This is a genomic window from Streptomyces sp. CG4 (genome assembly GCF_041080655.1).
GTDB lineage: Bacteria > Actinomycetota > Actinomycetes > Streptomycetales > Streptomycetaceae > Streptomyces.
Genome location: NZ_CP163525.1, coordinates 8,641,095 through 8,871,780, shown reverse-complemented (window position 1 = coordinate 8,871,780; position 230,686 = coordinate 8,641,095). Strand labels below are relative to the sequence as shown.

Sequence of the window (230,686 nt, the reverse complement as noted above, 5' to 3'; positions counted from 1 at the left end):
CGCACGGCGAGTTGAGCCCCGGCCTGGTCTTCGTGCGGGACAGCGGCCCGGTCGTCGTGGCCGGGTTCGGGCTGGCCGGCGCGACGCTGGTGCCGCGGCTCACGGCTCCGTCGTACGCCTCGCCGGAGCAGGCTCGCGACGAGCGCGTCGGGCCGGCCGCCGATCTGTGGGCGCTGGGTGCGCTGCTCTACACGATGGTGGAGGGCCGGCCGCCGTTCCGGGACCGCGGCCGGCCCGACGCGACCCTGAAGGCCGTGGACCGGCTGCCGCTGCGCACCCCGCTGCGCGCGGGCCCCCTCAGCCAGGCCGTACAAGGGCTGCTGCGGAAGAACTCGCGGGAGCGGCTGACCCGGCCGGTGGTCCGCGAGGCGCTGATCCGAGCCCTCGACGAGGACACCGACGCCGACCGGGAACCGGCTCCCGTGCCCCGGCTGCGCGGCGCGTACCGGGGGGTGTTCCTCGCCGGCGGGGAGCGGAGCAGACGTGTCCTGGCGGTTGGTACCGCGCTGGCCGTCGTCACGGTCGCCGCCGCCGTCCTGGCCGCGACGCACCAACTGCCGGGCACCGGCACCGCGCAGGCACCGGACCACGCCACCGCCTCGGCCCCGCCCGCCGGCCGGCGCGGCGGCGGCACCGCGACACCGTCCGCGAGCCCCACTCGCACCCCCACCCCCACCCCCACTGCGTCGACCCCGGCCGCCCTGCCGGCCGGCTACCACCGCTACACCGCCCCGGAGGGCTTCTCCGTCGCCCTTCCGGCCGGCTGGAAGCGGCTGACCACCACCCGCGTCACCGACGCCTACCGCATCACCTTCGGCCAGGGCGGCGACTGCCCCACCCTCGCCGTCACGCACAGCGAGCACGTGGGCCCGGACCCGGTGGCCGTCTGGCGGAACGACGTCGAACCGCAGCTGGCGCGGCTCCCCGGCTATCAGCGCGTCGGCGCCGTCCGCGCCACCACGTACCAGGGCCACAAGGCCGCCGACCTGGAGTGGCTGGCGGGGACCGGGGACGCGCGCGTGCACACCTTCGGGCGTGGCTTCCTGCTGGGCGGCGGCGACGCCTTCTCCCTGCGCTACACCACCCCGGCCGCGGACTGGGACGACGCCGCGAACCGGCTGGCGCTGAAGACGTTCCTGCTGACGTTCCGGCCGCCAGGGGACTGACCGGGACCCATATAGGCTTGCGCTTGCCTGTCTGCGCCCGCCTCCGGGTGCGGTTCCCCGAGCACCCTGTGCACATCTGAACATCCTTGCAGGAGAGTCATCCGTGACCCTGGTCATCGACCCGTCCGAGACGTCCGCCCCGGCCGCACAGCCGCTGTCCGACCTGGTGGCGCGCGACGCCCGGGAGTTCGGCGTCTACGCGCGCACCGGCGGCTGGGCCTTCGCGCTGATGGTGGCCCGCAGCGTGCGGCCCGGCGGGCAGGCCGCCGGTGAGACGCCGAAGGTGTCCGCGAAGGAGTTCGCCCAGCTGGCCGACTGCTCGCCGGAGCGGGTCATGCGCTACTACAAGGCCTGGGACCGGGCCGCCGACGACGGGCTCGTGCCGCACTTCGAGGCCCTGCAGCCGGGCCAGGAGGTCGACCTGCCGGACGCGGACGTGTGGCTGAGCTACTACGTCTCCCGCACCAGCGCGACCTCCGAGCGCGGCACCGCCATCGCCGAGGCCGCCGAGGCCGAGGGCATCCGCCCCACCAAGGCGCTGGAGGTCGCCGAGAACCCGACCGCGCTGCGCGCCGCGATCCTCGCCGACCCCTCCACCGCCCGTGCCGCCCGCTCCGCCCTGCTGGACCGGGTGCGGGAGGACCCCGAGCTGCAGGCCGAGCTGGCGCGTGACGTCGTACGGACCGACGACCTGAAGAAGGCCGTCGCGACCGAGAGCCGGGCCGCCGACCGGATCGGCTACGTCCGTCAGATCGCCGAGTCCGGCCAGATCAGGACGCCGGCCGGGCAGACCGTCGAGGCTCCTGCCGAGCTGCGCGAGGAGGCCGAGCGCCATCTGTCGCTGATCGACGAGCTGGAGGAGAGCGAGGACACCGGCGAGTGGGCCACCGAGGCCTACGACACCATGAAGTCGCTCGTCGCCGAGGCGGTCGAGGCCGACCCCGAACTGCGGGTCCAGGAGCGGCGGACGAAGTTCTACAGCAGCCTGCAGAAGGCGACCAAGGCGTTCGAGGAGCTCACCTTCGACGACGCCCAGGACTTCTACGAGGACGACATGGTCCAGCGCCTCGAGGACCTCCAGCAGGCCATCGGCAGCTGCCTGGCCGCGCTGCGCGGGGCCGGGCGGAATCCGTCGCAGGAGTGAGCGTTCCCGGCGGCACGGGTACAAAAGGAACGTGAGCCGATCGTCGCCGGAGGCCCTCGCGTGAACTCGTCCGTGCACACGACCCTGGTGGTGCAGCTGCGCGCGGAGGGCACCGGCCGGTGTGCCGTGTTCGCCCATCTCCGGTACGACGCCGCCGACCCGTTCGCCGTCACCGCCGTCTTCGGCCACGACGGGCGGGTGCTGGCCTGCTGGCGGCTGGACCGCGAGATGCTCTCCGACGGTCTTCTCCGGCCGGTCGGCGCCGGGGACGTACGGCTGCGGCCGGCCGCGACCGGTGCGTGGCACGAGCTGCGCATGGAGTTCCTCGGAGACGTCCGGCCCGACGGCGGCAGGCATCACGCGGTGGTGTTCGCCTGGGCGCCCATGGTCGCCGCGTTCCTGCGGGAGACCCACCGGGTCGTCCCGCCGGGACGGGAACGCGTCTCCGTCGACGAGCTGGTGGCCGAGATCCTCGCCGCGGGCTGAGCGGCAGTACCGCCCTGCGCCGACCGTCGTCCCCGTGCCTACCAGCGCTGCTCGACCTGGCTCTTGATCCGCCGTTCGTACAGCTCGCGGATCGCGGTGGACGTCTCCTCGGGCAGCGACGGCAGCTTGGCGGCGGCCGCGTTCGCGCGGGCCTGCTCCGGGGTGCGGGCGCCGGGAATCACCGTGGTCACGCCGTCCTGCTCGACGATCCAGCGCAGCGCCAGCTGGGCCGGGGTGTACCCCTCGGGGGCGAGCGCGGCGAACTCGGCGGCGGCCTCGACACCGGTCGCGTAGTCCACGCCGGAGAAGGTCTCGCCCTGGTCGAAGGCCTCGCCGTGCCGGTTGAAGGTGCGGTGGTCGTTGGCGGCGAACACCGTGTCCTTGGTGTACTTGCCGGACAGCAGGCCGGAGGCGAGCGGCACGCGCGCGATGATGCCGACTCCGGCGTCGCGGGCGGCGGGCAGCACCTCGTCCAGCGGCTTCATACGGAACGGGTTGAGGATGATCTGCACGCTCGCCACGTTCGGCCGGGCGATGGCGGTCAGCGCCTCGGCGCAGGTCTCCACGCTGACGCCATAGGCCGCGATCCGCTCCTCCTCGACCAGTGTGTCCAGGGCGTCGAACACCGCGTCGGAGGAGTAGACGGGCGTGGGCGGGCAGTGCAGCTGGACCAGGTCGATACGGTCGACGCCGAGGTTGCGGCGCGAACGGTCGTTCCAGGCACGGAAGTTGTCGAGGACGTAGTTCTCGGGGAGCTGGTCGACCCGGCGGCCCATCTTGGTCGCCACCAGCACATGCAGATCGGGCCGGCCACGCAGGAACGAGGCGATGGTCTCCTCGCTGCGTCCGTCGCCGTACACGTCGGCCGTGTCGAAGAAGGTGACCCCCGCCTCGGCCGCCGCCTCCAGGACGGCCAGGGCCTCCTTGTCGTCCACGTCGCCCCAGTCGGCACCCAGCTGCCACGTGCCGAGACCGACCGTCGATGCCCACTGACCCGACCTGCGGAATGCGCGTTCGTCCATGGCGCCAGTCTGTCACCCGGCACGCGTACTTTCGGACCGGACCGCTCAGCACAACCAGGCGATCGCTCCCTCGATGGTCAACTCTCCTTAGCTGGGGGACGGTTCGGTCCATCCCGACGGCGCCCACAGCCGAACTGCCGGGCCTCCCGGCGCAGGTGACGCTCTACCGCCCGGCGTACCGCAACGGCGCCGACGACACCACAGCCGACGGACTGTGGGCCTGTGCGCCGACCGGACCGGGCCGGACCAGGTGCTCGCCGTGGTCGACAGTGCCTGGCGGAGCGGCAGGCAAGGCAGGTCCGGGCACGAGACCGCTCGCACGGCTGGTCACTGACGATCGCCGAGGGAACGCGGGCCGACACCGGCGTCCTGCTGGTGGACACGGCCGCACATCTGACCGGGCCGGCCCTGGAGCCGGACTCGCCAGTCCGCGCCGGGCGATCCGGCCCTGGGCAGCGCGCCGACGATCGACACGCACGGCACCGCCGTACCGGCCGACGGCGGAGTGTTGCTGCGCGGGCCGGAGCGGTTCCCTGGGCCCGCACCGCGTCTTCGGCGACGCCTTCCTGGACCGGTTCCTGCGCTGCCGGGGGCGCGAGCCGGACCGGCGGGCGCCTCAGCCTTCGGGTGTCAACTGGGCCTGTACGAGCGGTCCGTAGCGGTCGGCGATGGTGTCGATGTCGCTCTCGCGCAGGCGCGCCCCGCGGGCGATTCCGTACATCACGCCGAGACCGACGAGCGCGGCCACGGCGAGTTCGGCGCGCAGGTCCGCGTCGGGGCCGGTGAGCCGGGCGGCGAGGCGGTCGGTCACCTGGGTACGGAAGTTGGCGCGCAGGATGTCGCCGTGGTCGCCGTGCAGCGGGGCGAAGGCGATGCGCAGCAGCGGGTCGGCGCCGCGCTCGCGCTGGCCGGCCACGACGTGCCGTGCCATGTGTCGGCCGAGGTCGGCGAGCGGCGCGTCCAGCAGGGCCTCCGCGCCGGTGTCGAAGGACATCACGCGGGCGAACAGGGTGTCCTTGTTGCCGAAGTACTTCACGATCAACGGCGGACTGACACCGGCCCGTTCGGCGACCGCCTTGAGCGTGATGTCGGCGTGCGCATGCCGGGCCAGCAGGTGGCGGGCGGCCTTGAGGATGGCGGCCTTCGTCGCCTCTGCATCACGGCGTGCCGGGGCGGTGGGGCGCGGGGCGGCGGAGCCCAGGACGACGGAGCCCTGGGCGACGGGGCCTGGACCGGCGGAGCCCGGGGCGGTGGAGCCCGGGGCGGCAGAACCCGGAGCGGTGGACCCCGGAGCAGCAGAACCCGAAGCGGTGGAGTCCGGCGCGGCAGAACCCGAAGCCGCAGAGCCGGGAGCGATGGAACCCGGGGCGGTGGAGCGTGGAGCAGCAGAACCCGAAGCCGCAGGGCCGGAAGCGGTGGAGCCCGGGCCGGTGGAGCAGAGGGCGGTAGAGCCCGGAGCGGTGGAGCCCGAAGCGGCAGAACCCGAGGCGACAGGATCGGAGGTGCTGGGCTCAGGAGTGCTGGGCTCGGGCTGGGTGCGCATGGTGCTCACGTTCCTTCCATCGCCTCGTCGCGGGTGTCCTCGGTGGCGTCCGCGGCGCGGCGGATGCCGGCCGCGGGGCCGTCGCCCGGGATGGTCAGGGCGGCCGCGCAAGCCGCGAGGGCGACGGCGCCCGCCATCGCGAAGGCGAGCTGATAGCCGTGCAGGGTGGGGATCGGGGCGCCGCCGACCGGGCCGCTGTGGTGCACGAGGACCGCGGCGACGGCGGCGCTGGAGGTGGCCTGACCGATGGTGCGCATCAGCACATTGACGCCGTTCGCGGAGGCGGTCTGCGCGGCCGGGACGGCCCGCAGGATGAGGGTCGGCAGCGCCGAGTAGGCGAGCGTGGTACCGGTCGCCACGACCGTGGCGCCCAGGATGATCATCCACAGGTCGCGGCTGTCGGCGATGCGGACCGCGTAGCCGCAGGCGATGACGGCGGCGCCCAGCGCGAGCGTGATCCGCGGGCCGCGCGCGGCCGAGATGCGGGCCGACAGCGGCGAGAGCAGCAGCATGGTGACACCGCCGGGCAGCAGACACAGACCGGTGGCGACGATGGACAGGTCGAGGCCGTACCCGGTGGCCCGTGGCGCCTGCACCAGCTGGGCGGTGACCAGCGAGTTGGCGTAGAAGGCGAACCCGGCCAGCAGGGCGGCCACATGCGACAGGCCCACCCGCGGCCGGGAGACCAACCGCAGGTCAACGAGCGGGCGTTCGGCGCGCAGTTGCTGCCACCACCACAGGGCGAGGACGACGGCGGCCGCCAGGAACAGCCCGAGGACCCGTGCGCTCCCCCAGCCCCAGGTGCCGCCCTGCGACACCCCCAGCAGCAGGCAGACCAGTCCGGTGCCGAGCCCCAGCGCGCCGAGCACGTCGAAGCGGCCGGGCTCGCGCATGGGCGACTCCTTGACGGCCCACCAGGTCGCCGCGACGCCCGCCGCGCCCAGGGCGCCGGTCAGCCAGAACATGGTGTGCCAGTCGGCGTACTGCACGACCAGCGCGGCGAGCGGCAGCCCGAGGGCCGCGCCGATGCCGACGGTGGAACTCATCAGCGCCACCGCCGACCCGCGCCGCTCCGGCGGGAGTTCGTCGCGCAGAACACTGATCGACAGCGGTACGACGGAGGCGGCGGCGCCCTGCAGCGCGCGGGCGGCGATGAACACGCCGATGTCCGAGGTCAGGGCGCACAGCACCGAGCCGATGGTCATCAGCGCGAGCGCGCAGGTGAGCACCCGGCGCTTGCCGTACATGTCGCCGGCCCGGCCGAGCACCGGAGTGAGGACGGCGCCGGAGAGCAAGGTGGCGGTGACCGTCCAGGAGACGGTCGCGGCGGACGCGCCGGTGAGCCGGGGCAGGTCCGGCAGCAGGGGGATGACGACGGTCTGCATGACCGCCATGAGGATGCCGCCGGACGCCAGCACCGGGACGGTGAGCCGGTCCCGCGGCCGGGACGACGCGCGGGCCGGTGACCGGGGTATCGGGGCGGGCCGGTCCATCGGCACTCCTGCGGGCAGGGCAGCACGGCTGCGCGGTGAATGACAATTCACCCTGGCTGGTGAATCGTCATTCACCAACGCTTTTCGGGCCGGCATGGAGCCGTCAGCCGAGGTTCTTCTCCAGGGCGGCCAGATAGTTGTGCATGAAGTGGTCGCGGATGCCGTCCGAGGCGGGCGCGAAGACGTCGGCGGTCAGCCCCTTGGCCCGGTCCGCGAGAGCCGAGAACATGGGCATGCTCTCGTGCAGCTTGCCCTCGGAGTCGAAGTAGCGCAGCGCCCGGACATGGGTGAAGACGGGCTCGGGCGGCAGCTGGGGAACGATGTCGTTGTTGTTGACGAAGCGGTACGTGCAGCCGCCGAGCCCCTTGTGGAACGCGTCGGCGAGCAGCCGGTCGCAGGTGCGCGGCTGACCGTAGGTGTACACGCCGTCCGCGGCCAGGTGCGGGGCCTCCAGATACATCCGGGCGCCGGCGAGCATCGCGAGGGCGCCGCCCAGGCTGTGCCCGGTGAAGTACACGCTCTGGCCGTCGGTGCGTAGTTCCGCGATGGCGTCGGCGACCTCCGGGTACACCGAGCGCAGGGCCTCGGCGAAGCCGTAGTGGACGTATCCGTTGCCGCCGGGGCCGGGGCTGGGCGGAGTCGTGGTGTCGGAGAGCCAGTCCTTGATCTGAGTGGGTTCGGTGCCGCGGAACGCGGTGACGATCATCCGGTCACCGGCCATGGTGTACGCCTGGGTGTCCTGCAGCGGGAACGGCGGGGTGAACCGGGTCTCGTGGTGCCGCACCCGGCCGAAGCCCCATTGCGCGGCCTGGTCCTCGATGACGGCGCGGTCCTTGTAGGCGAGATCGGCCGCGCGGGCCAGCCAGTAGGCGCGTTGGGGGCTGTAGCCGGACGAGGTCTGGTCGAACGAGTCGGGCACGGTCATGGACGGGACTCCTCGGGTGTGCGTGGGGGAGGTGAGGATCACCCAGTGCGGTCGGTCGGCTCCGCAGGGTAGCAGCGGCCGGACCTCCCGATCGCGTCAGTTTGGCGTGGTGAGCCGGGCCACTCGGACGGACGGCGCACGAGAAGGACCGCCGGAATCGGGGCCGGCGCGGCAAGGAATTCCCCGTTCCGGGGCGAATCACCCCTCAGCCACAGCAAGATCATCTTGGTTCAAAACTGTACGACATGTAGCCAATTGTCCGGATCACAGCCAACCGGTTCCGGGCGATTTCTTCCCATCCCTCAGCCCCCGATAGGCATGCGTCGTCACCACCCGAACGCCCTCCAGGAGGACCCGTATGCCCGACATCACCCGGCGCCGCGCGCTCGCCGCGACGGCCGCCCTCGCCGCGACGGCCACCGTCGCCACCCTCACAGCGCCGGCGGCGCGGCCGCCGGCCACGACCACCCCATGCCGATGCCGGGACACCCCGAGACCTTCGACGAGGTCTACAAGGGCCGCCGGATACAGGGCCGCCCGATGAGCGGCGGCGGCCACCACCACGAACACGGCGGCGGATTCGAGGTGTTGATCGACGGCGTGCAACTGCATGTGATGCGCAACGCCGACGGCAGCTGGATCAGCATCGTCAGCCACTACGCCCCGGTGACCACCCCGCGCGCCGCCGCCCGTGCCGCCGTGGACGAGCTGCAGGGCGCCGCGCTGCTGCCCTTCCCCGCCAACTGACCGCCCCCGCAAGGACTTTCGGAGCATCCCGCACCATGACCGTACGCAAGAACCAGGCCACGCTGACCGCCGACGAGAAGAAGCGATTCGTCGATGCCGTCCTCGAACTCAAGCGCAGCGGACGCTACGACGAGTTCGTCAGCACGCACAACGAGTTCATCATGTCGGACACCGACACCGGCGAGCGGACCGGCCACCGCTCCCCGTCCTTCCTGCCCTGGCACCGCAGATTCCTGCTCGACTTCGAGCAGGCGCTGCAAGCGGTGGACTCCTCGGTCGCGCTGCCGTACTGGGACTGGAGCACCGACCGCACGCTGCGGGCCGGGCTGTGGGCGCCGGACTTCCTCGGCGGCACCGGGCGCAGCACGGACGGCCGGGTGATGGACGGCCCGTTCGCCGCCGCGGCGGGCAACTGGCCGATCAGCATACGGGTCGACGGCCGTACCTTCCTGCGCCGCTCGCTCGGCACGGCCGTGCGCGCGCTGCCGACACCGGCGGAGGTGGAGTCGGTGCTGTCGATACCGACGTACGACATGGCGCCGTACAACAGCGCCTCGGACGGCTTCCGCAACAACCTGGAGGGCTGGCGCGGGGTCAATCTGCACAACCGGGTCCACGTCTGGGTCGGCGGCCACATGGCGACCGGGGCTTCCCCCAACGACCCGGTGTTCTGGCTGCACCACGCCTACGTCGACAAGCTGTGGGCCGCGTGGCAGCAGCGGCATCCGGACGCGGCGTATGTGCCCGCGGGCGGCACGCCGGACGTCGTCGACCTGAACGAGACGATGAAGCCGTGGAACGACGTGCGCCCGGCGGATCTGCTGGACCACACGAAGTTCTACACGTTCGACAGCTGAGGACGTCCGGCGGCGGCTGAAGCCGGCCGGACCCGGCTGATCAGGCCTCGGCGGTGCGGCACTCCGGGTGGCCCCAGCCCTGCGCGTTCTTGGCGATGGACTCGCCGGCCGCGTAGGAGCGACCGCACAGGCAGCGGCCGGGGAACTTCGCCTTGATGGTGCGGGAGGACGTACGGGAGGTCGCTCCACCGCCGGTACGGCGCGGCGCGTTCTTGCGCGGGGCCGCCGCCTTCGGGGTGTCGGGCGACGGCGGCGGTTCGGCGGAGCCGAGCGCGCTGCCGGCCGGCTCCTGGACGGAGGCGGCCTGGCTGGCGGCACGGTCGGCGAAGTCGTTCAGCGGATCGCCGTCGACCTGGTGCGCCGGGACGTAGCGGAACTCCACCGACCGGCCGTCGAGCAGCTCGTCGATGCGCACGACCAGGTCCTGGTTGGCGACCGGTTTGCCGGCGGAGGTCTTCCAGCCGTTGCGCTTCCAGCCGGGCAGCCAGGTGGTGACGGCCTTCATCGCGTACTGGGAGTCCATGCGGATCTCCAGCGGCACGTCCGGCTCGACGGCCGTGAGCAGCCGCTCCAGGGCCGTGAGTTCGGCGACGTTGTTGGTGGCCCGGCCGAGCGGGCCCGCCTCCCAGCGGGCGGCGGTCCGCTCGTCGTCGGAGACCACCCACGCCCATCCCGCCGGTCCCGGGTTTCCCTTCGAAGCCCCGTCGCACGCGGCCACCACACGTTCACGCATGGGCACGATCATCCCACGCCCGGGCCGGACCCCGTCACGGGCGGGTCAGACGTCCTTGGTCTTCGGCATCTCGCCTTCCGTGGTGGTGATGTCGATCACCGAGAAATTCGCGCCCTGCGGGTCGCTCAGCGCCGCGAACCGGCCGAAGGGGCTGCTCATCGGCCCGAAGCGGAGGACACCGCCGAGCTTGGTGGCGCGCGCCACGGCCTCGTCGCAGTCGTCGACGGTGAAGTAGACATTGATGTACGACGGCACCTCGGGCGGGAAGTCGTCGGTCATCCGCATCCGGCCGAGGACGGTGTTCTCGCCGATGTCGAACATCCGGAAGTCGACGGCCTGGTCCTCGATCTGCTTCATCCGGTACGGGAAGACGGCGGAGAGGAAGGTGTCGGCCTTCTCGGGCTCCCGGGTGAAGACCTCCGCCCAGCAGTAGGCACCCGGGGTCGCGACCGCCTCGAAGCCCTCATGAGTGCCGGCCTGCCAGACGCCGAAGACGGCTCCGCTGGGCTCCCGGGCCAGGCACATCGTGCCGAAGTCGCCGACCTGCATCGGCTCCATCAGCACCTCGCCGCCGTTCTCCCTGATTTTGCGCGCGGTGGCGGCGGCGTCCGGCGAGGCGAAGTACAGGCACCACTGCGACGGCCCCTCCTGGCCGGGCATGGGCGGGACGACGGCGGCGACCGCCTTGCCGTCCGCATAGGCCTGCGTGTAGTTGCCGTACTCCGACGACGACTCGCCGAAGGTCCAGCCGAGGACATCGCTGTAGAAGCGCTTGGCTCCCTCGACGTCGCTGAACATCGCATCGGCCCAACAGGGCGTTCCCTCGGGTTGTACGGCCATGCTCGCGGCCCTCCTGGTGTATGTCCCGTACGGATGATCCACGCCTCGGGCGCTACGTCCCGAAACTCACGCTAGCCATCCCCCCGGCGCCCCGCGCGCCGAACACCCACCCCGGGCCCGAGCCGACGCCGGACCACCCGATCCGCCGGGAACGCGCATCGGCGGCGTCGCGGCGGAGCGGCAGACACGGCCGGCCGCGTACCGGGCGGCGCGACCGTGGCGGGCCACACCGGCGTGAGCGGGGGCGCACCACACCGGCGTGAGCGAAGGCGTGGTGCACCGGCGCGCGGGCACGCCGTTCGGCGGGCGCGCCCATATTGGCAGGTTTACGCACCTGAGTGGCGGGTTCCGCCCCCTTCGCGCTGTATCGGGCACCTCACGAGGACTGTTTGGCTTGGCCCGGGTGCAGGACCACCACGGTCACCACCCATCGATCCCGGCCACCCCTGTACACAAGCAGCTCCGCTGGAGGGAATGTGACCACACCGGACAGCGCCACCGGTTCCGCCGTCGACGAACCCGCCCCCGAACCCGCGGCCGACGGGCAGCTCACCAGCCTCAGCACCCGGGCGGCACGCCAGCTCGCCACGACCACCAAGTCCGAACCGCAGATGCAGGCCATCACCTCACGATGGCTGCTGAAGACCCTGCCGTGGGTGGACGTCAAGGGCGGCGCCTACCGGGTCAACCGCCGCCTCCAGCTGCGCACGGGGCGCGGCCGGGTGCACTTCGAGCAGAACGGCGCCGACGACATCCGGGTCATTCCCGAGACGCTGACCGAGCTGCCGATCCTGCGCGGCTACCCGGACATCGAGGTGCTGCGGGAGGTCGCCGGCCGTTTCCAGCCCCGCGAGGTGCGCGCCGGGCAGGTGCTGTTCGAGGCCGGCCAGCCCGTGACCGAGGCGTATCTGGTCGTGCACGGCCGGTTCACCCGGTACACCTCCGGCAAGTACGGCGATGAGGAGATCACCGGGGTCGTCACCGACGGTGACCAGATGGGCGACGAGGCGGTCGGACAGTCCGACCCGCTGTGGCTGGCCTCGGTGCGGGCCGAGACCGCGGGTGTGGTGCTCGCGCTGCCCTGGACCGTCGTGCAGGAGTTCACCGAGCGGGTGCCGTCCCTCGCGGCGCATCTCCAGGCGTATGTCGATCGCCAGAACAAGCCCATGAACCGCAAGGGCGAGGCCGAGGTGCCGGTGCAGGCCGGCCATGTCGGCGAGCCCACACTGCCCGGCGGCTTCGTGGACTACGAACTCGCCCCGCGCGAATACGAGTTGTCCCTCACCCAGGCCGTGCTGCGGGTGCACACCCGGGTCGCCGACCTCTACAACCATCCGATGGACCAGACCCAGCAGCAGCTCCGGCTCACGGTCGAGGAGATCCGCGAGCGCCAGGAGTGGGAGCTGGTCAACAACCGGGAGTTCGGGCTTTTGCACAACGTCGACTACGGCCAGCGGATCAGCACCTTCACCGGCCCGCCGACCCCGGACGACATGGACGAACTGCTCTCCATGCGGCGCAAGACGAAGGTTTTCCTCGCCCATCCCAAGGCGATCGCGGCGTTCTTCCGACAATGCAACCGGCGTGGCCTGGTTCCCGGGACCGTGAGCGTGGACGGCCACGAGGTACCGGCGTGGCGCGGTGTGCCGATCTTCCCCTGTGGCAAGATCCCGATCAGCGACGACCACACCAGCAGCATCATCGCCCTGCGCACCGGCGAGGCCGACCAGGGGGTCATCGGCCTCTATCAGACCGGCATCCCGGAAGAGCATCAACCAGGCCTGAACGTCCGGTTCATGGGCATCGACTCTGCCGCGATCGTCAACTACCTAGTGACCGCGTACTACTCGCTGGCCATCCTCGTGCCCGACGCGGCCGGGATTCTGGAGAACGTCCAGATCGGCCGGCTCTCCGAATGACCGCCTGGAGCGCCCCATGACCACAACAGCGACCGCCTACCAGCTACCCGGCCCGCCCAGCCTCGCCCAGAGCCTGCGGGCTCGGCGCACCGGAGCGATCCCGGGACTGCTGTACCGGCCGGCGGTGCCCGCCGACCCGGACAAGGCGGCCGAGGTCGACCGCCGCCTGGAGAGCTGGGCCCGGGACCTGGACCTGTTCCCCGCGTCCTGGACGGGGGACTTCTCCGGCTTCCAGTTCGGCCGGGCCGTCGTACTGCAGCATCCGGGCGCGCTGGACCTGGACCGCCTGACGGCCGCCGGCAAGTTCCTGCTCGCCGAGAACATCGTCGACTCCTGCTACTGCGAGGAGGACGAGGGCCGGGGCGGATCGCGGCGTGGTCTGGGCGGCCCGCTCATCATCGCCCAGTCGGCGCTCGACCCCTACCACGGCGTCCCGGAGGTGGAGGCCGAGTGGCGCGAGGGCATCCAGGCCGACGGCCCACTGCGCTCGTACCACTTCGCCCTCGAGGACTACGCGACCTTCGCCTCGCCCAGCCAGACCAGCCGCTTCGTGTACGACATCGCCCGGCTGCACCTGGGCTATCTGGGCGAGGCCGCCTGGATGGAGACGAAGTACATGCCGCGGGTCTGGGAGTACCTGGTGATGCGGCAGTTCAACAACTTCCGCCCCTGTCTGACGCTCGTCGACTCCGTGGACGGCTACGAACTGCCCGAGCAGGTCTACGCCCGCCCCGAGATCCAGCGGATCACCGCCCTCGCCAGCAACGCCACCACGCTCGTCAACGACCTGTACTCCTTCACCAAGGAGCTGGCCAGCGACCCCACCCACCTCAACCTGCCCCAGGTCATCGCCGCCAACGAACGGATCGGTCTGAAGGCCGCGTACCTGAAGGCCGTCGAGATCCACAACCGGATCATGGAGGCCTTCGAGGAGGAGGCGGCCGCGCTGTCGGCCAGCTCGCCCCTGGTGGAGCGCTACGCCCAGGGCCTGGCCTCCTGGGTGTCCGGCAACCACGAGTGGCACGCCACCAACACCCACCGCTACCACCTGCCCGACTACTGGTAAGAACCGCGTCATTTCGAACCACCGTCACATGCGCCACGAGGAGCCACCGTTGACCACTGCCCCTGTCGCCCGGACCACTCCCGTTCCCGTCCCGGCCCAGTCCACCTACCAGACCCGGGTCGCCGACTACTGGAACGCCGAGGAGAACCCGGTCAACCTCGAACTCGGCAGGATCGACGACCTGTACCACCACCACTACGGCATCGGAGCGGCCGACCGGTCGGTCCTCGACGAATCCGATCCGGCCCTGCGCCGGGAGCGCATCACCACCGAGCTGCACCGCCTGGAGCACGCCCAGGCCGAGTTGCTCGCCTCGCACCTCGGCCCGCTCTCCCCCGCCGACCGCGTCTTCGACGCCGGCTGCGGGCGCGGCGGCGGCAGTGTCGTGGCGCATCTGCGCTACGGCTGCCATGCCGACGGCGTCACCATCTCGGCGAAGCAGGCCGACTTCGCCAACGAACAGGCCCGCGACCGCGGTATCCACGACAAGGTGCGCTACCACCACCGCAACATGCTCGACACCGGCTTCGAGACCGGTGCGTACGCGGCGTCCTGGAACAACGAGTCCACCATGTACGTCGAGCTGGACCTGCTGTTCGCCGAGCACGCCCGGCTGCTGCGCCGCGGCGGACGCTATGTGGTGATCACCGGCTGCTACAACGACACCTACGGACAGGCCTCGCGCGAGGTGTCGCTGATCAACGCCCACTACATCTGCGACATCCACCCACGCTCGGAGTACTTCAAGGCGATGGCCCGCAACCGTCTGGTGCCGGTCCACGTGGAGGATCTCACCGAGGCCACGATCCCCTACTGGGAGCTGCGCAAGCAGGCCGGCCATCTGGTCACGGGCATCGAGAACACGTTCCTCGACGCCTACCGCAACGGCAGTTTCCAGTACCTGCTGATCGCTGCCGACCGGGTCTGAGCCCGCGGGAAATCCCGTCGACAGCGAGGGCGTCGAGGCGCTGGGATGGGCCGCGATGAGTACTCATGACGACCCGAGGCCGCAGAAGATGCACGCGGACGAGGTCGACCTCGACGCCCCGCTGGTCCAGCGTCTGATCGCCCGCCGGTTCCCGCGCTGGGCCGCCCTGCCCGTACGACGGCTCGCGTCCTCCGGGACCGAGAACGCCATGTTCCGGCTGGGCACCGACCTGCTGGTACGGCTGCCCCGGCGGCCCGGCGCCGTACCGGACCTGCGGCACGAGCAGCGCTGGCTGCCCCGGCTCGGGCCGCTGCTGCCGGTGGCCGTGCCCGATCCGGTGGGCCTCGGCGAGCCGGACCAGGGCTTTCCCTGGCCCTGGTCCGTCTACCGCTGGCTGGCGGGGCGCAATCCGACGGCGGGCGCCGTGCCGGATCCGGAGCGGCTGGCAGAGGACCTCGCGGCGTTCGTGCGCGCGCTGCGCCGGATCACCCCGCGGGACGCGCCGCCCGGCTACCGGGGCGGTCCGCTGCGGGACCGGGACGAGGCCACCCGCGCGGCCGTCGCCGAGCTGGGCGGACGGGTCGACGGCGGCGCGGTCACGGCCCTGTGGGAGCGGTCTCTGAGCGCTCCGGAGCACACCGGGCCACCGGTGTGGGCCCACGGGGACCTCTCCCCCGGGAACGTGCTGGTCGACGAAGGACGGCTGAGCGCGGTCATCGACTTCGGCTGCGCCGGAGCCGGCGATCCGGCCGTGGACCTGATCGTGGCCTGGAACCTGCTGCCCTCGTCCGTACGGGACGGCTTCCGCGAGGCCGTCGGCGCGGACGACGCGGAGTGGGCGCGAGGGCGGGGCTGGGCGCTGTCGATCTCGCTGATCCAGCTGCCGTACTACTGGGACACCAACCCGGCCCTGGCCGAGAACTCCCGGCATGTGATCACCGAGATTCTCGCCGAGGCCGGGTGAGGGACCTCGCTGGTGTGGGGGCGCGGGCCGAAGGGCCGCTACTCCCCCGCTACTCCCCCTCGTACGCGGCGTCCAGTGCGGCCACGTCCAGCTTCCCCATGCCCATCATGGCTTTGAAGGCGCGAGCCTTCTTCTCCTGGTCGGGGGCGTGGACCATCTCGGGCAGCCGGTCGTAGACGACCTGCCAGGAGAGGCCGAACCGGTCCTTGAGCCAGCCGCAGGGGCCGCCCTCGCCGCCGTTCTCGGTGAGCTTGGTCCAGTAGTAGTCGATCTCCGCCTGGTCGGCGCAGAGGATCTGGAAGGAGACGGCCTCGTTGAACTTGAACTGGGGGCCGCCGTTGAGCGCGAGGAACTTGTGGCCGTTGGCCGTGAACTCGACGGTCAGCACGGAGCCGGTCTCACCGGGCCCGGCGTCGGTGTAGTGGCTGACCCGGCCGATGCTGGAGTTCTTGAAGACCGAGACGTAGAACGCGGCGGCCTCCTCGGCCTGGCCGTCGAACCACAGACATGTGAGGAATCCGTCGGTGGTCATGAGTACCTCCTGGGTGGGGAACGCGGTCGTGAGTGTGGACCGGTCCTCACCGCGAAACTCATCGGCCGGGCCGCCGGTTAATCCCGACGGGTGAGCGGCGAACCCGCCTAGCATCCCGATCATGACCTCCACACCTGCCGACACACCTGCCGACACACCTGCCGAACGCATCGAGCCCTTCCGGCTGTCCGTCCCGCAGCGCGACCTCGACGACCTGTACGACCGTCTCGACCGCACCCGCTGGCCGGCCGAACTGCCCGGAGCCGGCTGGGAGTACGGCGTCCCGGCCGGGTATCTGCGGGAGCTGGTCCGGTACTGGCGGCACACGTACGACTGGCGTGCCGCCGAGGCCGAGCTGAACCGGTGGCCGCAGTTCACCACCATGATCGACGGCGCCCGTATCCACTTCGCCCATATCCGCTCGCCCGAGCCGGACGCCACGCCGCTGGTGATCACCCATGGCTGGCCGGGCTCGATCGTGGAGTTCCTGGACCTGGTCGGCCCGCTCACCGACCCGGTGGCGCACGGCGGCGACGCGGCGGACGCCTTCCATGTCGTGCTGCCGAGCATCCCCGGCTTCGGGCTGTCCGGGCCCACTACGGAGCGGGGCTGGGAGGCGCGCAGGGTGGCCGACGCCTGGGTGGAGCTGATGCGGCGGCTCGGCTACGAGCGGTTCGGGTTGCAGGGCGGCGACTGGGGCGCGGCGATCTCACGCGAGCTGGGCCGCGCGCATCCGGAGCGGGTGATCGGGGTCCACCTCAATCTGCTGCCGGGCGCGCAGGCGCTGACCGAGCCGACCGGGGAGGAACTGGCCGCGCTCGGCCCCGAGGAGCGGGAGCGGACACTGCGGTCCTGGCGCCGGTGGGACGAGTGGTTCCGCGAGGGCGCCGGGTACGCCGCCCTGCAGTCCACCCGTCCGCACACCCTCGGCTACGCCCTGACGGACTCGCCCGTCGGTCAACTCGCCTGGATCGTCGAGAAGTTCCGGGAGTGGACGGACTGCGCGGAGCTGCCGGAGGAGGCGGTGGACCGGGACCGGCTGCTCACCGACGTGATGCTGTTCTGGCTCACCGGAACGGCCGGTTCGTCCGCCCGCATCTACTACGAGCGGGCGCACGCCACCGGCGACCGGACCGCCCGGCCGGCCGAGCCGTCGAGCGCGCCGACCGCACTGGCCGTGTTCCCGGCCGATCCCCAGATCCCGCTGCGGCACAAGGCGGAGCGCACCGAGAACCTCGTGCGCTGGACGGAGTTCGACCGGGGCGGGCACTTCGCGGCCATGGAGGAGCCGGACCTGCTGATCGGCGACGTCCGGGCGTTCTTCCGGCAGCTCCGGGAGAGGTGACCCGGCCGCGGGGGTGCGCCGGCAGCTGCTCCGCTGCGCCATGGCCGGCCGAGGCGCCGGTACGGCTCAGGCGGCCAGGCAGAGCCCGTCGTAGGAGCGGTGCGGCAAGGTGGCAGGGCGGCGGTACGGGGCGGTGGCCGGCCGACGCTGTGCGGCCGTACGCCGGGTCAGCTCGCCGTGGGTCAGGGAGAGCAGGTCGCCAAGGCCCAGGCCGAGCGCGTGCGCCGCGGCGGCGAGCACCTCCGAGGAGGCCTCCTTGCGGCCGCGCTCGACCTCGGACAGGTAGGGCAGCGAGATCCCGGCCGTGTCGGCCACGTCCTTGAGGGTGCGGTCCTGCGCCCGCCGCTCGCGGCGCAGCACCTCACCGACCAGATCGCGCCACAGCGGCTCCTTGCTCCCCGTGGGCTCGGAGGAGCTCTCCGCGGGCTCGGACGCGGGCCGCGCCGGACGGACGGGCGCGGGTCGCAGGGGGATCACTCGGGCTTCGTCACTCGCTCGCTCGTTCACCCACGTCAGCCTAGGAGCCGCGGGGCGTGGATCAAGGGCCCCGCATTGCGCCCTGAGGGAAACGCATGGAACGCCGGGTTCCGGGTACCCGGGGCACACGTCGGGGAATACACCGCGCCCGCCGGGGCAGCCGCAGCACCGTGACTTTCGTGGGAGAGGCAATGACAACCGCCGGGATCCGGTCCGAAGCAGAGGTCACCGAGATCACGGACCCGGCGTCCGTCGCACCACGTGACGCACGGGAGCTGTCCCGTCACTTCTTCCGCCGGCTGACGGAGCTGGAGGAGGGCACGCACGCCCACCAGTACGCGCGCAACACCCTCATCGAGATGAACATGTCACTGGTGCGGTACGCGGCCGGACGGTTCCGGGGCCGCGGCGACGACATGGAGGACGTCGTCCAGACCGGCATGATCGGCCTGATCAAGGCCATCGACCGGTTCGAGCTGGCCCGCGAGGTGGAGTTCACCACCTTTGCGCTGCCCTACATCATCGGCGAGATCAAACGGTTCTTCCGGGACACCACCTGGGCGGTGCACGTGCCGCGCCGGCTCCAGGAGCTGCGGGTGGAGCTGGCCAAGGCGCGCGAGGAGCTGGCCGGCCGGCTGGACCGGGACCCGACGGTGGCCGAGCTGGCGACGCTGATGAACATCTCCGTGGACGAGGTGGTCGAGGCCCAGCTCGCCGCCAACGGGTACCACTCCGCCTCCCTGGACGCCGCGCTGTCCGGCGACGGGCCGGAGGACGGCGAGGCGGTGCTCGCGGACTTCATCGGCGTGGAGGAGGACGGGCTGCGGCTCGTCGAGGACGTCCACGCGCTCGCCCCGCTGATGGCGGAACTGAGCGAGCGGGACCGGCGGATCATCCATCTGCGGTTCGTCGAGGAGGCCACCCAGGCGGAGATCGGGGAACGGCTCGGCTGCTCCCAGATGCATGTGTCCCGGCTGATCAAGCGGATCATCACCCGGCTGCGCCGGGGGATGCTCGGCGAACTCGGCTGCCGCTGACCCGCACGGGTGCCGCGGCCGGCCCTCACGGAGTCAGTGGCCCTCACGGAGTCAGTGCGAAGCGGGCGCGCACCCGCTTGCCGACGGGCACGCGCTCCACGGTGACCTCCGAGGCCAGGGCGTAGACGATCTCCAGCCCGTGCCGTCCGACGCGTTCGGGGTCCCTGGGGTAGGGGCGGGGCAGGGCGGAGTCGCTGTCGTAGACGCACACCGTGACCGCGCTGTCGGTGCCTTCGAGCTCCAGGATGTACGGGCCGTTGCTGTGCCGCTCGGCGTTGGTGACGAGTTCGCTCACCACCAGGAGCAGCTCGCCGTCGGCCCGGCGGTCGGCGGTGGCGCACCACTCGGTGCGCAGCTGCTCCAGGAACCGGGACGCGAAGGCGCGCGCCTCGGCGATGCTTCCGGGTTCGCCGGTGAAGTGGGCCGCGCGTCGCAGCGGTTCCACGGGAACGTCGAAACCAGTCGGTATCACTGCTCCGCCCAGGTGCTTGATCATGCTGTCTCTCTCGAAAGACCGTCCGGCCGGTCGTCTGTTGCACCTGTCCTCGTACCCCGAGCCGGGCAAGGCAGTCCCCCGGGGCGTTCGCCGAGCGCTCACAGTGGCGATGGTCACGCTGCCCGAAGCCACGCCCCTCACCCCGAGGGCGACACCTGCGGCTCCTGCTGGGTGGGCGCGACCGACGACTCGCCGGGCGTCCCGGGGGGCACCGGCCCGGGGACGGACTGCTCCGAGGAGGGCGGCGCGGAGGAGGCGGGCTGCTGCTGCGACGACTGCTGGGGGGAGGTCTCGGTCGACGTCTCGCTCGACGGTGGGCCTGCGGACGGTGACGCCGGCCCGGCGGAAGAGGTCTCGGTCGACGCCGACGCCGACTGCGACTCCGGCGGCGTGGCCTGCGGCGACGTCGATTCCGTCGACGTCGACTCCGACGGTGAGGACGACGGCTTCGACTCCGAAGGCGACGGCGACGAAGGCGAGGACGACGGGGACGACGGGGACGAACTCGACGACGGGGACGAGGAAGGCGAGGCGGACGACGCGGAGGAACTCGGCGAGGACGAGGACGAAGGGGAAGGCGAAGACGACGTCGACGGGCTCGGCGTGCCCGACGTGGAGCGGCAGGGCGACGGCGTGGCGCCCGCACCCGGGGGCGGGCACGGCGGCGGGTTCCACGGGTGCGGGAACTCGGGAGGCCTGGCGTGCTGGTCGTGCCGGCCGTCGTAGTCCCCGCGGTGGCGGTGGATCCAGTCGTCGTGGTGGGCGTCGTAGAGCACGAAGACGTTGATGATCGTCGGCGCGGGGGTCACCACGACCACGTTCGCGGGCCGGTACGCCGGCCAGCGCGGGCCCACCAGCTTCGGCGCGGCCTGCTGGGCGACCGCCCCGGTCAGCGGGTTGCCGCAGGCGCAGCGCACGCGGGGTACGCCGTGGCTGTCGACCAGCACGGCGGTGCCCGCCTGGAGCACCGACTGGTAGGCGGTGGCGGCGCCGGCCCGGTAGCCGTGGTTGGTGACGCGGGTGTCGACGCGCAGCTGGACCGGGGTCAGCGAGCGCAGATAGGCGGGTACGCCGGAGGGCTGGACGCCGACCACGGAGGCGAATGCCTTCTCCTTGCCCGAGTCGCTCTGGAGGAACCTGACCTGCTTCTCCACGTCACAGGCGGGAGTGCTCTGGGTGCCGCCGTACAGGCCTGGTGCCCCGCCTTCCACGCCCTGCACCGCGTTGGCCGCGCCGGTGGCCGCGGCGGAGGCGGAGGGCGGGGGCGGGGTGGAACTCTGCTGGGCGGTCGACTCCGTGAACGGGTCCTGGCCGCTGCTGCTCGCGGACTGCAGGAAGACCTCGCCGCCCTTGGCGGATCCGCCGCCACTCGGACGGGTGAAGACCACCGCGAGGACCACGGCGGCGACGACGGCGGCGGAGAGGGCCGCCACGCGAGGAACGGACTTCCACCACGGCCCGTGCGGCCCCTTGGCCCCGGCGCCACCACCCGGCGGTTGGCCCGGCGGTGGTCCGGAGGGAGGACGCGAGGAGCCCGACAGCGGGCCGGAGGGCGGCCCGGTCGGGCGGCCGGAAGACGGAGGTTCGGCGCTCACGAGCACTTCTTCCCGTCGCGATCACCGCGATGTGCGGCGCGATGTGCGGCTTTTCTCAGTCAAGTCCCGTTTAGTGCGTTTGGCTGCACATTGATCCCATTGTGTGTCCGAGTCCGGTGCGGCTCGCAAGCCGACGCGGACGGCCCACCCGGCGGGCGGGCTGCCGGGCCGCTGCTTAGCGTGTCAACCGTGAGCGTTCCCACCGTCTCCGCGCGGCCCGCCGCCCGCCACGGCTGGGCTCAGGCCGTGGCCGCCGTGCTGACCGGGCTGGCCGTCATGGTGCTGGTGGCGGCGCTAGGGCTGTGGGCGGCCGGAGCGGCAGAGCTGCCGGACGGCGCGTTCCCGAGGGTGGTGGCCGCGGCCTTGGTCACGGCGGTCGGCGGCAGCGTGGAGCTGTCCGGCAACGCGGGTGCGCTGGCGCAGACACACGCCGGGCTCACCGTGATCCCGCTGTCGGTGACCCTCGCCGGTGCCCTGGTGATCGCCGTGGGCTTTCTGCGCCCGCTGCGGCACCGGGCGGTCGCCTCGGCCGGGGAGCTGGCCGGCTGGGCCGCCCGGATCGCGCTGCTGTGGCTGCTCGCGCTGATCGGCCTGGCCCTCGCCGCCCGGCAGACCTTCGCCGTGGACGTGGGCAGCGGCACCCTCAGCGATCTGACCGGGCTGTTCGACGCGACGCCGAAGGTCGGGTTCACCACGGAACTGCCGCTGACGGTGCTGTTCGGACTGCTGTGGCTGGCCGGAGTGCTGCTCCTGGCACTGCTGGTCGCGCGCGGGGCGCCGCTGCCGGGGCGGTTGCTGCGGTTCCAGGAGTCGGTGCGTCCGGCGGCCCGCGCGATGGTGGAGCTGCTGCTCGCGTACGTCGTGGTCGGCCTGATCACCGCGCTGCTCACGGCCGCCACGCGCGGGCACGTCGCCGCCACGTTCGCGCTGATCCTGCTCGGCCTGCCCAACCTGATGTGGCTGGCCCTCACCCTCGGCCTGGGGGCGACCTGGAACGGCCGGGTGTCCGGCCCGTTCGGGCTGCCAATGCCGCACATCATGGACGAGATCCTGCGCACCCCGAACGTCTCCGCCCTGAATCTGCGCTCACTGACGGACTACGACGGCCGGATGTGGTGGCTGCTGATCATGGCCGCGCTGCTGCTGCTCGCCGTCGCCTTCCGGATGGCGGTCCGCTCCCCGGCCCGGATCCAGCTGTGGCAGCACGCCGCGCATCTGGCCGTCGCGCTGGCACTGACCATGCTGATGATCTGTCTGACCGGCCGGGTCTCGGCGCACTACGGGCTCTCCCTGTTCGGCATCGGCGACCTGGGCGGCGGGCTGTCCGGGGAACTCTTCCTCGAACCCCGGCTGTGGCAGACCGTGGGCCTGGGCGCGCTGTGGGGACTGGTCGCCGGCTTCCTGGGCGGTCTGCTGGCCCGACCGGTGCAACGACGCGGCGAGGTGAGCGGGGCGGGGAACGCGAGCGGGCCTTAGGAGGTGAGCCGGCCTCAGGGCGGGAACACCGGGTCGGCCCAGTGCGGGGGGCTCGGGGCCTCGGGCGCCGGGTGGTCCGTCTCCGTGTCGGCCTCCGCCGTCGGGCGCACCTCGGCGGGGCGGGCGGCGGGTGCCATGGCGGTGCGCAGGGCATCGACGTAGGCGAGGCAGGTGGCGTGGCGGGCGTCCGGGGCCTTGGCGAGGGCCTTGGCGAAGACCGGGTCGACGGACGGGGGAAGCTCGGCGCGGGCCTCGCTCGGCGGGGGCGGGTCGTCGTACTGGTGGGCCCAGAGCAGGGCCATGTCGTCCTCGCGCTGGAACGGGGGACGGCCGGCGAGGCACTCGTAGACGACGCAGGCCAGGCCGTAGACGTCACAGCGGCCGTCGACCGGGCGGCCGGAGATCTGCTCGGGGGCCACGTAGTCGAGGGTGCCGACGAACTGCCCGACGCTGGTGAAGCCGGTCAGGGACAGCGACTTCTTGGTGAGCCCGAAATCGGTGAGGTACACGTGCTCGGGGTGGTCGCTGTCGATGCCCTCGGCGATCAGGATGTTGCCGGGCTTGACGTCCCGGTGGACCAGGCCGTGCTCGTGGGCGGCGTCGAGGGCGGAGGCCACCTGTGCGGCGATCCTGACGGCGTGCGGCAATGGCAGCGGTCCGCGCTGGTCGAGGAGGCGGCGCAGGTCGCTGCCGGGGACGTAGCGCATCGCGATGTAGAGCACGCCGTCGGTCTCACCGGCCTCGAAGACCGGCACGATGTGCGGGTGGTCGATCGCGGCGGCCACCTGGGACTCGTGGGTGAAGCGTTTGCGGAAGGTGTCGTTGCGGGCGAGTTCGGGGGCGAGCAGCTTGAGGGCGACCGTGCGGTCCAGGCGCAGATCGCGGGCGCGGAAGACGACGGCCATGCCGCCGCGCCCGATCTCGCTCTCCACCAGGTAACTCGCGACCTGCCGGCCGATGAGTTCCGAGGGCCGGCCGGAGAACAGGCTGGTCTGCCGCGCCATCAGCGCTCACCTTCGGGTGCGACCAGCCGGGTCGGGGCGTGCCCGGAGTCCTCCTCGCCGGTGACCGCGCGGTCGGTGGCGCAGGTGGTCAGCCGCCGTCCGTCGCCGTAGACCCAGCGGCCCTCCTCGGGGTCGTACAGCCACATCGACTCCCCGTCGACGACGACCCCGAGCCGGAGGCCGCGGGTACGGTCCGCGAAGTCCTCGCCGTCCAGGGTGCCGGCCGCCAGTTCCTCCACCGCGGACCGGTAGTCGGTCAGGGCTTGCGCGGCCCGGGTCAGCAGGGGCAGCGGGTCAGCGGTACCGCCGGTGCCCTCGGTGGCGGGCGGGTCCTCCGGTACGGCGATCAGCCGACGGCCGTCGACCCAGGCGCCCCAGCCGTTGGAGCAGCGGATGTACGCCCAGTCGCCGCGCCGCTCCACCAGCTCGACCGGCAGCAGCGGGTCGAGGGGCACGGTGGGCCGGGCCGGGTCGGGGGCCGCCCAGGCGGGCATACCGCGCCGCGGCACGACGTGCGTGGGCTGGAATCCGGGGCTGGGCGCTTTGCTCATCGAGGCGCCTGCTTCCAGGTGGGGGCCACCGTCCGCTTCCGCGTCGGGGCCGTCGAGTGCTGTTGCGCGGGCGCCAACGGGTGCCTCCCCATGGACACCGACGCACGATTCCCCATGAACGCCGTCACACGCTGCCGCGTGGACGCCAACGGGGGGTTCGACGTGGACGCCGTCGGGTGCCTTGGCTCGGGGGCCATCGGGTGCTTTGGCGTGGGAGCCATCGTGCCTGCCTACTTCCGCATCACGGCGGGCTCGTGGCGGCGCAGCAGCCGGGCGACCGCGAGCCCGTAGAGGACGGACAGCACCACCAGCATGCCCAGGTCGAGCAGCCAGACGCCCGCCGAGTGCCGGTAGAGCGGATCGGCGGTCAACTCGCCGGGCACGATCCGGGACAGCCCGACCGTGCCGGCCATGGCACCGAGCGCCCAGCGGGAGGGGACGAGCCAGGACAGCTGCTCAAGACCCGGCACGCCGTTGAGCTTGAGGAGTGCTCCGCAGAACACGACCTGGACGATGGCCAGCAGCACCAGCAGCGGCATCGTCACCTCCTCCTTGCGCACCAGCGCGGAGACCAGCAGGCCGAGCATCATCGCGGTGAACGCCAGCAGGGCGACGGCGAGAGTGATCTCGGCGAGCGGCGGCAGCAGGACACCGCCGCCGGGGGCGTTGAGATCGACCCCGGCCAGGGCGACCAGGGTGAGGACGACGGCCTGGACGACGCTGATCGTGCCGAGCACCACGATCTTGGACATCAGATAGGCCGACCGGGGCAGGCCGACGGCGCGTTCGCGCCGGTAGACGACACGTTCCTTGACGAGTTCGCGCACCGCGTTGGCGGCGCCCGTCAGCACGGCGCCGACGCACAGGATGAGCAGCGCGTTCATCGCGGTGTCCCGGGTGAGCCGGCTGCCCGCCAGGGCGCGGGCCATGGCGCCCATGACGAACGGCAGGGCGATCATGACGAGCAGGAAGGTGCGGTCGGCGGCGAGGACGGCCGTGTAGCGGCGGACCAGAGTGCCGAGCTGGGCAGCCCAGCGGCGCGGGCGGGGCGGCGGGGCCGGGGACACAGGGGCCGGCCCCGGGTGGTGCGGCTGGGTGCTGGCCTCGGTGATGTAGTGCCGGTGGAAGGGCGACTCGCGGTACTCCCGGGCCCAGTCGCGGTCCGGGTCGCGTTCGAAGGCCTCGAAGGCCTCCGGCCACTGCTCGAAGCCGAAGAAGGCGAGGGCGTCGCCGGGCGGCCCGTAGTAGGCGACCGTGCCGCCGGGGGCCAGTACGAGGAGGCGGTCGCAGACGCTCAGGCTGAGCACGCTGTGCGTGACGACGACGACCGTGTGACCGTCGTCGGCGAGGCCGCGCAGCATGTTCATGACCGAGCGGTCCATGCCTGGGTCGAGGCCCGAGGTCGGCTCGTCCAGGAACAGCAGCGAGGGTCTGGTGAGCAGTTCCAGGGCCACGCTGACCCGCTTGCGCTGCCCGCCGGAGAGGCTGTGTACGGGCTGGTCGGCGCGCTGTGCGAGGCCGAGTTCCCGGATGACCTCGTCCACCCGGGCGCGCCGCTCGGCCCCGGCGGTGTCCTCGGGGAAGCGCAGTTCGGCGGCGTAGGACAGGGCGGCGCGCACGGTGAGCTGGGGGTGCAGGATGTCGTCCTGCGGGACCAGGCCGATGCGCTGGCGCAGCTCGGCGTAGTCGCGGTAGAGGTCGCGGCCGTCGTACAGGACGGTGCCGCGGTCGGCGGGGCGCTGCCCGGTCAGGGCGTTCAGCAGCGTGGACTTGCCGGCGCCGCTCGGTCCGACCACCGCGAGCAGGCACTTCTCGCCCACCGGGAAGGACACGTGGTCGAGGAGGATCGTGTCGCCGCGGTCGACGGTGACGGTGAGGTCCTGCACGTCGAGGGAGACCTCGCCGGTGTCGACGTACTCCTGGAGTTCGTCGCCGACCAGGCAGAACGCCGAGTGGCCGACGCCCACGATGTCGCCGGGGCCCACGGGTGCGCGGGTGACGGGCCGGCCGTTGAGGTAGGTGCCGTTGTGGCTGCCGAGGTCGATGATCTCGTACGTGCCGTCGGGGTGGGCGCGCAGTTCGGCGTGGCGGCGGGAGACGATCAGGTCGTCCACCACGAGGTCGTTCTCGGGCGCTCGGCCGATGCGGACCGTGCGCGGGGGCAGCGGGCGGACGTTGGCGGGCCGGCGGAAGGTCCCGGTCAACAGGGGCAGCGAGACCGCGGAGGGGCGGTCGGGGGCGGGCGGCGGAGCGCCGGCGAGGACGGCGCGGGGGCCGTCGGCGGGGTTGCCGAAGCGGATCACGCTGCCGGGGCTCACACCCCACCGGTCGATCCTGTGGCCGTCGGCGTAGGTGCCGTTGGTGCTGTGCTGGTCCGTCAGGATCCAGTGATCGTGGTCGCAGCGCAGCACGGCGTGGTGCCACGAGACCCGGGCATCGTCGAGGACGATGTCGCTCAACGGGTCGCGTCCGACGTGGTAGTCCCGGCCCGGGCTCATCACCGTGGAGCCCATGTCTGTCTCCAGGACGAGTTCGGGCGCCGTCGGGGCGACCGGCCGCTCCGCCATGGTCAGAATTGTACCGATTCGCTCACATGTGCGCCCGATGCCGAGGGAGCACCGCTCCGGTCGACACGTGTCAGGCGACGGGCACGACGAGCGCCGGCAGGGTCCGCTGCATGCGCAGCGCGTCGACGGACTCGGCGAGCAGTTCGTACTCGGTGGTGTCGTCGCTGGCGGCGATCCGCACCAGCCGCCCGCCCGACAGCTCGTCGGCCACCTGCTCCTGCCGGACGTCGTCGGCGCACCAGGCACGCAGCAGGGCGGGCACGTCCGCCACCGTGTCCGCGACCGGCACGAGCGCGCCCGCCGGAAAGGCGGGGCCCTCGGGGCTCGGATCGAGGCGCTCGGCGATCCAGGAGGCCCGGTCCCGCAGCCACCACAGGGCCAGGGCCAGCGTCGGCGCGCGATAGGTGCCGAGCGGTACCCCGATGCGCCGGCCGTCGCACATGCCGTACGCCGTGACATGGCACAGGAATTCGTCGTGCACGCCTCACTCCCCCGTCGCCTCTTCAGGTGTGCCGGCCTGGGCCGTGCGGCTCCTGTGCGGTGAAGTGCCCCTGGCGTTCGAGTATCGCCACTACCGAAACACTGTCACCATGCCTTTCCGGCCAGTCTGCTGGCATATTCCCCGTCCGTTCTGGCCGGAATGCACCGGCGTGTGCGGGGCCTTCCGCATGACCAGGCAGGTGGTCGGCCCACCCGTCGGCCCTCCGGCATGGCGGTCACTCCAGACCCGCGAAGCCCCGGAACCGGGTCCGACCAGCAGGTACGGCCTCGAAGGAGGCTGATCCACCAGGGAGGCGAGCCGGCCCGCGGCTCACGGCCTGAGACGGGAGGTTTCCTCGTCCCCCGCCTCGCTCACACTGGTGGCATGCAACTGCGCATCGAAGGCCACACCCTGCCTGGCCGCCGCTGCGGGCCCGGGCCCGGCTTCCACGGAGTCAGCGGTATCGAGGTCGCCGTCCAGCGCAAGGACCGGCCCACCGAGCTGCTCGACCCACAGCCCGGCGACGCCCCGACCGTCACATGGACGCTCCCCTGCACGTTCACCGCGGACGGCGAGCTGCGCGGCCCCTATGTGCAGAACCGGCTCGGCGGACGCTTCGTCTACCTCTCCTGGCTCGGCAGGCAGCCGCAGGAGGAGGCCTCCCGGATGTTCCGGCGCGCCAAGCTGATGCTCGCCCACGTTCCGCCGGAGGTGCTCACCGAGGCACGGGAGCGCGGTGCGCTGGAGGGCCGGCTCGCCCTCACCGACGCCAAGGGGCATGCGCTGTGCGGGCGGGTGGTGCCCCCGGCGATCGTGTGGAGCGCGGGCGAGCCGTCGGACCCGTGAGCCACCGGGTGCGTGCCGGTCCCGGCGCCGGCACCCGCCCGTCCGATCCTGGCACCAGGACCCGCCCGTACGATCCCGATCCCGATCCCGATTCCGGCACCCGCCCGTCCGGTCGCCTCGCGGCCAGGGCCCCGTTGCCGGGCTACGGCCTGACGATCGCGTCGATCCGGGCCAGTTCCCCGGCGTCGAAGTCCAGGTTGCGGATCGTGCCGACGCTGTCCTCTAGCTGCTGCGGGCTGCTCGCGCCGACCAGTGCGGAGGTGACCCGGCCGCCGCGCAGCACCCAGGCCAGGGCCAGCTGGGCCAGGGTCTGGCCGCGGGACTTGGCGATGTCGTCGAGCGAGCGCAGCCGCGCGACCAGGTCCTCGGTGACGGCGTCCGAGTTGAGGAAGGGGCTGTCGCTCGCGGCCCGGGAGTCCTCGGGGATGCCGTCGAGGTAGCGGCCGGTGAGCAGGCCCTGCTCCAGCGGGGAGTAGACGATGGAGCCGACCTGGAGTGCGTCCAGGGCGTCGAGCAGGCCCTCGTCCTCGGGGCGCCGGTCGAGCATCGAGTAGCGCGGCTGGTGGATGAGGAGCGGCGTGCCGAGGTCGGCGAGGATGCGCGCGGCCTCCCGGGTCTGCTCCGCCGAGTAGTTGGAGACGCCGACGTAGAGCGCCTTGCCCTGCTGCACCGCGGAGTGCAGGGCGCCCATCGTCTCCTCCAGCGGAGTCTCCGGGTCGGGGCGGTGCGAGTAGAAGATGTCGACATAGTCCAGGCCCATGCGGGCGAGGCTCTGGTCGAGGGAGGACAACAGGTACTTGCGCGAGCCCCATTCGCCGTACGGGCCGGGCCACATGAGATAGCCGGCCTTGGTCGAGATGATCAGCTCGTCGCGGTACGGCGTGAAGTCGGCCTTCAGGGCTTCGCCGAGCGCGGACTCGGCGGCGCCGGGCGGCGGGCCGTAGTTGTTGGCGAGGTCGAAGTGGGTGACGCCCAGGTCGAAGGCGCGGCGCAGGATGGCCCGCTGGGTCTCGGCGGGCCGGTCCGGGCCGAAGTTGTGCCACAGGCCGAGGGACAGCGCGGGGAGCTTCAGTCCGCTGCGTCCGGTGCGCCGGTAGGGCATCTCGGCGTAGCGGTCGGGGTGTGCGGTGTACAACGCGACTCCAGAGGGGTGGGCACATGGTCTGGCCTGAGGCTCCCGGGAGCCGTGGACTCCTGGTCACCGCCTCCACTCTTCCCCGCCCGCCCGGCAGCGGTCCAACAGGAGAATCCGATGGAATTCAGCGACTAGGCTGCTCAATCATGGAACTGCGCCATCTCCAGCACTTCGTCGCCGTCGCCGAGGACCAGCATTTCACCCGGGCCGCCGAACGCCTGATGGTGTCGCAGTCGGGTCTGTCGGCGTCCATCAGGGCGCTGGAGCGGGAGCTGCGGGCACCGCTGTTCGTGCGCACCACCCGCCGGGTGACGCTCACCGAGGCCGGGCGGGCGCTGCTGGTGGAGGCCGAGCGGATCCTGGCGCAGGTGCGCTCGGCGCACGAGGCGGTGGCGGCGGTGCAGGGCGTGCTGCGCGGCACGCTGGCGCTGGGCACGGAGCAGTGCATCGCCGGTGTGCATGTGGCGCGGACGCTGGCCGCGTTCCGGGGCCGGCACCCGGACGTGGAGATCCGGCTGCGGCAGGCCGGTTCGGGCGCGCTGGCCGAGGAGGTCGGGGCCGGGCGGCTCGACCTCGCCTTCGCCTACCGCACCCAGGCGGACACCGACCAGCTGCGTTCGGTGTCGCTGACCAGCGAGCCGATGACCGTGCTGTGCCACCCCGGGCACCGGCTGGCCACGGCCGGCGCGGTGCTGACCCCGCAGGACCTGGCCGGTGAGGTCTTCGTGGACTTCCATCCGGACTGGGGCCCGCGCCGCACCACCGACACCGCGTTCGCCGCGGCCGGTGTCCGGCGCACGGTAGCCCTGGAGGTCAACGACGTGCACAGCCTGCTGGACCTGGTGGACGAGAACCTGGGGATCGCGGTCGTACCCCGGCACTTCCGGCACAAGCGGCCCTCGCTCACGGCGCTGCCGCTCAAGGGCACGGGCGAGGCGGAGTACGAGACCGTGGCCCTGCTGCCGCCGGACCGTGCTACCAGTCCCGCCGCCCGGGCACTGGTCGTACTCCTGGAGACGGGCGGCGGGGCAGGGGACCTGGCACCACCCCAGGACGGGCCCCAGGCCTGCTGATTCCGGCCGTCCGCCGCCGCAGACTCAAGACCGTCAGCAAGGGCGACGACGGCCAGGAGGACACCATGGCGGAACACACGCGGCGAACCGTGCCGCGCGGGACGGCCGGACTCGCGGCGGCGGGCACACTCACCGGCCTGGGCACCGGCACGCTCCGCAGGTAAGTTGACGAAGCGTCACTATCCTTTTCTGGAAGGGGCGTTCGCGCCGCCCGTCACCGAGGACCTCACGGCGCTCGACCCGCCGGTGACCGGCCGCATCCCGCACGAGCCTGACGGCCGCCCATCTGACGCCGGACGGCGGCCGAGGACGACGCATACGCGCTCGCATACGTCCACAACACGGACGGGGGCGCGGCGGGAGCTGGATTCCGGACGCGTGAGCGCCCGCTGTTTGGGATCGTGGACTCCATGCATGCAAAGGACATCCTCATCGACGGCTACGGCCGCATCCAGGAAGAAGTCCATGCCGCCCTCGACGGCCTCGGACCGGAGGAGCTGAACCACCGTCCCGCGCCCGCGGCCAACTCCATCGCCTGGCTGGTCTGGCATCTGACCCGGGTGCAGGACGACCACATCGCCGACGCCTTCGGCCTCGACCAGGTGTGGCTGAGCCAGGGCTGGGAGAAGCGGTTCGGCCTCGATCTGCCGGCCCGTGACCACGGCTACGGGCACACCCCCGCGAAGGTCGCCAAGGTCACGGTCGATTCCGCCGACCTGCTGACCGGCTACTACGACGCCGTCCACGAGCAGACCCTCGGCGCGCTGGGCTCGCTGGCCGCCAAGGATCTGGAGCGGATCGTGGACGAGCGCTGGGATCCCCCGGTCACGCTGGGGGTGCGCCTGGTGAGCGTCCTGTCCGACGACCTGCAGCACATCGGACAGGCCGCCTACCTCAGGGGGCTGCTTCAGAGCGCGGCCGCGTAACCCGGCAGGACGACGTCCTCGATGAGGGCCTTGCGCTCGTCGAACGGGATGAACGCGCTCTTGAGGGCGTTCACCGTGACCGTGCGCAGGTCCTCGACCGTCCAGCCGGCCTCCTCGACCAGCAGGGACATCTCGCGGGTCATCGTCGTGCCCGACACCAGACGGTTGTCGGTGTTGAGGGTGACCCGGAAGCCCAGGTCCTTCAGGGCCGTGATCGGGTGCTCGGCGATCGAGGTGGCGCAGCCGGTCTGCAGGTTGGAGGTGGGGCACATCTCCAGCGCGATCCGGCGGTCACGCACCCAGGAGGCGAGCCGGCCGAGCTTGCCGGCCGCGAGGTCGGGGATGTCCTCGGTCAGACGGACACCGTGGCCGATGCGCTGGGCGCCGCACACCTGCAGGGCCTGGTGGATGCTGGGCAGGCCGTGCGCCTCACCGGCGTGGATGGTGAAGGGCACGCTCTCGCGGCGCAGGTGCTCGAAGGCGGCCAGGTGGTCGGCGGGCGGGAAGCCGTCCTCGGCGCCCGCGATGTCGAAGCCGACGACACCGGCGTCCCGGTAGGCCACGGCCAGGTCGGCGGCCTCGCGGACCCGGTCGAACATCCGCATCCCGCACAGCAGGGTGCCCACCCGGACGGGGGTGCCGGCGGCGGCCGCCTTCGCCATACCGGCGGCCAGCCCCTCCTGGACGGTCTCCACGACCTCGCGGAGCGACAGCCCGCCGTTCGTGTTCAGCTCGGGGGCATAGCGCACCTCGGCGTAGACGACGCCGTCGGCGGCGAGGTCCAGCACATACTCCTCGGCGGTGCGCAGCAGACCCGCACGGGTCTGCATGACGGCGAGGGTGTGCTCGAAGGTGGCTATGTAGCGCACCAGGTCACCGGAGTTGGCGGCCTCGAAGTACCAGGCGGCCAGCTCGTCGGGGTCGGTGGTGGGCAGGGTGTGGCCGATCTCCGCGGCGAGTTCGACGACGGTGGCGGGGCGCAGGCCGCCGTCGAGGTGGTCGTGCAGGACGGCCTTGGGCAGGCGGCGGATCACTTCGGCGTCTACGCGCGTAGCAGTCATGGCGGGTCTTTCCTTGAGCAGGCGGTTCAAAGCGGTGGGAGGAGGTGTGACGGAACGGCGGGAGGAGCGTGCGGCGGAACGAGGCTCAGTCGGCGTCGGCGGGCTGGAGCAGGTCCCAGCAGTTGCCGTACAGGTCCTGGAAGACGGCGACCGTGCCGTACGGCTCGCGCCGCGGCTCCTCCAGGAAGGTCACGCCGGCCGCGGCCATCCGGGCGTGGTCGCGGGCGAAGTCGTCGGTGTGCAGGAAGAACCCGACGCGGCCGCCGGTCTGGTCGCCGACACGGGACCGCTGGGCCTCGTCCTTGGCGCGGGCGAGCAGCAGCCCGGTGCCGGCCGCGTGTGCGTTCCGGCCCTGCGGGCCCGGTTCCACGACGACCCAGCGAGAGCCGTCGGGGCGCGGGGCGTCCTCGGCCAGCCGGAAGCCGAGGGCCTCGGTGTAGAAGCGGATCGCCTCGTCGTAGTCGTCGACGACGAGGGTGACCAGGGCGACGCGTCGCATGGGACCTTCCGGTGATCGGACCTTCCGGCGGGGGTGGTTAGCGGGTGAGGTTATACGTAAAACCTCGTAGGCGCCAGTCCGTGCTCTACGCGCGTTGCCGTGGGCCGTTCCGAGGGCCTGGCCGTACGGCACGGAGGTATCTTCCGGGCGGGTCCCGTCAGGGCCGCTCGTCGCCCTGCGCGATCTCCACCCGATGGTGGAAGTCGGCCAGGCCGGCGGCCGAGGCCACACAGGAGACGGCGGTGCAGGCGAGGAGCAGGCCGGCGATCGAACGGCCGGCCCGGGGCGCGTAGGGCGCGGCCAGCAGCGCCTGGACGCGGTGCGGGACGGGGCCCGTGGTCGCGGCGGGCGCGAAGTCGGGGCGCTCGGAGCGTACGGCCTGTCCGGCGAGGGCGGCGCGGGCGATGGCCCGGGCGATGAGCCGCCGGTCGCCGACCCGGGCGGCGGCGGCCTCGTCGGCGGCGCGTTCCGCGGCGAGCCGGATGGTCTCGCGGACCGGGCGCAGCGCCGGATGGCAGTGCGCGGCCAGCTCGGCGGCGGCGAGGAAGTAGTGGTGGCCGCCGTCGTTGTGCGCCCGCTCGTGCGCGAACAGCGCCTCTCGCTCGGGGCCGTCCAGGCTGCGCAGCATCGCTGTCGTGACGACGATGCGGTGCGGGCGGCCGGGCAGCGCGTAGGCGTCCGGGCGGGGCGAGTCCACCACGCACAGGTCGCCGGCCGCCGGTCCGTGCCCGGCCTGGGTGCGGGCCGCGCGGAAGGCGCGGGTCTGGTGGAGCACCGAGCGGACGAGCGTCCAGCCGCAGACGGCGAGGGCGCCGACGGAGGTCGCGGCGGCGGGCAGGATGACGAGGTCCGAAGCGGTGCGCAGCGGATGGATCAGGTCGCCGACCGCGGCGAAGAGCGGGATCTTGAGCAGCCCGATGATGACGAAGGAGCCGAGCGCGGCCAGCGAGCAGCCGGCGAGGACGACCGCGCAGCCGGTGACGGCCCACAGCGCGACGACCGGGGCCAGCCGGTCCAGGGCCCGGCGGGCCAGGGCCGGCAGGGCGAGCGGCAGCAGCAGGGGCAGCAGAAGCAGTGCGGTCATCGTTCGTCGGATTCGAGCAGGTCGCGCAGGATGCGTTCGTCGCCGGGGCTGAGCTGGGCGACGAAGCGGGCGAGGACGGTCTCACGGTCGCTGTCACGGGCCAGTTCGCTGTGCATCCGGTGGGCGGTGAGGCCGTGGGCGTCCTGGACGTCCTGGACCGGGAGGTAGGCGTAGCCGCGGCCCTGACGGTGCCGCTCGACGACCCCCTTGTCGTGGAGGCGGGTGAGGATCGTGGTCACCGTCGTACGGGCCAGTTCGCTGCCGAGGCTGCGCTGGACCTGGCCGGGGGTCTGGGGTGCGGCGGCGGCCCAGAGCGTGGCCATGACACTAGCTTCGAGTTCACCGGCCGGCCGGCGCTCGTCCTTGGCCTCGGTCATGGAACGTTCCTCACCCCGTCTTCGTCTGCGGCCCGGGCGACCGTCTACACGATGGTAGTCAATCGGACCTTCGTACGGCTGTGCGCCGGCACACCATTTGCGCCGGCACACCATTATGGGAGGGCCGCCCGTCCGGGGGACGGGGCCCCGGCCGTCTCAGCTCGCGGGGGCGTGCAGGGTGTCCAGCCGGGCCAGTTCGTCCGCGGTGAGCCGCAGGGCGCCCGCGGCGACGTTCTCCGCGAGGTGGTCCGGGTTGCCGGTGCCGGGGATGGCGAGGACGTGCGGGCCCTGGTGCAGGGTCCAGGCGATCCGGAGCTGCGCGGGGCTCGCGCCGTGGGCGCGGGCGATGTCGCGCACGGTGTCGTCGTGCGTGTCGGCCGCGGCCCGGGGTCCGGCCGAACCGGCAACGGCGTAGAACGGCACGAAGGCGATGCCGTGTGCGCCGCACAGGCGCCGCACCTCGTCGCCGACGGCGTCGGGGCGGTCCAGGGCGTATCGGTTCTGTACAGACACCACCGGGGCGATTTCGAGCGCCTCGGCGAGGTGGCGGGGTTCGACGTCGGAGATGGCCAGGTGCCGGATCAGTCCGGCCTCGCGCAGTGCGGCGAGCGCGCCGAAGTGCTCGGCTATGGAGTCCTGGCGCATCCGGCGCAGGTAGACGACGTCGAGGTGGTCGCGGCCGAGTTGGCGCAGGTTCTCCTCGACGTGGCCGCGCAGCTGGTCGGGCCGGGCCGCGGTGCCCCACTCTCCGTGGTAGTCGCGGAACGGGCCCACCTTGGCGGCGATGACCAGGTCGTCGGGGTACGGGGCGAGGGCGGTGTTGATCAGTTCGTTGGCGGAGCGGGTGGCGGAGAAGTAGAAGGCGGCGGTGTCGATGTGGTTCACGCCGAGCTCCACGGCCCGGCGCAGCACGGCCAGGGAACGTGCCCGGTCGCTGGGCGTACCGAGGTGGAAGGCGGCGCTGCCCGTCAGCCGCATGGCTCCGAAGCCGATGCGGTGGACGGGCAGGTCGCCGAGTTTCCAGCTGCCGGAGGCGTCCGCGGTGATCGTTTCAGCGGTCATCCGGCGGAGTCTCGCACATCTGGCGCGCCGCGCAAGGGAATTCAGTTCAAGGGCTTCTCCAGCACCGCCTTGCGGTGGCTGAACGTCTCGATGGAGTAGCGGCCGTGGTAGCTGCCCATGCCGCTCTCCCCCACGCCGCCGAACGGCAGGTCGGAGACGGTGAGATGGGCGAGGGGCAGGCCGTAGCCGAGGCCGCCGGACGAGGTCTCGGCGGCGATGCGCGCACGGGTCGCCGCGGACTCGGTGAAGACGTACAGCGCGAGCGGCTTGTCGCGGTCGTTGATGAAGCCGATCGCCTCGTCCAGGCCGGCCACGGTGACGATGGGCAGGATGGGGCCGAAGATCTCCTCCCGCATCACGGGCGACTTCGGGTCGACGTCCGCGAGGACGGTCGGCGCGATGTACTTGGCCGTACGGTCGCTCTCGCCGCCCACCGCCACCCGGCCCGAGTCGAGCAGGGCGGAGAGCCGGTCGAAGTGCCGCTCGTTGACGATCCGGCCGTACTCCGGCGACTCGGCCGGGTCGGTGCCGAACAGCGCCTGGACCGCGCGGACCAGCGCGGACTCCAGGGCGGCGGCGGTCTCCGGGTCGGTCAGGACGTAGTCGGGGGCGACACAGGTCTGGCCGGCGTTGAGGAACTTGCCACGGGCGAGCCGGTCCGCGACCACGTCCAGGTCGGCGCCCTGGTCCACGAACACCGGGGACTTTCCGCCCAGTTCGAGGGTGACCGGGGTCAGGTGCTCGGCGGCGGCGCGCATCACGATCCGGCCGACGGTGCCGTTGCCGGTGTAGAAGATGTGGTCGAAGCGCTCGGCCAGCAGGGCCGTGGTCTCCGGGATGCCGCCCTCGACCACGGCGACCGCGTCGGTGTCCAGGTAGGCCGGGATCAGCTCGGCGAGGGCGGCCGAGGTGGCCGGGGCCAGCTCGCTCGGCTTGGCGACGACCGCGTTGCCGGAGGCCAGGGCACCGGCCAGCGGGGCGAGCAGCAGCTGTGCCGGGTAGTTCCAGGGGGCGATGACGAGGACGACGCCGAGGGGGTCGTACTGCGTCCAGGCCGTGGCGTCGGCGCCGAGGTGGGCGGGGACCGGCGCGGGCTCCGGGCGCAGCCACTCCTGGAGGTGGTCGAGGGTGTGGTCGATCTCGCGGACCGTGAAGTCGATCTCGGTGCGGTAGGCCTCGGTGCTGCTCTTGCCGAGGTCGGCGTGGAGGGCGGCGGCGAGGTCGGCGCCGCGCTCGGTGAGCATCGCGCGCAGCCGGCGCAGCTGGCCGGTGCGCCACTCGACAGGCTTGGTGCGGCCGGTGGCGAAGGTGGCGCGCAGCCGGGCCACGATGTCGGCGGGCTGCTCTATGGCGGGATGGTTCACGGATGCCTCGCTGGTGGTGCCCGGGCTGGTGCGGCCCGAGCCTAGGTCTCGGTAGGTGTACTCGCCAACCTTTCAGGTCCTCAAGTTCATTCCGCGAGTGCATGGTGACGCGGGTCACGTGGCAGTGGGGCTGTCCCGACGGAGGTCACGTGGCTGTGGCAGCGCCATCGACACCGGTCGGCCGCTCGTCGGGACGGGCTCGCTGCGGATCTGCCGGCGCCTGGGGTCACGCTCGACGCGGATCGGCCGACCGTGGGGACGCGCTTGACGCGGATCGGCCAGCCGTGCGGGCGCGCTCGACGCGGGTCAGCCGAACGTGAAAGCACGCTCGACGCAGGTCACGCAGCTGCGGCAACGCCAATCAACGCCGGTCAGCCGACCATCGGGACACACTCGACACGAATCCGGCCGGCCAAGCGGGCGCGCTCGACGCGGGTCGACCAGCCTTGGGGGCGCGCTCGACGCGGGTCACGTCGTGGCCGGCGGGTCGGTCTCCCGTCGGCGGCGCTCCAGGTGGGCGCGCTCGGCCTCGCTGGTGGTCAGGGCCGCGGCACGGGTGTACTCCGTGGCCGCCTCGATGGGGCGGTTCAGGCGGCGGAGCAGGTCGGCGCGGACGGCGTGGAGCACGTGGTAGCGGTCGAGGTCCAGGGTGTCGATCAGGTCGAGGGCCCTGGCCGGCCCCTCGGTCTCGGCGACGGCGACCGCGCGGTTCAGGGCGACGACCGGGGACGGTGCCACCGCCATGAGCTGGTCGTACAGGCGCAGGATCTGCCGCCAGTCGGTGGCGGCGGCGGTGGGCGCGTCGCTGTGCACGGCGTTGATGGCGGCCTGGATCTGGTACGGCCCGGGGCGGCCGCGGCGCAGACAGCGCCGGACCAGGTCCTGGCCCTCGGTGATGAGCGCCGCGTCCCAGCGGGAGCGGTCCTGCTCGGGCAGGGGTACGAGGGCGCCGTCCGCGTCCCGCCGGGCGGCCCGCCGTGACTCGGTCAGCAGCATCAGCGCGAGCAGCCCGGTGACCTCGGGTTCGTCCGGCATCAGCGCGGCGAGCAGCCGGCCGAGACGGAGCGCCTCCGCGCACAGGGCGGGGTCGCCGGTGTAGCCCTCGTTGAAGATCAGGTAGACGACGGCCAGGACGCCGCCGAGCCGCTCGGGCAGGTCGGCGTCACGGGGCACCCGGTACGGGATGCGCGCATCGCGGATCTTGGCCTTGGCCCGCACCAGACGTTGGGCGAGGGTGGGCTCGGGGACGAGGAACGCGCGGGCGATCTGGGCCGTGTTCAGGCCGCCGAGCAGGCGCAGGGTGAGGGCGACCCGGGCCTGCGGGGCGAGCGCGGGGTGGCAGCAGGTGAAGATCAGGCGGAGCCGTTCGTCGCGCACGGGGCTCTCCTCGGCCGGTGCGTCGGGCGCATGCAGGTCAGGTGTGTGCAGGTGGGGTGTGTACAGCCGGGCGGCCTCGGCGTGCCGGGCGTCCCGGGAGGACTCGCGGCGCAGCCGGTCGATGGCGCGGTTGCGGGCGGTGGTGATGATCCAGCCGGCCGGGCTCGGTGGCACACCGGTCTCCGGCCAGGTGCGGACGGCGGTGGTGAAGGCGTCCTGCACCGCTTCCTCGGCGAGGTCGATGTCGCCGAGGAAGCGGACGAGGACGGAGACCGCGCGCCCGTACTCGGCACGGAAGACGGTCTCGATGCCCGCGGTGTCGTTCATCGATGCTCGTCCATCAATGCTCGTCGACGAACGGGCGTACCTCGATGGGCAGCGTGGTCGCCAGGGCTGCCTTGCGGCCCCACTCCAGCGCCTCGTCCAGGTCGGCGGCCCGGATCAGGCAGAGTCCGCCCAGGTACTCCTTGCCCTCGGCGTAGGGGCCGTCGGTGATGAGTACGTCGCCGTCCTGGGGGCGGAGCATCGTGGCGGTCTCCGGGCCGTGCAGACCGCCGGCGAACACCCAGGCTCCGGCGGCGCGCAGCTCGTCGTTGAAGGCCTTGACATCGCGCATGATCGCGGCGAGCGCGTCGGGCGCGGGCGGGGTGCCGCCGGCCGGCTGGACCACGCTGAGCAGGTAGTGCTTCATGATGTCCTCCTTGGTGACTTCAGGGTCTTACGGCTTCGCGTCACCTCCTACACGAACGGCCGGCCCCCGGATCGACAGGGCGCCGGGCGGAATCTTCGAAAGAATCTTCCGCATGACAGCCTCCACCGCACACCCGCTCCTCGACCGCGCCCACCGGCTCGCCACGGACCTGCTGATTCCCGAGGCCGAGCGGGTCGACCGGGAGGGCGTGCCCGTGAGCCACATCGCGGCGGTGAAGGCGTCGGGGCTGCTCGGGGCGGGCGCTCCGGTCGCGTACGGCGGCTCGGGGGCGCCGCCGTACGTGGTCCGCGAGATCGCGGAGATCCTGTCCGGGGCGTGCTGTGCGACGTGGTTCGTGCAGACCCAGCACCACACGCCGGTGCAGACCTTGGTGCAGAGCGAACTCCCGGTCCGGGAGCGGCTGTTGGGCCCGCTGGCGCGGGGTGAGCTGCTGTCCGGGGTGGCGTACGCGCATCTGCGGTCGTATCCGCGTCGCGTCCCGGTCCGCGTGCGCCGGGAGGGCGGCGGCTGGCGGTTCGACGGGACCGTGCCCTGGTACACCGGATGGGGCCTGAACGACGTGCTGCTGCTCGCCGGGGCGACCGACGCGGGCGAGGTGCTGTTCGCGTTCGCCGAGGCGCGGGAGCAGCCGGGGCTGCGCGCTTCGCAGCCGATGCGCCTCGCGGCGCTCACCGCCGCGCGCACGGTGTCGCTGGAGTTGGCCGGGCTGTGGGTGCCCGAGGAGGCGGTGGCCCTGCGGACGCCGTACGAGCGCTGGGCGCCCGGTGACCGGGCCAGGACCCTGAACGCCGGTCCGGCGGTCTTCGGTGTCGCGGCGGCCGCCCTGTCCCTGCTGGACGCGGAGACGGCCGCCCCGTTCACGGCCCGGCTCGCCGACGTCCGGCGCCGCGCCTACGCCCTGGCCGATCATCCGGCACCGCTGGAGCGGGTCGCGGAGCGGCTGGCGGTGCGCGCGGAGGCGTACGAGGTGCTGCGTACGGCGACCACGGCGGCGGTGGTGTCCGGGGGCGGCCGCTCGATGGCCCTGACCAGCCGCGCCCAGCGGTTCGCGCGGGAGGCCCTGTTCCTGCTGGTGCAGGGGCAGACGGCGGAGACCCGGGCGGCGCAGCTGCGGGCGCTGGGAGGTGCTTGAGCCGATGCCCCGGCCGTCGCCGTGAGCACCGGTGCGGGCGTTCGAAGGCGCCCGCACCAGGCTTCTGCCGTCACCGCCGGCGCAGTACTCCCTGCGCGAGCGCATGGGTGGCGACCGTGGCCGCCGCGGCGAAGGCGAGGCCCTGGGCCACCTCCCGCGGCCGGGTGGGGCGCAGCACGCCGGACCGGCGCAGCCGGCCGCGGGCCCACACGGTGAAGGGCAGGACGAGCACGGGCGTGGTCGCGGAGCCCGGGGTGTAGCCGCGCAGGGCGGCCGCCTGGGCCAGATGGACCAGGCCGTGCAGGCCGAACGCGTTGAGCGCGGTCTGGTAGACGGCGGACCGGCCCCCGGTGCGCTGCCCGTCGGCGCACGCGGCGGCCAGCACCACCGCCATCGCGGCGACCGCGGTGGTGAACTCCCGCGCGTCCACGGACTCCAGCCGCCGCCACACCGTCTCCGGCACCCGCGGGAACCGCTTGCGCAGCTCCGGCACCTCAGTGCGCACCCAGCGCGACACCATGACCACTTCCTCGGTGTCGTGCAGAGCCCACGCGGCCAGCAGACCCCAGGTGACGGCCGCACCGGCGGCGTTCGGTTCTCGTGTCATGAACCAGCAGTCTGCCAGGGCGAGTTGGTCAGCTCGTGAACGGCACCTGGGCCGAGGGAGCGGCCGTCCTGCCGTCCGGACGCGTCCACAGTCCCTGTGCGGCGAGCCGGGGCAGCACGCCCTCGCCGAACCAGTACGCCTCTTCCAGGTGCGGGTAGCCGGAGAGGACGAACTCGTCGATGCCCAGGGCGTGGTACTCCTTGATCCGCTCGGCGACCTCGTCGTGGCTGCCGACCAGGGCGGTGCCGGCGCCGCCGCGCACCAGGCCGATGCCGGCCCAGAGGTTGGGGTGGATCTCCAGGCTCTCCCGGCTGCCGCCGTGCAGGGCGAGCATGCGCCGCTGGCCCTCGGACTCGCTGCGGGTGAGGCCCGCCTGGACGGCCCGTACGGTCTCCGGGTCGAAGCCGTCGAGCAGCCGGTCCGCCTCGGCCCAGGCCTGTGCGGAGGTGTCGCGGGTGATGACGTGCAGCCGGATGCCGAAGCGGAGGCTGCGCCCGTGCCCGGCGGCCAGCTCGCGGATCCAGGCGATCTTCGCGGCGACCTGGGCAGGCGGCTCGCCCCAGGTCAGGTACACGTCCGCGTACCGGGCCGCGACGTCGCCGGCGGCGGGCGAGGAGCCGCCGAAGTACACCTCGGGCACGGGGTCGGGCACCCGGCTGAGCCTGGCCTCCTCGACCTGCAGATGCTCGCCGTGCAGATCGACGCTCTTGCCGTCCCACAAGTCCCGCACGATGTGCAGGAATTCGCCGGTACGACGGTACCGGGCGTCCTTGTCGAGGAAGTCGCCGTAGGCCCGCTGCTCGTGGCTCTCGCCGCCGGTGACCACGTTGAGGAGCAGCCGTCCGCCGGTCTGCCGCTGGAAGGTGGACGCCATCTGCGCTGCGAGGGTCGGCGAGACGGAGCCGGGCCGGAAGGCGACGAGGAACTTCAGCCGCTCGGAGTTCTGGCTGACCATGGCGGTGGTCAGCCACGCGTCCTCGCACCAGGCACCGGTCGGGGTCAGCGCACCCAGGAAGCCGAGGTCCTCGGCGGCCCGGGCGATCTGGCTCAGGTAGGCGACCGTCGGGGGCCGGTCCTGACCGGAGGCGGTGGCCGGGGTGCCGTGGCCGCCACCGACGACATGGCGGCTGTCGCCGTTGGTGGGCAGGAACCAGTGGAAGGTGAGGGACACGGGGGTCTCCGTTCTCGGGTGTCCGTGGAAGCGGGCGGTGGTCCGTCGGAGCGGACCGCGTCGGGGCGGCCGGGCGCCGGTCAGCCGTACCGGCCGAGGTGCTGCACCTTCCAGCGGGCCGGTCGTGCCATCCGAAGGGTGCGGCGCGAAGCGTCTCGTCGAGGGGTGGTGGTCGGGTGCGGGCGTCGCGCCAAGGGCGGTGCGGATGCGGGGAGTCGAGGGCCGAGCGGGTGCCGGCCATCTCGGACAGAGCGCTCACCATGTGCACCGCGGCCTCGGCGGCCCTGACGTGGCGGGTGCGGACGGGCTCCGCCTCCTCGGCGAGCGCGCCCCCGGCAGGTCGTCGCCCCAGAAGGCCGTTGCGGATGTCCCGCACGTGCTTGGCGCCGGCCGCGGACTGCGCGTGGCCGAACCGGCGGCCCGCCGGCAGCGCGCCGCAGAAGAACTTACGCTGTTCCTCGGTGTCGTCGGCGATGACACGTGCGGTCATGGCGGTCAGCTCGCCTCCGCCAGTGCGGGGGTGCGGGCCAGGGCGGCGGAGAACTGGTCCAGCACCTGCCCGAGCGCCTCCGCCGTGGCCGGGGCGAGAGTCAGCGAGCCGTCCTCGCGTACGGTGATGTCCTTGTCGAGGGTGAACCACCCCTGAACCACATGGGCGGCGCCCATGGAGTGCAGCACCGGGCGCAGCGCGTAGTCGATGGCGAGGACGTGCGCGGTGGAGCCGCCGGTGGCGAGCGGCAGCACGGTCTTGCCGGTGAGCGCGTACTGCGGAAGCAGGTCCAGGAGCGCCTTGAGGACACCGGAGTACGACGCCTTGTAGATGGGTGTGCCGATCAGGACTCCGTCGGCACGGGCGAACAGCCCGGCGGCCCGGGCGATCGCCGGGTGCCGGAAGTCCGCGCCGAACAGGGCCTCGGCCGGGACGGTGCGGACGTCGAGGGGGATCACCTCATGACCCTGGGCGATCAGTCGCTGGTCCAGGTGGCGCAGCAGCCGACCGGTGCGCGAGGTCGCGGAGGGGCTGCCGGAGACCGACAGGACGGTGGCCATGGGTGCCTCGTTTTCTGGGGTGCGCCAAGTACCCGTACGGGGACGGTCGCCCGGTGGGGGAAGGCGGTCAGGAGTACCAAGTGGGAACCCGGCAGGCGCATTTCACGGGCGTTGCGGGCATGCGGAACTCCTGGTGCGGAATTGCTCGGTCACGCCTCCGGACACGCCGAATTCCACGCACCGGGCGCGCGGAAAAGCGTGGGGAAATTCGGGGGGGTGCCGGAGCGGAGCGGAGAGCGGCGGATCGGAGGCCGAGTCGGACGATCAGGCCGCGGCGCGACAGCAGGCGCTGGAGACGCGCGCGAGGTCGACGTGGCGTCGCCGCGTGAGGTCCAGTCGCATCGTCATGCCGTCGATCGTGGCAGCCGCCGGTGAGAGCCGTCAAGGAAAACCCGACCGGTCTCGTATCCCGGACCATTGAATTTCACGAAGGCGTTGACAGGGAAACCCTTGAACCGGGTTCTCCTGACCGCGCATTCTGCGGCGGTGCGGACCGAACAGCTGGAATACACAGCGGCGGTGACCCGGCCGGGCTCACTGCGCCGGGCGGCCGACGAACTGCGCCTGTCACAGCCCGCGTTGAGCGAGACCGCGCCCGGACAGGCCGCTCGCCTCGCTGCCGGTGATCGGTGTCGAGGACCTGATGGTCGCCGAGGGGCTCCGGGCCACGGTGCTGCCGGACTTCAGCGTCGCCGGGGACCCACTGGAGCGGTCCGGCCTGATCACCCACCGCCCGTCGGCCGCCGACACGACCGGGGTGCTGCTGATGCTCCAGCGCCGGCGCGCGGTGTCCGTACCCCAGGCGGCCCGGGACCTGCACGCGGCCTTCGTGGACCGGGCCCGAGAGCTACACATAAAGAAGAAATAAGCGCAAACTGGTAGCAAGGAGTGTCTCAAGTACCGCACCAGACATGGTCTGGCCTGCGAAGTCAAAGGAGACGAGTCATGTCAGACGTCTCGCACAGGGGTGATATATCGACCCACCCCGATGTCTCCGAAATGCGGGAACGCTACGCCCGCATGCTCGGCGGTCGTGATGTGGCGCTCGTGGACGGGCCGGTCTTCCTGCTCGGGCTCTACTGCGCGGCATCCCCGTGGATAGTGCACTACACGACCAGCCAGCCCTCCCTCATGGCCCACAACCTGATCATGGGGATAGCGATCGGCCTGCTGGCACTGGGATTCACCCGGGCCCCCGAGCGGATGTACGGGCTCAGCTGGGCCATGTGCGCGATGGGCGTCTGGCTGATCATCGCTCCGTGGGTCGTGGGCAGCGCCCCCGACCGGGGCGTGATCATCAACAACATCGTCATCGGCGCGCTGGCGTTCGTGCTCGGACTGGTCTGTGCCGGCACGGCGGCGCGGAGCAACTCCAAGCCGTGACCGGAGGCGCGCGGAGAGGAAGCACAGCGGGAAACGGAGAACGGGGGCGACGAACGGGGAATGCATGAGGCCGGTCCACCCGGGGGACCGGCCTCCCTCTCGTCCGCTCAGTCGCCCGGCACCAGCCACGGGTCCTGCGGCAGGGGCCGGCCGGTCTCCAGCAGCGACTTGAGGTTGGACAGCACGGCCGGCCAGCCCCCCGCCGCGTCCGAGCGCTCACCCTCGTCGTTGAGGTCCTCATGAACGACAGTGAGCCGGACGATGTCCTCGTACGGCCGGATCGCGAAGGTGACCCGGGAATGCCGGTCCTCCCGGTCCTCGTCGCCGGGCGCGGCCCAGGTGGTGACCAGCCGGGTCGGCGGCTCACTCTCCGCCACCCTGCCGACCACGTCGGCGATGCCGGAGCCGTCGGTGCGCACATGCGCCCAGCGGGATCCGGGCCGCCAGTCGGATTCGTTGCGATGGCCCCAGTAGGCGGCCGTGAGATCGGCGTCGGTGAGCGCCCCCCAGACCCTCTCGGGTGCGCTCGCGACGTAGGTGACGTACACGAAGCGGGGTTTGTCGGTCATGGCATCCTCGGTTCGTCGCTCCAGGGCGCCGAGCGCGCTCAGGCTCGGGCGCTCGAACTTGTCGATTCAACCGCTCCTGGATCTTATGGCGGAAATACCAGGCCAGAAAGCCGATCTTCCTGCGGATTCAATGATTGAGCCGTGGATTATGTCCCGTTTCGAGGAGAACGCTACAAACATCTGTTACACGACGTATGGATGGTCTTGATGGACGGTTCGTAGCGTCGAAGGCACACCGACGAACGAAACCGATCGAAGGACAGTTCACCGATGCGTGCTCTTCGCACCCTGCGCACCACCCTCGTCGCCACCGGCGCCACCGCCGTTCTGGCCGCCTCGGCCGGCGGCGCGTTCGCGGCCACCGCCCCCGAGGCGGCGCCCGCCGCCCACGCCCCGGCCCACTGCAAGGACAAGCGCGTCCTCGTCAAGACGGTGCGACTCGCGGACAAGGTCTCCGTCGCCAAGGTCTACAAGACCGGCAAGCACCGCTTCGAGGCGGAGATCTGGGCGAAGGGCAAGAAGTACGGGACCCTCGACACCCAGGGCAAGGGCAAGCACGCACACGGCCGGCACAACGGACTGCATGTCACGCTGCACCCGGACGGCACGGTGACGTCCTGGGTCGAGCGGGCCAAGCCGAAGCCCAAGCCGCAGCCCGTCGCCCAGCGCATCCTCGTCTCCGTAGCGACGCTGGCCGACGACGTCTCGACCGGCAAGGTCTACAAGATCGGCGCCAACCACTACGAGGCCGACATCTACGCCCACGGCATCAAGCTCGACACCCTCGTCGCCAAGGGCCGCGCCGCCTACGGCGAGAACAACGGCCTGCACGTGGCCCTCAAGCCGGACGGCCGGCTGACCTCCTGGGTCGACGACGCGCCGCGGCCCGAGCCGAAGAAGGACACCTCCGACGCCAAGCCGACCCCGCTGCCGCAGCCGGACAACGGCAACGACTCGACCGAGAAGAACGACCAGGCCGGCACGTCGGCACCCGTGATCCCGGCCACGCCGGACGCCCAGGTCACGACGGAGGCAGCGCAGGCGCAGTAACCCGGCTCCGTTCAGCCGGTCACGGCGAACGAGATCCACACGTCCGGGGGCACCTCCGGCCGGTCCGGTACCGGCCGGAGCTCGCGCGTCCAGGCGTCCCCCGCGAGGTCCCGCGCGACGGACGGCCAGAACCGCACGGCGGCCGGGTTGTCGTGCTGGAACGCGATCTCCCAGGCCCCGGGATGCCGGCGCAGCACGTCCCGCACGGCTCGCGTCCCGATCCCGCGCCGCCGGGCACCGCGCACCACGAAGAAGCTGTTCAGCACCCGCACCGGCCGGTCGAGCGCGCGCACGAACGCGAAGCCGACGGGGCGCCCGTCGCACTGGAAGAGGTACGGAGCCCAGTCCCGCCGGGTGAAGGCGCACTCGACGCGTTCGTTGCGGAAGGCGCCGTCCGGGCCGGGCAGGGCGCCGCGGAACTCGGACAGGTCGTGGTGGAACATCAGCCACAGCCGTTCGACGGTGGGCCGGTCCTCGGGGGTCGCGGGGCGGACGGTCAGGTCCGCCGAGTGAGTTTCGGTCATAAAGCACAGCCTCCCCGGCAGACGGTGTGTCCGGTCCGGGGAGGCTCGCTGAAATCTGCCGTAACTCTAGCTCATCTCAAGGACTTTGTACTCCTCCGTGATCTCTTTCGGGCCGAACGGCCAGACCTTCTCCAGCCGTGCCCACACGACGAAGGCGACACAGCCGAGGGCCAGCCAGGCCAGGGACCACTCGATGGGGTGGCGGCCCGGGGAGTTCTTGTCGGCGTAGCCGTAGATCACGCACCAGCCGGCGAACGCGAGGATGCTCGGCAGCGGATGGAGCCACATCCGGTACGGACGGCGCAGCTCCGGCTGCCGTCTGCGCAACACGGTCAACGCGATGATCTGGGCGAGCGCCTGGACGATCACCATGACCGTGGTGAGCAACTGGATCAGCGTCGCAAGGTCGGTGTGACGGCCGATCAGGAAGCCGATCGCGGTGATCACGCCCATGGTGGCCAGGCCCAGCGTCGGGAAGCGGTGCCGGGGGTGCAGCTTCTCGTACGGCCGGAAGAAGACACGGTCGCGGGCGGCGTCGTAGGGCACCCGCGAGCCGCCCAGCAGCCCGGTGAACACCGAGGCGAACGCGGTGACGAGGATGAGTACGGTCACCACGTCGGCGGCGCCCTTGCCCCAGGTCTTCTCCAGCACCGCCGAGGCGACCGAGGTGGCGGCGATGTCGTGCGGGTCGGTCATCCGCTGCCAGTCGACGACGCCCAGGGTGCCGATCTGCAGCAGCAGATAGATCGCCATGATGCCGAGGATGGAGAAGAGGATCGAGCGCGGCAGCGTACGGCCCGGGTCCTTGATCTCGGCGCCCATGTAGGCGGTGGTGTTGTAGCCGAGGTAGTCGTAGATGCCGATGGTCAGGCCCCCGGCGAAGCCGAGCCAGAAGTGGTCGCTCGTCAGGTCGAACGCGCCCGCCGGGTAGGTGAAGGCCAGGTGCGGGCTGAAGTCGCCGGCCGCGGCGACGATCACCAGGAGCACCGAGGCGATCATCACGACCCACATCACGGCGGTGATCCGCGCGATGTGCTCGATGCCGCGCCAGAGCAGGAGTACGACCAGGGCGATGACGCCGAGGCCGATGAGGTCACCGGCGGTCTGGCCGAGATCCGGGGCCAGATAGCCCAGGTACTGAACGAATCCGACCACACCGGTCGACATGATCAGCGGGATGAAGAGCATCGCCGTCCACACGAACAGGAACGGCATCAGCCGGCCCGTGCGGTACTGGAAGGCCTGGCGCAGATAGACGTAACTGCCGCCGGAGCCGGGCATCGAGGCGCCCAGCTCGGCCCAGACCAGTCCGTCGCACAGCGCGAGGACGGCGCCCGCGACGAAGCCGATGACCGCCTGCGGGCCGCCGAACGCTGCGACCATCAGCGGGATCGTGACGAACGGGCCGATGCCGCACATCTGGCTCATGTTGATGGCCGTGGCCTGGAGCAGGCCGACACGGCGGACGAAACCACCCGTGGGCGGGGGGCTACCGGACATGGGGACTCCTGACGCGACGGGCACGCGGGCCGCGTGTCTGCGGGTGCGACACGCCCGGGCCGGGCTGGTGGCCGATAAAGTTAAGGAGCCTTACTAGCGGCGTCAAGTATCCGTGGGGAATGCGTGAGAATGGTGCGATGGCCGCCAGCGATGTCGTAGAGCAGCGGGAACAGCCCTGGAGCCGCCGGCGGCTGCGCAGCACCAACGAGCGGCTGCTGCTGGACCGGCTGCGCACCCTCGGCGCCGCCTCGCGCGCCCAACTGGCCCGGGAGACCGGCCTGTCGAAGCCGACGGTCTCCAGCGCGCTGGCCTCCCTGGAGACGGCCGGCCTGGTGCACGAGGTCGGCACCCACGCCCCGGAGCGCGGGCGCACCGCCGTGCTGTACGCCCCCGACCCGGCCGCCGGGTACGCGCTCGGCGTGGACATCGGCCGGGGCTGGCTCCGGGTGGCGGTGGTCGACCTGGACGGCACGGTCGTCGCGCGGGCCGACGTACGCAACCGCGCCCGCGCCTCCGCCGCGCTCGCCGACCTGGTCGTGGGCACCGCCCGCCAGGTGATCGCCAACTCGGACGTGGACCCGGCGGAGGTGGTGCACGGGGTGGTCGGCACGCCCGGGGTGTACGACGCCGAGCAGCGGCGGGTGCGGTACGCGATGCACCTGCCGGGCTGGGGGCGCGCGGGGCTCGTCGACCGGATGCGCGAGGAGCTGGGCGTGCCGCTGGAGGTGCACAACGACGCCAATCTCGCCGCGCTCGGCGAGTACACCTACGGCGTGGGCGCGGGCAGCCGGCTGTTCGCGTACATCCTGATCGGCACCGGGCTCGGCATGGGCGTGGTCAGCGACGGCCGGCTGTTCACGGGGGCGCACGGGCTGGCCGGCGAGATCGGTTTCCTGCCCTGGCCGGGCCGGCAGAAGCCGGAGCGGCTGGAGGACGCGGTGTCCGGTGTGGCCGTGGTGGAGGCCGCCCGGGAGTTCGGGATGAGCGGGCAGCTCACGGCGAAGGCGGTCTTCGACGCGGCCCGGCAGGGAAATCCGGCCGCCCTGCGGGCGGTGGAGCTGGAGGGCGAGCGGATCGCGCACACCGTGGCGGCAGCGGCCGCCGTGCTCGACCCGGACCTGGTGGTGCTCGGCGGCGGCCTCGGCCACAGCGTCGACCTGCTGCTGCGTCCGGTCCAGGAGCAGGTGCGCGCACTCACGCCGCTGCGCCCCCGGATCGCGCCGAGCCGGCTCGGCGAGGACGCGGTCCTGCTCGGCGCGGTGGCCACGGCCCTGGACACGGCCCGGGACCTGGTGTTCGAGCGCCGGGCGGCCGGAGCCTGACGATCCAAGGGCCGTGCCGCCCACGGTCATTGACACGACCCGTACGGCGCCCTAGCGTGAACCATGTTAGTAAAGTTTCCTAACTTTACAAGGTCGGAGCTCCGTCATGCCCCCTCGCCCCGCCCTCGGACGCCGGTTCGCCGTCACCGCGCTGGTCATCGGTCTGCTCGCCGCCCTGACCAACGGCGCCTGGGCCGGATCCCGGCAGGCGAGACCGCCGCACGGCCCGGCCCCGGTCACCCGGGTCCCGTCCGCCGCCGGCACCGCCACCCCGCTCACCGGTTACGCCATCCAGTCCTCGGCGAAGGTGAGCGACTCCGCCGCCTCGGTCTCCTCCCCCGGCTATCCGGCGCAGGGCTGGTATCCGGCCGCTCCCCGCTCCACCGTCCTCGCCGCGCTGCTCGCCGACGGCGTCTACGCCGACCCGTTCTTCTCGACCAACCAGCAGAAGATCCCGAAGGCCGACTTCGAGGTCCCCTGGTGGTACCGCTCCGACTTCACCGTCCAGGACACCACGCGGCGCACCTTCCTCGACTTCGGCGGGGTGATCTCGGCGGCCGACGTCTATGTGAACGGCCACCAGGTGGCGGCGGCGAAGGATGTCACGGGCGCCTACACCCACCACGAGCTGGACGTCACCTCGCTGGTCACGACCGGCACCAACACGGTCGCCTTCCGGATCCAGCCCGACGACCCGGCCAAGGACCTCACCATGGGCTGGATCGACTGGCTCCAGCCGCCGCCCGACCGGAACATGGGCATCGTCCGGGACGTCCTGGTGCGCAGGGGCGGCCCGGTGGCACTGCGCGACACGCACGTGCTCACCAAGCTGGCCGTGCCGTCGCTCGCCTCCGCCGACCTGACGGTGAAGACCGAGGCCCGCAACGACACCGCCGCACCGGTCACGGCCGAGATCACCGGCACCCTCGGCGCGACGCGCTTCACCCGGCAAGTCCCGCTGGCCGCCCACGAGACGAAGACCGTCACCTTCTCCCCCGCCGACACCCCCGGACTGCGCCTGACCGCACCGAAGGTGTGGTGGCCGGCCGGGATGGGCGGACAGCCGCTGTACGACCTCGGCCTCACCGCGTCCGTCGCCGGTACGCCATCCGACACCGCGCACGACAGCTTCGGCATCCGCGACGTCCAGGCGCCGCTGAACGCGGACGGCGCACGCCAGTACCGGATCAACGGCCGCAAGCTGCTGATCAAGGGCGGCGGCTGGTCGCCGGACGAGTTCCTGCGCTGGGACGGCCGTTATGCCGAGGACCGGCTGAAGTACGCCGTCGATCTGGGCCTGAACACCATCCGGCTGGAAGGGCATCTGGAGCCGGACGAGTTCTTCGGCCTGGCCGACCGCTACGGCATCCTCACGTTGCCGGGCTGGGAGTGCTGCGACAAGTGGGAGGGCAACGTCAACGGATCCGACGAGCCCGGGGACCCGTGGACCGACGCCGACTATCCGGTGGCCAAGGCGTCGATGGCCGCCGAGGCCGCCCGGCTGCGCGACCACCCGAGCGTGATCTCCTTCCTGATCGGCAGCGACTTCGCACCCGACGCGAAGACCGAGAAGACCTATCTGGACGCCCTGAAGGCCGCCGACTGGCCCGTCCCGGTGGTCTCCGCCGCCTCCGCCAAGTCCTCACCCCGGCTCGGCAGTTCGGGCATGAAGATGACCGGGCCGTACGACTGGGTGCCGCCCGGCTACTGGTACGCCAGACGCGAGGGCGGGGCCACCGGCTTCAACTCCGAGACCAGCGCGGGCCCGAGCATCCCCACCCTCGACACCCTGCGCCGCATGCTGACCCCGGCCGAACTGGACACCCTCTGGAAGGACCCCGCGGCCAAGCAGTACCACCGCTCGCCTTCCCCGGTCTTCGGCACGCTCAAGATCTACGACGCCGCCCTCACCGGCCGCTACGGCGCCCCCGCCAGCCTCGCCGACTATGTGCGCAAGGCCCAGCTGGCCCAGTACGAGAATGTGCGCGCCCAGTTCGAGGCGTACGAGCGCAATGCCACGGACGCGTCGAAGCCCTCGACCGGTGTGATCCACTGGATGCTCAACAGCGGCTGGACGTCCCTGCACTGGCAGCTGACGGACCGCTATCTCGACCAGGGCGGCGCCTACTTCGGCGCGAAGAAGGCGAACGAGCCGCTGCACATCCAGTACGGATACGACGACCGCTCGGTCGCCGTCGTGAACAACCGGCACGAGACCGCGACCGGACTGACCGCGCGGGCCACCCTGTTCAACCCCGACGGCACACAGAAGTACGACAGGACCGTCACCGACCTCACGGTGAGCGGCGACGGGGCGCACGGAACCGCCCTCACCCTGCCGTCCTCGGTGCGCGGACTGTCGTCGGCGTATCTGCTCCGCCTGGTCCTGACGGACGCGGCCGGCACGGAGGTGAGCCGGAACGTGTACTGGCTCTCCACCCGGCCCGACACCCTCGACTGGTCGGGCACCACCTGGTACTACACGCCGACGACGAGCTACGCCGATCTCCAGGGGCTGTCCTCGATGGCGCAGGTGCCGGTGTCGGCGACGGCGGCCACGCGGTCCTCGGACGGCACGTCGACCACGACGGTCACCCTGCGCACCACCGGGAGCGGGAAGACCCCGGCGCTGCTGACGGACGTCCACCTCGTGGACGCGCGGGGAAAGCCGGTGCTGCCGGTGCGCTGGTCGGACAACGAGGTGAGCCTGTGGCCGGGCGAGTCGGTGACGCTGACCGCCACCTGCCGGACGGCCGATCTGCGGGGTTCGGCGCCGGGTGTGCGGGTCTCCGGGTGGAACACCCCGGAGCGTACGGTGCCGGCGTCCTGACACGGGCGGGGGCGGGGCCGGCGACCCGCCCCCGCCCCCGCCCCTTCGGCTCAGGCGACGTTGAGCGCGGTGTCGTCCACGACGAACGACGTCTGGTACTTGGAGCCCTCGGTGCCGGTGAACTTCAGCGTGACGGTCTGCCCGGCGTAGGCGCTGAGGTCGAAGCTGCGCTGGGTGTAGCCGGAGGCCGCGTTGAGGTTCGAGTACGTGGCCAGGGTGCCCAGGACCGTGCCGGAGCTGCCCAGGACCTGGACCTTGAGGGTGTCGTAGGCGGTGCTGGTGGTGGTCTCGGCCGTGTCGATGTGCAGGGAGAAGTTCAGCGTGGCCTTGCAGCCGGACGGGACGGTCACCGACTGGGACAGGGTGTCGGTGGTGGCGGTGCCGTTGCCGTCGAGCCAGGCGTAGTACGAGCCCGAACGGGGCGACTCACCACTGGAGTTGGTGATGACGCCGCTGGTGGCGCTCCAGACGCTGTTGCCGGACTCGAAGCCGTTGTTGCCGAGGAGCTGGGCCGCGGTGCAGGTGCCGGTGCCGCCGCCTCCCCCGCCGCCGCTGCTGGTGCCCGCTCCGGCCAGCCAGGCGGTGGCGTTGAGGGCGAGGGCGGCGTTGGTGGCGCCGGAGTCGTTCCAGCCGTCGTACAGGGTGTTGCCGGACTGGCCGGTGCCGTCGTCGATCGGGGAGCTGTCGCCCCAGTAGGCGATCCGGCCGCTGCCGTAGGTGCTGGTGAGGAAGAAGGCGCCGGTGTTGCCGGAGTAACCGCTGCGGTAGAGCAGGCCCTTGACGGAGGAGTTGTCGGAGGGCTTGAGGGTGGCGGTGGTGCCGTTGGCGATGAGGCTCTTGGTGACGGTGCCGAAGGAGCCGTGCAGGACCGGGTCGGTGCTGTCGTTGATCGCCGCGGGGTAGCCGGAGCTGATGTTCAGCGAGTCGATCGAGAAGCCGAACGGGTCGCTGGAGTCGACGCTGTTGTTGGTCATCAGATCGTTGAGGATCTGGACCGAGTCGTAGCCGTCGTTGTTGCGGTCCGAGCCGGTGTGGTCGGAGATCATGAACAGACCGCCGCCGTTCTTCACGAAGTTCATGATCGCCGTCTTTTCGGCGCTCGTGAACAGCGTGTTCGGCTCCGGCAGGACCAGTGTGTCGAAGTTCGACAGGTCCAGCGAGGAAGAGCCGCCGTAGCTGAGGCTGGAGCCGGACGGCAGCGTCTTCAGGCTGTAGCCGCCGGTCTTCTGCAGCGCCACGCCCCAGGAGGACAGGGCGCCGGTCCAGTCGGTCTCGGCGGACGGGGAGGCGTTCTGGCCGAGCGGGTCGGGCTGGCTGGTGGAGATGATCCAGTCGGCGTTTCCGGCGGTCTCGGCATGGGCGTTGTCGAACAGGACGCGGTGCGTGGTCGCCGCGTGCGCGGCGGTGCCGCTGCCGACCTGGACGGCGGCTCCGGCGAGGAGCAGCCCGAATCCGGCCAGGGCGGTGCTGAGTCTGCGGCGGGATCCCCTGGATCCAAGCATCCGACGAACCTCCATGAGGGGTGGGGAGAGGCGGTGCGGGCGCCAAGTCTGCGCGCGTAGAGCCGGGTTGAGAGTTCTACACGCGTCACTTTGTTGAAAGGTACATGGCATGAAGGCCCGGTGAACAGAAAGTCCCGGCAATAACGGGGACGGACCGCCCCGTCATCCCCGTACGGCAGCGCACCTCGGCAGCGCTGATGCGCGGTCAACTCCCATACAGATAGGGGGTCGTGGTGCTCAGCGCGTGGAAGCCGAGGCGCTGCAGGATGGGGCGGCTCATCGGTGAGGCGTCGACCTGGACATAGCGGTAGCCGTGGGCGGCGGCGACGCGGGCGCGATGGGCGACCAGGGCGCGGTAGATGCCCCGGCCCCGCCAGCCCTCGACGGTGCCGCCGCCCCACAGCCCGGCGAACGCGGTGCCGGGCACAAGCTCCATCCGGGCGGCGCTGACGGGTTCGTCCCCGGCGAGCGCGACCACGGCGACGACCGTGTCGGGGCCGGCGGCCAGCCGGGCGAGCAGCCGGTGCCGCAACCGGGTGCCGTCGGTGCCGAAGGCCTTCTCGTGCACCGCCACGACGAGGTCGACGCCGGCCGGGTCGGTGGCCTTGACGACGCGGATGCCCGCGGGCGGTTCGGCATCCAGGGCGAGCCGGTCGGTCTCGGCGACGAGCAGCGTCTCCTCGGGCTCGGCCCGGAAACCGGCCGCGGTGAGCCGGGCACCGAGATCCGCCGGCTGGTCGTGACCGTAGGCCTTCCACTCGAAGGCGCGGCCGAGGCCGGTGAAGCGGGCGATCTGGTCGTGGATCGCCCGGTCCGCGCTCGCCGGGTCCAGATCGGACCAGAGCACGCCGTTCCAGCCCTGCGCGTCCGCGATCTGCCGCACCACCGCGCCGGCCCGTTCGATCCGGGCGCCGGGGCCGTCGGGAGTCGCGTTCTCGCGCATGTCACGGTCGTAGAGGGCGAGCACCGCCATGTGATCCATGAGCCCAGCCCAACAGGAGCGTTCCGGTCCGGGCAACCGGATTACCGCGTATGAGGACGCACGACGGCCAGATAGGCGCTGAGCCGGTCGCGGTTGCGGGCCAGGCAGTCGATGCGGGACTGGATGCGCTCGATGTGCCCCCGGAGCAGGGCGGCGGTCTCGGGGCTGACGCACTCGGCGGGCGGGTGGAGTTCGCCGGGACCGGAGAGGTAGGGCAGGATCGCGCGGATCATCTCGGTGGTCAGGCCCGAATCCAGCAGGCCGCGGATCTGCTGGACGTCGGCGACCGTGGACTCGGGGTAGCTGCGGTAGCCGTTGCCGGTGCGCTCGGGGTGGAGGAGGTCCTGCTCCTCGTAGTAGCGCAGCAGGCGGGCGGGCACACCCGTGCGGCGCGACAGCTCACCGATCCGCATGCCCGCCTCCCGCCCACGCGCTTGACCCTCACACTGATATCAGACTCCGACCATGGTCGCATGACCGTGTCCTCCACGTCTTCCCAGGTCAAGGGTGGTCCGCTGCCGTGGTCGGGGCTGCTGGCCCTGTCCTGCGCCGCGTTCACCGCCGTCATGACGGAACTCCTGCCGGCCGGACTGCTGCCCGCGATGGCGCCCCCGCTCGGGGTCGCCGAGTCCCGGATCGGCTTCCTGGTCACCGCCTACGCGGCGGCCTCCTTCCTGGCCGCGGTCCCCGTCACCGCGGCCCTGCGCGGGCTGCCGCGGCGCCCGGTGCTGTGCGGCGCCCTGCTCGGCTTCGCGGTCAGCGACGCACTGGTCGCGCTGTCCTCCTCGTACCCGCTCACCTTCGCGGCCCGGCTGCTGGCCGGTGCGACGGGCGGCACCCTGTGGGCGATGCTGGCCGGCTACGCGGCCCGGCTGGCGCCGGCCGAACGGCGTGGGCGAGCCATCGCGATCGTGCTCGCCGGGATCACGCTGGCCCTGTCGCTCGGGGTGCCCGCCGGTACCGCGCTGGCCGGTGCGGTGGGCTGGCGGGCCGCCTTCGCGACACTGGTCGCGCTCGCGGTGCTGCTCGTGGTCTGGATTCGGCTGCGCGTGCCCGGCTTCCCCGGCGAACCCGCGCACGCGCGCATGCCTCTCACCCGGGTCGCGCTCCGCCCCGGCATCCGCCCGGTGCTGTCGGTGACCCTGTTCCTGCTGCTCGGGCACCAGGTGATGTACACGTACGTCGCCCCGTTCGACGCGCATGCCGGGTACGGCCGTACGGGCCTGCTGCTCGCGGTGTTCGGGACGGCCACGGTGGCCGGGATCTGGGTCACCGGGGTGCTGATCGACCGGCAGCTGCGCGGCACGCTGCTGGCGGCGCTCGCGCTGTTCGCGGGGGTGCTGCTCGCCCTCGGCCTGGGTGCGCGGGCGCACGCGCTTCTGCTCGGCGCCGTGGCCCTGTGGGGCGTGGCCTTCGGCGGGGCGCCGACACTGATCCAGACCGCGCTGGTCGACGCCTCGGGACCGGCCGAGGCCGACGTGGCGACCGCGCTGCAGACGACGGTGTACAACGCGGGCATCGCCGCGGGCTCACTCACCGGCGGTGTGGCACTCGACGCGATGGGCGCCGGGGCCCTGCCCTGGACCGCCCTGCCACCGGCCCTGCTGGCGCTGGCGACGGTCACGGCGAGCCGCCGGCACGCCTTCCCGCCGCTGCGGCACACCGTTGCCCCAGAGGCAGAGGTGCCGACCGAGTCGGGCCCGATGGCCGGGGCGTGCACCGCCGGAGGTCATGCCGTGCGGCGGTCGGCGGGCGATGGGCAAGGACTGTGAACCGCGGCAAAGGACGGTGAACTGCGGCATCCGCGCCGCTGTGTGGCGCCGGCCGGGGAGGCGCTGGACGCCGGTGACGAGCGCTTCGGGCCGGTGCTCGTGGCGGCGGACGGCACCGTGCTCGCCGAGGACCGCAACCGGGTGACCGGCGGGGACGCCACCCGGCCTCCCGAGTTCGAGCCGGCCCGCTGGTCGGCCGGGCACTGACGCCCGAGGAGCGGGCCGCCCAACCGACGCGGTGGCCGGCCGAGTCGGGAGCACGCGAGGTGCCGGTGCGGCCGCTGCCCGTCCACGAGGTCGCGCCCGGCGTGGCCGTGGAGGGGCCGGTGCCCGAGCTGGTGGACCGGGTGCGGGCGCTGCACCGTCCCCGCTTCCGGTCGTAACTCCCTCGTCCCTCAGCCGAGTTCGAGGGTGGTGACGCCGAACACCCGGTGCTGCGCATGCTCGCGCACCGGCCCGGTGTACATGCGGGCGGTCTCGAACGAGGCCTGGAATCCGGCTTCTTCGGCGAGGGCGACACCGGTCGCGTTGGGCTCGGGCACGTCGATGGCCACGTCGCCTCCGGCGGCCTCGGCCGTGAGCGCGGCGAACAGGGCGCGGGCGTCGTCGGCGGTGTCCGCGAACAGGGGGCCGATGCGCAAGGAGTCGCGGCCGGGGCGGAGCACGCCGTAGCCGGTGAGACGGGTGCCGTCGTGGCGGACGAAGGCCCGGTGGCCGGGGCCGCCGAGCCACTCGGCGAGGAAGCGCGGACGGTCGGCCGGGTAGCAGGCGCTGTCGTAGGCGGTGATCGCGGCGAGGTCGGCGGGACCGGCCGGCCGCACGCCGGCGGGCACCTCGCTCTGCGGGGCGGTGCCGGTGAACCGGATGGTGCGGTAGGCGAGTTCGAACCCGGACTGGCGGTAGTTGTCCTGCTGGGCGACGACGCCGTCCAGGCCGACGGTGCGGTCGCCGGCGTGCGCGAGGGCGGTCTTCCAGGTGGTGAGGCCGTGGCCGTGGCCGCGCAGGTCGGGGCGGACGAGATAGCAGCCCAGGAAGGCGTAGTCCGAGCCGTAGTTCACCACGGAGATCGCCGACACGGGTTCCCCGTCGACGCGGCCGAGGAAGAACCCGTCGGGATCCTGTGCGAAGAACGCGGGCCCGTCGGCCAGTCCGGGATTCCAGCCCTCCGCCGCCGCCCATCCGGCGATCACCGGCCAGTCGGCGAGGGTGGCCTGGGTGACGACGAGGTCGTGGGGGGCCGCAGGGGTCATCGATACGCTCCATTTCCGTCGGGACCGGACTGCCGTTCCGTATCCTTCCGGATCAACGCGGGCCGCGCCACGGGGAGATCAGCCGCCCTGCACCGCGCTTCCCGGCCGTCCAGGGTGCGCAGCAGCGGACGCAGCGTCACGAGGACGAACACCCCGAAGACGCTGATGGGCAGCAGCCCGACCGGGCGCAGCAGGGCCACCGGATCCTGTGTCACCCAGGGCCAGTTGACGTACCAGTTGGCGAGGACGTCCAGCGTCATCACGACTCCGGCCGACCGGATGCCCACGGGCCGCATCCGCGCCGCGAGGACCGCGACCAGCGGGTCGAGGACGACCAGGGCGACGAAGAACACCTGCAACGGGACCGGAGCGAAGGCGGCGTAGGCGTGGAGCCCGCCCCGCGCCAGGTCGAGGCCATGGGCGCAGGTCCCTTCCAGGAATCCGCCGACGTACACCACGAGAGTCCGGCGCGCCCAGACCGGCAGTGCCCGCCATCGCCCACGTATGCCGTCCGTCACCGGGCCAACCTACTGCATCCGTTACGACCCGCCCGGCGGCGGCCTCGCGGACGCCGCCTCGACGCACGCGAAACGGACCCCACCGGGCCGGCGTCCGGTGGGGCCTTGGGGGTGGTGCGTCAGCTGGTGCGGCCGGGACGGAAGCGGCGGTAGAGGGCCGTGCCCGTGAGGAGCAGCGCGGCGCTGCCGGCGACGGCGGGGAAGGTGGTGTCCGTACCGGTGTGGGCCAGCGCGTACGCCGTCGGCTGCGGGGCCCGGCGCGGGCCGGGGTGGTGCTTCGTGGGGGCCTTCGGGGCCGGGTGGTGCGGGTGGTGGGGGGTGCGGGGCTGTCCGCCGGAGCCGTTGACCGAGCGGTTGCCGGTGGCGGGGTTGCCCACGCCGATCACGTTGACGCTGTTGCCGCTGACGTTCAGCGGCAGGTCGACGGGGAGCTGGATGCCGTTGCCGGCGAGCACGCCGGGCGAGCCCTTCGCTCCGCCGTGCGCGGACGCCCCGCCGGATGCCGACGCGCGGTCCTTTGCGGTGCCGTCGTCACGGTTCGCGCACGCGTTGCCGGCGGCCGGGTTGAGCAGCCCCACAGCGCTCACCGTGTTGCCGCACACGTTCACCGGCACATGCACCGGGAGCTGGATACTGTTGCCGGCGATCAGCCCCGGCGAGCCGGCCGCGGAGCCGTCGGCAGCCGCGCCGTCGGCCGCGAAGGCGGCGGACACCGGCAGCGCCACGGCCAGTGCCCCGGAGGCTGCGGCGACGGCGATCACGCCGTTACGGGTAGCCCGTCTCATAGGTTCCCTGCCTTCCAGACATCGTCACGGGCACGCGCCCGCACCCCGTAAAACGCCGACGAACCATCGGAGTTATGGCTAATCGGTCTTTCACCCCGTCGAGCGACACTGTTATCGAACTGCATGTAAAGCCGCTGAATGATCTCTTAACGGTGGGAGAGCGGGCGAAGGGTACGGCACCGGGTGCCGTCACGCTCGCCCGGAGGCGGCCCGTCCGAGCCCCGCTTATGATGATCCGAAGGGCGCCGTCCCCGGTCCGCGACAGGCGTCCCGGGAGGCGAACGATGCTGGCCAAGCTGTCCACACGGCCCGCCGTGCGGCGCTCCGCGGGTACCGGAGCCCTCACCCTGGCGCTGCTCGGAGCCGGGCTGCCCGCGGCCGCGGCCGACCGGCCACAGCCCGACCTGACCCGCTTCTACCGGCAGAAGGTGACGTGGACGGCCTGCACGGGCACGGACATGCCGAAGGACCTCCAGTGCGGCAAGGTCACCGTCCCGCTCGACTACGCCCGGCCCCGCGCCGGCACCCTCGATGTGGCGCTGGCCCGCTATCGGGCGACCGGGAAGAAGCAGGGCTCGGTGCTTTTGAACTTCGGCGGGCCCGGCGGTGCGGGCATCCCTGAACTGGCCGCCGACGGCAGGCAGTTCATGGATCTGACGAACGGCTACGACGTGGTCACCTTCGACCCGCGCGGCGTCGGCCGCTCCTCCCCCGTCAGCTGTGGCGAGGGCAGCGACGAGGCCGCGCAGGCGACGGACGACGACGCGGGCCTCACCCATCCCCAGGCGCTGCTCACGCAGTTGCGCAAGGCCGCCGACGAGTGCACCCGGCACTCCGGCCCCGTACTGCCGCACATAGGAACCGTGAACGCCTCCCGCGACCTGGACGTCATCCGTCAGGCCCTCGGCGACAAGAAGCTCAACTACCTCGGTTTCTCCTACGGCACCCGGCTCGGCGCGGTGTACGCGGCGCAGTTCCCGCACAAGGTCGGCCGGTTCGCCCTGGACGGCGTGGACACCCTGACCGAGCCGCTGTCCGAGCAGGGGGTGGTCGGCGCCGAGGGACAGCAGACCGCGCTGGACGATTTCCTGGACTGGTGTGCGACGGACGTCGCCTGTCCGTTCGGCCAGGACCGGCGGGCCGCCGGGGACCAGGTCGTGCGGCTGGTGCACTCGCTCGACGAGAATCCGGTCCCGAACGACTTCGGCGGCTCGTTCTCCGGACAGGACCTGGTGGGCGCCATCGGGCAGGCCCTTTACAGCAAGCGGCAGTGGCCCTCCCTGGAGCGCGCCCTGACCTCGCTGGTCCAGGACGGCGACACACGGGGCGTGCTGAACTTCGCCACCGGGGGTGCCGCCCCGTCCGGCGGGACGCGGAGCGGGAACGGCGGCCTGGTCGATCCGCAGGACGTCCCGACGGACAACCTGCCGGCCGCGCTGATGGCGATCAACTGCGCCGACGACCCGGACCGGCCCGACGCGGCACAGATCACCAAGGACCTGAAGAACCTGCTGGCCACGTACGAGCAGGCCTCGCCGGTCTTCGGCCGCTACCGGCTGACCCAGCTGCTCATGTGCTACGGCCGCGCCAAGGGCACCGACTTCATCCGCGACCGGGTCAAGGACGTCCACTCGGCGAAGATGCTGCTCGTGGGCACTCGGGGCGACCCGGCGACGCCGTACGAATGGACCACGGAGACGGCCGCACGGCTCGGCTCCTCGGCCGTCGTGCTGGACAACAGGGGCGACGGCCACACCGGATACACCTCCTCCAAGTGCGTGCACCAGAAGGCCGACGACTTCCTGCTCTACGGCTCCCTGCCGCCGAGCGGCAGCTCCTGCCCGGCGGACAAAACCGATTCGAGTGATACGACGCACACCACCAACTGATGACGGTGAGCGCGCAACCGGGTGTCAGGCCCGCATCCGGCACAACCTCCCGCCGTGCCCGGACGCCTCACCGGTCGGGCGCGCTTCGGCCGCCGCATCCCGATCCCGTACGTGCCCGTGACAGGGGGAGACCACCATGCGCGTCCGCGCAGCCGTCGCCCTACCCGCCGCCTCGGCCGCCGCGGTGGTCCTGCTGCTGGCCGCGCCGCAGAGCCAGGCCGCCACGGGCCACGACCAGCCCGTCCGCTGTGCCGAGCGGGCCCTGACGGTCCGGGCGAAGGCCGCGGCCGGTGATTCGGCCGTGGTCCGTGTGAGCGTCACCAACCGCGGCTCCCGCACGTGCCTCGTCGACCGGGTGCCCGTCGTGACCTTCGGGAACCTGGACGGCGCCGCGCTGCCGACGCCGGCGGGCAGCACCGGCGACTACCGGCTCGCGCCGGGCCGGACCGCCTACGCCGACGTCAGGACCATCGGCGACCCGGCGGACCCCGAGGCCCGCCGGGTGCACACCGTGACCGTGGCCGCCTCGGCCGCGCACCGGGGCCGCTCCTTCACCACCGAGCGGCTCGGCACCGGGAAGCGGGTCCTGGTGTGGGAGCCGGTGACGACGTGGTGGCAGCCCACCGCGGCGGCCGCGGACCGGGCCATCGGCCTCAGCTGAGGTTCACCTCGGGCGAGTAGGCGTCGATCCACTGCGCGAGGTCCAGGGTGCGCTCCAGCCCGCGCCGGCCGGCCTGGCTGCTGATCGGCGCCTCGCTTTCGGCGGCCGTGCGCAGCCGGTCGCGGTCGACGAGGTCGAAGACCCGGTGAGAGGGCCGCGCGAGCAGGTCCTTGACCTGTTCCTGGAGGGCTCGGGCGTACAGCGGGTCCTGGGTGGACGGGTACGGGCTCTTGACCCGGTCGTACACCGAGCGCGGCAGGACGTCGGCGGCCGCCTCCCGCAGCAGGCTCTTCTCCCGGCCGTCGAAGGACTTCAGGGCCCACGGGGCGTTGTAGACGTACTCGACGAGCCGGTGGTCGCAGAACGGCACCCGGACCTCCAGGCCGACGGCCATGCTCATCCGGTCCTTGCGGTCGAGCAGGATGCGGACGAACCGGGTCAGGTGCAGATGGCTGATCTGCCGCATCCGGTACTCGAAGTCGCTCTCGCCGTCGAGCCGGTCGACGCCGGCGACCGCGGTGCGATAGCCGTCGGCGATGTAGCCCTCCAGGTCCAGGGACTTGGTGACGTCGGAGCGCAGCACGCGGGAGTCGTCACCGAAGTCGCGGCCGAAGCGGACCAGCCACGGGAAGGTGTCGGCGCGCCGCGCCTCCTCGTCGAAGAACTGCAGATAGCCGCCGAAGACCTCGTCGGCGGACTCGCCGGACAGGGCCACCGTGGACTTCTCCCGGATGGCGCGGAAGAGCAGCAGCAGTGAGGCGTCCATGTCGCCGAAGCCCGCCGGCAGGTCGCGGGCGCGGATCACCCGCTCGCGCACGGCGGGGTCCGCGAGTGACTGCGGGTCCAGCACGATGTCCTGGTGCTCGGTGTCGGCGAGCTTGGCCACGTCGTGCACGAAGGGCGTGTCGGGGGTGCCGCGCAGTTCGTCGGCTATGAAGTTCTCGGTCTGGCCCACGAAGTCGACGGCGAAGCTGCGCACCCGCTCGCCCTGTGCGGCGAGTTGCCGGGCGGCGATCGCGGTCATCGCCGAGGAGTCGAGGCCGCCCGAGAGCAGGGTGCAGCGCGGCACGTCGGCGACCAGCTGACGGCGCACGATGTCGTCGAGCAGTGAGCGCACGGTGGTGATGGTGGTGTCGCGGTCGTCGGTGTGCGCACGGGTCTGAAGGCGCCAGTAGACGCGCGTCGACAGGCCCGAGCGGTCGACGGTGACGACCGTGCCGGGTTCGACCTCGCGCATGCCGTCCCAGATCCCGTGTCCGGGCGTCTTGATCATGACGAGCAGTTCCCTCAGCCCGTCCAGCGTCACCCGGCGGCGGGCCAGCGGGTTGGCGAGGATCGCCTTGGGCTCGGAGCCGAACAGGACGCCGTCGGCGGTGGGGTAGAAGTAGAACGGCTTGATGCCCATGCGGTCGCGGATCATGACGAGCTTGTCGCTCCGGCCGTCCCACACGGCGAAGGCGTACATCCCGTTGAGTCGTTCGGCGACCGCGTCCCCCCATTCGAGATAGCCGTGCAGGACGACCTCGGTGTCGGAGTCGGTGGTGAACCGGTGGCCGCGGCCTTCCAGTTCGCGGCGCAGTTCGGTGAAGTTGTACGCCTCCCCGGAGTACACCATCGCCACGGTTCCCTCGGCGGTCTCGAAGGACATCGGCTGACGGCCGCCCGGGAGGTCGATGATCGCGAGCCGGCGGTGGCCCAGGGCGGCCGGGCCCTGTACCCAGGTGCCGCGGTCGTCCGGGCCGCGGCAGGCCATCGTCTCGGTCATCGCATGCAATGTGGTGGCCTCGGTGGTCAGGTCACGGTCGAAGGAGATCCATCCAGTGATCCCGCACATGCGTTGCCTCCTGCTTCCGGCTTGCGGCCGGATTCGGCGCTCACCTGGGCTTTCCCGGGTGAGCCACGGACCGGCCAGCTAACCAGTTGTAAGTAGCATCTATATGACCAGCCTCCGTCGGTTGCCCGAGGCAGTCAACTTGGCCGTAACACGGACCACCCCTCCACCCTGATGGTTTCGGCCGTGTTTTGCTTGCGCGAAATCCCGTGCGGCCCACGCCACCGGGCCCGTGCCGTCACGAACCGGCCAGAGGCAAAAACTTCACCAAGCGCCGCATGGTTCAGCCCGATTCGCCCACAAACCGGGCCAACGCCGCCGTCAGCTCGGCCGGCTTCTCCAGCGGCAGCTCATGGCCCGCGTCGAGGATGCGGACGACCGCGTCCGGATAGGCCTTGGCCATCCGGAGCATCTGCCGCACCGGCAGCTGGACGTCGTGGTAGCCGTGCACCATCAGGGTGGGCGTGCGAATCTCGCCGGCCCGATCGAGGACGTCGAAGGCCCGCATCGCGCCGTACAGCGTCATCACGACCTCGCGCGGGGTCGCGGCGGAGGCGCGGATGTGCGCGCGGATCTCCTCGCGCGGATGACCGGGCGCGAAGGCGCGCTGGATGTTGGCGGCCACGAACAGCCGGTACGGCACCAGGGTGGAAGCAGCCATGAGCAGGCCCCGGCCACGGCTGTACGTCATCCGCGCGATGGAGCCCACCAGCGCCATCCGCTCCACCCGCTCGGGCTGGGTCAGCGCGATGGTCTGCGCGATCATCCCGCCCATCGAGTGGCCGACCAGCACGCACCGTTCGACCTCCAGATGGTCCAGGAGGGCCAGGACGTCCCGCGCCAGCTCCGCGATGGTGCGCACCCCCGCCCCGGTGCTCTCGCCGTGCCCGCGCAGGTCCAGCCGGATCACCCGGCGTCTCGCGCGAAAGTGCGCGATCTGGTGGTCCCAGCGGTGCCGGTCCGCGGTCCAGCCATGGACGAAGACCAGGGGCACCTCCGGCGCGTCGCGGGGGCCCTCGTCGTCGTACGTCAGGGCCGCTCCGTCGACTTCGAGCTGCGGCATGGGGCCTCCTGGGGGTGCGCTGCGGTCCGGTTACTGACGGGTACGGTAACCGGCCGCACGGCACCGCGTCACCGGCTCCGACCGGGGAATTCACGCGGCGGCCGGGGTCCGGGACACCCCGCATGCCGTACGCGTGAATCCGCCCTATCGTGCTGTCATGGAGCACGCACTGAGTCCCGCGACCCTGGCCGAACTGCGGCGCCCGCGGCCCTACCCGGCGGTGTCCGTGCTGACCCCGACGCACCGCCGCGAACCGGAGAACGGTCAGGACCCCGTCCGGCTGCGCAATGTCGTCACCGAGGCGCGCAAACGCCTGGAGGCCGACCCCGCCGTCACCCGTGAACGGCGCGCCGAGATCGAGAAACAGCTGGACCGCGCGCTGGCGGAAGTGGATCTGGCGCACGCCGAGGACGGCCTGGTGATCTTCGCCGCCCCCGGTGAGCACCAGGTCTGGTCGCTGGCCCGCACCGTCCCCGAGCGGGTGGTCTTCTCCGACACCTTCCTCACCCGCAACCTGGTCTCCGCACAGGCCGCCGAACGGCCCTTCTGGGTGCTGTCGGTCTCCGCCGACCGCGCCACCCTGTGGAGCGGTGGCCCCGACCGGGTCGTCGAGGAGCGCTTCGGCGGCTTCCCGCTGGTCCGCAGCCAGGAGAACTTCGACGCCGAGCGGCAGATGCAGATCGGCGACCAGCCGAGCACCTACAGCGACGAGGCCACACGCCGGTTCCTGCGCGAGGCGGACACCGCGCTGGAGGCGGTCCTGCGCGAGCAGCCCCGCCCGCTCTACGTCACCGGCGACCAGGCCGCGCTGTCCCTGCTGGACGAGGCCGGCAGTATCGCCAGGTCCGCCGTCCACGTCCCGCACGGGGGCCTGGCGCACGCCGACCCCAACGCCGTGTGGCAGGCCCTGCGACCGGTCCTCGATGACGAGGCCCGCAAGGACACCACCTCCGTCATCGACGAACTGACCTCGGCACGCGGACACAAGGCGTTCGCGGCCGGGGTGGACGAGCTGTGGCAGAACGCCCGGGAGGGCCGGGTCCGGCTGCTCGCCGTCGAGGAGAACTACCGCACGACCGTCCGCGACGACGGCGCCCACCTGGTGCCGGCCGAACCCGGCGACCTGGACGCCCGCGACGACATCGTGGACGAGATCGTCGAGCAGTGCCTGGAGACCGGCGCCGATGTCCGCTTCGTGCCCGACGGCACGCTGGGCGACGCGAACGGGATCGCGGGAGTCCTGCGGTACTGAGTCGGTACTGAGGCGCCCTCGGCTGCGATCCCCCGGTACTCGCCCGGACCCCTCCGGCACTCCCCCGGCGGCGCTCCCTGCGCGGCGTACGCTACGGCGTGATCGTCGGCGTAAGGGAGCGCGCGCACATGGGTGACCTGCTGGGAGTGGCGGTACTGGGTGCCGGACACATGGGCGCCGACCACATACGACGTCTCGACCAAGTGGTCAGCGGAGCACAGGTCATGGCGGTGGCCGACCCCGATGTCGAGCGGGCGAAGGATGCCGTGGCCGGCATCGATTCAGTGACCGTGCACCAGGACCCGGTGGCCGCGCTGGACGCGCCCGGGGTCGCGGCCGTGCTGATCGCCTCCCCCGGCCCGGCCCATGAGGAGGCCCTGCTCGCCGCCTTCGCCCGCGGACTGCCGGTGCTGTGCGAGAAGCCCATGGTGCCGGACTCCACCGGTGCGCTGCGGATCGTGGAGGCCGAGGCACGGCTGGGCCGCCGGCTGGCCCAGATCGGCTTCATGCGCCGCTACGACAGCGAGTACCGCCGGCTCAAGGCACTGCTGGACGGCGGCAGCCTCGGCCGGCCCCTGATGCTGCACTGCACCCACCGCAACGTCTCCTCGCCGGAGCACTTCACCAGCGCCATGCTCATCAACAGCTCGGTCTCGCACGAGATCGACGCGGCCCGCTGGCTGCTCGGGCAGGAGCTGACGGCGGTGACCGTGCTGCGTCCCACGCCGTCCGCGGGCGCCCCCGAGGGCCTGCTCGATCCGCAGTTCGTGCTGTTCGAGACCGCGGCGGGCGCACTCGTCGACGTCGAGGTGTTCGTGAACTGCGGCTTCGGCTACCAGGTGCGCTGCGAGGCCGTGTGCGAGCGGGGCAGCGCCCGGATCGGCGCCGAGCACACCATGGTGGTCACCACGGCGGGCGACGCCCGCGAGGAGGTGGCACAGGACTACCTCGTCCGCTTCGCCGGCGCCTACGACCGCGAGGTCCAGGCCTGGGTCGACGCCACCCGGCGGGGCCGGGTCACCGGCCCGAGCGTGTGGGACGGGTACGCGGCGTCCGTCGTCGCCGAGGCGGGGGTCCGGGCGCTGGAGACCGGCGGCCGGGTGACCGTCGAGCTCGCCCCGCGCCCGGACCTGTACGACCCCTGCGCCGGGGTCAGCCGCTGACGCTCGCGGCGCCCGTCTCCAGGTGCCCGGTGAACCGGCGCGACCAGGTCGCGTCGGAGTCGACGGTCACCGTGAAGTCGTACCAGCCGTTCTGGTACGCGACGGCGTTGAAGAAGTCCTCCGTCGAGCCGCCCGCGGCGACGGTGTAGGTCCAGGGACCGTCACCGCGGTAGTGGTGGGAGGTGATGGTGAACTTCACCGACGACGAACCGGAGTTGGCCATCTTGAAGTAGATCGCGAGCTTGCCGGTGCCCGGCTCGACCGCGTAACGGGTGCTCACCTCCACCGACCTGCCCGCCCTGGTCGCGTCGCCCTGGAAGCGGCGCAGGAAGCGGTTGGGGCCGACCATGGTCACGTCGTACTTGCCGCCGCCGAAGCCCGTGCCGATGTTGAAGTAGTCGGAGGCGGTGCCGCCCGCGTCGACCGTGTACTGGAACGGCGTGGTGTCGCGGTAGGCGTTGGGGTGGATGGAGAAGTGGGCCGCCCGGGACGCCTGCGCGCCCTGGTTGGTCATGGTGAACCAGGCGAGGGTCTTGCCCGCCGCGTCGAACTCCAGGTGGTCCAGGTATCCGTTCGGCTGGTAGGGCAGCGCGCGGGCCGGGCGGGTGCCGGGCTCCTGGGCGGGCAGGGCGTTGTCCGTCGGCACCGGGTTGGGCAGCGGGCCGCAGGTGTCGATGCCGATGACGCTGGTCGCGGGCAGGGAGACCGGGCCGTAGACCGGGTTCGCAAAGTCGAAGACGCCGGTCAGGTCGCCGCTCACCTTGCGCCGCCAGTCGCTGATGTTGGCGCACTGGACGGGCTTGCCGAGGGCCGAGGTCCAGGTCTCCAGGAAACGCAGCACCGAGGTGTGCTCGAAGACCTCCGAGGAGACCCAGCCGCCGCGCGTCCAGGGCGAGATGACGAGCATCGGGACCCGGAAGCCGAAGCCGTACGGCACCCCGTTCAGGAACTCCCCGGCCGTTCCGGCGGGCGGCGACGGCGGGGGCACGTGGTCGAAGTAGCCGTCGTTCTCGTCGTAGTTGAGGAACAGGACGGTCGAGTCGAAGACGTCCTGGTCGGCGGCGAGGGCCTGGTAGACGAGGTTGACGAAGTGGGCGCCGTCGCCGGGCGGGGCGTAGGGGTGCTCGGAGAAGGCCTGGTTGGGGACGACCCAGGAGACCTGTGGGAGGGTGCCCGCGAGCACGTCGGCCTTGATGGCGGCGGCGATGTCGTCGGGGGTGGAGCCGGTCACCTTGGGCACCGAGGACATGCCGCGGTCGTACAGCGGGTCGCCCGCCTTGGCGTTGGCGAAGTTCTTGAAGTAGGCGCAGCCGTTGTCACCGTAGTTGTCGGCCGCGTTCTGGTAGACCTTCCAGCTCACCCCGGCGGCCTGCAGCGCCTCGGCGTAGGTCTGCCAGGTCAGGCCGGACTCGTCGCCGCCGTCGTAGCTGGAGGAGTCGACCTTGCCGCTCCACAGGTAGGTGCGGTTGGGGCCGGTCGCGCTGAGCGTGGAGCAGAAGTAGGCGTCGCAGATGGTGTAGTTGTCGGCGAGCGCGTAGTGGAAGGGGATGTCGGAGCGGTCCAGGTAACCGAGCGAGCGGACGTTGCCGACGCCCGCGACCCAGTTGTCCATCCGGCCCTTGTTCCACGCGGAGTGCTGCGAGGACCACGAGTGGGGCAGGTCGCCGTTGCACTGGGCGAGGGTCTCGCCGTCCTTGCCGCCCGCGTCCGGGGTCGCGCTGAGCTTCCACGGGTACTGACGGCCCAGCCCGTTGGGCTGGTTGAAGACCGGGTTGCCGCCGCTCAGCGTGATGCCGCTGCGGTCGTCGAAACCGCGCACGCCCTTCAGCCGGCCGAAGTAGTGGTCGAAGCTGCGGTTCTCCTGCATGAGGATCACCACGTGCTGTACGTCCTTGATCGTGCCGGTCGCCGTCGTCGCCGCCGCGGCCGCGGCCGTGGTGCGTGTGCCGGCGCCCAGCGCCACACCCGCCGCCACGGATGCGCCGAGTCCCACGAAGCCTCTTCGGCTGATCGGTGTCATTGGCCCCGTCCTCGTCACCGGAGTGCCCTTGCGGCACACCGCGCGCCAGGGTGCACGGGGTGATGGTCGGGGTCCATACCGATGCGGTGAGGCGGAGGTGAACAGAAGTCAAAGTCGGCCGGGGGCTCTTCACACCCCGCCGAACAGGGCGCTCAAGCCGCGCTCCACCACCCCCGACAGATCCTCCTGTCCGACGGGCACCGCCGCGTAGGTGCGCAGCAGGAAGCGGCGCAGCGCGGACGCGGGGAACTGGAGCAGGGCCAGGCCGTGCGGCGAGTGGAACTCCAGCACCGTCCGCGTACGCCCGTACGGCCAGATCTGCACGTCCCCGTGGCCGGCCGGGGCCCGCAGCCCCTGGTCCAGCAGGGAGCGCGCGAAGACCCAGCTGACCTCCTCGCCCTCCAGAGCGGCCTCGGCGGGAAAATCCACGAAGACGGCCAGGGGGTCGTCCGTGGAGTACCGCAGCGTGGCCGACACGGGGATCTCCTCGTCGTCGGCGGTGATCAGCCGGGCCTGGGCGGACTCTTCGACAGTGATGGCATCCATGTCTTTATGGACTCCGCGAAGGCACTTCACATGCCACCAAATCCGGTCAGAGTTCGGCGGGTACAAGACGGGAAGGACGCAGGGGAACAGAGGAGCGACGAACACACGACTGAGCGCCGGGCGCCCGCGCCCCGCTTGCAGCAACTCCCTTAGGATCTCTACGACTTGGCTCGTGATGCGCGTACGTCATTCGTGTGCCGGGATCGCTCCGGGGAGACTCTGGCATATGCCGGAAGCACCACCGTATCGTGTGTTGCCAAATCCCTTACGGGGCGTCGCGGGCTGTGCCACAGTCGTAACGGTCCCCGTCCCCCTTGGCCGTATCGTCCCCATCGGAGTGCGTCATGCCGTCTCCAGTCTCCGCGGACCGCTCAGCCGCCCAGCCACCCGGACACGGCTCGGTCGAGGCGTTGATCACGCAGACGCGGCGACTCAAGGGTGACGTGGACGCCGTACGGCGGGACACCCCGAGCGACGGCGCGGACCCGGAGGAACGCTGGCAGCGCGCCCTGTACGACCTCGCGCTGCACCAACTCGACGACCTGGACGCCCACTTGGCCCAGCTCCGGGACGGCCCGCACACCGAGTCGGCCGCTCCGGCGGAACCCGCCGGGTCGCTCGTCGTCCGGCCCGTGCCGACCGCCGCCCCGAGCGGCTCGCTGCTCAGCCGGGTCGGCAGCGCGGAGTGGGACCTGCTGACGGACGCGGCGACCTGGTCCGGCGAGCTGTACCAGATCCTCGGCCTCGCCCCGGACGCCCCCGCCCTCACCCTGGACGAACTGCCCTCCCTGGTCCTGGAAGAGGACCGGCCGAAACTGACCGCGATGGTGACGGACTGCCTGGTCGACGGCAAACCCATCGACGGCGAGTTCCGTGTCGTCCGGCCCGACGGCCTCGTCCGGGCTGTGCACATGATGGGCGAACCCGTGCTCGGCGCCGACGGCGGCACCGCCTCGATGTGGGCCGTGCTGCGAGACGTCAGCGAACTGCGGCGCAGCCAACGGACGGTGCGCGAGACCCGTGACTCGCTGCAGCGCCGGCGCCGGCAGGAGCAGACCGAGCACCGGATCGCGGTCGAGCTGCAGGAAGCCGTGCTACCGCCATGGCGCGGCTCCCTGCGGCTCCCGCACCAGGGCCCGCGCACCCTCGACCTCGCCGCCCACCGCCTCCCCGCGGCCACGCCCACGCTGATCGGCGGCGACTGGTACGACGCGCTGGAACTGTCCGACGGCGAGACCCTGCTCAGCGTCGGTGATCTCACCGGGCACGGGGTGTCCGTCGCCTCCGGCATGGCGATGCTGCTCGGTGCCGTACGCGGCATGGCGCTGGCCGGCACCCGGCCCGGTGAACTGCTCGGCATGGTCAACCAGTTACTGGACGCCACCGTGCAGCCCGCCCTCGGCAGCGCCGTCTGCTGCCGCTACCGGCCCGAGTCGCACACACTCGTCTGGGCGCAGGCAGGACACCCCGCCCCGCTGCTGTACCGCGACGGGACGGGGCGCCTGCTCGACGCACCCGACGGTGTCCTGCTCGGCGCCACCTCGGGCGCCGTCTACGGGCAGGCCGTCGAGGCACTGCGGCCGGGCGACCTCCTGCTGCTGCACACGGACGGGCTGGTGCCGGGGCACGGCCCGGCCGCGGCCGCGGAGCGCCTGCTCGGCCTCGCCCCGCGGTTCGGCGCGGCGCGCACCGCGCAGGACTGCGTACGGACGCTGGTCGAGGAGTTCGGCGGAGCCGGACGCGAGGACGACGCGTGTGTGCTCGTCGCCAAGGTCACCGCGTGAGCCGGACCATGGGTTGTCGAGGGATCATGAGTTGTTAAGGCTAGAGCTCTTGCCGGAGTGAGCCGGCGCACGGGCCTGATGCCTGTGCGCTCACGCCTGTGCGCTGCGCGTGCCCTTGGCCCTCGGCTTGGGCAGGGCGAGCCGGATCTCCTCCCGCAGTTGGTGGATCTTCGGATAGCCGGCGTACTCCGCGGTCAGCCGGTACATCTGGCGCAGCCGGTCCCAGGTGCGACGGGAGGAGTTCGAGCCCATCGACATCAGGGCCAGCCGTGCGTAGCGGTCGGCCTGTTCGGGGTCGTCGGCCAGGAAGCAGGCCGACGCCATGGACAGATGGTCGAAGATCTTCGACCGCTCCCGCCCGTCGACGCGCAGCGCGAGTGCCTTCTCCGCGTAGTACTGGGCTTGCGCGGCCTCGCTCGGGTCGAACTCGGCCAGCGTGCGGTAGGCGAGGGCCTGCATGCCGTACAGGTCCTCGTCCTTGAAGGTCTGCATCCAGTCCAGTGGTTCGGCCTGGCCCCGCTGGGCGACGAACATGTCCTCCGCCTGCCCGAGGGTGCGGCGCATGGCCTGCCCCTTGCCCATCGACGCCTGTGCCCAGGCCTCGATGGTGTGGAACATCGCCTTGGTGCGCGGCTGCAGACCGTCACCGGCGCCGGACTGGGCGAGCTTCATCAGGTCCAGTGCGTCGTCGGGCCGGCCGAGGTGCACCATCTGCCGGGCCGCCCGGGACAGCGCCTCACCGGCGCGCGGCCGGTCCCCGCCCTCACGGGCGGCATGGGCGGCGATGACGAAGTACTTCTGCGCCGTGGGCTCCAGGCCGACGTCGTGCGACATCCAGCCGGCGAGGACGGCGAGGTTGGCGGCGACGCCCCACAGGCGGCGCTGGAGATGGGGTGGATGGTGGTAGGCGAGCATGCCGCCCACCTCGTTGAGCTGGCCCACGACCGCCTTGCGCTGAAGCCCGCCGCCACGGGCCGCGTCCCAGGCACGGAACACCTCGACCGAGCGTTCCAGTTCCTCGATCTCCTGCGACCCGATGGGGGCGGCCTCATAGCGGTCGAACCCGGCGGGGTCGGCGTGCAGGGGGTCGTCGAGGACGGGGGCGTCGGCCTTCAGGGCCGGGTCGGTGTGCAACCAGTCGTACATGGCGCTGCTGAGTGCGGATCCCGCGGCGAGCGCGGCACCCGCGCCCACCAAGCCGCGTCGGTTGAGCATGAGGTCCATTCCCGTGAATTCGGTGAGGACCGCGGCGGTACGTTCGGGCGCCCACGGCACGCCGTCGGGATGTTCCTCGATCCCGTCGCCCTGCCGTCTTCCCGCACGCCCGTGCCGCACCAGACCGAGGTCCTCGATGGTCACGACACGGCCGAGACGCTCGGTGAACAGGGCCGCCAGCACCCGCGGCACCGGATCGCGCGGGATCTCTCCCATGTCGATCCACCGCCGCACCCGGGAGGTGTCGGTCGACAACTGGGGGTGGCCCATGGCCGCCGCCTGCTTGTTGACCAGCCTCGCGAGTTCACCCTTGGACCAGCCGGCCAGGCCGAACAGGTCCGCCAGGCGGGTGTTGGGTTGTCCGCTCACGTCAAGCCCCCAGGTTCTCGGCTGAGTTGACAGTAGCCCGGCAGAAGTTGCCGGGCGACTATTCGCCAGGGTTCGCCAGGGTCCGCCAGATGGTGTGCCACGGGGCATCGGGTGTCGAGTAGGAACGCGCCACCCCGACCCGGTCGCCGACTCAGTACGACAGGTGCATTCCCCAGGGTGCACCCCGGCGGCCGGGCCGGGCAGGCGCGCGCTCGCAGTGCATGCGAACGGAGTACGGGCTCCCCCGAGCGCCGGCCTCGCGCATATGCACCGGGCACGGAACCACAGGCAGGCACCGCAGGCACACGAAGGGATCTGTATCTCCCATGTACGCAGCATCGTCCTCCGTGTCCGCCCCGCCCCGGCCGCTGCGTCCCCGCCCCACGGGCGGCGGGCCGTACCTCGACCCGGTGGCGCGTCCGGGCGGACCCGTACCGGTCGCGGGCCGGCCCCGGCGGGTCCCGGGGCAGCCCGGTACCCAACCGCTCAGCGGGAGACTCGACTTGTCCGGTCCCCAGGGCGCGCAGCTGCGCACCGCGATCGCCTCGGTGCACCGGATCTGTCCGGAGTTCTCTCCGGTGCAGGTGCTGCGGCGCAGCGGACGGTCCGTCCTTCTGGTCGGGACGACAGGGCGGAGCACGGCCGTCGCCAAGTGTCTGCTGGACCACTCACCTGCCTGGGCCGAGCGGAGCCGGCACGAAATAGCCGCATACCGCTCGTTCGTCCGGCACCGGCCCCCGGTCCGCGTGCCCCGGCTGATCGCGGCGGACCCGGACAACTGCACCCTGGTGATCGAGCGGGCGCCGGGCCGCGTGGCGGCGCTGCAGCGGCATCCGGCGGAGGCGCCGCCGCGCGCGGACATCCGGGCAGCGCTGGGCGCGCTGTGCCGGCTGAACTCCTGGCGGCCCCCGGCGGGCACCTTCGACATGCCCCTGGACTACGGCGCCCGGATCTCCCGGTACCACGAGCTGGGCCTGCTCACCGACCGGGACCTCGGCGACCTGCAGAAACTGCTGCACGGCATCGCCCACGAGGTCGGCCGGCACGGCATGCTCCAGTTCAACCACGGCGACGCCCTGCTGTCGAACATCCTGCTGTCACCGGCCGGTCCAGTGCTGGTGGACTGGGAGCACGCGGGCTGGTATCTGCCGGGGTACGACCTGGCGACACTGTGGCTGGTCCTCGGGGACGCGCCGGTGGCCCGGCGGCAGATCAGCCAGATCGCCCAGTCGGCGGGCCCGGCCTCCCGGGACGCCTTCCTGGTCAACCTGATGCTGCTGCTGACCCGGGAGATCCGCAGGTACGAGACGGCCGTGCAGCGTTCGATGCACGACGCGGCTCCGGCGGCACCGGGCCTGGCCCACCCGGGTGCCGCGCCGTCCGGCGAGGAACAGCGGCTGCTGCTCAGGCGGCTGCACGACGACTGCCAGATGGCCCGCAAGGCCGTCCGAGCGGCGGTCGGCACTCGCTGACGGGGACGAAGGTCCGCGGTGCGCCAGAGCGGCGGCGCACCGCGGACCTTCGCACATCCGGGCGCCGTTCGCACGTCAGAGCCCGAAGGACGCACTGGTGTACGCCAGTGACGCCCCGCAGGCCCGGACGCCCCCGTCGCGAAACTCGCCGAACCCCTGCGTGACATGGGAAATCGCCGTCCTGAAGGCATCATTGACGGATCGTCGGCCAGCCGGTACCACTGACCCAGCTCGGCGCCGCACGCCCCGCCACGCCCGCCCGTCACAGGAGGCCGCTTTGCGAGGTCACGCCACGCACTCCCCGTCCATCCCCGGCCACAGACAACTGCGGCGGGTCGCCGTCCCGTTGGCTTCCGCGGCCCTGCTGCTGCCGCTGCTCGGCGCGGCTCCCGCCTCCGGCTCTCCGGGCCCCTCCGCGGACCGGCTGCAGCGGGCGTTCGCCTCCGCCGCGGCCGAGTACCACGTGCCGCAGAGCGTTCTGCTGGCCGTCTCGTATCTCCAGTCCCGCTGGGACTGGCACGCGGGCGCACCGAGCGTGAGCGGCGGCTACGGCCCGATGCATCTCACGGACGCCCGGACCGCGATCGCCGCCGCGGAGCAGCTCACCGGGGGCGCGGAAGACGCCCGCGGTGACGGCTCCCGCACCGCCCTGCACCCGGACGCCAAGGTGCCGACCGAGTCCGCGCTGCCCGCCCGGTTGAAGACGCTGGCGAAGGCCGCGCAGCTGAGCGGTCTGCCGGCCGCGGAGCTGCGCACCGACCCGGCGGCGAACGTGGCCGGCGGCGCCGCCCTGCTCGCCGCCGCGCAGAAGGAGCTGGGCGAGCCGCTGAGCGCCGACCCGGCCGACTGGTACGCGGCGGTGGCCCGCTTCTCCGGCGCCGACGACACCGCGACCGCAGCGGCGTACGCCAACGACGTGTACGACGTCCTGCGCACGGGTGAGGAGCGCACCACGGACGACGGCCAGCAGGTCGCGCTCGCGGCCCTGCCACGGCTGAACCCCGTCATCGCCCAGCTGAGGCGGGCGGGCCTGCGCACCCTGCCGACGGACGGGGTCGAGTGCCCCGGCTCGGTGTCGTGCGAGGCGGTGTGGGCGCCGTACGCCCAGTTCGGGACCGACGGCTACGGCAACCACGACCTCGGCGACCGCCCGGTGTCGCAGCCCATCAAGTACATCGTCATCCATGACACGGAGGGCACCTGGGACGGGGTGCTGAACCTGATCCAGGACCCGACCTATGTGTCGTGGAACTACACCGTGCGCTCCACGGACGGTCTGATCGCCCAGCACGTCAAGGCGAAGGACGTGGCCTGGCACGCGGGCAACTGGGACATCAACGCGCGGTCCATCGGCATCGAGCACGAAGGCTTCCTCGCCAACCCGGACGCCTGGTACACGGAGGCGATGTACCGGTCCTCGGCCCGGCTGGTGAAGTACCTGAGCCGGAAGTACGACATCCCGCTCGACCGGCAGCACATCCTCGGCCACGAGAACGTGCCCGGTCCGACCACGTCCACGATCCCCGGCATGCACACGGACCCGGGCCCGTACTGGGACTGGCGGCACTACTTCCAGCTGCTGGGCCACCCGTTCAGGCGCACCGCCGGCAAGCGGTCCGGGCTGGTGACGATCCTGCCCGACTACGCCACGAACCAACCGGCGTACACGGGCTGCGCCACCAAGGGCGAGCCGTGCCCGGCGCACGGCTCCGGCGAGGTGCGGCTCTACTCGGACCACGACGTGAACGCGCCGCTGATCAAGGACATCGGCATGAACGCGGACCCGACCATCGATGTGAACGACCTGTCCTCCCGGGTCTCCACCGGTCAGCAGTACGCGGTCGCGGACCGCTGGGGCGACTGGACCGCGATCTGGTACCTGGGCCAGAAGGCCTGGTTCCAGAATCCGCGCACGGCACCGACGGCGGTGCCCGCCAAGGGGCTCGTTCTCACGCCGAAGGAGGGCCTCGCGAGCATCCCGGTGTACGGCAGGGCCTATCCGGAGAAGGAGGCCTATCCGGCAGGCGTCCCCGCGCAGTCGGTCGTGCCGCTGCCGTACACGGTCCCGGCCGGACAGGAGTACGTGGTCGGTGACGAGGTGCCGGGCGAGTACGACTACTCGGTCACCTTCACCACCGACTCGCACCGGGTCGTGGTGGGCAAGGACCTGTACTACGAGATCCAGTACGGCCACCGGGTCGGCTTCGTCCGCGCCGCGGACGTGACCCTCGAACGCGCGGGCCACTAGGGCCTGTCCGGCGGATCAGGTCGCAGGAAATCGACAGCGCCTTATGAGCTCAGGTGAGCGGGGGCTGGTGCGTCCAGCTGCAAGGCGGAGGAGGGCGGCGACGCGATGGGGGTCCCCCCGCGCGAGCGAAGCCGAGCGTGGGGGAGTCGGCAACCGACGACAACGCCGCTGGGGGTGCCCCCACGCCCTTAAGGCAGTGGGGGAGGGCGTGCCAGCCCTCGCGTCTGCGACAGGATCCGCCGGACAGGCCCTAGCCGCGCGGGTGGTCTCAGCCCTGCTGGAAAAGCTCCGCCGGGAGCGGCTTCAGCAGGGCGTACAGGTCGTCGGTGATGGGGCGGTCCCAGGCGGCGATGGTGACGAGGACGCCGTCGCTGCGGTCGAACTGGACGCAGGAGATCCGGGACTCGGACAGCTTGAGCCGCCGCACGATGAGCAGGTTGTCGCCCTGGAGGACCGGCGTGTCCTCGACGCCGACGACGGTGACCTCCTCGTCGTTCTCCAGCGCCAGCAGCAGCTGACCCACCTCGAAGGGGATCTCGCCCTCGGCGACCTCGCGGGCCGGTGAGCCCTCCGGCAGATTGCCGATGATCATGGCGGGGCCGCGGCCGCCGAAGAGGTCGTAGCGCAGGAAGACACCCTGGCAGGTGCCGTCGGGGGCGGGCAGCAGGCCCGCGCCGAGGTTGCCCGGCCAGTCGCCCGGGTCCATGGCCAGCACGTCGAAGTCGGGTCCGGCGGGGGTGGCGCTGCGGCGGCGGAGGAACGACATGCGGCCATGGTACGTGCCTGCGCTGCCGTGGGTGGCGTGTGGGCTCCCGGGCGATCCGCTGGGCAGGGCCTAGTCCAGCGGGCAGCTGGTGAGCAGGGTGGCCGGGGTGGCGGCGGCCGGGCGCGGGACGGTGTGGTCGGCGGGCGGGAGGCCGGTGCCGGCGATCCAGCGTTCGAGCGCCTCGAAGGCCGAGCGATGACAGGGCACCATCGGACGCAGCCGGTCGGGGAAGGCGTCCACCAGGGAGTCGGTGTGCGTGCCGCCCTGAATGCGGTAGTAGCGGAGCAGGGCGCCGCGCCCGGCCGCATGCACCATGCGTGCGTAGACGTCGGAGTCCTCGCTGATCGGGAGCAGTACGTCGAGGGTGCCCTGGAGGGTGATCAGCGGTTTGCCGATGCGTCCGGTGAGGGCGATCCGGTCGACCGCGCGGTGGACGGCGGCGGGGCGGGCCGCGTAGTCGTAGTCGGCGTCGCAGGCGGGTGTGCCGGGGCGGCAGAACGGGGTGCCGGCCTCGGTGGCACCGTCGTAGCCAGGGTCGAGTTCCTCGCGGTAGATGCGCTGGGTGAGGTCCCAGTAGACCTGGTAGTGGTACGGCCACAGGAACTCCGAGCCGGCCGGGAAGCCGGCCCGGTGCAGGGCGGCCCGGGCTTCGGCGGCCGCGGTGCCGCCGCCTGCGTACGTGGGGTAGTCGCGCAGCGCGGCCGGCAGGAAGGTGAGCGGGTTGGGGCCGGCGGTGCGCCAGAGGGTGCCTTCCCAGTCGACTCCGCCGTCGTACAGCTCGGGGTGGTGCTCCAGTTGCCAGCGGACGAGGTAGCCGCCGTTGGACAGGCCGGTGGCGATGGTGCGGGCCGGGGGCCGGTGGTAGCGCTGGGCGACCACGGTGCGGGCCGCGCGGGTGAGCTGGGTGAGGCGGTCGTTCCATTCCGCGATGGCGTCGCCGGGCCGGAGGCCGTCGCGGTAGAAGGCGGTGCCGGTGTTGCCCTTGTCGGTGGCGGCGTAGGCGTAGCCGCGGGCGAGCACCCAGTCGGCGATGGCCCGGTCGTTCGCGTACTGCTCCCGGTTGCCGGGCGTGCCGGCGACGACCAGGCCGCCGTTCCGGTGGTCGGGCAGCCGGATGACGAACTGGGCGTCGTGGTGCCGGCCGTGCTCGGTGTTGGTGGTGGAGGTGTCCGGGAAGTAGCCGTCGATCTGGATGCCGGGGACACCGCTGGGGGTGGGCAGGTCCTTGGGGGTGAGACCGGCGTAGTCGGCCGGGTCGGTGTGGCCGGAGGCCACGGTGCCGGCGGTGGTGAGCTCGTCCAGGCAGTCGGCCTGTTGCCGTGCGGCGCCTGGCACCCGCAGGTGGGTGCGGCCGGCGCAGTGGCCGTCCGGTGTGCCGCTGGTGGCTGCGGTGGCCGGGTTGGTCAGGAGCAGACAGGCCGCGGTGAGCGACAGAGCGTGGAGCGTGGCTCGGCGTGGGCGGCGTCCAGGTGGTGTGGTGGGCATCGGGGTTCCTCCGGCGGTGGGTGGACGCGCTGGAGGCTAGGGGCGATATGGGTGTCCGGGACATGTGTGGGGCCGCCAGGACGGCGGCCCCCGCAACGGTGCCGGACACCACCATGTCCGGCGTGGCTGACCCTCTGTCAGGGGCAGCCGTTGTCGGCAATGGTGTAGTAGCCCGTGGGTGACTCCTTCAAGGTGTGGGTGACGAAGGTGTTGTACAGGCCCATGTTCTGCTGGGACCCCTTGGCGTAGGTGGAGCCACCGCTGGTGGTGGCCCGTCCGGCTTGCACCTGGGCGTAGTTGCTCGCCGTCCAGCAGGCGGCGCCGCCGCCACCGCCTCCGCCGCCCGGATCGGAGGTGTCCAGGCCGAAGAACCGGGCGATCCAGTAGCTGGAGCAGATCGAGCCCGGGAAGTAGGGGGCGCCGGTGCTGCCGCACTGCTGGGTGCCGGTGCCCGGGTCCACCGGGGTGCCGTGGCCGATGCCGGGAACCCGGTCGACCTCGACGGCTACCGTGCCGTCGGCGGCCAGGTACTGGTCCTGCCGGGTGGCGTCGGGGCCGATGGTCGTGGTGCGGGTCGGGTTCTGGGTGAGGCCGTGCAGGGCCGTCCACTGGTCGCGCAGCTCCGTGGCGTTGCGCGGGACGACGGTGGTGTCCTGGTCGCCGTACCAGACGGCCGTGCGCGGCCACGGCCCGGTGTACGACGGATCGGCGTCGCGTACGCGCTGTGCCCACTCGGCGGGGCTCAGCTCCACGCCGGGGTTCATGCACACGTAGGGGCTGTTGTCCTTGGTGCAGTCGTAGGGCAGGCCCGCGACGATGGCGCCGGCGGAGAAGACGTCGGGGTAGGTGGCGAGCATGACGGCGGTCATGGCGCCGCCCGCGGACAGACCGGTGACGTAGATCCGCTGGGGATCGGCGCCGTAGGCGGTCACGGCCTGGCCGGCCATCTGCCGGATGGAGAGCACCTCGCCCTGGCCGCGCCGATTGTCCGTGGTCTGGAACCAGTTGAAGCACTGGCTCGGGTTGTTGGCGGTGGAGGTCTGCGCGAACACCAGCAGAAAGCCGTCCCGGTCGGCGAGTTGGGGCAGGCCGGAGTTGTCGGCATAGACCTGCGCGCTCTGGGTGCAGCCGTGCAGGGCGACCACGACCGGCGGGTGTGCGGGCAGCGACGCGGGCCGGTACACATACATGGTGAGGGCGCCCGGGTTGGATCCGAAGCCGCTGACCTCGGTGAGCGCCACGGAGGCTCGGGCCGCGGGCAGGGGGCCGGCGAGCGCGGTGCCCAGGACTACGGCGACGACGGCGAGGAGGCGGGGCAGGAAGCGCGGCAACGAGCGCGCACGGGGCGGCGCTCCGGGCGCCTTTCGGAACATGGGCAGGGGCATGAGCGGCTCCTTCCGAGGACACACGGCCCGGCCGCTCGTGCGCGGGTCGGCGCCTGGAGCGCCGGGCGTGGCGGAACCGTATGGACGCGTGTGGCCCGGCACCATGGCGCGGGACACCACCGCCGGGTCCGTGCCGGTCGCCACCGGACGCATTGCGGGGCGCCACAGGGTCTGCTACGTCGGCATGGCCGTGCCCCCTGGCCGCCTCACTCCTCGGACGGTCCCGGCGGCACCACGGCGATCGGGCAGGCCGCGTGCAGCAGCACGGCCTGCGTGACCGAGCCCATCATGCGGGCGGGTGCGAGCAGGCGTCGCCGGTGCCGGCCGACCACGACCAGCTCGGCATCCTTGGAGGCGGCCACGAGCAGGCCGGCCGCGTCGCCGGGCAGCGCCTCGGCGTCCGCGCGGACCTCGGGGTGCCGCTTGCGGTGCGGGGCGAGGAAGCCCTCGGCGAGGGCGCGGGTCTCGCCCGCGACGGCGTCCTGGTCGACCTGGGGCGGCAGGATCTGGCCCGGCACGGACCATGTCTGCACCGGCCACGGGTAGGCGGCGATCACCTGGACCCGGGCCTCGCGCAGGGCGGCCTCGGCGAAGGCGAGGGCGAGGGCGGCGTCGTCGGGGCTGTCGACGTGCAGGCCCACGACCACCCGGGGCCCGGGCTCGGCCGGCCCGTCCCCGTGAACCTGCCGGCCCGGCCGGGGTACGACGACCACCGGGCACTCGGCGTCCCGGGCGGCGGCGAGGCCGTTGGAGCCGAGCAGCAGGCTGGCGAAGCCGCCGCGGCCACGGGAGCCGAGGACCAACAGCCCGGCGTCCGTGCCGAGTTCCGGCAGGACGGCGCCCGGGACGCCCTCCAGGGCGACGTACTCCACGGCGGGCTCCGGCCCGCGGTCCGCGAACCGGGCCTGTACGTCGTCCAGCACCGGATCGCCCTCCGCCTGCGGCGGCCCGGCGACCAGCACATCGGCCTGGCCCCAGGCGGCGTACTGCCGTACGTGCACCACCCGCAGCGGTGTGGCGCGGCGGCGGGCGGCGTCGAAGGCCCACTCCAGTGCGCGCAGGCTGTCGTCCGAACCGTCGACCGCGGCGATGACGGGTGCAGTGCTCATCGTTCCTCACCTTTCGGAACCCGACCTTCCCCTTGCTGGGGCCAGCCTGACGCAGGCTGCGGTCCCAGCGGGTTGCTGCTGGTCGCGTGTCCGGAAATCGGCGCGGAACACCCCCGGTTCGGCTGCCGGTGGCCGCGTGGCGCCGGGCGCTCCCGTGCGGTTCAGGTGAGGTCGAACTCCCCTTCCCGGGCTCCGGAGACGAACGCGCCCCATTCCGCCGGCGTGAAGATCAGGGATGGGCTCTCCGGACGGCCGCTGTTGCGCATCGCGATGAAGCCCTCGACAAAGGCGATCTGGACATCGCCCAGACCTCGGCTGCTGGACTGCCACTCGGCCTTGCTGAGGTCCAGCTCCGGCTTGTCCCAGCCCATGAGCGACTGCTCCTGGATCGTGCTCTCGGCCACGTCCGTGCTCCTCCCGGTTCGTCGTCCGCGGGCCAGCCTAGCGACCGCTCACGATGCCCAACAGGCCACGTGGGAAGGACTTTAGGACTCCGGGGGCTGTGCTCCCACGAGCCACATGGAGAAGAACTGGGAGCCGCCGCCGTAGGCGTGTCCGAGCACCTTGCGGGCGCCGTCCACCTGGTGTTCTCCGGCCTGGCCGCGCACCTGGAGGGCGGCCTCGGCGAAGCGGATCATGCCGGAGGCGCCGATGGGATTGGCGGACAGGACACCGCCCGACATGTTGACGGGCAGGTCCCCGTCGAGTTCGGTGACTCCGGACTCGGTGAGCTTCCAGCCCTCGCCCTCCGCGGCGAAGCCCAGGTTCTCCAGCCACATGGGCTCGTACCACGAGAACGGTACGTACATCTCGACGGCGTCGATGTCCCGGCGCGGGTCGGCAATGCCGGCCTGCCGGTAGACGTCGGCGGCGCAGTCCTTGCCGGCCTGCGGGGAGACGAAGTCCTTGCCGGCGAACAGGGTCGGTTCGCTGCGCATGGCGCCGCCGAGCAGCCAGGCGGGCGGGCGGGGCGCGCGGGCCGCTCCGGCGCGGTCGGTGAGGACCATGGCACAGGCGCCGTCGGAGGACGGGCAGGTCTCGGAGTAGCGGATGGGGTCCCACAACATGGGCGAGGCCTGGACCTTCTCCAGGGTGATGTCGTGCTCGTGGAGATGGGCGCAGGGGTTCTTCAGGGCGTTGCGCCGGTCCTTGTAGGCGACGAGGGAGCCGATGGTGTCCGGGGCGCCGCTGCGCCGCATGTAGGCGCGCACATGGGGGGCGAAGAAGCCGCCGGCGCCGGCGAGCAGGGGCTGCTGGAAGGGGATCGGCAGGGACAGGCCCCACATGGCGTTCGACTCGGACTGCTTCTCGAAGGCGAGAGTGAGGACCGTGCCGTGGACGCGGGCGGCGACCAGGTTCGCGGCGACCAGCGCGGTGGACCCGCCGACCGAGCCGGCGGTGTGCACCCGCAGCATGGGCTTGCCCACGGCGCCGAGCGCGTCGGCGAGGTACAGCTCGGGCATCATGACGCCCTCGAAGAAGTCGGGCGCCTTGCCGATGACGACGGCGTCGATGTCGGACCAGGCCAACTCGGCGTCGACGAGGGCGCGTTGGGCGGCTTCTCGGACGAGTCCGGCGATCGAGACGTCCCGGCGGGCGGCCACGTGCTTGGTCTGGCCGACCCCTACGACGGCCACGGGCTCCTTGCTCATCGTGGATCCCCTTCGAGTACGGCGACCAGGTTCTGCTGCAGGCAGGGGCCGGAGGTGGCGTGGGCGAGGGCGCGGCCGGAGTCGCCGCGGTGGATGCGGGCGGCGGCCTCGCCGATGCGGACGAGGCCTGCGGCCATGACGGGGTTGGCGGCCAGCGCTCCGCCGGAGGGATTCACGCGTACGTCGTCGCCGAGGCGGAGGGCCCTGCGCAGGATCACCTCCTGCGCGGTGAACGGCGCGTGCAACTCGGCCATGTCGACGGGCCGTTCGAAGGCACCCGCCTTCTGGGCCGCCAGCCGGGTGGACGGCGAGTCGGCGAGGTCGCGGACACCGAGGGCGTGAGCCTCGATGCGGTGGTCGATGCCGCGGATCCAGGCGGGCCGCTCGCACAGTTCCCGGGCCCGCTCCCCCGCCGCGAGGATCACGGCGGCGGCGCCGTCGCCGACCGGCGGGCAGTCGCCGGTGCGCAGCGGCCGTACGACGTAGTCGCCGTGCGGCAGTCGGCCCTTGAGCTGGGCGTGCGGGTTGGCGGTGGCGTCGGCGCGGTTGCGGGCGCCGACGGCCGCCAGCGCCGGCTCGTCGGTGTGGCCGGCATCTATGAGGGCCTGCGCCTGGAGGGCGGCCAGCGCTATGGAGTCGGGCCACAGGGGAGCCACGTAGTACGGGTCGAGCTGCCGGGTCAGCACGTCCCGCACCGAGCCGGGCGAGCTCTTGCCGTAGGAGTACACGAGCGCGGTGTCGGCGTCTCCGGTGAGCAGCTTCGTCCAGGCCTCGTACAGCGCCCAGGCGCCGTCCATCTCGACGTGCGACTCGGAGATCGGCGGCCAGGCGCCGACGCCGTCGAGGGCGAGGGTGAAGGAGAAGGCGCGGCCGGCGAGGTAGTCGCTGGAGCCGGAGCAGGTGAAGCCGATGTCGGCGGCCCTGAGGCCGGTCTGTGCCAGCACCTCGTGCAGCACCGGCATGAGCATCTCGACCTCGGAGGACTCCTCGGTGGAGCGCCGGTGGTCGGTCTGGGCGAAGGCGATGACCGCGATCTCCCGGGCTGCGGGGGCTCCTTCGCTGGTCACAGCAGCTCCTTGTACGTCTCGTAGTCCGCGTCGGGCTCGCCGGTGGGCCGGTAGTGGTCGGGGTAGCGGGCGCCCTCGGTCCACACGGGCTCCACGCGCAGGCCCATGCGGACCTGGTCGTAGGGGATGCCGCCGATCCGGGCGTGCAGGGCGAGGTCGGCGCCGTCGAGGGCGATGTGCGCGTAGACGTAGGGCACCTCGATGTCCAGGTTCCTCGCCTTGATGTTGACGATGCAGAAGGTGGTCACTGTGCCCCGAGGACCCACTTCGACCTGTTCCGCTGTGGCCACGCCACATGTGGGGCACGCACCCCTGGGCGGGACGTACACCTTGCGGCAGGAGGGGCAGCGTTCGCCGACGGTCCGCTGTGCGGAGAGGGCCTGGATGTAGGCGGTCTGGGCGCGGCCGGGTGAGTAGGTGTAGTCGAGGCGGGCCGGGGCGACGATCCCGGTGAGCGGGTCCTCGAACTCGCCCGGGTGGCCGCCCGGTTGTCCGGGCTCTCCGTCGTACGGTTCGAAGCAGGCGATGTCGGTGATGGCGCCGGTGCGCTCCTCGGCCCAGCGGATGCGCACCCGCATGCCGGTGCGGACGGCGTCGGGGCCGGGGGCGTCGAGTGCGTGCAGGAGGGCCGTGTCGGCGCCGTCGAACCGGACCAGGACCCAGGCGAAGGGGGTGCCGAGGGGCTGGCCGCGGCGCGGCTCGTGGTTCCACGCCCAGGTGGTGACCGTGCCCGTGGGCGCGACTTCCACCAGGTCGCGGATCTCCTCGGCGGTGACGGGGTCGTACTCGACGGGCGGGACGAGGGTGCGCCCGTCACCGGTCTTCACACCGAGCACGACGCGTTCGCGCAGTCCGGTGAGGAAGGCGCTCTGGACGGGACCGAGGGAGCGGGTGAAGGGGAACTCGACGACGAGGGGGGCCTGGAGGACTTCGGGCATCTGGCGGACTCCTTCAGCGGGTCAGGCGCGTTTGTAGACAGGGGGCCGCTTCTCCGCGAAGGCGCGGGCGCCTTCCTTGGCGTCGGCGGTGTCGAAGACCGGCCAGCCGCGCGCGAGTTCGGCCGCGAGGCCGTCGGTCTCGGTCATCTCGGCGGTCTCGTACACCGACGCCTTGACGGCTTCGACGGCGAGCGGGCCGCAGGCGTTGATCTGCTCGGCGATCCGCAGGGCCTTGTCGAGCGCGGTGCCGTCGGGCACGACATGGCCGATCAGGCCGATGTCCGCCGCCTCCCGGGCACTGTACGGCCGTCCGGTGAGCAGCATCTCCAGGGCGTGGGTGCGCGGGATCTGGCGTTGCAGCCGCACGGTGGAGCCGCCGATCGGGAACAGGCCGCGCCTGACCTCGAACAGCCCGAAGGTCGCGGACTCGCCCGCGACCCGGATGTCGGCGCCCTGGAGGATCTCGGTGCCGCCCGCGACGCAGTACCCCTCGACGGCGGCGATGACCGGTTTGCGGGGGCGATGGTGGCGCAGCATCGCCTTCCAGTGCAGGTCGGGGTCGGCCTTGAGCCGGTCGCGGTAGTGCTCGCCCTGCATACCGTTCCCGGCCAGCGCCTTCAGATCCATGCCGGCGCAGAAGGAGCCGCCGGCTCCGGTGAGCACGATCGAGCGGATCTCGTCGTCCTCGTCGGCCTCGCACCAGCCGTCGTAGAGGCCGACGAGCATCGGCAGCGAGAGCGCGTTCCTGGCGTCGGGCCTGTTGAGCGTGAGCACGAGTGTGGCGCCCTCGCGCCGCACGGTGAGGTGTTCCGTCCCGCCCATGGGCTTGTCTCCCCTCGGTGAGAACGAGAACAGGTTGCAGTAGGCGAGGAGGCACTTCAAGGGTTTTCTGACAGACAGTCAGATTTATTGACGCGAGGCCTTCACAGTTGCGGCGCCGTTTGCTCTGATGACCGGCGAAGCGATGGTTCTCGCCTTTCTTCGTCGGGGCTGCCGGGGTCAGGAGGAGCGGTGGAGTACAACCTTGCCGACCTGTTCGAGTCGGTCGTCGACGTGGTCCCGGACCGCGAGGCGCTCGTGTACGTCGACCATCCCGGCACCGGCACGGAGCGCCGGCTGACGTACGCGGAGCTCGACGCGGCCGCCAACCGCATCGCCCACCACCTCCTCGACGGCGGGATACGGCCCGGGGAGCACCTGGGTCTCCATCTCTACAACGGTGTCGAGTACCTGCAGACCGTGCTGGCCTGCCTGAAAGCGCGGATCGTTCCGGTCAACGTCAACTACCGCTATGTCGAAGAGGAGCTGGTGTACCTCTACCGGGACGCCGACCTGGTCGCGCTCGTCTTCGACGCCGAGTTCGCGGACCGGGTGGCGGGCGCGCTGCCGCGGGCGCCGAAGCTGCGGCATCTGCTGCGGGTGGGCCCGGAGGCGGCCGCGGTGCCCGGGGCGGCGGCGTTCGCCGACGCGGAGGCCGCCGGTTCGCCCGGGCGGGACTTCCCGGCTCGCTCGGGGGACGACCAGTTCATCATCTACACCGGCGGCACAACCGGAATGCCCAAGGGTGTGATGTGGCGTCAGGAGGACCTGTTCTTCGCGGGACTGGGTGGTGGAGCCCCCACCGGCGAGCCGGTGAAGACGCCGGAGGAACTGGCCGAGCGGGTCGCCGCCGGCGGCTTCGGCATCACCTTCTTCCCCACTCCCCCGCTGATGCACGGCACCTCGACGCTGACCGCCTTCATCGGCTTCAACTTCGGCCAACGCGTCGTCCTGCACCGCAAGTTCGTGCCGGAGGAAGTGCTGCGTACCGTCGAGAAGGAGAAGGTCACCAGCATGTCGCTGGTCGGCGACGCCATGCTGCGGCCGCTGATCGACGCGCTGAGCGGGCCGCTCAAGGGCACGGACTGCTCGGCTCTGTTCAGCGTGTCCTCATCGGGCGCGATCATGTCGGAGACGGTGCGCCGGCAGTTCCGTGAGCTGGTCCCGAACGCCATGCTGCTCAACAACTTCGGCTCCTCCGAGTCCGGCTTCAACGGTACGGCGACGGAGGACGCGGGCCCCGAGCGCGGTTTCCGCCTCCGGGTCAACTCCCGTACCCGCGTGGTGGATCCGGCGACCCACGAACCGGTCGCCGCGGGCGAGGTCGGCCGGGTCGCCCAGTGCGGCCATGTACCGCTCGGCTACTACAACGACCCGCGGAAAACCGCAGAGACGTTCTTCGAGAAGGACGGACAGCGCTGGGTCCTGCTCGGCGACATGGCGAGGGTCGACGAGGACGGCGTGGTCACCGTGCTCGGCCGGGGCTCGCAGTGCATCAACACCGGCGGCGAGAAGGTCTACCCGGAAGAGGTCGAGCAGGCGCTCAAGGCGCATCCGGACGTGTACGACGCGCTGGTCGCCGGGGTGCCGGACGCAACGTGGGGCAGCCATGTGGCGGCCGTGGTGCAGCTGCGCGAGGGCGCCACGCACCCCTCCCTGGCCGACATCCAGGGCCACTGCCGTACCCGGTTGGCGGGTTACAAGATCCCGCGCCAGCTGGTGATCACGAACGCCATCCAGCGGTCGCCGAGCGGCAAGGCCGACTACCGGTGGGCACGGGAGGTGGCGGTCGCCGCCGACCAGCGATAGCGCCCCGGGGTGTCCCGCTGCCCCCACCGCCCCGCCGGACTACTCTGTGCGCACGATCGATGCCGTCCGACCACGCTCGGTGACCGTCGATCGGTCGAGTGATGCCGGTCCCGGCCTCCCGTACCGGCACCGGCCACGCACGGAAGGATCTCCGGGTGCCCCACCACACGCCAGACCGCCTGCCGGAGAGCGCGGACGAGACGCATACCGGGGCAGGGGGAGCCGAGGGGGCCGCGATCCGGGAGGCGGAGGCCGCGGGAGCCGCCCGCGCCGGCCGGCGTGTGCGTATCGCGCGGGGCGTGGCCGTGGGGCTGAGCGTTCTCGCTGCCGGGCTTCTTCTGATCGCGCTGTTGATGCCGGATGAACCCGATCGGCTCAGGCCGGCCGCGTTTGTGCGGTTGCCGGGCGAGGGGGTCCTGTTCGCCGCCGTGCTGCTCGTGCTGCCGTCCCGGGCGCGGCGGGCCGGGGCGGTGGCCGGCGGTGTGCTGATCGGGCTGGTCGCCCTGCTCAAGTGCCTGGACATCGGGTTCTACTCGGTGCTGTACCGCCCCTTCGACCTGGTGCTGGACTGGGGTCTGCTCAGCAACGCGGCGGACTATGTCCGGGACACCTCCGGCCGCTCCGGCGAGCTGGCCGCGCTCGCCGGCGCGCTGCTCCTCGCGGTCGCCGTCCTCGTCCTGACCACGGGCGCGACGGTCCGGCTGACCTCCCTGATGGCCCGTCACCGCACCCGGGCCGTCCGCGTCGTCCTGGTGCTGACCACCGCCTGGGTCACCTGCGTCGTGCTCGGCCTGCACATCGGCGGAGCGCCGGTCGCCTCGACGCTCGACGCGGGCCTCCTCGGCGACCGGGCCAAGCAGGTCCGCGTCTCCCTCGCCGACGCCCGTCTCTTCCGTCGCGAGGCCGCCGTCGACGCGTTCGCCCGCACCCCGCCGGACCAGCTGCTGACCGGCCTGCGCGGCAAGGACGTGCTGTTCACGTTCGTCGAGAGCTACGGCCGTTCGGCGATCGAGGACCCGGCGATGGGCCCGCCGATCGGCACGGTCCTCAAGCAGAGCACCGCGACGCTCGCGGCCGCCGGATTCCGGGCCCGCAGCGGCTGGCTGCGCTCGCCGGTGACCGGTGGCGGCAGCTGGCTGGCCCACTCGACGTTCCTGTCCGGCCTGTGGATCAGCAACCAGCAGCGGTTCCGCAGCCTCACCTCCAGCGACCGGACGACCCTCACCGGCTCGTTCCGCAGGGCCGGCGCCTGGCGTACGGTCGGGGTCGTGCCCGGGGTGCTGGTGGCCTGGCCGGAGGGGCGGTTCTTCGGCTTGGACCATGTCTACGACGGCCACCATTTGGACTACCACGGCCCGGACTTCGGCTGGTCGCAGGTGCCGGACCAGTATGCCCTGGAGACGTTCCAGCGACGGGAGTTCGGCAAGCGGGGCCGGGGTCCGCTGATGGCGGAGATCATCCTCACCTCCAGCCACTATCCGTGGGCGCCCGTGCCCCGGATGGTCGACTGGGAGACGCTGGGCGACGGCTCGGTCTTCCAGCAGATCAGACGGGGCGGCAAGACCGAGAAGGAGGTCTGGGCCAACCTCGAGAGCGTGCGCACGGAGTACCGCGCCTCCGTCGAGTACTCCCTGAACAGCCTCGCCGGGTTCCTGCGGCGGTACGGCAACCAGAACACCGTCCTGGTCTTCCTGGGCGACCACCAGCCCGTACCGACCGTCACCGCGAACAGCCCCCGCAAGGACGTGCCGGTCACCCTCGTCGCCCACGACCCCAAGGTGCTGGACCGGATCTCCGGCTGGGGCTGGACGGAGGGCCTGAGGCCCGCCGCCAACGCTCCCGTCTGGGGGATGGACGACTTCCGCGACCGGTTCCTGAAGGCGTTCGGGCCACAGGGACGCTGAGCCACAGGGACGCTGAGTCCGGTAGCCCCGTCGCACGGCGGCGCAACGGCTTGTCACCGCCCGAAGCGGGAGCGCCGCGCAGGGCGACGGCCGGTGCAGAAATTCCGCGCAGCCCTCTTGCCCGAAGCCACAGGGCCTGAATTACTGACCCCGAACGACTCGACCGAATGATCGGTCGTCCGGAATGTGAGGACGGCGAGGGAGACGAACGCGATGGCGGATGCGACGGACCTGCTCGACGCGGGCGAGCGGCTCGGGCCCGAGGAGCTGCGGGAACTTCAGCTGGAGCGGCTGCGCACCTCGCTCCGGCACGCCTATGACCACGTGCCGTTCTACCGCGCGTCCTTCGACAAGGCAGGTGTCCGCCCCGAGGACTGCCGCTCCCTCGCCGATCTGACGCGTTTCCCCTTCACGACCAAGGCCGACCTCCGGGAGAACTACCCGTACGGCATGTTCGCCGTGCCGCGCGAGCAAATCCGCCGGCTGCACGCCTCCAGCGGCACCACCGGACGCCCCACGGTGGTCGGCTATACGGACAACGACCTTTCCATGTGGGCCGACATGGTGGCGCGGTCGATCCGGGCGGCCGGCGGGCGGCCCGGTGACATCGTGCATGTGGCCTACGGCTATGGGCTGTTCACCGGTGGGCTGGGCGCCCACTATGGTGCCGAGCGCCTGGGCTGTACGGTCGTCCCGGCCTCCGGCGGTATGACGGCCCGGCAGGTGCAGCTGATCCAGGATCTTCAGCCTGCCGTCATCATGGTGACCCCGTCCTACATGCTCACGCTGCTGGACGAGTTCGAGCGGCAGGGCGTGGACCCGCGCGGCACCTCGTTGCGTGTGGGCGTCTTCGGGGCCGAGCCCTGGACCGAGCAGATGCGGCGCGAGATCGAGGAGCGGTTCGCGATCGACGCCGTCGACATCTACGGGCTGAGCGAGGTGATCGGCCCGGGTGTGGCTCAGGAGTGCGTGGAGACCAAGGACGGGCTGACGATCTGGGAGGACCACTTCTATCCGGAGGTGGTTGATCCGATCACGGGTGAGGTGCTGCCGGAGGGCGAGCCGGGCGAGCTGGTGTTCACCTCGCTGACCAAGGAGGCCATGCCGATCATCCGGTACCGCACCCGGGATCTGACCCGGCTGCTGCCCGGTACGGCGCGGGTGTTCCGGCGGATGGAGAAGGTCACCGGGCGCAGTGACGACATGGTGATCCTGCGCGGGGTCAATCTGTTCCCGACCCAGATCGAGGAGATCGTGCTCCGCACGCCCGGCGTGGCGCCGCACTTCCAGCTCCGGCTGACCCGGGAGGGCCGGCTGGACCGGCTGACCGTCCGGGCCGAAGCCCGTCCGGACGCGGGCCCGGAGGCTCGGGAGGCGGCGGCCCGGTCCATCGTCGCGGCCGTGAAGGACGGCATCGGGGTGTCCGTGGACGTGGAGATCGTGGAGCCGGAGTCGCTGGAGCGTTCGGTCGGCAAGATCCGCCGGATCGTGGACCTGCGCCAGCCGGACGCGGGATAGGACCCCCGGGCCCGCGCCCTCGCGCGCGAGCACCTGCAGGGCCACCTCCAAACCCCGTACAACATCGCCAAGTTCCGTCGGCTCGGCCACACCGACGACGATCTCTCCGGCGGCAGCGACCGCTTCGTGGGCACCGGGCGAATCGGCGCCGCCGCAGTGGCGGTTGCTCGCCAAGGCGCTGCTGGAGTCGAGGACCCGCTGGAGGCCTCGGCTAACCGCTGAAGCGGTCGCGCAGTTCGCGCTTGAGGATCTTTCCGCTGGCGTTGCGCGGCAACTCGGTTACGAACAGCACCTGCTTGGGCGCCTTGAAGGGCGCGAGCTTCTCCTTCACGTGGGCGATGAGCTGATTCTCCGTCACTTCGCCGCGCGGGACGACGACCGCGGTGACCGCCTCGATCCACCGCTCGTCGGGCAGGCCGATCACGGCCGCCTCGGCCACGGAGTCGTGGGCGTACAGCGCGTCCTCGACCTGGCGTGAAGCCACCAGGACGCCACCGGAGTTGATGACGTCCTTCACCCGGTCCACGATGGTGAAGTAGCCCTCGGCGTCGCGCACCGCGAGGTCGCCGGAGTGGAACCAGCCGTCCCGGAAGGCCTCGGCGGTCTCCTCGGGCTTGTCCCAGTAGCCCTCGCACAACTGCGGTGAGCGGTAGACGATCTCACCGGGGGTGCCGTCGGGCACGTCGTCGCCCTTGTCGTCCACGACCCGGGCGTCCACGAACAGCACGGTCCGGCCGCAGGAGTCCAGCCGGCCCTCGTGTTCGTCGGGTCCGAGCACCGTGGCGAGCGGGCCGATCTCGCTCTGCCCGAAGCAGTTGTAGAAGGCGAGCCGCGGCAGGCGTGCGCGCAGCCGTTCCAGGACCGGGACGGGCATGACCGACGCACCGTAGTAGGCCTTGCGCAGGCCGTCGAGGTCACGGGTGGCGAAGTCGGGCCGGCCCGCCAGGCCGATCCACACCGTGGGCGGCGCGAACAGACTGTCCACGCGGCCCGCCTCGACGAGGTCGAACAGCCGGTCCCCGTCGGGCGCGTCCAGGATGATGCTGGTCGCGCCGACGGCGAGGTACGGCAGCAGGAACACATGCATCTGGGCCGAGTGGTACAGCGGCAGCGCATGTGCCGGCCGGTCGCCGGCGCTCAGATCGAGGGCCGTGATGGCGCTCAGATACTCGTGCACGAGGGCCCGGTGGGTCATCATCGCGCCCTTGGGCAGGGCGGTCGTACCGGAGGTGTACAGCAGCTGCACCAGGTCGTCGGTGCGGGGTTCGGGCCCGTCGTACGGCGGGGCGTCCGCCAGCCGGGCGAGGAGGGAGCCCTCGGCGTCCCGCAGCGGCAACGTCCGTACGCCGTCCGGGAGTCGGACGGCGAGGGCCGGGTCGGCGAGGACGAGGCTGCTGCCGGACTGGCCCACCAGATACGCCAGGTCGTCCCCGGTCAGGCTCTGGTTGACCGGTACATGGACCAGGCCCGCCCGGGCGCAGGCGAGGAAGGCGATGAGGTAGGCGTCGGAGTTGTGGCCGTAGGCGCCGACCCGGTCGCCGGGGGCGAGGCCCTGGGCGAGCAGTACCGAGGCCGCGCGGGAGACGGCGTCGTCGAGTTCCTCGTACGTCCAGCGGCGCGCGCCGTACTCCACCGCGAGGCGGGCCGGAGTGCGCCGGGCGCTGCGCCGCAGCACCCCGTCGACCGTGCTGCCGTGTCCCTGCGTCATGGCTCATGATCCTCGGCCCGGCCCGGAGGCAGGTCAAGCACCCGGGAGGTGCCTACCCAAACCCGGAAGAACATCCGACCCTCGCCCACATTTTCGATGCATACAGCATCAACGGTCGCTCGCCGAAGGCAACTTTTGCTTCTGCGTGCTTCTGTGCGCCCCTTTGGAGAAAGGTTTCCGGAAAGCATGCAGCATTGAACCTGGGCAGGAAATGTTGCGGGCGCCAAGCCCTGGCAGTTCGCAGTCCGTAGCAGTTCGCACTTTTCCCGAGTCACGTTGGGCAGGAGGTATCCATGAGCCGTGCTGTGCCTGAACAGAAACGAACGTGGACGACAGGTACTGCTCCCGGCATATTCCCACTCCTCGGCCACGGTATCGCCTTCTACCGTCGGCCGCTGGCGTTTCTGAATTCTTTGCCCGCGCACGGGGATCTGGTCGAAATACGGTTGGGCCCCCAGCGCGCCTGGATGGTGTGCCACCCGGAGCTGACCCACGAGGTCCTCATGGATCCGCACACCTTCGACAAGGGGGGCCCGCTGTACGACCGGCTCGGGAAGCTGATGGGGGACGGTCTCGTCACCTGCCGCCAGCCGGCGCACCGGGACAAGCGCAGGCTGCTGCAGCCCGGCTTCCGTCCCTCGCACGTCGCCGCGTACACGGACCTCGTCACCGAAGAGGCCGAGTCGGTGTGCGACACATGGCCGGCGGGTCGGGTGGTTCCCGTCACCGAGGCGATGATGACCCTCACGGCCCGCGTGATCAGCCGTGTGCTCCTCTCCGACGCGCTGGACGACGCGGCGACGGCCGAGGTGCGGGACTGTCTCACCGACGTCGTCCGTGGCCTCTTCGTCCGCACGGTCGTACCGATCGACGCCCTGTTCCGCCTCCCCACACCCGCCAACCGCCGCTACCGGCGCGCGCTCTCCCGGCTGCACGCCATCATCGACACGGCGATCGCGGAGCGCCGCCGGGGCGCCGAGCGCGACGACATTCTGGGAACGCTGCTGGCGGCCACGCGCGGCGACGGCAAAGCGGCGGCGATCTCCGACCAGGACGTCCACGACCACCTGATCACGCTGCTGCTCACCGGCGTCGAGGCCCCGGCCCTGTGCCTGGCCGACGCCTTCAGCCTGCTCGCCCGCCATCCGGAGGCGGAGCGCCGCCTGCATGCCGAGCTGGACGCCGTCCTTCCCGGAGGCCGCCGGCCCGGCCCGGACGATCTGCCGCATCTGGTCCAGACCCGGTGCGTCGTCTCCGAGACGCTGCGCCACTCGTCGCCCGGCTGGCTCTTCACCCGCGTCACCACCAGGGAGACGGAACTCGCCGGATGCCGGCTGCCCGCGGGAGCCACCGTTCTGTACAGCCCCTACCTGCTGCACCACGATCCCTCGTCGTTCCCCGACCCCGAGCGTTTCGACCCCGATCGCTGGCTGCCGGGACAGCTCACCGCCGCACAGCGCCGCGCGATGATCCCGTTCTCCGCGGGCAACCGCAAATGTCTCGGTGACGAGTTCGCCATGGTGGAGGCCACCCTGGCACTCGCGACGCTTGCCGGGCGCCGGCGGCTGCGGCATGTGCCCGGGTACGTGGCACAGAAACCGCGTCCCGCGATCACACTGGGCCCACGCTCCCTGGTGATGGCCTGCGAAGCCCGGTCGCACGGGCCGTCGGACGCACCGCCTCCCACCCCCTCGCCCGCGCCCCGAGCGGTGGCTGCCCCCAGCGCATCGGATTCCCGAACGGCAGGTGACCACGTTGTCGACGACGCATGAGGAAATCACCGTCCGCCTACCGGAGGAGTTGCCGGTCGCCAATCTCAGGGACCTGATCGACACCCACCTCCACATGCCATTCCCTTTTCTGCGCAACCCCCTTGAATCCCGTGCCGCGGCCGGAGTCGACGCATGGCTGAGCGTGTGGGGGCTGACCCACGAACCAGGTGTGGCGGCGATGATCGCCCGTACGCGCCCCGCCGAGCTCGCTTCCTACAACAGCCCCACCATGGACTCCGGACTCCTCCAGATCGTGGCCAATCAGATCGCCTATCAGTTCGTCTTCGACGACCGTGCGGAGGTCGTCGGCCGGCGCTCACCGGGCAGGCTGCTGCCCATGCTGTGCGAAAGCATCGCGATTCTGCGGGACGGCCGGCCGCCGAGCACTCCCCTCGGCGCGGCTCTGGCCGACCTCCACCGGCAGGTCCAGGAACGGTGCACCCCCGCCCAGGCCGCGCGGTGGGCCTGGAAGAGCAGTGAATACGTGCACGGCCTGATGTACGAAGCGGTGGCCCAGGCCCACCCCTTCCTCCTGCGTACCCGGGACTGCACCTCGATACGGTCGCTGACCGCGGGCGTCGAGCCGTTCCATCCCTTGTGCGAGGCCGCGCAGCCCCATGAACTGTCCCCCGCCGAACTCCACCATCCCGTCGTACGGCGACTGGGCCGGCTGTCGGCCGACGCGGCGGTGTGGATACCCGACCTGTTCTCCGTGGTGAAAGAGCAGCGTGCGGGCGAAATGATCAACCTGGCCCTGGCGTACCAACGCGAGCACCGGTGCTCGGTGCAGGCCGCCGTCCTTCTGGCCATCGAGGAGATCAATGGGACGATCGAGGAGTTCCAGAGGCTCTACGCGGAGATCGAACCGGAATTGAGCCCCGCGGGTGTCGGCTACGTGGAGGGCATGATCGGCTGGATTCGCGGGTGCTACTACTGGTCCCGCACCGTGCCGCGCTACGCGGATGTGACGTCGGTGCCCGCCGTGCCGTAATCACGCCTGTCGTGCTGCGGTGACAGCGTCACCGGAAGATGCCAACTCGAATCCCTTACCCAGCGAGTGGGCATTATCCCCCGCGCAGCCAATCATTCATCCTATGGTGCACAATCCGGCCGGCCCCACCTCCATGAGGCGTACCCTCGGCTCTCCCTGGCCGAACGACAGAAGGCGGTACGGCACATGGCGACGGAGCCGCGGCAACCGATCACCGAGCAACGAACGTTGATCGAGCGCCAGCGGGAACTTCAGGCCCTCGACGCCGCGTTCCGGGAGCTGCGGAGTGCCACGGACGGTGTGCCGCGGGCGCGGCGCAGGGGGCTGGTCGCCTTCACCGGGCCGGCCGGACTGGGCAAGACGGCACTTGTCACGGAAGCCCGTGCCCGGGCCGCGGCCCGCGGGTTCACGGTGCTGTCGGGCAGGGGCGGGGAGACCGAGCAGGGGTCGGCGTTCCGTGTGGTGCGCCAGTTGGTGCAGCCCTCGCTGGCCGCCATGGACGGGGCGGAGCTCCGCTCCTTCCTGGGAAGTTGGTACAACATCGTCGCCGCCGTGCTCGGCCTCGAAGCGCGCGGCCCCTCCCCCGCACCGGATCCGACCGGGGTCCGCGAAGGTCTCGACTGGGTCATGACGCGCCTCACGGTGAAGAAGGCGCCTGTCGTCCTGCTCCTGGACGACCTGCACTGGGCGGATGCCGAGTCCCTGAGCTGGCTCGCCTCCTTCGCACCACGAGTCGAGAACCTTCCGCTGCTGATCGTGGTCGCCTACCGGCCCGACGAGTTGCCGCCGGAGGCGGGCGAACTCCGCGCGTGGGTCGGAGACCAGGGGGACCGCCCCCGTGACCTGGCGCTGCTCACCGCCGACGGCGTGGCGCGGATCGTCAGGAACGAAATCGGCGAGAACGCCGAGGATCAGTTCTGCAAGGAATGCTGGTCGGCGACCGGAGGCAGCCCGTTCGAGACGGTGGAACTCGCGATCGGGCTCGGCGAGCGGAAACTCACCGGCACCGGGGACGACCTGCCCGCGATGCGTGAGCTCGCCGCGGCGATCAAGGGCCCGGGGCTGATCGAGCGTCTGCAACGGCTCGACACGGCGACCGTCCGTTTCGCGCAGACCGCCGCCGTGCTGGGTTCGCCGTTCTCGCCCCAGCTCGCGGCGAGCATCGCGGTGCTCGGCGACGAGGCCGTCACCGAGGCGATCCAGGCCTTGCGTACGGCCCGGATCCTTGCCGACGGCCACGGCCCCGGAGGGGAGCTGGAATTCCTTCACCCGCTGATCGCCACGACGATCTACCGGTCCATCCGCACGGGCTTCCGGGTCGGTCTGCACAACACCGCGGCTCAGACCGTGCTGGCCGCGGGATACGGCCCCACCGCCGCGGCCCGGCATCTGCTGGAGGTCCCGTGCGAGGGCAGTCCCGAGACGGTCGCGTGTCTGCGCGAGGCCGCGCGCGAGTACCTCCGCGCCGGGGCGACCGAGGCCGCCCGACGGCTGCTGACCCGCGCGTTGCAAGAGCCGCCCCTGCCCGAGGACCGTGCCGCGCTCCTGCACGAACTCGCGTGCGCCACGTTCCTGATCGAGCCCCCGGCCACGGTGCGGTATCTCCGCCAGGCGCTGGCGGAGCCCGACGTCGACCCGGATCTGCGTGCCTCCATCGTCTTTCGGCTCACGCAGGCTCTGGCGCACACCGATCAGCTGGCCGAGGCCGTGGCGGTGGCCGCCGAGGAGGCGCGCGCGGCCGTGAATCCGCGCGTCAAACTGCGCTTGCAGGCCGATCAGTTCGTCTGGAGCATGGTCCGCACCGACGACCCCGACTCACCCGCCCGCTCCCGGACACTGGCCCGTCTCGCCGAGAAGTTGCCCGGCCGCGGTCTGGAGGAGCGCTACATCCTGGGACTGCGGGCCTGGGACGCCGTCAAGCGCGGCGAACCGCGGCAGACCGCCCTCACGTATGCCGGGAAGGCCCTGCGCGGCGGCATGAGCTGGACGGACGAGAACCACGGATTCGAGGTGCCCGTCTCGGTCGCCCTGGTGTTCATGTACGGCGACCAGCCGCGACGGGCCGAGGAGTTGTTCCACAAGGGAATCGCGGAGTGCGCGGCCAAGGGCTGGCGCGGCTCGCACCTGGCACTCGGCCAGGCCCTCGCCGGCTACATCGGCTACCACCGGGGCTGCCTGGCCGAGGCCGAGGATCTCGTACGGGACGGTCTGCGCATCGCCAACACGGTGGCAGGGGCCGTGCCCGCCCAGTGGTTCGCCGTCGGCATCCTGATCCAGACCCTGCTGGCCCGTGGACGCATCACCGAGGCACGGGCACTCGCCGACGAACACCACTTCGGCGAGACGCCTCCGAACGCCGTCATCTATCCCGACCCCCGCACCGTGTACGCGGAACTGCTCCTGGCAGAGGGACGGCACGCCGAGGCGGCGAAGCTGTCGTCCGCGGTCGGGGACTGGCTGGACCAACGGGCCTGGCGGAACCCGGCCTGGTGCCCGTGGCAGCTCCGGCTCGCGTCCGCGCTGGTCCCCACCGCCCCGGACGAAGCGGTCGCCCACGCCCGGGAGGCCGTGCGGCGTGCCCGGGACTTCGGTGCCGCCTCCATCATCGGCCAGGCCCTGCACACCCTCGCCGAGGTGACCGGCGGACAAGCGGCACTCGACCTGTACGCGCAGGCCGTCGACCAACTGGAGCAGTCGCCCGCCGCCTACGAACTCGCCCGCGCCCAGATCGGCCACGGCGCCGCACTGTCCCGCAACGGGCGGCTGCAGGAGGCGGCCGATCGCCTCTACCAAGGTCTGGAAGGCGCGGTGCACTGCGGCGCCGAGGCACTCGCCGTCCGCGCCAGGGAAGAGCTCTCCGCGGCCGGACTGCGCCCCCTGCCGCTGCGCTACGTGCAGGCCGACACCCTGACCGGGCAGGAACGCCGTACCGCCGAACTGACCGCCCGGGGACACCCGGTGGCGGTCATCGCGAAGGAACTGCGCCTCACCGAGCAAGGCGTGCGGCAGTTGCTGTCCAGCGTCTATCGCAAGATCGGCACGGACGCCGCCGGCCTCCCCGGATTCCTGGAGAGCTGTCCTCGCCATCGCCCTTGAAGCCCTCGGGCCCGGGCCCGGGCCCGGCCGCGCTCACACCGCCCGCGTACGCCCTTCCCAGTACGGATCCCGCAACCGCCGCTTGTACAGCTTGCCGTTGGGGTCGCGGGGCATCTCGGCGATGAAGTCGACGCTCCTGGGCCGCTTGTAGCCGGCGAGTCGGCCCGCGCAGTGGTCGAGCAGGGCGGCGGCGAGGGCCGGGCCGGGGTCGTGGCCGGGTGCCGGTTCGACCACGGCCTTGACCTCCTCGCCCCAGTCGTCGTGCGGGATGCCGAAGGCGGCCGCGTCGGCGACGGCCGGGTGCGAGAGCAGTACGGACTCGATCTCGGCCGGGTAGATGTTGACCCCGCCGGAGATGATCATGTCGATCTTGCGGTCGCGGAGGAAGAGATAGCCGTCCTCGTCGAGGTGGCCGAGGTCGCCGACGGTGAAGAAGTCGCCGATGCGGTTCTTGCGGGTCTTGGCCTCGTCCTTGTGGTACGAGAAGCCTCCGGTGCTCATCTTCATGTAGACGGTGCCGAGTTCGCCGGGCGGGAGCCGGTTGCCGTCGTCGCCGAAGACCGCGAGTTCGCTGATGGGCCAGGCCTTGCCGACGGTGCCGGGCTTCTTCAGCCAGTCCTCGGCGGTGGCGAAGGCGCCGCCGCCCTCGCTGGCCGCGTAGTACTCCTCCACACAGTGCCCCCACCAGTCGATCATGGCGCGCTTGACGTGATCGGGGCAGGGGGCGGCGCCGTGGATGGCGTGCCGCATCGACGAGACGTCGTAGCGAGCCTTGACCGCGTCCGGGAGGGCCAGCAGACGGTGGAACTGGGTCGGGACCATATGGGTGTGGGTGCACCGGTGGGTGTCGATGCGGCGGAGCATCTCCTCGGGGGTCCACTTGTCCATCAACACCAGCCGGTGGCCGATGTGCAGGGACGCGCCCGCGAACTGCAGGACGGCCGTGTGGTAGAGCGGCGAGCAGACCAGGTGGACGTTGTCGTCGAACGGCTTGATGCCGAAGATCCCGAGGAAGCCGCCCAGGTAGGCCTCCTCGGGCGCCCTGCCGGGCAGCGGGCGGCGGATGCCGCGCGGGCGTCCCGTCGTACCGGAGGTGTAGTTCATGACCCAGCCGAGTTCGCGGCCGGTGGGCGCCGACTCCGGTTGTCCGCCCAGGAGTTCGGCGTACGGGCGGAAGCCGGCGACCGCGCCGACCGCGTACCGGTGGGTGGCTGGCAGGCCCGCCTCGTCGGCGGCAGCGCGGGCGGCGTCGGTGAACCGCTCGTGGGCGATGAGCACCTTGGCACCGGAGTCGGCGACGATCCAGGCGATCTCGGGTCCGACGAGGTGGTGGTTGACCGGGACCAGATAGAGGCCGGCCTGGGTGGCGGCCAGATAGGCGGTGACGAACTCGACGCCGTTCGGCAGGACGACGGCGAAGGCGTCGCCGCGCTGCAGGCCGGCCGCGCGCAGCCCGTGGACGAGCCGGTTGGCGGCGCCGTGCAGTCGTCCGGCGGTCCACTCCTCTCCGTCGGGGGCGACGAGGACCGTGCGGTCGGGGTGCTGGGCGGCCTGGGCCCAGAAACCGGCGGGGGGCGTGCTCACTGCTGCGCTCACGACTGGCCGCTCCTTCCGGCGATGCGGTTGATGCGGTCCACGGCTCCTTCGAAGCCGCGGGTGAGGTCGTCGAAGACGGCCTGGACGCTGCGTTCGCTGTTCATCCGGCCGACGATCTGGCCGACGGGGGTGCCGAGCAGGGGTTCGACCTCGTACTTCTGGATCCGGGAGACCGCCTCGGCCACGAGCAGGCCCTGCAGCGGCATGGGCAGGGTGCCGGGTCCGGCCGGGTCGTCCCAGGCGTCGGTCCACTCGGTACGGAGCTGGCGTGCGGGTTTGCCGGTGAGGGCGCGGGAGCGGACGGTGTCGCCGGAACCGGCGGCGAGCAGCTTGCGGGTCAGGGCGGGCGCGTGCAGATCGGCCTCTGTGGTGGTCAGCCATAGAGAGCCCAGCCATACACCTTGCGCGCCGAGTGTGAGGGCGGCCGCCACCTGCCGGCCGCTGCCGATCCCTCCGGCCGCCAGCACGGGCAGGGGGTCGACGGCCTCCACGACCTCGGGGGTGAGCACCATCGTGGCGATCTCGCCGGTGTGGCCGCCGGCCTCGTAGCCCTGGGCGACCACGATGTCGATCCCCGCCTCCTGGTGTTTGCGAGCATGCCGGGCGCTGCCGGCGAGGGCGGCCACCAGTACACCCCGGTCGTGTGCGCGGGCGACGACGTCGGCGGGCGGGGAGCCGAGGGCGTTGGCGAGGAGTTTGATCGGATGGTCGAAGGCGACGTCGAGCTGGGTGCGGGCGACCTGCTCCATCCACCCGGTGATGCGCCACCCGGACGCCTCGCCCTCGGCCAGCTCCGGCACCCCGTGCCGGGCGAGGGTGTCCCGCACGAACTGCCGGTGCCCTTCCGGGATCATCGCCTCCACGTCGGCCTCGGTGACACCTTCCACCTTCTTCGCGGGCATCACCACGTCCAGCCCGTAGGGCCGGTCGCCGACGTGGGCCTCGATCCAGTCGAGGTCGCGTTTGAGGTCGTCGGGGGCGGTGTAGCGGACCGCGCCGAGCACTCCGAAGCCGCCGGCCCGGCTGATGGCCGCGGCGACGGCGGGGAACGGCGTGAAGCCGAAGACGGCGTGCTCGACTCCCAGTGTCCTGCTCAGCTCCGTCTGCATGGGCGCAGGATGCCGCAGCCGACGTGCCGACGGAAGAGCTTTCTGACGTCCCGTCAGATTCTTTGCCGGCAACGGTGTTACGCGCCGGTCTCCAGCACCGCCATCGCCGCGTTGTGCCCCGGCACCCCGCTCACCCCTCCCCCACGCACCGCGCCCGCTCCGCACAGCAGGACGTTCGGGTGCCGGGTCTCCACGCCCCAACGGCCCGTGTCCTCCTGCGCGTACGGCCAGGACAGGGCACGGTGGAAGATGTTGCCGCCGGGCAGCCGCAGGTCCCGTTCCAGGTCGAGCGGGGTCTTCGCCTCGATGCAGGGGCGGCCGTCGGCGTCGGTGGCCAGGCAGTCGGCAAGGGGTTCGGCGAGGTGGGTGTCGAGCTGGGCGAGGGTGGACGCCAGCAGCTCCTCGCGTACGGCGTCGTTGTCCCGGTCGAAGAGCCGGGCCGGGGTGTGCAGGCCGAACAGGGTGAGCGTCTGGTAGCCGCGCGCGGCGAGTTCGGGGCCGAGGATGGTGGGGTCGGTCAGGGAGTGACAGTAGATCTCCGAGGGCGGGACGGCGGGGAGTTCACCGGCGGCGGCCTGGGCGTGGGCGGTGGCGAGCTGTCGGTAGCCCTCGGCGATGTGGAAGGTGCCGGCGAAGGCCTCGCGCGGGTCGACGTCCGGGTCGCGCAGCTCGGGCAGCCGGGTGAGCAGCATGTTGACCTTGAGCTGGGCGCCCTCGGCGGGCTCGGGCGACGGGTCTCCCGTCAGGACGGCCAGCTCCTGCGGGGAGGCGTTGACCAGGACGTGCCGGGCGGCGGCGACACCCTCGCCGTCGGCCGTGCGATAGGTGACCTCGGCGGTGTGTCCGTCGGTGGCGATCCGGACCGCCTCGTGTCCGGTCGCGACGACCGCGCCCGCCGAGCGGGCCGCGTCGGCCAGCGCGTCGGTGAGGGCGCCCATGCCGCCGACGGGCACGTCCCAGGCGCCGGTGCCCCCGCCGATGACGTGATAGAGGAAGCAGCGGTTCTGGACGAGCGTGGGGTCGTGGGCGTCGGCGAAGGTGCCGATGACGGCGTCGGTGAGGACCACGCCCCGGACCAGGTCGTCGGCGAAGTTCTCCTCCACGGCGACGCCGATCGGCTCCTCGAACAGGGCCCGCCAGGCGGTCTCGTCGTCGATGCGCCGGCGCAGTTCGTCGCGGGTGGGCAGGGGCTCGGTGAGGGTCGGGAAGACCCGCTGGGCGACGCCCGCGGTCATGCCGTAGAAGCGCTGCCAGGCTTCGTATGCGCCCTCGCCGCCGGTCAGTCGGGCGAAGGCCTCCCGGGTGCGCTGCTCGCCACCGCCGACGAGGAGTCCGGTGGGCCGGCCGTCCCGCTCCGCCGGGGTGTACGACGAGATGGTGCGGGCGCGGACCCGGAAGTCCAGGCCGAGATCGCGCACGATCTTCTGCGGCAGCAGGCTGACCAGGTAGGAGTAGCGCGACAGCCGGGCGTCGACGCCGGCGAACGGGCGGGTGGAGACGGCGGCGCCACCGGTGTGGTCCAGCCGTTCCAGCACCAGGACCGAGCGGCCCGCGCGGGCCAGGTAGGCGGCGGCGACCAGGCCGTTGTGTCCGCCGCCGACGATGACGGCGTCGTAGCTGCGGGGGTGCGCGTTGGCAGGCATGGTTCTTCGTAACACGTGATGATCCACGGCGGCCAGAGGCGGGCCCCGACGGTGGTCACGCGCCGCCGCCCCTGCTTGGGTCGTTCGCCGCCACTGCGTCCACGGTCGGGCACCGCCACTGAAACGCGGTCAGGCCCCGCCCCGTGTGACCGTGACCCGACGCCGCCGGGCGCGAACGTGGTCAGGCGGCGCCGACTGCGACCCTGATCAGACCCCACCCGCCGCGAACGTGACCACGCGCCACCGACCACGACCCTGATCAGACCCCTGATCAGACCCCACCGGCCGCGAACGTGGTCACGCGCCGCCGGACGCCGGGCGTCGGCGGACCACCGCGAGCCTGCGGTACAGCTCGCCGGCCTCGGCGCCCCGGCCGAGCCGCTCCAGGCAGTGCGCCTCGTCGCTGCGGCCGGCAAGGGTGTCGGGGTGGTCCGGGCCGAGGATCTGCTCGCGGGTGGCGGTGATCCGCCGGTACTCGGTGAGAGCCTCCGCCCAGCGGCCCAGCCAGCCCAGCGCGACCGCGACCTCACGGCGACTGACGAGCGTGTCGGGGTGGGCCGGCCCCAGGGTCTGCTCGCGAAGGAGACAGACGTCCCGTGCCTCGGCCAGGGCGTCCGCCCAGCGGCCCAGCCGGCCGAGGTTGACCCCGAGGCCGTGCCGGGCCCGGAGCGTGTCGGGATGGGTCGGCCCCTGTACCCGGGTGCGGTCCACGATCAGCTCCCGGTACAGGCGCAGGGCGTCCGCGCTGCGGCCGAGGCGGCCGAGGCTGAGGGCGGTCTCGTAACGGGCGGCGAGGGTGTCGGTGTGGTCGGCGCCGAGCACGCGCGCCCGAGCCCCGGCGACCTCGTGATAGATGCGCAGCGCCTCCTCCCAGCGGCCCGACTGGCCCTCGGCATAGGCGACTTCGCAGCGCGAGACCAAGGTGTCGGGGTGGTCCGGGCCGAGCACCCGGGCCCGGGCGGCGGCCACCTCCAGAGCCGTACGGCAGGCGTCCTCCAGGCGGCCGAGCCGGCCGAGGGTACAGGCGAGGTTGTGCCGGCAGCGCAGGGTGTCGGGGTGGTCGGGTCCCATGGCGCGCACCCGGGCGGCCAGCACCTCCGCGTACACCTGGTGGGCCTCGAAGTGCCGGCTCAGCCGGCCGAGCGCATAGGCCGTCTCCTGGCGGGCGGCGAGGGTGGCGGGGTGGTCGGCGCCGAGCACACGCGCTCTGGCCTCGGCGAGGTCCGTGTAGGCGGCCAGCGCCTCGGCGGCGCGGCCGGCGCGGACGAGGGCGAAGGCGGTCTCGTAGCGACTGGCCAGGGTCTCGGGGTGGTCGGGGCCGAGCAGCGCGGCCCGCTCGGCGGCCACGGCTCGGTGTGTCTCGCCCGCCTCGGCCCACCGGCCGAGCCCGGCCAGCCGGACGCCTTGCCGGTGCCGTGCGGCAAGGGCGGCAAGGGCGGCCAGGCGCTCGGCGGGCAGGGCCGTGCGCTTTGCGGGTGGTGCGGTGCGCTCCGCAGGTGGTGCAGGGTGCTCAGCGGGACGTGGCGGTTCGGGATGTCGGTCGTCCACCGGTCCGTTCTGGCCGGCCGCCGTGCGGTGGAAGCCGCCCATCGGATACGGCTCCGCGCCGCTTCGGGGCGCCACGGCCCACCGGCCCGACAGCGCCGTCCCCGCGTCCGGGGGCAGCGCGCACAGTCCGGCGCCGAGCGCCTTGTGGCCGGTGGTCATGCCCCGGGTCCAGGACGGCAGGCGGATTGCGCCTTTCGCGTCCGGAAGCTGAACGGCTGTGGTAGGGGCCGCTATTGTGTGCGCTCCCCGGATCCGGTGGACCAACTCCCCCGCATCACACGGCCGTTCCTCGGGCCGTTTGGCCAGCAGGCCGAGGATGATCTCCTCCAGGTGGACGGGCAGTTCCGGGCGTCGTTCGCGTGGGGGCCGGGGTGGGGTGTCGCGGTGGCCGAGGAGGATCGCCCAGGCGTCCTCCAGGTCGAACGGCGGTGCGCCGGTGGCGATTTCGTACAGGACGCAGCCCAGCGAGTACAGATCGCTGCGCTGGTCGACCTCGCCGCCGCCGATCTGTTCCGGGGACATGTAGTGCGGGGTGCCGAGGGCCACGCCGGTGCCGGTCAGCCGGGCGGTGAAGCCGATGTCGTGGCCGAGGCGAGCTATGCCGAAGTCGCAGATCTTCACGGTGCCGTCGGTCAGCCGCACGATGTTGGCCGGCTTCAAGTCGCGGTGGACGACGCCCTGTTGGTGGGTGTAGGCGAGGGCGGCGGCGACCTGGGCGGCGATGTCCTGCACATCGGCCACGGGCAGCGGGTGCCCCTTGTTGTCCTCCAGCAGCCGGCTCAGATCGCGGCCCTCCAGCAGCTCCATCACCAGGTACAGGACCTCGTCGGACTCGCCGAAGTCGTGCACGACGGTCACGCCGCGGTGCGAGAGGGCGGCCGCCACCCGAGCCTCACGGCGGAACCGCTCCCGCAGGACGCGCGTGACGGACGGATCGCGGTACGGGCCGAGCGGCTTGAGGCACTTCACCGCGACCTGCCGGCCCAGGGACTCGTCCCGGGCCCGCCAGACCTCGCCCATCCCGCCCCGCCCGAGCAGGTCGAGCAGCCGGTACCGGCCCTGAATCAGTCTGTTCTCCCCCATAGCGATCCGCCGCCCCCGTCGCCGTCCGCCCCGCCGCAGGGAGGCCGCCGCGGGCCCCCCGGCCGCACCGCGCCCCACCCCTGCTCGTCCAGTATGGCGGCCTATCGTCCGACTTTGTACGGTGCCGGACGCGCCGCCGGACCGAGCCTCGCCATGGCCCGCAGGATGTGTTTGGGCGGCAGCTGCCAGCGCACACGTGCGGGAACGCAGCGCAGGAGGGCACCCATGGCCCGCAGCCGGCGGGTGACGACAGCGGGTGCGGGGGCCGGTCTGCCGTACAGCTCATGGGCGTACGGAGGCAGAGCGGCGTACGCCAACTGCGCCACACGCCGCCACAGCACCTCGCGCGCCGGTATGAGGAGCAGATGCGTCGGCGGGCGGAGCAGAAAGTCGTCCACCACGCGGGCCTCGGGTCCCGCGGTCAGCGCCGGCCGCACTTTCTCGAAGTACGCGGCGAGTTCGGCCCGGCTCCCCGGTACGGCCTCCGGGTCGAGACCCACCAGGCGTGCGCTGACCCGGTGTTCGGCGATGTACCGGTCGGCCTGGGCGTCGGTGAGCGGGAAGCCGGAGCGGCGCAACACGTGCAGATAGGAGTCGATCTCCGCGCAGTGCACCCACAGCAGCAGCCCGGGTTCACCGACGCCATACCGCTCGCCGGTGTCCGGGTCGGTCGCCGTCAACATGCTGTGGATCTTCCGTACGCGGGCGCCGGCGCGCTCGGCGGCCTCGGTGGTGCCGTACGTCGTCGTACCGACGAAGTCGGCCGTCCGCATGAGCCGGCCCCAGGCGTCGCGCCTGAAGTCGGAGTTCTGCAGCACGCCGCGGACCGCGCGCGGGTGCAGGGCCTGGAGGTACAGCGCGCGGACGCCGGCGACCCACATCATCGGGTCACCGTGCATCTGCCAGGTCACGGAATGCGGCGTGAACAGCCCGGGGTCGCCCATGCCCGCAGTGTGACCCGGATTGCCGGTTGAAACCAGGCGATGCTCTCTGCCCGCATCGGTGCCAACCGGGTTCAGCGACTGGTGGTCCAGTATCAGGCGATGGTGGCACTTGATACAGCGCAGGTGCCGGCACCGTACGGGGACGTCCCGCCTGTACAGGACCGAAGCACGCCCGCGTCTGCGGTTAGGGTGAGAGGCGTGGAGCTTCTGCACCTGCGTTATTTCGTCGCCGTCGCCCAAGAGCTGAACTTCTCGACCGCTGCCCGCAAACTGCGCATGGCGGCGTCCCCGCTGAGTCGGCGGATCAAGGATCTGGAGAACGAGGTCGGGCACCGGCTGTTCGACCGGGACACCCATCATGTGACGCTCACCGAGGCCGGCAGCACCCTGCTGCCGATCGCGCGTGGTGTCCTGGAGCAGGTCGACTCGATCCGGTGGCGGCTGGACGAGACGACGCGGCCGCGGCGGACCACGCTGTTGCTGGGCATTCCCAGCGGTATCCATCCGGACCTGCGGGAGCGGATGGACGATCTCGCCGAGCGGGTCCGCGACCGGTTCGAGATCAAGCGCTGGCCGGGCGGCACCGAGCGGCTGGTCGACGCCGTGTGCGACGGCAGACTGGCGCTGACCCTGGCCCGGCTCCCGGCCGGCGGCGATCCGGCCCTGGAGCAGTTGCCGGTGATGTCGGAGCGGCTCGGCGCGGTCGTGCCCAGGGACCGGTTCTCGGGGCGGGAGTCGGTCGCCCTGACGGAACTGTCCGGACTCGCCTACGCGGGCTCCCCCTCGGCGGCGACGACCGCGTATTTCCGCGGCCTCGACCAGCAGCTGTCTGAGCTCGGCATCAGGAAGCGGGTCGAAACCGGCAGCGCGTCTTTCGACGGAATTTCCGAAATCGTGTCCAGTGGGCTGGCATTCTCCGTTTCCATGCTGGACCCGCGAAGCCCCATGCAGAATTACCGCCTGGACAACGTGATGGTCCTCCCTTTCTCGGATTTCCATCCCCGGCTGGAAACCGGACTGCTCTGGCGTAAGGATCGAGCGCGCGACGGTGACCTGGGGGAAGTCGTCGCCGCCGCTCGCGAGATATTCTCCGAACCACTCCGGGATTAGCCATAAAAGGGCACCGGTAAAGCGGTATGACCACTGCGGTCATACCGCTTTTCTTTATTCGGTCATTCCGTTTTCCATCCCTCCTTGCTAACTTCGTTTCCAGATACACACATGAGGTGAAGCGAGACGTGGAAGGAAAAGTGATGACGGAAATCACCGACACCGTGGCCGGCCCGCTGGACGGCGTGCGCGTGATCGACCTCTCGACCGTGGTGATGGGCCCCTACGCCGCGCAGATCCTCGGCGACCTGGGCGCCGACGTGATCAAGATCGAGTCGCCCGCGGACACCGTCCGCGTGGGCCACTACCGCACGACACCGGGCATGACCCCGCTGAACCTCAACGTCAACCGCAACAAGCGCAGTGTGTCCCTCAACCTCAAGGACGCCACCGAGCGCGAGCAGGCGCTGCGGCTGATCGACACCGCGGACGTGCTGATCACCAACATGCGGCCCGGCGCGCTGCACCGCCTGGGCCTGTCCTACGACGACATCGGCGCCCGCAACCCCGGGCTGGTCTACGCGCACGCCCAGGGATTCCGCGGCGACTCGGACCGGGCCGGCAACGCCGCGTACGACGAGACCGTGCAGGCCGCGTCCGGACTGGTCGACATCGCCGACCGCGCGCTCGGCGAGCCCGTCTACCTGCCGACCATCATCGCCGACAAGGTCTCCTCCCTGAGCATCGCCTACAGCGTGCTGGCCGCCCTGCTGCACCGGAACCGGACCGGCCGGGGCCAGCTCGTCGAGATCCCGATGGCCGACACCCTGATCGCGTTCAACCTGGTCGAGCACCTGGCGGGACACACCCACGTGCCCGAGACCGGCCCGACCGGCTTCCCGCTGTCGATGCTCAAGGGGCACCGGGCGGTGCGCACCAAGGACGGCCTGGCCTGCGTCATCCCGTACAACCCGCAGAACTACCGGGACTTCGTCACCGCCGCCGGACGCCCCGACCTGGCCGAGGACCCGCGCATCAACGGCGACGCCATCGACAGCGCCGACCACGAGGACCTGGCCGCGCTGATCGAGCTGTGCGCCCCGGCGCTGACCACCGCCGAGTGGGCGCAGGTGTGCGCGAAGCACAGCATCCCGATGGCTCCGGTGCTGGAACTGGACCGCGCCCACGAGGACCCCTACGTCCAGGGCGGCCATCTGCTCGACACCGTCGAGCACCCCACCGAGGGCACGATCCGCACCATCGGCATCCCGCTGCGCTTCTCCGCCACCCCCGGCTCGATCCGCCGTCTGGCACCGGTCGCGGGCCAGGACACCGAGGAAGTCCTCGCCGAACTGGACGCCACCCGCTGAGCGGCGCCACACGCACCACACGCCCCAGGGGAACGCCCGTGCGCTCCCCGACGGGCCGTCACAGGAGAACAACCATGAGCATCCCCGAAACACCTGAAACACAAGAAACGCCCGAAGCACCCGAAGCACCCGTCGTCCGCACCGAACGGATCGGCTCCACCCTGCTGATCACCCTCGACCGGCCCGACGCCCGCAACGCCGTGAACGCCGCGGTCGCCGCCGGCCTGAGCGGCGCGCTGGACGAACTGGCGGCCGACCCCGGGCTACGCGCCGGCGTCCTGACCGGCGCGGGCGGGACGTTCAGCGCCGGCATGGATCTCAAGGCGGCGCTGCGCGGCGAGTCGCCCGAGGTCGCCGGCCGCGGGTTCGGCGGCCTGACCGAGGCCGAACCGGCCAAGCCCCTGATCGCCGCCGTGGAGGGCTGGGCCATGGGCGGGGGCTTCGAACTGGCCCTGGCCTGCGACCTGATCGTCGCGGCCGAGGACGCCCGGTTCGGCCTGCCCGAGGTCAGGCGCGGCCTGATCGCCGCGGGCGGCGGTGTGATCCGGCTGCCCAAGCGCATCCCGCACCACCTGGCCATGGAACTGCTGCTGACCGGCGAGCCCGTCGACGGCCGCCGCGCCGGTGCACTGGGCCTGGCCAACCGGGTCACCGCCGCCGGCCGGGCCGTCGCCGAGGCGCTCCGGCTGGCCGAACGGCTCGCGGAGAACGCCCCGCTCGCGCTGGCGGCCGTCAAGCGCGTCGTCCGCGCCGCCGACGGTGTGCCCGACGCCGACGCCTTCGCCTTCCAGCGGGGACAGATGGAGACCCTGATGGCCTCCTCGGACGTGCGCGAGGGCATGACCGCCTTCGCCGAGCGCCGCCCCGCGCGGTGGACGGGGCGGTGAGGCGCCATGCGCACCGAGGACGTACGACAGCGCCTCACCACCCCGCTCACGAGTCCGGCGTTCGCGCCCATGGTCCCGCGGTTCACCGACCGCGAGTACCTCAACGTCGTGTACCGCACCGACCCCGACGCGCTGCGGGCCGTCGTCCCCGAACCGCTGCGGATCGCCGAGCCGCTGGTCCGGTTCGAGGTGATGAGGATGGGCGACGTCAGCGGATACGGCCCCTACACGGAGGCCGGCCAGGCGATACCCGTCAGCTTCGAGGGCGAGGACGGCGAGTACCTGCACGCGATGTACCTCGACAACTTCCCGGCGACCGCCTCCGGTCGTGAGGTCGCCGCCTACCCGAAGGTGATCGGCTCCCCGGCGCTCCACGTCGACTCCGGCACGCTCGTCGGCACCCTCGACCACGGCACGCTGCGGGTCGCCACCGCGACCATGGGCTACAAGCACCACGAGCTGGACCTGCGGGAGGCCGAGGCGCAGATCACCGTGCCGACCTTCATGCTCAAGATCGTCCCCGGCTACGACGGCTCACCGCGCGTGCAGGAACTCGTCCGCACCCGCATCACCGACCTCACCGTCAAGGAGGCCTGGACGGGCCCCGCCCGGCTCCAGCTGTTCCAGCACGCGCTCGCCCCGCTGGCCGATCTGCCGGTGCTGGAGGTCGTCTCCGCCAGCCACATCCTCACCGACCTGACGCTGTCCGCCGTCGAGCCGGTTCACGACTACCTGAAGGGAGCCGCGTCATGACCCGCACCTTCCGTACGGCCGCGGTGATCGGCGCCGGGACCATCGGACTGTCCTGGACGGCGCTGTTCGCCGCGCACGGCCTGACCGTCCGGGTGAGCGACCCACGGCCCGACCTCGCCGAGGCCGTGCACGAGGCCCTGGCCCAGTACGCCCCGCACCTGGCCGCCCGCGGCCTGGACGTGACCGGCCTCGCCGACCGGGTGCACCTCGCCGCCGACGTCTCCGACGCCGTCCGGGACGCGGACGTCGTCCAGGAGAACGGCCCCGAACGGCTCGCGTTCAAGCAGGATCTGTTCGCCGCTCTGGCCCGGGAAGCGCCCGGCCACGCGCTGCTGCTCAGCTCCTCGTCGGCGATCCCGTCGACCGCGTTCACCCGGGAACTGCCGGACGCCGACGCCGCCCGCGTCCTGATCGGCCATCCCTTCAACCCGCCGCACCTGGTCCCTCTGGTCGAGGTCGTGCCCGGTGAGCGCACCGGCGAGGACGTCGTACGGGACGCGGTGGACTTCTACGCCTCGGTGGGCCGCACCCCGGTCGTCGAGCGCAAGGAGATCCCGGGCTTCGTCGGGAACCGGCTGCAGAACGCGCTCAGCCGCGAGGCGGTGTACCTGGTCGAGCAGGGCGTGGTGACGCCCGAGGAACTCGACAAGGTCATGACCAACTCGCTGGGACTGCGCTGGGCGACGGTCGGGCCGTTCCTCGGCTCGCATCTGGGCGGCGGACCCGGCGGCTACCGGCACCTGGTCGAGCACATAGGTGCCTCGATGCGACACGTGTGGGACGACCTCGGCCGCCCCGCGCAGGGCGACGACGAACGGCGACAGCTCGTCGAAGCCGTGGAGAAGGCGTACGGCTCCGTCCCGTACGCGGAACTCGCCGAGACGCGCGACCGCAGGCAACTGGCGGTCCTGGCCGCGCTGGAGGGCACCACCACCCGGACGACCGCCCCCGAGGAGGAGAACTGAGATGACCACCGCACAGCCCACGGCCGTCGGACCGCCGGCCGACGAATTGACCGCCGACTTCTACCACTTCGAGTCGCTGCTGCCGGACGACGAGCGCAAGATCCTCCTCAAGGCCCGCGCCCTCATGCGTGACCAGGTCAAGCGGCTGGTGAACGACAACTGGGCCAAGGGCGAGTTCCCGAAGGAGCTGATCGGCCTGTTCCGCGAGAGCGGCCTCGCCGGGCTGCCGTACGAGGGCTACGGCGAGCACCGCCCCGCCGTCAGCAACCTCCTGAGCGGCATGCTGGCCATGGAGATGACCCGCACCGACGCATCGGTGGCCACCTTCTTCGGCGTCCACAACGGCCTCGCGATGTACTCCATCCACTCCGGCGGGAACCAGGAGCAGCGCGACCGCTGGCTGCCGGAGATGGCCGCGATGGAGAAGATCGGCGCGTTCGCCATGACCGAGCCCCTCGGCGGCTCCGACGTCGCGGGCGGTATGCGCACCACCGCCCGGCGCGAAGGCGACACCTGGGTCCTGAACGGCGCCAAGAAGTGGATCGGCAACGCGACCTTCGCCGACTACGTCGTGGTCTGGGCACGGGACGTCGACGACAACCACGTCAAGGGATTCGTCGTCGAGAAGGGCACGCCCGGCTTCAGCCCGGTGAAGATCGAGAACAAGCTCGCCTTCCGGATCGTGGAGAACGCGGAGATCACCCTGTCCGATGTCCGGGTCCCGGAGGCCCACCGGCTCCAGCGGATCAACTCCTTCCGCGACGTCGCCGAGATCCTGCGCGCCACCCGCGGCGGGGTGGCGTGGCAGGCGCTGGGCGTCATGGCCGGCGCCTACGAACTGGCCCTCGACTACGCCCGGCAGCGCAGGCAGTTCGGCCGTCCGATCGGCGGCTTCCAGCTCGTGCAGGACCTGCTGGTCAAGAGCCTCGGCAACATCACGGCCTCGTGGGGCATGCTGGTCCAGCTCGCCCGGCTGCAGGATGCCGGCATCTTCCGCGACGAACACTCCTCCCTGGCCAAGGCGTTCGTCACCTCGCGGATGCGGGAGGTCGTGGCCTGGAGCCGGGAGATCTTCGGCGGCAACGGGATCCTCCTGGACCACGACATCGCCCGGTTCTTCGCCGACGCCGAGGCGATCTACTCCTTCGAGGGCACCCGCGAGATGAACACCCTCATCGTCGGCAAGTCGATCACGGGCCAGAGCGCCTTCGTGTGACTTCGTCGAGGCTCCGCGTCAGGCGGGGGCGAGGACGCAGAACTCGTGGCCCTCCGGGTCGGCCAGGCACGTCCACGGGACGTCGCCCTGGCCGAGGTCGAGGTCGGTGGCGCCGAGGGTCCGCAGCCGGGCCACCTCCGCCGCTTTGTCGTCGCCGGGGTACGGCAGCAGGTCGAGATGGACGCGGTCGGGCACGGTCTTCACGTCGGGTGTGCGGAGGAACTCGAGATACGGGCCGACGCCGTTGGCGGAGCGGAACACCGCATGGTCGTCGGTCACCCCGTGCAGGGTCCAGTCCAGCGCCTCGCCCCAGAACCGGGCCATGGCCCGCGGATCCGCGCAGTCGACCACCACAGCCGCGATCGGCCCGGTGTCCCGGTAGACGTCCCGAGGCTCCAGCACGCAGAGCTCGTTGCCCTCGGGGTCGGCGAGGACCGTCCACGGCACGTCGCCCTGGCCCACATGGACGGGCGTCGCACCGAGAGCCGTCAGGCGCGCGACCAACTCCGCCTGATGGGCTGTCGACGTGGTGGCGAGATCGAGGTGCACACGGTTCTTCGTCGTCGTCCTGGGTTCCGGGACGGGAACGACGTCGATGCCGACGGCGACCGGGTGCGGCCAGACGAGGCCGCCGGCGGGTCCGACGTAGGTGGTCACGCCGGGGCTGTAAGCCTGCCAGTCGAGCACCTCCGCCCAGAACCGGCCGACCGCCGGGGGATCAAGAGCCTTGATGTTCACCATCACAGGTCGCAGTGCCATGCCGGCGATCCTATGCACCCGCTCCGCGACGGCATCCGCACCGTCGCCGAACAGAGATCGACTCGCTGATCAGCCGCCGTACTCAACTCGCCGACTGAAGTGCCGAGTCACTGAGTCACTGAGTCACAGCAGGTGTGACCGAGCTCGCTAGTTGGCACCAGGCCACGTTCACGACCTGCACTGATGCCAAGCGGCTTCAGCGGCCGGAGCGGCAGAATCAGCGAAATGGTTGGCACTTTGGTACAGCGCAGGTCATGAGGCGCGTGTCGCCACAGCGGGGCCGGAGATCTTCGGCGGCGACAGCCTTGATATGAACGCGGCAGCCACATCGCCGTGTTCCTGCGAGGCGAGAAGCTGCTCTGGACGGCAAGCCGTACCGCTCGCGCCAGTATGCGTCTGTCAGTCCATGACGGCGGGAACAACACCTCCCGCTTCCGCTTGAGCCACCCCCCGAGCTCCCGCGAGACGGCTGGGGACAGCCACCCATTGGCAGTCGCGTCATCGATGCCCGGCCTGAAGCGGTACGCCTCTTGGATCGCCCCTACGAATTCAGCCGCGGTCGCTTGGACGACACGGTCCCGGAGGAAGGTCCCGTTCAGGTCTGCCTTCTCCCTCAGCGTAGCCGCGTACATCCTCTCCTCCGCCGTCACCCCTGCGGCACTTCGCGGCACCTTCAACGTTCGCCGGCCCTCCTGCCGCTCTAGGGGTTCCCGCTGGCACTCCCCTCGCCGTTGGAGGTGTCCCGCTGCTCCCTCTCCTCCGAAGCGGAAACATCCTGAGGCTCGGTCAGCAACTCCAGAAGGGCGGCGTCCGCCTTCTGCCGCTCTGGGCACCGGGTGGGTGATCACGTAGCCGCGCTCGGCCTGCGCCAGCAAGACGCTGACCTGCGAGTCTCCAGGCGGCTCACCAACGCTTCCCGCTGCTCCAGGGCCTACCGTCAGGGCGACGGAGCCGGCTTCCTGCGCTGAGCAAGTCGACGCCGCGCCACCCAGAGGCAGCTCAAGATCAGCATCGCTGCTCCTGCGGCAGGCCACACTACGCAACCGCCGTTGCGGTGCGTCTTGAGACCTGCAGCCAACAGCATTCCGCGGACCGCCGGACCCATCAGGTCATGGAGGAGGTCCATTCGGCTTGCGACCTTCGAAAGGTTGACCACGGATTGAATGATCGTGGCAGGTGAACGTGCCTGCCGCGAAGGGCTGGTTGGCTTCTTCAGCGCTCTCGGGAGGTCTGCGGGGCTTCTATCGCCCAGCACTGAAGTCCTCACGGATGAAGGGATGTCCCTCCAACTCCCTGGTGTGCACCCAGCGGTTGCGGTACCACTCGGCGCGCCCGCCGCGCAGCCGGATGCCATGCAGCATGCCCGGGCCGGTGAACCAGTGACCGGAGACCTCGCCGGGCAGCGGGTTGGGGCCGTTGCGCAGGTAGCGGCCGTCGAGCTCGGGCGGCAGCGAACCCCGCACGGTGAGACCGGCCGCCTCGCGCTCCTCCGGGACCGGTGCGAAGCGGCCCCGGAGGTGGCGAGGAAGGGGCATCCCCTCGGTCATGCCCGCGTTCCGGGCGACGCGGGCATGACCAGCGCGGCGACCTCGGCGGGCTTGGACACGTACACGGCGTGGCTCGCGCTCGTCTCGTTCACCGTGCCCCGGCCCGGTCGGCCATGGCGCGCTGGGCCGGCGGCGGGATCATGTGGTCGTCGGTGGCGACCAGGTAGAAGCTCGGCTTGGCACGCCAGGCCGGACGGGTGACGGTCCCGCCCAACGCGTCCGCGCTCCATGGCACTTGGGAGTCGGCCAGGAACCGCGCCTCGTCGGCGGGCAGGTCGGCGGCGAAGGACGCGGCGAACTTCTCCCGGTCCAGGAAGAGGAAGCCGTCACGGGGCGGCAGGATCGGCGGAACGGGCGCGCCGGGCGGCGGGCCGGCGATCAGGGTGTTGACGGATTCGTCCTTGCCGAGCGCGAACCCCGCGATATACACGAGCGCGCTCACCCTCTCGTGTTTGCCCGCCTCGGAGATCACCGCGCCGGCGTAGGAGTGCCCGACCAGCACGGTCGGGCCGTCCTGCGCGTCGAGGATCAGCTTGGTGGCGGCGACTTCGAATCCCGACATGTGACGCCCGTCACACATAGTCGCCTGGGTTCTTACCGCTGTGAAGACGCGATGGCCGGCGCCCCACGGGTGCGGGACGCCGGCCATCGGCGGGGTTCAGTGGGCGGCGGCCGTGTGCAGGGCCTTCGCGTACAGGGTCTTCCAGAGCCTGCCGGCGCCCGGCATCACGAAGAAGACGAGGAGCGCGATGGAGGCCAGGGTGAAGGGGAATGGGCGTACCCACTGGTTCCAGTTCGCGAAACGGTCGGAGATGGTCAGGGAGTACAGCCGGTCCGAGGAGTAGATGGTGACCAGCAAGGTGAGGAACTCGGCCCAGTGAGGCATGGTCGGCGTGCGGAAGATGTGCTTCATGACGGTCTCCTCTCTCAGCCGAAGTGGCGGATGCGGGCTGCGGTCGCGGGCGCGTAGGGAAGCCAGTTGCTGGTCGTTCCAGTGGTGACGAATTCGGCGACGGCGGTTGCGAATTCGAGGCTCAGGGTGCGCTCGGCGTCACCGGCGCCGGCGAGGACGGGGCTGCCGGGGTAGGCGTCGAAGGTGTTGAAGAGGAAGGGCAGTTCGGCGCAGTGGGTGGCGCCCAGGGCGTACGGGTCCTCGGCGGGGGCGTGGTCGAACTGGTAGACGTAGGTGGTGTTGCCGCCGGCCGCGTGATGGTTGGCGATCTCCAGCGAGCCGTCGCGGAAGAGGCCGTCGGTCTGCACCGAGGTGAAGATCTGCGCCGGTGTCGCCTGCGGGAGGCGTGCGGCGTGCTGCTGGTAGACGTCCAGGGCGGCCTGTCGGCCGACCTGGGCGGTGAGGACGTCCAGGGCGGTGTCGGTGGTGAGGTTCTGGATGCGGGGGTCGAAAGCGAAGAAGGCCGTCGCTTCGTCGCGGGTGGTGCCGATCAGCAGGGTCTTGCCCTCCAAAGCGCCGTCAGTGAGCGCCTGTTGCCGGGTGCGGGGCATGCCGGGGGCACCGAGGACCGGGTACATCGGCGGAGCCGCATTACCCGGAGCCGCGACCTGGACGGAGAGGCGGCCGTAGGCGTCCAGCAGCTGCTCGGCCGGCAGGGCACGCAGGGCCTTCGCGGCATCAGTGCCGACTGGGATGTCCAGCAGGCGCAGGTAGGCGTCGGCGTTCTCGGCGGCCTGGCGCGGATCCTGTGGGCTCAGACCGAAGGGGCCGCTCTGCAGCAGCACCCGGGTGATGGACCCGTTCGTCTCGGGGTCGAGCGCAAGCGACAGGGCCGAGTACGCTCCGGCGGACTGCCCGCCGACGGTGACCGTGCGCGGGTCGCCGCCGAAGGAGGCGATGTTGTTCTGCACCCAGCGCAGCACGGCGGCCTGGTCCTGGGGGCCGAGGTTGGCTGCGCCGATCTGCGGCAGGTAGAGGTAACCCAGCGGTCCCACCCGGTAGTTGGCGGTGACGACCACGATGTCGCCCAGCGCGGCGAGGCGGCCGCCGTCGTACCAGTCCCAGCCGCCGGAGCCGCTGGTGAAGCCGCCGCCGTGCCACCAGAGCAGGACGGGGCGGGCCGCACCGTCCGCCAGCGCCCGGCGTGGAGTGAAGACGTTGACGGTCAGGCTGCCGTCCTCGTTCCAGTCCGGCACGCGCCGCCCCTGCACCTTCTCCAGGCGGGAGGCCGCCTGCGGAACGGAGGGGCCGGCCTTGGCCGCGTCCCGCACGTCCGTCCAGCCCGGGTGCGGCTGCGGCGGCGCGAACCGCAGCTCGCCGACCGGCGACGCGGCGTACGGGATTCCCCGGAAGGAGACCGCCTCGCCCTCCGCAACTCCCCTGACCTTGCCCCGGTCGGTGTCCACCACCGTGTGCTCGATACCGGTCATCGTGCTCACCTGCTCTCTCGTCTCGGCTTCTCTGAGACGTTTCTAAGCCGAGGCGAGAATCTGAGCCAGAAATGACCATCTGGATCGAGGAAAAAGGACATATGATCTCAATTTATGGGGAGAGTGCGCCATCTGTGAATGAAACAGACCGTCGGATCGCCGCCGCGATGCTGGCCGCTCCTCGTGCCTCGTGGCGCACGGTCGGCCGGGTCCTGGGCATCTCGGAGCGCACTGTCGTACGCCGGGCTGCACCACTGTTCGGCGACGGGACGCTGCGGGCCACGGCCGTACGCAACCCCGTGCACTTCCCCGAGCTGATTCCGCTTGCCCTGCGCATCCGGTGCAAGCCCAACCGGATCAGCGCCATCGCCGCCACCCTCGCCCGCCGCCCCGACACCATCTGGGTCGACGTCCTCGGCGGCGGCGACGAGATCTGCACCGTCCTGTTCCTGGACGGACCGGACGCCCGCAACAACCTGCTGCTGCGCGACCTGCCCGCCACACCCGCGGTCCAGTCGTGGACCTCGCACATCCTCCTGCGGGTCTTCCCGGCCGCCTTCGACTGGAGTGGCGGCCTGCTGACACAGACCGAACTGACCAGCCTGCGGCCCGACGTGTCCGCGGCACCTACCCGCCCCGTCCTCCAGCCCCTCGACCACCAGCTGATCACCGCACTGATCGAGGACGGCCGAGCCCCCTACACCGGCCTCGCCCGCCGCGCCGACACCACCCCCCTCACCGCTCGCCGCCGGGTAGATGCGCTGGTCAACGGCCAGGTCCTCAGACTCGCGACCGAGGTCGACCTGGCCCGGCTGGGCATCCGCACCGAAGCCCTGCTGTGGATCATCGTCGCCCCCGGCGGCCTGGAGGAGACGGGCCAGCAGCTCAGCCGTCACCCACAGGTCCGCTTCGCTTCCGCCACCACCGGCTCGGCCAACTTCCTCGTGGCCGTCGCGGCAACCGACCTCGACGCGCTCTACCACTTCCTGAGCGAGACCATCGGCGCCCTCGAACAAATCAGCACCCTTGAGGTCACCCCCATCCTGACCGGGGTGAAGAGGACCGGCCTGGTCCGCCCGGGCAGCCTCTGAGCCGATCACAGGTTCCGGGTAGGCACCACCGGAACCGTGGCATTCTCGCGAGGGCAAAACGGTCGAGCTCCCGACCCGACTCACTTCGGGGCCTACGAGCCTTGCTCTGTGAGTGTGACCTTCCGGCCCGCGCGCGCCGCCTCTCGGATCCGCTCCAGCATGCGGTGTCGCCGGACGGCGTGCCGGAAGTCGGGAACGCCCTCCTCATCTGGCGCAAGGTTCCCGGTGATCTGGTCGCGCAGAAGCGCGTACTCGTGGGCGACGTTGCAGGCGGGCTCGGTGGATCGCTCGGTCCATTGCGTCAGCGACCGCTGATAGCGGGCGGGAACCGCTAGCTCGGCCAACGTGCCGTCCTCTCCCCGGGCTCCGCTGAGCCGCAGCCCCCCGTACCACCACTGAGCCTGGTCGGCCTTGACGACGAGATCGCCGTCCGTGCCGTTGATCTCCCAGTGAAACGCGGTGGCGCGTGAGGTCCCACCGCGGATGTGCATCGCGGCTACGGCCCCCGACTCCAGCACCCCGGTGACGGCGATCTGGTCCTCTGCAGTCTTGGCCGCGACCGCCCCGCTCGTGACGTGGGTGACCTCCGGGCGCAGGTTTTCGATGAGAGCCGACACCTCACGGAACTCCCCGAGCACCATGGTCAGCGCGTCGACCGAGTGCCCGAAGGGGATCGACAGCAGCGTGGCGCCGCTGGTGACGTCCAGCACGTACGCATAGTTGTCGTCGTAGGTGGCGCCGCCGATCCAGCCCGACCCGAGCATGCTGGTCGACAGCACCCGCCCCACGTAGCCGTCGGCGACCAGGTCCCGCAGATACCGCAGTGGCGGAGCCGACCGGGCCTGCAGGCCGACGGCCGTGAGCACACTCCTGCGATGCGCGAGGCCGGCCAACTCCTCGGCCTGCGCGAGGTCGGCACCGAGCGGCCACTCGCTGAACACCATCTTTCCCGCTTCCAGCGCGGGACGGATGAGCTCCAGGTGATGCGGAACCTTCACCGTCACCACCACGAGATCGACTTCCTCACTGCGAGCCAGCTCCTCCGCGCTGCCGTAGGCCAACGGCACCGCATACTTCTCGCCGGCCGCACGCGCGGATTCGGCGCTGCTGGCGCTCAGCGCCCGCAACTCGTATCCATCGAGCCCGGCCAGTGCCGGCACATGGGCAGCGGCCGCCCACCCGCCGCTCGCGCTCAGACCCACGACACCGACGCGGATCGGCTCCCGATGAGGGGAAGTGGACGTCATGTGCGCCCCGGCGTTCGCGGTCATCTGCTCTCTCATCTCAAAGCGGCCCATAGCCATGGAGGACACGGTCTGAGCAACACGGTCAGTTACACGTCGATCGGCTTGCCGTTCGTTACAGCGGAACCTCACTCGGCGAGCTCGCTCCACCGCGCCCTGCCCAGCGGCACGTCGGTGCCTCCGAACCGGCCGAGGAACAACCGAACGAACGACCGGCGCTGCTCTACTTCGCGTCCTGGGGCGAGGCGGTTCATCGCGTCTACGGCGACGGGGCCAGCTCGATGGGAAGGTGCCGGGGGCCCCGCAGCACGGCGCTGTTCCGGTAGGGAGGAGGGTCTTCGACCAGGGTTGCGGTGGTGAGATGGGGAAGGAGTGCTCCCAGGGCGATCTGGGCTTCGACCCGGGCGAGGGGTGCGCCGTAGCAGATGTGGATGCCGCTGCCGAATCCGAGGTGCTGGTTGTCCCGGCGGGTGGGGTCGAACCGGTCGGGATCGCGGAATCGCTTGGGGTCACGGTTGCCCGAGGCCAGCACGAGCAGCACGGGTACGCCCTTGGGGATGGTCGTGCCGGCGACGTCGACGTGGGTGAGGGGAATACGCTCCAGCAAGTGGACGGGGGGCTCGTAGCGCAGCAGTTCCTCCACTGCGCCAGGAAGCAGGTCGGGTTCACGGCGCAGGCGCTCCAGCTGGTCGGGGTGGCGCAGCAGGGTGAGGACGCCGTTGGTGATCAGATTGACCGTGGTCTCGTGTCCAGCGACGAGCAGCAGCACGGCGGTGGCCGCCAGTTCCTCGCGGGTGAGCCCTCCGCTCGGGTCCGGGTCGTTGACGAACGCGGACAGCATGTCGTCACCCGGGCGGCCGCGGCGCTGCTCGGCGAGGTCCACCAGGTAGCGGCCCATCTGCGCCCGGGCCTGGTTGCCGGCCCGTTGGCTCGTGCCGAGGTCCTCACCGGGCCGGATGTCGCCGGAGTCGATGATGGCGTTGGACCACTCGCGGAAGGTCGGCTCGTCTTCGCGCGGTACACCAAGGAGTCGGCAGATGACGGAGACGGGCAGGGGATAGGCGAAGTCGTCGACGACGTCGACTCGCGTACGGCCCTGGAGCGACTCGATCAGTTCGTCGGTGATCCGGGTGATCTCGTCTCGCATCGCGTCGATCCGGCCCGGACTGTGCGGGGGACCGAACGGCCGTGTGGCCAGACTGCGCAGCCTGCGGTGTTCGGGGTCATCGAGCCGGATGAAAGGGCGGGGCTCTTCCTCATCCGCCGGCAGGCCGCTGTAGCTGCCGGCGCGGTTGCGGCGGTCCGAGCTAAGCCGTGGGTTGTGGAACAGGGCGACAATGTCGTAGTATCCGCCAACCAGGTAGCTACCGTCCATCTGCCGCGCCACGCCCGCCTCGCGGAGTTCCGCGTACAGCGGGTAGGGGTCGGGGCGGTTGGCGTAGTCGGTGATCCGTTCCAGCAGGGTGTCGACAGCCATCGACGGGCTCCTCGTGACAGGGGAGAACGGAAGGGTCAGCCGGCGGGCCGGACCACGGTCAGTCGGCGGTCCGGCAGGTGACCGGTCAGCGCGACGGTGGGGCCGTGGGACAGCCCCCTTGGATCCGGTACGTCGGAGGGGAGCGCGAATTCGGTCACCAGCGGGTGGCCGTCGGCAGCGCCGGGCGCGGGCGGGAACGGGGCGGCGGCCTCGATCAGGCCCTGGTAGTACTCCAGCCACTTGGCCATGTTGACGGTGACGGCGGCAGTGATGCGGCCCCGGTAGCCGTAGACCGCCACCAGACGGCGTTCACTGAGCGAGCCCTGGGCAATGACCACCTGGTCGGAGTGGGTAGGGACACCCACGGACTTGATGTTGACCCCGAACTGACTCGACCAGAAGACCGGAACCGCGAGGTGGGGACGCCGCGGCGGCCCGGGACTGATCATGTTGTGGGCCGCCACCTCGGCCTGCGCGACCGCGTTGCCCCAGTGTTCCAAGGAGAGCATCTGGTAATCGAAGAGCGGATGGGGGAAGCGGGAGACGTCACCTGCCACGAAGACGTCGTCGGTGACGATCCCGTACATGTCGAAGGCGCGGCACCCCGCATCACAGGCGACCCCGTGCGGGCCCGCCGCCAGCCCGGAATCCGCCAGCCACTCGACGTTGCGGACCGCACCCATGGCGATGACGCACACGTCCGCGTCGATGTGGCTGCCGTCGGAGAGATCGGCTCCGGTGAACCGCCCGCTGGCGTTCCCGCACAGCGCGGTGACCGTCACTCCGCAGCGCAGGTCCACGCCGTGGGCCCGCTGCAGGCCGGCCGCGAGCCTCGCCAGCGTGCCGCCGAGGGCGCCCACCAGCGGTGCGGTACCACGTTCTGCGACCGTGACCTCGATGCCCCGCTCCCGGCAGGCCGAGGCGATCTCCGAACCGGTGAAGCCAGCGCCGATGACCAGCACGCGGCGCGGCCCGGCGGCCAGCCGCTCGGCCAGGCACCCGGCGTCCTCACGCGTGCGCAGGGTGAAGACTCCGTCCAGGGCAGCCTGCTCCGGTTGGGGCCAGGGGCGCGCCCGGGTTCCGGTGGCGATCAGCAGCCGGTCGTAGGGCAGGGACTCGCCGTCGGCCAGCAGGACCTGACGGCCGACCGGGTCGAGCCCCGTGGCACGCACTCCGAGGCGCCAGTCGGCGTCCGGGTCGCGGCGCATCGGCAGCCCGGTGGTGTCCGCCGCCGACATGCCGAGCAAAACCTGCTTGGACAGCGGCGGCCTGTCATAGGGCGGATGGGGCTCGTCCCCGACCACGGTCAGCGAGCCGGTGAAACCCCTCTCGCGCAGTGCCTCAGCGGCCCGCAACCCGGCCAGCGACGCGCCGACGATGACGATGGGGCCCTCCCGAAGGTCACCGGGCCCGGGCACCGGCGGTCACCGCCTCACCCACGAGGATCGCCTGGACCGGGCACGCCGCAGCGGCCTGGCGCACGCGCTCCAGCTGCTCGTCCGGGACTTCCTGGCGGTACAGCAGCGCTTCCTCGCCATGCAGCTCGAACATCTCCGGTGCGAGAAACACGCACTGCGCGTACGCCTGGCAGCGGGTGAGGTCCACGACGATCCGCATCCCAAGCCTCTCCCTCCATCGCCTCGAGCTCCCTGTCTCTTTCTAGGCTCGGAATGCGCCAGGCGCCCGCCCGGCTACTCCGTCGGGACCAGATCCAGCGGGCAAGGGCGTTCGAGAACGCGCAGGTGGGCCGGAACGAGGCCGCGATCGGGCACCAGGAACGGAGGCGCTGCGAAAGGGATGAGTGTGGGGATCACCGGCGCCGACCCGACCGCAGGTACCTGATCACACAGAGCTCTACCATCACGTCAGCCTCGCCCAGACGGGCCCTGACCGCATGCCGAAGAATGCAGACCGACAGTGTCCGGCATGGCCACCGGATGCTTTGGGAAGCGGTCATCCTCTCGCCTGCTGCTGCCGTAACTACACCGCGTCAACCGCTCACGCCAGGATCAGAAACAGCTTCTTTGCGGGTCGAGGCAGACATCGTGGGCATGGGCGTCGGGTTTGGCATATCCATCGCGGCCCAGCCCAAAGTCATCCGATCGCGAGCTGTCCGCCGCGTGCCTCGAGAACCGCGCCGGTGATGTAGCTGGCGCGGGACGAAACAAGGAACAGAACCGCTTCCGCGATTTCTTCAGGGTCTGCGACCCGCCCCAGTACGGTGGTTCGCCCGATCGCCTGGAGGGTTTCACCTCCCATCTCCTCCGTCCCGGGGGTATGGACAGGGCCCGGAGCCACGGCGTTCACGCGGACGCCCTGGGCGCCGAACTCGTCAGCCCATACTCGTGTGAGAAGTTCGAGTGCAGCTTTGGAGGCCCCGTAAGCGCCCGATTCCCGCACCGGCGTGGTAGCCGCCGCTGTACTCACATTCACGATGACGCCACGCCCCCGCGCAGCCATTCCCGGAGCGAGGGCACCGACCAGGAGCATCGGCGCGCGTGAGTTGACGGCCATCTGAGCGTCGAACATCTCGGCGGTGGTGTCCGGCGTACTGGCGAACCGGTAGATACCGGCGTTGTTGATCAGAACGTCCACCTCGCCTGCTTCAGCGGCAAGACGCAGGACATCTTCAGAGCTACTCAGATCCGCAGCAACGAACCGAGCCTTCCCGCCTGCGGCAGCGATCTCTTTGACGGTCTCCGCACCCCGCTGCTCGTCCCGCCCGTGGACGATGACCGAGGCCCCCAACGCTGCCAGGCGCAGGGCCACAGCCCGGCCGATGCCGGCGGTAGCGCCGGTGACAAGAGCGGTGGATCCGCCCAGTTCTGCAGCCATGAAAAGCTCCTCCAAGCCGAGAGGAACGACATGCTGTCGGTTGTTCCTCGTGTAACTGATGATCCTGATGGTTCATGCCATGGCGACGACGGACCCACGCCGGACCGATCGTTGATCATGGTCCAGCCCGGGGCCGTGGCCCACGCGGTCTTGGGAGGCCAGCGAGCTCGCCTTCGCTGATCACGTCCGCGGGCGACTGGAACGCGCCGTACTGCCGCCGGGGGGTGGAGGCGCCACCCCCGCTGTCCGGCGTGCCAATGCCCCGGCCCTGACGGTGACGCAGACTTCCGGGTACCCGGCCGGCGAGCGTGACGGCCCCGCTCGGGCGCCTGGCGCGGCTGCTCGACGTCCCGCCGGAACTCGCCCATAGCAGTCCGGCATACGGCTGTCGCGCGACGGCCATGGGGCCGGGCGGCGTGTGTGCGCACCAGGCACTCGGTGCGGCTGCGAGCCTCGCTTCACGTCCGCAGACGTCGGCGGTGCATCGGGCACGTGTCCCGTGACCGTGGGGCTTCAGCTTGCCAGTGGTAAGTGGAGGAGGAGTGCGCTGTGTGCTGCGGCCAGGGGGTGTCGGTGGTGGGGGTGCCGGTGCGGATGAAGCCGAGCCAGGCGGTGCACACACGGCGGCCGAGGGACTCGATGTCCTGCGGGCGGGCGCCGGCGGGCATGGGGGCGTCGGCCCAGTCGGCGTCGGTGCCGAAGAGGAAGCGCAGTTCGATGCAGTGGGCGGGGCCGAAGACGGAGTCGGGGGCGGCGGCGTCGAACCGGTAGGCCCATACGCGGGCGCCCGCCTCACTGAGCTGGACGGCCGGCTTACGGGAGGGACGGGCGAAGGCGAACTCCCTCGCGGCGTGTTCCACGCCGTCGGCGGCGAGCGCGGAGCCCGGGACGGGACCTCGCGCACCCGGCGCGGCACCGGGTTCACGGCGTGGAAGGCGACCATCTCCCGTTCGGTGATGCCGATGGTGCCGTCCAGGCCGGGTTCCCGGCGGGTGAGAACGTCGGTCCAAGCCGCGCCGTCCGGGAGCGGGCCGACGCCCGCGACCGGCACGAACGGTGGACGGAGTTGAGCCCGAGCCTGCCGGCGGCCTCTCGGGCGACGGCGCTCCGGGCGCCCAGGGCGTCCGACACCGGGGCATCGCGCGGATTCGTGCCGAGCCGGGAGAGGAAACGCTCGGCGGCGCGCTTGGCGTGGTCGGCCTCGCCGAGGCTCAGCCCTGCCGGGGTGCTGTTCACGATGGCACCGTGGAACGGGCCCTCGGTCCCGGGCATGCCCAGCAGGCACTGCACGCTGTGGGCGCTCGCGGGCCGGCCGACCAGGGTGACATGGCCGGTGTGCCCCGCCGAACGAGGCGATGTCGTCCCGCACCCACCGCAGCGCCGCCAGCTGGTCGGAGACGCCGAGGTTGCCCTCGGGGATCCCCGGGGAGCGCAGACAGCCGAAAGCGCCGAGCCGGTAGTCGACCGAGACGACGATCATGGCGTCTGACCGACTGGTCGGGCGATCCGATCGGCGGTTCGAACCTCCTGCAGACCCACAGGTGTTGAGGTACCCACGGGGACTCGAGCGAGGCCCCCGACTGCGGGTCCGCCGACAGTGACATGGGCGGGCCCGCGCTCAGCGACCTGGGGCGACCGGGTGGGCCCGACCGCGACAGTCATTCAGTCAGTGCGTCGTGGTGACAGGAAGCCAGGACTTCCTGCGGGCAGACGTCCGGCCTGCCGGCCAGCAGCTGCGGGCCCTCGGCGCGGAGGATGGCCGCCCTCTGAGCGTGGCCCGAGCCAGTGGTACCCGATGCGCCGGGACCACTGGCTTCTCGGCCCAACCATGTGCATGGTTGTAGCGTGGCGGTGCGGTCAGAGCCGACCTGCCACGAAGTCGGCCACTTGGGTGCCGAGTTGCTGGCCCGCGTGGTTGTCAAGGGAGGTGTGCTGGCCGGACCAGATCCGGCTGAGCCACGCTTCGGTGGCGGCGTCCTGGAAGCCGGTGAAGGTTCGAGTGACGCCCTTCGAGGTCACCGCGAAATGATGCCGCGCACCGTAGATTCCGGCGAGCGTCGTTGCCGCAGCCTGGCTGAGAGCGCCGTGAGCGCCCGGATAGGACGGATCCGGTGCGGTCGGCAGCAGAGGGGTCCAGCTGGGATCGCCGACGATGCTCGGGTTGTAGTGCGTACCGCCGAGCCGGATGGCGGTCACGGGCCGCCAGACGTTGTAGACATACTTGGCGTCGTACAGCGCGATCGCGGTGTCGGCGAGGGACAGGTCGAGCCGGGCGAAGACCTTCACCGCCTTCTCCAGGTTCGCGTTCTGGGAGGTGACAAGGCCCTGCGCGACCTGGTTCCAGACGTTCCAGACGGGCGCCGCCGCCCAGAACTTCGCGGCTGCCGTCTGATCGGAAGTGCGGGTGGTGCTGGTCTTGCTCCCCAGGCTCTTGACCTCGTTCAAGGCGGTGGCGTACGCGGCGCTGCTCACGGCCGGCGGCGGTGCCGGGCGGAACTGCCGTCCGTCGGCCAGTACGAACGGCTTGACCGAGCCCCAGTCGGTGAACACCGGTGTCGGGAAATTGGGAGGGGTGGGCCGGTAGTCACCGGCTTTGTCGCCGGGGCGGAACCGCTGCGGCTTGGCTGAGGATCCGTCATTGGACCGCAGGGTGATCAGCCTGCGGGCGACCTCAGCTCCCACACCAATACCCGCCTGCTTGCCCGGGCTGTTGGGAATCGCGGACAATTGGCTGCTCAGCCGCTGGTCCACGCCTGCGCGCTTGGCCGGGTAAAGGGCGACCAGCACATCGTGGGCTGCCTGGTCCGCTGCGGCGTCCGCACGAGCGCCTCTTGGCGCCGTCACCGAGAACACGTAGGCGTGGCCGGCCCGGGTGATCGACACCACCGCGTCGTACTCGGCAGCCTGCAGAAGCGCGAAACTGCGCGTGGGCTGGACGGTGGACGGCTGCGCCTTCGGATCGCTGAGGATGGTGACGAGCTCGCGGTTCCACTCCACGACCGACGTCCCCGACCCCGTCGCGGCGGTGCGCAGGGCCGGCGAGTGGGCGGTGGTGGACCCGAAGGCCGGGCCGGCGAGTCCGGCTGCCAGCGCGGCTCCGGCAAGTATGGCGAGTGTCTTCTGCTTTCCACCCATGTTCTGTGGCTCCTTGTCGCTGGTGGCGGGCTGTGACAACTGGCGGTCATGCGCGTGGCTCATCTGGGTCGGCCACGCGAGCGTGATGGTGTCGGGGTGGTGAGGGCCGGCAGCCAGGTCGAGCTGGCGGCGGTCGTGGAGGACGAGTTGCTCGGCGGGTTCCGCGGCAGCTGCGACGGGGCCGGGGTCGTCCAGGGCCCTCCGGTCCATGAGGGCCTTCCGGCGTAGCAGCCAAGCGCGTTCGGCTCCGGGGGCCAGCACTTGGTGTATCTCGCGGAGCAGATCTGGCGCATGCGTATATGCCTCGGGCGGGGGCGGGGCGTCGATGCCCTTGCCGCTGTTCGGGCTGACGTCCACGCTCACACCTCCGCCGGTACGCAGGGGCTGGCTCCGCAGCGTTGACACAGCACCGTGTCGTGGTGGGAGCCGCCGCGATCGAGTGCCGATGGGTGTGCCGTGGACCGAATAGGCACCTGGGCCGGGCCCGGGCAGCCGCCGATGGGACACGGCTTGTGGGTCGCGAAGGACCACTCGGCGGGGGTGTCGGGTGGCCCTTCGCCGCGGCCGCCCCCGGTGGTCCGTCGCTGTGCTGCAGTGCCGGCCCCGGCAGGGGGTCGCAGCTCGTGCGGAGCGTCCGGCCCGGTCATGGCGAGCACCTCAGGCAGGCGCGGACTTCGCGGCCGCTGCGTGTCTGGCGAATCTCGGTCGACTGGGCAAGGTACTGGACGATGCCGGTGCCACGGCCGTGTTCGTCGGGGGCGTTGCCGGGGCGATGACGCTCCACGGCCGCGCCGGAGTCGGTGACCACGATGTGCAGAGTTTCGTGGTCGAGGGCGAGCAGTAGGGTCATGCGCTCATGGCCGTACTGGGCAGCGTTGGCGGTGAGTTCGTCGACGATGAGAACGGCGGAGTCCCGCTCACCCGTGGGAACACTCCAGGTCTCCAGCAAATCGGCTGCGAAGTGACGAGCGGCGGAGACGTGCGCCTCCTGCGCCGGCAGGGTGAGCAGTGCATGGTGGCGGCAGGGCCGGCCGAGCAGTGAAGTCGGGCTGGGGGAATCGGTCACGAACATGGTCTTCTGGCTCTTCTGTCGATGTGCGGAGACCGGAACGGGTGACCGCAAGCAATTCGGGGGTGGTCGGTAGGCCGGATCTTGATCCTGCGTGGGCGCGCTCAATCACTTCCACGGACGACACATGCCGGATGGTTCGAGCTATTTGCCTTTTTTGTTCCGATTCTTGCGAGTCAGGTCAATGTCGGCGCCTGTCTGGGCTCAGCTGTCTCTGTCCAGAGCACGCGGTTGCGCGGCCGGACTGGGCACCGGCAGCTCGGTCCCCTCGCCCGTGATCTTCCGGACGACCCCGTGGAAGCGTCGCGCCGTAGACCGGGACGGACGTGCCTACATTTCGGCTGGATCGCTCGCGGTCCTCCGCGTGCAGACGTGATGGATCCTCTTCTCCGGGTTGTACGGACTTCGGGAAAAGAAGAGTCGTGCGCGCCCCGTCGGCCCGCTCATGCATGAAGTCAGCTGCAGACTGGGCCGGTTCGACGGAGCGGGGGCGAGAGTGACCAGGGCCCGGAAACCGTCGGCGCGTCGTGGGAAGGGCCAGGGTGTCGGTTTTCGCCTTCTCCGGCGGAAGCGGAGATGTATGCCGCCGCACCCCTCTCGCACAGCCGTGCCCGCCCGTGTACGCGGCCGGCACCCGCGGGGCCCGGCGCGGGATGGCTGGCCTGCCCCTGCGGAGATCCCGTGACGGAAGCAGGCCAGAGCCCCACGACACCTCTTCCATGACCATCAGCTGGACGTCCTGTGCGCGCCCCTCCAGCTCGGTCCACCGGTCTTGAGACGGCCCGGTGCTTGTCGAATGTCCGGGGTCCCTCGCCGCGGAGCGCCCGGCCTTTCGAAGGCGACGTCGTCTTGGCCTCTTGTGCCACCAATCCTCACGCCCTGCTGCTGCCGTCATGTCACTGGGCGACCGGCCGCCCAGTGACATGACCGCCATGGTCTGGCCTCACTCTCGGATGGTGACCAGCTTCTGACCGTTGCCTGCGAGAATCTCGAAGTGCTCGATGGCTCCCGGAGCCATGGCGACCGCTCCTGGGATCGTGGTGCCGGGAGGGTACTCGCCTGCCCGCCAGGTAGCGCCGTCCGTCCTGGCCCCGCCGGGCCCGACCGCCTGCAGTCGACAGGTGATTCCGGCGGGTGCCCCTCCTGCGGAGATCTGCAGGACACTGCCCCAGGCAGAGGGCGAGACCTTCACCGAGGCGGAGACGCCGGTGGTGGGATCGCTCCCGGAGAAGGTGCGCCAGACGGTCGGCGCGGTCGGCCCGGGCGGCCTCGCCTGACTGCCCACGGATCCGATGGCCGCCAGCCATGTGCCACCGGCCGCTGCCGCGATGAACGTCAGCGAGACTGCAGCGCCGGCCAGTTGCAGACGCCAAGACCTGCGGCGCCTGGCCGCAGCCTGCTGGAGCAGCCTCTCCAGCACACCCCCCTCTGGGGTCTTCGACACCGCGGGCGCGGCGGGCCGTTCGGGCAGCGGGGAGCCCTGCGCGCTTTCGGCTGCCCGTACCATCAGTCGGTCGGTCAGGTCCGTTTCGGCCGCCGGCACCGTCTGGCCCGAGGCTTCGGCTTCGGTCACCGTCGCCAGCAGCGCAGGCAATCCCGCCAGCTGGGCGTGTTCGGCCCGGCATTCGGTGCATGCCGCGAGGTGGATGCGCACCTGTTCCATTTCCGCCGAGGGCAGCGTGCCCAAGACGTAACCTCCCAGCGTCAGCCGGAGGGCGTCGTGCTCCGCACTCATGGTCGCCGCCTCCTGCCCGCCACGGTCATGGCTCGATCCCCCGTTCCTGCAGCGCCAGCCGCAGGGCGTGCAGGGCGTAGTACGTCCGCGACTTCACTGTGCCCAGCGGGACGCCCAGCACCTGTGCGGCCTCCGCCATGGTCCGGCCCCGGTAGTAGGTCTCCAGCAGGACGGCGCGGTGGTCCGGGGACAGTGACCGGACGGCTTCGGCAACCGCCCAGCTCTGCAGTGCCTGCTCGATCTCGTCCTTGCCCGGTTTCTGCTCGGCGGCTCGCTCCAGCGCATCGCCGCCGGCCTCGGCCGGCCTGGACTGCCGGGCCCGGTGGGCGTCGATGACCAGGTGTCGAGCGACCGTACACAGCCATGCCCGGGCCGGGCCGCGTGCGGGGTCGAACGCGGCGGGATGCTGCCACGCTCGCAGCAGTGTCTCCTGTACCACGTCCTCTGCCCATTGCCAGTCTCCTGAGGTCAGTCGCAGCACGTAGTGGAACAGGGCTCCTGAGTGCTCCGCGTACAGCGTGCGCAGCAGTTCCTCATCCGCGGTCGAAAGGGTCCCTCTATCAGAGACACGGTGCGCGGAGCGATCCGGATCGGTCCTTGAACCACGTTTTCGGGAACTCCAGGGCATACCACGATCATCAGGTATATGCGCCGCTTTGTCCTGCACGAACAGCTCGGCACGGGTCACGCACTGTGAGTGCTGCAGGTGGTACGCCCTTGCGGCGTTACGACCTCGCCATGGTCAAGCATGCGCGGGTCCGGACCGACTGAACTGCAGCGATCCCATGAAGTCCCACAAAAGGTGCGTATCCATCGAACCGCAGGAGCCATGCCGTCCGTGGAGGCGAACAAGAACCGGCTTACGCGCAACTCCTCATCGCTTCCCCTGCGGCAAGGGGTGGAACAGGGGTGACCGAAATGCACCACGCGACGCACACGCTCTCGCCCGGCCCGGCTCCCCCGCCCCCGTGCATCGAAGCCGGTGCCACTCTGCAGCCCCGACCGATGTCCAGCACACAGCACGCCGATGGCGCTACGCACAGTGATCGGCGGCTGCGCGGCGACCGGGGCAGAGCTCCATCCGGGCCAGTGTGCCCATCACCCGTATGGGCGACGCCGACCTGCCCCGAGTCGCTCGCGGCTGCCTGCTCGGGCGAACTGCCGCGTGCCGCCTTCATCTTCGTGGCGTGGCAGGGCGGATGCGCAGCGCGGAGCACCTCGAGGCGGGCAGCCGGCACGGGGTGGCACCCAGGCTCGCTCGCCGGGTCCGTGAGGGACGCGTGCCCGTGAACGCGGCATCCACCACATCCCTGCGGTTGCGTGCGCCCGAGCCGGCGCAGTTCCCGTCTCCGCCTGATCAGTGAGGAACGCACACCATGTACGTGAACCTTCGCCCACCAACTCGGCGATCCCGTGCTGCGGCCGGGCTGGCCGTCGCCACCATCGCCACCGCCGGTGCGCTGGGGCTCCTCAGCTCATGCGGCCCGTCGTTGCATCCCTCGTCCTCCGGAGCCGGCGCCATCACGCCCGGTCCGGGTCAGCACCAGACCCCCGGGATGCCCGGTGCCACGGGGTCGGGGAAAGCGGCGGGCTCCGCTCCCGGCGCCTCCCCGATGCCCAGCATGAGCATGCCCATGAGCACCTCGAGCACGGGCGCGGCGGCCGCGCCGATGACCGGGAATGCCGTCGCGATCAAGAACTTCGCATTCTCTCCGGCCACGCTGCAGGTCAAAGCGGGCACGACGGTGACCTGGACCAACCAGGACACCGACGCCCACACCGTCACCAGCGCCGGAACGGGCGGCCCGTTGCATTCCGCCGCCCTGGCCACCCACGCCACCTACAGCTACACGTTCACCAAGCCCGGCACCTACGCCTACATCTGCACCATCCATCCGTTCATGACCGCCACCGTGGAGGTGACCCGATGACCGACTACTACGACCGTTACGACGGAGCACCGGCCGACGACGCCGGCCAGCCCGACACGGAACACGGTATGACCCGGCGTCAACTCATGCGTCACGCCGGATGGTTCGGCGGCGCGGTGGTGCTGACCGTGGCCAGCGGAGAGGTGATCAGCCACATCGCGGACTCCCGGGACACCAACGCCGGGGCTGCCGCCGGGGCCGTCGCAGCGGGAAGCGGCGCGCTGCGGTTCGTGCAGGTCTCCGACAGCCATATCGGGTTCCAGGGCCCGGCGAACACGGACGTGGCCGGCTCATTCACCGAAGCGATCAACCAGGTCAACTCACTCGGATTCAGACCGGACTTCGTCATGCACAGCGGCGACCTGACCCACCTGTCCACGGCCGGGCAGTTCGACCAGGTCAAGCAGATGATGACCGGAATGAAGACAGACCGCGTCTTCACGGTACCGGGCGAACACGACTCCATCGGCGATGCAGGCCGCGCCTACCGGCGGACCTTCGGCATGGGCACGCTCGGTGACGGCTGGTACAGCTTCGACACCCACGGCGTGCACTTCATCGCCCTGGTCAACACCCTGAGCCTGGAGAAACTCGGGCACCTCGGCAACGCGCAGATCGACTTCGTACGCAAAGACCTGGCGGGACTGTCATCGGACACCCCCGTCGTGGTCTTCAGTCACATCCCGCTGTTCGCCATGTACCCGAAGTGGGGCTGGAGCACCGACGACGCCCTCAAAGTCATCGCACTCCTGCGCCGCTTCTCCTCCGTCACCTGTCTCAACGGGCACGTCCACCAGTTGTTCACCAAGACGGAGGGCAACATCACGTTCCACTCCGCCACCACCACCGCCTACCCGCTGCCCAAGCCGGGCCGCGCCCCCGCCCCCACGCCCCAGGTCGTCCCCGCCCGGCAACTCAAGGACGCACTCGGCATCCGCAGCGTCGGCTACCGCCAAGGCGACCGCGAACTGGCCATCAAGGACCAGAGGCTGGCATGAACACTCAAAGATTCCTCGTCCCCACCCTGCGGGCGGCGACCGCCGCAACCCTCGCCGCGGGCGGATACATACACGCCCAGCTCTACATCGACGGGTACCGCTTCATCCACATCATTGGCCCCCTGTTCCTGCTCCAGGCCAGCGCATCCTTCGCCCTCGCTGCCCTGCTGCTGATCGGGACACCACCCCCGCTGCTGAGGATCTCCGAGGCAGGCGTCGCGCTCGGCGCCCTCGGCGGCTTCACCGCTTCGCGCACCGTTGGCGTGTTCGGATTCACCGAGCGCGGCCTGCAACCGGCACCACAAGCCGTCCTCAGCCTCCTCGCCGAAACCGGAACGCTGCTGCTCCTCGCCATCTGGCAAGTGAGCGCGACCAGACAACGCCGCGCTGCCCGACGGGCCGTCAGTACACCCATCCGGAACCGATACATCACCCGCACACCACCCAACTGAACCACCACCACGACGGGTCACGTCCGCTGGAGTGGTGTGCTGACGGCCACTCGGTGATCTCGTTTCGAGGCTATGCGGTCCTACCTTGTTCCTGGGCTGGAGGGGCCATCGTAAGGTCCAGAGACTCAGAGGCACTGGGTATGGCTTCTATGCGGTTGCCCTCGATGGTTCTACTCACCTGGCTGCCCGGTGTCTCACGACGACTCGGCCGCTGATCAGGAGCTGCGACCGCCTTCGGGTGGATCGCTGAGTAGGACCGCGCCGGCGAGGTCGTCCGGGAGAACAGCGCATCGAGCGACCGGAGGAACTGGTGGTCCAGATCTGGGCGGGTACGGACATCGGCAAGACCCATCACCATTGCGTGGTTCTGAACGCGGAGGGCGAACGACTGCTGTCGCGGCGTGTCCTGAACGACGAGCCGGAGCTGCTGGCCCTGCTCGCCGACGTACTTGCCCTCGATGTGGATGTGGTCTTGGCGGTCGACGTCGCCGATGGCATGGCCGCCTTGTGGATCAGCGTGCTGCTCAACCACGGCCAGCGCCTCGTCTACATGCCCGGCCTGGCCGTCAACCGGGCCTCGGCCGGCTACCGGGGCATGGGCAAGACCGACGCCAAGAACGCCACCGTCATCGCCGATCAGACATCCGCCCGGATGCGTCGCGACCTGACGGTCCTGCGGTCGGACGACGAACAAGCCATCGCGGGCGAAGGCGGTGGCCCGATGTCAGTCCCGCTTCATCAGCGCGCGCAGTCCCTCGGTGTCGACGAGGTGGGCGCGGGAGGGAAACACCTTGTCCAGCAGGATGCGGTGGACGTCTTGGTCGCGGTCGGCGACGCCGTCGGTCAGGACGTACACGCGGTAGTCGCGGTCGGCGGCGTCGATAAGTGTGGACAGGACGACGCCGCTGGTGCTGATGCCGGCCAGGATCAGCGTGTCGATGCCGCGGGAGGAGAGCTGCTCGTAGAGATCGGTGGTGGAGCCGGCCCCGTAGCGGATCTTGCGGACGACGATGTCGCCGTCCTCGGGGGTCAGGCGGTCGTGGATCCGGGTGATGCCGTCCTCGTGATGCATACCGCGGGCCGCGGCTACCGCGCTGAACGACTTGTTCGTTTCGGGAATCGCCGCCCAGTCCTCCTCGGTGAAGGCGACGCGGACGTGGCCGATGGTGCCGCCCGCGGCGCGGAAGTCGGCGATTGCATCTGCGACCCGGTCGACGAGCGCGTCAGCGTCGGGAGCGAGAGGAACGATGCCGTTCTGAAAGTCCATGGCCAGCAGTGCGGTCCGCTTGGCTATCGGGGCGGGGAGGATGGGGGTGGTCATGTGTGGTGCTCCTTGCGGATGTTGAGCCGGGGTTCGGGAAGGGGCGTGTCGGTCAGGATGTTGTGACGCGGCGCATGAGGCGGCGGTCGAGCACGGTCAGGAGGAGGACGGCGACACCCGCCACCACCAGGACGAGGCCGAGGGAATGCAGACCCTGGTCACTTGCGCCGTCGCGGAAGACGATGCCGCCGATCACGGACGACGTGATGGTGCCGAGGTAGCCGAAGGTGCGGAACAGGCCGGAGGCGGTGCCGATCTGGTCGGCGGGCGCCGCTTGATAGAGCGCTGTCTGGTTGCCGACGGTCGTGGTCGCGCTGGTGACGCCGAAGACGAGCGAGACCAGCACGAGCGCGATGACCGGGCTGCCGGAGTCGAGCAGCATGATGCCGGCCGATCCGAGCAGCATGCTCAGTGCGGAGGCGATCACCGGTCCACGGACCAGGTTGCGGCGGGCGAGTGGCCGGGAGAGCAGGGCGGAAACGGCTCCCATCGGCAGCAGCATCAGGCCCGTCTCCAGAGTGGACAGACCGTAGGCGGCTTCCATCCACTGGGTCAGGCCGAACATCATCGAGTAGACGCCGAGCAGAGTGAGGGCCTGGCGCAGGTAGGTGCGGGCCAGGGCACCGTTGGAGGCCAGGCCCCGCAGGTCGAAGAAGGGCGCAGAGCGGCGCAACTCCCACCAGGCGGTGAAGGCCGCGGCCACGAGGAAGACAATCAGAGCAGCCCACGTGACGTGTGGCAGGGGCATCAGGAAGACGACCAGAGAAGTCATCGTGGTGGCGAAGCCGATGATGCCGAACAGGTCGATTCGCGCGGCGATCTGACGCAATCCGCTCTGCGCGGCCTCGCGCTGCGGGTCCTTGGGCAGCCGCAGGGCCATCACCAAGGCGATCAGCGTGACCGGGATGTTGATGAGGAAGGCCCAGCGCCAGCCGGCCGCTCCCACGAGGAGTCCGCCGATGGGCGGACCGATCGCTGCGGTGGCCATGCCGGCGATGGCGAGCCCGCCGAGCACCCCGCCCGGTGGCTGGTCCAGTCCGGCCTGTTCGGCGCGGCGCCGGATCATGACCATGGCGCAGGGAAACGCGGCCGATGTGCCCAGCCCGATCAGCACGCGGGCGACCGTGAGCATCGCCAGATTCTGGCCCGGACTGCCGATGACACCGCCGAGCAGCACGAGCACGATCCCGGCGAGGAAGACACGCCGGGCGCCGAGGACCTCGGCGAGCTTGCCGGCTGTCGGTTGGGCAACAGCGCTGGCGAGGTAGAGGGAGGAGACCAGTACGGCCGTGGCGCCCACCGCCACGTTCAGCTCGGTCGCGATGGGGACGAGCGCTGTGGCGATGATGGAGCTGTTGATCGGGTTGAGACTGGCACCCACGTACAGCGGCGTGGTGAAGGCCCACGTAAAGGGATTACGGATGGCACCGGTCGATATCGAGTCGACCTCGGCAGTGCCGGCTCTCATATGGCGGCCTCGTTCAAGTCGGCGTCGGCGAGCCGCTCGAGCAGCTCGATCGCCTTGTCCATGTCCTTGCGTTCGTGCGGAGCGACGACCTGGTCGATGGCGCGTGCCAGATAGGCGGCGCGCCCCGTGAGCAGCTTGTCGATCAGCTCCGTCGCGGAGTCGTCGGCGCTCATCAGCTTTTTGCGGCCGTCTTTCGGGTCCGCCTCGCTATGCACCAGGCCCGCGGCCTTCAGTACGGCGAGGCTTTGGGCGATGGCCTGCCCGCTGACGTGTTCGATCGACGAGAGTCGGGCGGCGGTGACCGGGCCCTCGCGGACCACGCTCGCCAGCACGCCGAGCTGTGTGGCGCTCAGCCCGGTCGCATGCTGGCCCGACTCCGTACGCATCCGCGCACGAAGCCGCTTGATCGCGTCGTTCAGGCGCTGTGCGGTCGCGGTCGACTCCTGCGACTCGGGGCTCTTGTTCATGCCTCCACCATAAAACTACCCAAGTAACTTGTCAAAGTTACTTGGGTAGTTTTATGTGCTGCTTCGATCGCCACAAGGCAGGAGGTCGTTCACCTGCCAGCCGAACGACCGAGGAGGGGCACCAGGCGGGGCTCCGTGGCGGCTCTCGTAGGCATCCACCGAGGGGGAGCGACTCACTCGCCATGCAGCGGATCGACATCGATGTCCGCCTAGGCTGGCCACCGGTGGCCAGCCTCCCTGTTCGCCGGGGGGCCAGGCGCCGAGGCGTCCGCTTCGGAGGATCCTCAGTTGCCCGTCTGCTGCATAGCGCTGATGTCGTACCCGGTGAGCAGCGCGGTGAGGATGCCAGTCAGACGGAGTTCGACGTCGCCGATGAAGTGGGACAGTTGCGTGCCAGGCCATGGCTCCCAGCGCAGGTGGAGACGGGGCGTCCGGCTGGCGTGACACGGCCACGACGCCGTCACCCGGCTTCCCGAGGTCGCCCACACCCAGCATGTCGCCAACGTGGCCAACGTCAGCAGCTACGTCACCATAGAGACGCTCCCCGCCGGAATCCCGTGATCCTGCGGCAGACGTGATCAGAAGGAGTGTTCATGCCCCACAACGTTGCCGACCTGATGCGCCGCAACCTCCTCGATGTGTTCAACGAGCCGGATCCGGAGCGGCGCAGCGCGGCCATCGCCCAGACCTACGCCGAGGACGTCGTGTGGCACGAACCCGACCGTGTCGTCCACGGCCGCGCGGCCCTCGCCGAGCGTGCGACGGAGCTGCGTGCGCAGGCCCCGGACTGGACCTTCCGCGCCGATGGCCCCGTCTCCGTCACCGACGACCTCGGCCACCTGGGCTTCCGGTACGGTCCGGCCGACCAACCGCCCGTGGTCACCGGGATGGACATCGCCCACTGCAAGGACGGTGTCATCATCGAGCTATACACCCTTGTCACCGGATCCCCTCAGCCCTCCTGAATGCGCCTGTCAGTCCTGGGAGCACAGTGCCATCATCAGAGGGACGGGCACGGAAGTCGTCCGGCCGGTGGGCTCCAGCTCGCCCGTCTCGGGGTCGACGGCGAACTGGGCGATGTTGTCGGCCGTGCTGTTGTTGACGTAGAGCGGTCGTCCGCCGGGGTCGATGACGAAGTTGGTCGGGCCGCTCACGCCCTGGCCGGTGTGACCGACGGCGGAGAGCGTCCCGGTGGGCCGGTCGATCCGGTAGCCGGTGATGGTCTGTGAGCCGCGGTTGGAGGCGTAGCGGAAGTCACCCGACGGGTGGACGGCGATCTCGGCGCCGCTGGGCGGGCCCGGGTAGCCGGGTGGTGCGGTCGCGACGATCTGCAGGATCTCCTGGACCGTCCCCGTCGTGGCGTCGTAGGCGAACACCGTGATGGTCGCGTCGAGTTCGCCGATCACGTGCAGAGTGCTGGCGTCGTCGGTGAAGGCGAGGTGGCGGGGTCCGGTGCCGGGCGGCAGGGGCGCCCGGCTGACCGGTTCGAGGCGGCCGTCCGTGAGCCGGAGGATCCGTACCTGGTCGATGCCGAGATCGGCGGTGGTGAGGAACCGGCCGCCCGGGTCGAAGACGACGGCGTGCGGGTGCGCCGAGTCCTGGCGTGGGTGCGGCCCGCTGCCGGTGTTCTGCAGCGTGCCGCTCACGGGACCGAGCCGCCCGTCCTCGCCAACGGGGAGCACGACGTACGCGCCGCCGTAGTAGTTCGCCACCACCACATGGCGTCCGTCCGGAGCGATCGCGAGATGGGCGCAGCCGCTGTCGTGCAGCGACACCCGGTTGAGGAAGTCCAGGGTGCCGGTGCCCGGATCGATGGCGAAGGCGTCCACCGCGCCGACGCGTCCCGTCTCGCCGTCCTCCAGCGAGTAACAGGCATACAGGAAGCGACGGGACGGGGCGCACCTCGGCCGTGGCGGACGGTTCCCGCTCGGGCGGCAGCCACTCGGAGCGCAGCCTGCCGGCTGGCTCGTTCCACGGCTTTGCCCAGGTTCTGCCACGTGGTAGCGGTCCGCACACTGCTGCGCCCGCGGAGCACCACGGCGGGCGCCGTCACCGAACTTTGCCCAGGTTCTGCCACGTGGTAGCGGTCCGCACACTGCTGCGCCCGCGGAGCACCACGGCGGGCGCCGTCACCGAACGAGGACCCGCGATCCCTGCAGATCGCCTCGGCTCCGGGATGGGACTGCAGCCAGGCGGCCAGCGTGTCGCCGATGTAGTCGTCCAGGACGTCAACGACCCGGTGGCTCTCGACGTCGACCAGCACAGTGCCGTAGCGGTGCGACCGCTTCAGGGCGAACTCGTCAACCCCCAGGATGCGCGGGCACTCCACGACCGGTTCAGGCAGCGCGAGTACGAGGGACAGCAGGGTCACCCGGCTGACCACGACGTTCAGCATCCTCAGCAGCCGGGCCCCGGCACTGCCGGCCAGAGCCAGCCCGACCGCCTGCGACATCCCCAGTAGCAGAGAGGTGTAACGGCCGTACCGGATGGTCATTCCGTCGACCTGCTCGGCGAACGTACGGCGTCGGCATTCCCGAGTGTCACAGAACAAGCGCCGCACCGTCAGCTCGATCACCACCGGTCTGCCGCCCACCGCGGCATCGGCCAGGTGCCGCTGGTGCCGGCTGTGGACTCGTCCGGATGTCGTCCCGCAGTCCGGGCACGGCAGCGAGGAGTCGTCGCGGGTCCGGGCCGTGACACGCAACCCCCCGCTCTCCACGACCACTTGCTCCACCAGCACCTTCTACCAGGTGCGGAAACACCATTCCGAGCAGGTCCTCACACACTGCGGACGATGGCACTGCCGTGACGGTCTGTCACCTCGTCACGAAAATCTTGCGAGACCCGATTCAAGTGGCCGTCGCTGCGGTTACGCAGAGTAGCCGGGGCCCATTCGCGTCGAGCTCCCGATGCTGGCGTAACGCAGCGGGCAAGTCTCATCCCGAGTGGGGGCTCTCAGCGAGCTGCGATGCCCTGGCCTTGGTAGATCTCGTCGTAGTAGTGGATCACCAGTGGGCGGGTGAGCATGGCCTCGAAGGTAGCGGTGAAGCCGTGCTCCGTGCGCCAGGTGAGGTAGTCGGTGTAGTTGTGTGCCTCGGTCCATTGGGTCAGGCCGGTCACGTGGTCGGGGTCGTTCTGGTCGCGCAGGATGCGGATGTCTTCGCAGCCCTCGTGTTCAAGGCTCTCGCCCAGGATGTCCAACAGCAGCTTCGCGACGTCGTCGCCGCGGCCGGTTTGGGCGAACAGCTCGGCGGTGACCAGTGCGCTCATGGGATGTTCCTTCCACGAATGGCGACGGACTCGGCCCGGTACCGGCGAGCGTGCGGCCCGAGCACCGCGCGGAGGCGGGGGCAGCCATCGCCGGGGAGCCGCCCTCAGTAGGGAGAGGGCTGGTTGTGCACGATGACCAGCGAGGTGATCTTGCCGTCGGCGACCGTGAGGTAGTTGGTGAGCACCAGTTCGTCGGGCAGGTTCGTCTTGTCGTATTCGCCGTCGTAGCGCGCCCGCACGACCATTAGGTTGCCGTGACGCGCGAACTCCGTGACCTTCATCGTGACCTTGTCACCGACGATCTCGCGGTCCAGCCAGGCTCGGATCGAGGCGGGATCGGCGAACTCGCGGCTCGCGTCGTTGACCACGGCGTCGTCGGCGAAGGTCGCCAGGACGGCGTCCACGTCGAAGGCGTTGACCGCCTCGATATAGGCGGCGACAACATCGGGCAGAGCTGTGGCCTGGGTATTGGTGTTCATGGGAAGTCTCCTCGTAAGGCCTCGGCGCTGTGCGGCGCCTACCGCCGACCCTGGGGCCTACCTGTACGGGAGGGTCAACCGGAGATCGTCCGCTGGACCCTCCAGTTGGGGGAGGGTTGACACTGGTGCCATGCACACGGGCATGACGGTCGGCGAGTTCTCCCGCGCGACCCATCTGAGCGTCAAGACGCTGCGGCACTACCACGACGTCGCGCTGCTCACGCCGGCCGATGTGGACCCGGTAACCGGCTATCGGTACTACTCCCCGGACCAGGTGCCCACCGCTCAGGTGATCGTGCGCCTGCGGAACCTGGACATGCCGGTGGCGGACGTGAAGGCGGTGCTGACCGCCGAGGACGTGAGCACCCGCAACCAGCTGATCGCCGCGCATCTCGCGCGCCTGGAGAACCGGCTCGCGCAGGCGCAGAGCGCCGTCGAATCGCTGCGCGACCTACTGGCCCGGCCCGTGCATGGGTCGACCGTCGAGTACCGCACAGTCCGTGACCAGGCGGCCATCGGGATCCGCGAGGTCATCGACCGCCAGGACCTCGCGGGCTGGTGGCAGGGGGCGCTGGGCGAGCTGCACGGCTTCACCACCGCCCGCAGACTGCGCACCACCGGCCCGATGGGCGGTCTCTTCGCGAATGAGCTGCTTGAGGACGAGCACGGGGAGGCGCTGGTGTTCGTCCCGTTCGACGGTGAAGTTCGCCCGGTCGGCCGGATCGACGCCGTGGTCGTGCCCGGCGCGGAACTCGCGGTCGCGGTTCACCGCGGGACTCTGCAGACCATAGATCTCACCTACGGCGACCTGGGCACCCATGCCGCGCGCCACGAGATCAGTGTTGACGGCCCGCTGCGCGAGTTCTATCTGCGCAGCCCCCTCGATGTGACCGTCGAGGACGAGTTGGTCACCGAGGTCGGCTGGCCCATCTTCCGCGCGAGCAGCTAGCCGGGCCGTTCGGACGGTACCGACACGGCGTCCTGCTCGCATGAGGCCGTCACCGACGGTCACCTCGTCACGAAAATCTTGCGAGACCCAATCTCAGCTGGCCACTACTGACTTTGTTGGAGCAAGGCGCCGGCGAGCCACTCGGGCGGTTGTGGCCTCGCCCGCTGTGGCTGTCCGCCCTGCGGCACCGTCATGTGATCTGATCACCGCCTTGATGGCGATGCAACGGCTTCTTGCACGCCCCAGACCCGCCTGATCTCCAGCGATCACGTGTTCGTGCGCGGAGCGCAACCACGAACTGCACGTGATGTGGCGCTACGCCGGAGGTGACAGCATGTGTACACAGGCACCGCCTGCCAATGCGGCAGGTCTGACTCTGTTGCAGCAGTCATGTTGCGTGGCGCTCGGCTTCGCTGCGACTGCCGATCTTGCTTTGGTCACCCCTCCCCCACCGCTGGGAGCGGCTTCACCGCAAGACTGCCAGGAGACGAGTTACATGATCGCGATTCATCTCGTTCAGTTCGGGGAGCCTGAGCAGAGCCTGAAGGTGGTCGACGTTCCCGAGCCACCGGCTCCCGCCGCCGGCCAGGCGCTGATCCAGGTCGAGTACGCCCCCCTCGACCACCACGACCTGCTCTTGGCGAAGGGCGTCTATCCGGTCCGCCCGGTACTGCCGAGCGTCATCGGCAATGAGGGTGCCGGCACGGTCCTGGCCGTGGGCGCGGACATCACCGACGTCCGCCCCGGCGACACGGTCCTGCTTCCCTTCGGCACCTTCGCCTGGTCCGAGCAGGTCCTGGCGGAGGCCGCGAAGCTGACGGTCGTCGACAAGGCCATCAGCCTCGACCAGGCCGCGATGCTCACGATTAATCCCATCACCGGAGCGCTCCTTGTGGAGTCGCGCGACCTGCCCGCCGGCTCGTGGGTGGTGCAGAACGCGGCGAACAGTGGGGTCGGCCGTTCCGTCATCGCTTTCGCCAAGGAGCGCGGGCTTCGCACGATCAACATCGTCCGCCGAGAGAAGCTGGTCACCGAGATCGAAGAACTGGGCGCTGACATCGTGCTCGTCGATCATCCGGACGTGGCCGCACGGGTGCGTGCGATCATCGGCGACGATCCGGTGCTGCTGGGACTCGACGGCGTCAGCGGAGAGGCCACCTCACTGCTGCTGGACGTGTTGGCCGAGGGTGCCCTGCTGGTGATCTACGGCTACATGAGTGGCGAGCCCTTCGCCCCCGATCAGGACATGTTGCGGACCAAGAACATCACCACAACGGAGTTCTGGATGTATGACGACGAGTATCTGCCCCGTCATCCGGCCCTGAGCGCAGAGTCCGCGCAACTGGTCGCCGATGGCAGGCTGACGTTGCCCTCCGCTCCCGTCTACAAGGCCAGGGACTTCGCCAAGGCCCTTGCGTACCTGCACGACAACGGCAAAGTCCTTTTGGACTTCAACCCCCAGCGCGCGTAGCGGCCGATGAACGAAAGTGCACACGAGCCGGTGTCGGGCAACCGAATGGTCTTTGCACACGATCAAGGAACAGCACCATGACCCCACACAACATCATTGGCGTACTCGGTGCAGGAGAGGTGGGCCAGGCGGTCGCCGACCAGGCCGTCCGCCACGGCCATGAGGTGGTCATCGGCAACAGCCGGGGCCCCTATACCCTCCAAGCCCTCGTGACCAAGCTGGGGCGGATGGCCCGCGCAGCGACGGCCGAGGAAGCGGCCGAGCCGGGGCTCGTGTTCCTCTCGGTGCCGTTCTTCGCCGTGCCGAAACTGACCGGCCTCACCGACTGGTCCGGAAAGATCGTCGTCGACACGACCAATCAGTTCGCTGCGGCCAACCCCTGGCGGGGCAGGTACGACGTCGGTGACCTCACGGGCAGCGAGTGGGTCGCCGAGCACCTACCCGGAGCCCGGGTCGTGAAGGCTCTCAACACCCTGTTCGCCCCCTTCATCGCTGCGGACCCCCGGCATGCCGAAGGCCGGCAAGTGGCCTTCTACGCGGGTGACGACACCGATGCAAAGGCAACCGTAGCCGGATTGCTCTGCGAATTCGGCTTCGCCGCCCTGGACCTCGGCGGCCTGCGTGAGGGCGGGCGACTGATGCAGTTGGACGGAGCGCTCAGCGCGAGGCACTTGCTGCTGCAGGACGTCGGCTGACGCCGCCGCCCAGCTCTTCGCACACTCGTCGCGAGGGAGGAGAACCATGAACCGTCGTGTCGTCTACGCCCGTGGGGGGCTGCCTGCCGACGTCCTGACCGTCATCGAGGAGCAGGAGCCGGCAGCACCGGGGAGTGGTCAGGTCCTCATCCGTACCACGGCATTCCCGGTGCACCCTGGTGATCTGCAGGCCGTCGCGGCCTACCCGGGGAAAGATGCACAGCCGGTTCCAGCCGGTGTCGAGGCCACGGGCGTTGTGGAGGCAATAGGGCCACATGCGCGCGTGGCCCCAGGTGTCGAAGTCGGCGGGCGCGTAACGGTCTTCCCTCAGCCAGGTGCGTGGTCCCAGTGGATCGTGGCGAACGCCGACGTGGTCGTCGCCGTACCGGACGAGCTGTCGGACGAGGTCGCCGCGCAGATGCTGGTGAATCCACTTACCGCGGTCATGCTGCGCCGTGAGGCGGAGGAGCACCAGGCCATCGGATACGACGGTGTTCTGGTGCAGACCGCTGCCGGCTCGTCGGTCGGGCGGCTGGTGACCGGCACGTGCGAACTCCAGGGCCTCGGCCTCATCAACGTCGTCCGCAGCGACCGAGGCGCCGCCGAGCTGCGCAAGCGGTTCCCGGACGTCCCGGTCGTGTCGACCGAGCATCCAGGCTGGGACGACGAGGTCCGCGGGGCGGCCGCCGGCCGCCCGGTGAGTGTGGCCTTCGACCCGATCGGCGGGAAGCTGGCGGAGAGCCTTCTGGACCTGTTGACGCCGGGCGGGAAGCTGGTCAGCTACGGGCAGATCGCCCAGGAGCCGATCTCGGTGCACGCGTCGAAGCTGCTGCACACATCGCTGACGCTGCGGGGCAAGAACATCGGCCGGTGGCTGTCCGAGGTCTCCGCCGAGAGGCGGGCATCCGACGTCGCCGCTGCGAAGCTGATCGCGCTGGCGCTCAAGGACCAGTTCGAAGTGGCTGCCACGTACGGCCTCGGCGCACTCGCCGACGCCGTTGAACACGCAGTACGGCCCGGCAAGGTCGGCACCGTCCTCGTCAGCCCTTGGTAGCTGCCACTGCCCGTGCGGACACATCGTGCGACCATTGGCACGCCCGCCATCCTGGCCGTCGTCACCATCCATGATCACACTGCGTTGCCGGAGCCGGGCCGTTCCCCCGAATGGGCTGCCGCCTCCCCGGTCAGCAGCCCGGCCGGGATGGATCTACCAGTTCGGCCCCTTCTTCCCCGAAGATCAGTGTCAACGTCGCAGCGCCGAGGGCCTGTCGGCCTCCGGTTTGCGCGCCGGCGATGTGCACCGCAGGCTGCTTCTATGGACCGCACCCCGAAAGGCAGCGTGCTCCCCCTGCTGGTGACGGGCGCGGCGGGTAGCGTCGGCGCCGTCGGACGAACCGTGGTCGAAATTCTCCGGCAACGGGACCTGCCCGTGCGAGCCATGGTGCGTCGTGACGACGAACGGGCGGAGGCGCTGCGCGCGACGGGTGCCGAGGTCGTCGTCGGAGACCTCACGCGTGCGGGCGATGTGGCTGACGCCCTGTCCGGTTGCGGACGGATGTACTTCGGCATGGGCGTGTCGGCGCGGTATCTGGAGGCTGCCATGACGGTGGCGGCCGTGGCGCGTGCGTACGGGCGCCTGGAAGCGTTCGTGAACATGTCGCAGCTGACCGTCTCCGAGATGGACCTCACCAGCGACTCCGAGTCTGTGCAGCAGCGGCACCACTGGCTGGTGGAGCAGGTCCTCGGCTGGTCAGGCCTGCCCGTCGTCCAGATCAGGCCCACCGTGTTCATGGAGAACCCGCTGTTCCGTGTCGGCTTCTCCTCGATCGCGAAGGGCGGAAGCATCAGACTGCCCTTCGGCCAGGCGAAAACCTCCCCCGTGGCAGCCGGGGACGTCGCCGCGGTCGTGGCGGAGATCCTGGCCGATCCGTCCCGGCACACCGGCCGCATCTATGAGCTGACCGGCCCCCGCTCGGAGGACATCTCCGCCATGGCGGAGGAGGTTTCCACAGCTCTGGACCAGCCGGTCAGTTACACCGACGTCGGCCTGCAGGAATGGATCGACGACGACCTCAGACCGCTGGGGCTGCCGGACCACGTCTTCCAGCACATCTCCACCATGGCTCGCCTTCACGCGGAGAATCGATACGACCGCAAGGCGGACGGCGTCGAGCAGGTCACAGGGCGGCCTCCTACCGGGGTGGCCGAATACGTCCGTGAGAACCCCGGCCTGCTCAGTCCCTGAAGCCGAATCCTCGCGGATCGGGTCGCGTAGATATCAGAAGACGCTTCCGCGAAGTCGTACACATACTGGGCAGCTGGGGCGGTCACGAAGCGTGGCCGCCACCGCTCCACGTCGCCATGGGCTTCGAGGACATCCGAGACCAGGTCGCTCATTGTCTCCTGCTGTCCCAGTGAGCCAGGTGCCGTCCAATACCGCCTCACGCACGTCTACTGTTGACGCTTTCAGCGCGACATGGCCGTAGGCACGCTGGGCCCCGACGAACGTGGAGGAGTCGGCAGCTCGGTGCACCGTATGAGTCACATCTCCGGCTCCGACCAGAAGTCGGGCGGGACGATACCGACGGAGCGGCCGTGGGGGTCCAGGAGGCGCCCCATCAGCTTGTCCTGGCGAAGGGCGATGACGCGGTCGACGATGTCGAGGCTCGGGTGGGCGGTGGCGAGCTGGGTCTCCAGGCGCAGGACGTCGCTGACGGAGTGCAGGCTGGCCTGGAGGATGAGGTTGTGAGGGCCGCTGACGGCGGCGCAGTTACGGGTCTCGGGCAGACGGACGAGGGCGTGGCCGATCTCGGGGAGATCGGCGGGCGGGACTCTGGCCCAGAGGGTGGCCGCGACGGGCCAGCCACCGAGGGGGCGGGCGAAGTCGCAGCGGAACCGCAGCAGGCCGCGTCGGGTGAGCTGTTCGGTGCGGCGTTTTGCGGTGTTGAGGCTGACGCCGAGGTCGCTCGCCAGAGTCTGATAGGGCGCGCGGCCGTCGTGGGCGAGCCGGGTGATGAGGGCGCGGTCGAAGGGCGTGATCTCGCCCGGGGCGACAGGGGTCTGGGCCGGGGGCGGGCCGGTCAGCTGGGCACGCTGGGCGGGGTCCAGGGCGGCGATGCGCCACCGGCCGCCCTCGGTGAACATGTGGGTGACGATCCGGACCTCCACGGCGGTGATGCCGGGAAGATGCGGGAGCAGGTCGAGGGTGTAGCGGGAGAGGGCCGGCAGGTCGCGGGTGGCGGCGATGGCGAGGATGTCGTGGCCGGCGGCCGCGCGCTCGATCGTGAGCATGTGGGGGTGGGCGCTCAGTGCCTGGGCGACCCCGGTGGTGGCGCCGGGAGCGCAGTCGATCACGACGAAGGCCACGCAGATCTGCTCGAACAGGCGTGGGCCGGGTGAGAATCCCACCCAGGCGGCGCCCTGCTCGGACAGGCGGCCGAAGCGGCGGGCGACGGTGACCGGGTCGACCTCCAGGGCACGCCCGAGCTCGGTCCATGAGGCCCGCGGCTGCAGCTGCAGGGCGTTGATCAGTGCCAGGTCGTCCTCTGTCAGCAGCGCTGGTGCATCATCCTGCATGGTCCCCTCCCGCGAGGCAGAATCCTGCGTTTGGCGGCTTTCACGCGTCACTCTCCCATTGTGGACTTCAGGGGCCCGCACCTGTCGAGCGTGAGGAGGGCCGGACCATGGCGTACGGCGACTATCAGGACGAGATCTACATGGACGGGCTGCGCGGGGTGGTGCCGCGCTTCCCGATGACCTACGACGAGCTGGAGCCGCTGGCTCAGGCCGCGATGCCCGCCTCCGTGCGCTCCTACGTCATGGCCGGAGCCGGCGACGAGCGCACCCAGCGGGCCAACGTCACCGCGTTCGAACGCTGGGGCCTCGTCCCGCGGATGATAGTGGGGGCCACGGACCGGGATCTGTCCGTCGACCTGTTCGGGATGCGCCTGCCCTCACCGCTGTTCATGGCCCCGGTCGGCGTGATCGGGCTGTGCGCGCAGGACGGCCACGGCGATCTCGCCACGGCCCGTGCCGCCGCCCGCACCGGCGTGCCGATGGTCGCCTCCACCCTGACCGTCGATCCACTGGAGGAGGTCGCCGCCGAGTTCGGCGCCACCCCGGGCTTCTTCCAGCTCTACACGCCCACCGACCGGGAGCTGGCCGAGAGCCTGGTGCACCGGGCCGAGAAGGCCGGCTTCAAGGGCATCGTGGTCACCCTGGACACCTGGATCACCGGCTGGCGCCCCCGCGACCTCGCCGTCAGCAACTTCCCCCAGCTGCGCGGGAACTGCCTGACCAACTACACCAGCGACCCCGTCTTCCGCGCCCGCCTCGCCCGCAGCCCGGAGGACGACCCGGCGGCCGCGGTCGCCGAATGGGTGCGGATCTTCGGCAACCCGCTCACCTGGGACGACCTGTCCTGGCTGCGCTCGATCACCGACCTGCCGCTGATCCTGAAGGGCATCTGCCACCCCGACGACGTCCGCCGCGCCAAGGACGGCGGCGTGGACGGCATCTACTGCTCCAACCACGGCGGCCGCCAGGCCAACGGCGGCCTGCCCGCCCTCGACGTCCTGCCCAGCGTGGTCCAGGCCGCCGACGGCACTCCCGTCCTGTTCGACTCCGGTGTCCGCACGGGAGCCGACATCATCAAGGCCATCGCCCTGGGCGCCTCCGCCGTCGGCATTGGCCGCCCCTACGCGTACGGCCTCGCCTACGGCGGCGAGGCCGGCGTCGTCCACGTCCTGAGGTCCCTGCTCGCCGAAGCAGACCTGATCATGGCTGTCGACGGCTATCCCACCCTCGCCGACCTCGCTCCCGAGGCCCTCCGCCGCCTCACCTGACAGCCGCCGACCAATCGCGGGACGGACGCATCGGCGGTACCTCGCTCACCGAGTGGTCGGCCATGGTCCACGTCCTCAGCGACCTGGGCCCAGCCCCCCATCAGGCTCGTCACCGGACGGTTTATATGTCATGACAAGTACCTATTTGTGCAGCAGGATCGGATTGGCGCACGCTTCCGGCACCCCACGACGCCGAAGACGGCACTCGGCACCGCATGGAATAGCGCGCACCCCTCCACCAGACCCGTCGCACCAGAAACCCAGCCCCAGCAAGGAGTCGATGGCAACCATGACTGAGAAGTCCACCGTCCGCAGCGTGACCTACGACCTGCTGCGAACCCTGAAACTCACCACGGTCTTCGGTAACCCCGGTTCCACCGAGCAGCCGTTCCTGCAGGAATTCCCCGAGGACTTCACCTACGTCCTGGCACTGCAGGAGGCTTCCGTCATCGCGATGGCCGACACCTTCGCCCAAGTCACCGGCCGACCCGCGCTGGTCAACCTGCACTCCTCGGCCGGGATGGGAAACGCGGTGGGCAACCTGGTGGCGGCCTACCACGGCAACACACCCCTGATCATCACCTCCGGCCAGCAGCACCGGGAGCTGGTGATCGGCGACCCGTATCTCGGCAACCGAGAGGCCGTCACGCTGCCCAAGCCGTGGGTGAAATGGTCGTACGAACCCGCTCGCGCCGAAGATGTACCCGAAGCCTTCATGCGGGCCTACGCGGAGGCGCTGCAGCCGCCGACGGGCCCGGTGTACCTGTCGATTCCGATGGACGACTGGAAGCGGCCCCTGTCCGGCTTCACCCGGGTGCGGACGGTCAGCGACCGCGTCGCCCCCGACACCGCTCGGCTGCGCATGTTCGCCGATCGCATCTCGGCCAGCCGTCGTCCCGCGCTGGTCTTCGGTCCGGAGGTGGACCGGGCCGGTGGCTGGGACGCGGCCGTCGCGCTGGCGGAGAAGCTGCGCGCGGCCGTCTACGGCGCCCCGCTGCTGGACCGGGCTTCCTTCCCCGAGGACCACCCCCTCTTCGGCGGCCCGCTCGGCATGTCGGTCAAGACCATCAGCGATCGGTTGACGGGCCACGACCTGGTGGTCGTGATCGGCGCGGAGGTGTTCCGCTACTACCCCTACGTGCCCGGGCCGTACCTGCCGGAGGGCACGGAGCTGCTGCAGATCACCGGCAACCCGGCGGTGGCCGCGGGGGCGCGCGTCGGCGACAGCCTCCTGGGCGATCCCAAGACGGCGATCGAGCTGCTCCTGGACATGGTCGCTGAGGGTTCGGCGCGGACCGCGCCGGAACCGATGCCGCGGCCCCGCGAGCTCCCCCAGGCGCCGAACACCCCGCTCACCCCGCCGGAGGTGTACGCCACCCTCAGCAGGGTCCGGCCGGCCGACGCGGTCATCGTCAACGAGTCGACCTCCACGATGGCGCAGCAGATCGAGTGGCTCCCCACCAACCGGACCGGATCGTTCTTCGCCACGGCCAGCGGAGGCATCGGCTGGGGCACCCCGGCCGCCGTGGGCGTCGCGCTCGGCGACTGGGACAGGGGCGCCGAACGGCCGGTGATCGGCCTGATCGGCGACGGCTCCTTCCAGTACTCCGTGCAGGCCATCTACACGGCCGCCCAGCACAACCTCCCGATCGTCTACGTCGTCATGCGCAACCAGGAGTACTCCATCCTCAAGTCGTTCGCCGTGCTGGAGGAGACCCCCGGGGTGCCCGGGCTCGACCTGCCCGGGCTCGACATCGCCTCCGTCGCCCGCGGCTTCGGATGCCGCGCGGTCGACGTGGATACCACCGAGGACCTGGAGCGCGAGTTCAAGTCGGCCCTGACCGCCGGCACCACCACCGTCATCGTCGTCGCCACGCAGCCCCAGAAGGCGATGTTGTAGGCCGCGCGGATCGGGCGGTCGAAGAAGGAACAGCGGAGAGAGGACAACAAACATGGACTTCGGACTGAAGGACCGGGTGTACATAGTCACCGGCGGCACCCGCGGGCTGGGCATGGCCGCCGCGCGCGAACTGGTGGCGGACGGCGCGCGGGTGGTCGTCAGCGGCCGCGACGAGAAGTCGGTCGCCGCCGCACAGGCGGACCTCGGCGGCCCAGGGCAGGCAGTCGGCGTCGTGGCCGACAACGCCGACGCCGACACTCCGGAGCGGCTGATCGCCGCGGCCCGTGACGCGTTCAAGCGCCTGGACGGAGTGCTCATCAGCGTCGGCGGGCCCCCGGCAGGCACCTCGGACACCATCGACGACGACCAGTGGCGCGCCTCCTTCGAGTCGGTCTTCCTCGGCGCGGTGCGGCTCTCCCGCGCCGTCGCCGCCGAGCTGGGCGAGGGAGGTGCCATCGGCTTCGTCCTCTCCAGCTCCGTGTACGAGCCCATTCCCGGCCTCGCGATCTCCAACGCCCTGCGGCCGGGCCTGGCCGGCTACGCGAAGAACCTCGCCAACGAGCTGGGCCCCCGAGGCATCCGCGTCGTCGGCCTCGTGCCCGCCCACATCGAGACCGACCGGGTACGCGAACTCGACGCACGGCACGGTGACGCCGACGCCGCCCGCGAAGGCGCCGCCGCCGGCGTCCCCCTGCGCCGCTACGGAACCCCGGACGAGTTCGGCCGCAGCGCCGCCTTCCTGCTCTCGCCCGCAGCGTCGTACCTCACGGGCGTGATGCTGTCGGTCGACGGCGGCGTACGCAAAGGCTTCTAGAGTCTCCGCGGTCAAGACCGCGAATCGAGCGGGTTCACGCTAGGGCGGTCGCCGGGGAAGCACCGAGACCGTATGGCCGCCCTTCGCCGCAAGCGCCGTACAGCGGTGAAAACAAGCACGCCATCGGCCTGAGCACACCCCGTAAGGTGGGCGGTACGCGCGCGGTCGGCGTTGTGCCGTGCTACGAGCGGAACCTATCCTCACCACTGTGGCGACTTCCGAGAGCCGGAGGTATCCCGCGCAGCCCGCCGGTTGCGACTTCGGCGGTCTCGTGGGGCGCGCGGACGAGCTGGTGCTGATCGACTCGCTGTTCGCCGATCAGGATCGCACCGGGTACGGCCCCGTCGGCCGCAGGTTGCTGCTGCGTGGTGACCCAGGGGTCGGGAAGACCGCGCTGCTCGACGTCGCCGCGGCCCGGGCGAGTGCCGCCGGCAGGCGTGTGCTGCGCGCCTGCGGCGCGCAGTTCGAGGCCGGGATCAGTTTCGCCATGATCCACCAGATGCTCTACCCACTGCGCGCGGACGCCGATCTCCTGCCCGGCCCGCAGCGCGATGTCCTCTGCCGGCTCTTCGACCTGACGCCGGCAGCTCTCCCGGACCCGCTGACCGCCGGCACAGCCGTACTCTCCCTGCTCGGCGCTGCCGCCGACGAATGCCCGCTGCTGCTGGTGGCCGATGACGCACCGTGGATCGACCCGGCCAGCGCCACGGTACTGGCCTTCGCCATGCGTCGGCTGGGCCAAGCCCCTGTGGCCCTGCTGGCCGCCGCCCGTACCGGGCTGAAAGGGCTTCTCCACCAGGTGGGGCTGCCGGAACGGACGGTGCCGCCCCTGGACGACCAGTCGGCGGCGGAGCTTGTGGAGGCCCGGTGGCCGGGCCTGGCGCCGACCGTGCGGCGCCGGCTGCTGGCCCAGGCCGCGGGTAACCCGCTGGCCCTCCAAGAGCTACCGACGACTCTGAACGACCGGCAGCGCTCCGGCGCACAGCCGGTGCCCAGCGTGCTGCCCCTGTCCGAGCGGCTGCTGGACACCTTCGCCCCCGAGCTCGACCAGCTGCCCGGCGCGACCAGAAAGGCACTCCTGCTCGCCGCACTGGCGGCCGACGACGACCTGGACACCATCAGGGTCACGACCCGATGCTCGCTGGACCTGGACGACCTGGCCCCGGCACAGCGGGCCCGGCTGGTCCACGCCGACACCGCCTCCGGACAGGTCACCTTCAGCCATCCGCTGACCCGCTCGGCGGTTGTGTACCTGGCCCCGCCGGGCGAGCGCCGGGCCGCGCACCGGGCACTCGCCGAGGCCCTGGCCTTCGACCCCGAGCGCCAGGCGTGCCATCTGGCCGCGGCCAGCACCGGACCCGACGAGACGGTGGCCCGGGCGCTGGACAAGGCGGCCATGCTCGCGCGGCACCGCGGCCGTGCCTCGACCGCGGTGGCCACCCTGGTGCGCGCGGCTGAACTCAGCCCGCACCCCGGAGACCGCTCCCGGCGCCTGGTCGAGGCCGCCCACCTCGCCACCATGGCCGGACAGCTCGACCAGGTCACCTGGCTGCTGGCGGACGCCGGGCAGACCCCGCAGAGCCCGGATGCGCTGGTTTTCGCCGCCACCGCCCACCTGCTCACGAACGACGAAGGCGACGTTTCCGCCGCGTACCGGCTGCTGACCCGGGCGCTCGACGCCGGCGAGGATGCCGGGCCGGAATCCTGGGACAGGTACGGCATCCTCTACGCGCTGCTGCTGGTCAGCCTCTACGCCCTGCGGCCGGAGCCGTGGGAGCTGCTCAGGAAGGCCATGGTCCGCTTCGAGCCCGAGCAGGTCGTCCCGTTCCAGCTGTGTTACGACGCGTACGTCGATCCCACCCGGGCCTCGGACGCCATCCGGGAGGGCCTGGCCCGCGCCTTCGCCGCGCTCCCGCGGGCCGCTGCGCCCTGGGAAGTGATTCCGCTGGCCTTCGCCGCGGTCGCGATGGACACCCTGTCCGACTACCGCTACGCGGTCCGCGGCATGATCGAGCGGGAACGCGACGGCGGCGCCATCGCCATGGTGGTGCCCGCGCTGATGCTGCTCTGCCAGGACTCCTACGTACACGGCCGGTGGGACGAGGCCGAGAACCTCGCGCAGCAGGGGCTGGAGTTGGCGACGGGCTATGGCTACTCGTTCTGGGAGCGGCAGATCCGGGCCGTGCTGGCCTCCGGTGCCGCGCTGCGCGGCGATGTGGACCTGGCCCGCGCCCGCAGCAAGGAGACCACCACCTGGGCGGCGCCCCGGGGCATGGGCGTCACCATGGGGTACGCCCGCTCGGCCGGCCATCTCGCGGCCATGGGCCAAGGCGACTTCGAGGAAGCCCACACCCAGGTGGCGCAGATCGACCCGCCCAGCGCCCCCAGCGCAGACATCCCCAACCGGTGGGTGGTGCTCGACCTGGTCGAGGCGGCGATGCGTACCGGCCGCCGCGAGGAGGCCCGCGCACACGTCGTCGCCGCCCAGCAGGCCGGGCTCCACCGCATCGGCACGCGCATCGCGATCATCACGGCCGGAGCCGCGGCCGTGGCCGCGGACGACGACAAGGCCGGCGCCCTGTTCGAGGCGGCCCTGGCCCTGCCCGAAGCCGCCCGCTATCCCTGGGAGCAGGCACGTATCCAGTTCGCCTACGGACAGTGGCTGCGCCGCACCCGGGACACCGCCCGCGCACGTATCCAGCTGCGTGCCGCCATGGAGACCTTCGACCGGATCGGCGCGCGAGCGATGGTGCAGCGCGCCCGCAACGAACTGCGCGCCACCGGCGTAGCCGCTGCGCGTTCCGACCCGGCGGCACCCGAACTGACCGCCCAGGAACGGCAGATCGCCGAACTGGCCGCCACCGGGCTCACCAATAAGGAGATCGGCGCCCGTCTGTTCCTGTCCCACCGCACGGTCGGCTCCCACCTGCACCGGATCTTCCCGAAACTCGGCATCACCACCCGCGCCGCGCTGCGCGCCGCACTGGAAGCCGGCGCCCACGAAGCCCATTCCGAGGGTCAATTCCAGTCGTAGACGCGCGCGGCCTACACCTCCGGTACGACGGCTTCGTCGGCCACGAGCCGGTCCGCGGGTCGGGTGTCGTGTTTGCAGGGCGGGGAGGCGGCGTCCACCCGCGGCGGCGGAAGCGGTGGCTTGGTGAGCCGCGCCCGTAGGCGAGACCGTGGCGGGTGTCCCGAGCGCTTCGAGTTCACAAAGGTGGGTCCGGAGGTCGGTAATCGCGGACATCGGTGCTGGTTCCCTACAGCGCTGGCGAGTGGGACATGCCGTTCCAGCGCTGTGCCGACGGCACGTGAATGTCCAACTGGTCCAGGACGCGGACGACGACATGGCTGACCGGATCCCCGATCGTCTCGGGACGGTTGTAGCAGGCGGGCATCGGCGGGACGATCCGAGCTCCCATGCGCGTGAGCGCCAGCATGTTCTCCAGGTGACTCTCGCTGAGCGGGTCCCGTGCCACGAGTACCAGCCGGCGCCCCGCCTTCAGCGTCACCCCGGCCGCACGGGAAATGAGCCCCTCGGCACAGCCAGTGCATAGTCCGGCCAGCGTCTTCAAGCCGCACGGCGCGATGACCATGGCGTCCCCCCGGAACGACCCCGACGAGATCGGCGCGCCCTGGTCGTTCCACGCGTACGTCGCGTCCGCGAGGTCGGTGACCTCGTGCGCCGACAATCCGGTCTCCAGTCGCACGGTCGACCTGGCCCACGGGGACAACACCAGATGGGTCTCCACATCCGGCTGCTGCCGCAGTCGGCGCAACAATTCGACACCGAACACGGCTCCGGTCACCCCCGTCATCCCCACGATCATTCTCCGTGGCATGGGTATCCACCGCCTCCGCATGCGATCACTTCGAGCGGAACTACCCACGCATCGTGAAGGTCCTGAGCGCGAACGAGCCGCTCGAAACTGGCTGCGACCGATTCTCACCACGCGGCGGGGCCGTTCCGCATGCGTCAGATGACTGAACAATCCGGGAGCGGTCGGGCAGGAAGGCGACCGACTGACGTGCATGCAGTCAATCGACCGAAGACGAGGCCGTGAGCCGCGACGTAGTTTCGACATCGGCGCCGTCCAGAACCACTCGCTTCCGAATGGTGTGAGGGTGATCGCTTGATGGCGGCAGGGATCCCGCGCGGTCTCGGGATGCGCGCGCCATCGGCCGTCCGGCGCTGGACCGCGCGGGCCGGTACCCGGCGCTGCCTCCTTGCAGGGACAGATCGCGAGGCCGTGTTCATCTCCCGGACGATCAGTGCAGCGGGCGCCGGACACCGATCCGCCGGCCGCCGCTCGCGGCGAAGCGGACCGTGTCCCCCGCGGCCGGCGCGCCGGTACTTTCGATTCCGATCGAGCCGCGGGTCACGAACAGCTCGCGACCAGCCGCCACGAAACCATCGGCTCCGCGCCCCGGCCCCGGAAACGGGGACAGCACGACGCGACGCCCCTTTCCTGGCTCCCTCACTACGGCTGCTGGTCGCGGCCTGCGTCTCCGAGTTCCTTGAGCAGCAGGGTCAGGGTCGCGAGCCGCTCGGGTCCGAGCAGCTCCTCGATCCAGCGGCTTGTCTCCTGTGCCTGCTGGCGGCCCAGGGCCGCTCGTTCGTGCCCGGCACGAGTCAGGGAGACCAGTTGCCGGCGGCGGTTGCCGGGGTCCGTGCTCTTGGTGATCAGGCCGCGGGCCACGAGCCGGTCGAGAAGTGGGGTGAGCGTCGACCGGTCGACCGCGGCGAGGGCGCCCAGCGTCTTCTGGTCGAGGCTTCCACGCTCGTCCAGGACGTGAAGCACCGCGAACTGCGGAGGTGTGAGGTCACCGCTGCGCAGCTGCCACGAGGCGTTCACCGCCTGCGAGGCGCGTCGCAGCTGGTGGGCCATGCCGTCTTCCAGCGTCCCGTCGTATCGCGCTCCGGTCGTCATAAGTACAGGCTACCTCCGTATACGGTCAGTCGGTACACGGACTATTTGCAATCGGAAGTTTCGACAGCTACATTGTTCCGTGTACGGACTTACCGTGTACGGAAGGTTGATCCCGTGTCCCGACGTGTGATCTTGGGGATGACCGGAGCGACCGGCGCCGTCTTCGGTGTCGAACTGCTTCGCCGGCTGCGGGAGCAGCCGGATGTGGAGACTCATCTCGTTCTGTCCCAATGGGCCAGGGCGACCATCCATCTGGAGACCGACCTGTCGGTCCGCGAAGTCACCGACCTGGCCGACGTGACCTATACGTGGAACGACCAAGGGGCGGCAATCTCATCAGGTTCATTCCGCGTGGACGGAATGATTGTCGCGCCGTGCAGCATGAAGACCCTCGCCGGCATCCGAACCGGATATGCCGACGGTCTCATCCCCCGAGCTGCCGACGTCACGCTGAAGGAGCGCCGCCCCTTGGTGCTCGTACCGAGGGAGACTCCGCTCAGCGAGATCCATCTCGAGAACATGCTGGCGCTCTCGCGCATGGGAGCGAGGATCGTGCCGCCGATGCCGGCCTTCTACAGCCGTCCGAAAACCATTGACGAGCTCGTTGAGCATGTCGTTGTCCGAGTCCTGGACCAACTCGATATCCAGGTGGCTTCGGCGCAGCGCTGGGACGGAATGCCGCGCCCCTCCGAACTGAAAGGCGTAACCAACTGATGTCTGAAATCAATGACTTCCGGTCCTACATCTCCGCGCTCGAAGAGCTGGGGGACATTCAACGGATCTCACGCGTGATCGATCCGAACCTGGAAGCGTCGGCCATCACCCGTCGGTCCACCGAGAACGGCAGGCCCGCCCCGTTCTTCGAGCACCTCAGCGGAGTCGACGAGGGGTTCCGCATGATCGGCGCCCCGGGTGCCCTGTCGAGCATTCCCGGGCATCCGCTGGCGCGGGTCTCCCTCTCTCTCGGTCTGCCGTACACGACGACCGCAGCCGAACTGGTCGAACACCTCAGGGAAGCAGGCACGAAGGAACTGCTCCCACCTCGGCGGGTGGCAGCCGACTCGGCACCCTGCAAGCAGAACATCCTGACGGGTGACGAAGCCCGTCTCGACCGGTTCCCCATTCCACGCGTGCACCAGGACGACGGCGGCCCCTACGTCAACACCTGGGGCGTGATCATCGCCAGGACACCGGACGGCCGATGGACGAACTGGTCCATCTCCCGGATCATGAAGATCGACGACCGGCACATGACCGGACTGGTGCTGCCGAGCCAGCACCTCGGCATGATCTGGCGCGAGTGGGAGGCCATCGGTGAGCCGATGCCCTACGCCCTCGTGCAGGGAGGCGACCCGGGCATTGCCGTCGTCGGCGGAATGACCGTCCCGACCGAGGTCGACGAGGGCGCGTATCTCGGAGCGGTGCTGGGCAAGCCGGTCGACGTCGTGAAGTGCGAGACGAACGATCTGGAAGTGCCCGCCTCCGCCGAGGTCGTCATCGAGGGACACCTGTCCGCGACCCGCGACGCCGTGGAGGGTCCGTTCGCGGAGTTCCACGGCTGGGCACTGCCCGAGACGTCGCCGCAACCGCTTTTCAGCATCGAGGCGATCACCTACCGGGACGACCCGATCTGGCCGCTGGCCGCCGCCGGCCGGCCTGTCGACGACTCGCACGTCGCACCGGCTGCCGGCATCTCCGCAGAGGTCGTCGCGGTCCTGCGGAAGGCGGGACTGCCGATCACGACGGCCTGGCTCCCGCTCGGTGCCGCCTGCTTCTGGACGGTGATCACCGTCCCGCAGAACTGGCGCGACTCGCTGCCGGGGATGGACACCGCGCGCTTCGCGCACCGCATCGGCGAGGTGCTGAACGGCACCCGGGTGGGGCGGCTCTCCCCGGTCGTCTACGTCCTCGACGACGACGTGGATCCGTCGAACGACTCGGATCTGCTGTGGGCTCTGGCCACCAGGGTGCACCCGTCCCTCCGCCAGGAGCAGTGGCACGGACCGATCATGCCGTGGTACCCGTGCTTCACCGAGGAGGAACTGCACAACGGCTGGGGAGCCATCGTCGTGCACGACGCCCTGCTCCCGGCGGTGGGAAGCGGACGCGTACCGCCCGCAACGTTCGACGGCGTCTTCCCGGCAGATGTGCGCGCCAAGGTCCTCGCCGCCGAATCCGAGTCGGCAGGCGACACCGGCTCTGCCGCATCGCGCTGACGCCTGGGTGCCGCGGATCGCGGGAGGTATCCACCAGGTGGCCGTCTCCCGACCGGCATGCTCGGCCGCCGGCCCCGAGGGACCCTCCCGCTCGGGGCCGTTGGCTGCCACCGCCTGGGTGAATGAGTCATCACTACAAGCCGCCGGCCGAGTGACCCATGGGATTTGGCGACCGCGTGACGAGGTACCGATCAGCCTGCGTGTCGGACCGACGCGGACAGCGGTCCTCAACGACGGCCTCGAGACCTCCATCCGTCAGGCACGAGAAGGTGCGGCCGCCAGCCCGATGCGTCAAGAAGGGGACAGACGTGACCCAGCAGAATGTGACAGTTGCTGTCACGGGGGCAGGCGGCACCGGAGTGGCCAAAGCCTTGCTCGCCTCACTTCAGAGAGACGACCGGGTCGGCCACGTCAACCTTCTCGTGTCGGCCAACGGGCGCAAGCTGGTGGCTTTCGAATTCCAGACCGGCGAAGATCCGGACTCGGTGGTCCAGGCCCTGGAGGCCACGTCGACGAAAGTCCGCTTCCTCGATCCGGCCGACATGTCAGGACCGGTGACCAGCGGCAGCTACCCCACCGACGCCATGATCATCCTGCCGTGTGCCGCCGGCGTACTCGGACGCATCGCTCACGGCCAGACCGAGAGCCTCATCGAGCGAGCCGCGGACGTGATGCTGAAGCAACGGCGCAAACTCGTCCTCTGTCTCCGGGAAGCACCGCTGAATCTCATCCACCTGCGCAACATGGTCGCTGTCACGGAGGCGGGAGCCACCGTGTACCCGATGATCCCTACGTACTACAACGTGCCGGAGACACTCGCGCAACTGCGGGACGAGTTCGTCGAACGCGTCCTGCAGTTCCTGGGCCTGCCCGGCACCGATCGCTACCAGTGGGACGGCACCGACACCACAGCGCGACGCGAGCGCACTCAGGCGCGGTAGCGGACCGTGGCCGGCAGCTTCGGGCGCGTTTGTCTCCCGTTGCTACTCACCAGCGGTCCTGGGTTCGCTGATACGGCGGGCGGCCTCAACGACCGCCGCTCGGTGCAGGGCCAGCCGCTGTGCCGACCAGGACTGGCCGGCCTCCTTGGGGTCGACGCCCTCGGCGGCCCAGAACCACGCCTGGGCAGCGGCGACAACCATGGTCAGGAGATCGGCAGGCTCCATCTCCCGGGCGAGGTCACCACGCTGCTGCGCGTCGGCCACTTCGGCCGTCTTGTGACCGAAGGCCTCGGCCTCGGGTCCGGTGGCGGTGGGGCGCTCCAGCAGTTTCCATAGTCGCAGGCGCATCAGATCCGGCCGGGCGACGAGGGCCCGGACAGACAGACACGGGTACGGGAGATGCTCAACTACCTCGCTTCCGCGCTGCCGGCTGAGACCGGAGCTGCCGCCAGACTGATCGCCCTGCAATGCGCCTTGCGCATGAACGACTCAGCTCAAGTCCGGTTTCCGCTCGGGGTACTGCGCAGCCTTCGCTTGGGACCTGCCACGGATTCTTGGCGGGAGCTCCACCAGGCGCGATGGCTACGCTCAACCCTGTCCGCGTCGCACTCCAACTCACGCGCAGAAGTCATCCAACTCCTCGACATCGGGCTCTTCGCCCAATGCCCGGCCCGCCCTGACCGGCTCGCGGCCGCAGACTGGGCGCTGCGCGCCGCCTGCCGCGTGCGTACGGACTGGGCCCCACTTCCCCGACTCATTGCCATGTGCCTCACGGCTCATACCGCCCAGGAAGGAATTTGCGGAATAGCAGAACTGGATCAGCTGGCACACGAATGCGGGCTGCCCACAACGCGGTTCACAGATGTTCTCGACCGATTGACGGTCACAGGGCACATCGACTCCTGGAGCGTGCACCCAGTGTCGGGAGACCTGTATTGGACACTGGCAGAACACAGCGAGCATGGAGGCGGAGGCGCGGCTCGCCGGTAACCGACAGACGTCGATGACCCGTCACGCTCACCGCCGATATCGCAAGCACCAGTTTCGGGACGGCGTCGGGGTGTCGGCTACGTTCTCAGCGTTGAAGTGGGAGCCTGATGGGCTAATGTCGAATTCCCGCCGCTCGCTTCTGAAGTGTCCGCTGAGCGATTTTCCGAGCACCTGAAGCGTTCATGCGCCAGGCGGCGAATTGCAGGCTGACGTCGAACTGCAACGCCACCTGTTCGTCAGTCCTGCTCGACAGAGCCGCGCCGATCGCCGCTGCCACGGGAATGAGCAGCTCCCCAGAGAGCGCCGCGGCCTGCTTCTCCTTCAGCGCCATCTCGGGGCCCAGGTCGCGACATCCACCGTCAGCGAAGAGGATTCCCTCGAACTGGTGCTCCAGGAGGAGGTGCGACATCTCGTGCGCGACATTCGATCTGCGGCGTTGGAGCGTGTGCGTGGAGTTCTCCACGATGAACCGCGCTGTCCCGACCGGCACCAGGGCGGCTGACCAGGCCTCGGGGCGCCTCGACGTGAAGTAGTCCAACGCCTCGGGCGAGCAACTGTCGGCGAGATCACTCATCGCGTACACCGGGATGTCGTACTCGCCGATCAGCCGCTCGAGGTCGAGCCGGGTGTGCGGTCCGGCGGCTATCTCACCGCGGACCTCAAGGGCGAGATCCTGAAGAGCCTTCTTGGTCCACCGCTGACCCACGTGTCACCTCGAACGGGATTCGCGATCAGAGGCGAATCTGCGCACTGCCGCACCGATCACCTCTTCCAAGTACTTCACATCCTCGGCACCCAGGTCGCTGCGAGACCTCAACAGCGGCGCCAGCTGTGCCATCAACTCGGGTTTCTCAGCCCGGGCTTCCCGCTGCTCGTCCTCCGGGTCCACCATGAAGGTTTCCGCGGGCATGCCCAGCCACCGCACGAGAGCCACGAAGGCATCCACGTCCGGCCGGTTCCCGTTGGCCATGCGCGTCATGGTCGAGGGGCTGACCCCCACTGCCGCGGCGAGCTGTCGCCACGAGAGTTCCTTCTTGGTCCTCGCGGCGTCGAGAGCCGCATACAAGGCGGACACGTTCACGCGGGTCCGGGCCATCACCCTCCTCCTCACGGTTGGGCGGTCAGTCTACTTTCAATCGGTGTTCGACATCCAGAACAGCGGGGTGCTACCGTGAGCCAGTGTTCGACTCTCGAAACACTGAAACGGTCTCACAACACCATGCCGGCCATGAACCGGCTCACCGGTAGGGAAGAGAAGAGGAACGTCGATGACAAGCACCCATGAAGGAACCCCCGAGGCAGCTCCGCCCCGGCCCCACACGGTCACCGTGACGGTCAACGGCCAACCGGTCGTCGTTCCCGATCACGAGGCCACGGGCCTGGACATCAAGCAGGCCTCCATTGCCCAGGGCCTGCCGATCGACGAGGGCTTCCAACTCTCCGTCCGCCAGGGCAACGGCCGCTACGAAGTCGTGGCCGACGAGGAGAACCTCCACGTTCACGCGCATCAGGAGTTCCTTGCGGTCCCGCCGGACGACAACTCGTGATCACCCTCATTCCGGCGATCGCCGAAGCAGTCGAGGCCGTCCGTTCCCACTTCGCCGGTCACCCGGTTGCAGTTCGTACGGACGGCGCCGGCGGAGTGGTTGTGATCATCGAGGACGTGCCCGTCGGCTCCGCATACACGCCTTCGGTGACATGGCTCGGTTTCCAGATCAGCGCCGCCTATCCGGACGCAGACGTCTATCCCCACTACACCGGTGTCCTCACCCGCGCCGACGGTCAGCCGCACGGACCGGCCATTCAACGGGTTCAGTGGCAAGACCGCCCCGCCATGCAGATCTCCCGCCGGTCCAACCGCCGGGACGCCACCGTGGACAACGCCGCGCTCAAGGCCGAAAGGATCCGCCGGTGGCTCGCCGACCAGTGAACCCACCTGCAGACGGGTGGAGCCTCACCCTCCCGCCCCGGCTGTGGAACGAACTGTCCCAGCATCTCTTCCGCGACAAAGAAGAACACGGCGCCGTCATCCTCGCGGGCCGAGCCGACGGCCCGCGAGGCCCCCGCCTCCTGGCCCGCGAGCTCCTTGTCGCCCGCGACGATGAGGACTACGGCCCCGGCGAGAGGGGCCATCGGGCGCTGTCTCCGACATTCGTCCGCGACGCAATCATCCGCGCCCGGGATGAACAGCTGTCCTACCTCGCCGTTCACTGCCACTTCGGCCTCGACCGGGTCCAGTTCTCCCGCGTTGACCTGGCCAGCCACGAACGCGGATACGCCACTCTGCGGCAGATCAGCGGGCAGGCGGTCGGCGGCCTCGTCGTCACCCCGCACGCCGCCGCAGGCGACCTGTGGCTTCCCGACGGCAGCAGGACCTCGCTGAGCGAGACCGTCGTTCCTGCCGGGAACATGCTTCGGCTGCGGCCGAGTCCCGCGCCGCCCGCAGCCTCGGACCCCGTATGGGACCGACAGGCGCGGCTTCTGGGGGACCGTGGACAAGAAACACTTGCCCGGCTACGCGTCGCCGTCGTCGGCCTTGGCGGTGTCGGCAGCATCCTCGTCGAGGAACTCGCCCGCTTGGGCGTCGGACAACTTGTCCTGATCGACAGCGAAACCGTCGATGCAACCAATCTCCCGCGGCTGCTCGCAGCCGAACGCACTGATATCGGCAAGCCAAAAACCGATCTCGCCGCCCGCAACGCAAGCCGAGCGAATCCACAGATCCGTCTGACCAAGATCCCGCGACGAGTTGAAAACCCCGAGGCACTGCGTGAACTGGTGCTGTGCGACTGGATCTTCCTGGCCGCCGACAGCCATTCGGCCCGGCACTGGGTCAACGCCGTCGTCCACGAGTTCCTTGTCCCAGCGACTCAAGTCGGTGTCAAGATCCCCATCTCCCGAGATGGCAGCATCGGACAGATACACACCGCCACTCGCTTGATCGCCCCCGGCATCGGCTGCATGTGGTGCAACGGGCTCATCGACCCGACCGAACTCGCTATCGAGATGCACCCCGAGGCCGAGCGTGAGCAGGCCCGCTACGTCCTCGGTGTACCCGCACCCAGCGTGATGCCCTTCAACACACTCGCCGTCGGCGAGGCCGTGACCCACTTCCTTCTCGCATCCGCCGGCCTGCACGAGACCAACGACGATCTCGGATCAGTCATCCACCGCCCTCGAACTCGCGAACGACATCTCCAAGATCCCCGCCAGAACGCCCACTGCCGCTGGTGTACGTCCACGGGGAACCTCGGACGCGGCGCCAACGGAGAACTTGCGGCCCGGCAGGCGTCAACCACTCGAGTGTGAACTAGGACCGCCCTTGCCGCGCCAAATGCCGTGTCGCGGATCGGCCGGCCGGTCTCGGTCCCAGCTAATTCCGGTGCCAACTATCCCTCTTTTGTGCCAACTAAAAATCCTCGTCACAAGCAGGCTAACGCCGTACCCTCGGCATCCCGAGGCCGATCCAGGAGATGATCTCGCGCTGGATCTCGTTGTTGCCGCCGCCGAAGGTGAAGATGACCGCCGAGCGGTAGCCGCGTTCCAGTTCCCCGTGCAGGACCGCGCCGGCCGAGCCCTCCTTCAGCGGGCCGGCGGCCGCGACGATCTCCATGAGCCAGGCGTAGGCGTCGCGGCGGGCCTCGGAACCGTAGACCTTGACGGCGGAGGCGTCCTGCGGGGTGAGCGTGCCGTCCTGGACGGCCGTGACCATCTGCCAGTTGAGCAGCTTCATCGCGTCGAGCCGGGTGTGGGTGCGGGCCAGCAGCCGGCGCACCCAGGGCAGGTCGGCGACCCGGCGGCCGTCGGCGAGCTTGGTCTCCCGCGCCCAGCGCTGCACGTCGTACAGGGCGCGGATGGCCATGGTGCCGTGCGCGGCGAGGGTGACGCGCTCGTGGTTGAGCTGGTTGGTGATCAGCCGCCAGCCCTGGTTCTCCTCGCCGACGCGCCGGGAGACCGGGACGCGGATGTTCTCGTAGTAGCTCGCGGTGGTGTCGTGCGAGGCGAGGGTGTTGATGACCGTGCAGGAGTAGCCGGGGTCGGCGGTCGGCACCAGCAGCATGGTGATGCCCTTGTGCGGCGGTGCGGCGGGGTCGGTGCGGGTGGCCAGCCACACCCAGTCCGCGGTGTCGCCGTTGGTGGTCCAGATCTTCTGCCCATTGACCACGTAGTCGTCGCCGTCGCGTACGGCCCTGGTCTTCAGGGCGGCCAGGTCGGTGCCGGCGTCGGGTTCGCTGTAGCCGATGGCGAAGTCGATCTCGCCGGAGAGGATGCGCGGCAGGAAGTACGCCTTCTGCTCGTCGGTGCCGAAGCGCATGAGCGTCGGGCCGACCGTGTTCAGCGCCATCAGCGGCAGCGGTACGCCGGCCTGCGCGGCCTCGTCGAAGAAGATGAACTGTTCCATCGCCGTCATGCCGCGGCCGCCGTACTCCTTCGGCCAGCCCACACCGAGCCAGCCGTCGGTGCCGAGCCGGCGGATGGTGTCGCGGTAGAACCGCTTCTGCGCGGCCGGGTCGGCGTACCGGGCGTAGGCGTTGTCCGGGACCAACTGGGCGAAGTAGGCGCGCAGTTCGGCGCGCAGTCGCTGCTGCTCGGGCGTGTGGTCGAGATGCACGGCGCCTCCAGGCTCCCCAAGGGCGGTCCTGACGGCGGACACCGTAGAACGTGTTTCAGAAATAGGGAATGACGCGTCGCGGGCGAATTCCGGGACCGGTGGAGCCGCGGCGGGACCGGCGGAGTCGGACCGTACGGCAGGCGTCAGGTCGCCGCACGTCGACCGTACGTCACGGAGCGTGTCCGGTTCGTCCGGTTCTGGGCGGGGTATTCCTTTCCTATGAGTACCGCATCGATGCAGCTGGCCGCGGCGAGCGGCCTGATGAGCCTCGTGTTGTTCGTCGTGGCCGTGGGTGTACTCGCGTTCCTCGCCGGCGGCTACTGGATGACCTCTCGTGTCAGGTACCGCGAATCCCCCCGGCCACGCCCCGAGGAGCAGCCCACGCTGCCGCCGGAGGGCCCGGTGCGCGAAGTCCGGGAGAACAGGGAATCCCAGGAGGTGCCCGTGATCCCGAAGGGCGGCCGCCCGCTCACCCCGTACGAGCTGAGCAACCAGGACACCAGGCCGAGCGCGTCGAAGGAGCGTCCGCGCTGGAGCCGGGGTTCCAGCGGCTCGTTCGGCGGCGGCGGACTCGGCGCCCACTGAATCCCGACCCGGGGGATCGCTCAGCAATCCTTCCGAGCGGCTAGGAATCCTTCCGGGCGGCGTCCAGGCGGCCGACGCGGGCCACGTTCTGCCGGTCGTCGGGGTCCTGACTGGGGGTGCCGGCGAGCCAGGCGTCGAGGATCTCCTTCAGCAGCGGCTCGGAGGTCAGGCGCAGGCTCAGTGCGAGGACGTTGGCGTCGTTCCAGCGGCGTGCGCCGTCCGCCGTGACGGCGTCCGTGCACAGCGCCGCGCGTACGCCGGGCACCTTGTTGGCCGCGATGGAGGCACCGGTGCCGGTCCAGCAGCACACCACGGCCTGATCGGCGGTGCCGTCGGCCACGTCCCGGGCGGCCGCCTCCGAGCAGGCCGCCCACTGCGCGTCGGCGCCGGGGCGCAGGGCGCCGTGCGGCCGTACCTCGTGGCCACGGCGGCGTAGCTCGGCGAGGAGCAGACGCGCCACGGGTTCGTCCATGTCGGAGGAGACGGAGATCCGCATACCGCTGAGCGTAGTGCCCGCGGCACCCGGGCCGAGAGCGGATCCGAGCCCGGGGCACGACGTCGTCCGCCGAGCGCGGGCATGTCGTGGCCGGTCCGGCTCCGCGGCGGAGCCGCACATGGACACAGCCCCGCCCAGTCCAGGGCACAGGCTACGTTGAGCCGGTCACCGTCCGGTGGACGTGTTCGAGGGCGTCCAGGAGCACCGAACGGTGATACCAGCTCAGCCAGGCCGCCGTCTCCGCGGCCAGTGCGTCGAGGGTCTCGGCCTCGGCGGCGCTCGGCCGGTGCCCGGCTTCGGGCCAGTGCAGGGTGATCACGCCGGTGCAGGAGCCGGCCGCGGACAGCACCGGGACACTCTGCAGGGCGCCCGTGCCGGTGGTCAGCAGGACGTGCCGGGCCTCCTCGGAGAGCAGCGCGTCGCCGGCCACGTCGGGCACGCACACCCGGCGGCCGCGCAGTCGGGCGAGGGTGTCGGCCGTGCCCTCGTCGCGGCCGCGCACGAGGTGGTCGAGAAACGGGTCGGCGCAGCCGTGGTGGGTCTCCAGCATCAGCGCGTGCACGGCCGGGTCGACGAACCGCACATAGCCGCCCGGTGCGCGCCCGACGGCCAGTGCCGCGTGCAGGACGGCGTCGATCATCCGGCGCCGATAGCGGGGGTCCAGGCCGTCGCGGGCCAGGATCCGCAGCTGCGGCACGGGCAGCGGGCGCCGGCCCGGGAACCAGACGTCGCCGTCCGGGGGCCGGGCCACCACCACGGCCGAGACGAGGACACGCAACGGCACGTTGAACCGCTGCGAGGCCTCGCGCAGTGCCCGGAACGCGCTGCCGGAGTCCGCCAGTCCGTAGCGGACCATGAGCACGCCCTGGGCCATGCCGATGACCGGTGCGGTGCGCACCCGGGCGCGCAGTGCGCGGACCTCCTTGCGGAGATCCTCGTAACTGGGCCGCAGCGGGTCCGCCATCTGCGAGCGCCAGGCGGGCAGGTCCTCCACGCGGGCGGCGGCGCCGGCCAGTTCCCGCAGCGCCTCGTCGAGGGTGGCGTAGAGCCGGACGCCGTCCAGGCGGGCGAGGTGCACCGCCTCGCGCACTCCGGGCCGGGCGCGCACGATGACCAGGTCCGGGCGTCCGGCGCGCGACCGGGTCGTCTCGCTGAGCGTGTGCAGCACCGCGGCGCCGCCGAGCTGCACATGCGCCATGTCGAGGACGGGCCGCAGGCCCGCGCGGTCCGCCTGTTCGAGGTGGCCGCGCAGCTCCGCGGACCAGGCCTGGGCTCCCGCGGCGTCGAGGCTGCCGGAGATGCGCAGCAGCAGCGCCCCCTCGGCGGGCAGTCCGTCGACGACGGACGACTCGATGACGAGCGGGGCCGGGGCGGCGGACGGGGCGGAAGAGGGTTTCATGGCATCACCCGGACAGGACATCGCACGGAACTCGGTCGGCCGCGTCCTGACCCGTGGGAACGGTAGATGTCCGGCCCCCGGCCGCGCCATCCACCGCGCCGGGCGGAGTCCGGGCCCGCCGGGCTCACCAACTGGTGCCGCCGGGTCGCGGGCCCGCGCGTCTCGGGGTCGCCGGGGAATACAGGGAGTCGAGGGAGATCAGGGCGGCCGCCATCGTGGCGTACAACCGGACCCCCGGCAGTCCGGCGGTGCACAGCGCGTCCCGCAGCTGCGGGCGGGGCTGTACGACGGGCAGGACGCGACCGGAGAAGGCGAGGACCCGGGTCGCCCGGTCCACGGCCCGTACCGCGGCGGCGCAGGCGACGTACGCCTCGGTCATGTCCAGCACGGGGAGTTCGCCTGCCCGGTCGGCCTGGGCGATGTGTTCGGTGACCGCTTCACAGAACTCCATGGCGTGGGAGGCGTCGACCGTGCCCCGGGCCTTCAGGACGCTGACCGCGCCGGTCTCGGGCCGGTGCGCGTGCACGGTCTGTGTCAGCAGCAGGGTGGGGCGGCCGGGGCGGGCCCGGACGCGGGTCAGCTGACCGTGTTCCATGGGGATCGGACTTCCTGGGTGGGGAAGGATCAGCCAGCCGCGTCTTGACCGGGGCTTCACTGTGCCTCCGCCCCGCGCCTGACGCAACGATTCGCCTCGGGCGTGTCGCACCACGGGCAGTTCAGCCGACACACCGCCGTACGGGTGAGGCGGGACGGCCTCTCGCCGTCGCGACGGTCCCGCCGAGCCGGGCGCGCCCGTGGCCGGCGGCTCGGCCTGGCCGACCCCTTGACCCGCTCGCCCGCCCGGCCCGGTCAACTGGCCGACCTCGTCCGAGTGGTGGCGGGGTGCGCCCGTGCGACGGCGGGGTGCGCCCGCCGGGCGGCTGCGCCCGTCTCGCGCGAAGTCGCCGCCCGGGGCCGGGCGATCGCCGCACCGTGCGCGGCAGTCGGGCTCGCCGGCCTTTCCCGGTGTCACCGTCGACGTCCCGTTCACCAGACAGGCGACGGCCGTAGCGGTCCGTGACTACGGGCGCACCCGCGTGACCTCACGTGCCATCTCATGACATTGGTTCCTCGCGGTCAGGCTTGCTCGCGTTCAGGCCTGGCGGGCGTGGGACGCGAGGCGATCGGCGAGCGCGATGACGAGGTTGCGCAGTTCATCGGGGCGCTCGATGACGAACGGACGGTCGAGTGAGGCGAGTACCGGAGGCAACCAGTCGAGCCGCTCCGCCCGCAGCTCGACGCGCAGCCAGCGCTCGGTCGCCTGGTGCTCGCCTGCCACGGGCGCGTACTCCTCCAGGCTCGCGACGCTGGCGGGAAGGTGGGCGCGGATCTGCCCAACCGTCCCGTGGATCCGCAAGGTGACCTCGTGCCGGTACTCGGCCGTGGAGAAGGCTGACAACAGGCGATGTGCCGGATCGGGACCCGCGGGCGCTTCGAATGAGCCGGGCAGGGTTCGTGCGTCTGCGATGCGATCGAGCCGGAAGGTTCGGTCCTCGCCGACCTGGGCGTCCTGGCCCGTGACGTACCACCGACCCGCGTGGGCGACGATCCCGTACGCGTGCAATGTGCGTTCACTGCGCCGTCCGTCACGATCGGTGTAGCGGATCGAGACCGGTCGGCGGTGGCGCACCGCATCGGCGGTGGTGAGCAGGACCTCAGCGTTCGGGGTGTCGAAATCACTGGGCTGATCCGTGAAGGCGACGGCCTCCAGGAGTGTGTCGAGCCTGCGGGCGATGTGCTTGGGCAGCACCCGCCGGATCTTCGCCGATGCCGTCTCGCTCGCCGTGCGCTCCGTCGTCGTCAACCCCGCTCGGCGACCGGCGACCAGGCCGAGCAGCACGGCCAGCGCCTCGTCGTCGCTGAGCATGAGCGGAGGCAAGCGGTACCCGGGGGCGAGCCGGTACCCGCCGTAGCGCCCGCGCACCGATTCCACCGGCACGTCCAGGTCGATCAGCTGGTCCACATACCGCCGCACAGTGCGCCCTTCGACGCCGAGCCGGTCGGCGAGTTCGGCCACCGTCCGGGTGCCGCCCGACTGCAGCAACTCCAGGAGTGTCAGCACGCGGCCGGTGGGTCGAGGCATGTGCACAGCCTAACGCGAAAAGGGGACCGATTCTGTCCACTATTTCTCCTAGCCTGCGACGTGCAGCGATTCCGGCAGCCAAGGAGATCCCCATGGAATTCGTCTCGATCCGCATCATCACCAGCGACGTAGCGCGCCTCGTCGAGTTCTACGAGCGATCCACAGGGGCGCGGGCGACGTGGGCCACCGAGGACTTCGCCGAACTCAAGACCGCGGGCGCCACCCTCGCGATCGCCGGCACCCGCACCGTCCCGCTGTTCGCCCCGGGATCTGCCCGCCCGGCGGACAACCGCAGCGTGATCACCGAGTTCCTCGTCGACGACGTGGACCGCGTTCACCAGAACCTGACCGGCTTCGTCACCGACTTCGTCAACGGGCCCACCACGATGCCCTGGGGCAACCGGTCGCTGCTGTTCCGTGACCCCGACGGCAACCTCGTCAACTTCTTCACCCCCGTCACCCCGGCGGCCATCGAAAAGTTCGCACGCTGACGCCACCCACAGCCGCGCAAACGGGAGCCCCGAGACCCCGGGGCTCCCGGTGAACGCGGCCGCCCGGTCCGGGAGCGCCACCAGCAGGGCGCATCGGAACGCACCGCTGACCCTCGAAGGACGTCTGCGCTTGTGTCCGCGGATCGGCGCCGGACGTCCGATCGCGCACGTGGCTGCGGAAGCCGGGATCTCCCGCCGCTGCCTGGCCAAGTGGTACGCCCGCCGGCGCGCGCACGGCGAGAACGGACTACTCGACCGCTCCTCCCGCCGGCTCGCCCTCTTCGCAGCCGACTGCAGCAGAGACAAACCGTCTCGGCCTCGGCCTCCGCTGCATCCTGGCCATGCACGTCATCTTCCACTGGACCGGATGGGATTCAGCACCGCACAGCGAGCGACCTGGTCCGAGGCTGCACGTGAAGCACTCCTCGGTCAGTGAGCCGGCGGCGGTGCAGCAGTTGCATCACCCTCGCGGCTTGTTCACTGGCCAGGGCTCTGGACCCAACTTCAGGCGTGCCGTGTCCGGCCCCAACCTGACCGGTCTGTGGTGTCGCATCATGACATCCGTGTAGTCCTCTTCGACCAGACAGTGTGTTCAACGGCGAGAGCTTTCCTCCAGCTTCTCGAAGAAGAACTCGTGCTTGGGAAAGGAGACGTCGTACTCGTGGCCGGACTGCGGCGGCAGCAGTTGGGAGGCCTGGAACAGGCGCCACCCATCCTGCAGCGCGGCAAGCCCCGTGCGGTAGGGCGGCTCGTCGCTGTCGCCGGTCGTCGGACGGGTTCGGCCGGTCCCGTCATATCGGGACCAGCCCACCACGTCGGCTTCGAGCGCCGACGACGCAAGGTAGTTCGGCCCCTTCCTCCGCATAGATGCCCCCGCGGCGCCGCCATTGGCCGATGCCGTCCCACGCCCGCCCCCCACCAGCTACGGCAACAGACCAACCAACCCGTTGGCAGGGCGGGACTCGGCCAGGGTGGCCCATATAGGCAGCCCAGTACCGCTGGGAAGGTGCCGGTCACCGCCGCTCATTGAGGACTGTGACCAGCCCGGTCACCTCGTAGCGGACTGCGAGCTCGGCCGCCGACAGCCCATGTGACGCATCACGCCATCCAGGCCGTCGCCGGCATGTACAACCACGCCCTCGGCACATGACCGTCCAGACCAGCCGGCCGCTTCCGGCCGCCTGATCACGGCCTCGTGCCCTTCCCTTCGCCCACCACGTGCACAGAACCATGAGGGCGGGACGTCGATCGATGTAGGTTCACTCCTCGTAACGGAACTCGGTGGTCGCGGGCCCCGACGCGTTGGTGTGCAGGGTGCCGTCGGGGCCGCCCGTCCGCAGCCGCCAGGAGTGTGGGCTGTCGGTCGTGACGCTGAGGCGTTCGCCCTTTCGGCGGACCTCGAAGCGGGCCGCCTCACCAGGGCCGTTCGTCGACGGGATCACGACCGTGCGGCGAGCACCGTCCGCGAAGGCGTGCACCCTCAGCTCGACATCGTCCGCCCAGGCCGAGACCGGGCGCTGGTCGTCGGCGGCGAAAGGGATGACGGAGTCGGGGCGAGCCAGCAACGGCAGGGTGTGGAAGCCGTGCTGCTCGCGTACCCAACGGGGGCCGGTGACCCGGACGCCGGTCAGGACGTTGGTCCAGGTGCCCTCGGGCACGTAGTACTCGACCGTGCCGTCGTCGGTGAAGACGGGAGCGACGAGCAGGTCATCGCCGAGCATGTACTGCCGGTCGAGATGACCGGTGGTGGGGTCGTCGGGGAACTCCAGGACCATGGCCCGCATCACCGGGACGCCGGTGGTGTGGGCCTGCTGGGCGGCGCGCTGGAGGTACGGGGCGAGGCGGTGTTTGAGGAGGGTGAACGCGCGGGTGACCTCGACGGCCTCCTCACCGTAGTCCCAGGGGACGCGGTACGACCGGCTGCCGTGCAGGCGGCTGTGCGAGGAGAGCAGACCGAACTGCACCCAGCGCTTGAACACGGTCGGCGTGGGAGTGCCCTCGAAGCCGCCGATGTCATGGCTCCAGAAGCCGAACCCGGACAGGCCGAGGGAGAGTCCGCCGCGCAGCGACTCGGCCATGGCGTTGAAGTGGGAGCCGCAGTCGCCGCCCCAGTGCACGGGGTACTGCTGACCGCCGGCGGTGGCCGAGCGGGCGAACAGCATCGCCTCGCCCTCGCCGCGCTCCTCGCGCAGCAGGTCGAAGACGGCCTGGTTGTAGAGGTGGGTGTAGTAGTTGTGCATCCGCTCCGGGTCGGAGCCGTCGTGCCAGACGACGTCGGTGGGGATGCGCTCGCCGAAGTCGGTCTTGAAGCAGTCCACGCCCTGTCCGAGCAGTGTGCGCAGTTTGCCGGTGTACCACTCGCGGGCGGCGGGATTGGTGAAGTCGACCAGGGCCATGCCTGCCTGCCACAGGTCCCACTGCCACACGCTGCCGTCCGGACGCCGTACGAGGTGGCCCTCGCGCAGGCCCTCCTCGAACAGCGGTGACTTCTGGGCGATGTACGGGTTGATCCAGGCGCAGACGCGCAGTCCGCGCTGCTTGAGCCGAGCCAGCATGCCCTCCGGGTCGGGGAAGGTCTCGGCGTCCCACGTGAAGTCGCACCACTGGTGGGCGCGCATCCAGAAGCAGTCGAAGTGGAACACGCTCAGCGGGATACCGCGATCGGCCATGCCGTCGATGAAACGGCCGACCGTGGCCTCGTCGTAGTCGGTGGTGAAGGACGTGGTCAGCCACAGGCCCAGCGCCCAGGCCGGCGGCAGGCCCGGGCGGCCGGTGAGCGCGGTGTAGCGCTCCAGGACCTGCTTCGGGGTCGGGCCGTGGACGACGAAGTACTCCAGCGACTGGTCCTCGACGCTGAACTGGACCTGGCCGACGGCCTCCGAGCCGACCTCGTAGCTGACCCTGCCGGGATGGTTCACGAAGACGCCGTATCCGCGGTTGGTCAGGTGGAACGGGATGTTCTTGTAGGCCTGTTCGCTGCTGGTGCCGCCGTCGGCCTGCCAGATGTCCACCGTCTGCCCGTTCTTGACGAACGGGGTGAAGCGCTCCCCCAGGCCGTAGACCAGCTCTCCGACTCCCAACGACAGCTGGCCGAGCATGTGGTGGCGGCCTTCGGCGTCGGTGACGAACCCGGTGCCGCGCTCGCCCGCGGAGGTCAGCACGTGACCGCCGGCGGAGAACTCCAGTCGCCACGGCTGTTCCGTGTCCACGCGCAGCGTCAGTTCGCCTGAGACCAGTTCCAGCACCGCCCCGTCCCGACGCACTTTGCCGGCCTCCGGACCGGCGCCGGGCAGCGCGAACTCCGGTCCCCGGCGCACCGATCCGGCATGGTGGGTCGTCCGCACACCGATGACCCCCTCGGCCGGAGACCAGCACTCCACGGTCAGCAGCGGGCTGTTGAGGGTGTCACCGCGCCGGCGCACGTGTTTCACGGGCGCGTACAGGGTCATCCGCTGGTCGTCGGCGCGGACGTCCGCGACCTCGGTGGCATGGCGGGCCGTGCAGCCGGGGCGCATCAGCCAGTAGCCGTCCGTGAACTTCATCGGGCAGGTTCCTCCGTACGCGCACGGTGCGCGGTGATCAGACCCCGGTACCAGCGGTAGCTGTCCTTTGGGGTGCGGGCCAGGGTGTCGTAGTCGACGTGGACCAGTCCGAAACGCCGGTCGTAGCCGCGTGCCCACTCGAAGTTGTCCAGCAGCGACCAGGCGTAGTAGCCGCGTACGTCCACACCGGCGGCCATGGCATCGGCCACGGCGGCGAGGTGCTCGGCGAGACAGCCGACACGGTCGGGATCGTGGATACGGCCGTCGGGTGCGACGGTGTCGGCCTCCGCCGAGCCGTTCTCCGTGATCCAGATCGGCGGCGACTGCGGGTAGCGGACCTGGAGGCCACAGAGCAGTTCGGTGAACGCGGACGGGACGACCGGCCGGCCCATGGTGGATTGCCGCGTGCCGTAGGGGTCCAGTTCGGCCACACCGATGTCCACGGCAGTGCGCTGGCCGGGGTCGGCGACGCGGTGCGGTGCGGCGGCCACGGTGAGGGGCCGGTAGAAGCTCACGCCGAGGAAGTCCAGCGGCGTGCCGATCAGGTCCAGGTCGCCCGGCAACCGCCAGGGGCCGTCGGCGAGCCCGGCCCAGGTCTCGGCCTCGTGCGCGGGGTGGCGTCCGGCGAAGAGCGGTTCCGTCCAGATGTCGTTGTGCAGGGTCTCGGCGCGACGGCGGGCGGCGATGCCCTCAAGCCGGTCGGACGCGGCGTGGATGCGGTCCAGGACCGCGGCGACCGCGCGCAGCAGCGCCTCCTGGGGCTCGGGCAGGTCGATTCCGGTACGGTCCTCCGTCTCCCGGCCGTTGATCACCGGGTGGTTGCCGAGGACGACGATCGCCACGTCGGCCTCTTCTGCGGCGGCCCGCGCCTCGGCCTGGCCGTCGCGCAGAAGTTCGCGTTGCCAGCGCTCGGCCGTCTCGGGGCTCTCGGCGGTGACGCGCACCCGGCCGTCGGCGGTATCCCGGCCCGCGTAGCGGCCGATGCGCACGTTGCGGAGCAGAAAGGTCTCGTCCTCGGCGTCCGGGTCGGGCTCCGGACGGAAAGTTTCATCGACGAACCAGGACGTGAGCAGCGCCCGGTCGGCGACGAGGGCAACGTCGCCCTGGACGCCGAGGTAGCCGCCCGTGTCGTCGTCGCACAGGGTGAGGACGCCGTCGCCCCACTCCTGGACGTCGAACGCGGTCCCGCCCAGCGGCTTGCCGGAGGTGCGGGAGAGCAGCCTGATCCGGTCGGCGCCCAGCACGCGGACCACGTGGCCGTCGCCGTCTGCGAGTGCGGCTCGCAGACCGATCGCGATGCCCACCTGGTACGGCATGGTGCCGCTGTACCAGTCCTCGTACAGGGCGTCGGCGTGCGGCCCGATGACGGCGATCCGTGGTGCTCGCTGCGGGTCGAGGGGCAGTAGGCCGTCGTTCTTGAGCAGCACCACCGGCTCGGTCGCGGCGCGCAGGGCCAGGGTGCGGTGCTCGGGGCGGTCGATCATCTCCGGGCCGATGTCGGCGTACGGATCAAGATCGGGGTCGAACTCGCCGAGACGGAAGCGGAGTTGCAGCTGATGGCGCACCGCCCGGTTCACGTCCTCCTCCTCGATCAGTCCGCGCTCCAGAGCCTCGCGCAGCCGGCCGATCACGGTCGCGCTGTCCTCGCGGTGGTCGGTGAAGCTGTCGATACCGGATTTCAGCGCGGCGGCGTGGGAGGCGGCATGGTCCTCGAAGTAGTGCTCCAGTTCCACCAGGTTGCAGGGCGCTTCCTCGTCGCTGACCACGAACGGCTCATGGCCCGTCTGCCCTGCCCCGCACCGCAGTTCGTCCTCGATGAGCGGACTGACGCGGCGAGGGCGGCCGTTGACCAGGTTGTAGGCGGCCATCGCGCCGGTGGCCGATCCGGAGGCGACGATCGGGCGGAAGGCGACCAGGTCGTACTCGCCGGCCGGCCCCCGGCAGTACGCGGTACCGAGGCGCGCGGTGTGCAACGGGTCCTCGTCCCATGTGGCTCCCAGCCCCACGGCCTGGGGAAAGACGGTCGCCACCCCCAGCCGAGCCACGCCGTGCAACGCCTCTGTCCCGGTGCGGAACGAGGCGATGCCCAAGCGCGGGATCACGGAACGGCAGTCCGCGGTGGCGGAAAGGGAGGGAGAACCCACGAGTCAGACCCCTCAACAGGCGAGAGTGGATGTCGGGTGAAGGGAAAATGTCGAAGCGCATCGACGCTTCCATCGTCATGACCGACTGTCAATGGACCTGCGAAAAGAACCTCTCTTTCGGTTCGCACTCTTGTTTCGCATAAAACATTTCCGTTAACTTCGCGTATCGAGTGAAGCGCTTCGACACTCCCGGAGGGAAGGAGCCGCCACCATGCCACACGCGTTGAACCCCAGAAGCTTCGTCGGCGCAGCCGCCTCGTTCCCGGGAGTGGCCGCACTGGCTCCGTTGCCGTCCGCCCACGGGGGTGGCGGACAGCGACACACGGGTACGAACACGAAGGCGGGTCTGAAGGCGGCGCTGCCGGACCATGTGCCGGGTACGCCCGTGGCACCGGACATCGCCTCGGTGCCGGGCAGCGACGGCGGGCCGACGCCCGGCAACTCCTACTGGTGGTGCTCCCATTTCAACGTCGGCGAGCCGGCCGGGACGCAGCCCGCGAACTTGACGCCGTATCCGTCCGGCATACCCGCTCCGCCAGCAGGTTCTCGTCACCGGCGCCGTGTTCTGCCGGCAGGACATCCTGGAGCCGAAGGGCATCACGGACGTGCCCCCCCCCGCAGTGGAAGGGCCGACGGCAAGAGCACACCTCGCACCTTCATGGGCGTGTCCACCAGCATCTACAACTACCTCGACGCACGGCTGAAGCCCCAGCAGACCGAGGAACTTCCAGCACTTCCGCACCGGCGTGCGCACCGGCACCGTCACGGGCTGAACCCGTACCGCGCCGAAGGCACATCCCCGGACCGGGAGCGGTCCCGCTCGCCCCTCCCCGCCGCGTGACAGGGACCGCTCCCCCACCACGGCCACGACGGCCGCCGGCCTCCACCTCCTGGCGGCACCGAGGCCTGCCACCCGCCAGAGCACGACACGACTCCGCGCACCTGAGGAACCGTCATGACGACTCGCATCATCACCGGCCGTCTGGGCGGGCTCGCCTTCGGCGGGGACTACAACCCCGGGCAATGGGACGAGCCGGTCTGGAAGGAGGACGACGCACTCATGCGCCGGGCCGGGGTCAACCTGGTCACCGTGGGCGTCTTCTCCTGGGCCCTGCTCGAACCGGAGGAGGGACGCTACGACTTCGCCTGGCTCGACGCCCACCTGGAGCGCCTGCACGCGAACGGCGTGGCCGTCGACCTCGCCACACCGACGGCCTCCCCGCCGCCCTGGTTCACCCTCGCCCACCCCGACGCGCTCCCGGTCACACCCGACGGCACCCGTCTGACCCACGGCAGCCGCGACACCTACTGCCTGGCCGCACCCGCCTACCGGAACGCGGCCCGCAGGATCGCCTCGGCCCTCGCCGAACGGTACGGCGACCACCCGGCCCTCGCGCTGTGGCACGTGCACAACGAGTACGCCACCCTCTGCCACTGCGAGCACGCGGCGGCGGCCTTCCGGGTATGGCTGCGCGCCCACCACGGCTCACTGGACGCCCTCAACGAGGCCTGGGGAACGTCCTTCTGGAGCCAGCGCTACACCTCTTGGGAACAGGTGCTGCCGCCACGCGCGACGCAGTGGCACAAGAACCCGGGCCAGAGCCTGGACTTCCGCCGCTTCTGGTCCGACGAGACCGTCGCCGCCTACCGCGAGCAGCGCGACGCGATCCGCGCGCACAGCGACCGGCCGGTGACGACCAACCTGATGCTGCCCGCCTACCAGAACCTGGACCTGTGGGCCCTGGCCCGCGAGCTCGACGTGGTCACCTCCGATCACTACCCGGGGGCGCCGGGCCTGGACGCCGCCGCCGACGCCGCCTTCCACGCCGACCGCGTCCGTTCCCTGGGCGGCGGCCGCCCATGGCTGCTCATGGAACAGGGCACCAACACCGTCTACGACAGTGGCCGGGTGCTGGGCAAGGAGCCCGGGGAGATCCTGCGCCACACCCTCGGCCACATCGCGCGCGGTTCGGAGGGCGCGCTCTTCTTCCAGTGGCGGCAGTCCCGGGCCGGTGCCGAGACATGGCACTCGGCGATGGTCCCGCACGCGGGCCCCGACAGCCGTATCTTCCGCGAGGTCACCCGGACCGGCGAGGCGATCGCCCGGCTCGGCGAGCTGGCGGGTTCCACGGTCGACGCGTCCGTGGCCGTCCTGCACGACGCGGACGCCTGGTGGGCCCTGAGCGTTGACGGCCTGCCCTCCGCCGGCCTCGGTTACCACGGGGAGCTGAGCCGGGCGCATCGGGCGTTGTGGGACGCCGGCGTGACGGTCGACTTCGCCCATGCCGAGCACGAGTTGAGCCGCTACGCGCTCGTCGTCGCGCCGGCCCTGTTCCTCCTGTCCGACGCGGGCGCCGAGAACCTGCGCCGCTACGTCGCCGGCGGCGGGACGCTCCTCGTCCAGCACGCGAACGGATGCGTCGACGACCGCATGCACGCCCGGCTCGGCGGCTATCCCGCAGGGCCGCTGCGCGAGGCCCTGGGCATCCGTGTCGAGGAGCACCGCCCGCTGCGGACGGATGAGCGGATCGCCCTGTCGGACGGCTCGCACGGCTCGGTATGGAGCGAGTCCCTGCGCAGCGAGGGCGCCGAGACGCTCGCCACCTACACCCACGGCATGCTCACCGAAAGCCCGGCACTGACCCGGCACCGCTTCGGAACCGGACAGGGCTGGTACGTCTCCACCCGCCTCGATGACGCCGACTACGGCGCTCTGGTCCGTCGACTGCTGCAGGAGGCTGGTGTCGAGCCGGAGTTGCCGGGTCTGCCGGGCGGTGTCGAAGCCGTCACCCGGCACGCGTCCGACGGCCGTCGCTGGCAGTTCCTGCTCAACCACCGCGCGGACACCGTGCCGCTGCCGGATACCGCTCACGACCTGCTCACCGGCGCCACGGTCCACGAGCTGGCCCCCGGTGGTTGCGCGGTGCTGCGCAGGACCTGACTCCGAGAGGCCACCATGACCGAGGAACAGCACACGATCCGCTGGGGGCACCACGCCCTTGGGCTCCGGATCGACCTCGACGAGGACGGCAGTCCCCACCTGACCCACCTCGGGCCGCCCGCCAACGGGGACGCGAGCCCCGTCGCCTCCCTGCCCCTGGTGGAGGTGACGGCCGCGGGGCACGGCCGCGGCTGGTCGGGCAACCGCCTCGTCGACACCACGATCGGCGGGCGGCTGCGCCACCGGTCCCACCACACGGCGCGCGAGGGCGACTGGCACACACTGACCGTCCAACTCCACGATCCGGAGACCGGGTTGGCCGCTGACGTGACATACCGTTCGCCCGACGGTGTGCCCGTCGTGCGCGGCAAGGTGACCCTGCGCAACGAAGGACGCGAGACACTGTTCCTGGAGTCGGTCGGCTCTCTCGTCGTGGGCCGCCTGACCGCGGAAGGTCCGGCGGCCATCGACGCCGCGGACCTGCTGTGGGCGGACAACGACTGGCTCGCCGAATGCCGGTGGCAGCGCCGTCCGATGCGCCTGACCTCGCCCGTCCTGAGCGGACGCGTGCACTTCGGCAACGGCAAAGGAGGGTTCGCCCTGACCGGGCAGGGCAGTTGGTCCAGCTGTGGTCATCTGCCCATGGGTGGACTGACGGACCGCCACTCCGGCCGCACCTGGGTGTGGCAGATCGAGCACAGCGGCGGCTGGCGTTGGGAGTGCGGCGAACGCCACGGCGCGGCGTACACGGCACTGTTCGGGCCGACCGACACGCACCACGGCTGGCGGCATGCCCTGGCACCCGGGGCGTCCTTCAGCGCCGTACCCGCCGCTGTGGCGTTCAGCGCCGACGGCGGACCGGACGCCGCGTTCGCCGCACTGACCCGCTACCGGCGCGCCCTGCGCCGCCCGCATCCCGACCACAGGCGACTGCCCGTCATCTTCAACGACTACATGAACTGCCTGATGGGAGACCCCACCACCGAGAAACTCCTGCCGTTGGTCGACGCGGCGGCCGAGGCCGGCGCCGAGTACTTCGTCATCGACGCCGGCTGGTACGACGACGGTGACGGCGGCTGGTGGACCACCGTCGGCGCCTGGGAACCGGCCGCCTCGCGCTTCCCCGGCCAGAGGGGCATCCACGAGGTGCTGGACCGGATCCGCGAACGCGGCATGGTCCCGGGGCTGTGGCTGGAACCGGAAGTGGTCGGCGTGCACAGCCCCGTGGCCGGGATCCTGCCCGACGAGGCGTTCTTCCGCCGCGACGGGGTCCGTGTCGTGGAGAGCGGCCGGTACCACCTGGACCTCCGTCACCCCGCCGCACGTGCCCACCTGGACCGGGTGGTGGACCGCCTGGCCGGCGAGTGGGGCGTCGGTTATCTCAAGCTCGACCACAACATCGACCCCGGTTCCGGGACCAACAGCCGTCCCGGCGAGTCGCCGGGCGCCGGGCTGCTCGGCCACAACCGCGCCCACCTCGACTGGCTCGACGGCATCCTCGACCGGCACCCCCACCTGGTGCTGGAGAACTGCTCCTCCGGCGGCATGCGATGGGACCACGCCCTGCTGTCCCGGATGCAGGTGCAGTCCACCAGTGACCAGCAGAACCTCCGGCTCTACGCGCCCATCGCGGCCTCGGCGCCCACCGCCGTCACCCCCGAGCAGGGCGCCGTCTGGGCCTACCCGCAGCCGGAGGACTCCCTCGACGAGGTCGCGTTCACGATGGCCAACGCCCTCCTGGGCCGTATCCACCTCTCCGGCCGACTGCCCGAACTGCGGCCCGAGGCCCGCGCCCTCGTCCACGAGGCGGTGACGGTATACAAGGCCCTCCGCGCCGACCTGGCACAGGCCGTGCCCTGCTGGCCCCTCGGCCTTCCCGCCTGGGACGACCCCTGGCTCGCGCTGGCCCTGCGCAGCGGCAGCACCACCTACCTCACGGCCTGGCGCCGACCCGGCACCGACACCTCCGCCACTCTCCGCCTGCCGCACCTGCGCGGCTCACACGTCCGCGCGGACCTGCTCTACCCCTCCACCAGCCGGGCCACCACCGCCTGGCACCCGGACACCGGCCACCTCACCGTGACCCTGCCGACCGTGCCCTCCGCCGTGCTGCTCCGGCTCAGCCTCCCCGAGGCGCCCTCTCCAGACGAAACATCCGGCTGAGCCACGTACATCCCGTATACCGAAAGGACCTGGTGCCTTGTCAGACACCGGCCCCGCCAACCCCGTGATCCCCGGTTTCCACCCCGACCCCAGCATCTGCCGGGTCGGCGACGACTACTACCTCGCCTGCTCCAGCTTCGAGTACTTCCCCGGCGTACCCCTCTTCCACAGCCGTGACCTGGTGCACTGGACACAGATCGGCAACGCCCTGGACCGGCCGAGCCAGCTGCGACTGGCGGCCGACGTGCCGTCCTCCGCCGGGATCTACGCCCCTACCCTGCGCCACCACGACGGACGGTTCTGGCTGATCGTCACCAACGTGAGCGAGGGCGGCGGCAACCTGGTCGTCACCGCCACCGATCCCGCCGGACCGTGGTCGGACCCCATCCGGCTTCCCGGCGTGCCCGGCATCGATCCCGACCTGGCCTGGGACGAGGAGGGCACCTGCTGGTGCACCTTCGCCGGGGTGGCGCAGGTCCGCATCGACCTGCACACCGGCGAGACGTACGGGACACCGCGGAAGTTGTGGTCCGGCGTGCCCGGTGACAAAGCCCCGGAGGCGCCGCACCTGTACCGGATGGGCGACTACTGGTATCTGCTCATCGCCGTGGGGGGAACCGAGCGCGGCCACGGCGTGGCGATCGCCCGCGGTCTGACACCGAGCGGCCCGTTCGAGCCCTGCCCGGCCAACCCGATCCTCACCCACCGGGGCACCGACCACCCCGTGCAGAACACCGGGCACGCCGATCTGGTCCAGGCGCCCGACGGCTCGTGGTGGATGGTGCTGCTCGGGGTACGGCCGGGCGGCGGCACGCCTGGCTGGCACGTGCTCGGCCGGGAGACCTTCCTGGCGCCCGTGACCTGGGTGGACGGCTGGCCGGTGGTCGGCGAGGTCGCCCTGGACCTGCCGGAACTCCCGTGGCCTCTGGTCCCCGGACCCGTCGAGGAGCCGCGGGACGACTTCGACCTGAGCGAACTGCGCCCGTCGTGGATCTCCGTGCGGGACCGCCCGGCCGAACTCTGCACCACGAAGGAGCGCCCCGGATGGCTGACGCTCCGCGCGCGGGGTGTCGACCTCGACGCACCCGACGTCGTCTTCACCGGCCGGCGCCAGCAGCACCTGTCGTGCCGCGCACGGACCCTGGTCGATCCCTCGGACGGAACCGGCGGCCTGGCCGTGCGGCTGGACGAGCGGCACCACTACGCGATCGAGGCGTCCGGCCGCGAAGTGCGGGTGATCGCGCGCGTCGGCTCCCTGCGCACGGTGGTGGCCGCACAGGCCGTACCCCACGGGCCGGTGGTCCTCGCCCTCACGATCACCGACCCTCCGCCGCCGCACGACGCCCGCACCGGCCCCGACGTCGTCTCCCTCGGCGTCGAGCAGCCGGACGGCACCTTCACCGTGCTCGCGACCCTCGACGGCCGTTATCTGTCGACCGAGGTCGCCGGCGGCTTCACGGGCCGCGTCATCGGCATGTACGCCGCGGCCGGCACCGTCCACTTCGACTGGTTCGACTACGAGCCCCTCAGACCATGACGACCGACCCGACCACCAGCCCGACAACCGAGCGAAAGGAACGACAGGTGAAGGACATACGGCACCCCGCACGCCACCACAGCCGCGGCTCCGGGCGCCTGGCCGCCCTGCTGCTGACGCTGCTCGCCATCGTGGGCCTGACCAGCGGCACCACGATGGCGGCGGCCGACGACGGCCCGGCGCACCCGGCGCGGACCCAGGTCAGGGTTCCGGCCTCCGCCAAGGACGCCGTGGCGGCCATGCAGCCCAGCTGGAACCTGGGCAACACGCTGGACGCCATCCCGGACGAGACCTCCTGGGGCAACCCCGCGGTCACCAAGCCCCTGTTCGACACCATCCGCGCGCAGGGCTTCCGCAGCGTCCGCATCCCGGTGACCTGGACCGACCACCAGTCCGCCACCGCGCCCTACACCATCGACGCCCCGTTCATGAACCGCGTCAAGCAGGTGGTCGACTGGGCGCTGGCCGACGGCCTGTACGTCGTGATCAACGTCCACCACGACTCGTGGCAGTGGATCGCTGACATGACCACCAACCACGACAAGGTGCTCGCCCGCTTCGACGCCTCCTGGACCCAGATCGCCACCACGTTCCGGAACGAGCCGCGCACCCTGCTCTTCGAGAGCGTCAACGAGCCGCAGTTCAACCACGCCACGCCCGCGCAGAAGACCCAGTTCCTGGACGAGCTGAACACCTCCTTCCACAAGATCGTCCGCGCCACGGGCGGCGGGAACACCGACCGCCTGCTCGTCCTGCCCACGCAGGGCTGCACACCCTCCCAGAGCCTCATGGACGGCCTGTCCGCCACGATCGGGGCACTGCACGACCGCAACCTGGTCGCCACCGTGCACTACTACAGCTCGTACCCGTTCAGCGTGAACATCGCGGGCGGCACCCGGTACGACGCCTCCGCCCAGAAGGACCTGACCGACGCCTTCGCCCGGATGCACGACACGTTCGTCGCCAAGGGAATCCCCGTCTACCTCGGCGAGTACGGCACGCTGAGCTGGCCCGACTACAACCATCCCGACCCCATCGAGCGGGGTGAGGGACTGAAGTACCTGGAGCAGCTTGGATACCAGGCGGGGGTCGCGGGGGTCACCACCGCCCTGTGGGACCCCTTCTCCTACCTGAACCGCTCCACCCTCAAGTGGCGTGACCCCGCCCTGTTCGCCTGGATCAAGTCGAGCTGGACCACCCGCTCGGGTACCGCCTCCTTCGACAAGGTCTTCGTAGCGAAGTCGACCCCGATCACGGCCCAGTCCCTCACCCTGAGCCCGAACGGCACCACCTTCCGGGGCCTGTGGCAGGGCACCAAGAAGCTGGTCTCGGGACGGGACTACACCGTGTCCGGCGACCGGCTCACCCTCACGGCCACCGCACTGACCCGGCTGACCGGCAACCGCGCGTACGGGGTGAACGCAACGCTCCAGGCCCGGTTCTCCCGCGGGCTGCCCTGGAACATCGACGTCATCACCTACGACGCCCCGGTGCTGTCGAGCACCACGGGCACGAGCGCCTCGTTCGCCCTTCCCACGCAGTACCGCGGTGACGTGCTGGCGACCATGGAGGCCACGTACGCCGACGGCAGCAACGCCGGACCGGCCGACTGGACCCCGTACCAGCAGTTCAACCAGTCCTTCTCGCCCGACTACGCGGGCGGCAGGATCACCCTGACGTCCGACTTCCTGAAGGCGCTGCACGACAACGCGCCGGTGACGCTGAAGTTCCACTTCTGGAGCGGCGCCATCGTCACGTACCACGTGACGAAGTACGGAAGCTCGGTGACCGGCACGGCGTCCTGAGCGACCGGCTCTCCGCCCCATTCATCCAATGTCTCGGAGAACGGTCGAACAGGAGGACCCACGTTGCCGGAATACACCTCACGCAGATCGGTACTCGCCGCCATGGCGGCCATGACGGTGGCCACCGCGGTCGGTTCCGCCACGGTGGCGGCACCCGCGTACGCCGCGCCCACCGCACCCCAGCCACTGCCACTGCCCGCCCTGCGGATCCCGAGGACCGACATGGGGGTCGAGCAGCAGCCGGATTCCACGATCCAGTGGCTCCAGGACGCCAAGCTGGGCATGTTCATCCACTGGGGCGTGTACGCGGGCCCGGCCAAGGGCGAGTGGTGGATGCACAGCGCCCCGGTCACGCCGGCGGACTACCGGAAGTACGTCACCGACGCCACCGACGAGCAGTTCACCGCGGACGCCTACGACCCGGCGGCCTGGGCGCGGCTGGCCAAGGACTTCGGGGCGAGGTACGTGACGCTGACCACGCGCCACCACGACGGTTTCGCACTGTGGCCGCTGAACCATCCCAACAGCTGGAACTCGGGGCAGGCGCCGCTCAATCGTGACTTCGTCAAGGACTACGTCGCGGCGGTGCGGGCGGCGGGTCTGAAGGTGGGGCTGTACTACTCGCCGATCGACTGGCGCTATCCCGGCTACTACGACGTCCGCGGCACCCACTGCGCGCCCAACCCCTGGAACTACACCACCGATCCCGCGCACAAGGAGAACGCGCGGGTCATGAAGACCGAGGTGTACCAGTCGGTCAAGGAACTGGTCACCCGGTACGGCCCGATCGACGACCTGTGGTGGGACGGCGGCTGGGTGGCGGAGCAGGGCAGCGACGCGGACGGCGCGTTCTTCTGGGAGCCCGGCCGGTACCGCGACCCCGCCAACGAGTGGCCGGTGGACGCCGTCTACGGCGAGACGGACGACGACGGCAGGCCGCTCGGTCTGATGGGCATGGTGCGCAAGCACCAGCCCGGGATCGTCGCCACCTCACGCTCGGGCTGGGTGGGCGACTACGCCAGCGACGAGGGCCCTTCCGTCCCGCGCGGGGCGATCCGCACCGGCCTCGTCGAGAAGGTGTTCAGCGTCGGCAGCACCTGGGGCTACAACTCCGATGGCACCGTGATGAGTTACGGCACCGCCATGGACATCCTGGTCAACTGCTGGGTGCGGAACATGACCGTGATGGTCAATGTCGGCCCCGACCGACACGGCACGGTGTCCGACGCCCAGGCCGGGCTGCTGCGGCGGATCGGCACCTTCATGACGTCCTACGGCCGGTCGGTCTACGGGACCCGCGGCGGCCCGTGGAACCCGGTCGACGGCCAGTACGGCTTCACCTACAAGGACGACACCTTCTACGTGCACCTGCTGCCCGGCTACAGCGGCACCTCGTTCACCGTCCCGCCGCTCGGTGACGCCAGGATCGCGCGGGCCTTCGATGTGCGCACCGGTGCCGGGCTGGCGTACTCGGCCGGCGGCGACGGCCGGGTGACGATCACCGGCATCGACCGCACCGCCCATCCAGAGGACAGCGTCATCGGCGTCACGCTGGACCGGTCCGTGCAGCCGGCCGACATCGCCGCCGGCCGGACGGCGACGGCCGACAGCGAGGAGTCCTCGAAGGGCAACACCGCCGCGAGGGCGGTGGACGGTTCCACCTCGACCCGGTGGTGCGCGAACGACGGCGGCACCGGCCACTGGCTCAAGGTCGACCTCGGCTCGCCCCGCTCACTGACCGGCACCCGCATCGCCTGGGAGATGGACGGGACCAACTACCGGTACACGATCGAGGGTTCCCTCGACAACCGCACGTGGAGCACGCTGGCCGACAACACGGCCACCACCAGCACCAGCCAGGTCCAGGTGGCCATGTTCCGCGCTCGGGCACAGTATGTGCGTGTCACGGTCACCGGGTTGCCTTCCGGGGCATGGGCGTCCATACGCAACCTCGAGGTCTACGACCGGCCCTTCTCCACCGAGCTGGGATCGTAGGCGCCGGACACGTGGAACCGGGGGCTTTCGACCGCACAGGCCGTAGCCCCCGGTTCCCGGGAAAGCCTACGTCCCGTTCCTGTGCCACTTCCGCCACGCGGCGCGGACCAGCGGGGACGGCCCGTACCTGGAACTCGCCACATACCTGCGCTGGCACAGTCCGCACCGCGTGGAGGCGACCTTTGCCACGCTCTACTACTTCGACGGCGTCCACTTCGCCCGCCGTGCGACGGCCCCGGCGCTGTTCAGCGTCGGCCTCATGGACCCGACATGCCCGCCTCCCACCGTCTACGCCGCCTTCAACCACTACGCGGGAACGGACCGGACCATCACCGCCTGGCCCTTCGCCGACCACGGCGGCGGCTTCGGCTTCAACACCGCGGAGCAGCTGAAGTGGCTGCGCGAACGCGGGCTGACCCCGCAGCAGTAGGCCTGGGGGCCGGCGCAAGCGCCGGTCCCCTTCGCCGGACGTTTCACCCGTGTGCCGTCCTTGAGCGCGTTGAGGAAGGCGGACGGGAGTGAGACGACGTTCCTGGTGTAGTCGGGTGAGAAGGCCGTGTTGAACTGCTGGTAGGGACTCCATGTGGTGGGGCCGGCAGGGGTGCCGTCGGGGTACGTGGCCTGCATCGTGGCCAGCACATCGCCGCTGAACCGGGTGGGGATCCGGAAGGAGCCGCTCGTTCCCGTGGTGGCGGACAGCACGGGCGGGCGGTGCGCGATCACGCTGATCGACCAGGGGACGCCTCGGGAGAACCGCGCCTGAAGCCGGGCATGGACACCATAGGAGCGGTCTCCGGCAAGCCGGTTGAGTGCGAGGTGCGGTCGAAGAAGGAGCCGTTGTCCCAGAGGAAGGTGGCCACGCCGCGAGTGCGGGCCGCGGCGCCGAAGGCCTCGAAGTACTTCAGCATCTCGCCGCGCTCCACTCCGCCGGACGGGCCGAAGTCGTAGCCGAGCACGCCGTACTCTCCGAACACCGTGGGGATGCCCCGGACCAGGAAGGTGTCGTGCACCCGCCTGAAGACCTTGGTCAGGTCGGCCTGAGCCGTGCATCGCCGCCACGACCGCCGTCGCGTCGTCGGGCAGCCGGGGCGCCGCGGACGCCTGGGGCCGGGAATCGTCGCCGAAGGTCCCGAAGACCGCGCCGTAGGCCAGAACGCCTGCCGAGACCAATGCCAGCGGCGTACCGATCACCAGGCCGAGCCTGCGTCTGCGGTGCCGTGGGCCCTGCTGCCGTGCCCTCATTCCTCATCCGTTCGCAAAGAGTCGCGCCGATGGTGCTCCCTTCAGTGGCGGCCGACGGAGCAGAGGTTGCCGGATTCTGTGAGATGCCTTTTCGATGAGCCGATCCGGAGCCTCAAGAGGTCTGCTTGCCGGGGAGTCGCCAGATCTGGTTCTTCTTGGTGCTGAGGGCGCTTGCCGGGTCGCAGGTCCACTGGTGGATCAACGCTCCCGGAGCGGTGGAGACGTTGCTGACGTCGACGCACTTGCCGCTGTGGACGGCGACGAGTTGGTAGTCCTTGCTGTTGCCGAGTGCGGTGACGGGGTTGAGGGTGAACTGCTGGTTGGCCGCGCCGTTGCAGGTGTACTGGATGACGGCGGCGCCGTCGGCGGTCGACGCCCCGGAGACGTCGAGGCACTTGCCGCTGAGCTCGTCGACGACGGTGTAGGTGTTGGTCTTCCCCGCCACCGGCTTGAGGTCGAGCATCTGCTGGTAGCCACCCTCGCAGTGGTACTGCTGGTACTGGGTACCGTTGGCGGTGCTCAGGTTGGTGTCGTCCAGGCACTGGCCGCTGTTCTCGCTGACGGCGACGGTCGAGACGGTGGTGTGGGACGGCGGGAGCAGGGTGACGGTGTAGCCGTCCTTGGCGTTGCTCCAGGGGATGCTCACCGAGGCCGCGTTGTTGCCGACGGTCAGGGTGGTGTCGGAGATCGTCTCGGGCCCGGTCACCGCGGCGCCGCCGTTGTACGGGACGCGCTGGACGACGGCGCGGACCTTGCCGCTCTCCACCACCGAGGTCGTGTTCAGGCTGGTGAGGTTGACGGTGACATTGCCGGTGTTGCCGTTGCTGCCGAGCAGGATTTTGGCGTTCTTGGCTGCGTTGTCCTTGGTGGCGAGGCCGTCGGTGGCGGCGCCCGGAGTGAGGTTGACGATGTTGCCGGTCTGCGAGCCGTAGTAGCGGTACATGAACCACTCGCCGAGCGGCAGGTACTGGCCGGAGCTGTTCTTGGTGAGCAGGTTGGCTTCGTAGTCGTGCAGGTTCGTGCCGGAGGCCCAGTTGCCGCGCAGGCCGTCGGCGCCGGCGCGCTCCAGACGGCCGATGAACCAGGCGCCGCCGCCGGGGTTCTGCTGGGAGAGCGCCGCGTACTCGTTGATCTGGTACGGACGGGTGGCGGTCAGACCTGCCGCGGCGAGGGTGGAGTTGGCGCTGGCTACGCCCGGTACGGGATCGGCGGGTTCGTCGTGCCAACTGTAGATGTCGGGGGCGACGTTGTGGGCCTTGACGTAGGTGAGGTAAGTGGTCCACCAGGTGTTGGAGGAGGTCGGCTGGCCCGCCATGCTGGGGCCGACGATGAGCTGGGCCGGGAAGGCCGCCCGCACCTTGGCGTAGAACCGCGACCACATCTGCAGGTACTGGCTCTGCGAGGGAGCCCAGAAGCCCCTGCCGTCGGGCTCGTTCCACAGGTCCCACTCGACGGTCATCTGGTTGGCTTTGACGTCGTTGATGAGCTGCGTGACGAAGTTGTCGAACTTCGTCCAGTCACCGTTGTCGCCGGGCCAGCCCTGGCTGGTGGTGCTGTCCGCACCCCACAGGTCGTGCGGGAGCAGCACGAACGTGCCGCCGAGGGCCGCGGTGCGCTTGTACTGGGCGAGCGTGGCGTTCCAGCGGGTCTGGTAGTCGGCGAGGCTGGTGCCGTAGCCACCGCTGTTGAGCTGGGCACCGCCGGCCCGCATGAAGTGCCACTTGATGTCCTTGAAGAAGTGGTCCTGCGGCAGCGACCCGTTCGGCGTCATCCCGTAGATCATGCCGGAGGCGCGGTAGGTGGGCGCGCCTCCGGCTGTCGCGAAGTCCACCGTGACGCCGGTGTCGGCGGCCTGTGACGGCGCTGCGGGCACGAGGGTCGCGGCCAGGGCGGTCAGCAGGACGGCGACGGAAGGGACCGTTCGGCGTCCGGTGCGGGTGGTGGGGCTGGGGTGTATCCGGGGCGATTTCACGGTGCGGCTCCTGCATGGGTGTGGCGGGACCCGGACGGTCCGGGGGCCATGGAGGGCGAGGCAGCCGGTCAGCGGCCGTCTCGGTGTGCGTGTGCTTCGGCCAGCAGGAGGTAGCTGCTGGCGGTCCAGGTGTAGGCGCGGTCGCGCAGGCCCGTGCCGGTGAGGGCGTCGAAGTTCTCGGCGAAGCCGTGGGTCTCGCACAGGGCACGGAATCGGGCGCTGATGTCGTCCGCGAGCCGGTGGTGGCCGGCGCGACGCAGACCGTCCTCGACGAGGACGGTGGCGGGGGCCCAGATCGGACCGCGCCAGTAGCCGTCGGCGAGGTAGTGCGGTGAGGTGGTCAGTTCGGTGGCGAGGCCGTACGGGGTCAGATGGGCCTTGATGCGGTCGGCGAGCGCGCTGGCGACCTCGCCGGGCAGGTGCTCGCCCAGCAGGATGGGCATCAGGTCGAGGAGGCTTGAGCTGCTCCAGGTGTCCCCGCAGGCGACGCCTCGGGCGACGAATCTGTCCCCGCTCCAGAGCTGCTCCAGCAGTGCCGTCTGGGTCTCCTCGGCCGCCCGCGTCCACCGGCGCGCCTCGTCGTGCCTGCGCAACTCGGTGGCCAGGTGGGCGAGTTCATTCAGTTGGAGGACGAGGAAGGCGGCCAGGTCGGCGGTGACGACCACGCGCTCGGGGTCGAAGGTGGTGGCGTTGTCCCAGCCGCTGTCGTTGCCGTGCTGGTAGTGGGGCAGTTCGGCGCCGGGGGCTCGTCGTGCGGTGAGCCAGAAGTCGGTCCATCGCTCCAACCGGCCGTACATCTCTGTCAGTTCGGCATCGCCGAGAGGTGTCGGCAGGCGGCGGCGCAGGTGGCCGAAGGCCCAGCCGTGGATGGGCGGCTTGACGAAGTTGTAGAGCACCTCGGAGTGGGTGACCGAGTCGGGCAGGGCACCGCTGTCGTCCTGGTGGTCGAAGGGCAGGGCGAACTGGTCCAGGGCCAGTTCGGGACAACCGGGCGCCAGGGCCAGGGCGTTGAAGCAGTGGTCCCAGCTCCAGACCTTGTCCATCCAGTGCTTGGACATCAGCACGGCGGGGCGGGTGACCAGGCCGGTCGGTCGTACGGTCGCCGACCAGACGACGTAGGCGGCGAGCTCGGCGGCCGGGGTGGCGGACGAGCGCCAGGGGGCCACGACGTTGGCGAAGTCCCTGAAGCCTCTCTTCGCAGCCTCCACGATCTCGTCGAAGGGCGCCGAGGACGCGTACGGCGCACGAGAGGTGTCGAGTTCCTCGATCGCCATCTCCCAGGTCCCGTCCGTCGCGGCGGCCAGGGCGAGACCGCGGTCGCCGCTGCCCAGGGCCTGGGCTCCGGCCGGGTCGGCGAGGGTGCCGGACAGCACGGTGACGCGGTACCGGCGTCCGGTCTCGTACGACGTGAACACGTGCCCGTTCGCTGCCGGGTCGTGGAAGAAGTACGTTCCGCTGAACGGGGTCAGGGCCTGCGCGGCGGCGAAGACGCTGATACCCAGGCCGCTCCCCCGCAGCCGCACGGTGTCCGGCGACTCGTAGGCGAGGTCGACGTGCCCGCCCTCGCCGATCCAGCTGAGCAGGCCCGGCGTCGCCTCGACGCGGGCCGCGGCCCGCTCACCCGTCGCCGGGTCCAGGGGGACCAGGCGCAGTACGGCGTGCATACCGTTCTGGTGCGAGACGAGGTGGAGGTCCTCGGCGTATGTCTTCTCCGCGACCACGGGCGAGATGTCGAACCAGGATCCGTATGTGCTGAACGGAATGTCGTGGACGGAGAAGGCCGGGCCTGACGGGGCGGCGGTCATGATGCGTCACTCGTTTCTCGGGCAGGGGGCACCGGCCCACTGGCGTGCGTGCAGCCGGAGCAGTCGTGACGGGAGGGGGGACTCAGTCCTTGATGGCGCCGGCGGTCACACCGGCGGCGACGTAGCGCTGGGCGAGGACGAGGATCACGGCGGTCGGCAGCGAGGCCACGACGGCGGTCGCCATGATGGCGTTCCACTGCTGGTTGTTGTTGCCGATGTAGTGGTAGATACCGAGGGTGATCGGCTCGTGGGCGCCGCCGCCCGCGAGGGTGCTGGCGAAGACGAAGTCGGACCAGGACCACAGGAAGGCGAACAGGGAGACCGTGACGACGGCGTTGCGGCTCATCGGCAGCACCACGGACCAGAAGGTGCGCAGGGCCCTTGCGCCGTCCATCTGCGCGGCCTGGAGCAGCTCACCGGGGATGCCGGACATGAACGCGGTGAAGATCAGGACCGCGAACGGGACGGCCAGGGTGGAGTCGGCGACGATGAGCCCGGGGACGGATTGGAGCAGACCCAGTTGGAGGTAGATGGCGTAGAAGCCCATCGCCATGATGATGCCGGGGATCATTTGTGCGGCCAGCAGCACGAAGCTGAGGATGCCTCCGCCGCGCGGGCGCAGCTTGGCCAGGGCGTATCCGGCGGGGGCGGACAGGGCGACGGTCAGGACGACGGTGCCCAGGCCGATGACGAGGCTGGTGCCGAGGTAGGGCAACTGCTCGTCGAGGACGGTGCGGTAGCCGGCCAGGGTGCCGTGCACAGGGAGCAGATCGGGTGGGCTCTTGCGCATGTCCTGGTCGCGGGTCAAGGACACATTGAGCATCCAGTAGACCGGGAAGAGCATGATCGCGGTCAGCAGGACGCCGACGGTCGTCTTCCACCACGTTCGGCTGGTGCTTCGGTTCATGACAGCGCCTGCTTCCGCTGGACCCGGACGTAGACCAGGCCGAAGACCAGGGCGGCGACCACGAGCAGGTTGCCGACGGCCGCGCCCGGGCCGAAGGCGGGCAGGAGGTTGCCGAAGCCGAGCTGGTAGGACCAGGTGGCGAAGGTGGTGGACGAGTCCGCGGGGCCGCCCTTGGTCATGATCCAGATGATGTCGAAGACCTTGAGCGTGTAGATCAGCCCGAGCAGCAGGGTGATCGCGGACACCGGGCGCAGCAGCGGGAAGGTGACTCGCCAGAAACGTTGCCAGGCGTTCGCTCCGTCGAGGGCGGCGGCCTCGTACAGGTTCGCGGGGATGGATTGCAGGCCGCTGTAGAGGACGACCAGGTTGAACGGGACGCCGATCCAGATGTTCGCGATGATCACCGAGGTCAGCGACCAGGACGGTGAGGTCAGCCAGTTCACCGGCTCGACGCCGACGGCGCTCGCCAGAGCATTGACAATGCCGGAGTCGCTGTTGAGCATCCACGACCAGGTGGAGGCCGACACGATGAGCGGCAGCAGCCAGGGCACCAGGAACAGGGCGCGCAGGGTGGCCGACAGCCGGAAGTGCTGGTTGAAGAAGACCGCGAGGGCCAGGCCGATGGCGTACTGGAAGACCAGGCACACGGCGGTGAAGACCGCGGTGTGGAGCAGGGCCGGGGCGAAGGTCGGGTCGTCGAAGACGGTCTGGTAGTTCCTCAGGCCCGTGAAGGGTGCGTTGCCCTGCACGAAGGAGCGGACGGTGTAGTGGCGCAGGCTGAGGTCGAGGTTGCGGTACAGCGGATAGGCGTAGAAGAGGGCGAGATAGACGGTCACCGGGGCGAGGAATCCCCAGGCGGCCCACTGCTGGGAGGCCGGACGGCGGCGTGTCCTGGTGCGGGCCGGGGACGGGGCAGCGGTGGCCGCCCCGTCCCGGACGCGCGCGGACCGGCGGTCCGGCGGATGGGTGGTCTGTTTCATCGGGCCCACCTCACTTGACCGCGTCCTGCGCCGAAGTGAGCGCGTCCTTGGGCGACTTGGACCCGCTGAGGGCGGACTGGACGGCCTTCCACATCTGCTCGGAGATCTTGGGGTACTTGGTGCCCAGGTCGTCGCTCGTGCGCCCCTTGGCCGACTTGACCGCGTCGACCCATGGCTTCAGCTCGGCGTTCGCCGCCACCTGCTTGTTCTGGACCTCGCTGGTCGGGGCCACGTAGGACAGGGTGGTGTCGGTGTCGTAAAGGTTGTCGGCGCTGGTCAGGCAGGTGGTGAGCTTCCGGGAGGTGGCGTAGCGGGCGGTGTCGTCCTGGACCGGGATGGTGACGAACTCACCGCCGGTCGGGGCCGCGGCATTGCCCCCCGTGGCGGCGGGGATGGGCAGCACCCCGTAGTCGAGCCCGGCCTTCCTCGCATTGGCGAGCTGCCAGGTGCCGTTCTCCGCGAAGGCGTAGTCTCCGCCGGCGAACTCCTGCCAGCTGGTGGTCTGGGTGTTGTTGAGCACCGAGTTGGGGGCGTAGCCCTGCTTCAGCCAGTCCGTCCACAGCGACAGGGCGGACACGGCCTGCGCGGAGTCGAGTTGGGGCAGCTTGGCGCCCGCGCCCCAGAACCACGGCAGGAACTGGAAACTGCCCTCCTCCGTGCCGATCGCCGAGAACGTGACGCCCTTCTTGCCCGCCTTCTTGACCTTCGCCAGCGCCGCCGTCAGCGATGTCCAGTCCTTGATCGAGGAGACGTCCACCCCGGCTTCCTTCAGCACCTTCTTGTTGTAGTAGAGGGCCAGGGTGTTGGCACCGATCGGCGTGCCGTACGTCTTGCCGCCCGACTGGCCGGCCGCGAGCAGGTTGGGGTCCACCTTCGAGGTGTCCAACTTGGTGTCGTCGGTCGTGGTGAGCACGCCTGCCTCGGCCAGGGTCGACACCACCGGGTTGTCCACGATGAGGACGTCCGGGGAGTTGCCCTGCTGCGCCGCCAGCAGCGTCTTGTTGCCCAGGTCGCTGGTGTCGAAGGCGGTCCGCTTGATCTTCACTCCGGCCTCGGTGCCGCACCGGTCCAGCAGCTTCGCCCAGGCCGAGCCCTTGTCGAACTGCGGGTACGGGTCCCAGATGGTGTACGTGCCGCTGTCGGCACCCTTGGCATCCGCGCTGCCCGAACCGGAGGTACAGGCGGTGGCGCTGATGGCCACGGCCAAGGCGGTGAGGGCGGCGGCGGTCAGACGACGCTGTCTGGAGGAGTGGCTCATTGCAGCAATTCCTTTGTTTTGGGCATGACAGTGCTGAGGCGCTGGGCGACCAGGAGCGAAGAGGGTTGAAGAGGGTTACGTGGGTACGGTCAGGGCGTCGTAGCGGACCCCGCGTCCACGGGGGGTGTGACTCCCGCGGGCCCGGTGCTGGCCCGCAGGGAGATCGGCGGCGTGAGGAGATGGTGCCGGGGCGGCGCGTCGGGATGACTGAGCTGCTCCACCAGCAGGTCGACGGCTCGCCGGCCCATCTCCTCCGCCGGTACGTCCGCCGCGGTGAGCTGCGGGGTCACCGTCTCCGCCCACCGGCCGGCCACCACCCCGGTCACGGAGAAGTCGCGCGGCACATGGCGGCCCGCCCGGGCGAGCCCCCGGTAGAGGCCACCCAGAGCGGCCTCGTTCAGCGTGACCAGGGCCGTGGTGGCCGGGTCGTCGCGCAGGATCTGCTCCACGCATGCCTGGCCCGACGCGGCGTCGTCCCCGCAGCAGTACGTCCGCACCGTCAGCCCGCGCTCCGCAGCTGCCTTGGTGAAGCCGTCCAGGCCGCGCTGCGCCGACTCGTACCCGACCCGCAGCAGCTGGTCGGGACGGTTGACGAAGGCGACCCGGCGATGGCCGAGATCCGCCAGGTGGTGCACGCACGCCGCCGCCAGCGCGGTGTGGTCCAGGCCCACCCACCAGCCGCGCTCCGGGTGGGCTGTGCGGCCGATGGCGACGGAGGGGAAGCCCAGCGCGGCCAGGTGATCAACCCGGTCGTCCTCCAGCCTGATCTCCATCAGGATCGCGCCGTCGACCCGCCGCTCGCCCAGCAGCCGCTGGAAGGAGCGGTCGCTGTCCACACCGCTCGGCGACAGAAGCACGTCGTAGTCGCAGGCCGCGGCGGCCTCCACCACGCTGCCGATGAAATCCAGCTGCATCCCCGTGTAGTGGTTCCCGGCCGGCGGGAAGACCAGACCGATCGTGCTGGTCCGGCCGTTGGCCAGCGCGCGGGCACTGGCGCTGGGCCGGTAGCCCAGCTCGTCGACGACCTGCTGAATCTTCCGGCGGGTCTCCTCCGACACCGGGCGCTTGCCGCTCAGCGCGTACGAGACGGTGCTCCGCGAGACACCGGCCCGCTTGGCGATCTCACCGATGTTCACGGGAACTCCTTGCTCGAACCGGTTCGCTGCTCCGGGAGGAACATAGTGCCGGGTGCCTGAGGCTGGGAACGGTGAAGTGGCGATCTCCGGTTTGTCGAACCGGTTCGCATGAAGTGAAGGTAGGAACCGCCCGGAGGCCTGTCAACACCCCTGACCGCATTCCTGCAATCCCGGGCTGGAGCCGGTGCATCATGTCGAAAGGATTGCTGGCCGGAGTGCCTGATGCTAGCTTCGCCCGAACCGGTTCGATGAGGTGTGGCGTAGATGGTCCATCGGTTCGACGTATGCCGGTACTGAAGGCTTGAGGACGCGATCCATGTCTTCCGCTGGCGGATCCGCCCGGCGCCGCGCGGCGGCCGCCGTGGCACCGACTCCCGGCGCGGGCCTGCCGGCCGCTACACCCAGATCGCCACGGCGATCGACCGCAGCAACCCCGAGTCCCAGGACCCACCGCTCGACGCCCGCGAAGGGCTGACCCGGTTGCAGTCACTGGTCATGCACACCACGGGCACGGCGTACCAGTTGCACGACGCCGCCTCGGGAACCCTGCGGCCGGGCCGACGGGCCGATCTGATCGTCCTGGACCGGGACATCACCAAGATCCCGGTGAAGGGCATCCGGGGCAGCAGGGTCCGGTACACCCTGATCTCCGGACGGGTGGTCCACGACGCGGGATCACAGACGGGTCGGGCACGGGCCGAGGCGGCGCAGCGCATGGGCGCGCTGGGCGCCGGCTGGGCACCGGGTGACTCCTGCTGCCGAGGACACTGACCCGGCAGAGCGTACGCGCCCCGGCCTCTCCGACGGAGCCGGGGCGCGGCCGGGTGGCCGCGAGAGCATCGCGTCCAAGAGGCTCCGGTCACCGACACCTGAACAGCCGCCGCGTAGCGGCCCATGGCCTCGAAGGAGGCGAGCAGTGCGGCGGCCGATCTCCTGGGTGAACGGCCTTGAGATCACGTCGGTGACGTGTCCGGGGGCGGACGTCCCGAGTCCGCAGAGAGGATCAAGCCTCCTGCAGGGCGGGTTCGAGTGCCTCGGCGGGCGGGACCTCGTCGAAGGCGACGACGGTGACGTCCTTCCGCTTGCTGCGGGCGAGTTCGGCGACCATGCCCAGCGCGACGATGTCGTTGCCGGCGAACAGGGCTGTGGGCGGATCGGCCAGGCCGGGCAGTTGAGAGGCCGCGGTCACGGCTCCCTGCTGATCGTGGGCGTGGGTGACCGGCGCACGGTCGTAGGGCAGGTCGGCCTCCTGCACGGCGGTACGGTATCCGGCCAGGCGTTCGCGGCGGGTGTACGGCTTCACGGACAGGTCGCTGTCGGCCCCGCCGCCTGAGCCGCACCGGCGGTCGGCGTCAGGCCGACGACGGCCATGACACCGGCCGTAGCGGCGACTCCGGATGTCATCAACGCCACAGGTGAAAGCCCCGTGCACTCCGACGCCGGTCTCGTGCCCCGGCTCGCACACGAGTTGCGGGCAATGCGCGGGGCGCCGGCAGCCCGCCGGGTCTCCGGGGACGGGAGCCCTCCCCCGTGAGAAATCGGCGGCAACCTTTTCGCTGCCTGCGGCCACTGAGCGGTGCACCTTCGATTCGATCCTCCGAACGGATGGACATGACGACACCGAGGCAGGCCGCGCGGCAGCGGCGGCGCAGACAGAGGCTGATGCTGGGCACCACCGTGGGGCTGACCGCCGCGGGCGTTCTCGCCTACCTGGTCATGGGGCTGCTTCCCGACCGCAAGGCGCATGTGGCACCCGCCGCGGCCACACCCGCCGCCACCGCCCAGGTGAGAGCCGGCAACGCGGCCGACAAGGACACCCCGACCGCGACCGGCACCTCGACGCCGACGGCCGGTGCGAGCAGCACGGCGGCACGACCATCGGCCAAAGCCACCCCGCAGTCCCCGGGGACGGCGTCCACCACGGCCGCGGCACCGTCGACGGGACGGATCCGGCCCGGCACCACGTACCGAGGGGTCGCCACCGCCTACGAGGCCGGCGACGGAAACGGCGCGTGTCTGTTCGGCCCGAGCAGCGACCTCATGATCGCCGCGATGAACACCACCGACTACGAGACATCCAGGGCGTGCGGCGCGTACGTGCGCGTCCACGCGGCCAACGGCGCCTCCCTCACGGTCCGGATCACCAACGAATGCCCGGCTCCCTGTGCACCTGGTCAACTCGACCTCAGCCAGCAGGCGTTCGCCAAGCTCGCCCCGCTCGAAGCCGGCCGGATACCGATCACCTGGAGCCTGCTGAGCCCCAGCACGTCCGACACGATCTCCATCCGGTACAAGACCGGCTCCAGCCCCTACTGGTGCGGCATCCAGGCGATCGGCCACCGCAATCCGGTCGCGCGACTGGAGGTCCGCGCGAGCGACGGCTGGCGGCAGCTGCCCCGCACCGACTACAACTACTTCGTCTCCGCCGACGGCCACGGATGCGGCAGCGCGATCAGACTCACGGACATCTACGGACAGCAGCTGACCATCAGCGGGATCGCGATACGGCCGAACATCGTGCAACCGACCCAGGTCCAGTTCGCCCGGCACTGATCCCGCCACCCACGTCCGATCCATCATCCCGGCGACAGCCCGGCCTGGGTCTGCGCGGAGCACGGGACGAGCCTGCCCGCCGCGGCCATGGCCTTCCCCGGCACGCATCCCAGTATCATCAGCGTCACCCTGGGCATGCGAAACCTCGAACAGGTCGGACGAAACGTGCAACTTCACCATCGGCTCGTTCCAGACGGTCTGTGGGGCGATCTTCGCGCTCGGGGCCTGATCAGTACGGGCGTGCCGGCGCGGGCCGGTCGTGGGAGGAGTGCGCGGTGTCTTTGACCGACAAGGCCATCGAGCACATCCGTGAGCTGATCCGCAGCGGCGCGCTGCCTCCGGGGTCGAAGCTGCCGCCGGAGGCGGACCTCGCCGCCCAGCTGGGCCTGTCCCGCAACCTCGCCCGCGAGGCTGTCAAGGCACTGGCCGTCGCACGCGTGCTGGACGTCCGGCGAGGCGACGGAACGTATGTGACCAGTCTGGAGCCCAGCCTGCTGTTCGAGGGCCTCGGCGGAGCCGTGGAACTCCTCCAGAGCGACTCGGCCGCGCTGCTGGACCTGATGGAGGTCCGCAGGCTGCTGGAGCCGGCGGCCACCGCGCTGGCCGCCACCCGGATCTCCGACGACCAACTGGCCGAGGTCAAGCGCCATCTGGACGCGATGCGCGAGGCCCGCGACGACGTCGAGCAGCTCAACGCCCACGACGCGGCCTTCCACCGGGCCGTGATCTCCGCGACGGGCAACGACTCGTTGCTCACGCTCCTGGAAGGCATATCGGGCCGTACGCTGCGTGCCCGGATCTGGCGCGGCCTGGTCGACGACCAGGCCGCGGGCCGCACCCTCGCCGAACACGAGTCGATCTTCACGGCCCTCTCCACCCGCGACGCCTTCCTGAGCCAGGCCGCCGCCCTCCTGCACGTCAACAACACGGAGCAGTGGCTGAGGGAACACCTGCACTCCTCGGAGTCACCCGTCACCGGTTCAGCGGGGCGTCGACGGGATGCTCCGGCGAAGCCCCGCCGCCGGGAGGGGTGAGGAGCTCCCGGGGGCGGCCTCCCTGCGGCCCCTCTACCACACCATGTCGATGCCGGGTGCCTGCCGCTATCGGTGGTACGGCGGGTGGGGTGGCGGCGACGGTGTCGGCGCGGGGCAGCGGACGTCCCTGCGGACGGCAGCGGACGAGTTCCCGGAGGAGCAGAGCATGAGCCGTACCCCTGCCTGAGAGGCATCGGGGAAGAACCCTTCTCCTGTGTGCGCAGCGAGCAACGCCCGGTCACAAGGAACGCCATGTCCGACAGCCCCGCCCCGGCGCAGTCGCCGGGAACCAGCCGCAGCACCTCGGCGACCATCCCGCCGAACATTCTGCGCTGTCTCACCCCGGTCACCGACGGGTACGGAGTCGACCTGCGGCCCGAGCTGAGACGGGTCGGGCTGGACGAGACGATGATGCGCTCGGCGGCGCTGCGGGTCTCCTACCGTCAGGGCAGTGCCGTCATCCGGCGCGCGCTGGAGCTCACCGGTGACGCTCACCTGGGGCTGCGGGTGGGTGCCGCGCAACACCTGACCTCCTGGGGCCTCCTGGGGTTCGCCCAGATGGCCGCAGAGACGCTGCGGGAGGCCATCGAGACGGGCGTGCGCTTCCAGAACCTGTCCGGGGCGATGGTGGTGTGGTCGGCGGGGCAGGAGGAAGCCGGCTATGTGCTGCGGGCCGCACTGCCCGATCCCGCCCTCGATCCGGCGGTCGCGATCTTCCTGGCCGAGGAGGCGTTCGCCAGCGTCGTCGCCCTCACACGGCTGAGTTCCGGGGAGGAGTTCGCCCCGCAGAGCGTCGAGTTCGCCTTTCCCGCCCCACGCGACAGCGGGCCGTTCGCCGAGCTGTTCCGCTGCCCGGTACGGTTCGACGCCGTGGGGAACCGCTTGGTGTTCCCCACGGCATGGGCCGGGCGGCCGATGCCGGGCCGCGACCAGGTCGCCTACGCCGCCGTCGTGGAACTCCTCGGGGAGCAGGCGGCGTCGAGGCGCGACCAGCAGGATCTACTGGAGGTGCTGGAGATCTCGATCGCGCAGAGCCTGCCCGACGTGCCGTCCTTCGTCGAGCAGGCCCGACGGCACGCTTCCAGCGAGCGCACGCTGCGCCGTCGCCTGGCCGAGTGCGGCACGACGTACGAGGCGGTCGTCGACGGGGTGCGCCGCGAGCGGGTCGAGCAGCTGCTGCCCCGCCCCGGGCTGACCCTGCGTGACATCGCCCGGCAGGCGGGCTTCTCCGACGTGCGAGCGCTCCGGCGGGCGGTGCACCGCTGGCACGGGGTGCCCCCCGCCCGGCTGCGCGGGGAGGCCGCGGAACGGTAAGGGGGTGCCGGTGTCGACGATGTAGCGCAGGGCGTCGACGATCTCGCGTCGGGTCGGCGAACCGGTGGGCCGCGCCCGTCACGTCACCGGTACGTCAGACCTTCGTGGCCGAGCGGAAGGGACACCGTGAACACCGTCGCCCCCGGCTCACTGGTCAGCGTGATGGTGCCGCCGTGGGCGCGGACCAGGGAAGTCGCCACGGCGAGGCCGAGGCCGCTGCCGCCGCGGTCGCGGCTACGGGTCCTGTCGACGCGGTAGAAGCGGTCGAAGATCCGTTCCTGGTCGGCGGGCGGGATGCCGGGTCCGGCGTCCGCAACCCGCACCACGGCCCTGTCCTCCTCCGGCGCGACCTCCATCCGCACCTGCGTACCGGCCGGAGTGTGCACGGCCGCGTTCGTGAGCAGGTTGTCCAGGACCTGCCGGATGCGGTGCGGGTCCACGCGCAGCTTCAGCGGGGCCGGAGGGGACGTCACCGTCAGCGGACGGTCCGGATGGCTCACCCGGAAGGCCGCGGCCGCCTCCTCGACCAGCCCGGCCAGATCCGTGTCCTGCAGCCGCAGCGGGGCGTCCGCCTCCGCCGAGTCCAGGCGGGCGAGCAGCAGCAGGTCGTCCAGGAGGACACCCATCCGGGCGGCCTCGGCGCGCAGCCGGGCCAGGTGCTTGTCGCGTTCCTCGGGGGCGTTGGCGGCGGCGTACTGGAAGAGGTCCGCGTACCCACGTACGGACATCAGCGGGGTACGGAGTTCGTGCGAGGCGTCCGCGACGAAACGGCGCAGGCGCTGCTCGGCCTGCGCGCGCACGGCGAGGGAGTCGTCGATGTGCTCCAGCATCGTGTTGAACGCGGTGCGCAGATCCTCGACCTCCGGGCCGCCGCCCCGCTTGTCGGCGCGCAGCGGCAACCGGGCCGCCGACTCCGTCAGGTCGTGCGAGGTGATGCCGCGGGCGGTGTGCGCCATGTCGCTGAGGGGGTTCAGGCCCCGGCGCAGCATCCGCCGTCCGAACACCACCAGCGCCAGCAGCGCGAGCCCGAACGCGATGACCTGGACCGTGATCAGCCGCCGTACCGTGTCGTCGATGTCGTCCATCGGCGCGCCGCTGATCAGGACCACACCGGGCTTGACCTCGCAGGCGCGCAGCCGGTAGTCGCCGTCGCCCGTGAGGTCCGCGGTGCGCATGATCTCGCTGTCCGCGGCGGACTGGGCCCTGGCCAGGGAGGTGAGGGGGGCGATGTCTTGGGGGAGGTCGCTGGTCTCCTCCGGCTTGCGGAGCACGGCGTTGCCGCCCGACACGTCGTACACGGCGTAGTACCAGCGGAAGTATTTCTTGCCCTGGAGAGTGCCGGTCTCCGCGACGCTCTTGGACTGGGCGACCTGGGCGAGCCCCAGCTGGTCGTCGAGCTGGTTCGACAGGTACTCCCGCATGTAGGTCGTCAGGGCCGTGCCGACCACGGCGAACACCACCAGGGCCAGCAGCCCGAGCCCGAGCGCCAGCCGGGTGCCGAGCCGCAGCCTTTGGTACGACTGCGGTAGCCGGCGGATCACTCGGCGGCCTGCCGGATGACGTACCCGAAGCCCCGTATCGTCCGGATCAGCGGCTCGCCCGTGTCGTCGAGCTTGCGGCGCAGGCGGCTGACGACCAGCTCGACGACGTTCGAGCGGCCCCCGAAGCCGTACTCCCACACATGGTCGAGTATCTGCGCCTTGGTCATCACGGTCGGCGACTTGCGCATCAGGAAGCGCAGCACCTCGTACTCGGTGGGGGTGAGGGTGAGCAGCTTGTCGCCGCGGCGCACCTCACGGGTGTCCTCGTCCATCGTCAGGTCCGCCACCCGCAGCACCGAGCGCTGGAAGCCGGGGCCGGAGCTGCGCCGCAGCACCGTCCGCAGCCGGGCCATCAGCTCCTCCACCGCGAACGGTTTGACCAGGTAGTCGTCACCGCCCCGGGTCAGCCCGGCCACCCGGTCGGCGACGCCGTCGCGCGCGGTGAGGAACACCACGGGCACCATCGTGCCGGCTCCGCGCAGCCGGTCCAGGACACCGAAGCCGTCCACGTCGGGCAGCATCAGATCGAGCACCACGATGTCCGGGTGGAACTCGCCGGCCAGCCGCAGCGCCTCCTCACCGGAGTTCGCGGTGACCGCGTCCCAGCCCTCGTAACGGGCCACGGTCGCGACGAGATCGGCGATGGGCGGGTCGTCGTCCACGACCAGCAGGCGTACTTTTTCCACCCGCTCATACTGCGGCACACGGCCGGTGAGGCCGTATCTCAGGGATCACAGCAGGCACATCGATAAGTAGTTGTAAGTTGTACGACAGGTTATCGACAGCTCCCGCCAGCCAAGCTCGGTCTCCCCAGGATCCGATGAAGGAGCTGCCGTCCCGTGACGACCGTCCAATCGCCCCCTGCGCCCCCCACGGCGATACGCCCCAGGGTGGTGGCCCGTACGAGCCTGTACGCCGTGCTCGCCGCGAACGCCGGCGTGGTCGCCTACTTCTTCGCCCAGGCGGGCTTCGCTTCCAACGCGCTGATCGTCATCGGCCGCCTCTTCGGCCTCTACGGCGCGCTCGTCATGGCCTTCCAGCTGGTGCTGGTGGCCCGGCTGCCATGGCTCGACCGCCGCATCGGCATGGACCGGCTGACCTCCTGGCACCGCTGGACCGGCTTCGCCCTGCTGTGGACGCTGCTCGCGCACGCCGTCTTCATCACCTTCGGCTACGCCGAAGGCGCGGGTGTCGGCCCAATCACCGAGCTCGTCGACCTCGCCCGGACGACGCAGGGCGTGCTCCGCGCGATCGTCGCGTTCGGCATCATCGTCGTCGTCGGCGCCGTCTCGGCCCGCTACGCCCGCCGCCGCCTCGCCTACGAGACCTGGCATTTCATCCACCTGTACACGTACGTCGCCGTGGTACTCGCCTTCACGCACCAGGTCGCGGTCGGTACGACGTTCACCGCGTCGTCCGCCGCGAAGGTGTACTGGTACGGGGTGTGGGGCCTGGCCCTCGGCGCGGTCGTCCTGGGCCGCCTCGCGCTGCCGCTGTGGCGCAACACGCGCCACCAGTTCCGTGTCTCGGCGGTCGTCCCCGAGTCCGACAACGTGGTCTCTGTCTATGTCACCGGCAAGGACCTGGAACGGCTCCCCGCGCAGGCCGGCCAGTTCTTCCTGTGGCGGTTCCTGACCCGCGACCGCTGGTGGCAGGCCAACCCGTTCTCCCTCTCGGCCGCCCCCGACGGCAGCACTCTGCGCCTGACCGCCAAGGCGGCAGGCAGAGGCAGCGCCGCCCTGCGGCACATGAAGGTCGGCACGCGCGTCTTCGCCGAGGGGCCCTACGGCGCCTTCACCACGCTGCACCGTGTGAGGTCCGAGTCCCTGCTCATCGCGGGCGGCGTCGGCGTCACCCCGATCCGGGCCATCCTGGAGGACATCGAGGGCCACGCGGTCGTCCTCTACCGGGTCTCCTCGGACCGGGACGCCGTCCTCTACGACGAACTGCGTGAAATCGCCCTCGCCAAGGGCGCCGAACTGCACCTGGTCACCGGCTCGCCCGTCCCCGACAGGCTGGCGCCGAGCGAGCTGGCGCGGCTGGTGCCGGACATCGCCGACCGGGACGTCTTCCTGTGCGGGCCGCCGCCGATGATGAACGCGGTGCTGCGCAGCCTGGGCGAGCTGAACGTGCCCAAGCAGCAGATCCACTTCGAGCGTTTCAGCCTGGCGGGATGAGAGAGACATCGTGAAGCGAGCCATACCTGTCGTCGTCCTGAGCATCGCGGGCCTTGTCCCCGTCTGGCGCTACACGCCGTCGGCTCCCGTATCGACGCCCTCCGCCTCCTCGTCCTCGGGTTCCTCCTCCGGCACCGGCGTCAAGGGCCCGACGGTGAACACCTCCAAGGGCCCCGTGCAGGTCCAGGTCACCTTCGACGGCGACAGGATCACCGCTGTGAGGATGCTGCAGCAGCCGAACCATCCGCAGACGACGGCCGCGGTGCCGAAGCTGGTCGCGGAGACACTGAATGCGCAGAGCGCGGACATCGACACGGTGTCCGGCGCGACCATCACCAGCGACGCCTACAAGAAGTCCCTCCAGGCCGCGATCGATGCGGAGGGGTGATCCGATGCACCGGGTCGAACACGTCATGAGCTTCCCCGTCTCACTCCGGGTCGACGACGAGGACGTTCCGGAGTCGGCCGGCGACGCGGTTTTCGCGTGGCTGCGTGAGGTCGACGCCCGGTTCAGCCCGTTCAGGCCGGACAGCGAGGTGTCCCGCTACGACCGGGGCGAGCTGGGGCCGCACGAGCTCAGCGACGATCTCGTCGAGGTCCTCGACCTGTGCGAGCACTACCGGATCGCGACGGGCGGCGCCTTCGACGTATGGCTGCCCGGCCGCCGCCTTGACCCCTGTGCGGTGGTCAAGGGCTGGTCGGTGCAGCGAGCGGCAGAGCTGCTGAAGGCGGCCGGCGCGAAGAGGTTCGTCCTGAACGCCGGCGGTGACGTGGTCGCCGCCGGCGGGCCCTGGCGGGTCGGCGTACGGCACCCCGAACACGCCGACAAGCTGTGCACCGTCCTCGAACTCACCGACGGGGCGGTCGCGACCTCCGCGCGCTACGAACGCGGCGACCACATCATCGACGGCCGCACGGGCCTCCCGGCGACCGGGCTGCTCAGCCTGACCGTCGTGGCCGCCACCCTGACGGAGGCGGACTCGGTCGCGACGGCGGCCTTCGCGATGGGCGTGAAGGGCATCGAGTGGGCCGCCTCGCTGCCGGGCTGCGAGGTGTTCGCCGTGGACGCCGGTGGACATGTGCTGCGGACGGAGGGATTTGCGGTCGCAGGCAAGACGGCGGCGGTTGCGTGACCGACCGGTTGCCTGGGGGCGGAGCGGGCGGCGGGCCTCCCGCGCCGCGGCGGTGGACTCGCCCTGCCTGAGTGGTAGCCGACCTGGACAAGGGGGTCCTGGTCGGGCTCGTGGTCGGGCCGACCACGAGGGGGCCGGGTTCGGCCCTTGCGACCCGGTTGACGTTGGTGACCTCCAGCCAGAGGTGCCCGGCACCCCGCTCGCGGCCGAACTCCACCGCGAGCCCCATCAGCGCGCGGCCGACCCCCTGCCCCGGTGCTCCGGAGCTCCGGAGCTCCGGAGCGATCTCGATGTCCTCGATGGTCAGCCGACAGTTCCAGCCGGAGTACGAAACGGCGACGAACCCGGCCAGGTCACTGCCGATGCCTCCGGCACCGCCGGTCACCAGGATGACCTTGTCACGGAAGTCGTACGTCATGACGCCACCGCCTCCTGTCGCACGGACGTCGCCCGAGGCGGAAGTCCCGCGGTACGCCAGCCCATCCCTCCGGCGACCTTGCCGAGGTACTTCACGAAGGCATCGCTGTGGACGTAGCCGGTGTGGCGTGGCGAGTCGACGAACGTCAGTCCGCCGGAGAGGTCCGGCCGGTCGCTGCGGATCATGCGGGCGAACCGCCCGGCGGTCGGCAGCCCGTCCCTTGCATCCCGGATGAAGGAGGCGATCAACTGGGCCTGGCTGTCGAAGAGCTGGTAGGCACCGGAGTTGGTCTCCACGAAGCCGACGCCGAACAGGCCCTCGTGCTCGCGGGAGAAGGAGGACAGGTAGAGGTCGGGGTGCTGCTCGTCGCCGAAGTAGCTCTGCGCGACGGGAACTTTGTGGACGTATCCCGTGGCCAGCAGGATCAGGTCGAAGTCGTCGCTGGTGCCGTCGGTGAAGTGCACTGTCCGGCCCGCGGTGCGCGCGATGCCGGGCCTGGCCGTGATGTCCCTGTGCTGGAGGTGATGGATCAGCTGCGAGTTGAGGGCCGGATGGGTCTCGAACAGCTTGTGGTCGGGCTTTTGCAGGCCGAGCCTGCGCGGGTCGCCGTTGAGCCAGCGCAGCAAGCCGCCGAACACCTTCTGCTGCAGCCACATCGGCAGGTGGGGGCCGCCCGCGGCGATGGTGTCCACCGGCCGGCCGAACAGGTGCTTGGGGATGAACCAGTAGCCACGGCGCATGCTGATCGCCGCGTGGTCGGCGGACCGCGCCGCATCGCAGGCGATGTCCAGCCCGGAGTTCCCCGCACCCACCACCAGCACCCGCTTGCCCCGCAGTTCGGCGCTGCTGCGGTAAGTGATCGTGTGGCGGATCTCTCCGGTGAAGTCACCGGGCAGGTCGGGGACGTTGGGGTGCCACTGCGCGCCCGTGCACACGACGACATGCCGGTGTGTGCCGGCCCGGCCGTCGGCACGGGTGACCGTCCAGGTGCCGTCCGGGTTCTTGTCCACGCTGCGGACCTCGGTGCCGAACTCGATGCGGTCCCGGAGCCCGTATGCCTCGGCGAACGACGTCAGGTAGGACAGGATCTGCCGGTGCGGCGGGTAGTCGGCGAAGTGGTCCGGCATCGGATAGCCGCCGAAGCCGGAGAGGGTCTTGCTGGAGATGAAGTGGGCCGACTCGTACATCGGGCTGCCCGGGTTGTCGATGTCCCACAGTCCGCCCGGTCCGGTGTGGCGCTCGATGTGCGTGTACGGCAGGTCCCGCTCGGCCAGCGCCCTCGCGGCCGCCAGCCCTGCGGGTCCCGCACCGATCACACAGGTGTCGTACTGGTTCTCACTCACCAGTCCGCCTCCTTGCTCGGATGTCTCAGGTATTGCGGGGAACCTATGCACCGGGCGGCCGGCGGGAACTGACCCCTGCGGCCACAGAGGGGACCGCAGCGGCCAGGGACATGCCTCGGCGCCGGGATCGGGGCACAGTGGCGGGCGTATGTCGGGGTGGTGGCTGCTTTCACGAGGAGGGTGCGAGCTTCCTCTCGGCCGATGCCTCCGTGCCGGCCACCGTCATCCGGAGCAGGGGCAGCGAGGCGATGACGGTGCCGAGCGCCAGGACGAGGCCGAGCACGTCGGCCCCGGCGGCGTCGAGGACGGCTCCGACGGCGAGCGGTCCGATGCCGGTGCCCAGGGCGCCCGCGCCGCTGAGGGAGGCGACCAGACGCCCGGTCGGGTCGATGAGCGCCGCGGCGGCGAGCATCTGCACCAGGACGGCCAGTTGGCAGGCCTGCCAGAGGACGGCCGCGACGGTGAAGAGCACGGGGTCGTGGGTGAGGACCAGGACCGCCATCGCGAGGGCCTGTGCCGTGACGAAGACGGCCATCGACCGCATGCGCCCGAAGCGCCGCGCCGCCACCGGACCCGCCACCGCGCCGATGAGCGCCACGACGCTGGAGATCGCGAGGACGGCCGACACGGCCGAGTGGGACATCCCGGTGTGCTGACGGCCGAGGACCGAGGCGTACGACCACGCGCCCTGGGTGACGGTCCACAGGAGCGCGGTCCCGAGGAGCAGAACCACCGGCGGCCTGGCCGCGGTCGTCTCTGCCGTGCCGGCGGACCCGGCGTCCGGTGTGGAGGGGCCGTCCGGGAGCCGGCGTATCAGTGGCCGGGCGGCGAGACAGCACAACGCCATGAGCAGGAAGCCGGAGCCCTCCCCGAGGTCGTGGTTGGCCGCGGGGACGCCAATGATCAGCAGTGCCGTCACGCCGACCGTGCCGGAGATGGTGACGGCGGACGCCTTGTCGGCGTCGTCGGTGGCGGCGAGCGCCGCCGTGGCCGCCGCGTAGACCGCGCCGAGTCCCGCGCCGAGGACCAGGTTGGCCAGGACCAGGGTCACCGGCTCGGTGGCCGCCGCCGCTCCCAGGAAGCCGGCTCCCGCGAGAGCCAGACCGAGGCGGGTCATCCGCACCCGGCCAGGCCGCGCGGCCCGCTTGGCCAGCAGCAGCGTCACCACCGCCGTCGCCGTCAGCTGGCTCGCGGCCACGATCCCGGCGCCGGAGTCCGAGAGCCCGAAGCGTGACGCGAAGTCGTCGACGAAGACGGGCATCACGTTCGCCCCGCCATTGCCAAGGGTGACTCCGGCGATGAGCGCCACCGCCACGCCGAAGGTCAGGGCGGAGGCGCTGCGCGCGTTCACCGGCCGCTCCTCTGCGAGGAGTTGGGGACGTCCACCGTTCCTCGGCGGAGCGCCGAGTGTGCAACAAGCATGAGAGCCTCACGAGTCAGGGGGCACGAGCCGCGTTTCGGGGCACGGGCCACGGACGTGTCGGACGTCCGTGGCCCGTCGATCGGGGATCGGGTGCCGTGGACGACGCCACCGCACCGTCGGCGGTCAGCCCGCCCAGACGTCTTCCACGTAGTGGCCGGACTCGGTCAGGGCGGCCAGCCAGGCGGTGGCCTCCTCGTCGGCGGCGCCGGTGTTCTTGCGGTAGATCGCCATGAACGCCTCTCGCACCGCCGGGGCCATACGACGGCCGTCTCCGCAGATGTAGACGCGTCCCCCGGCCTCCAGTACGGCCCAGACCTCGTCGCTCTCCTTGGCGATGCGGTCCTGGACGAAGCGGGCACCGTCCTCGGGGGCGCAGGCGAAGGTGGGCCGCATGCTGACGGCTCCGGCTGCCTCGGCCGCCTCGAACTCCGCACGGTGGAGGTAGTCGACGTCGGGGTGGTCGCAGCCGAAGTAGCACAGCAGCCTTCCGGTCGACCGGGTGTGGTGGCGGTCGAGGACCGCGCCGCGGAAGGGTGCCAGACCGGTGCCCGCGCTGACCAGGATCACCGGCACCGACGCGTCCTGCGGCAGGCGGAAGGCCTCGCTGCAGGGCAGCACCCTGGCCTGGACGGTGTCGCCGGCGTGCACGGTCTGGAGGTAGTGCGAGGCGATGCCGTGGAACGTCCCCTCGCCGCCGCGGTGGGGCGCGGCGAGCAGCGACACCATCAGGTCCACCTCGCCGGGTGCCGCTTCGGCGGACGAGGAGATCGAGTAGTGGCGCGGGCGCAGGACGGGCAGCAGTTCCAGGAAGCGTTCGAAGGGCAGCTCGCAGGCGCGGTAGCGCTCCAGCAGGTCCAGGACGCTGTGTCCGGCGGCGGTCACCTGCTCGTGGAAGGACTCCGGATCCGCCGCCGCGAGGTCGGCCAGGGGGCGGCGCTCGGGCGGGCAGGCGGTGTGCTCGGCGAGCACGGCGACCTGTTCCTGGGTGGCGGCGTCCTGCAGTTCGACGAAGTCGGTGAGCAGGCGGCGCAGGGTCAGCGGCCGGTCTACGGGCAGGGCGCCCCGGCTGCGGCGACGGGCGCGCAGTCGCACGGTGCGGTCCAGGTCGAGGCCGAACCGGTCGGCCACCCGCCGCACGAGGGCGTCCGGGTTGCTCGGGAGCACGGCCAGGTGGTCGCCGGTGCGGTAGGTGACGCCCTCGGGCAGCCGCAGCCTCAGGAATCGCTTGGAGCGGCCCAACGCGTGGTCCATGTCGACCAGTTCGTACGCGTCGAGCACCTCCATCGGCTGTACGCCGTGTCGTGCCGCGAGACCGCCGATGACCGAGTCGGTCGCGTCCTGAAGCTCGTACAGCCCCGTCTCCTGTTCGGCGGTCGGCTCGGCCTCCTGCGCTTGTGCGGCGGCTCCGTACCGCTCCAGCAGGACGGTCCACAGATCGCCGGTCCACCGGTCCACCGTGCCGGCGAAGTCGCCGGCGGCGTCCGCGGCGCCGCGCGCCAGCAGTGGGGTGGCGCCCGCGGCGGTGAGCCGCTCGTCGATGAGGGTGGGGACGCGCTGGTAGGTGGCGGCCCAGTTGCGGTCGCCGACGCCGAGGACCGCGTACTGGAGGCCGTCGAGCGCGCCGGGCTCCAGGCCTTCCAGCCATGCGACGAAATCCGTGGCGTCGTCGGTGGGCCTGCCGTTGTAGGAGGCGGCCACGATCACCACCGGTCCGTCACCCGCGGAGAGCTTGCCCACGGCGTCGTTGAGGGGAGCGATGGACGGGGTCAAGCCGCGCTCGTCGCCGTCCGCCGCCAGGTCGCGGGCGATGCCCGCGCAGGTGCCCAGGTTGGAGCCGTGCAGGAGGGTCAGCGCGGTTCCGGTGGCGCGCCGGACCGCGGGCCGGCTCTGGCCGGCGGGAGCGCTGCCCGCGGCGACGGCCGCGGCGGTGGGCAGGCGGCGCTCCCCGGTGGTGCGCCGAGCCAGGTTCAGTGTGAACGCGTCGGGCTTGAGGGTGAGCGACTGCTTGATCTTCAGCTGGTAGTTGGTGTGGTCGATCAGGCGGTAGCGGTGGATCACCAGCGCGAGGACCAGCGTCGCCTCGTGCAGCGCGAACTGGCGGCCGATGCAGGCGCGTTCGCCGCTGCCGAACGGCTTGAACAGGTGGACCGGCCGCTCCTCCTCCCGCTCGGGCAGGAACCGGTCGGGGTCGAACAGCTCGACGTTCTCGCCCCAGGCGGGGTCCCGGTGCAGCTGCGGGATGAGCACCTGGATCGACTCGCCCTTGCGCACGGCGTACTTCTCGCCGATGACGGTGTCCTCCAGCGGCTCCACGGCGTACGCGGGCGCCGTCGGCCACAGCCGCAGGCCCTCGTTGAGCACCTGGCGGATGTACGTGAGCTTGCCGATGTCCCCGTAGTCCGGCTCGGGGCTGTCCGAGTCGCCCCACAGCGCGTCGACCTCGGCCTGGGCGCGGGCGAGGACCTCGGGGTGCTTGGTCAGGTAGTAGAGGGCGAAGGACAGGGCTCCGCTGGTGGTCTCGTGCCCGGCGATGAGGAACGTGATCGCCTGGTAGCGGATGTTGACGTCGTCCAGGGGCTCGCCCGTCACCGCGTCGCGGGTGTGCAGCATGCGCCCGAGCAGGTCGTCGGTGCTCGGGTCCCCGGAGGCCCGGCGCTCTCGGATCACGTCGTCGACCAGGTCCTTCATCAGGGTCACGTCGGCACGGAACCGCTCGGCCTGCTTCCACTTGAACAGCTCCGAGCCCGGGATGGACTCCCCCTTGGCCTGGGCGAAGCCCAGCGCTCGCGACAGGGCGGTGACGAAGGGGTGCGAGTCCTCGCGGCCGAAGGACTCGAAGTCGTAGCCGAAACCGCACAGGCCGATCGTGTCGAACGTCAGCCGCGTCATGTCGCCGGCCACGTCCACGGGCTCCGTTCCGGCCGCCCGGTCCCACTTCCCGATCAGCTCCCGGGCCACCTTGAGCATCGTCGCGTGGTAGCCGCGCATCGCGCCGAGCGAGAAGGCCGGCATCAGGATGTCGTGGGCCTTGCGCCAGTTGGGCTCGTCGTTGAACGCGGTGAAGAGCCCGTCGCCGCCGATCTCCCGAAGGATCACGAGGTCGGGGTGCACGTTCTTGCGGAACCGGCTCTCGTCCGCCAGCTCGGTGACCAGGTCGAGACCGGAGGCGAAGCTGATCTCGTTACCGAAGATGCGGAGCTTGAACAGCGGCCCCAGCTCCTTGGCCTCCTTCATCACATAGAGCAGGCCGTCGGCGCCACCCGGGATGTCGAACGCGTGGCCGACCAGGGGCAGGGCGCGCCGCTGGGGGATCGGCTCGGTTCCGCGCAGGGTCTCGTGAGTCATGAGCTTGCCTTTCGTTCGGCGCAGGCTGTCTCTGGCCAGAACCATACGGGCGACATTGTCACTCGACAATGTCGACTGATTGTGTTGGTTGACACAGTCGATTGACGGAACCTTCCAGGGGTAAATCTTGTCGAGTGACCTGTTCGACAGACTGAGTCGTATGATGCCGTCATGGCTCATGTATCCGCGGCGGAGCGCCGCCCCCAACTGATCAAGGCGGCCATCGATCTCATGACCAGGGAGGGCGTGGCCGCCGGAAGCACCCGCGCCATCGCCGCCGAGCTGGGTGTGGCCCAGGCGACCGTGCACTACACCTTCGGCACGAAGGAAGAGCTGTACCGGGCCGTCATGGAGCAGCTCACCCAGGACCTGGTCGCCCAGGTGGAGCGGGCCGCGCCCACAGACGCGAGTTTCGAGGACACGATCTCCACGCTCGCCGAGGCACTGTGGCGCACCGTGCTGGAACAGCCCGCGTCCCACCAGCTCCTGACGGAGCTGTCCATGTTCGCCCTGCGCACGCCCCATCTCCAGGAGGCCCTGCACGCCCACCAGCGCGACATCTCGGCCGTGACGACGAAGCTGATCAGTGAGGCCGCCGAACGCACCGGCCACCGACTCACCCAGCCCGCCGAGACCATCGCGAGGTTCTTCCTCGCGGGCTTCGACGGACTGACGATGCAGCACCTCTCACTGCCGGACGAGGAGGCCGAAGGGGTCTGCCTGCGGGCGCTGATCTCCGCCGTCCTGGCCATGGCCTGAGGGCGCCCGCGACCGGCGGAAACACGCAGACAGCACGTCACCCCGCCGGGTGAGCTGCCCGGCGGGGTGACGTGGATGCCCGATACGGTTCGGGCGGTCAGCAGGTGGAGTTGGTCTGGGTGAGCAGGCCCATCCGCCAGGGCAGCGAGTTGTAGTCACCGCCGGCGTTGGGGTCCACGCCTTGGTAGACGTACTGCATGTGGCAGGGATCGATGGGCAGGGTCTGGTCGTTGCCGGCGCGGACCATCTCGCCGTGGCTGATGTCCTCGGTCCAGGCGCCGCCCGGGAAGGTGACGTTGCTGCGGCCGGCGAGGGGGTCCAGCCGCCGGTGAGGCTGGGTCGAGGTGAAGGAACGGAATTGACTTGCTCTCCCTCCTGAAGGAGGGAGATTCTGGCCTGCTCGCTCGGTGCTGTGCCGCTACGCGGCACGGGCATCGGGCGGGCTTCCGTGGCTTCCTGTTTCTTCGCGCTGTGCCAGAAGGGGTTCTGGTCTTACCGGCGCTGCGCAGGCTGTCACCGCCAGTCCGGCGGCCTTGATGTTCTTCGCGGCGTTGTGGTCCCGGTCATGGAGGGTGCCGCAGGCCGTGCAGGTCCATTCCCGCACGTGAAGGGGTTTGCGCCCGTCCTTGATCCCGCAGGTGGAGCACACCTGGCTGGTGGGCTCGAACCGGCCGACCTTGACAAAGGTCCGGCCGTACCGCTTCGCCTTGTACTCCAGCATGCCCACGAACGCGGACCATCCCGCGTCGTGCACGCTCTTGGCAAGCCGGGTGCGCGCCAGTCCACAGACCGCCAGGTCCTCCACCGCGACCGCTTGGTTCTCGCGGATCACTTTCGTGGAGAGCTGGTGATGGAACTCGCGGCGCGCGTCGGTGACCTTGGCATGGGCGCGGGCGACCTTCACGCCGGCCTTGGCCCGGTTCTTCGATCCCTTCTGCTTGCGGGACAGCTCCCGCTGGGCCTTCTTGAGTTTCTTCTCCGCCCGGCGCAAAAACCGCGGGCTGTCGATCTTCGTGCCGTTGGACAGGACCGCGAAGTGACTCAACCCGAGGTCGATGCCGAGGACGCTGTCGAGGTCCGGCTCGCCCAGGCGGCTTCGGTCCTGCTCCGGGTCGGACTCGATGACGAAGGAGGCGAAGAACCGCCCCGCCGCGTCCCGGATCACGGTGACGCTGGAGGGGATCGAGGGGAGAGCCCGCGACCAACGCACCCGCACCTCGCCGATCTTCGGCAGCAGCAGCCGCCCGGCTCCGGTAATCTTCCAGCGCGCGTTCTGGGTGAACCGGATCGCCTGCCGGGCATCCCTCCTGGACTTGAAGCGCGGCGCGCCCACCCGCGCCCCTTTGCGGGCTCCCTTCAGTGAGGCGAAGAAGTTCCGGTACGCGCCGTCCGCATCTCGCAGTGACTGCTGCAGCACCACCGCCGACACCTCGCCCAGCCAGTGCCGCTCGCGGGTCTTCTTCGCCTCGGTGACGAGCGCCTTCGACAGCACCGCCGCGGTGGGGAACGCCTCCCCTGCCGCCCGCGCCCGCTCCCGCGCCGCGATCACGTCGTTGTACACCACCCGCGCGCACCCGAACGCTCTGGCCAGCGCGATGCGCTGACCCGATGTCGGGTCGAGGCGGAAGGCATACCGAAGCCGCATGATCCGGACGCTAACACCAGTCACTGACAGCTCGGGACGGATCAGCCGAATCCAGCTCCGCTGGAACGATTCGGCGACGCTCCACATCGCCACGTTCAGATTCGCTTCACCACCGGCGTGAACGCCGGTGGTGAAGCGAATGAATCCCGGTAGCGCTGTCCCGTGTCGTGGGGGAATCGTTGGCAGGCGTTGCCGCCCGTCTCACACCGCGGGCCGCCGGAACTGCTGGTTGGTGCCGGTACCGCAGGGCCACTGGATGAGGCGGGCGCCCTCGGCGGTCGAGGCGTTCGCGACGTCCAGGCACTTGCCGCTGTGCCGGGCGACCAGGCGGTAGTAGCCGCCTCCCTGGTCATCGAACCGCCACTGCTGGTTGGTGCCCGTCGTGCAGTGGTACTGGTTCACGAACGCGCCGTCGGCGGTGGAACCCCCGTCGACATCCAGGCACTTGCCGCTGTGCTGGGCGAGCACCCGGACATAGCCGTCGCCCGCGTCCTGCAGCCGCCACTGCTGGTTGAGGCCACCGTTGCAGGAGTACTGCAGCGCGATCGCACCGTCGGCGGCGGAGTTGTCGGTGATGTCGAGGCACTTGCCACTGTGCCGGGCGGCCAGGCGGTAGTACGGACCGCCGCCCACTCCGGTGACCGTGCCGGCGGCCGTGTCGATGGCGACCTGCGGGTACCACGGCAGGTTCATGGTGACCCTGGTCGGGAAGGTCAGCGGCAGCCAGACGTACTGCGAGTCGTTGACCGTGCCGCCCATGGAGTTGCCCCAGCGGTCGCCCATGTAGAGGTAGGAGGTGCCCGAGGTTCCCTGCACGGGCAGCACGAACGCCGTCTGGGATCCGTAGGTGGTGGCGTCGCCGATCTCGGTCATGGCGGTCCAGGGGCCAGCCAGGCTGGTGGCGGTGGCGTACCTCTGCTGGTTGGGGTTCCAGCCGCTGGTGCCGGACGTGAGCATGAAGTAGACGCCGTCGCGCTTGAACAGTGCCGGTGCCTCACGGTAGTTGTTCGGCCAGGGGTTGGCGACCAGGCTGTCGTAGCCGGTGTAGTCGGGGTTGAGCTTGTAGATGTGCAGGTCGGCGTTGCCGGCCGCGGAGGTGACCTGGTACGCGGTTCCGTCGTCGTCCTTGAACAGGGTCATGTCCCGGGACGTCGTACCGGAGGGCGGCCGGAAGCTGCCCCGCCAGACGTAGTCGCCGTCGACGGTGTCGGAGACGGCCACCGCGGAACGGGACTCGTTGTAGTCGCTGCCGTTCTCCTTGTGCATCCACATCACGAACTTGCCGGTCGTGCTGTTGTAAATGACCTTCGGCCGCTCGATGTTGGCAACCGCCAGCTCCGGATCGCTGGCCCGGGTCAGCACGTTGCGCCTGAACTCCCAGGTCTTCAGGTCGGTCGAGCGGTAGGCGGACACGGCCTTGAAGGTGTTGTCCGGGTTGCGGTTCTCACCGAACCAGTAGTAGTACGCGCCCACCTTGATCACCCCGCCGCCGTGGGCATGCACCACGGCTCCCGTGGTGTCGGTGAACTGCGTCCCGTTGGTCACGGTCACCGGGGCGGCCTGGGCCGGGGCGCCGGCGACGAGCAGCGTGAACACGCCCAGGACAAGGGCGAGGAAAGGGGGGAACACACGTCTGAGCATCGGTACTCCGCTCCGAGCAGGCTGCTTGTTGTTGTTGGAATCTGTTCGGATCCGTCGCAGGACACTAAGGATCGGGCATGCCCTCGTCAATAGCTACGGCACGGTAGATACATCCCATGTAAAAGCTCGACAACCCAGCGAGTCGACGCAGGAAAGCCCTGGCTGCATGAGGTAGTTGCGTCTGATCTCTGGACAACAGCCTCTCAGTACCCGGTAATACATCCAATGTTCCTGTTGCGTTGCGGCATGGACTCCACCATCGGGACGCCCCTCGACCTGCTTGCTTTGAACCTGAATCGGCACACCGTCCGTGCTGTTCTGTGAACTGTCAGGAGAGAACCTTGCCCGAACCGATCAGTCGCCGCAGAGTGCAGAGCGCTGACCGGCGTGAGCGCCATGGCGGTTGCCGCGGCCGTCTCACCGACGCCGGCGACCCCCGCCCATGTTCATCCGCTGAGGGGTCTACTCCGGCCCCGCCAGGGGCGAGTGGTACATGGAGAACTCCACCGTCCCGCCGGAGAGGACATGGGCGCGAAGTACACCGTGATGACGATCCGTCACCACGAGGGCTTCGCCCTGTGGCCGTCCACCCACCCGGGCGCCTTCCACGCCGGACTGGCTCCGATGCGGCGGGACCTGATCGGCGAGTACGTCACCGCCGTACGCGACGCCGGCCTCAGGGTCGGTCTCTACTACTCCCCCATGAGCTGGCGCTATCCCGGCTACTACGACGTCACCGGCGCCAACTGCCTGCCCAACACGTGGGGTTACACCACCGATCCCGCGCACAAGGAGAACGCGCGGATCATGAAGAACGAGGTGTACCAGCAGGTCAAGGAGCTGATGACCCAGTACGGCCAGATCGATGACATCTACTGGGACGGCGGCTGGCTGGGTCAGCACGGCTCCGACTCGAACTCCGCCTACAGCGAGACCGACTCCGCCACAGGCCGCCCCTCGGCGTGATGGGCCTGGTACGCAAGCACCAGCCCGACATCGTGGTCAACCCGCGCTCCGGCTGGATAGGCGACTACACCAGCGAGGAAGGCGGCGCGATCCCCACCGGTGCCATGCGTACCGGCCGTCTGACGGAGAAGAACTTCACCATCTGCGGATCCTGGGGCTACAGAGCCGACGCGCCCGTGATGAGCTTCGGCACCATCATGGACATCCTGGTCAACTTCTGGGTGCGGAACATGGTCTGCCTCCTCAACGTCGGCCCCGACCGCACCGGCGTCGTCCCCGCCGACCAGGCCGCCGTGGTGCGCAGGATCGGCTCCTTCCTCACCACCTGCGGTCAGGCCGTCTACGGCACGCGCGGCGGCTCGTGGGAACCGGTGGACGGCCGGTACGGCTACACGTACAAGACGATGCAGTCGGGGGTAACCGGGACGGGCGGTGGGCGTCCGGCCCGGGCCATGTCGCATCGGCCGGCGACGGGACCGTGACGGCGCAGAGGCAGGTCGCCCCGCCCCTCTCCCGGGGCCCTTCCGTCTGCCCTCGGGGGTCCGGCCCTCCGCCCGGTCGAGGCGGATGACCAGGTCGTCCAGCCGGGTGAGCAGCTCGTCGGGCGCGAAGCCGGCGTCGGCGAGGGTCCGTTCGCGGTGCGCAGGCGGCCCATCGTGGCGGGCGGCCTGTTGATTCTCCTGCGCACGCTCCTCCCCCTTGGCCGGCCCCCTTGGGCGGTCCCGGTGTGGGACAGGGGAGGGCGGGGCAGCGCCAGCCAATGGTCCGCGGCTGGGCGACGAAGGTATGGGGCGGGCTAGAGGGGCGTCGACGCCGACGGCACGAACGGTGCCCCGTGTCCCGGCACGATCAGCGCCGGGCCGAGGGCCAGGACCTTCTCCCTGGCCGCCCGCAGCCGCTCGCGGTCGGGCGCGAAGGGGTCGTCGGCCGGCCCCTCGGCGGTCCACCACAGATGGGTCAGGACCACCAGGCCCTCGGTGGCCGTGACCAGGGTGCTGACGTCCTCGGCGGTGTGACCGGGGGTCGTCATGAGCGTGATCGACGGCGACAGCTGGTATCCGTCGGCGTCGCGGTCCTCCCATATGTCGTTCTGGTAGATCGCCATGTGGTCGTGGAAGCGGGCCCGGGGGAACAGGGCCGCGTTCAGTGTGTGGTCCGGGTGGTGGTGGCTGAAGATCACGTCGGTGACGTCTTCGGGGTCCAGTCCGTGGTCCGCGAGCGGGTCCAGGATGAGTCGGCGGTCCGCGACCATGCCGGGATCGACGACCGCGACCGTCTCACCGTCGACGAGCAGGGTGACGGTGCCGGCCACCCGCGTGTCGGCGTAACCGGTGGTCAGGACGTGGAAGGCAGCGGTCATGAAGGGGCTCCTCGGGTGATGGGTGGGTGCGAACGGCTGAGGGCGACCCCGGCCTCCACCGCACCCGGAGCTGGACGTGGAGCCGGATCCGTGTGGTAGCCGGGTGGGCGTTTCCAGGCGTGCCGCTGGCCGAGCCACACGCCGTTACGCCCCGGCCGCCGCAATGAACTCGCGCACGGCAGTGCGCGGGTCCCCCGAGCGGACCAGTGCCTCGCCGACCAGCACCACGTCGGCACCCCAGCCGCGGTACTCCGCCACATCCTCCGGGCCCGTCACTCCGGATTCCGCGACCTTGACGGTGCCTTCCGGAATGGCCGTCACGAGCTCGGCGAACACTTTGCGATCCACGTCCAGCGTGGTCAGGTCCCGCGCGTTGATGCCGAGGAGCTCGGCTCCCGCAGCGACAGCGCGCCGCACTTCGTCGGCCGTGTGCGCCTCCACCAGCGGCGTGAGACCCAACTCCTTGCACAACTCCATCAGGTCGGCGAGCTGACCGTCGTCCAGCGACACGACCATGAGAAGCGCGAGATCGGCGCCGTGCGCGCGGGCCTCCCACAGCTGGTAGGGGTCGACGATGAAATCCTTGCGCAGGACGGGCACGTCGACCCGGGCACGTACGGCGTCCAGATCGGCGAGGGAGCCGCCGAAACGCCTGCGCTCGGTGAGCACGCTGATCGCGGCGGCGCCGCCGGCCGCGTACTGGGCCGCGAGGGAGGCGGGGTCGGGGATGTCCGCGAGCGCCCCCTTGCTGGGGCTCTTTCGCTTCACCTCGGCGATGATGGACACCCCGGGCGCCCGGAAACCGGGCAGCGGGTCGAGCGCGGGTGCCGCGTCCGCCGCCCGGGAGCGAAGCTCCGCCAACGGCGTGGCGCGTTTACGCTCTTCCAAGTCCTCGCGAACTCCCTCGAGGATCCCATCCAGAACGCTCATCGTCATCTCCCTGTCGAATCGTCTGCAGCTTCGGACGTCACCCGGCTTGAGTGAGGCCGTGCATCACCCACATCCAAGTCGTACTCAAAGAAGTTTATTTGGGATTGATCATGGCCTGCGTACCGGCTTGCCACGGGGCGCGGAAGTTGAACTTCTCGCGGATGACCCGTGAAGTGTCGTGCTCTTGGACGAGCAGCTCCATGCCGGCGCTCGACGCTCTGCATGCAGCCTCGTGGCCACCAGCAGCAGTTGGACCAGCATCAGCACGGCGGCGCGCAGGCCGAAGAACTCGGCGCCCGTGAGCACCCCGTCGCGCCGGTCCCAGCGTTCAGGAACAAGACCTCGGTGATCGCCAAGTTGACGATGACAAACGTCCACAGCGCCCACCGCGCCGCGACGACCAGAGGTACGGTGCGTTGCGATGTAAATGTCAGAGGTGCCGTCGAAGGCATCTGGTAGCTACTCACTCCTCACCCGGCGGCCCGTCCCGGCTGCCGTCGCCCGGTACGTTGAGTGATTAACGCCTTAACCGCAAGGCGTCACAGGGCGTTGGGGTACACATGACGAACTCGCGTCTTGTCGGCACGCGCGGAGGGTTCGCCCGAGCGCAGGTGTTCCCTCAGCCACTGCTCGGTGTGGCTCACGTGCAGCAGCGCGGCGGCCTGGCTGAGGGTGGCGTCGTGGGCGTTGAGCCGTTCGACGTCGTCGCGGGCCTCACGCATGGCGTCCAAGTGCCGCTCGACCTCGGCCAGTTGCTCATCAGAGATCCGCGTCGCGGCAAGGGACGTGGCCATCGGTTCGAGGAGCCGCCGTACCTCCATGAGGTCCCGCAGGGCGGCCGAGTCGCCCTGCAGCAGCTCCACCGCACCGCCGAGCCCCGCCAAGAGGAGACTCGGCTGCAGGCTGGTCACATATGTGCCGTCGCCACGCCTGACCTCCAGGACACGCGCCACGGCCAGTGCCTTGACCGCTTCGCGGGCAAGGTTGCGGGACAGGCCCAGCTGCACGGCCAGGTCCGCCTCTGGTGGGAGCTTCGAACCCGGAGGCAGCGCACCGGTCCGGATCAGCTCACGGATCTGCTCGATGGCCTTGTCCGTCAGAGACACCGCACATCCCTCCCCCACCGTGCCTCGCGAGGACGTCCGACCTGATCAGCCCCCGCGCGCGCAGATCGTCCCAGAGGCCGTCCGGGACGCGCTGACCATGGAGTTCCACGTTTCGTCCGACCTGTTCCGCAGTCCGCATGCCGAGGGTGACGTTGATGACACTGGGATGGGTGTGCGGGAAGGCGATCGCGGCGGCGGGCAGGCTGGTCCCGTGCGCCTCGCAGACCTCGGCGATCGCACGGGCGCGGACGACCAGAGTCGGCGGGGCGTCCCGGTAGTCGTACGTCATGCCCTCGGCGGGCCGGTCGCGGGAGAGCAGTCCCGAGTTGAACACGCCCACCGCCACCACGCTCTTGCCGAGTTCCCGCGCGGCGGGCAGGACGTCGTCCAGCGCCGACTGGTCCAGGAGCGTGTAGCGGCCGGCGAGCATCACCACGTCGGCGGCCGTCTCGCGCAGGAAGCGGGCGAGCATCGCCGACTGGTTCATACCGGCGCCGATCGCTCCGATCACACCCTGGTCCCGCAGTTCGGCGAGCGCGGGCATGGCCTCCTGGGCGGCCTGCCGCCAGTGGTCGTCCGGATCGTGCAGGTAGACGATGTCCAGCCGGTCCAGGCCGGTACGCTCCAGTGTGTCCTCTATCGAGCGGAGTACGCCGTCGCGGCTGAAGTCCCATTGCCGGCGCAGGTCGTCCCGTACGACGAAGCCCTCGGTGTCGACGCCGCGTGGCTCCTCGTTGGGCACCAGCAGCCTGCCCACCTTGGAGGAGATGACGTACTCGTCGCGCGGGCGACCTCGCAGGGCGGCGCCCAGGCGGCGCTCGGAGAGGCCGAGGCCGTAGTGCGGTGCGGTGTCGAAATACCGCAGGCCGGCCTCCCAGGCCGCATCGACGGCGGCGGTCGCGTCGTCGACTGGGGTGACGCGGTAGAGGTTGCCGATCACAGATGCCCCGAAGCCGAGCTCGGTGAGTGAGACGGACGTGTTCTCGATCTTCCGCTGGTGCAAGACGTGCTCCTGGGATGCGGGTGATGGGGCGCCGGTCAGCGTCTGACGTGGGGCGAACCGCCCGCGATGAGCGCCTCGACCTCGGCGAGCGAGGCCATGGAGACGTCTCCGGGCGTGGTCATGGTGAGCGCGCCGTGGGCGGTGCCGTAGGCCAGGGCCCGCTCCAGGCCGGCGTTGTCGAGCAGTCCGTGGATCAGGCCGGCGGCGAAGGCGTCGCCGGAGCCGATGCGGTCCAGGACCTGCAGGCCGGGCATCCGGGGGCCGGGGATGAAGCCGGTTTCGGCGGACCAGGCGGCCGAGGACCAGTCGTTGACTCCGGCCGATGGTACGCCGCGCAGGGTCGTCGCCAGTACTTTCGCCGCGGGCAGCAGGTCGGCCACCTCGGCGAGGGCGTCCGCCACTTCGTCGTCCCCGATGCGCGCCTGTCCCGGGTACGTCCCGGCCATCCCCAGGGCGCCCACGACGACGTCGGCGTGCCGGGCGAGCCGCAGGTCGGCCGCGCGGGCGGCGTCGGCGCCGCCCCGGCCGGCCCAGAGGCTGGGGCGGTGGTTGGGGTCGTAGGAAACGGTGACGCCGTGGCGGCGGGCCGCGGCCATGGCCTCGTCGGCGACGTCCACCGTGGTGTCGGACAAGCCCGCGAAGATGCCGCCGGTGTGGAACCAGCGCACGCCGGCCGAGAACACCGCGTCCCAGTCCACGTCACCCTTCCGCAACTGGGAGACGGCGGTGTGCGCACGGTCGCTGACGCCCAGCGCGCCGCGGATGCCGTAGCCCCGTTCTACGAAGTTGAGGCCGTTGCGGGCGGTGCGGCCGATGCCGTCGTCGGGCACCCAGCGGATCAGCGAGGCGTCGACGCCGCCCTGGAGGATCAGGTCCTCGACGAGCCGGCCCACCGTGTTGTCGGCGAGGGCGGTCACGACGGCTGTGCGCAGCCCGAAGCAGCGGCGCAGTCCGCGTACGACGTTGTACTCGCCGCCGCCCTCCCAGACCTGGAAGGAGCGGGCGGTGCGGATCCGTCCCTCGCCCGGGTCGAAGCGCAGCATCACCTCGCCGAGGGCCACCACGTCGGTCACGTCATGCTCCTCTCCACCGCCTCGGCGGTCAGTCGGCGGATCTCCTCGTAGTCGCCGCGCTCCAGGTGGGCGGCGGTGGCCATCCAGCTGCCGCCGACCGCGAGGACCGCCGGGTCGGCGAGGTAGGCGGCCAGGCGGGAGGCGTCGATCCCGCCGGTCGGCACGAAGCGCGCCTGGGGGAAGGGCGCCGCGAGCGCCCGCAGCGTCCGCAGGCCGCCGAGCGGCTCGGCGGGGAAGAGCTTGACGGTGTCGAGGCCCGCCTTCAGGGCGTGCATCAGCTCGGTGGCGGTGGCGATACCGGGCACCACGGGCACCCCCAGCTCGCGGCACTTGGCGACGACCTCCTCGTCGAAGCCGGGGGACACCACGAAGCGGGCCCCGGCCGCCACCGCCCGCTCCGCCTGCTCGGGCGTGCGGACCGTGCCGGCGCCGACGGTGAGCCCGCCATGCGCGGCCATCGTCTTGAGCACCCGCTCGGCGTCCGGTGTGCGGAAGGTGACCTCGGCACACCGGGCCCCGCCCGCGGTGAGCGCGTCGGCGAGTGGGCCGGCGGTGGCCGCGGACGGCACGGTCAGTACGGGCAGGAGACGGGCCCCGGCCAGTGCGGTGGCCGGGTCGGGGCCGCTCATCGGCCGAGCCATCCGCCGTCGACGGGCAGGACGACGCCGTGGAGGTAGGCGGCGGCGTCCGAGGCGAGGAACACCGTGGCGCCCGCCAGGTCGTCGGCGTCGCCCCAGCGGCCGGCCGGGATCCGGTCCAGGATCGCCCTGCTGCGCACCGGGTCGTCCTGCAGGGCCTGGGTGTTGTCGGTGGCGATGTAGCCGGGCGCGAGGGCGTTGACGTTCACCCCGTGCGGAGCCCACTCGTTGGCCAGCGCCTTGGTCAGACCGGCGATGCCGTGCTTGGCGGCGGTGTAACCGGGCACGGTGATGCCGCCCTGGAAGCTGAGCAGCGACGCCGTGAAGATGACCTTTCCTTCGCCACGTGCCACCATCGAGGCGCCGACCGCCTGGGTCAGCGCGAACTGTGCGTTGAGGTTGACCTGGAGCACCAACTCCCAGTCAACGTCGGCATGTTCAGCGGCCGGAGCGCGACGGATCGTGCCCGCGTTGTTGACCAGGATGTCCACCGGGCGCTCGCGTCCGGCGAGGTCCGCGCCCAGGGCTCGTACGGCGGCGGGGTCGGCGAAGTCGGTGCGGATCGCCTCGAAGGAACGGCCCGCGGCGTGCACGTCCTTCTCCACCGCGCTGCCGGACTCCTCCAGCGCGGCGCTCACCCCGATGACGTCCGCACCGGCCTCGGCCAGCGCGCGGGCCATGGCCCGGCCGATACCGCGCCGGGCCCCGGTGACGACAGCGAGCCTCCCGGTGAGGTCGAAGGCGGTCATGCGGCCGCTCCCTCGGTGTTGTCGGTGCAGTCCACGAGGATCTTCATCACGTCGCCGCCGCCCTCCAGGGCCTCGAACGCGGCCTGCGCCTGTGTGAGGGGGACGACCTTGCTGATGAGGCGCTCGGCCGGGATCGTGCCGTCCGCGACCAGGGTCACCGCGCGCTCGAAGTCGTCACGGTCGTACAACCGGGCGCCCACCAGGGTGAGTTCGCGCCAGAAGAAGCGGTGCAGGTTCACCTCACGGGGGCGGGGGTGGATGGCGACGAGGCAGAGACGGCCGCGTACGCCCAGCACGTCGACGGCCGTGTCCACGCCGCCCGCCGCGCCGGACACCTCGAAGGCGACATCCGCGCCCGCATCCCGCGTCCACTCGCCGACCAGGGCACCGATGTCGTCCGCGGCCGGGTCCCAGACGGTCAGCCCCAACTCCTCGGCCAGCAGCCGACGGTGGGCGCTCGGCTCCACCACCCGCACCTCGGCACCCGCGGCCCGTGCGACCAGCGCGATCAGCACACCGACCGGCCCGCCACCGACCACCACGGCCTTCTCGCCCTCGGCGACCTTCGCCCGGCCCACGTCGTGCACGGCCACCGCCGTCGGCTCGACGAGCGCGGCCCGGCCCAGGGCGAGGGAGTCCGGCAGCCGGATCAGGGTGGAGGCGGGCACCGTCCAGCGCTGCTGCATCGCGCCCGGGGAGTCGATGCCGATGAAGTCCAGGTGCTGGCAGACGTGCTGGTGCCCGGCGCGGCAGGCCGGGCAGCTGCCGTCCCAGCGCAGCGGCATCACGGTGACCGCGTCACCGGCCCGCCAGCCCTCCACGCCCGGCCCGACGCGCACGACCCGGCCGGACATCTCATGCCCCAGAACGGCGGGCGTCTGGACCCGGGCGTCCATGTCGCCGTGGAAGATGTGCAGATCGGTACCGCAGATACCGACGTAGGCGGGAGCCAGCTCCACCTCGCCCGGACCGGGTGGCGCGCCGATCACCGCAGCGGTGTCCAGGGAGCGGGCGGAAACATAACGCACAGCAAGAGTCATCGTGATCCCAGGGTCCCTTCAGCGCGGACGCCGATGGTCAGCAGCAGGTTGGCGTAGGTACAGGTGTCGGCGGTGACGATCGCCAGCGCCAGGTCGGGCGAGCGGGCGGCGTCGTAGAACTCGAAGCGGCCGAGCGTGTCGACCGGGAGGGGCGCCAGCATCGCGCGGTACTCGGCGATGGCGGGCGGTTCCGGTTCGCCCGCGGGCGGCACCATGACGTGGGCCGCCTCGACGGGCAGGGCGCGCAGCAGGACGTCGAGCACGGTGGTGACGTCGAGCAGGCCGGGGGCCAGGTTGAGGTGGACGGTCCGGGCACGCTCGCCGGTGGCGGTGCTCGCGGGGTAATGGCCGTCCGCGAGCAGGACACGCGATCCGTGCCCGGCTCCGGCCAGGGATTCGAGGATCCCAGGGTGCAGCAGTTCCGTCAGGAGCACGGTGTGCCCTCCTTCGCGGGGGCGGGGGTCGGGTGGTAGAAGGCGGTCGCGGTGCCGGCGAGCACCGCGTGGATCTCGGTGCCGGAGCAGCCGTCCAGGAGTTCCTCGACGGTGGCGGCCCAGCGGTTCCATCCGGCGGCGAGGAGGCAGACCGGCCAGTCGGAGCCGAACATCAGCCGGTCGGGACCGAAGGCGGAGAGCAGGACGTCCCACACGGGGCGGATGTCGTCGATGGTCCACGTCTCGTGTTCGGCCTCCGTGATCAGGCCCGACACCTTGCAGCGGACCTGGGGATGCCTGGCCAGTGCGCGCACCAGCCGGGTCCAGTCGGTGAGATCCTGCCGGGCGAGCGGCGGCTTGCCGGCGTGGTCCAGGACGAGCGGCAGCTCGGGGAGGCGTTCCGCGAGACGGATCGCCTGCGGGAGCTGGTGGCTGCGGATCAGCACGTCGTATCCGAGCCCGCGCTCGCCGACCGCTGCCAACCCCCGTTCCACGTCGGGTCGTTGGAGCCAGTGCGGATCGGACTCGCCCTGCACGACGTGGCGCAGGGCCCGCAGGTACCGGCCCCCGTGCCCGGTCCGCAGGTCGTCGAGTACGTCGCCGATCGCGGGGGACGTCAGGTCCGCCCAGCCGACCACGGCACCGATCAGCGGGTCGCAGTCGGCCAGGGCGAGGAGGTCGCGGGTCTCGGGCACGGACGCGATGCACTGGACGACCACCGTGCTCGTCAGTCGTCGCCCGGCGATCGGCCGGGTCGCGGCCGATCGCAAGGCGTGCGAGCTGAAGCTGCGGCGGATCGGCTCGTGCGCGGGCTCGTCCAGCCAGGGCTGCGGCCGGACGTCCAGGTCCCAGACGTGGTGGTGGGCGTCGACGAGGGCCTGGGCCTCAGACACGAGCGGTCCAGACGGGGCCGTCGGGGTAGGCGTACTCCTTGAGGGACTCGGGGTGCATCTGCGCGCTCAGCCCCGCCAGTGTGGGCGCCAGGTAGTGGCCGTCGACGATGCGCACCGGGTCGACGAAGTGCTCGTGCAGGTGGTCGACGTACTCGATGACGCGGTCCTCGGTCGTGCCGGAGACCGCGACGTAGTCGAACATCGACAGGTGCTGCACCATCTCGCACAGGCCCACGCCACCCGCGTGCGGGCAGACGGGCACGCCGAACTTCGCGGCGAGCAGCAGGATCGCGATGTTCTCGCCCACGCCGCCGACCCGTGCGGAGTCGATCTGCACGATGTCCACTGCGCCGGCCTGGAGGAGCTGCTTGAAGACGACCCGGTTGGCGATGTGCTCGCCGGTGGCGACCTTGATGGGGCCGACGGCCTGGCGCACGGCGGCGTGGCCGAGGATGTCGTCGGGGGAGGTGGGCTCCTCGATCCAGTACGGCTGGTAGGGGGCCAGTGCGCTCATCCAGTCGATCGCGGCCTGGACGTCCCATCTCTGGTTGGCGTCTACGGCGATGCGGATGGAGTCGCCGACCGTCTCGCGCGCGGTGCGCATGCGCCGGATGTCGTCCTCCAGGTCCGCGCCGACCTTCAGCTTGATCTGGGTGAAGCCGTCGGCGACGGCCTCGCGGGCCAGGCGGGCCAGCTTCTCGTCGGAGTAGCCGAGCCAGCCGGGGGTGGTGGTGTAGGCGGGGTAGCCCTGGTCGAGCAGGCGGCCGATGCGCTGTTCGCGGCCGGGCTCGGCGCGGCGCAGGATCTCCAATGCCTCATCGGGGGTGAGGGCGTCGGACAGCCAGCGGAAGTCGACCTGTGCGACCAGGTCCTCGGGTGACATCTCGCCGAGGAAGCGCCACACGGGCTTGCCGGCCCGCTTGGCGGCCAGGTCCCAGGCGGCGTTGACGACCGCGCCGGTGGCCATGTGGATGGCGCCCTTCTCCGGGCCCAGCCAGCGCAGTTGCGGGTCGTGAACGAGGGAGCGGGAGAACGCGCCGAGGTCGGCACAGACGTCGTCGACCGACAGGCCCACCACGTACGGGGCGAGGGCGGCGATGGCGGCGGCCTGGACGTCGTTGCCGCGGCCGGTGGTGAAGGCCAGGGCGTGGCCCTCCAGGCCGTCGCCGGCATCGGTGCGCAGCACGACGTAGGCGGCGGAGTAGTCGGGTTCGGGGTTCATCGCGTCCGACCCGTCCAGGTGCTCGGACGTCGGGAACCGCACGTCCAGCACGTCCAGGGCGGTGATACGGGCAGAGGCCGCAGAAGCGGACAGGGCGGATGACATGGCGGCAACTCCTGTGAGGTGCGGGGGCGATACGGCCCCTTGCGGCGAGAGGGGGGTGCGGCGGAGGGTGCCGGGCGGCCCGGACGGCCGCCGGGTTCACTCCTGGACCTTGCCGCCGGTGATGCGCGAGATGGTCAGGGCGACCAGGATGATCAGGCCGTTGAGGGCGCCGATCCACTGGGCGGGGACACCGGCCAGCGTGAGCACGTTCTGGATCATGAAGAGCAGCAGGATTCCGCTGAACGCCCCGAACATGGTGCCCTTGCCGCCGTTCAGGCTGATCCCGCCGATGACGGCGGCGGCGAAGACGGTGAAGATGTAGCCGTTGCCCTGCGCCGAGGCAACCGAGGCGAGGCGTCCGGAGAGCATCAGTCCGGCGAGGGCGGCGAGGACGCTGCCGGTGACGATGACGATCCACAGCACCCGGTCGGTGCGGATGCCGGCTGCCTTCGCCGCGTCGACGTTGCCGCCGATGGCATACAGCGAGCGGCCGAAGCTGGTCCAGCCGAGCACCACGATGGCGACGGCGAACAGCACCAGGCAGACCCAGATGGACGCGGGCATCCCGAACCATTCGGCGGTGCCCAGGTAGAGCATCGACTGCGGCAGCTGGAAGAAGGTCTGGCCGCCGGAGATGCCGGTGAGGACGCCGCGCAGGACGATCAGCATGCCGAGGGTGACGATGAAGCCGTTGAGGCCGAAGCGGATGATCAGCAGGGCGTTGATCACGCCGACGAGCGCGCCCACGGCCAGGGTGACGGGAATGGACCACGCGCCGGGGAGCAGTCCGAGTCCGTGGCCCGCGCCGGCCGGCACGACCAGCCAGGCCGCGACGCCGGGCGCGAGGCCCATGGTGGACTCGAGCGACAGGTCCATCTTCTTGACGATCAGGATCATCGTCTGGGCGAGGACCAGCAGGGCCATCTCGGACATGGTCTGCAGGACGTTGAGGAGGTTGTCGGCCTGCAGGAAGACCGGGTTGACGATCTGGCCGACGATCGCGATGACCACGATGGCCGGGACGAGCGCGAGGTCGCGCAGCCGGGCCAGGGGAATCCGGCCGCCGAGCAGCACGGTCCGCCTGGGCTTGGGTTCCACGGCCTTGGCGGCTGCGTCTGCGAGGACGGTTTCAGGCATTGAGGTCCACTCCTTCCATCGCGGCCACGAGGTCGTGGTCGTGCCAGCCGCGGGCGATCTCCGAAGTCACACGGCCCTGGAACATCACCAGGACCCGGTCGCACATGCGCAGGTCGTCGAGTTCGTCGGAGGCGATGAGCACTCCGGTGCCGGTGGCCGCGGTCTCCTCGACCTTGCCGAGGAGGAACTCCTTGGAGCGCACGTCCACGCCCGCGGTCGGGTTGATCAGGACCAGCAGCCGGGGGGCGTCGGCGAGGGCGCGGGCCATGACGACCTTCTGCTGGTTGCCTCCGGACAGTGCCGAGACCGGCAGTTCGGGACCGGGAGTCTTGATCGCGAGGTTCTCGATCATGCCCTCGGCGAGCCGGTCCCGGCGGCTGCGGCTGAGGAACCCGCCCTGGCCGATCCTGCGGGGAACGGACAGGGTGGCGTTGTCCGCGATCGACATGTCGGGAACGAAGCCCTGGTGGTGCCGGTCCTGGGGGACGAACCCGGCACCGGCGGCGAGCGCGGCGGGCACGCTGCCCGGCCGGGGCCGCCTCCCGGCGATCTCCACCTCGCCCGCCGCTGCCGCCCGAAGTCCTACGACGGTCTCGGCGACCTCGGTACGACCGCTGCCGGCAGCCCCCGCGAGGCCGACGATCTCGCCGGCCGCGATCTCGAAGCCGACGTCGTCGTATCCGTCGCCCCGCAGAGCGCGAACGCTCAGTGCGGCCGTGGCACCGGGGGCGAGGACTCTCGTGCGTTCCTCGCGCCGGTCGGTCGCCGCCTCGCCGGTCATGGCGGCGACGAGGTCGGCGCGGGGAAGGTCCGCGACCGGTGCGGTCACGATGTGCCGGGCGTCGCGGAACACCGTCACCATGTCGCAGATCTCGTAGATCTCCTGGAGGTGGTGGCTGATGAACAGAAAGGTCACGCCCTGGCGTTGCAGGTCGCGGATGCGGTCGAAGAGGCGGTTGATGGCCGCCCCGTCGAGTTGGGCGGTCGGCTCGTCGAGGATGATGAACCGGGCCCCGAAAGACAGCGCGCGAGCGATCTCGACGAACTGCCGCTGCTCGACGCCCAGATCACTGGCCGGGGTCCGCGGGTCGACGTCCACCGACCAGGTCGACAGCAGGTCCTGTGCGCGGCGACGGGTGGCCTGCCAGCTGATGAGCCGGCTCTGTCCGTGGTCGTGCCGGTTCAGGAAGAGGTTCTCGGCGACGGTCAGTGTGGGGATGATCGTCGACTTCTGGTAGACGCAGGCCACGCGTTGCCGCCAGGCGTCACGGTCGCTGGGCCGGGGAGCCGGCTCGCCGCCGAAGGTCACCGTACCCTCGTCGGGGGCCTGAAGGCCGGTGAGGACCGACACCAGGGTCGACTTCCCGGCTCCATTGCGGCCGACCAGCGCGTGGGTCTCGCCGGGCCGGATGGTGATCCGGGCGCCGTTCAGGGCCACCGTCGGACCGAATCGTTTGACTATGCCCGCCGCCTCGACCACGGGCGGGTCCGAGGGGGGCCGCCCGCCGTCCGCCGGGGCGGGCGCGGGGGCGACTGCTCGCTCTCTGTCGCTCATCTCAACCGCCTTGTTCTCGTGGGCCGTTGTTACGGAAGACGAATCAGCCGAGGTTGTTGCCCCACAGCGCCTTGTCGTCGCTCTTGACGCTGGGGACGCCGCCGTAGCTGGCGCCGTCGGCGGTGACGAGCGGGGCGGAGAGCTGGTCCTCCAGCACGCCGTCGCGGACCTGGATGATGGTGCTGTCGTGGTCGGTCTTGCCGGGCTTGAACGTCTTCCCGTCGATCGCGGCCTTGACGTAGTACAGGGCGTACTTGGCGTAGAGGTCGGCCGGCTGCGAGACCGTGGCGTCGATCTTGCCCTCGGCGATGGACTTGAGTTCCTCGGGGATGCCGTCGTTGGACACGACGAACACGTGCTTCCTGTCCTTCGGACCCACCAACAGGCCCTTCTGCTTGAGGACTTGGAGCGTGCCGGACAGCGCGAAGCTGGCCTCCATGTAGACGCCCTTGATGTCCGGGTCGGCCGTCAGGTCGGTCTGCAGTTTCTGGGCGGCGACCGCGCCGTCCCAGTTGGTGGCCTCGCCGAACACCTTGATGTCCGGGTAGTTCTTCTTCATGCAGTCGTTGAACGCCTCGGTGCGGTCGCGGCCGTTGATGGAGGAGAGGTCGCCCTGGAGCATGACGACCTTGCCCTTGCCACCGAGCTTTGTGCCGAGGTATTGGCAGGCCTTCTCGCCATAGGCGCGGTTGTCGGCGCGTACGACCATGTAGACCTTGCCGGTGTCGGGGCGGGTGTCGACGGTGACGACGGGGATCTTCTTCGCCTCCAGCTGCGCGAGGGTCGGAGCGATGGCGGCGGTGTCCTGCGGGGCCATCGCGAGACCCTTGACGCCCTGACTGATGAACGTCTGTGCGTTGGCGGTGAGTTTGGCGACGTCGTTCTGCGAGTTGGTCGTCTTCAGGTCCAGGCCCAGCTGCTTGCCGTACTGGGGCGTGTACTTGATGTAGGAGTTCCAGAAGTCGGTGTCGGAACGCGGGTAGTCGACGCCGACGAGCGGCGCGCCGCCGGACCCGGTGCCGGAGCCGCTGCTGCAGGCGCTGAGCAACGTCA

At 70.8% G+C, this 230,686-nt stretch carries 195 protein-coding genes and 15 pseudogenes (2 of these 210 only partly in view); 84 read left to right on the top strand and 126 right to left on the bottom strand.

Translation table 11 applies throughout. The annotated features are described in order from the left end of the window. The 3 genes from AB5L52_RS40900 to AB5L52_RS40890 all read left to right on the top strand — a co-directional run. On the top strand, positions 1–1,166 hold the 3' portion of the coding sequence (locus AB5L52_RS40900; protein WP_369368246.1) for a protein kinase. 418 nt of this gene lie to the left of the window's left edge; 1,166 of the gene's 1,584 nt are visible here — the last part of the coding sequence; its start codon lies off the left edge, out of view; its stop codon occupies positions 1,164–1,166. Positions 1,167–1,269: 103 nt separating this feature from the next. After that, on the top strand, positions 1,270–2,310 hold the full coding sequence (locus AB5L52_RS40895) for a hypothetical protein (protein ID WP_351031491.1): 1,041 nt from the start codon (positions 1,270–1,272) through the stop codon (positions 2,308–2,310). Positions 2,311–2,370: 60 nt separating this feature from the next. Beyond that, the gene (locus AB5L52_RS40890; RefSeq protein WP_351031494.1) at positions 2,371–2,796 is read left to right on the top strand and encodes an SsgA family sporulation/cell division regulator; all 426 of its coding nucleotides are present in this window, start codon (positions 2,371–2,373) and stop codon (positions 2,794–2,796) included. A gap of 38 nt (positions 2,797–2,834) precedes the next feature. Here AB5L52_RS40890 and AB5L52_RS40885 read toward each other — a convergent pair whose 3' ends face one another. The 4 genes from AB5L52_RS40885 to AB5L52_RS40870 all read right to left on the bottom strand — a co-directional run bounded on the left by AB5L52_RS40885 (position 2,835) and on the right by AB5L52_RS40870 (position 7,779). Next, the gene (locus AB5L52_RS40885) at positions 2,835–3,818 is read right to left on the bottom strand and encodes an aldo/keto reductase (protein WP_369368245.1); all 984 of its coding nucleotides are present in this window, start codon (positions 3,816–3,818) and stop codon (positions 2,835–2,837) included. Positions 3,819–4,434: 616 nt separating this feature from the next. Further along, complete coding sequence (locus AB5L52_RS40880; protein WP_351031572.1) at positions 4,435–5,019, bottom strand: TetR family transcriptional regulator; 585 nt, start codon at positions 5,017–5,019, stop codon at positions 4,435–4,437. A 347-nt stretch (positions 5,020–5,366) separates the two neighbouring features. Next, positions 5,367–6,854: an MFS transporter gene (locus AB5L52_RS40875; protein ID WP_369368244.1), complete on the bottom strand. Its 1,488-nt coding sequence runs from the start codon at positions 6,852–6,854 to the stop codon at positions 5,367–5,369. Positions 6,855–6,957: 103 nt separating this feature from the next. Next, on the bottom strand, positions 6,958–7,779 hold the full coding sequence (locus AB5L52_RS40870) for a lipase family protein (protein ID WP_351031503.1): 822 nt from the start codon (positions 7,777–7,779) through the stop codon (positions 6,958–6,960). Between the two features lie 358 nt (positions 7,780–8,137). Between AB5L52_RS40870 and AB5L52_RS40865 the strand changes: the two are divergent. After that, positions 8,138–8,526, top strand: a pseudogene (locus AB5L52_RS40865) (tyrosinase cofactor). 35 nt (positions 8,527–8,561) lie between these two features. Then, positions 8,562–9,383, top strand: a complete 822-nt coding sequence (locus tag AB5L52_RS40860; RefSeq protein WP_351031508.1) for a tyrosinase family protein — start codon at positions 8,562–8,564, stop codon at positions 9,381–9,383. 40 nt (positions 9,384–9,423) lie between these two features. Here the strand turns inward: AB5L52_RS40860 and AB5L52_RS40855 are convergent, their stop codons facing one another. Next, entirely contained in the window at positions 9,424–10,128 is a 705-nt protein-coding gene (locus AB5L52_RS40855; RefSeq protein WP_351031511.1) for a ribonuclease H, read from the bottom strand. Between the two features lie 33 nt (positions 10,129–10,161). Beyond that, positions 10,162–10,956: a VOC family protein gene (locus AB5L52_RS40850; protein ID WP_369368243.1), complete on the bottom strand. Its 795-nt coding sequence runs from the start codon at positions 10,954–10,956 to the stop codon at positions 10,162–10,164. Positions 10,957–11,432: 476 nt separating this feature from the next. On the opposite strand from AB5L52_RS40850, the gene AB5L52_RS40845 reads away from it, so the two are divergent. Genes AB5L52_RS40845 through AB5L52_RS40830 form a run of 4 tightly spaced genes read left to right on the top strand, consistent with a single transcriptional unit; the run spans position 11,433 to position 15,833 of the window. After that, complete coding sequence (locus AB5L52_RS40845) at positions 11,433–12,875, top strand: family 2B encapsulin nanocompartment shell protein (RefSeq protein ID WP_351031517.1); 1,443 nt, start codon at positions 11,433–11,435, stop codon at positions 12,873–12,875. Between the two features lie 16 nt (positions 12,876–12,891). Continuing rightward, on the top strand, positions 12,892–13,941 hold the full coding sequence (locus AB5L52_RS40840) for a family 2 encapsulin nanocompartment cargo protein terpene cyclase (RefSeq protein WP_351031519.1): 1,050 nt from the start codon (positions 12,892–12,894) through the stop codon (positions 13,939–13,941). Between the two features lie 49 nt (positions 13,942–13,990). Continuing rightward, positions 13,991–14,869 (top strand): geranyl diphosphate 2-C-methyltransferase, encoded by an 879-nt coding sequence (locus AB5L52_RS40835; RefSeq protein ID WP_369368242.1) that lies wholly within the window; start codon positions 13,991–13,993, stop codon positions 14,867–14,869. A gap of 55 nt (positions 14,870–14,924) precedes the next feature. Next, positions 14,925–15,833, top strand: a complete 909-nt coding sequence (locus AB5L52_RS40830; protein WP_369368241.1) for an aminoglycoside phosphotransferase family protein — start codon at positions 14,925–14,927, stop codon at positions 15,831–15,833. Between the two features lie 49 nt (positions 15,834–15,882). Here the strand turns inward: AB5L52_RS40830 and AB5L52_RS40825 are convergent, their stop codons facing one another. Beyond that, on the bottom strand, positions 15,883–16,365 hold the full coding sequence (locus AB5L52_RS40825; RefSeq protein WP_351562306.1) for a VOC family protein: 483 nt from the start codon (positions 16,363–16,365) through the stop codon (positions 15,883–15,885). Between the two features lie 121 nt (positions 16,366–16,486). On the opposite strand from AB5L52_RS40825, the gene AB5L52_RS40820 reads away from it, so the two are divergent. Next, entirely contained in the window at positions 16,487–17,710 is a 1,224-nt protein-coding gene (locus AB5L52_RS40820) for an epoxide hydrolase family protein (protein WP_369368240.1), read from the top strand. 66 nt (positions 17,711–17,776) lie between these two features. Here the strand turns inward: AB5L52_RS40820 and AB5L52_RS40815 are convergent, their stop codons facing one another. Then, positions 17,777–18,217, bottom strand: a complete 441-nt coding sequence (locus tag AB5L52_RS40815) for a helix-turn-helix transcriptional regulator (RefSeq protein ID WP_351031531.1) — start codon at positions 18,215–18,217, stop codon at positions 17,777–17,779. A 161-nt stretch (positions 18,218–18,378) separates the two neighbouring features. Here AB5L52_RS40815 and AB5L52_RS40810 point away from each other — a divergent pair, with 161 nt between their 5' ends. Then, positions 18,379–19,224, top strand: coding sequence for an RNA polymerase sigma factor SigF (locus AB5L52_RS40810; protein ID WP_351031533.1), 846 nt, complete (start codon positions 18,379–18,381; stop codon positions 19,222–19,224). Positions 19,225–19,267: 43 nt separating this feature from the next. On the opposite strand, the gene AB5L52_RS40805 is transcribed toward AB5L52_RS40810, so the two are convergent. Both AB5L52_RS40805 and AB5L52_RS40800 read right to left on the bottom strand, forming a co-directional pair. Beyond that, entirely contained in the window at positions 19,268–19,720 is a 453-nt protein-coding gene (locus AB5L52_RS40805) for an ATP-binding protein (RefSeq protein ID WP_351031536.1), read from the bottom strand. A gap of 479 nt (positions 19,721–20,199) precedes the next feature. Then, a pseudogene (locus AB5L52_RS40800) lies at positions 20,200–21,315 on the bottom strand (DUF6777 domain-containing protein); the annotation flags it as partial. Positions 21,316–21,495: 180 nt separating this feature from the next. On the opposite strand from AB5L52_RS40800, the gene AB5L52_RS40795 reads away from it, so the two are divergent. Then, on the top strand, positions 21,496–22,791 hold the full coding sequence (locus tag AB5L52_RS40795) for a streptophobe family protein (RefSeq protein WP_369368239.1): 1,296 nt from the start codon (positions 21,496–21,498) through the stop codon (positions 22,789–22,791). Positions 22,792–22,805: 14 nt separating this feature from the next. Here AB5L52_RS40795 and AB5L52_RS40790 read toward each other — a convergent pair whose 3' ends face one another. From AB5L52_RS40790 to AB5L52_RS40775, 4 genes are all read right to left on the bottom strand, one after another. Beyond that, positions 22,806–23,795 carry a serine/threonine-protein kinase gene (locus AB5L52_RS40790; protein ID WP_351031539.1) on the bottom strand — a complete coding sequence of 330 codons (990 nt, stop codon included), beginning with the start codon at positions 23,793–23,795 and terminating at the stop codon, positions 22,806–22,808. Further along, positions 23,795–24,346 (bottom strand): hypothetical protein, encoded by a 552-nt coding sequence (locus AB5L52_RS40785; RefSeq protein WP_369368238.1) that lies wholly within the window; start codon positions 24,344–24,346, stop codon positions 23,795–23,797. Before AB5L52_RS40785 ends, AB5L52_RS40790 begins: the two co-directional genes overlap by 1 nt. 230 nt (positions 24,347–24,576) lie before the next feature. After that, positions 24,577–26,913 carry an FHA domain-containing protein gene (locus AB5L52_RS40780; protein WP_369368237.1) on the bottom strand — a complete coding sequence of 779 codons (2,337 nt, stop codon included), beginning with the start codon at positions 26,911–26,913 and terminating at the stop codon, positions 24,577–24,579. Between the two features lie 70 nt (positions 26,914–26,983). Then, positions 26,984–27,394, bottom strand: a complete 411-nt coding sequence (locus AB5L52_RS40775; RefSeq protein ID WP_351031548.1) for a hypothetical protein — start codon at positions 27,392–27,394, stop codon at positions 26,984–26,986. Between the two features lie 384 nt (positions 27,395–27,778). On the opposite strand from AB5L52_RS40775, the gene AB5L52_RS40770 reads away from it, so the two are divergent. After that, the gene (locus tag AB5L52_RS40770; protein WP_351031549.1) at positions 27,779–28,240 is read left to right on the top strand and encodes a DUF5990 family protein; all 462 of its coding nucleotides are present in this window, start codon (positions 27,779–27,781) and stop codon (positions 28,238–28,240) included. Between the two features lie 142 nt (positions 28,241–28,382). Here AB5L52_RS40770 and mgrA read toward each other — a convergent pair whose 3' ends face one another. Then, positions 28,383–29,375, bottom strand: coding sequence for an L-glyceraldehyde 3-phosphate reductase (gene mgrA, locus AB5L52_RS40765; RefSeq protein WP_351031552.1), 993 nt, complete (start codon positions 29,373–29,375; stop codon positions 28,383–28,385). Positions 29,376–29,521: 146 nt separating this feature from the next. Between mgrA and AB5L52_RS40760 the strand changes: the two genes are divergently transcribed. Both AB5L52_RS40760 and AB5L52_RS40755 read left to right on the top strand, forming a co-directional pair. Beyond that, positions 29,522–30,448 carry a LysR substrate-binding domain-containing protein gene (locus tag AB5L52_RS40760; RefSeq protein WP_369368236.1) on the top strand — a complete coding sequence of 309 codons (927 nt, stop codon included), beginning with the start codon at positions 29,522–29,524 and terminating at the stop codon, positions 30,446–30,448. A 410-nt stretch (positions 30,449–30,858) separates the two neighbouring features. Beyond that, a complete protein-coding gene (locus AB5L52_RS40755; RefSeq protein WP_351031557.1) occupies positions 30,859–31,374 on the top strand; it encodes a DUF664 domain-containing protein in 516 nt (171 codons plus the stop codon). On the opposite strand, the gene AB5L52_RS40750 is transcribed toward AB5L52_RS40755, so the two are convergent. From AB5L52_RS40750 to AB5L52_RS40715, 8 genes are all read right to left on the bottom strand, one after another. Further along, positions 31,356–32,435 (bottom strand): adenosine deaminase, encoded by a 1,080-nt coding sequence (locus AB5L52_RS40750; protein WP_351031558.1) that lies wholly within the window; start codon positions 32,433–32,435, stop codon positions 31,356–31,358. The genes AB5L52_RS40755 and AB5L52_RS40750 overlap by 19 nt on opposite strands. An 85-nt stretch (positions 32,436–32,520) precedes the next feature. Continuing rightward, the gene (locus AB5L52_RS40745) at positions 32,521–32,934 is read right to left on the bottom strand and encodes a VOC family protein (RefSeq protein ID WP_369368235.1); all 414 of its coding nucleotides are present in this window, start codon (positions 32,932–32,934) and stop codon (positions 32,521–32,523) included. 157 nt (positions 32,935–33,091) lie between these two features. Then, entirely contained in the window at positions 33,092–34,018 is a 927-nt protein-coding gene (locus AB5L52_RS40740; RefSeq protein WP_351562343.1) for a M48 family metalloprotease, read from the bottom strand. Next, positions 34,015–34,395, bottom strand: a complete 381-nt coding sequence (locus AB5L52_RS40735) for a BlaI/MecI/CopY family transcriptional regulator (RefSeq protein ID WP_351031565.1) — start codon at positions 34,393–34,395, stop codon at positions 34,015–34,017. Before AB5L52_RS40735 ends, AB5L52_RS40740 begins: the two co-directional genes overlap by 4 nt. 156 nt (positions 34,396–34,551) lie before the next feature. Next, a complete protein-coding gene (locus tag AB5L52_RS40730) occupies positions 34,552–35,457 on the bottom strand; it encodes an aldo/keto reductase (protein ID WP_369368234.1) in 906 nt (301 codons plus the stop codon). A gap of 41 nt (positions 35,458–35,498) precedes the next feature. Further along, a complete protein-coding gene (locus AB5L52_RS40725; protein WP_351034723.1) occupies positions 35,499–36,821 on the bottom strand; it encodes an aldehyde dehydrogenase family protein in 1,323 nt (440 codons plus the stop codon). Between the two features lie 468 nt (positions 36,822–37,289). Continuing rightward, positions 37,290–38,525, bottom strand: coding sequence for an RNA polymerase sigma factor (locus AB5L52_RS40720; protein ID WP_351034725.1), 1,236 nt, complete (start codon positions 38,523–38,525; stop codon positions 37,290–37,292). 13 nt (positions 38,526–38,538) lie between these two features. After that, positions 38,539–38,889 carry a YciI family protein gene (locus AB5L52_RS40715; protein ID WP_351034727.1) on the bottom strand — a complete coding sequence of 117 codons (351 nt, stop codon included), beginning with the start codon at positions 38,887–38,889 and terminating at the stop codon, positions 38,539–38,541. Between the two features lie 112 nt (positions 38,890–39,001). Here AB5L52_RS40715 and AB5L52_RS40710 point away from each other — a divergent pair, with 112 nt between their 5' ends. Further along, positions 39,002–40,042, top strand: a complete 1,041-nt coding sequence (locus AB5L52_RS40710; RefSeq protein ID WP_369368233.1) for an acyl-CoA dehydrogenase family protein — start codon at positions 39,002–39,004, stop codon at positions 40,040–40,042. Between the two features lie 70 nt (positions 40,043–40,112). On the opposite strand, the gene AB5L52_RS40705 is transcribed toward AB5L52_RS40710, so the two are convergent. The 4 genes from AB5L52_RS40705 to AB5L52_RS40690 form a co-directional block, all read right to left on the bottom strand. Next, the gene (locus AB5L52_RS40705; protein WP_369368232.1) at positions 40,113–40,649 is read right to left on the bottom strand and encodes an HXXEE domain-containing protein; all 537 of its coding nucleotides are present in this window, start codon (positions 40,647–40,649) and stop codon (positions 40,113–40,115) included. 28 nt (positions 40,650–40,677) lie between these two features. Beyond that, on the bottom strand, positions 40,678–41,820 hold the full coding sequence (locus tag AB5L52_RS40700; RefSeq protein ID WP_351019444.1) for an LLM class flavin-dependent oxidoreductase: 1,143 nt from the start codon (positions 41,818–41,820) through the stop codon (positions 40,678–40,680). 495 nt (positions 41,821–42,315) lie between these two features. After that, a complete protein-coding gene (ssuE, locus tag AB5L52_RS40695; protein ID WP_369368231.1) occupies positions 42,316–42,870 on the bottom strand; it encodes an NADPH-dependent FMN reductase in 555 nt (184 codons plus the stop codon). 264 nt (positions 42,871–43,134) lie between these two features. Then, a complete protein-coding gene (locus AB5L52_RS40690; RefSeq protein ID WP_369369050.1) occupies positions 43,135–43,212 on the bottom strand; it encodes a putative leader peptide in 78 nt (25 codons plus the stop codon). Between the two features lie 298 nt (positions 43,213–43,510). Here AB5L52_RS40690 and AB5L52_RS40685 point away from each other — a divergent pair. Continuing rightward, positions 43,511–43,738 (top strand): annotated as a pseudogene (locus AB5L52_RS40685) (LysR family transcriptional regulator); the annotation flags it as partial. Between the two features lie 77 nt (positions 43,739–43,815). Then, positions 43,816–44,253, top strand: a complete 438-nt coding sequence (locus tag AB5L52_RS40680; protein WP_351018466.1) for an SPW repeat protein — start codon at positions 43,816–43,818, stop codon at positions 44,251–44,253. Between the two features lie 107 nt (positions 44,254–44,360). On the opposite strand, the gene AB5L52_RS40675 is transcribed toward AB5L52_RS40680, so the two are convergent. After that, positions 44,361–44,822 carry an SRPBCC family protein gene (locus tag AB5L52_RS40675; protein ID WP_369368230.1) on the bottom strand — a complete coding sequence of 154 codons (462 nt, stop codon included), beginning with the start codon at positions 44,820–44,822 and terminating at the stop codon, positions 44,361–44,363. Between the two features lie 270 nt (positions 44,823–45,092). On the opposite strand from AB5L52_RS40675, the gene AB5L52_RS40670 reads away from it, so the two are divergent. Further along, the gene (locus AB5L52_RS40670; protein ID WP_369368229.1) at positions 45,093–45,872 is read left to right on the top strand and encodes a hypothetical protein; all 780 of its coding nucleotides are present in this window, start codon (positions 45,093–45,095) and stop codon (positions 45,870–45,872) included. A gap of 11 nt (positions 45,873–45,883) precedes the next feature. Here AB5L52_RS40670 and AB5L52_RS40665 read toward each other — a convergent pair whose 3' ends face one another. Together AB5L52_RS40665 and AB5L52_RS40660 are read right to left on the bottom strand one after the other, a co-directional pair. Next, on the bottom strand, positions 45,884–46,396 hold the full coding sequence (locus AB5L52_RS40665) for a GNAT family N-acetyltransferase (protein WP_369368228.1): 513 nt from the start codon (positions 46,394–46,396) through the stop codon (positions 45,884–45,886). Positions 46,397–46,462: 66 nt separating this feature from the next. Continuing rightward, positions 46,463–47,896: an APC family permease gene (locus AB5L52_RS40660; RefSeq protein ID WP_351018477.1), complete on the bottom strand. Its 1,434-nt coding sequence runs from the start codon at positions 47,894–47,896 to the stop codon at positions 46,463–46,465. Positions 47,897–48,033: 137 nt separating this feature from the next. Between AB5L52_RS40660 and AB5L52_RS40655 the strand changes: the two genes are divergently transcribed. Both AB5L52_RS40655 and AB5L52_RS40650 read left to right on the top strand, forming a co-directional pair. After that, positions 48,034–49,218, top strand: a complete 1,185-nt coding sequence (locus tag AB5L52_RS40655) for an ROK family transcriptional regulator (protein WP_351018480.1) — start codon at positions 48,034–48,036, stop codon at positions 49,216–49,218. Between the two features lie 106 nt (positions 49,219–49,324). Next, on the top strand, positions 49,325–52,048 hold the full coding sequence (locus AB5L52_RS40650) for an exo-beta-D-glucosaminidase (RefSeq protein ID WP_369368227.1): 2,724 nt from the start codon (positions 49,325–49,327) through the stop codon (positions 52,046–52,048). Between the two features lie 50 nt (positions 52,049–52,098). Here the strand turns inward: AB5L52_RS40650 and AB5L52_RS40645 are convergent, their stop codons facing one another. The 3 genes from AB5L52_RS40645 to AB5L52_RS40635 all read right to left on the bottom strand — a co-directional run bounded on the left by AB5L52_RS40645 (position 52,099) and on the right by AB5L52_RS40635 (position 54,945). After that, positions 52,099–53,550 (bottom strand): hydrolase, encoded by a 1,452-nt coding sequence (locus tag AB5L52_RS40645; protein ID WP_369368226.1) that lies wholly within the window; start codon positions 53,548–53,550, stop codon positions 52,099–52,101. 205 nt (positions 53,551–53,755) lie between these two features. Next, positions 53,756–54,532 (bottom strand): GNAT family N-acetyltransferase, encoded by a 777-nt coding sequence (locus tag AB5L52_RS40640; protein WP_351018489.1) that lies wholly within the window; start codon positions 54,530–54,532, stop codon positions 53,756–53,758. A 41-nt stretch (positions 54,533–54,573) separates the two neighbouring features. Then, positions 54,574–54,945, bottom strand: coding sequence for a MerR family transcriptional regulator (locus AB5L52_RS40635; RefSeq protein WP_351018491.1), 372 nt, complete (start codon positions 54,943–54,945; stop codon positions 54,574–54,576). A 60-nt stretch (positions 54,946–55,005) separates the two neighbouring features. Here AB5L52_RS40635 and AB5L52_RS40630 point away from each other — a divergent pair, with 60 nt between their 5' ends. Beyond that, on the top strand, positions 55,006–56,304 hold the full coding sequence (locus AB5L52_RS40630; protein ID WP_369368225.1) for an MFS transporter: 1,299 nt from the start codon (positions 55,006–55,008) through the stop codon (positions 56,302–56,304). 21 nt (positions 56,305–56,325) lie between these two features. Further along, positions 56,326–56,687: pseudogene (locus AB5L52_RS40625) on the top strand (nucleoside deaminase). A 12-nt stretch (positions 56,688–56,699) separates the two neighbouring features. Here AB5L52_RS40625 and AB5L52_RS40620 read toward each other — a convergent pair. From AB5L52_RS40620 to AB5L52_RS40610, 3 genes are all read right to left on the bottom strand, one after another. Next, entirely contained in the window at positions 56,700–57,554 is an 855-nt protein-coding gene (locus AB5L52_RS40620) for a GNAT family N-acetyltransferase (RefSeq protein ID WP_351018497.1), read from the bottom strand. Beyond that, complete coding sequence (locus AB5L52_RS40615) at positions 57,551–58,072, bottom strand: hypothetical protein (protein ID WP_369368224.1); 522 nt, start codon at positions 58,070–58,072, stop codon at positions 57,551–57,553. The genes AB5L52_RS40620 and AB5L52_RS40615 overlap by 4 nt, the downstream gene beginning before the upstream one ends. A 119-nt stretch (positions 58,073–58,191) precedes the next feature. Continuing rightward, a complete protein-coding gene (locus AB5L52_RS40610; RefSeq protein WP_369368223.1) occupies positions 58,192–58,857 on the bottom strand; it encodes a chaplin in 666 nt (221 codons plus the stop codon). A gap of 284 nt (positions 58,858–59,141) precedes the next feature. Between AB5L52_RS40610 and AB5L52_RS40605 the strand changes: the two genes are divergently transcribed. Both AB5L52_RS40605 and AB5L52_RS40600 read left to right on the top strand, forming a co-directional pair. After that, positions 59,142–60,746, top strand: a complete 1,605-nt coding sequence (locus AB5L52_RS40605) for an alpha/beta hydrolase (protein ID WP_369368222.1) — start codon at positions 59,142–59,144, stop codon at positions 60,744–60,746. Between the two features lie 136 nt (positions 60,747–60,882). Further along, positions 60,883–61,407 (top strand): DUF4232 domain-containing protein, encoded by a 525-nt coding sequence (locus AB5L52_RS40600; protein ID WP_351018509.1) that lies wholly within the window; start codon positions 60,883–60,885, stop codon positions 61,405–61,407. Here the strand turns inward: AB5L52_RS40600 and asnB are convergent. Further along, a complete protein-coding gene (asnB, locus tag AB5L52_RS40595; RefSeq protein ID WP_369368221.1) occupies positions 61,400–63,241 on the bottom strand; it encodes an asparagine synthase (glutamine-hydrolyzing) in 1,842 nt (613 codons plus the stop codon). The genes AB5L52_RS40600 and asnB overlap by 8 nt on opposite strands. 280 nt (positions 63,242–63,521) lie before the next feature. Continuing rightward, a complete protein-coding gene (locus AB5L52_RS40590) occupies positions 63,522–64,301 on the bottom strand; it encodes an alpha/beta fold hydrolase (RefSeq protein ID WP_351018515.1) in 780 nt (259 codons plus the stop codon). Positions 64,302–64,458: 157 nt separating this feature from the next. On the opposite strand from AB5L52_RS40590, the gene AB5L52_RS40585 reads away from it, so the two are divergent. Next, positions 64,459–65,553, top strand: coding sequence for a chemotaxis protein (locus AB5L52_RS40585; protein WP_369368220.1), 1,095 nt, complete (start codon positions 64,459–64,461; stop codon positions 65,551–65,553). A gap of 128 nt (positions 65,554–65,681) precedes the next feature. Beyond that, positions 65,682–66,716: a Gfo/Idh/MocA family oxidoreductase gene (locus AB5L52_RS40580; RefSeq protein ID WP_351562408.1), complete on the top strand. Its 1,035-nt coding sequence runs from the start codon at positions 65,682–65,684 to the stop codon at positions 66,714–66,716. On the opposite strand, the gene AB5L52_RS40575 is transcribed toward AB5L52_RS40580, so the two are convergent. Beyond that, a complete protein-coding gene (locus AB5L52_RS40575; RefSeq protein WP_369368219.1) occupies positions 66,706–68,736 on the bottom strand; it encodes a phosphocholine-specific phospholipase C in 2,031 nt (676 codons plus the stop codon). The two genes, AB5L52_RS40580 and AB5L52_RS40575, sit on opposite strands and share 11 nt — an antisense overlap. Positions 68,737–68,865: 129 nt before the next feature. Then, positions 68,866–69,282: an SsgA family sporulation/cell division regulator gene (locus AB5L52_RS40570; protein WP_351018525.1), complete on the bottom strand. Its 417-nt coding sequence runs from the start codon at positions 69,280–69,282 to the stop codon at positions 68,866–68,868. A gap of 344 nt (positions 69,283–69,626) precedes the next feature. Here AB5L52_RS40570 and AB5L52_RS40565 point away from each other — a divergent pair, with 344 nt between their 5' ends. After that, positions 69,627–71,066 carry a PP2C family protein-serine/threonine phosphatase gene (locus tag AB5L52_RS40565; protein ID WP_369368218.1) on the top strand — a complete coding sequence of 480 codons (1,440 nt, stop codon included), beginning with the start codon at positions 69,627–69,629 and terminating at the stop codon, positions 71,064–71,066. A 90-nt stretch (positions 71,067–71,156) separates the two neighbouring features. On the opposite strand, the gene AB5L52_RS40560 is transcribed toward AB5L52_RS40565, so the two are convergent. Beyond that, the gene (locus tag AB5L52_RS40560; protein WP_351018530.1) at positions 71,157–72,650 is read right to left on the bottom strand and encodes a hypothetical protein; all 1,494 of its coding nucleotides are present in this window, start codon (positions 72,648–72,650) and stop codon (positions 71,157–71,159) included. A gap of 326 nt (positions 72,651–72,976) precedes the next feature. Between AB5L52_RS40560 and AB5L52_RS40555 the strand changes: the two genes are divergently transcribed. Continuing rightward, positions 72,977–74,122, top strand: coding sequence for an aminoglycoside phosphotransferase family protein (locus AB5L52_RS40555; protein WP_351018533.1), 1,146 nt, complete (start codon positions 72,977–72,979; stop codon positions 74,120–74,122). Between the two features lie 277 nt (positions 74,123–74,399). Beyond that, positions 74,400–76,370: an N-acetylmuramoyl-L-alanine amidase gene (locus AB5L52_RS40550; protein ID WP_369368216.1), complete on the top strand. Its 1,971-nt coding sequence runs from the start codon at positions 74,400–74,402 to the stop codon at positions 76,368–76,370. Positions 76,371–76,638: 268 nt separating this feature from the next. On the opposite strand, the gene AB5L52_RS40545 is transcribed toward AB5L52_RS40550, so the two are convergent. The 9 genes from AB5L52_RS40545 to AB5L52_RS40505 all read right to left on the bottom strand — a co-directional run bounded on the left by AB5L52_RS40545 (position 76,639) and on the right by AB5L52_RS40505 (position 85,594). Beyond that, a complete protein-coding gene (locus AB5L52_RS40545) occupies positions 76,639–77,136 on the bottom strand; it encodes a hypothetical protein (protein WP_030339601.1) in 498 nt (165 codons plus the stop codon). 69 nt (positions 77,137–77,205) lie between these two features. Then, on the bottom strand, positions 77,206–78,621 hold the full coding sequence (locus AB5L52_RS40540) for a 3-hydroxybutyrate oligomer hydrolase family protein (RefSeq protein ID WP_369368215.1): 1,416 nt from the start codon (positions 78,619–78,621) through the stop codon (positions 77,206–77,208). Positions 78,622–78,758: 137 nt separating this feature from the next. Further along, entirely contained in the window at positions 78,759–80,006 is a 1,248-nt protein-coding gene (locus AB5L52_RS40535; protein ID WP_369368214.1) for a PHB depolymerase family esterase, read from the bottom strand. 206 nt (positions 80,007–80,212) lie between these two features. Then, the gene (locus AB5L52_RS40530; RefSeq protein WP_369368213.1) at positions 80,213–81,115 is read right to left on the bottom strand and encodes a universal stress protein; all 903 of its coding nucleotides are present in this window, start codon (positions 81,113–81,115) and stop codon (positions 80,213–80,215) included. Between the two features lie 161 nt (positions 81,116–81,276). After that, positions 81,277–81,519: a DUF397 domain-containing protein gene (locus tag AB5L52_RS40525; RefSeq protein ID WP_351018549.1), complete on the bottom strand. Its 243-nt coding sequence runs from the start codon at positions 81,517–81,519 to the stop codon at positions 81,277–81,279. 81 nt (positions 81,520–81,600) lie between these two features. After that, positions 81,601–82,767, bottom strand: coding sequence for a thiolase domain-containing protein (locus AB5L52_RS40520; RefSeq protein WP_369368212.1), 1,167 nt, complete (start codon positions 82,765–82,767; stop codon positions 81,601–81,603). After that, positions 82,764–83,834: a thiolase domain-containing protein gene (locus tag AB5L52_RS40515; protein WP_369368211.1), complete on the bottom strand. Its 1,071-nt coding sequence runs from the start codon at positions 83,832–83,834 to the stop codon at positions 82,764–82,766. The genes AB5L52_RS40520 and AB5L52_RS40515 overlap by 4 nt, the downstream gene beginning before the upstream one ends. Then, positions 83,831–84,772: an OB-fold domain-containing protein gene (locus AB5L52_RS40510; protein ID WP_351562439.1), complete on the bottom strand. Its 942-nt coding sequence runs from the start codon at positions 84,770–84,772 to the stop codon at positions 83,831–83,833. Before AB5L52_RS40510 ends, AB5L52_RS40515 begins: the two co-directional genes overlap by 4 nt. 21 nt (positions 84,773–84,793) lie before the next feature. Then, on the bottom strand, positions 84,794–85,594 hold the full coding sequence (locus AB5L52_RS40505; RefSeq protein WP_351562442.1) for a crotonase/enoyl-CoA hydratase family protein: 801 nt from the start codon (positions 85,592–85,594) through the stop codon (positions 84,794–84,796). 189 nt (positions 85,595–85,783) lie between these two features. On the opposite strand from AB5L52_RS40505, the gene AB5L52_RS40500 reads away from it, so the two are divergent. The 3 genes from AB5L52_RS40500 to paaK all read left to right on the top strand — a co-directional run bounded on the left by AB5L52_RS40500 (position 85,784) and on the right by paaK (position 90,822). Further along, a complete protein-coding gene (locus tag AB5L52_RS40500) occupies positions 85,784–87,400 on the top strand; it encodes an acyl-CoA synthetase (RefSeq protein WP_351562445.1) in 1,617 nt (538 codons plus the stop codon). A 155-nt stretch (positions 87,401–87,555) separates the two neighbouring features. Beyond that, positions 87,556–89,304 (top strand): sulfatase, encoded by a 1,749-nt coding sequence (locus tag AB5L52_RS40495; protein WP_369368210.1) that lies wholly within the window; start codon positions 87,556–87,558, stop codon positions 89,302–89,304. Positions 89,305–89,517: 213 nt separating this feature from the next. After that, positions 89,518–90,822: a phenylacetate--CoA ligase PaaK gene (gene paaK / locus AB5L52_RS40490; protein ID WP_369368209.1), complete on the top strand. Its 1,305-nt coding sequence runs from the start codon at positions 89,518–89,520 to the stop codon at positions 90,820–90,822. Positions 90,823–91,033: 211 nt separating this feature from the next. On the opposite strand, the gene AB5L52_RS40485 is transcribed toward paaK, so the two are convergent. After that, entirely contained in the window at positions 91,034–92,530 is a 1,497-nt protein-coding gene (locus AB5L52_RS40485) for an acyl-CoA synthetase (RefSeq protein ID WP_369368208.1), read from the bottom strand. A 293-nt stretch (positions 92,531–92,823) separates the two neighbouring features. Between AB5L52_RS40485 and AB5L52_RS40480 the strand changes: the two genes are divergently transcribed. The 3 genes from AB5L52_RS40480 (at position 92,824) to AB5L52_RS40470 (ending at position 98,389) form a co-directional block, all read left to right on the top strand. Continuing rightward, positions 92,824–94,302, top strand: coding sequence for a cytochrome P450 (locus AB5L52_RS40480; protein ID WP_369368207.1), 1,479 nt, complete (start codon positions 92,824–92,826; stop codon positions 94,300–94,302). Continuing rightward, positions 94,277–95,293: a (-)-alpha-amorphene synthase gene (locus AB5L52_RS40475; RefSeq protein WP_369368206.1), complete on the top strand. Its 1,017-nt coding sequence runs from the start codon at positions 94,277–94,279 to the stop codon at positions 95,291–95,293. The genes AB5L52_RS40480 and AB5L52_RS40475 overlap by 26 nt, the downstream gene beginning before the upstream one ends. A gap of 186 nt (positions 95,294–95,479) precedes the next feature. Then, a complete protein-coding gene (locus AB5L52_RS40470) occupies positions 95,480–98,389 on the top strand; it encodes an AAA family ATPase (protein ID WP_369368205.1) in 2,910 nt (969 codons plus the stop codon). Between the two features lie 33 nt (positions 98,390–98,422). Here the strand turns inward: AB5L52_RS40470 and AB5L52_RS40465 are convergent, their stop codons facing one another. The 5 genes from AB5L52_RS40465 to AB5L52_RS40445 all read right to left on the bottom strand — a co-directional run bounded on the left by AB5L52_RS40465 (position 98,423) and on the right by AB5L52_RS40445 (position 106,312). Then, the gene (locus tag AB5L52_RS40465; protein WP_369369049.1) at positions 98,423–99,973 is read right to left on the bottom strand and encodes an acyl-CoA synthetase; all 1,551 of its coding nucleotides are present in this window, start codon (positions 99,971–99,973) and stop codon (positions 98,423–98,425) included. An 8-nt stretch (positions 99,974–99,981) separates the two neighbouring features. Then, entirely contained in the window at positions 99,982–101,094 is a 1,113-nt protein-coding gene (locus tag AB5L52_RS40460) for a nitronate monooxygenase (protein WP_351018584.1), read from the bottom strand. A 77-nt stretch (positions 101,095–101,171) separates the two neighbouring features. Further along, entirely contained in the window at positions 101,172–102,737 is a 1,566-nt protein-coding gene (locus AB5L52_RS40455) for a phytoene desaturase family protein (RefSeq protein ID WP_369368204.1), read from the bottom strand. Between the two features lie 297 nt (positions 102,738–103,034). Continuing rightward, positions 103,035–105,368: a tetratricopeptide repeat protein gene (locus AB5L52_RS40450; RefSeq protein ID WP_369368203.1), complete on the bottom strand. Its 2,334-nt coding sequence runs from the start codon at positions 105,366–105,368 to the stop codon at positions 103,035–103,037. Positions 105,369–105,469: 101 nt separating this feature from the next. Then, entirely contained in the window at positions 105,470–106,312 is an 843-nt protein-coding gene (locus AB5L52_RS40445; protein WP_369368202.1) for an oxygenase MpaB family protein, read from the bottom strand. A gap of 198 nt (positions 106,313–106,510) precedes the next feature. On the opposite strand from AB5L52_RS40445, the gene AB5L52_RS40440 reads away from it, so the two are divergent. The 6 genes from AB5L52_RS40440 to AB5L52_RS40415 all read left to right on the top strand — a co-directional run bounded on the left by AB5L52_RS40440 (position 106,511) and on the right by AB5L52_RS40415 (position 112,553). Then, positions 106,511–107,422, top strand: a complete 912-nt coding sequence (locus tag AB5L52_RS40440) for a LysR family transcriptional regulator (RefSeq protein WP_369368201.1) — start codon at positions 106,511–106,513, stop codon at positions 107,420–107,422. A 143-nt stretch (positions 107,423–107,565) separates the two neighbouring features. Beyond that, positions 107,566–108,732, top strand: a complete 1,167-nt coding sequence (locus tag AB5L52_RS40435) for a CoA transferase (RefSeq protein WP_351018596.1) — start codon at positions 107,566–107,568, stop codon at positions 108,730–108,732. A 74-nt stretch (positions 108,733–108,806) separates the two neighbouring features. Next, positions 108,807–109,619, top strand: a complete 813-nt coding sequence (locus AB5L52_RS40430) for a crotonase/enoyl-CoA hydratase family protein (protein ID WP_369368200.1) — start codon at positions 108,807–108,809, stop codon at positions 109,617–109,619. A gap of 6 nt (positions 109,620–109,625) precedes the next feature. Next, on the top strand, positions 109,626–110,372 hold the full coding sequence (locus AB5L52_RS40425; RefSeq protein ID WP_369368199.1) for an acetoacetate decarboxylase: 747 nt from the start codon (positions 109,626–109,628) through the stop codon (positions 110,370–110,372). Beyond that, a complete protein-coding gene (locus AB5L52_RS40420; RefSeq protein ID WP_369368198.1) occupies positions 110,369–111,337 on the top strand; it encodes a 3-hydroxyacyl-CoA dehydrogenase NAD-binding domain-containing protein in 969 nt (322 codons plus the stop codon). The genes AB5L52_RS40425 and AB5L52_RS40420 overlap by 4 nt, the downstream gene beginning before the upstream one ends. A gap of 1 nt (position 111,338) precedes the next feature. After that, complete coding sequence (locus tag AB5L52_RS40415) at positions 111,339–112,553, top strand: acyl-CoA dehydrogenase family protein (protein ID WP_369368197.1); 1,215 nt, start codon at positions 111,339–111,341, stop codon at positions 112,551–112,553. A gap of 18 nt (positions 112,554–112,571) precedes the next feature. Here the strand turns inward: AB5L52_RS40415 and AB5L52_RS40410 are convergent, their stop codons facing one another. From AB5L52_RS40410 to AB5L52_RS40390, 5 genes and pseudogenes are all read right to left on the bottom strand, one after another. Continuing rightward, positions 112,572–113,312: a VOC family protein gene (locus tag AB5L52_RS40410; RefSeq protein ID WP_369368196.1), complete on the bottom strand. Its 741-nt coding sequence runs from the start codon at positions 113,310–113,312 to the stop codon at positions 112,572–112,574. A 1,259-nt stretch (positions 113,313–114,571) separates the two neighbouring features. After that, positions 114,572–114,859, bottom strand: a pseudogene (locus AB5L52_RS40405) (carotenoid oxygenase family protein); the annotation flags it as partial. After that, positions 114,856–115,409 (bottom strand): annotated as a pseudogene (locus AB5L52_RS40400) (alpha/beta hydrolase); the annotation flags it as partial. The pseudogenes AB5L52_RS40400 and AB5L52_RS40405, both read right to left, overlap by 4 nt. Positions 115,410–115,517: 108 nt before the next feature. Next, entirely contained in the window at positions 115,518–115,772 is a 255-nt protein-coding gene (locus AB5L52_RS40395; RefSeq protein ID WP_369368195.1) for a hypothetical protein, read from the bottom strand. Positions 115,773–115,786: 14 nt separating this feature from the next. Beyond that, positions 115,787–117,241, bottom strand: coding sequence for a carboxylesterase/lipase family protein (locus tag AB5L52_RS40390; protein WP_369368194.1), 1,455 nt, complete (start codon positions 117,239–117,241; stop codon positions 115,787–115,789). 134 nt (positions 117,242–117,375) lie between these two features. Between AB5L52_RS40390 and AB5L52_RS40385 the strand changes: the two genes are divergently transcribed. After that, on the top strand, positions 117,376–118,332 hold the full coding sequence (locus AB5L52_RS40385) for an AsnC family transcriptional regulator (RefSeq protein ID WP_369368193.1): 957 nt from the start codon (positions 117,376–117,378) through the stop codon (positions 118,330–118,332). Positions 118,333–118,424: 92 nt separating this feature from the next. Here the strand turns inward: AB5L52_RS40385 and AB5L52_RS40380 are convergent, their stop codons facing one another. The 12 genes and pseudogenes from AB5L52_RS40380 to AB5L52_RS40325 form a co-directional block, all read right to left on the bottom strand. Beyond that, entirely contained in the window at positions 118,425–119,603 is a 1,179-nt protein-coding gene (locus AB5L52_RS40380; protein ID WP_233273165.1) for a Gfo/Idh/MocA family protein, read from the bottom strand. Between the two features lie 232 nt (positions 119,604–119,835). Further along, the gene (locus AB5L52_RS40375) at positions 119,836–121,053 is read right to left on the bottom strand and encodes a cytochrome P450 (RefSeq protein WP_369368192.1); all 1,218 of its coding nucleotides are present in this window, start codon (positions 121,051–121,053) and stop codon (positions 119,836–119,838) included. 35 nt (positions 121,054–121,088) lie between these two features. Then, positions 121,089–122,471 (bottom strand): NAD(P)/FAD-dependent oxidoreductase, encoded by a 1,383-nt coding sequence (locus AB5L52_RS40370; RefSeq protein ID WP_369368191.1) that lies wholly within the window; start codon positions 122,469–122,471, stop codon positions 121,089–121,091. Beyond that, positions 122,455–122,670, bottom strand: coding sequence for a ferredoxin (locus tag AB5L52_RS40365; RefSeq protein ID WP_067051804.1), 216 nt, complete (start codon positions 122,668–122,670; stop codon positions 122,455–122,457). Before AB5L52_RS40365 ends, AB5L52_RS40370 begins: the two co-directional genes overlap by 17 nt. A gap of 477 nt (positions 122,671–123,147) precedes the next feature. After that, positions 123,148–123,888, bottom strand: coding sequence for an SDR family NAD(P)-dependent oxidoreductase (locus AB5L52_RS40360; protein WP_369368190.1), 741 nt, complete (start codon positions 123,886–123,888; stop codon positions 123,148–123,150). 458 nt (positions 123,889–124,346) lie between these two features. Further along, positions 124,347–124,748, bottom strand: coding sequence for a carboxylesterase family protein (locus AB5L52_RS40355; protein WP_369368189.1), 402 nt, complete (start codon positions 124,746–124,748; stop codon positions 124,347–124,349). Positions 124,749–124,809: 61 nt separating this feature from the next. After that, the gene (locus AB5L52_RS40350; RefSeq protein ID WP_369368188.1) at positions 124,810–125,124 is read right to left on the bottom strand and encodes a hypothetical protein; all 315 of its coding nucleotides are present in this window, start codon (positions 125,122–125,124) and stop codon (positions 124,810–124,812) included. 115 nt (positions 125,125–125,239) lie between these two features. Further along, positions 125,240–125,368 (bottom strand): annotated as a pseudogene (locus AB5L52_RS40345) (carboxylesterase family protein); the annotation flags it as partial. A gap of 377 nt (positions 125,369–125,745) precedes the next feature. After that, positions 125,746–127,380 (bottom strand): vanadium-dependent haloperoxidase, encoded by a 1,635-nt coding sequence (locus AB5L52_RS40340; protein ID WP_369368187.1) that lies wholly within the window; start codon positions 127,378–127,380, stop codon positions 125,746–125,748. 286 nt (positions 127,381–127,666) lie between these two features. Beyond that, positions 127,667–128,089 carry an ATP-binding protein gene (locus tag AB5L52_RS40335; RefSeq protein ID WP_369368186.1) on the bottom strand — a complete coding sequence of 141 codons (423 nt, stop codon included), beginning with the start codon at positions 128,087–128,089 and terminating at the stop codon, positions 127,667–127,669. A gap of 946 nt (positions 128,090–129,035) precedes the next feature. Then, on the bottom strand, positions 129,036–129,827 hold the full coding sequence (locus AB5L52_RS40330; protein WP_351562516.1) for a zf-HC2 domain-containing protein: 792 nt from the start codon (positions 129,825–129,827) through the stop codon (positions 129,036–129,038). 25 nt (positions 129,828–129,852) lie between these two features. Then, on the bottom strand, positions 129,853–130,455 hold the full coding sequence (locus AB5L52_RS40325; protein ID WP_369369048.1) for a sigma-70 family RNA polymerase sigma factor: 603 nt from the start codon (positions 130,453–130,455) through the stop codon (positions 129,853–129,855). A gap of 1,006 nt (positions 130,456–131,461) precedes the next feature. Between AB5L52_RS40325 and AB5L52_RS40320 the strand changes: the two genes are divergently transcribed. From AB5L52_RS40320 to AB5L52_RS40305, 4 genes and pseudogenes are all read left to right on the top strand, one after another. Continuing rightward, a complete protein-coding gene (locus AB5L52_RS40320) occupies positions 131,462–131,758 on the top strand; it encodes a plastocyanin/azurin family copper-binding protein (protein WP_351562520.1) in 297 nt (98 codons plus the stop codon). Then, on the top strand, positions 131,755–132,756 hold the full coding sequence (locus AB5L52_RS40315; RefSeq protein WP_369368185.1) for a metallophosphoesterase: 1,002 nt from the start codon (positions 131,755–131,757) through the stop codon (positions 132,754–132,756). The genes AB5L52_RS40320 and AB5L52_RS40315 overlap by 4 nt, the downstream gene beginning before the upstream one ends. Further along, the gene (locus tag AB5L52_RS40310) at positions 132,753–133,208 is read left to right on the top strand and encodes a hypothetical protein (RefSeq protein WP_369368184.1); all 456 of its coding nucleotides are present in this window, start codon (positions 132,753–132,755) and stop codon (positions 133,206–133,208) included. The genes AB5L52_RS40315 and AB5L52_RS40310 overlap by 4 nt, the downstream gene beginning before the upstream one ends. A 310-nt stretch (positions 133,209–133,518) precedes the next feature. Further along, a pseudogene (locus tag AB5L52_RS40305) lies at positions 133,519–133,908 on the top strand (transposase); the annotation flags it as partial. 24 nt (positions 133,909–133,932) lie between these two features. Here the strand turns inward: AB5L52_RS40305 and AB5L52_RS40300 are convergent. Genes AB5L52_RS40300 through AB5L52_RS40290 form a run of 3 tightly spaced genes read right to left on the bottom strand, consistent with a single transcriptional unit; the run spans position 133,933 to position 136,464 of the window. Beyond that, positions 133,933–134,529: a cysteine hydrolase gene (locus AB5L52_RS40300; protein WP_351562526.1), complete on the bottom strand. Its 597-nt coding sequence runs from the start codon at positions 134,527–134,529 to the stop codon at positions 133,933–133,935. Positions 134,530–134,581: 52 nt separating this feature from the next. Next, positions 134,582–135,997, bottom strand: coding sequence for an MFS transporter (locus AB5L52_RS40295; RefSeq protein WP_369368183.1), 1,416 nt, complete (start codon positions 135,995–135,997; stop codon positions 134,582–134,584). Further along, entirely contained in the window at positions 135,994–136,464 is a 471-nt protein-coding gene (locus AB5L52_RS40290) for a MarR family winged helix-turn-helix transcriptional regulator (protein ID WP_369368182.1), read from the bottom strand. The genes AB5L52_RS40295 and AB5L52_RS40290 overlap by 4 nt, the downstream gene beginning before the upstream one ends. A 593-nt stretch (positions 136,465–137,057) precedes the next feature. Here AB5L52_RS40290 and AB5L52_RS40285 point away from each other — a divergent pair. Beyond that, positions 137,058–137,429 carry a nuclear transport factor 2 family protein gene (locus AB5L52_RS40285; protein ID WP_351623434.1) on the top strand — a complete coding sequence of 124 codons (372 nt, stop codon included), beginning with the start codon at positions 137,058–137,060 and terminating at the stop codon, positions 137,427–137,429. 9 nt (positions 137,430–137,438) lie between these two features. On the opposite strand, the gene AB5L52_RS40280 is transcribed toward AB5L52_RS40285, so the two are convergent. The 4 genes and pseudogenes from AB5L52_RS40280 to AB5L52_RS40265 all read right to left on the bottom strand — a co-directional run bounded on the left by AB5L52_RS40280 (position 137,439) and on the right by AB5L52_RS40265 (position 140,213). After that, the gene (locus tag AB5L52_RS40280) at positions 137,439–138,461 is read right to left on the bottom strand and encodes a lactonase family protein (protein WP_369369047.1); all 1,023 of its coding nucleotides are present in this window, start codon (positions 138,459–138,461) and stop codon (positions 137,439–137,441) included. Positions 138,462–138,532: 71 nt separating this feature from the next. Beyond that, positions 138,533–139,183 (bottom strand): annotated as a pseudogene (locus AB5L52_RS40275) (ISL3 family transposase); the annotation flags it as partial. A 236-nt stretch (positions 139,184–139,419) separates the two neighbouring features. After that, the gene (locus AB5L52_RS40270; protein WP_369368181.1) at positions 139,420–139,734 is read right to left on the bottom strand and encodes a putative quinol monooxygenase; all 315 of its coding nucleotides are present in this window, start codon (positions 139,732–139,734) and stop codon (positions 139,420–139,422) included. 104 nt (positions 139,735–139,838) lie between these two features. Next, positions 139,839–140,213: a nuclear transport factor 2 family protein gene (locus AB5L52_RS40265; protein ID WP_351608091.1), complete on the bottom strand. Its 375-nt coding sequence runs from the start codon at positions 140,211–140,213 to the stop codon at positions 139,839–139,841. Between the two features lie 130 nt (positions 140,214–140,343). Here AB5L52_RS40265 and AB5L52_RS40260 point away from each other — a divergent pair, with 130 nt between their 5' ends. The 5 genes from AB5L52_RS40260 to AB5L52_RS40240 all read left to right on the top strand — a co-directional run bounded on the left by AB5L52_RS40260 (position 140,344) and on the right by AB5L52_RS40240 (position 145,573). Continuing rightward, positions 140,344–141,162, top strand: a complete 819-nt coding sequence (locus AB5L52_RS40260) for a MerR family transcriptional regulator (protein ID WP_351562540.1) — start codon at positions 140,344–140,346, stop codon at positions 141,160–141,162. Between the two features lie 334 nt (positions 141,163–141,496). Then, the gene (locus AB5L52_RS40255; protein ID WP_351562542.1) at positions 141,497–142,633 is read left to right on the top strand and encodes a zinc-dependent alcohol dehydrogenase family protein; all 1,137 of its coding nucleotides are present in this window, start codon (positions 141,497–141,499) and stop codon (positions 142,631–142,633) included. A 77-nt stretch (positions 142,634–142,710) separates the two neighbouring features. Further along, positions 142,711–143,328, top strand: coding sequence for an NAD(P)-binding domain-containing protein (locus AB5L52_RS40250; protein ID WP_351764984.1), 618 nt, complete (start codon positions 142,711–142,713; stop codon positions 143,326–143,328). Positions 143,329–143,374: 46 nt separating this feature from the next. After that, entirely contained in the window at positions 143,375–144,382 is a 1,008-nt protein-coding gene (locus AB5L52_RS40245; RefSeq protein ID WP_351764986.1) for a zinc-binding dehydrogenase, read from the top strand. Between the two features lie 261 nt (positions 144,383–144,643). Continuing rightward, positions 144,644–145,573 (top strand): NAD(P)H-binding protein, encoded by a 930-nt coding sequence (locus AB5L52_RS40240; RefSeq protein WP_369368180.1) that lies wholly within the window; start codon positions 144,644–144,646, stop codon positions 145,571–145,573. A 296-nt stretch (positions 145,574–145,869) separates the two neighbouring features. Here AB5L52_RS40240 and AB5L52_RS40235 read toward each other — a convergent pair whose 3' ends face one another. Then, on the bottom strand, positions 145,870–146,904 hold the full coding sequence (locus AB5L52_RS40235) for an Lrp/AsnC family transcriptional regulator (protein WP_369368179.1): 1,035 nt from the start codon (positions 146,902–146,904) through the stop codon (positions 145,870–145,872). Positions 146,905–147,011: 107 nt separating this feature from the next. Between AB5L52_RS40235 and AB5L52_RS40230 the strand changes: the two genes are divergently transcribed. The 4 genes from AB5L52_RS40230 (at position 147,012) to AB5L52_RS40215 (ending at position 153,920) form a co-directional block, all read left to right on the top strand. Continuing rightward, complete coding sequence (locus AB5L52_RS40230; protein WP_351216285.1) at positions 147,012–148,172, top strand: alpha-hydroxy-acid oxidizing protein; 1,161 nt, start codon at positions 147,012–147,014, stop codon at positions 148,170–148,172. A gap of 289 nt (positions 148,173–148,461) precedes the next feature. Further along, complete coding sequence (gene mdlC, locus AB5L52_RS40225) at positions 148,462–150,072, top strand: benzoylformate decarboxylase (protein ID WP_067051820.1); 1,611 nt, start codon at positions 148,462–148,464, stop codon at positions 150,070–150,072. A gap of 52 nt (positions 150,073–150,124) precedes the next feature. Next, positions 150,125–150,886, top strand: a complete 762-nt coding sequence (locus tag AB5L52_RS40220; protein WP_067051822.1) for an SDR family oxidoreductase — start codon at positions 150,125–150,127, stop codon at positions 150,884–150,886. 208 nt (positions 150,887–151,094) lie between these two features. Further along, positions 151,095–153,920: a LuxR family transcriptional regulator gene (locus AB5L52_RS40215; RefSeq protein ID WP_067051824.1), complete on the top strand. Its 2,826-nt coding sequence runs from the start codon at positions 151,095–151,097 to the stop codon at positions 153,918–153,920. Positions 153,921–154,146: 226 nt separating this feature from the next. On the opposite strand, the gene AB5L52_RS40210 is transcribed toward AB5L52_RS40215, so the two are convergent. Together AB5L52_RS40210 and AB5L52_RS40205 are read right to left on the bottom strand one after the other, a co-directional pair. After that, positions 154,147–154,728: a UbiX family flavin prenyltransferase gene (locus AB5L52_RS40210; protein ID WP_351562556.1), complete on the bottom strand. Its 582-nt coding sequence runs from the start codon at positions 154,726–154,728 to the stop codon at positions 154,147–154,149. 639 nt (positions 154,729–155,367) lie between these two features. Beyond that, positions 155,368–155,817: a MarR family transcriptional regulator gene (locus tag AB5L52_RS40205; RefSeq protein ID WP_351562557.1), complete on the bottom strand. Its 450-nt coding sequence runs from the start codon at positions 155,815–155,817 to the stop codon at positions 155,368–155,370. 114 nt (positions 155,818–155,931) lie between these two features. On the opposite strand from AB5L52_RS40205, the gene AB5L52_RS40200 reads away from it, so the two are divergent. The 3 genes from AB5L52_RS40200 (at position 155,932) to AB5L52_RS40190 (ending at position 158,974) form a co-directional block, all read left to right on the top strand. Next, a complete protein-coding gene (locus AB5L52_RS40200) occupies positions 155,932–156,531 on the top strand; it encodes a non-oxidative hydroxyarylic acid decarboxylases subunit B (RefSeq protein ID WP_158916923.1) in 600 nt (199 codons plus the stop codon). Then, a complete protein-coding gene (locus AB5L52_RS40195) occupies positions 156,531–158,033 on the top strand; it encodes a UbiD family decarboxylase (RefSeq protein ID WP_158916925.1) in 1,503 nt (500 codons plus the stop codon). Before AB5L52_RS40200 ends, AB5L52_RS40195 begins: the two co-directional genes overlap by 1 nt. A 308-nt stretch (positions 158,034–158,341) precedes the next feature. Further along, positions 158,342–158,974, top strand: coding sequence for a UbiX family flavin prenyltransferase (locus AB5L52_RS40190; RefSeq protein WP_067051830.1), 633 nt, complete (start codon positions 158,342–158,344; stop codon positions 158,972–158,974). 42 nt (positions 158,975–159,016) lie between these two features. Here the strand turns inward: AB5L52_RS40190 and AB5L52_RS40185 are convergent, their stop codons facing one another. The 3 genes from AB5L52_RS40185 to AB5L52_RS40175 all read right to left on the bottom strand — a co-directional run bounded on the left by AB5L52_RS40185 (position 159,017) and on the right by AB5L52_RS40175 (position 161,060). Then, positions 159,017–159,442: a hypothetical protein gene (locus AB5L52_RS40185; RefSeq protein WP_351562559.1), complete on the bottom strand. Its 426-nt coding sequence runs from the start codon at positions 159,440–159,442 to the stop codon at positions 159,017–159,019. Between the two features lie 634 nt (positions 159,443–160,076). Beyond that, complete coding sequence (locus AB5L52_RS40180) at positions 160,077–160,670, bottom strand: ImmA/IrrE family metallo-endopeptidase (RefSeq protein WP_369368178.1); 594 nt, start codon at positions 160,668–160,670, stop codon at positions 160,077–160,079. A gap of 3 nt (positions 160,671–160,673) precedes the next feature. After that, positions 160,674–161,060, bottom strand: a complete 387-nt coding sequence (locus tag AB5L52_RS40175; protein ID WP_369368177.1) for a helix-turn-helix domain-containing protein — start codon at positions 161,058–161,060, stop codon at positions 160,674–160,676. A 172-nt stretch (positions 161,061–161,232) separates the two neighbouring features. On the opposite strand from AB5L52_RS40175, the gene AB5L52_RS40170 reads away from it, so the two are divergent. From AB5L52_RS40170 to AB5L52_RS40160, 3 genes are read left to right on the top strand one after another with little or no spacing between them, the layout of a single operon-like run. Further along, positions 161,233–161,511, top strand: coding sequence for a multiubiquitin domain-containing protein (locus AB5L52_RS40170; RefSeq protein WP_369368176.1), 279 nt, complete (start codon positions 161,233–161,235; stop codon positions 161,509–161,511). Continuing rightward, positions 161,508–161,894 (top strand): hypothetical protein, encoded by a 387-nt coding sequence (locus AB5L52_RS40165; RefSeq protein ID WP_369368175.1) that lies wholly within the window; start codon positions 161,508–161,510, stop codon positions 161,892–161,894. The genes AB5L52_RS40170 and AB5L52_RS40165 overlap by 4 nt, the downstream gene beginning before the upstream one ends. Next, entirely contained in the window at positions 161,876–163,273 is a 1,398-nt protein-coding gene (locus AB5L52_RS40160) for a ThiF family adenylyltransferase (protein WP_351562567.1), read from the top strand. Before AB5L52_RS40165 ends, AB5L52_RS40160 begins: the two co-directional genes overlap by 19 nt. Positions 163,274–163,397: 124 nt before the next feature. Here the strand turns inward: AB5L52_RS40160 and AB5L52_RS40155 are convergent, their stop codons facing one another. Beyond that, positions 163,398–164,576, bottom strand: a complete 1,179-nt coding sequence (locus AB5L52_RS40155; protein WP_351562569.1) for an acyl-CoA dehydrogenase family protein — start codon at positions 164,574–164,576, stop codon at positions 163,398–163,400. A 219-nt stretch (positions 164,577–164,795) separates the two neighbouring features. Between AB5L52_RS40155 and AB5L52_RS40150 the strand changes: the two genes are divergently transcribed. Continuing rightward, a complete protein-coding gene (locus tag AB5L52_RS40150; RefSeq protein ID WP_351018612.1) occupies positions 164,796–165,161 on the top strand; it encodes a DUF6479 family protein in 366 nt (121 codons plus the stop codon). Between the two features lie 40 nt (positions 165,162–165,201). Here AB5L52_RS40150 and AB5L52_RS40145 read toward each other — a convergent pair whose 3' ends face one another. The 4 genes from AB5L52_RS40145 to AB5L52_RS40130 all read right to left on the bottom strand — a co-directional run bounded on the left by AB5L52_RS40145 (position 165,202) and on the right by AB5L52_RS40130 (position 169,178). Further along, a complete protein-coding gene (locus tag AB5L52_RS40145; protein ID WP_351562571.1) occupies positions 165,202–165,657 on the bottom strand; it encodes an RpiB/LacA/LacB family sugar-phosphate isomerase in 456 nt (151 codons plus the stop codon). 151 nt (positions 165,658–165,808) lie between these two features. Further along, on the bottom strand, positions 165,809–167,056 hold the full coding sequence (locus AB5L52_RS40140; RefSeq protein ID WP_351562573.1) for an ANTAR domain-containing protein: 1,248 nt from the start codon (positions 167,054–167,056) through the stop codon (positions 165,809–165,811). A gap of 124 nt (positions 167,057–167,180) precedes the next feature. Further along, the gene (locus AB5L52_RS40135; protein WP_351562575.1) at positions 167,181–167,651 is read right to left on the bottom strand and encodes an anti-sigma factor antagonist; all 471 of its coding nucleotides are present in this window, start codon (positions 167,649–167,651) and stop codon (positions 167,181–167,183) included. A 537-nt stretch (positions 167,652–168,188) separates the two neighbouring features. Further along, entirely contained in the window at positions 168,189–169,178 is a 990-nt protein-coding gene (locus AB5L52_RS40130) for a helix-turn-helix transcriptional regulator (protein ID WP_369368174.1), read from the bottom strand. 92 nt (positions 169,179–169,270) lie between these two features. On the opposite strand from AB5L52_RS40130, the gene AB5L52_RS40125 reads away from it, so the two are divergent. Next, positions 169,271–169,669, top strand: a complete 399-nt coding sequence (locus tag AB5L52_RS40125; protein WP_369368172.1) for a VOC family protein — start codon at positions 169,271–169,273, stop codon at positions 169,667–169,669. A 49-nt stretch (positions 169,670–169,718) separates the two neighbouring features. After that, positions 169,719–169,934: pseudogene (locus tag AB5L52_RS40120) on the top strand (leucine zipper domain-containing protein); the annotation flags it as partial. A 327-nt stretch (positions 169,935–170,261) separates the two neighbouring features. Here the strand turns inward: AB5L52_RS40120 and AB5L52_RS40115 are convergent. The 3 genes from AB5L52_RS40115 to AB5L52_RS40105 form a co-directional block, all read right to left on the bottom strand. Then, a complete protein-coding gene (locus AB5L52_RS40115) occupies positions 170,262–170,534 on the bottom strand; it encodes a hypothetical protein (protein WP_351018627.1) in 273 nt (90 codons plus the stop codon). A gap of 394 nt (positions 170,535–170,928) precedes the next feature. Beyond that, on the bottom strand, positions 170,929–173,211 hold the full coding sequence (yicI, locus tag AB5L52_RS40110; protein WP_369368170.1) for an alpha-xylosidase: 2,283 nt from the start codon (positions 173,209–173,211) through the stop codon (positions 170,929–170,931). Next, positions 173,208–175,313: a family 1 glycosylhydrolase gene (locus AB5L52_RS40105; protein ID WP_369368168.1), complete on the bottom strand. Its 2,106-nt coding sequence runs from the start codon at positions 175,311–175,313 to the stop codon at positions 173,208–173,210. Before AB5L52_RS40105 ends, yicI begins: the two co-directional genes overlap by 4 nt. Positions 175,314–176,019: 706 nt before the next feature. Between AB5L52_RS40105 and AB5L52_RS40100 the strand changes: the two genes are divergently transcribed. The 7 genes and pseudogenes from AB5L52_RS40100 to AB5L52_RS40070 all read left to right on the top strand — a co-directional run. After that, entirely contained in the window at positions 176,020–176,196 is a 177-nt protein-coding gene (locus AB5L52_RS40100; protein ID WP_351562587.1) for a hypothetical protein, read from the top strand. 114 nt (positions 176,197–176,310) lie between these two features. After that, positions 176,311–178,296: a beta-galactosidase gene (locus AB5L52_RS40095; protein WP_369368166.1), complete on the top strand. Its 1,986-nt coding sequence runs from the start codon at positions 176,311–176,313 to the stop codon at positions 178,294–178,296. A 15-nt stretch (positions 178,297–178,311) separates the two neighbouring features. Next, positions 178,312–180,459 (top strand): alpha-galactosidase, encoded by a 2,148-nt coding sequence (locus AB5L52_RS40090; protein WP_369368164.1) that lies wholly within the window; start codon positions 178,312–178,314, stop codon positions 180,457–180,459. Between the two features lie 37 nt (positions 180,460–180,496). Then, positions 180,497–181,996, top strand: coding sequence for a glycoside hydrolase family 43 protein (locus AB5L52_RS40085; RefSeq protein WP_369368163.1), 1,500 nt, complete (start codon positions 180,497–180,499; stop codon positions 181,994–181,996). 47 nt (positions 181,997–182,043) lie between these two features. Continuing rightward, positions 182,044–183,801, top strand: a complete 1,758-nt coding sequence (locus AB5L52_RS40080) for a cellulase family glycosylhydrolase (protein ID WP_369368162.1) — start codon at positions 182,044–182,046, stop codon at positions 183,799–183,801. A 63-nt stretch (positions 183,802–183,864) separates the two neighbouring features. Beyond that, complete coding sequence (locus tag AB5L52_RS40075; RefSeq protein WP_369368161.1) at positions 183,865–185,796, top strand: alpha-L-fucosidase; 1,932 nt, start codon at positions 183,865–183,867, stop codon at positions 185,794–185,796. A gap of 76 nt (positions 185,797–185,872) precedes the next feature. Continuing rightward, positions 185,873–186,190, top strand: a pseudogene (locus AB5L52_RS40070) (acetylxylan esterase); the annotation flags it as partial. Here AB5L52_RS40070 and AB5L52_RS40065 read toward each other — a convergent pair. The 8 genes from AB5L52_RS40065 to AB5L52_RS40030 all read right to left on the bottom strand — a co-directional run bounded on the left by AB5L52_RS40065 (position 186,103) and on the right by AB5L52_RS40030 (position 195,096). Further along, positions 186,103–186,498, bottom strand: a complete 396-nt coding sequence (locus AB5L52_RS40065; protein WP_369369046.1) for a hypothetical protein — start codon at positions 186,496–186,498, stop codon at positions 186,103–186,105. The pseudogene AB5L52_RS40070 and the gene AB5L52_RS40065 overlap by 88 nt on opposite strands. Positions 186,499–186,515: 17 nt before the next feature. Beyond that, positions 186,516–186,806, bottom strand: a complete 291-nt coding sequence (locus tag AB5L52_RS40060) for a hypothetical protein (protein ID WP_369368160.1) — start codon at positions 186,804–186,806, stop codon at positions 186,516–186,518. A 344-nt stretch (positions 186,807–187,150) separates the two neighbouring features. Beyond that, entirely contained in the window at positions 187,151–189,010 is a 1,860-nt protein-coding gene (locus AB5L52_RS40055) for an RICIN domain-containing protein (RefSeq protein ID WP_369368159.1), read from the bottom strand. 68 nt (positions 189,011–189,078) lie between these two features. Continuing rightward, entirely contained in the window at positions 189,079–190,815 is a 1,737-nt protein-coding gene (locus tag AB5L52_RS40050) for an amylo-alpha-1,6-glucosidase (protein ID WP_369368158.1), read from the bottom strand. A gap of 82 nt (positions 190,816–190,897) precedes the next feature. After that, positions 190,898–191,722, bottom strand: coding sequence for a carbohydrate ABC transporter permease (locus AB5L52_RS40045; protein ID WP_351562607.1), 825 nt, complete (start codon positions 191,720–191,722; stop codon positions 190,898–190,900). Next, the gene (locus AB5L52_RS40040) at positions 191,719–192,702 is read right to left on the bottom strand and encodes a carbohydrate ABC transporter permease (RefSeq protein ID WP_369368157.1); all 984 of its coding nucleotides are present in this window, start codon (positions 192,700–192,702) and stop codon (positions 191,719–191,721) included. Before AB5L52_RS40040 ends, AB5L52_RS40045 begins: the two co-directional genes overlap by 4 nt. A gap of 10 nt (positions 192,703–192,712) precedes the next feature. After that, positions 192,713–193,960 (bottom strand): extracellular solute-binding protein, encoded by a 1,248-nt coding sequence (locus AB5L52_RS40035; RefSeq protein WP_369368156.1) that lies wholly within the window; start codon positions 193,958–193,960, stop codon positions 192,713–192,715. An 89-nt stretch (positions 193,961–194,049) separates the two neighbouring features. Beyond that, on the bottom strand, positions 194,050–195,096 hold the full coding sequence (locus tag AB5L52_RS40030; RefSeq protein WP_369368154.1) for a LacI family DNA-binding transcriptional regulator: 1,047 nt from the start codon (positions 195,094–195,096) through the stop codon (positions 194,050–194,052). A gap of 312 nt (positions 195,097–195,408) precedes the next feature. On the opposite strand from AB5L52_RS40030, the gene AB5L52_RS40025 reads away from it, so the two are divergent. After that, complete coding sequence (locus tag AB5L52_RS40025) at positions 195,409–195,867, top strand: amidohydrolase family protein (RefSeq protein WP_369369045.1); 459 nt, start codon at positions 195,409–195,411, stop codon at positions 195,865–195,867. 244 nt (positions 195,868–196,111) lie between these two features. Here the strand turns inward: AB5L52_RS40025 and AB5L52_RS40020 are convergent. Further along, positions 196,112–196,408: pseudogene (locus tag AB5L52_RS40020) on the bottom strand (substrate-binding domain-containing protein); the annotation flags it as partial. Positions 196,409–196,707: 299 nt separating this feature from the next. On the opposite strand from AB5L52_RS40020, the gene AB5L52_RS40015 reads away from it, so the two are divergent. The 4 genes and pseudogenes from AB5L52_RS40015 (at position 196,708) to AB5L52_RS40000 (ending at position 199,997) form a co-directional block, all read left to right on the top strand. After that, entirely contained in the window at positions 196,708–197,649 is a 942-nt protein-coding gene (locus tag AB5L52_RS40015) for an expansin EXLX1 family cellulose-binding protein (RefSeq protein WP_369368153.1), read from the top strand. Positions 197,650–197,685: 36 nt separating this feature from the next. Then, positions 197,686–197,934 (top strand): annotated as a pseudogene (locus AB5L52_RS40010) (aldo/keto reductase); the annotation flags it as partial. Further along, positions 197,925–198,683, top strand: a complete 759-nt coding sequence (locus tag AB5L52_RS40005; protein WP_369368152.1) for a FadR/GntR family transcriptional regulator — start codon at positions 197,925–197,927, stop codon at positions 198,681–198,683. The pseudogene AB5L52_RS40010 and the gene AB5L52_RS40005, both read left to right, overlap by 10 nt. A gap of 252 nt (positions 198,684–198,935) precedes the next feature. Next, positions 198,936–199,997, top strand: a complete 1,062-nt coding sequence (locus AB5L52_RS40000; RefSeq protein WP_369368151.1) for an AraC family transcriptional regulator — start codon at positions 198,936–198,938, stop codon at positions 199,995–199,997. 83 nt (positions 199,998–200,080) lie between these two features. On the opposite strand, the gene AB5L52_RS39995 is transcribed toward AB5L52_RS40000, so the two are convergent. After that, complete coding sequence (locus tag AB5L52_RS39995; RefSeq protein WP_369368150.1) at positions 200,081–201,538, bottom strand: sensor histidine kinase; 1,458 nt, start codon at positions 201,536–201,538, stop codon at positions 200,081–200,083. Further along, complete coding sequence (locus AB5L52_RS39990; RefSeq protein WP_351018686.1) at positions 201,535–202,224, bottom strand: response regulator transcription factor; 690 nt, start codon at positions 202,222–202,224, stop codon at positions 201,535–201,537. The genes AB5L52_RS39995 and AB5L52_RS39990 overlap by 4 nt, the downstream gene beginning before the upstream one ends. A 153-nt stretch (positions 202,225–202,377) precedes the next feature. Here AB5L52_RS39990 and AB5L52_RS39985 point away from each other — a divergent pair, with 153 nt between their 5' ends. From AB5L52_RS39985 to AB5L52_RS39975, 3 genes are read left to right on the top strand one after another with little or no spacing between them, the layout of a single operon-like run. After that, entirely contained in the window at positions 202,378–203,715 is a 1,338-nt protein-coding gene (locus AB5L52_RS39985) for a ferric reductase-like transmembrane domain-containing protein (protein WP_351018689.1), read from the top strand. A gap of 10 nt (positions 203,716–203,725) precedes the next feature. Next, a complete protein-coding gene (locus AB5L52_RS39980) occupies positions 203,726–204,103 on the top strand; it encodes an FMN-binding protein (RefSeq protein WP_369368149.1) in 378 nt (125 codons plus the stop codon). 4 nt (positions 204,104–204,107) lie between these two features. Continuing rightward, a complete protein-coding gene (locus AB5L52_RS39975; RefSeq protein ID WP_369368148.1) occupies positions 204,108–204,848 on the top strand; it encodes an FAD:protein FMN transferase in 741 nt (246 codons plus the stop codon). Positions 204,849–205,005: 157 nt separating this feature from the next. Here AB5L52_RS39975 and AB5L52_RS39970 read toward each other — a convergent pair. The 4 genes and pseudogenes from AB5L52_RS39970 to AB5L52_RS39955 form a co-directional block, all read right to left on the bottom strand. After that, positions 205,006–205,203 (bottom strand): annotated as a pseudogene (locus tag AB5L52_RS39970) (GNAT family N-acetyltransferase); the annotation flags it as partial. A 59-nt stretch (positions 205,204–205,262) separates the two neighbouring features. Next, positions 205,263–206,609 (bottom strand): flavin-containing monooxygenase, encoded by a 1,347-nt coding sequence (locus AB5L52_RS39965; protein ID WP_369368147.1) that lies wholly within the window; start codon positions 206,607–206,609, stop codon positions 205,263–205,265. 169 nt (positions 206,610–206,778) lie between these two features. Then, positions 206,779–207,960, bottom strand: a complete 1,182-nt coding sequence (locus AB5L52_RS39960) for an MFS transporter (protein WP_369368146.1) — start codon at positions 207,958–207,960, stop codon at positions 206,779–206,781. A gap of 195 nt (positions 207,961–208,155) precedes the next feature. Further along, positions 208,156–211,377 carry a bifunctional cytochrome P450/NADPH--P450 reductase gene (locus AB5L52_RS39955; RefSeq protein WP_369368145.1) on the bottom strand — a complete coding sequence of 1,074 codons (3,222 nt, stop codon included), beginning with the start codon at positions 211,375–211,377 and terminating at the stop codon, positions 208,156–208,158. A 171-nt stretch (positions 211,378–211,548) separates the two neighbouring features. Here AB5L52_RS39955 and AB5L52_RS39950 point away from each other — a divergent pair, with 171 nt between their 5' ends. Further along, on the top strand, positions 211,549–212,136 hold the full coding sequence (locus AB5L52_RS39950; protein ID WP_351018701.1) for a TetR/AcrR family transcriptional regulator: 588 nt from the start codon (positions 211,549–211,551) through the stop codon (positions 212,134–212,136). 97 nt (positions 212,137–212,233) lie between these two features. On the opposite strand, the pseudogene AB5L52_RS39945 reads toward AB5L52_RS39950, so the two are convergent. From AB5L52_RS39945 to AB5L52_RS39935, 3 genes and pseudogenes are all read right to left on the bottom strand, one after another. Beyond that, positions 212,234–212,530, bottom strand: a pseudogene (locus tag AB5L52_RS39945) (non-reducing end alpha-L-arabinofuranosidase family hydrolase); the annotation flags it as partial. Between the two features lie 24 nt (positions 212,531–212,554). Then, positions 212,555–213,781, bottom strand: coding sequence for an RNA-guided endonuclease InsQ/TnpB family protein (locus AB5L52_RS39940; RefSeq protein ID WP_369369044.1), 1,227 nt, complete (start codon positions 213,779–213,781; stop codon positions 212,555–212,557). Positions 213,782–213,982: 201 nt separating this feature from the next. Then, positions 213,983–215,422, bottom strand: a complete 1,440-nt coding sequence (locus AB5L52_RS39935) for an RICIN domain-containing protein (RefSeq protein ID WP_369368144.1) — start codon at positions 215,420–215,422, stop codon at positions 213,983–213,985. Between the two features lie 525 nt (positions 215,423–215,947). Here AB5L52_RS39935 and AB5L52_RS39930 point away from each other — a divergent pair. Then, complete coding sequence (locus tag AB5L52_RS39930; RefSeq protein WP_369368143.1) at positions 215,948–216,388, top strand: alpha-L-fucosidase; 441 nt, start codon at positions 215,948–215,950, stop codon at positions 216,386–216,388. Continuing rightward, positions 216,388–216,870 carry an alpha-L-fucosidase gene (locus tag AB5L52_RS39925; RefSeq protein WP_369368142.1) on the top strand — a complete coding sequence of 161 codons (483 nt, stop codon included), beginning with the start codon at positions 216,388–216,390 and terminating at the stop codon, positions 216,868–216,870. The genes AB5L52_RS39930 and AB5L52_RS39925 overlap by 1 nt, the downstream gene beginning before the upstream one ends. A gap of 314 nt (positions 216,871–217,184) precedes the next feature. Here AB5L52_RS39925 and AB5L52_RS39920 read toward each other — a convergent pair whose 3' ends face one another. From AB5L52_RS39920 to AB5L52_RS39855, 14 genes are all read right to left on the bottom strand, one after another. Beyond that, on the bottom strand, positions 217,185–217,748 hold the full coding sequence (locus tag AB5L52_RS39920; protein WP_369368141.1) for an MBL fold metallo-hydrolase: 564 nt from the start codon (positions 217,746–217,748) through the stop codon (positions 217,185–217,187). Positions 217,749–217,892: 144 nt separating this feature from the next. Then, positions 217,893–218,678 (bottom strand): indole-3-glycerol phosphate synthase TrpC, encoded by a 786-nt coding sequence (gene trpC / locus AB5L52_RS39915; RefSeq protein WP_369368140.1) that lies wholly within the window; start codon positions 218,676–218,678, stop codon positions 217,893–217,895. A 539-nt stretch (positions 218,679–219,217) separates the two neighbouring features. Continuing rightward, positions 219,218–219,784, bottom strand: coding sequence for a FadR/GntR family transcriptional regulator (locus AB5L52_RS39910; protein WP_369368139.1), 567 nt, complete (start codon positions 219,782–219,784; stop codon positions 219,218–219,220). Further along, positions 219,747–220,787, bottom strand: coding sequence for an aldo/keto reductase (locus AB5L52_RS39905; protein WP_369368138.1), 1,041 nt, complete (start codon positions 220,785–220,787; stop codon positions 219,747–219,749). Before AB5L52_RS39905 ends, AB5L52_RS39910 begins: the two co-directional genes overlap by 38 nt. Before the next feature lie 35 nt (positions 220,788–220,822). Beyond that, positions 220,823–221,860: a sugar kinase gene (locus AB5L52_RS39900; protein ID WP_369368137.1), complete on the bottom strand. Its 1,038-nt coding sequence runs from the start codon at positions 221,858–221,860 to the stop codon at positions 220,823–220,825. After that, on the bottom strand, positions 221,857–222,489 hold the full coding sequence (locus tag AB5L52_RS39895; RefSeq protein ID WP_369368136.1) for a bifunctional 4-hydroxy-2-oxoglutarate aldolase/2-dehydro-3-deoxy-phosphogluconate aldolase: 633 nt from the start codon (positions 222,487–222,489) through the stop codon (positions 221,857–221,859). The genes AB5L52_RS39900 and AB5L52_RS39895 overlap by 4 nt, the downstream gene beginning before the upstream one ends. Continuing rightward, positions 222,486–223,247 (bottom strand): SDR family NAD(P)-dependent oxidoreductase, encoded by a 762-nt coding sequence (locus AB5L52_RS39890; protein WP_369368135.1) that lies wholly within the window; start codon positions 223,245–223,247, stop codon positions 222,486–222,488. The genes AB5L52_RS39895 and AB5L52_RS39890 overlap by 4 nt, the downstream gene beginning before the upstream one ends. Further along, positions 223,244–224,287, bottom strand: a complete 1,044-nt coding sequence (locus AB5L52_RS39885) for a zinc-binding dehydrogenase (RefSeq protein ID WP_369368134.1) — start codon at positions 224,285–224,287, stop codon at positions 223,244–223,246. Before AB5L52_RS39885 ends, AB5L52_RS39890 begins: the two co-directional genes overlap by 4 nt. Next, complete coding sequence (locus tag AB5L52_RS39880) at positions 224,284–224,721, bottom strand: RbsD/FucU domain-containing protein (protein ID WP_369368133.1); 438 nt, start codon at positions 224,719–224,721, stop codon at positions 224,284–224,286. The genes AB5L52_RS39885 and AB5L52_RS39880 overlap by 4 nt, the downstream gene beginning before the upstream one ends. Beyond that, positions 224,712–225,614, bottom strand: coding sequence for an amidohydrolase (locus tag AB5L52_RS39875; protein ID WP_369368132.1), 903 nt, complete (start codon positions 225,612–225,614; stop codon positions 224,712–224,714). The genes AB5L52_RS39880 and AB5L52_RS39875 overlap by 10 nt, the downstream gene beginning before the upstream one ends. After that, on the bottom strand, positions 225,607–226,941 hold the full coding sequence (locus tag AB5L52_RS39870; RefSeq protein WP_369368131.1) for an enolase C-terminal domain-like protein: 1,335 nt from the start codon (positions 226,939–226,941) through the stop codon (positions 225,607–225,609). Before AB5L52_RS39870 ends, AB5L52_RS39875 begins: the two co-directional genes overlap by 8 nt. 96 nt (positions 226,942–227,037) lie before the next feature. Beyond that, on the bottom strand, positions 227,038–228,078 hold the full coding sequence (locus tag AB5L52_RS39865) for an ABC transporter permease (protein WP_351562678.1): 1,041 nt from the start codon (positions 228,076–228,078) through the stop codon (positions 227,038–227,040). Then, on the bottom strand, positions 228,071–229,633 hold the full coding sequence (locus tag AB5L52_RS39860) for a sugar ABC transporter ATP-binding protein (protein WP_369368130.1): 1,563 nt from the start codon (positions 229,631–229,633) through the stop codon (positions 228,071–228,073). The genes AB5L52_RS39865 and AB5L52_RS39860 overlap by 8 nt, the downstream gene beginning before the upstream one ends. A 43-nt stretch (positions 229,634–229,676) precedes the next feature. Next, a protein-coding gene (locus tag AB5L52_RS39855; RefSeq protein ID WP_369368129.1) for a sugar ABC transporter substrate-binding protein crosses the window boundary here: on the bottom strand, positions 229,677–230,686 show its 3' portion. The gene runs 49 nt beyond the window's last position; the window shows 1,010 of its 1,059 coding nt (coding positions 50–1,059); its start codon lies beyond the right edge, outside the window; the stop codon is at positions 229,677–229,679.

Coding starts and splice junctions, on each gene's coding strand:
- AB5L52_RS40885 (WP_369368245.1), bottom strand. CDS start 3,818: ATGGACGAACGCGCATTCCGCAGGTCGGGTCAGTGGGCATCGACGGTC.
- AB5L52_RS40875 (WP_369368244.1), bottom strand. CDS start 6,854: ATGGACCGGCCCGCCCCGATACCCCGGTCACCGGCCCGCGCGTCGTCC.
- AB5L52_RS40870 (WP_351031503.1), bottom strand. CDS start 7,779: ATGACCGTGCCCGACTCGTTCGACCAGACCTCGTCCGGCTACAGCCCC.
- AB5L52_RS40860 (WP_351031508.1), top strand. CDS start 8,562: ATGACCGTACGCAAGAACCAGGCCACGCTGACCGCCGACGAGAAGAAG.
- AB5L52_RS40855 (WP_351031511.1), bottom strand. CDS start 10,128: ATGATCGTGCCCATGCGTGAACGTGTGGTGGCCGCGTGCGACGGGGCT.
- AB5L52_RS40850 (WP_369368243.1), bottom strand. CDS start 10,956: ATGGCCGTACAACCCGAGGGAACGCCCTGTTGGGCCGATGCGATGTTC.
- AB5L52_RS40840 (WP_351031519.1), top strand. CDS start 12,892: ATGACCACAACAGCGACCGCCTACCAGCTACCCGGCCCGCCCAGCCTC.
- AB5L52_RS40830 (WP_369368241.1), top strand. CDS start 14,925: ATGAGTACTCATGACGACCCGAGGCCGCAGAAGATGCACGCGGACGAG.
- AB5L52_RS40825 (WP_351562306.1), bottom strand. CDS start 16,365: ATGACCACCGACGGATTCCTCACATGTCTGTGGTTCGACGGCCAGGCC.
- AB5L52_RS40820 (WP_369368240.1), top strand. CDS start 16,487: ATGACCTCCACACCTGCCGACACACCTGCCGACACACCTGCCGAACGC.
- AB5L52_RS40810 (WP_351031533.1), top strand. CDS start 18,379: ATGACAACCGCCGGGATCCGGTCCGAAGCAGAGGTCACCGAGATCACG.
- AB5L52_RS40805 (WP_351031536.1), bottom strand. CDS start 19,720: ATGATCAAGCACCTGGGCGGAGCAGTGATACCGACTGGTTTCGACGTT.
- AB5L52_RS40790 (WP_351031539.1), bottom strand. CDS start 23,795: ATGGCGCGGCAGACCAGCCTGTTCTCCGGCCGGCCCTCGGAACTCATC.
- AB5L52_RS40785 (WP_369368238.1), bottom strand. CDS start 24,346: ATGAGCAAAGCGCCCAGCCCCGGATTCCAGCCCACGCACGTCGTGCCG.
- AB5L52_RS40780 (WP_369368237.1), bottom strand. CDS start 26,913: ATGGCGGAGCGGCCGGTCGCCCCGACGGCGCCCGAACTCGTCCTGGAG.
- AB5L52_RS40770 (WP_351031549.1), top strand. CDS start 27,779: ATGCAACTGCGCATCGAAGGCCACACCCTGCCTGGCCGCCGCTGCGGG.
- AB5L52_RS40760 (WP_369368236.1), top strand. CDS start 29,522: ATGGAACTGCGCCATCTCCAGCACTTCGTCGCCGTCGCCGAGGACCAG.
- AB5L52_RS40755 (WP_351031557.1), top strand. CDS start 30,859: ATGCATGCAAAGGACATCCTCATCGACGGCTACGGCCGCATCCAGGAA.
- AB5L52_RS40750 (WP_351031558.1), bottom strand. CDS start 32,435: ATGACTGCTACGCGCGTAGACGCCGAAGTGATCCGCCGCCTGCCCAAG.
- AB5L52_RS40745 (WP_369368235.1), bottom strand. CDS start 32,934: ATGCGACGCGTCGCCCTGGTCACCCTCGTCGTCGACGACTACGACGAG.
- AB5L52_RS40740 (WP_351562343.1), bottom strand. CDS start 34,018: ATGACCGCACTGCTTCTGCTGCCCCTGCTGCTGCCGCTCGCCCTGCCG.
- AB5L52_RS40735 (WP_351031565.1), bottom strand. CDS start 34,395: ATGACCGAGGCCAAGGACGAGCGCCGGCCGGCCGGTGAACTCGAAGCT.
- AB5L52_RS40730 (WP_369368234.1), bottom strand. CDS start 35,457: ATGACCGCTGAAACGATCACCGCGGACGCCTCCGGCAGCTGGAAACTC.
- AB5L52_RS40720 (WP_351034725.1), bottom strand. CDS start 38,525: ATGAACGACACCGCGGGCATCGAGACCGTCTTCCGTGCCGAGTACGGG.
- AB5L52_RS40715 (WP_351034727.1), bottom strand. CDS start 38,889: ATGAAGCACTACCTGCTCAGCGTGGTCCAGCCGGCCGGCGGCACCCCG.
- AB5L52_RS40710 (WP_369368233.1), top strand. CDS start 39,002: ATGACAGCCTCCACCGCACACCCGCTCCTCGACCGCGCCCACCGGCTC.
- AB5L52_RS40705 (WP_369368232.1), bottom strand. CDS start 40,649: ATGACACGAGAACCGAACGCCGCCGGTGCGGCCGTCACCTGGGGTCTG.
- ssuE (WP_369368231.1), bottom strand. CDS start 42,870: ATGGCCACCGTCCTGTCGGTCTCCGGCAGCCCCTCCGCGACCTCGCGC.
- AB5L52_RS40690 (WP_369369050.1), bottom strand. CDS start 43,212: ATGCGACTGGACCTCACGCGGCGACGCCACGTCGACCTCGCGCGCGTC.
- AB5L52_RS40680 (WP_351018466.1), top strand. CDS start 43,816: ATGTCAGACGTCTCGCACAGGGGTGATATATCGACCCACCCCGATGTC.
- AB5L52_RS40675 (WP_369368230.1), bottom strand. CDS start 44,822: ATGACCGACAAACCCCGCTTCGTGTACGTCACCTACGTCGCGAGCGCA.
- AB5L52_RS40670 (WP_369368229.1), top strand. CDS start 45,093: ATGCGTGCTCTTCGCACCCTGCGCACCACCCTCGTCGCCACCGGCGCC.
- AB5L52_RS40665 (WP_369368228.1), bottom strand. CDS start 46,396: ATGACCGAAACTCACTCGGCGGACCTGACCGTCCGCCCCGCGACCCCC.
- AB5L52_RS40660 (WP_351018477.1), bottom strand. CDS start 47,896: ATGTCCGGTAGCCCCCCGCCCACGGGTGGTTTCGTCCGCCGTGTCGGC.
- AB5L52_RS40655 (WP_351018480.1), top strand. CDS start 48,034: ATGGCCGCCAGCGATGTCGTAGAGCAGCGGGAACAGCCCTGGAGCCGC.
- AB5L52_RS40650 (WP_369368227.1), top strand. CDS start 49,325: ATGCCCCCTCGCCCCGCCCTCGGACGCCGGTTCGCCGTCACCGCGCTG.
- AB5L52_RS40645 (WP_369368226.1), bottom strand. CDS start 53,550: ATGCTTGGATCCAGGGGATCCCGCCGCAGACTCAGCACCGCCCTGGCC.
- AB5L52_RS40640 (WP_351018489.1), bottom strand. CDS start 54,532: ATGGATCACATGGCGGTGCTCGCCCTCTACGACCGTGACATGCGCGAG.
- AB5L52_RS40635 (WP_351018491.1), bottom strand. CDS start 54,945: ATGCGGATCGGTGAGCTGTCGCGCCGCACGGGTGTGCCCGCCCGCCTG.
- AB5L52_RS40630 (WP_369368225.1), top strand. CDS start 55,006: ATGACCGTGTCCTCCACGTCTTCCCAGGTCAAGGGTGGTCCGCTGCCG.
- AB5L52_RS40620 (WP_351018497.1), bottom strand. CDS start 57,554: ATGACCCCTGCGGCCCCCCACGACCTCGTCGTCACCCAGGCCACCCTC.
- AB5L52_RS40610 (WP_369368223.1), bottom strand. CDS start 58,857: ATGAGACGGGCTACCCGTAACGGCGTGATCGCCGTCGCCGCAGCCTCC.
- AB5L52_RS40605 (WP_369368222.1), top strand. CDS start 59,142: ATGCTGGCCAAGCTGTCCACACGGCCCGCCGTGCGGCGCTCCGCGGGT.
- AB5L52_RS40600 (WP_351018509.1), top strand. CDS start 60,883: ATGCGCGTCCGCGCAGCCGTCGCCCTACCCGCCGCCTCGGCCGCCGCG.
- asnB (WP_369368221.1), bottom strand. CDS start 63,241: ATGTGCGGGATCACTGGATGGATCTCCTTCGACCGTGACCTGACCACC.
- AB5L52_RS40590 (WP_351018515.1), bottom strand. CDS start 64,301: ATGCCGCAGCTCGAAGTCGACGGAGCGGCCCTGACGTACGACGACGAG.
- AB5L52_RS40585 (WP_369368220.1), top strand. CDS start 64,459: ATGGAGCACGCACTGAGTCCCGCGACCCTGGCCGAACTGCGGCGCCCG.
- AB5L52_RS40580 (WP_351562408.1), top strand. CDS start 65,682: ATGGGTGACCTGCTGGGAGTGGCGGTACTGGGTGCCGGACACATGGGC.
- AB5L52_RS40575 (WP_369368219.1), bottom strand. CDS start 68,736: ATGACACCGATCAGCCGAAGAGGCTTCGTGGGACTCGGCGCATCCGTG.
- AB5L52_RS40570 (WP_351018525.1), bottom strand. CDS start 69,282: ATGGATGCCATCACTGTCGAAGAGTCCGCCCAGGCCCGGCTGATCACC.
- AB5L52_RS40565 (WP_369368218.1), top strand. CDS start 69,627: ATGCCGTCTCCAGTCTCCGCGGACCGCTCAGCCGCCCAGCCACCCGGA.
- AB5L52_RS40555 (WP_351018533.1), top strand. CDS start 72,977: ATGTACGCAGCATCGTCCTCCGTGTCCGCCCCGCCCCGGCCGCTGCGT.
- AB5L52_RS40545 (WP_030339601.1), bottom strand. CDS start 77,136: ATGTCGTTCCTCCGCCGCCGCAGCGCCACCCCCGCCGGACCCGACTTC.
- AB5L52_RS40540 (WP_369368215.1), bottom strand. CDS start 78,621: ATGCCCACCACACCACCTGGACGCCGCCCACGCCGAGCCACGCTCCAC.
- AB5L52_RS40535 (WP_369368214.1), bottom strand. CDS start 80,006: ATGCCCCTGCCCATGTTCCGAAAGGCGCCCGGAGCGCCGCCCCGTGCG.
- AB5L52_RS40530 (WP_369368213.1), bottom strand. CDS start 81,115: ATGAGCACTGCACCCGTCATCGCCGCGGTCGACGGTTCGGACGACAGC.
- AB5L52_RS40520 (WP_369368212.1), bottom strand. CDS start 82,767: ATGAGCAAGGAGCCCGTGGCCGTCGTAGGGGTCGGCCAGACCAAGCAC.
- AB5L52_RS40510 (WP_351562439.1), bottom strand. CDS start 84,772: ATGCCCGAAGTCCTCCAGGCCCCCCTCGTCGTCGAGTTCCCCTTCACC.
- AB5L52_RS40505 (WP_351562442.1), bottom strand. CDS start 85,594: ATGGGCGGGACGGAACACCTCACCGTGCGGCGCGAGGGCGCCACACTC.
- paaK (WP_369368209.1), top strand. CDS start 89,518: ATGGCGGATGCGACGGACCTGCTCGACGCGGGCGAGCGGCTCGGGCCC.
- AB5L52_RS40485 (WP_369368208.1), bottom strand. CDS start 92,530: ATGACGCAGGGACACGGCAGCACGGTCGACGGGGTGCTGCGGCGCAGC.
- AB5L52_RS40480 (WP_369368207.1), top strand. CDS start 92,824: ATGAGCCGTGCTGTGCCTGAACAGAAACGAACGTGGACGACAGGTACT.
- AB5L52_RS40470 (WP_369368205.1), top strand. CDS start 95,480: ATGGCGACGGAGCCGCGGCAACCGATCACCGAGCAACGAACGTTGATC.
- AB5L52_RS40460 (WP_351018584.1), bottom strand. CDS start 101,094: ATGCAGACGGAGCTGAGCAGGACACTGGGAGTCGAGCACGCCGTCTTC.
- AB5L52_RS40455 (WP_369368204.1), bottom strand. CDS start 102,737: ATGCCTGCCAACGCGCACCCCCGCAGCTACGACGCCGTCATCGTCGGC.
- AB5L52_RS40450 (WP_369368203.1), bottom strand. CDS start 105,368: ATGGGGGAGAACAGACTGATTCAGGGCCGGTACCGGCTGCTCGACCTG.
- AB5L52_RS40445 (WP_369368202.1), bottom strand. CDS start 106,312: ATGGGCGACCCCGGGCTGTTCACGCCGCATTCCGTGACCTGGCAGATG.
- AB5L52_RS40435 (WP_351018596.1), top strand. CDS start 107,566: ATGACGGAAATCACCGACACCGTGGCCGGCCCGCTGGACGGCGTGCGC.
- AB5L52_RS40430 (WP_369368200.1), top strand. CDS start 108,807: ATGAGCATCCCCGAAACACCTGAAACACAAGAAACGCCCGAAGCACCC.
- AB5L52_RS40425 (WP_369368199.1), top strand. CDS start 109,626: ATGCGCACCGAGGACGTACGACAGCGCCTCACCACCCCGCTCACGAGT.
- AB5L52_RS40420 (WP_369368198.1), top strand. CDS start 110,369: ATGACCCGCACCTTCCGTACGGCCGCGGTGATCGGCGCCGGGACCATC.
- AB5L52_RS40415 (WP_369368197.1), top strand. CDS start 111,339: ATGACCACCGCACAGCCCACGGCCGTCGGACCGCCGGCCGACGAATTG.
- AB5L52_RS40410 (WP_369368196.1), bottom strand. CDS start 113,312: ATGGCACTGCGACCTGTGATGGTGAACATCAAGGCTCTTGATCCCCCG.
- AB5L52_RS40395 (WP_369368195.1), bottom strand. CDS start 115,772: ATGAAGCACATCTTCCGCACGCCGACCATGCCTCACTGGGCCGAGTTC.
- AB5L52_RS40390 (WP_369368194.1), bottom strand. CDS start 117,241: ATGACCGGTATCGAGCACACGGTGGTGGACACCGACCGGGGCAAGGTC.
- AB5L52_RS40380 (WP_233273165.1), bottom strand. CDS start 119,603: ATGACCGCGAACGCCGGGGCGCACATGACGTCCACTTCCCCTCATCGG.
- AB5L52_RS40375 (WP_369368192.1), bottom strand. CDS start 121,053: ATGGCTGTCGACACCCTGCTGGAACGGATCACCGACTACGCCAACCGC.
- AB5L52_RS40365 (WP_067051804.1), bottom strand. CDS start 122,670: ATGCGGATCGTCGTGGACCTCACCCGCTGCCAGGCGTACGCGCAGTGC.
- AB5L52_RS40360 (WP_369368190.1), bottom strand. CDS start 123,888: ATGGCTGCAGAACTGGGCGGATCCACCGCTCTTGTCACCGGCGCTACC.
- AB5L52_RS40330 (WP_351562516.1), bottom strand. CDS start 129,827: ATGAGTGCGGAGCACGACGCCCTCCGGCTGACGCTGGGAGGTTACGTC.
- AB5L52_RS40325 (WP_369369048.1), bottom strand. CDS start 130,455: ATGCCCTGGAGTTCCCGAAAACGTGGTTCAAGGACCGATCCGGATCGC.
- AB5L52_RS40320 (WP_351562520.1), top strand. CDS start 131,462: ATGAGCACCTCGAGCACGGGCGCGGCGGCCGCGCCGATGACCGGGAAT.
- AB5L52_RS40315 (WP_369368185.1), top strand. CDS start 131,755: ATGACCGACTACTACGACCGTTACGACGGAGCACCGGCCGACGACGCC.
- AB5L52_RS40310 (WP_369368184.1), top strand. CDS start 132,753: ATGAACACTCAAAGATTCCTCGTCCCCACCCTGCGGGCGGCGACCGCC.
- AB5L52_RS40300 (WP_351562526.1), bottom strand. CDS start 134,529: ATGACCACCCCCATCCTCCCCGCCCCGATAGCCAAGCGGACCGCACTG.
- AB5L52_RS40295 (WP_369368183.1), bottom strand. CDS start 135,997: ATGAGAGCCGGCACTGCCGAGGTCGACTCGATATCGACCGGTGCCATC.
- AB5L52_RS40290 (WP_369368182.1), bottom strand. CDS start 136,464: ATGAACAAGAGCCCCGAGTCGCAGGAGTCGACCGCGACCGCACAGCGC.
- AB5L52_RS40285 (WP_351623434.1), top strand. CDS start 137,058: ATGCCCCACAACGTTGCCGACCTGATGCGCCGCAACCTCCTCGATGTG.
- AB5L52_RS40270 (WP_369368181.1), bottom strand. CDS start 139,734: ATGAGCGCACTGGTCACCGCCGAGCTGTTCGCCCAAACCGGCCGCGGC.
- AB5L52_RS40265 (WP_351608091.1), bottom strand. CDS start 140,213: ATGAACACCAATACCCAGGCCACAGCTCTGCCCGATGTTGTCGCCGCC.
- AB5L52_RS40260 (WP_351562540.1), top strand. CDS start 140,344: ATGCACACGGGCATGACGGTCGGCGAGTTCTCCCGCGCGACCCATCTG.
- AB5L52_RS40255 (WP_351562542.1), top strand. CDS start 141,497: ATGTGTACACAGGCACCGCCTGCCAATGCGGCAGGTCTGACTCTGTTG.
- AB5L52_RS40250 (WP_351764984.1), top strand. CDS start 142,711: ATGACCCCACACAACATCATTGGCGTACTCGGTGCAGGAGAGGTGGGC.
- AB5L52_RS40245 (WP_351764986.1), top strand. CDS start 143,375: ATGAACCGTCGTGTCGTCTACGCCCGTGGGGGGCTGCCTGCCGACGTC.
- AB5L52_RS40240 (WP_369368180.1), top strand. CDS start 144,644: ATGGACCGCACCCCGAAAGGCAGCGTGCTCCCCCTGCTGGTGACGGGC.
- AB5L52_RS40235 (WP_369368179.1), bottom strand. CDS start 146,904: ATGCAGGATGATGCACCAGCGCTGCTGACAGAGGACGACCTGGCACTG.
- AB5L52_RS40230 (WP_351216285.1), top strand. CDS start 147,012: ATGGCGTACGGCGACTATCAGGACGAGATCTACATGGACGGGCTGCGC.
- mdlC (WP_067051820.1), top strand. CDS start 148,462: ATGACTGAGAAGTCCACCGTCCGCAGCGTGACCTACGACCTGCTGCGA.
- AB5L52_RS40220 (WP_067051822.1), top strand. CDS start 150,125: ATGGACTTCGGACTGAAGGACCGGGTGTACATAGTCACCGGCGGCACC.
- AB5L52_RS40210 (WP_351562556.1), bottom strand. CDS start 154,728: ATGCCACGGAGAATGATCGTGGGGATGACGGGGGTGACCGGAGCCGTG.
- AB5L52_RS40205 (WP_351562557.1), bottom strand. CDS start 155,817: ATGACGACCGGAGCGCGATACGACGGGACGCTGGAAGACGGCATGGCC.
- AB5L52_RS40195 (WP_158916925.1), top strand. CDS start 156,531: ATGTCTGAAATCAATGACTTCCGGTCCTACATCTCCGCGCTCGAAGAG.
- AB5L52_RS40175 (WP_369368177.1), bottom strand. CDS start 161,060: ATGGCCCGGACCCGCGTGAACGTGTCCGCCTTGTATGCGGCTCTCGAC.
- AB5L52_RS40170 (WP_369368176.1), top strand. CDS start 161,233: ATGACAAGCACCCATGAAGGAACCCCCGAGGCAGCTCCGCCCCGGCCC.
- AB5L52_RS40150 (WP_351018612.1), top strand. CDS start 164,796: ATGAGTACCGCATCGATGCAGCTGGCCGCGGCGAGCGGCCTGATGAGC.
- AB5L52_RS40145 (WP_351562571.1), bottom strand. CDS start 165,657: ATGCGGATCTCCGTCTCCTCCGACATGGACGAACCCGTGGCGCGTCTG.
- AB5L52_RS40140 (WP_351562573.1), bottom strand. CDS start 167,056: ATGAAACCCTCTTCCGCCCCGTCCGCCGCCCCGGCCCCGCTCGTCATC.
- AB5L52_RS40135 (WP_351562575.1), bottom strand. CDS start 167,651: ATGGAACACGGTCAGCTGACCCGCGTCCGGGCCCGCCCCGGCCGCCCC.
- AB5L52_RS40130 (WP_369368174.1), bottom strand. CDS start 169,178: ATGCCTCGACCCACCGGCCGCGTGCTGACACTCCTGGAGTTGCTGCAG.
- AB5L52_RS40125 (WP_369368172.1), top strand. CDS start 169,271: ATGGAATTCGTCTCGATCCGCATCATCACCAGCGACGTAGCGCGCCTC.
- AB5L52_RS40115 (WP_351018627.1), bottom strand. CDS start 170,534: ATGCGGAGGAAGGGGCCGAACTACCTTGCGTCGTCGGCGCTCGAAGCC.
- yicI (WP_369368170.1), bottom strand. CDS start 173,211: ATGAAGTTCACGGACGGCTACTGGCTGATGCGCCCCGGCTGCACGGCC.
- AB5L52_RS40095 (WP_369368166.1), top strand. CDS start 176,311: ATGACGACTCGCATCATCACCGGCCGTCTGGGCGGGCTCGCCTTCGGC.
- AB5L52_RS40090 (WP_369368164.1), top strand. CDS start 178,312: ATGACCGAGGAACAGCACACGATCCGCTGGGGGCACCACGCCCTTGGG.
- AB5L52_RS40050 (WP_369368158.1), bottom strand. CDS start 190,815: ATGACCGCCGCCCCGTCAGGCCCGGCCTTCTCCGTCCACGACATTCCG.
- AB5L52_RS40045 (WP_351562607.1), bottom strand. CDS start 191,722: ATGAACCGAAGCACCAGCCGAACGTGGTGGAAGACGACCGTCGGCGTC.
- AB5L52_RS40040 (WP_369368157.1), bottom strand. CDS start 192,702: ATGAAACAGACCACCCATCCGCCGGACCGCCGGTCCGCGCGCGTCCGG.
- AB5L52_RS40035 (WP_369368156.1), bottom strand. CDS start 193,960: ATGAGCCACTCCTCCAGACAGCGTCGTCTGACCGCCGCCGCCCTCACC.
- AB5L52_RS40015 (WP_369368153.1), top strand. CDS start 196,708: ATGACGACACCGAGGCAGGCCGCGCGGCAGCGGCGGCGCAGACAGAGG.
- AB5L52_RS40000 (WP_369368151.1), top strand. CDS start 198,936: ATGTCCGACAGCCCCGCCCCGGCGCAGTCGCCGGGAACCAGCCGCAGC.
- AB5L52_RS39975 (WP_369368148.1), top strand. CDS start 204,108: ATGCACCGGGTCGAACACGTCATGAGCTTCCCCGTCTCACTCCGGGTC.
- AB5L52_RS39955 (WP_369368145.1), bottom strand. CDS start 211,377: ATGACTCACGAGACCCTGCGCGGAACCGAGCCGATCCCCCAGCGGCGC.
- AB5L52_RS39950 (WP_351018701.1), top strand. CDS start 211,549: ATGGCTCATGTATCCGCGGCGGAGCGCCGCCCCCAACTGATCAAGGCG.
- AB5L52_RS39940 (WP_369369044.1), bottom strand. CDS start 213,781: ATGCGGCTTCGGTATGCCTTCCGCCTCGACCCGACATCGGGTCAGCGC.
- AB5L52_RS39935 (WP_369368144.1), bottom strand. CDS start 215,422: ATGCTCAGACGTGTGTTCCCCCCTTTCCTCGCCCTTGTCCTGGGCGTG.
- AB5L52_RS39930 (WP_369368143.1), top strand. CDS start 215,948: ATGGGCGCGAAGTACACCGTGATGACGATCCGTCACCACGAGGGCTTC.
- AB5L52_RS39925 (WP_369368142.1), top strand. CDS start 216,388: ATGGGCCTGGTACGCAAGCACCAGCCCGACATCGTGGTCAACCCGCGC.
- AB5L52_RS39920 (WP_369368141.1), bottom strand. CDS start 217,748: ATGACCGCTGCCTTCCACGTCCTGACCACCGGTTACGCCGACACGCGG.
- trpC (WP_369368140.1), bottom strand. CDS start 218,678: ATGAGCGTTCTGGATGGGATCCTCGAGGGAGTTCGCGAGGACTTGGAA.
- AB5L52_RS39895 (WP_369368136.1), bottom strand. CDS start 222,489: ATGAGCGGCCCCGACCCGGCCACCGCACTGGCCGGGGCCCGTCTCCTG.
- AB5L52_RS39890 (WP_369368135.1), bottom strand. CDS start 223,247: ATGACCGCCTTCGACCTCACCGGGAGGCTCGCTGTCGTCACCGGGGCC.
- AB5L52_RS39885 (WP_369368134.1), bottom strand. CDS start 224,287: ATGACTCTTGCTGTGCGTTATGTTTCCGCCCGCTCCCTGGACACCGCT.
- AB5L52_RS39870 (WP_369368131.1), bottom strand. CDS start 226,941: ATGTCATCCGCCCTGTCCGCTTCTGCGGCCTCTGCCCGTATCACCGCC.
- AB5L52_RS39865 (WP_351562678.1), bottom strand. CDS start 228,078: ATGCCTGAAACCGTCCTCGCAGACGCAGCCGCCAAGGCCGTGGAACCC.
- AB5L52_RS39860 (WP_369368130.1), bottom strand. CDS start 229,633: ATGAGCGACAGAGAGCGAGCAGTCGCCCCCGCGCCCGCCCCGGCGGAC.